The organism is Streptomyces sp. NPDC007875 (assembly GCF_042868035.1).
Classification (GTDB): domain Bacteria; phylum Actinomycetota; class Actinomycetes; order Streptomycetales; family Streptomycetaceae; genus Streptomyces; species Streptomyces antimycoticus.
Map to the genome: position 1 here is coordinate 386,074 of NZ_JBIADZ010000002.1, position 225,494 is coordinate 611,567.

203 protein-coding genes, 2 tRNA genes and 6 pseudogenes (2 of these 211 only partly in view) are annotated in these 225,494 nt (G+C 70.9%); 116 read left to right on the forward strand and 95 right to left on the reverse strand.

Translation table 11 applies throughout. The features are described 5' to 3' along the window. From ACFYOY_RS05480 to ACFYOY_RS05500, 5 genes are all read right to left on the reverse strand, one after another. A protein-coding gene (locus ACFYOY_RS05480; RefSeq protein ID WP_388584946.1) for a peptidoglycan D,D-transpeptidase FtsI family protein crosses the window boundary here: on the reverse strand, positions 1-228 show its 5' end (the start). Its footprint begins 1,245 nt before the window's first position; only the first 228 of its 1,473 coding nucleotides appear in the window; its start codon is at positions 226-228; its stop codon lies beyond the left edge, outside the window. Then, positions 225-1,637, reverse strand: a complete 1,413-nt coding sequence (locus ACFYOY_RS05485) for an FtsW/RodA/SpoVE family cell cycle protein (RefSeq protein WP_059143764.1) — start codon at positions 1,635-1,637, stop codon at positions 225-227. Before ACFYOY_RS05485 ends, ACFYOY_RS05480 begins: the two co-directional genes overlap by 4 nt. A gap of 22 nt (positions 1,638-1,659) precedes the next feature. After that, the gene (locus tag ACFYOY_RS05490; protein ID WP_351883596.1) at positions 1,660-3,246 is read right to left on the reverse strand and encodes a PP2C family serine/threonine-protein phosphatase; all 1,587 of its coding nucleotides are present in this window, start codon (positions 3,244-3,246) and stop codon (positions 1,660-1,662) included. A gap of 75 nt (positions 3,247-3,321) precedes the next feature. Then, positions 3,322-3,840, reverse strand: coding sequence for an FHA domain-containing protein (locus tag ACFYOY_RS05495; protein WP_014053590.1), 519 nt, complete (start codon positions 3,838-3,840; stop codon positions 3,322-3,324). 10 nt (positions 3,841-3,850) lie between these two features. After that, positions 3,851-4,693 carry a DUF3662 and FHA domain-containing protein gene (locus ACFYOY_RS05500; RefSeq protein WP_059143765.1) on the reverse strand — a complete coding sequence of 281 codons (843 nt, stop codon included), beginning with the start codon at positions 4,691-4,693 and terminating at the stop codon, positions 3,851-3,853. Positions 4,694-5,019: 326 nt separating this feature from the next. Between ACFYOY_RS05500 and ACFYOY_RS05505 the strand changes: the two genes are divergently transcribed. After that, positions 5,020-5,106, forward strand: a tRNA-Leu gene (locus ACFYOY_RS05505). Between the two features lie 285 nt (positions 5,107-5,391). On the opposite strand, the gene ACFYOY_RS05510 is transcribed toward ACFYOY_RS05505, so the two are convergent. After that, positions 5,392-6,045: an NAD(P)H-dependent oxidoreductase gene (locus ACFYOY_RS05510; protein ID WP_351883593.1), complete on the reverse strand. Its 654-nt coding sequence runs from the start codon at positions 6,043-6,045 to the stop codon at positions 5,392-5,394. A 115-nt stretch (positions 6,046-6,160) separates the two neighbouring features. Between ACFYOY_RS05510 and ACFYOY_RS05515 the strand changes: the two genes are divergently transcribed. The 4 genes from ACFYOY_RS05515 (at position 6,161) to ACFYOY_RS05530 (ending at position 9,803) form a co-directional block, all read left to right on the forward strand. After that, positions 6,161-6,538, forward strand: a complete 378-nt coding sequence (locus tag ACFYOY_RS05515) for a helix-turn-helix domain-containing protein (protein ID WP_351883591.1) — start codon at positions 6,161-6,163, stop codon at positions 6,536-6,538. Positions 6,539-6,795: 257 nt separating this feature from the next. Beyond that, positions 6,796-8,313 carry a DUF2252 domain-containing protein gene (locus ACFYOY_RS05520; RefSeq protein WP_351883589.1) on the forward strand — a complete coding sequence of 506 codons (1,518 nt, stop codon included), beginning with the start codon at positions 6,796-6,798 and terminating at the stop codon, positions 8,311-8,313. Positions 8,314-8,371: 58 nt separating this feature from the next. Next, a complete protein-coding gene (locus tag ACFYOY_RS05525) occupies positions 8,372-9,406 on the forward strand; it encodes a hypothetical protein (protein WP_351883587.1) in 1,035 nt (344 codons plus the stop codon). 43 nt (positions 9,407-9,449) lie between these two features. After that, positions 9,450-9,803, forward strand: coding sequence for a rhodanese-like domain-containing protein (locus tag ACFYOY_RS05530; RefSeq protein WP_351883585.1), 354 nt, complete (start codon positions 9,450-9,452; stop codon positions 9,801-9,803). 30 nt (positions 9,804-9,833) lie between these two features. Here the strand turns inward: ACFYOY_RS05530 and ACFYOY_RS05535 are convergent, their stop codons facing one another. The 6 genes from ACFYOY_RS05535 to paaA all read right to left on the reverse strand — a co-directional run bounded on the left by ACFYOY_RS05535 (position 9,834) and on the right by paaA (position 14,659). After that, complete coding sequence (locus ACFYOY_RS05535; RefSeq protein ID WP_388585289.1) at positions 9,834-10,982, reverse strand: acyl-CoA dehydrogenase family protein; 1,149 nt, start codon at positions 10,980-10,982, stop codon at positions 9,834-9,836. Positions 10,983-11,075: 93 nt separating this feature from the next. Beyond that, positions 11,076-12,185: a 2Fe-2S iron-sulfur cluster-binding protein gene (locus ACFYOY_RS05540; RefSeq protein ID WP_351883583.1), complete on the reverse strand. Its 1,110-nt coding sequence runs from the start codon at positions 12,183-12,185 to the stop codon at positions 11,076-11,078. Continuing rightward, positions 12,185-12,724 (reverse strand): 1,2-phenylacetyl-CoA epoxidase subunit PaaD, encoded by a 540-nt coding sequence (gene paaD / locus ACFYOY_RS05545; RefSeq protein WP_388584954.1) that lies wholly within the window; start codon positions 12,722-12,724, stop codon positions 12,185-12,187. Before paaD ends, ACFYOY_RS05540 begins: the two co-directional genes overlap by 1 nt. Further along, positions 12,718-13,419: a 1,2-phenylacetyl-CoA epoxidase subunit PaaC gene (gene paaC / locus ACFYOY_RS05550; RefSeq protein WP_351883579.1), complete on the reverse strand. Its 702-nt coding sequence runs from the start codon at positions 13,417-13,419 to the stop codon at positions 12,718-12,720. The genes paaD and paaC overlap by 7 nt, the downstream gene beginning before the upstream one ends. Further along, positions 13,416-13,712, reverse strand: a complete 297-nt coding sequence (paaB, locus tag ACFYOY_RS05555) for a 1,2-phenylacetyl-CoA epoxidase subunit PaaB (RefSeq protein WP_344316284.1) — start codon at positions 13,710-13,712, stop codon at positions 13,416-13,418. Before paaB ends, paaC begins: the two co-directional genes overlap by 4 nt. Beyond that, entirely contained in the window at positions 13,709-14,659 is a 951-nt protein-coding gene (gene paaA, locus ACFYOY_RS05560) for a 1,2-phenylacetyl-CoA epoxidase subunit PaaA (protein WP_351883577.1), read from the reverse strand. Before paaA ends, paaB begins: the two co-directional genes overlap by 4 nt. A gap of 307 nt (positions 14,660-14,966) precedes the next feature. On the opposite strand from paaA, the gene ACFYOY_RS05565 reads away from it, so the two are divergent. From ACFYOY_RS05565 to ACFYOY_RS05575, 3 genes are read left to right on the forward strand one after another with little or no spacing between them, the layout of a single operon-like run. Further along, the gene (locus ACFYOY_RS05565; protein ID WP_388584958.1) at positions 14,967-15,611 is read left to right on the forward strand and encodes a DUF5819 family protein; all 645 of its coding nucleotides are present in this window, start codon (positions 14,967-14,969) and stop codon (positions 15,609-15,611) included. Further along, the gene (locus ACFYOY_RS05570) at positions 15,608-16,855 is read left to right on the forward strand and encodes an HTTM domain-containing protein (protein WP_351883573.1); all 1,248 of its coding nucleotides are present in this window, start codon (positions 15,608-15,610) and stop codon (positions 16,853-16,855) included. Before ACFYOY_RS05565 ends, ACFYOY_RS05570 begins: the two co-directional genes overlap by 4 nt. After that, on the forward strand, positions 16,845-17,606 hold the full coding sequence (locus ACFYOY_RS05575) for a TrmH family RNA methyltransferase (RefSeq protein ID WP_388584962.1): 762 nt from the start codon (positions 16,845-16,847) through the stop codon (positions 17,604-17,606). Before ACFYOY_RS05570 ends, ACFYOY_RS05575 begins: the two co-directional genes overlap by 11 nt. A gap of 373 nt (positions 17,607-17,979) precedes the next feature. On the opposite strand, the gene paaN is transcribed toward ACFYOY_RS05575, so the two are convergent. Next, positions 17,980-19,704: a phenylacetic acid degradation protein PaaN gene (gene paaN / locus ACFYOY_RS05580; protein ID WP_388584966.1), complete on the reverse strand. Its 1,725-nt coding sequence runs from the start codon at positions 19,702-19,704 to the stop codon at positions 17,980-17,982. A gap of 129 nt (positions 19,705-19,833) precedes the next feature. Here paaN and ACFYOY_RS05585 point away from each other — a divergent pair, with 129 nt between their 5' ends. Both ACFYOY_RS05585 and ACFYOY_RS05590 read left to right on the forward strand, forming a co-directional pair. After that, positions 19,834-21,351, forward strand: coding sequence for a 3-hydroxyacyl-CoA dehydrogenase (locus tag ACFYOY_RS05585; protein ID WP_388584969.1), 1,518 nt, complete (start codon positions 19,834-19,836; stop codon positions 21,349-21,351). Between the two features lie 2 nt (positions 21,352-21,353). Beyond that, the gene (locus ACFYOY_RS05590; protein ID WP_351883565.1) at positions 21,354-21,947 is read left to right on the forward strand and encodes a TetR/AcrR family transcriptional regulator; all 594 of its coding nucleotides are present in this window, start codon (positions 21,354-21,356) and stop codon (positions 21,945-21,947) included. Positions 21,948-22,042: 95 nt separating this feature from the next. On the opposite strand, the gene ACFYOY_RS05595 is transcribed toward ACFYOY_RS05590, so the two are convergent. Beyond that, positions 22,043-22,531 (reverse strand): Lrp/AsnC family transcriptional regulator, encoded by a 489-nt coding sequence (locus ACFYOY_RS05595; protein ID WP_351883563.1) that lies wholly within the window; start codon positions 22,529-22,531, stop codon positions 22,043-22,045. A 183-nt stretch (positions 22,532-22,714) separates the two neighbouring features. On the opposite strand from ACFYOY_RS05595, the gene pdhA (ACFYOY_RS05600) reads away from it, so the two are divergent. The 9 genes from pdhA (ACFYOY_RS05600) (at position 22,715) to ACFYOY_RS05640 (ending at position 32,515) form a co-directional block, all read left to right on the forward strand. Next, positions 22,715-23,857 carry a pyruvate dehydrogenase (acetyl-transferring) E1 component subunit alpha gene (pdhA, locus tag ACFYOY_RS05600; protein WP_351883561.1) on the forward strand — a complete coding sequence of 381 codons (1,143 nt, stop codon included), beginning with the start codon at positions 22,715-22,717 and terminating at the stop codon, positions 23,855-23,857. After that, complete coding sequence (locus tag ACFYOY_RS05605; protein WP_388584974.1) at positions 23,857-24,906, forward strand: alpha-ketoacid dehydrogenase subunit beta; 1,050 nt, start codon at positions 23,857-23,859, stop codon at positions 24,904-24,906. Before pdhA (ACFYOY_RS05600) ends, ACFYOY_RS05605 begins: the two co-directional genes overlap by 1 nt. Then, positions 24,906-26,192: a dihydrolipoamide acetyltransferase family protein gene (locus ACFYOY_RS05610; protein ID WP_351883557.1), complete on the forward strand. Its 1,287-nt coding sequence runs from the start codon at positions 24,906-24,908 to the stop codon at positions 26,190-26,192. Before ACFYOY_RS05605 ends, ACFYOY_RS05610 begins: the two co-directional genes overlap by 1 nt. Before the next feature lie 29 nt (positions 26,193-26,221). Further along, positions 26,222-27,049 (forward strand): NTP transferase domain-containing protein, encoded by an 828-nt coding sequence (locus ACFYOY_RS05615; RefSeq protein ID WP_351883555.1) that lies wholly within the window; start codon positions 26,222-26,224, stop codon positions 27,047-27,049. Positions 27,050-27,432: 383 nt separating this feature from the next. After that, positions 27,433-29,016: a molybdopterin molybdotransferase MoeA gene (locus ACFYOY_RS05620; protein ID WP_388585291.1), complete on the forward strand. Its 1,584-nt coding sequence runs from the start codon at positions 27,433-27,435 to the stop codon at positions 29,014-29,016. Then, complete coding sequence (locus ACFYOY_RS05625) at positions 29,013-30,068, forward strand: potassium channel family protein (protein WP_388584977.1); 1,056 nt, start codon at positions 29,013-29,015, stop codon at positions 30,066-30,068. The genes ACFYOY_RS05620 and ACFYOY_RS05625 overlap by 4 nt, the downstream gene beginning before the upstream one ends. A 10-nt stretch (positions 30,069-30,078) precedes the next feature. Then, positions 30,079-31,056: an NAD(P)H-quinone oxidoreductase gene (locus ACFYOY_RS05630; protein WP_351883551.1), complete on the forward strand. Its 978-nt coding sequence runs from the start codon at positions 30,079-30,081 to the stop codon at positions 31,054-31,056. 295 nt (positions 31,057-31,351) lie between these two features. After that, positions 31,352-31,882 (forward strand): hypothetical protein, encoded by a 531-nt coding sequence (locus ACFYOY_RS05635; protein WP_388584980.1) that lies wholly within the window; start codon positions 31,352-31,354, stop codon positions 31,880-31,882. 63 nt (positions 31,883-31,945) lie between these two features. Next, positions 31,946-32,515 carry a bacterial proteasome activator family protein gene (locus tag ACFYOY_RS05640; RefSeq protein ID WP_351883547.1) on the forward strand — a complete coding sequence of 190 codons (570 nt, stop codon included), beginning with the start codon at positions 31,946-31,948 and terminating at the stop codon, positions 32,513-32,515. 115 nt (positions 32,516-32,630) lie between these two features. Here the strand turns inward: ACFYOY_RS05640 and ACFYOY_RS05645 are convergent, their stop codons facing one another. Then, positions 32,631-34,274: a protein kinase gene (locus tag ACFYOY_RS05645; protein ID WP_351883545.1), complete on the reverse strand. Its 1,644-nt coding sequence runs from the start codon at positions 34,272-34,274 to the stop codon at positions 32,631-32,633. Positions 34,275-34,586: 312 nt separating this feature from the next. On the opposite strand from ACFYOY_RS05645, the gene ACFYOY_RS05650 reads away from it, so the two are divergent. After that, a complete protein-coding gene (locus ACFYOY_RS05650) occupies positions 34,587-36,161 on the forward strand; it encodes a protein kinase (protein WP_351883543.1) in 1,575 nt (524 codons plus the stop codon). A 67-nt stretch (positions 36,162-36,228) separates the two neighbouring features. Here the strand turns inward: ACFYOY_RS05650 and ACFYOY_RS05655 are convergent, their stop codons facing one another. Continuing rightward, positions 36,229-37,266 (reverse strand): phosphotransferase, encoded by a 1,038-nt coding sequence (locus tag ACFYOY_RS05655; protein WP_351883541.1) that lies wholly within the window; start codon positions 37,264-37,266, stop codon positions 36,229-36,231. A 197-nt stretch (positions 37,267-37,463) separates the two neighbouring features. After that, entirely contained in the window at positions 37,464-38,132 is a 669-nt protein-coding gene (locus ACFYOY_RS05660; RefSeq protein WP_059143791.1) for a response regulator transcription factor, read from the reverse strand. 322 nt (positions 38,133-38,454) lie between these two features. Between ACFYOY_RS05660 and pdhA (ACFYOY_RS05665) the strand changes: the two genes are divergently transcribed. The 5 genes from pdhA (ACFYOY_RS05665) (at position 38,455) to ACFYOY_RS05685 (ending at position 44,084) form a co-directional block, all read left to right on the forward strand. Further along, positions 38,455-39,621, forward strand: a complete 1,167-nt coding sequence (gene pdhA, locus ACFYOY_RS05665; RefSeq protein ID WP_351883539.1) for a pyruvate dehydrogenase (acetyl-transferring) E1 component subunit alpha — start codon at positions 38,455-38,457, stop codon at positions 39,619-39,621. A 1-nt stretch (position 39,622) separates the two neighbouring features. Beyond that, positions 39,623-40,603, forward strand: a complete 981-nt coding sequence (locus tag ACFYOY_RS05670; protein WP_351883537.1) for an alpha-ketoacid dehydrogenase subunit beta — start codon at positions 39,623-39,625, stop codon at positions 40,601-40,603. A gap of 22 nt (positions 40,604-40,625) precedes the next feature. Beyond that, positions 40,626-42,050, forward strand: a complete 1,425-nt coding sequence (locus ACFYOY_RS05675) for a dihydrolipoamide acetyltransferase family protein (protein WP_388584986.1) — start codon at positions 40,626-40,628, stop codon at positions 42,048-42,050. 82 nt (positions 42,051-42,132) lie between these two features. Next, a complete protein-coding gene (locus ACFYOY_RS05680; RefSeq protein WP_388584989.1) occupies positions 42,133-42,792 on the forward strand; it encodes a GntR family transcriptional regulator in 660 nt (219 codons plus the stop codon). Continuing rightward, complete coding sequence (locus ACFYOY_RS05685; RefSeq protein ID WP_351883532.1) at positions 42,789-44,084, forward strand: MFS transporter; 1,296 nt, start codon at positions 42,789-42,791, stop codon at positions 44,082-44,084. Before ACFYOY_RS05680 ends, ACFYOY_RS05685 begins: the two co-directional genes overlap by 4 nt. Positions 44,085-44,143: 59 nt before the next feature. Here the strand turns inward: ACFYOY_RS05685 and ACFYOY_RS05690 are convergent, their stop codons facing one another. Continuing rightward, positions 44,144-44,968, reverse strand: coding sequence for a maleylpyruvate isomerase family mycothiol-dependent enzyme (locus tag ACFYOY_RS05690; RefSeq protein ID WP_351883530.1), 825 nt, complete (start codon positions 44,966-44,968; stop codon positions 44,144-44,146). A gap of 244 nt (positions 44,969-45,212) precedes the next feature. On the opposite strand from ACFYOY_RS05690, the gene ACFYOY_RS05695 reads away from it, so the two are divergent. Beyond that, on the forward strand, positions 45,213-47,027 hold the full coding sequence (locus ACFYOY_RS05695; RefSeq protein WP_388584993.1) for an NHL domain-containing thioredoxin family protein: 1,815 nt from the start codon (positions 45,213-45,215) through the stop codon (positions 47,025-47,027). A gap of 14 nt (positions 47,028-47,041) precedes the next feature. On the opposite strand, the gene ACFYOY_RS05700 is transcribed toward ACFYOY_RS05695, so the two are convergent. From ACFYOY_RS05700 to ACFYOY_RS05720, 5 genes are all read right to left on the reverse strand, one after another. Then, entirely contained in the window at positions 47,042-47,797 is a 756-nt protein-coding gene (locus ACFYOY_RS05700; protein WP_388584996.1) for an XRE family transcriptional regulator, read from the reverse strand. Between the two features lie 190 nt (positions 47,798-47,987). Continuing rightward, positions 47,988-48,977 carry a hypothetical protein gene (locus tag ACFYOY_RS05705; protein WP_351883524.1) on the reverse strand — a complete coding sequence of 330 codons (990 nt, stop codon included), beginning with the start codon at positions 48,975-48,977 and terminating at the stop codon, positions 47,988-47,990. A 394-nt stretch (positions 48,978-49,371) separates the two neighbouring features. Beyond that, positions 49,372-50,067, reverse strand: a complete 696-nt coding sequence (locus ACFYOY_RS05710) for a DUF4232 domain-containing protein (RefSeq protein ID WP_351883522.1) — start codon at positions 50,065-50,067, stop codon at positions 49,372-49,374. 132 nt (positions 50,068-50,199) lie between these two features. Continuing rightward, the gene (locus tag ACFYOY_RS05715) at positions 50,200-52,164 is read right to left on the reverse strand and encodes a BTAD domain-containing putative transcriptional regulator (RefSeq protein ID WP_351883520.1); all 1,965 of its coding nucleotides are present in this window, start codon (positions 52,162-52,164) and stop codon (positions 50,200-50,202) included. Between the two features lies 1 nt (position 52,165). After that, a complete protein-coding gene (locus ACFYOY_RS05720; protein WP_059143800.1) occupies positions 52,166-53,458 on the reverse strand; it encodes a M18 family aminopeptidase in 1,293 nt (430 codons plus the stop codon). 183 nt (positions 53,459-53,641) lie between these two features. Here ACFYOY_RS05720 and ACFYOY_RS05725 point away from each other — a divergent pair, with 183 nt between their 5' ends. After that, positions 53,642-54,397, forward strand: a complete 756-nt coding sequence (locus tag ACFYOY_RS05725; RefSeq protein WP_351883518.1) for a TNT domain-containing protein — start codon at positions 53,642-53,644, stop codon at positions 54,395-54,397. 17 nt (positions 54,398-54,414) lie between these two features. Next, positions 54,415-54,783, forward strand: a complete 369-nt coding sequence (locus tag ACFYOY_RS05730) for a hypothetical protein (protein WP_351883516.1) — start codon at positions 54,415-54,417, stop codon at positions 54,781-54,783. 123 nt (positions 54,784-54,906) lie between these two features. Here ACFYOY_RS05730 and ACFYOY_RS05735 read toward each other — a convergent pair whose 3' ends face one another. Then, on the reverse strand, positions 54,907-56,733 hold the full coding sequence (locus ACFYOY_RS05735) for an acyl-CoA dehydrogenase (protein ID WP_351883514.1): 1,827 nt from the start codon (positions 56,731-56,733) through the stop codon (positions 54,907-54,909). A 138-nt stretch (positions 56,734-56,871) separates the two neighbouring features. Here ACFYOY_RS05735 and ACFYOY_RS05740 point away from each other — a divergent pair, with 138 nt between their 5' ends. Both ACFYOY_RS05740 and ACFYOY_RS05745 read left to right on the forward strand, forming a co-directional pair. Next, positions 56,872-57,369: an SseB family protein gene (locus tag ACFYOY_RS05740; protein ID WP_014053638.1), complete on the forward strand. Its 498-nt coding sequence runs from the start codon at positions 56,872-56,874 to the stop codon at positions 57,367-57,369. A 110-nt stretch (positions 57,370-57,479) separates the two neighbouring features. Then, positions 57,480-58,451, forward strand: a complete 972-nt coding sequence (locus tag ACFYOY_RS05745) for a pirin family protein (protein WP_351883512.1) — start codon at positions 57,480-57,482, stop codon at positions 58,449-58,451. 92 nt (positions 58,452-58,543) lie between these two features. On the opposite strand, the gene ACFYOY_RS05750 is transcribed toward ACFYOY_RS05745, so the two are convergent. Beyond that, positions 58,544-60,979 (reverse strand): SdrD B-like domain-containing protein, encoded by a 2,436-nt coding sequence (locus ACFYOY_RS05750; RefSeq protein ID WP_388585294.1) that lies wholly within the window; start codon positions 60,977-60,979, stop codon positions 58,544-58,546. A gap of 533 nt (positions 60,980-61,512) precedes the next feature. Here ACFYOY_RS05750 and ACFYOY_RS05755 point away from each other — a divergent pair. Further along, complete coding sequence (locus tag ACFYOY_RS05755) at positions 61,513-62,205, forward strand: hypothetical protein (protein WP_388585004.1); 693 nt, start codon at positions 61,513-61,515, stop codon at positions 62,203-62,205. Between the two features lie 7 nt (positions 62,206-62,212). Here the strand turns inward: ACFYOY_RS05755 and ACFYOY_RS05760 are convergent, their stop codons facing one another. Then, positions 62,213-63,556: a nitrous oxide reductase family maturation protein NosD gene (locus ACFYOY_RS05760; protein ID WP_388585007.1), complete on the reverse strand. Its 1,344-nt coding sequence runs from the start codon at positions 63,554-63,556 to the stop codon at positions 62,213-62,215. 67 nt (positions 63,557-63,623) lie between these two features. On the opposite strand from ACFYOY_RS05760, the gene ACFYOY_RS05765 reads away from it, so the two are divergent. Next, a complete protein-coding gene (locus ACFYOY_RS05765; RefSeq protein ID WP_388585010.1) occupies positions 63,624-64,775 on the forward strand; it encodes a Dyp-type peroxidase in 1,152 nt (383 codons plus the stop codon). Between the two features lie 46 nt (positions 64,776-64,821). Here the strand turns inward: ACFYOY_RS05765 and ACFYOY_RS05770 are convergent, their stop codons facing one another. Further along, the gene (locus tag ACFYOY_RS05770) at positions 64,822-67,017 is read right to left on the reverse strand and encodes a SpoIIE family protein phosphatase (protein ID WP_351883504.1); all 2,196 of its coding nucleotides are present in this window, start codon (positions 67,015-67,017) and stop codon (positions 64,822-64,824) included. A gap of 117 nt (positions 67,018-67,134) precedes the next feature. Here ACFYOY_RS05770 and aspS point away from each other — a divergent pair, with 117 nt between their 5' ends. After that, positions 67,135-68,970, forward strand: a complete 1,836-nt coding sequence (gene aspS / locus ACFYOY_RS05775) for an aspartate--tRNA ligase (RefSeq protein ID WP_351883890.1) — start codon at positions 67,135-67,137, stop codon at positions 68,968-68,970. 148 nt (positions 68,971-69,118) lie between these two features. Next, positions 69,119-70,060, forward strand: coding sequence for an intradiol ring-cleavage dioxygenase (locus ACFYOY_RS05780; RefSeq protein ID WP_351883502.1), 942 nt, complete (start codon positions 69,119-69,121; stop codon positions 70,058-70,060). Positions 70,061-70,171: 111 nt separating this feature from the next. Here ACFYOY_RS05780 and ACFYOY_RS05785 read toward each other — a convergent pair whose 3' ends face one another. The 3 genes from ACFYOY_RS05785 to ACFYOY_RS05795 form a co-directional block, all read right to left on the reverse strand. Continuing rightward, positions 70,172-70,567 (reverse strand): hypothetical protein, encoded by a 396-nt coding sequence (locus ACFYOY_RS05785; protein WP_014053647.1) that lies wholly within the window; start codon positions 70,565-70,567, stop codon positions 70,172-70,174. Between the two features lie 116 nt (positions 70,568-70,683). After that, on the reverse strand, positions 70,684-72,429 hold the full coding sequence (metG, locus tag ACFYOY_RS05790; RefSeq protein WP_351883500.1) for a methionine--tRNA ligase: 1,746 nt from the start codon (positions 72,427-72,429) through the stop codon (positions 70,684-70,686). Positions 72,430-72,589: 160 nt separating this feature from the next. After that, entirely contained in the window at positions 72,590-74,704 is a 2,115-nt protein-coding gene (locus ACFYOY_RS05795; protein ID WP_388585015.1) for a VWA domain-containing protein, read from the reverse strand. A gap of 270 nt (positions 74,705-74,974) precedes the next feature. On the opposite strand from ACFYOY_RS05795, the gene ACFYOY_RS05800 reads away from it, so the two are divergent. Next, complete coding sequence (locus ACFYOY_RS05800; RefSeq protein WP_351883496.1) at positions 74,975-77,053, forward strand: PhoX family phosphatase; 2,079 nt, start codon at positions 74,975-74,977, stop codon at positions 77,051-77,053. 28 nt (positions 77,054-77,081) lie between these two features. On the opposite strand, the gene ligD is transcribed toward ACFYOY_RS05800, so the two are convergent. Next, positions 77,082-78,020 (reverse strand): non-homologous end-joining DNA ligase, encoded by a 939-nt coding sequence (gene ligD, locus ACFYOY_RS05805; protein ID WP_351883495.1) that lies wholly within the window; start codon positions 78,018-78,020, stop codon positions 77,082-77,084. Between the two features lie 156 nt (positions 78,021-78,176). Between ligD and ACFYOY_RS05810 the strand changes: the two genes are divergently transcribed. Continuing rightward, complete coding sequence (locus ACFYOY_RS05810) at positions 78,177-79,226, forward strand: LysR family transcriptional regulator (RefSeq protein WP_351883493.1); 1,050 nt, start codon at positions 78,177-78,179, stop codon at positions 79,224-79,226. Between the two features lie 31 nt (positions 79,227-79,257). Here ACFYOY_RS05810 and ACFYOY_RS05815 read toward each other — a convergent pair whose 3' ends face one another. After that, positions 79,258-80,325: an endonuclease/exonuclease/phosphatase family protein gene (locus tag ACFYOY_RS05815; protein WP_388585019.1), complete on the reverse strand. Its 1,068-nt coding sequence runs from the start codon at positions 80,323-80,325 to the stop codon at positions 79,258-79,260. A 157-nt stretch (positions 80,326-80,482) separates the two neighbouring features. On the opposite strand from ACFYOY_RS05815, the gene ACFYOY_RS05820 reads away from it, so the two are divergent. Then, the gene (locus tag ACFYOY_RS05820; RefSeq protein ID WP_388585021.1) at positions 80,483-81,688 is read left to right on the forward strand and encodes an alginate lyase family protein; all 1,206 of its coding nucleotides are present in this window, start codon (positions 80,483-80,485) and stop codon (positions 81,686-81,688) included. A gap of 85 nt (positions 81,689-81,773) precedes the next feature. Here the strand turns inward: ACFYOY_RS05820 and ACFYOY_RS05825 are convergent, their stop codons facing one another. After that, on the reverse strand, positions 81,774-83,312 hold the full coding sequence (locus tag ACFYOY_RS05825) for an ATP-dependent DNA ligase (protein WP_351883487.1): 1,539 nt from the start codon (positions 83,310-83,312) through the stop codon (positions 81,774-81,776). A gap of 48 nt (positions 83,313-83,360) precedes the next feature. Continuing rightward, positions 83,361-83,816: a hypothetical protein gene (locus ACFYOY_RS05830; RefSeq protein WP_351883485.1), complete on the reverse strand. Its 456-nt coding sequence runs from the start codon at positions 83,814-83,816 to the stop codon at positions 83,361-83,363. A 254-nt stretch (positions 83,817-84,070) separates the two neighbouring features. On the opposite strand from ACFYOY_RS05830, the gene ACFYOY_RS05835 reads away from it, so the two are divergent. The 6 genes from ACFYOY_RS05835 to ACFYOY_RS05860 all read left to right on the forward strand — a co-directional run bounded on the left by ACFYOY_RS05835 (position 84,071) and on the right by ACFYOY_RS05860 (position 91,364). Next, a complete protein-coding gene (locus tag ACFYOY_RS05835) occupies positions 84,071-86,821 on the forward strand; it encodes a SpoIIE family protein phosphatase (protein ID WP_388585025.1) in 2,751 nt (916 codons plus the stop codon). 246 nt (positions 86,822-87,067) lie between these two features. Continuing rightward, entirely contained in the window at positions 87,068-88,618 is a 1,551-nt protein-coding gene (locus tag ACFYOY_RS05840) for a sensor histidine kinase (protein WP_388585028.1), read from the forward strand. Positions 88,619-88,632: 14 nt separating this feature from the next. Next, a complete protein-coding gene (locus tag ACFYOY_RS05845; protein WP_351883479.1) occupies positions 88,633-89,061 on the forward strand; it encodes a roadblock/LC7 domain-containing protein in 429 nt (142 codons plus the stop codon). Next, positions 89,058-89,417: a DUF742 domain-containing protein gene (locus ACFYOY_RS05850; protein ID WP_351883477.1), complete on the forward strand. Its 360-nt coding sequence runs from the start codon at positions 89,058-89,060 to the stop codon at positions 89,415-89,417. The genes ACFYOY_RS05845 and ACFYOY_RS05850 overlap by 4 nt, the downstream gene beginning before the upstream one ends. Beyond that, positions 89,398-90,042, forward strand: a complete 645-nt coding sequence (locus ACFYOY_RS05855; RefSeq protein WP_388585032.1) for an ATP/GTP-binding protein — start codon at positions 89,398-89,400, stop codon at positions 90,040-90,042. Before ACFYOY_RS05850 ends, ACFYOY_RS05855 begins: the two co-directional genes overlap by 20 nt. After that, on the forward strand, positions 90,039-91,364 hold the full coding sequence (locus tag ACFYOY_RS05860; RefSeq protein WP_388585035.1) for a cytochrome P450: 1,326 nt from the start codon (positions 90,039-90,041) through the stop codon (positions 91,362-91,364). The genes ACFYOY_RS05855 and ACFYOY_RS05860 overlap by 4 nt, the downstream gene beginning before the upstream one ends. Before the next feature lie 69 nt (positions 91,365-91,433). Here ACFYOY_RS05860 and ACFYOY_RS05865 read toward each other — a convergent pair whose 3' ends face one another. Further along, positions 91,434-91,964: a MarR family winged helix-turn-helix transcriptional regulator gene (locus ACFYOY_RS05865; protein WP_351883471.1), complete on the reverse strand. Its 531-nt coding sequence runs from the start codon at positions 91,962-91,964 to the stop codon at positions 91,434-91,436. 219 nt (positions 91,965-92,183) lie between these two features. Between ACFYOY_RS05865 and ACFYOY_RS05870 the strand changes: the two genes are divergently transcribed. Beyond that, positions 92,184-93,032, forward strand: coding sequence for an alpha/beta fold hydrolase (locus ACFYOY_RS05870; RefSeq protein ID WP_388585038.1), 849 nt, complete (start codon positions 92,184-92,186; stop codon positions 93,030-93,032). 340 nt (positions 93,033-93,372) lie between these two features. After that, positions 93,373-93,996, forward strand: coding sequence for a TetR-like C-terminal domain-containing protein (locus tag ACFYOY_RS05875; protein WP_351883467.1), 624 nt, complete (start codon positions 93,373-93,375; stop codon positions 93,994-93,996). A 38-nt stretch (positions 93,997-94,034) separates the two neighbouring features. On the opposite strand, the gene ACFYOY_RS05880 is transcribed toward ACFYOY_RS05875, so the two are convergent. From ACFYOY_RS05880 to ACFYOY_RS05900, 5 genes are all read right to left on the reverse strand, one after another. Next, positions 94,035-94,739 (reverse strand): DUF305 domain-containing protein, encoded by a 705-nt coding sequence (locus ACFYOY_RS05880; protein WP_351883465.1) that lies wholly within the window; start codon positions 94,737-94,739, stop codon positions 94,035-94,037. After that, on the reverse strand, positions 94,736-95,404 hold the full coding sequence (locus ACFYOY_RS05885) for a DUF3105 domain-containing protein (protein ID WP_351883463.1): 669 nt from the start codon (positions 95,402-95,404) through the stop codon (positions 94,736-94,738). Before ACFYOY_RS05885 ends, ACFYOY_RS05880 begins: the two co-directional genes overlap by 4 nt. 96 nt (positions 95,405-95,500) lie before the next feature. Further along, positions 95,501-95,965: a hypothetical protein gene (locus ACFYOY_RS05890; protein ID WP_351883461.1), complete on the reverse strand. Its 465-nt coding sequence runs from the start codon at positions 95,963-95,965 to the stop codon at positions 95,501-95,503. Positions 95,966-96,151: 186 nt separating this feature from the next. Then, positions 96,152-97,252 (reverse strand): AMP-binding protein, encoded by a 1,101-nt coding sequence (locus ACFYOY_RS05895; RefSeq protein WP_388585043.1) that lies wholly within the window; start codon positions 97,250-97,252, stop codon positions 96,152-96,154. Positions 97,253-97,363: 111 nt separating this feature from the next. Then, the gene (locus ACFYOY_RS05900; RefSeq protein ID WP_388585296.1) at positions 97,364-98,728 is read right to left on the reverse strand and encodes an aldehyde dehydrogenase family protein; all 1,365 of its coding nucleotides are present in this window, start codon (positions 98,726-98,728) and stop codon (positions 97,364-97,366) included. Between the two features lie 278 nt (positions 98,729-99,006). On the opposite strand from ACFYOY_RS05900, the gene ACFYOY_RS05905 reads away from it, so the two are divergent. The 3 genes from ACFYOY_RS05905 to ACFYOY_RS05915 all read left to right on the forward strand — a co-directional run bounded on the left by ACFYOY_RS05905 (position 99,007) and on the right by ACFYOY_RS05915 (position 100,614). Beyond that, complete coding sequence (locus tag ACFYOY_RS05905; RefSeq protein ID WP_137966655.1) at positions 99,007-99,726, forward strand: response regulator transcription factor; 720 nt, start codon at positions 99,007-99,009, stop codon at positions 99,724-99,726. 190 nt (positions 99,727-99,916) lie between these two features. Next, entirely contained in the window at positions 99,917-100,342 is a 426-nt protein-coding gene (locus ACFYOY_RS05910; RefSeq protein ID WP_351883455.1) for a hypothetical protein, read from the forward strand. A 14-nt stretch (positions 100,343-100,356) separates the two neighbouring features. Next, a complete protein-coding gene (locus ACFYOY_RS05915) occupies positions 100,357-100,614 on the forward strand; it encodes a hypothetical protein (protein WP_388585047.1) in 258 nt (85 codons plus the stop codon). An 82-nt stretch (positions 100,615-100,696) separates the two neighbouring features. Here the strand turns inward: ACFYOY_RS05915 and ACFYOY_RS05920 are convergent, their stop codons facing one another. Both ACFYOY_RS05920 and ACFYOY_RS05925 read right to left on the reverse strand, forming a co-directional pair. After that, positions 100,697-101,041, reverse strand: a complete 345-nt coding sequence (locus ACFYOY_RS05920) for a hypothetical protein (protein ID WP_388585050.1) — start codon at positions 101,039-101,041, stop codon at positions 100,697-100,699. Between the two features lie 82 nt (positions 101,042-101,123). After that, entirely contained in the window at positions 101,124-102,917 is a 1,794-nt protein-coding gene (locus ACFYOY_RS05925; protein ID WP_388585053.1) for a cellulose binding domain-containing protein, read from the reverse strand. Between the two features lie 475 nt (positions 102,918-103,392). Here ACFYOY_RS05925 and ACFYOY_RS05930 point away from each other — a divergent pair, with 475 nt between their 5' ends. From ACFYOY_RS05930 to ACFYOY_RS05995, 14 genes are all read left to right on the forward strand, one after another. Continuing rightward, positions 103,393-104,313: a dihydrodipicolinate synthase family protein gene (locus tag ACFYOY_RS05930; protein ID WP_351883447.1), complete on the forward strand. Its 921-nt coding sequence runs from the start codon at positions 103,393-103,395 to the stop codon at positions 104,311-104,313. 25 nt (positions 104,314-104,338) lie between these two features. Next, positions 104,339-105,340, forward strand: a complete 1,002-nt coding sequence (locus tag ACFYOY_RS05935; protein ID WP_351883445.1) for a proline racemase family protein — start codon at positions 104,339-104,341, stop codon at positions 105,338-105,340. A 100-nt stretch (positions 105,341-105,440) separates the two neighbouring features. After that, positions 105,441-106,661, forward strand: a complete 1,221-nt coding sequence (locus ACFYOY_RS05940; RefSeq protein ID WP_388585057.1) for an NAD(P)/FAD-dependent oxidoreductase — start codon at positions 105,441-105,443, stop codon at positions 106,659-106,661. After that, a complete protein-coding gene (locus ACFYOY_RS05945; protein ID WP_388585060.1) occupies positions 106,658-107,053 on the forward strand; it encodes a (2Fe-2S)-binding protein in 396 nt (131 codons plus the stop codon). Before ACFYOY_RS05940 ends, ACFYOY_RS05945 begins: the two co-directional genes overlap by 4 nt. Beyond that, entirely contained in the window at positions 107,043-108,512 is a 1,470-nt protein-coding gene (locus tag ACFYOY_RS05950) for an FAD-dependent oxidoreductase (protein ID WP_388585063.1), read from the forward strand. Before ACFYOY_RS05945 ends, ACFYOY_RS05950 begins: the two co-directional genes overlap by 11 nt. Before the next feature lie 119 nt (positions 108,513-108,631). Beyond that, positions 108,632-109,021, forward strand: coding sequence for a molybdopterin-binding protein (locus tag ACFYOY_RS05955; protein WP_208905651.1), 390 nt, complete (start codon positions 108,632-108,634; stop codon positions 109,019-109,021). 62 nt (positions 109,022-109,083) lie between these two features. Further along, the gene (gene modA, locus ACFYOY_RS05960) at positions 109,084-109,923 is read left to right on the forward strand and encodes a molybdate ABC transporter substrate-binding protein (RefSeq protein WP_351883437.1); all 840 of its coding nucleotides are present in this window, start codon (positions 109,084-109,086) and stop codon (positions 109,921-109,923) included. Positions 109,924-109,976: 53 nt separating this feature from the next. Next, positions 109,977-110,795, forward strand: a complete 819-nt coding sequence (locus tag ACFYOY_RS05965; RefSeq protein WP_351883886.1) for an ABC transporter permease — start codon at positions 109,977-109,979, stop codon at positions 110,793-110,795. Next, positions 110,792-111,889 carry an ABC transporter ATP-binding protein gene (locus tag ACFYOY_RS05970; protein WP_388585067.1) on the forward strand — a complete coding sequence of 366 codons (1,098 nt, stop codon included), beginning with the start codon at positions 110,792-110,794 and terminating at the stop codon, positions 111,887-111,889. Before ACFYOY_RS05965 ends, ACFYOY_RS05970 begins: the two co-directional genes overlap by 4 nt. Before the next feature lie 160 nt (positions 111,890-112,049). Then, positions 112,050-112,763, forward strand: a complete 714-nt coding sequence (locus ACFYOY_RS05975; protein ID WP_351883433.1) for a DUF4232 domain-containing protein — start codon at positions 112,050-112,052, stop codon at positions 112,761-112,763. A 454-nt stretch (positions 112,764-113,217) separates the two neighbouring features. After that, positions 113,218-113,901, forward strand: coding sequence for a hypothetical protein (locus tag ACFYOY_RS05980; RefSeq protein ID WP_351883431.1), 684 nt, complete (start codon positions 113,218-113,220; stop codon positions 113,899-113,901). Positions 113,902-114,360: 459 nt separating this feature from the next. Next, positions 114,361-116,676, forward strand: coding sequence for an MMPL family transporter (locus ACFYOY_RS05985; protein WP_388585071.1), 2,316 nt, complete (start codon positions 114,361-114,363; stop codon positions 116,674-116,676). A gap of 124 nt (positions 116,677-116,800) precedes the next feature. Continuing rightward, complete coding sequence (locus ACFYOY_RS05990) at positions 116,801-118,117, forward strand: sensor histidine kinase (RefSeq protein WP_351883427.1); 1,317 nt, start codon at positions 116,801-116,803, stop codon at positions 118,115-118,117. After that, on the forward strand, positions 118,114-118,794 hold the full coding sequence (locus ACFYOY_RS05995; RefSeq protein ID WP_351883425.1) for a response regulator transcription factor: 681 nt from the start codon (positions 118,114-118,116) through the stop codon (positions 118,792-118,794). Before ACFYOY_RS05990 ends, ACFYOY_RS05995 begins: the two co-directional genes overlap by 4 nt. A 42-nt stretch (positions 118,795-118,836) precedes the next feature. Here the strand turns inward: ACFYOY_RS05995 and ACFYOY_RS06000 are convergent, their stop codons facing one another. Next, entirely contained in the window at positions 118,837-119,796 is a 960-nt protein-coding gene (locus tag ACFYOY_RS06000; RefSeq protein WP_351883423.1) for a PhzF family phenazine biosynthesis isomerase, read from the reverse strand. A 108-nt stretch (positions 119,797-119,904) separates the two neighbouring features. Between ACFYOY_RS06000 and ACFYOY_RS06005 the strand changes: the two genes are divergently transcribed. Further along, positions 119,905-120,804 carry a LysR family transcriptional regulator gene (locus tag ACFYOY_RS06005; RefSeq protein ID WP_351883421.1) on the forward strand — a complete coding sequence of 300 codons (900 nt, stop codon included), beginning with the start codon at positions 119,905-119,907 and terminating at the stop codon, positions 120,802-120,804. Between the two features lie 16 nt (positions 120,805-120,820). Here the strand turns inward: ACFYOY_RS06005 and ACFYOY_RS06010 are convergent, their stop codons facing one another. From ACFYOY_RS06010 to ACFYOY_RS06025, 4 genes are all read right to left on the reverse strand, one after another. Next, positions 120,821-121,252: an NUDIX hydrolase gene (locus tag ACFYOY_RS06010; protein WP_351883419.1), complete on the reverse strand. Its 432-nt coding sequence runs from the start codon at positions 121,250-121,252 to the stop codon at positions 120,821-120,823. A gap of 151 nt (positions 121,253-121,403) precedes the next feature. Continuing rightward, a complete protein-coding gene (locus tag ACFYOY_RS06015; protein WP_388585075.1) occupies positions 121,404-122,546 on the reverse strand; it encodes an SPFH domain-containing protein in 1,143 nt (380 codons plus the stop codon). Positions 122,547-122,557: 11 nt separating this feature from the next. Next, positions 122,558-122,809, reverse strand: coding sequence for a hypothetical protein (locus tag ACFYOY_RS06020; RefSeq protein ID WP_351883415.1), 252 nt, complete (start codon positions 122,807-122,809; stop codon positions 122,558-122,560). A 118-nt stretch (positions 122,810-122,927) separates the two neighbouring features. Then, a complete protein-coding gene (locus ACFYOY_RS06025; protein ID WP_388585078.1) occupies positions 122,928-123,557 on the reverse strand; it encodes a hypothetical protein in 630 nt (209 codons plus the stop codon). A gap of 399 nt (positions 123,558-123,956) precedes the next feature. Between ACFYOY_RS06025 and ACFYOY_RS06030 the strand changes: the two genes are divergently transcribed. Both ACFYOY_RS06030 and ACFYOY_RS06035 read left to right on the forward strand, forming a co-directional pair. Continuing rightward, a complete protein-coding gene (locus ACFYOY_RS06030) occupies positions 123,957-125,339 on the forward strand; it encodes a hemolysin family protein (protein WP_351883411.1) in 1,383 nt (460 codons plus the stop codon). Continuing rightward, positions 125,336-126,355: a hemolysin family protein gene (locus ACFYOY_RS06035; protein ID WP_388585081.1), complete on the forward strand. Its 1,020-nt coding sequence runs from the start codon at positions 125,336-125,338 to the stop codon at positions 126,353-126,355. Before ACFYOY_RS06030 ends, ACFYOY_RS06035 begins: the two co-directional genes overlap by 4 nt. A 9-nt stretch (positions 126,356-126,364) precedes the next feature. Here the strand turns inward: ACFYOY_RS06035 and ACFYOY_RS06040 are convergent, their stop codons facing one another. Next, positions 126,365-128,662 (reverse strand): protein kinase, encoded by a 2,298-nt coding sequence (locus ACFYOY_RS06040; protein ID WP_388585084.1) that lies wholly within the window; start codon positions 128,660-128,662, stop codon positions 126,365-126,367. 336 nt (positions 128,663-128,998) lie between these two features. On the opposite strand from ACFYOY_RS06040, the gene ACFYOY_RS06045 reads away from it, so the two are divergent. Next, complete coding sequence (locus tag ACFYOY_RS06045) at positions 128,999-129,676, forward strand: DUF4232 domain-containing protein (protein ID WP_388585086.1); 678 nt, start codon at positions 128,999-129,001, stop codon at positions 129,674-129,676. Positions 129,677-129,878: 202 nt separating this feature from the next. Continuing rightward, entirely contained in the window at positions 129,879-130,637 is a 759-nt protein-coding gene (locus ACFYOY_RS06050; RefSeq protein ID WP_351883403.1) for a sulfite exporter TauE/SafE family protein, read from the forward strand. A gap of 52 nt (positions 130,638-130,689) precedes the next feature. Here the strand turns inward: ACFYOY_RS06050 and ACFYOY_RS06055 are convergent, their stop codons facing one another. After that, positions 130,690-131,046, reverse strand: a complete 357-nt coding sequence (locus ACFYOY_RS06055; RefSeq protein WP_211124537.1) for a DUF5335 family protein — start codon at positions 131,044-131,046, stop codon at positions 130,690-130,692. Between the two features lie 243 nt (positions 131,047-131,289). Here ACFYOY_RS06055 and ACFYOY_RS06060 point away from each other — a divergent pair, with 243 nt between their 5' ends. Beyond that, positions 131,290-131,748 carry a nuclear transport factor 2 family protein gene (locus ACFYOY_RS06060; RefSeq protein WP_351883401.1) on the forward strand — a complete coding sequence of 153 codons (459 nt, stop codon included), beginning with the start codon at positions 131,290-131,292 and terminating at the stop codon, positions 131,746-131,748. Between the two features lie 49 nt (positions 131,749-131,797). On the opposite strand, the gene ACFYOY_RS06065 is transcribed toward ACFYOY_RS06060, so the two are convergent. Beyond that, positions 131,798-132,352, reverse strand: coding sequence for an NUDIX domain-containing protein (locus tag ACFYOY_RS06065; protein WP_351883399.1), 555 nt, complete (start codon positions 132,350-132,352; stop codon positions 131,798-131,800). A gap of 27 nt (positions 132,353-132,379) precedes the next feature. Continuing rightward, positions 132,380-133,324, reverse strand: a complete 945-nt coding sequence (locus tag ACFYOY_RS06070) for a serine hydrolase (protein WP_388585090.1) — start codon at positions 133,322-133,324, stop codon at positions 132,380-132,382. A 362-nt stretch (positions 133,325-133,686) separates the two neighbouring features. On the opposite strand from ACFYOY_RS06070, the gene ACFYOY_RS06075 reads away from it, so the two are divergent. From ACFYOY_RS06075 to ACFYOY_RS06085, 3 genes are all read left to right on the forward strand, one after another. Continuing rightward, positions 133,687-134,319 (forward strand): DUF4232 domain-containing protein, encoded by a 633-nt coding sequence (locus ACFYOY_RS06075; protein ID WP_351883396.1) that lies wholly within the window; start codon positions 133,687-133,689, stop codon positions 134,317-134,319. 296 nt (positions 134,320-134,615) lie between these two features. Continuing rightward, complete coding sequence (locus ACFYOY_RS06080; protein ID WP_351883394.1) at positions 134,616-135,341, forward strand: DUF899 domain-containing protein; 726 nt, start codon at positions 134,616-134,618, stop codon at positions 135,339-135,341. Positions 135,342-135,363: 22 nt separating this feature from the next. Then, positions 135,364-135,831 carry a GNAT family N-acetyltransferase gene (locus ACFYOY_RS06085; protein ID WP_388585094.1) on the forward strand — a complete coding sequence of 156 codons (468 nt, stop codon included), beginning with the start codon at positions 135,364-135,366 and terminating at the stop codon, positions 135,829-135,831. A 64-nt stretch (positions 135,832-135,895) separates the two neighbouring features. On the opposite strand, the gene ACFYOY_RS06090 is transcribed toward ACFYOY_RS06085, so the two are convergent. From ACFYOY_RS06090 to ACFYOY_RS06105, 4 genes are all read right to left on the reverse strand, one after another. Continuing rightward, on the reverse strand, positions 135,896-137,149 hold the full coding sequence (locus ACFYOY_RS06090) for a response regulator (protein ID WP_388585097.1): 1,254 nt from the start codon (positions 137,147-137,149) through the stop codon (positions 135,896-135,898). A 5-nt stretch (positions 137,150-137,154) separates the two neighbouring features. Then, a complete protein-coding gene (locus tag ACFYOY_RS06095) occupies positions 137,155-139,353 on the reverse strand; it encodes an MMPL family transporter (protein WP_388585100.1) in 2,199 nt (732 codons plus the stop codon). Positions 139,354-139,542: 189 nt separating this feature from the next. Next, entirely contained in the window at positions 139,543-140,289 is a 747-nt protein-coding gene (locus ACFYOY_RS06100; RefSeq protein ID WP_351883388.1) for a VCBS repeat-containing protein, read from the reverse strand. Between the two features lie 162 nt (positions 140,290-140,451). Beyond that, on the reverse strand, positions 140,452-141,135 hold the full coding sequence (locus tag ACFYOY_RS06105) for a DUF4232 domain-containing protein (protein ID WP_351883386.1): 684 nt from the start codon (positions 141,133-141,135) through the stop codon (positions 140,452-140,454). A gap of 177 nt (positions 141,136-141,312) precedes the next feature. Between ACFYOY_RS06105 and ACFYOY_RS06110 the strand changes: the two genes are divergently transcribed. Further along, entirely contained in the window at positions 141,313-141,855 is a 543-nt protein-coding gene (locus tag ACFYOY_RS06110; protein ID WP_388585104.1) for a DUF1707 domain-containing protein, read from the forward strand. A 101-nt stretch (positions 141,856-141,956) separates the two neighbouring features. On the opposite strand, the pseudogene ACFYOY_RS06115 reads toward ACFYOY_RS06110, so the two are convergent. The 4 genes and pseudogenes from ACFYOY_RS06115 to ACFYOY_RS06130 all read right to left on the reverse strand — a co-directional run. Then, positions 141,957-142,139: pseudogene (locus ACFYOY_RS06115) on the reverse strand (amino acid transporter); the annotation flags it as partial. 149 nt (positions 142,140-142,288) lie between these two features. Next, on the reverse strand, positions 142,289-143,080 hold the full coding sequence (locus tag ACFYOY_RS06120; RefSeq protein ID WP_119990243.1) for an ABC transporter permease: 792 nt from the start codon (positions 143,078-143,080) through the stop codon (positions 142,289-142,291). Beyond that, positions 143,077-144,039: an ATP-binding cassette domain-containing protein gene (locus tag ACFYOY_RS06125; protein ID WP_388585107.1), complete on the reverse strand. Its 963-nt coding sequence runs from the start codon at positions 144,037-144,039 to the stop codon at positions 143,077-143,079. Before ACFYOY_RS06125 ends, ACFYOY_RS06120 begins: the two co-directional genes overlap by 4 nt. A gap of 43 nt (positions 144,040-144,082) precedes the next feature. Beyond that, a complete protein-coding gene (locus ACFYOY_RS06130; RefSeq protein ID WP_351883379.1) occupies positions 144,083-144,745 on the reverse strand; it encodes a DUF4097 family beta strand repeat-containing protein in 663 nt (220 codons plus the stop codon). Positions 144,746-144,967: 222 nt separating this feature from the next. Between ACFYOY_RS06130 and ACFYOY_RS06135 the strand changes: the two genes are divergently transcribed. Next, entirely contained in the window at positions 144,968-145,753 is a 786-nt protein-coding gene (locus ACFYOY_RS06135; protein ID WP_351883377.1) for a helix-turn-helix domain-containing protein, read from the forward strand. Between the two features lie 340 nt (positions 145,754-146,093). Here ACFYOY_RS06135 and ACFYOY_RS06140 read toward each other — a convergent pair whose 3' ends face one another. Continuing rightward, complete coding sequence (locus tag ACFYOY_RS06140; protein WP_351883375.1) at positions 146,094-147,332, reverse strand: PP2C family protein-serine/threonine phosphatase; 1,239 nt, start codon at positions 147,330-147,332, stop codon at positions 146,094-146,096. A gap of 321 nt (positions 147,333-147,653) precedes the next feature. Next, complete coding sequence (locus ACFYOY_RS06145; protein ID WP_388585112.1) at positions 147,654-147,863, reverse strand: hypothetical protein; 210 nt, start codon at positions 147,861-147,863, stop codon at positions 147,654-147,656. Positions 147,864-148,684: 821 nt separating this feature from the next. Here ACFYOY_RS06145 and ACFYOY_RS06150 point away from each other — a divergent pair. Continuing rightward, positions 148,685-149,800 carry an acyl-CoA desaturase gene (locus ACFYOY_RS06150; RefSeq protein WP_351883371.1) on the forward strand — a complete coding sequence of 372 codons (1,116 nt, stop codon included), beginning with the start codon at positions 148,685-148,687 and terminating at the stop codon, positions 149,798-149,800. A 227-nt stretch (positions 149,801-150,027) separates the two neighbouring features. Here the strand turns inward: ACFYOY_RS06150 and ACFYOY_RS06155 are convergent, their stop codons facing one another. The 8 genes from ACFYOY_RS06155 to ACFYOY_RS06190 form a co-directional block, all read right to left on the reverse strand. Continuing rightward, the gene (locus ACFYOY_RS06155) at positions 150,028-150,288 is read right to left on the reverse strand and encodes a hypothetical protein (protein WP_351883882.1); all 261 of its coding nucleotides are present in this window, start codon (positions 150,286-150,288) and stop codon (positions 150,028-150,030) included. Positions 150,289-150,374: 86 nt separating this feature from the next. Continuing rightward, positions 150,375-150,875: a DUF5994 family protein gene (locus ACFYOY_RS06160; protein WP_388585114.1), complete on the reverse strand. Its 501-nt coding sequence runs from the start codon at positions 150,873-150,875 to the stop codon at positions 150,375-150,377. A gap of 255 nt (positions 150,876-151,130) precedes the next feature. After that, the gene (locus ACFYOY_RS06165) at positions 151,131-151,286 is read right to left on the reverse strand and encodes a DUF6131 family protein (protein WP_351883367.1); all 156 of its coding nucleotides are present in this window, start codon (positions 151,284-151,286) and stop codon (positions 151,131-151,133) included. Positions 151,287-151,393: 107 nt separating this feature from the next. Beyond that, on the reverse strand, positions 151,394-151,993 hold the full coding sequence (locus tag ACFYOY_RS06170) for an alkaline shock response membrane anchor protein AmaP (protein ID WP_351883365.1): 600 nt from the start codon (positions 151,991-151,993) through the stop codon (positions 151,394-151,396). 40 nt (positions 151,994-152,033) lie between these two features. Beyond that, the gene (locus ACFYOY_RS06175; RefSeq protein ID WP_351883363.1) at positions 152,034-152,540 is read right to left on the reverse strand and encodes a DUF6286 domain-containing protein; all 507 of its coding nucleotides are present in this window, start codon (positions 152,538-152,540) and stop codon (positions 152,034-152,036) included. 223 nt (positions 152,541-152,763) lie between these two features. Then, complete coding sequence (locus ACFYOY_RS06180) at positions 152,764-153,066, reverse strand: Asp23/Gls24 family envelope stress response protein (RefSeq protein WP_351883361.1); 303 nt, start codon at positions 153,064-153,066, stop codon at positions 152,764-152,766. A gap of 194 nt (positions 153,067-153,260) precedes the next feature. Then, positions 153,261-153,521, reverse strand: a complete 261-nt coding sequence (locus tag ACFYOY_RS06185) for a hypothetical protein (RefSeq protein WP_351883359.1) — start codon at positions 153,519-153,521, stop codon at positions 153,261-153,263. Positions 153,522-153,602: 81 nt separating this feature from the next. Then, a complete protein-coding gene (locus ACFYOY_RS06190) occupies positions 153,603-154,088 on the reverse strand; it encodes an Asp23/Gls24 family envelope stress response protein (RefSeq protein ID WP_351883358.1) in 486 nt (161 codons plus the stop codon). 290 nt (positions 154,089-154,378) lie between these two features. On the opposite strand from ACFYOY_RS06190, the gene ACFYOY_RS06195 reads away from it, so the two are divergent. From ACFYOY_RS06195 to ACFYOY_RS06205, 3 genes are read left to right on the forward strand one after another with little or no spacing between them, the layout of a single operon-like run. Further along, complete coding sequence (locus tag ACFYOY_RS06195; protein ID WP_351883356.1) at positions 154,379-154,945, forward strand: sigma-70 family RNA polymerase sigma factor; 567 nt, start codon at positions 154,379-154,381, stop codon at positions 154,943-154,945. Further along, positions 154,936-155,631, forward strand: a complete 696-nt coding sequence (locus ACFYOY_RS06200) for a hypothetical protein (protein WP_388585122.1) — start codon at positions 154,936-154,938, stop codon at positions 155,629-155,631. The genes ACFYOY_RS06195 and ACFYOY_RS06200 overlap by 10 nt, the downstream gene beginning before the upstream one ends. Then, entirely contained in the window at positions 155,628-156,053 is a 426-nt protein-coding gene (locus ACFYOY_RS06205; RefSeq protein ID WP_388585125.1) for a hypothetical protein, read from the forward strand. The genes ACFYOY_RS06200 and ACFYOY_RS06205 overlap by 4 nt, the downstream gene beginning before the upstream one ends. Positions 156,054-156,171: 118 nt before the next feature. On the opposite strand, the pseudogene ACFYOY_RS06210 reads toward ACFYOY_RS06205, so the two are convergent. Next, a pseudogene (locus ACFYOY_RS06210) lies at positions 156,172-156,729 on the reverse strand (SDR family NAD(P)-dependent oxidoreductase); the annotation flags it as partial. 660 nt (positions 156,730-157,389) lie between these two features. On the opposite strand from ACFYOY_RS06210, the gene ACFYOY_RS06215 reads away from it, so the two are divergent. Continuing rightward, on the forward strand, positions 157,390-158,427 hold the full coding sequence (locus ACFYOY_RS06215; protein WP_351883350.1) for a S53 family peptidase: 1,038 nt from the start codon (positions 157,390-157,392) through the stop codon (positions 158,425-158,427). Between the two features lie 424 nt (positions 158,428-158,851). Here the strand turns inward: ACFYOY_RS06215 and ACFYOY_RS06220 are convergent, their stop codons facing one another. After that, complete coding sequence (locus ACFYOY_RS06220) at positions 158,852-159,277, reverse strand: hypothetical protein (RefSeq protein ID WP_351883348.1); 426 nt, start codon at positions 159,275-159,277, stop codon at positions 158,852-158,854. A gap of 382 nt (positions 159,278-159,659) precedes the next feature. Here ACFYOY_RS06220 and ACFYOY_RS06225 point away from each other — a divergent pair, with 382 nt between their 5' ends. Next, positions 159,660-160,469: a hypothetical protein gene (locus tag ACFYOY_RS06225; protein WP_351883346.1), complete on the forward strand. Its 810-nt coding sequence runs from the start codon at positions 159,660-159,662 to the stop codon at positions 160,467-160,469. A 607-nt stretch (positions 160,470-161,076) separates the two neighbouring features. On the opposite strand, the gene ACFYOY_RS06230 is transcribed toward ACFYOY_RS06225, so the two are convergent. Together ACFYOY_RS06230 and ACFYOY_RS06235 are read right to left on the reverse strand one after the other, a co-directional pair. Further along, positions 161,077-162,051: a CU044_5270 family protein gene (locus ACFYOY_RS06230; protein WP_351883344.1), complete on the reverse strand. Its 975-nt coding sequence runs from the start codon at positions 162,049-162,051 to the stop codon at positions 161,077-161,079. Continuing rightward, complete coding sequence (locus tag ACFYOY_RS06235) at positions 162,044-162,661, reverse strand: RNA polymerase sigma factor (protein ID WP_078642582.1); 618 nt, start codon at positions 162,659-162,661, stop codon at positions 162,044-162,046. Before ACFYOY_RS06235 ends, ACFYOY_RS06230 begins: the two co-directional genes overlap by 8 nt. A gap of 806 nt (positions 162,662-163,467) precedes the next feature. Between ACFYOY_RS06235 and ACFYOY_RS06240 the strand changes: the two are divergent. Continuing rightward, positions 163,468-163,707 (forward strand): annotated as a pseudogene (locus ACFYOY_RS06240) (hypothetical protein); the annotation flags it as partial. Here ACFYOY_RS06240 and ACFYOY_RS06245 read toward each other — a convergent pair. The 4 genes from ACFYOY_RS06245 to ACFYOY_RS06260 all read right to left on the reverse strand — a co-directional run bounded on the left by ACFYOY_RS06245 (position 163,640) and on the right by ACFYOY_RS06260 (position 165,213). Further along, positions 163,640-163,969, reverse strand: a complete 330-nt coding sequence (locus ACFYOY_RS06245) for a hypothetical protein (protein ID WP_388585131.1) — start codon at positions 163,967-163,969, stop codon at positions 163,640-163,642. The pseudogene ACFYOY_RS06240 and the gene ACFYOY_RS06245 overlap by 68 nt on opposite strands. 105 nt (positions 163,970-164,074) lie before the next feature. After that, the gene (locus tag ACFYOY_RS06250) at positions 164,075-164,476 is read right to left on the reverse strand and encodes a DNA-binding protein (protein WP_388585134.1); all 402 of its coding nucleotides are present in this window, start codon (positions 164,474-164,476) and stop codon (positions 164,075-164,077) included. Beyond that, the gene (locus ACFYOY_RS06255; protein WP_351883337.1) at positions 164,473-164,721 is read right to left on the reverse strand and encodes a type II toxin-antitoxin system CcdA family antitoxin; all 249 of its coding nucleotides are present in this window, start codon (positions 164,719-164,721) and stop codon (positions 164,473-164,475) included. The genes ACFYOY_RS06250 and ACFYOY_RS06255 overlap by 4 nt, the downstream gene beginning before the upstream one ends. Before the next feature lie 207 nt (positions 164,722-164,928). Beyond that, positions 164,929-165,213 carry a DUF1540 domain-containing protein gene (locus ACFYOY_RS06260; RefSeq protein WP_351883335.1) on the reverse strand — a complete coding sequence of 95 codons (285 nt, stop codon included), beginning with the start codon at positions 165,211-165,213 and terminating at the stop codon, positions 164,929-164,931. A gap of 384 nt (positions 165,214-165,597) precedes the next feature. Between ACFYOY_RS06260 and ACFYOY_RS06265 the strand changes: the two genes are divergently transcribed. Genes ACFYOY_RS06265 through ACFYOY_RS06275 form a run of 3 tightly spaced genes read left to right on the forward strand, consistent with a single transcriptional unit; the run spans position 165,598 to position 168,107 of the window. Beyond that, entirely contained in the window at positions 165,598-166,962 is a 1,365-nt protein-coding gene (locus ACFYOY_RS06265; RefSeq protein WP_351883333.1) for an MBL fold metallo-hydrolase, read from the forward strand. Positions 166,963-166,998: 36 nt separating this feature from the next. Then, positions 166,999-167,358 (forward strand): rhodanese-like domain-containing protein, encoded by a 360-nt coding sequence (locus ACFYOY_RS06270; RefSeq protein WP_388585138.1) that lies wholly within the window; start codon positions 166,999-167,001, stop codon positions 167,356-167,358. Further along, complete coding sequence (locus ACFYOY_RS06275; protein WP_351883329.1) at positions 167,355-168,107, forward strand: sulfite exporter TauE/SafE family protein; 753 nt, start codon at positions 167,355-167,357, stop codon at positions 168,105-168,107. The genes ACFYOY_RS06270 and ACFYOY_RS06275 overlap by 4 nt, the downstream gene beginning before the upstream one ends. A gap of 8 nt (positions 168,108-168,115) precedes the next feature. Here the strand turns inward: ACFYOY_RS06275 and ACFYOY_RS06280 are convergent, their stop codons facing one another. Beyond that, on the reverse strand, positions 168,116-168,394 hold the full coding sequence (locus tag ACFYOY_RS06280; RefSeq protein WP_351883327.1) for a metal-sensitive transcriptional regulator: 279 nt from the start codon (positions 168,392-168,394) through the stop codon (positions 168,116-168,118). A 77-nt stretch (positions 168,395-168,471) separates the two neighbouring features. On the opposite strand from ACFYOY_RS06280, the gene ACFYOY_RS06285 reads away from it, so the two are divergent. From ACFYOY_RS06285 to ACFYOY_RS06295, 3 genes and pseudogenes are all read left to right on the forward strand, one after another. After that, entirely contained in the window at positions 168,472-169,038 is a 567-nt protein-coding gene (locus ACFYOY_RS06285; RefSeq protein ID WP_351883325.1) for a rhodanese-like domain-containing protein, read from the forward strand. Positions 169,039-169,280: 242 nt separating this feature from the next. Next, positions 169,281-169,582, forward strand: a pseudogene (locus ACFYOY_RS06290) (hypothetical protein); the annotation flags it as partial. Between the two features lie 600 nt (positions 169,583-170,182). Continuing rightward, a complete protein-coding gene (locus ACFYOY_RS06295; protein WP_351883323.1) occupies positions 170,183-170,320 on the forward strand; it encodes a hypothetical protein in 138 nt (45 codons plus the stop codon). A gap of 28 nt (positions 170,321-170,348) precedes the next feature. On the opposite strand, the gene ACFYOY_RS06300 is transcribed toward ACFYOY_RS06295, so the two are convergent. The 5 genes from ACFYOY_RS06300 to ACFYOY_RS06320 all read right to left on the reverse strand — a co-directional run bounded on the left by ACFYOY_RS06300 (position 170,349) and on the right by ACFYOY_RS06320 (position 174,010). Continuing rightward, positions 170,349-171,152: a hypothetical protein gene (locus tag ACFYOY_RS06300; RefSeq protein ID WP_388585141.1), complete on the reverse strand. Its 804-nt coding sequence runs from the start codon at positions 171,150-171,152 to the stop codon at positions 170,349-170,351. Positions 171,153-171,659: 507 nt separating this feature from the next. Then, entirely contained in the window at positions 171,660-172,301 is a 642-nt protein-coding gene (locus tag ACFYOY_RS06305) for a nucleotidyl transferase AbiEii/AbiGii toxin family protein (RefSeq protein WP_388585144.1), read from the reverse strand. Beyond that, complete coding sequence (locus ACFYOY_RS06310) at positions 172,301-172,630, reverse strand: hypothetical protein (RefSeq protein ID WP_388585146.1); 330 nt, start codon at positions 172,628-172,630, stop codon at positions 172,301-172,303. Before ACFYOY_RS06310 ends, ACFYOY_RS06305 begins: the two co-directional genes overlap by 1 nt. Positions 172,631-173,343: 713 nt before the next feature. Then, positions 173,344-173,697, reverse strand: coding sequence for a DUF6247 family protein (locus ACFYOY_RS06315; RefSeq protein WP_351883309.1), 354 nt, complete (start codon positions 173,695-173,697; stop codon positions 173,344-173,346). Positions 173,698-173,936: 239 nt separating this feature from the next. Next, positions 173,937-174,010, reverse strand: a tRNA-Gly gene (locus ACFYOY_RS06320). Positions 174,011-174,629: 619 nt separating this feature from the next. On the opposite strand from ACFYOY_RS06320, the gene dcd reads away from it, so the two are divergent. The 4 genes and pseudogenes from dcd (at position 174,630) to ACFYOY_RS06340 (ending at position 177,825) form a co-directional block, all read left to right on the forward strand. After that, positions 174,630-175,205 (forward strand): dCTP deaminase, encoded by a 576-nt coding sequence (gene dcd / locus ACFYOY_RS06325; RefSeq protein ID WP_078642588.1) that lies wholly within the window; start codon positions 174,630-174,632, stop codon positions 175,203-175,205. 5 nt (positions 175,206-175,210) lie between these two features. Further along, complete coding sequence (locus tag ACFYOY_RS06330; RefSeq protein ID WP_351883284.1) at positions 175,211-175,720, forward strand: phosphoribosyltransferase; 510 nt, start codon at positions 175,211-175,213, stop codon at positions 175,718-175,720. A 376-nt stretch (positions 175,721-176,096) separates the two neighbouring features. Continuing rightward, the gene (locus ACFYOY_RS06335; RefSeq protein WP_351883282.1) at positions 176,097-176,669 is read left to right on the forward strand and encodes a hypothetical protein; all 573 of its coding nucleotides are present in this window, start codon (positions 176,097-176,099) and stop codon (positions 176,667-176,669) included. 606 nt (positions 176,670-177,275) lie between these two features. Further along, positions 177,276-177,825, forward strand: a pseudogene (locus tag ACFYOY_RS06340) (NUDIX hydrolase). Here ACFYOY_RS06340 and ACFYOY_RS06345 read toward each other — a convergent pair. The 4 genes and pseudogenes from ACFYOY_RS06345 to ACFYOY_RS06360 form a co-directional block, all read right to left on the reverse strand. After that, a pseudogene (locus ACFYOY_RS06345) lies at positions 177,806-178,154 on the reverse strand (hypothetical protein); the annotation flags it as partial. The pseudogenes ACFYOY_RS06340 and ACFYOY_RS06345 overlap by 20 nt on opposite strands. A gap of 90 nt (positions 178,155-178,244) precedes the next feature. Then, the gene (locus ACFYOY_RS06350; protein WP_388585150.1) at positions 178,245-178,865 is read right to left on the reverse strand and encodes a recombinase family protein; all 621 of its coding nucleotides are present in this window, start codon (positions 178,863-178,865) and stop codon (positions 178,245-178,247) included. Between the two features lie 254 nt (positions 178,866-179,119). Then, positions 179,120-180,073 carry a Yip1 family protein gene (locus ACFYOY_RS06355; protein ID WP_388585152.1) on the reverse strand — a complete coding sequence of 318 codons (954 nt, stop codon included), beginning with the start codon at positions 180,071-180,073 and terminating at the stop codon, positions 179,120-179,122. 186 nt (positions 180,074-180,259) lie between these two features. Continuing rightward, complete coding sequence (locus ACFYOY_RS06360) at positions 180,260-181,843, reverse strand: VCBS repeat-containing protein (protein ID WP_351883276.1); 1,584 nt, start codon at positions 181,841-181,843, stop codon at positions 180,260-180,262. Between the two features lie 459 nt (positions 181,844-182,302). Between ACFYOY_RS06360 and ACFYOY_RS06365 the strand changes: the two genes are divergently transcribed. Next, positions 182,303-185,350 (forward strand): SpoIIE family protein phosphatase, encoded by a 3,048-nt coding sequence (locus ACFYOY_RS06365; protein WP_351883274.1) that lies wholly within the window; start codon positions 182,303-182,305, stop codon positions 185,348-185,350. A gap of 232 nt (positions 185,351-185,582) precedes the next feature. Here the strand turns inward: ACFYOY_RS06365 and ACFYOY_RS06370 are convergent, their stop codons facing one another. Continuing rightward, entirely contained in the window at positions 185,583-187,871 is a 2,289-nt protein-coding gene (locus ACFYOY_RS06370) for a (Fe-S)-binding protein (protein ID WP_388585156.1), read from the reverse strand. A 270-nt stretch (positions 187,872-188,141) separates the two neighbouring features. Between ACFYOY_RS06370 and dnaK the strand changes: the two genes are divergently transcribed. The 6 genes from dnaK (at position 188,142) to proP (ending at position 194,616) form a co-directional block, all read left to right on the forward strand. After that, positions 188,142-190,013, forward strand: coding sequence for a molecular chaperone DnaK (gene dnaK / locus ACFYOY_RS06375; RefSeq protein WP_137966706.1), 1,872 nt, complete (start codon positions 188,142-188,144; stop codon positions 190,011-190,013). Next, positions 190,010-190,669: a nucleotide exchange factor GrpE gene (gene grpE, locus ACFYOY_RS06380; protein ID WP_388585159.1), complete on the forward strand. Its 660-nt coding sequence runs from the start codon at positions 190,010-190,012 to the stop codon at positions 190,667-190,669. The genes dnaK and grpE overlap by 4 nt, the downstream gene beginning before the upstream one ends. Positions 190,670-190,714: 45 nt before the next feature. Next, entirely contained in the window at positions 190,715-191,905 is a 1,191-nt protein-coding gene (gene dnaJ / locus ACFYOY_RS06385; protein WP_161560571.1) for a molecular chaperone DnaJ, read from the forward strand. Positions 191,906-191,910: 5 nt separating this feature from the next. Further along, complete coding sequence (locus ACFYOY_RS06390) at positions 191,911-192,390, forward strand: heat shock protein transcriptional repressor HspR (protein ID WP_093463424.1); 480 nt, start codon at positions 191,911-191,913, stop codon at positions 192,388-192,390. 189 nt (positions 192,391-192,579) lie between these two features. Then, positions 192,580-192,951, forward strand: a complete 372-nt coding sequence (locus tag ACFYOY_RS06395) for a cupin domain-containing protein (protein WP_351883268.1) — start codon at positions 192,580-192,582, stop codon at positions 192,949-192,951. Positions 192,952-193,005: 54 nt separating this feature from the next. Continuing rightward, positions 193,006-194,616 (forward strand): glycine betaine/L-proline transporter ProP, encoded by a 1,611-nt coding sequence (gene proP, locus ACFYOY_RS06400; RefSeq protein WP_388585164.1) that lies wholly within the window; start codon positions 193,006-193,008, stop codon positions 194,614-194,616. 13 nt (positions 194,617-194,629) lie between these two features. Here the strand turns inward: proP and ACFYOY_RS06405 are convergent, their stop codons facing one another. After that, positions 194,630-195,034 (reverse strand): pyridoxamine 5'-phosphate oxidase family protein, encoded by a 405-nt coding sequence (locus ACFYOY_RS06405; RefSeq protein ID WP_388585166.1) that lies wholly within the window; start codon positions 195,032-195,034, stop codon positions 194,630-194,632. A gap of 137 nt (positions 195,035-195,171) precedes the next feature. Here ACFYOY_RS06405 and clpB point away from each other — a divergent pair, with 137 nt between their 5' ends. Beyond that, positions 195,172-197,763, forward strand: coding sequence for an ATP-dependent chaperone ClpB (gene clpB / locus ACFYOY_RS06410; RefSeq protein ID WP_388585169.1), 2,592 nt, complete (start codon positions 195,172-195,174; stop codon positions 197,761-197,763). Between the two features lie 131 nt (positions 197,764-197,894). Beyond that, a complete protein-coding gene (locus ACFYOY_RS06415; protein ID WP_351883262.1) occupies positions 197,895-198,431 on the forward strand; it encodes a YbjN domain-containing protein in 537 nt (178 codons plus the stop codon). 498 nt (positions 198,432-198,929) lie between these two features. Here ACFYOY_RS06415 and ACFYOY_RS06420 read toward each other — a convergent pair whose 3' ends face one another. Next, on the reverse strand, positions 198,930-200,111 hold the full coding sequence (locus ACFYOY_RS06420) for a pyridoxal phosphate-dependent aminotransferase (protein WP_351883260.1): 1,182 nt from the start codon (positions 200,109-200,111) through the stop codon (positions 198,930-198,932). A 193-nt stretch (positions 200,112-200,304) separates the two neighbouring features. On the opposite strand from ACFYOY_RS06420, the gene ACFYOY_RS06425 reads away from it, so the two are divergent. Beyond that, entirely contained in the window at positions 200,305-201,249 is a 945-nt protein-coding gene (locus ACFYOY_RS06425; RefSeq protein ID WP_351883258.1) for a DUF5996 family protein, read from the forward strand. 21 nt (positions 201,250-201,270) lie between these two features. Here the strand turns inward: ACFYOY_RS06425 and ACFYOY_RS06430 are convergent, their stop codons facing one another. Further along, positions 201,271-201,651, reverse strand: a complete 381-nt coding sequence (locus ACFYOY_RS06430; protein ID WP_388585173.1) for a VOC family protein — start codon at positions 201,649-201,651, stop codon at positions 201,271-201,273. Positions 201,652-202,452: 801 nt separating this feature from the next. On the opposite strand from ACFYOY_RS06430, the gene ACFYOY_RS06435 reads away from it, so the two are divergent. From ACFYOY_RS06435 to ACFYOY_RS06500, 14 genes are all read left to right on the forward strand, one after another. Continuing rightward, positions 202,453-203,043: a DUF2617 family protein gene (locus tag ACFYOY_RS06435; RefSeq protein WP_388585176.1), complete on the forward strand. Its 591-nt coding sequence runs from the start codon at positions 202,453-202,455 to the stop codon at positions 203,041-203,043. A gap of 120 nt (positions 203,044-203,163) precedes the next feature. After that, entirely contained in the window at positions 203,164-204,759 is a 1,596-nt protein-coding gene (locus tag ACFYOY_RS06440) for a polyamine aminopropyltransferase (RefSeq protein ID WP_351883876.1), read from the forward strand. Positions 204,760-205,045: 286 nt separating this feature from the next. Continuing rightward, a complete protein-coding gene (locus ACFYOY_RS06445) occupies positions 205,046-205,969 on the forward strand; it encodes an SRPBCC family protein (RefSeq protein ID WP_388585178.1) in 924 nt (307 codons plus the stop codon). Between the two features lie 25 nt (positions 205,970-205,994). Beyond that, a complete protein-coding gene (locus ACFYOY_RS06450; RefSeq protein ID WP_388585180.1) occupies positions 205,995-206,810 on the forward strand; it encodes an aldose 1-epimerase in 816 nt (271 codons plus the stop codon). A 114-nt stretch (positions 206,811-206,924) separates the two neighbouring features. Beyond that, complete coding sequence (gene pyrE / locus ACFYOY_RS06455; protein WP_388585183.1) at positions 206,925-207,470, forward strand: orotate phosphoribosyltransferase; 546 nt, start codon at positions 206,925-206,927, stop codon at positions 207,468-207,470. Positions 207,471-207,646: 176 nt separating this feature from the next. Then, positions 207,647-208,669 carry a class II fructose-bisphosphate aldolase gene (fbaA, locus tag ACFYOY_RS06460; RefSeq protein WP_351883247.1) on the forward strand — a complete coding sequence of 341 codons (1,023 nt, stop codon included), beginning with the start codon at positions 207,647-207,649 and terminating at the stop codon, positions 208,667-208,669. 249 nt (positions 208,670-208,918) lie between these two features. Further along, positions 208,919-210,556 (forward strand): MFS transporter, encoded by a 1,638-nt coding sequence (locus tag ACFYOY_RS06465; protein WP_351883245.1) that lies wholly within the window; start codon positions 208,919-208,921, stop codon positions 210,554-210,556. Between the two features lie 117 nt (positions 210,557-210,673). Continuing rightward, positions 210,674-211,087 (forward strand): DUF3151 domain-containing protein, encoded by a 414-nt coding sequence (locus ACFYOY_RS06470; RefSeq protein WP_078642619.1) that lies wholly within the window; start codon positions 210,674-210,676, stop codon positions 211,085-211,087. Between the two features lie 195 nt (positions 211,088-211,282). Then, entirely contained in the window at positions 211,283-212,245 is a 963-nt protein-coding gene (locus ACFYOY_RS06475) for a tryptophan 2,3-dioxygenase family protein (RefSeq protein ID WP_351883243.1), read from the forward strand. A gap of 370 nt (positions 212,246-212,615) precedes the next feature. Beyond that, positions 212,616-213,809 (forward strand): kynureninase, encoded by a 1,194-nt coding sequence (kynU, locus tag ACFYOY_RS06480; protein WP_388585300.1) that lies wholly within the window; start codon positions 212,616-212,618, stop codon positions 213,807-213,809. Between the two features lie 3 nt (positions 213,810-213,812). Beyond that, entirely contained in the window at positions 213,813-214,688 is an 876-nt protein-coding gene (locus ACFYOY_RS06485; RefSeq protein ID WP_351883239.1) for an alpha/beta hydrolase, read from the forward strand. 389 nt (positions 214,689-215,077) lie between these two features. After that, positions 215,078-216,487, forward strand: a complete 1,410-nt coding sequence (locus ACFYOY_RS06490; protein ID WP_388585189.1) for a sensor histidine kinase — start codon at positions 215,078-215,080, stop codon at positions 216,485-216,487. Beyond that, positions 216,484-217,176 (forward strand): response regulator transcription factor, encoded by a 693-nt coding sequence (locus ACFYOY_RS06495; RefSeq protein ID WP_351883235.1) that lies wholly within the window; start codon positions 216,484-216,486, stop codon positions 217,174-217,176. The genes ACFYOY_RS06490 and ACFYOY_RS06495 overlap by 4 nt, the downstream gene beginning before the upstream one ends. 152 nt (positions 217,177-217,328) lie before the next feature. Continuing rightward, a complete protein-coding gene (locus ACFYOY_RS06500) occupies positions 217,329-218,555 on the forward strand; it encodes a cytochrome P450 (protein WP_388585192.1) in 1,227 nt (408 codons plus the stop codon). A 131-nt stretch (positions 218,556-218,686) separates the two neighbouring features. On the opposite strand, the gene ACFYOY_RS06505 is transcribed toward ACFYOY_RS06500, so the two are convergent. Continuing rightward, positions 218,687-220,339, reverse strand: a complete 1,653-nt coding sequence (locus ACFYOY_RS06505; RefSeq protein ID WP_388585194.1) for an ABC transporter permease — start codon at positions 220,337-220,339, stop codon at positions 218,687-218,689. Further along, positions 220,336-221,253: an ABC transporter ATP-binding protein gene (locus ACFYOY_RS06510; protein ID WP_351883229.1), complete on the reverse strand. Its 918-nt coding sequence runs from the start codon at positions 221,251-221,253 to the stop codon at positions 220,336-220,338. The genes ACFYOY_RS06505 and ACFYOY_RS06510 overlap by 4 nt, the downstream gene beginning before the upstream one ends. A gap of 101 nt (positions 221,254-221,354) precedes the next feature. On the opposite strand from ACFYOY_RS06510, the gene ACFYOY_RS06515 reads away from it, so the two are divergent. Next, positions 221,355-221,882 carry a MarR family transcriptional regulator gene (locus ACFYOY_RS06515; protein WP_351883874.1) on the forward strand — a complete coding sequence of 176 codons (528 nt, stop codon included), beginning with the start codon at positions 221,355-221,357 and terminating at the stop codon, positions 221,880-221,882. A 215-nt stretch (positions 221,883-222,097) separates the two neighbouring features. On the opposite strand, the gene ACFYOY_RS06520 is transcribed toward ACFYOY_RS06515, so the two are convergent. Next, positions 222,098-223,123, reverse strand: a complete 1,026-nt coding sequence (locus tag ACFYOY_RS06520; protein WP_351883872.1) for a hypothetical protein — start codon at positions 223,121-223,123, stop codon at positions 222,098-222,100. 214 nt (positions 223,124-223,337) lie between these two features. Here ACFYOY_RS06520 and ACFYOY_RS06525 point away from each other — a divergent pair, with 214 nt between their 5' ends. Further along, positions 223,338-224,621 carry an adenylosuccinate synthase gene (locus ACFYOY_RS06525; protein ID WP_351883227.1) on the forward strand — a complete coding sequence of 428 codons (1,284 nt, stop codon included), beginning with the start codon at positions 223,338-223,340 and terminating at the stop codon, positions 224,619-224,621. A gap of 63 nt (positions 224,622-224,684) precedes the next feature. Here the strand turns inward: ACFYOY_RS06525 and ACFYOY_RS06530 are convergent, their stop codons facing one another. Further along, positions 224,685-225,494 carry the 3' end of a DUF4328 domain-containing protein gene (locus ACFYOY_RS06530; protein ID WP_351883225.1) on the reverse strand. It continues 999 nt past the right edge of the window, so the window shows 810 of its 1,809 coding nt (coding positions 1,000-1,809); its start codon lies off the right edge, out of view; its stop codon occupies positions 224,685-224,687.

Below are 225,494 nucleotides of genomic sequence, written 5' to 3' on the forward strand. Positions count from 1 at the left end.
CTTGAACTTGAAGTCGGTGCCGTTGGTCTCGACGGATCCGGTGATCGGCTGGCCATCGACGATGATGTTGCCGCGCGGCTGGCCGTAACGGGCGATGTCGACCCTGCGGTTCTTCTCGTGGTTCTTGAGCTCGTCGGCCTGGACGTACTGGATCCAGTTGTCCCGCAGCAGCAGGGCGAAGACGAGGAGTCCGCAGAAGATCGCGATTCGGCGCAGCGGCTTGTTCACGGTCGGACCACCTGGGTCATCTCGGCGTCTGTGGTGGGAGCGGGCGTCGGCGCCGGACGGCGCGCGGTGTCGCTGACCTTGATCAGAATGGCGACGAGTGCCCAGTTGGCGATGACGGACGAGCCGCCCTGCGCGATGAACGGCATGGTCATACCGGTCAGCGGGATGAGGCCCATCACACCGCCCGCGACGACGAAGACCTGGATGGCGAAGGCCGCGGAGAGGCCGATGGCCAGCAGCTTGCCGAACGGGTCGCGGGCGGCCAGCGCGGTGCGCACACCGCGCTCCACGATCAGGCCGTAGAGCAGCAGGATCGCCATGGTGCCCGCGAGCCCGAGCTCCTCGCCGACCGTGGCCAGGATGAAGTCGGAGTTGGCGGCGAAGCCGATGAGGTCGGAGTTGCCCTGGCCGAGGCCGGTGCCGAAGACGCCACCGGAGCCGAAGGCCATCATCGCCTGGGCGATCTGGTCGCTGCCCCCGGTCTTGAACGCGGCGAAGGGGTCGAGCCAGGCGTCCACCCGCTGCTGGACGTGCGGTTCGAAGGTGGCGACGCCGACCGCGCCGACCGCGGACATCAGCAGACCGAAGACGATCCAGCTGGTGCGCTCGGTGGCGACGTACAGCATCACCACGAAGAGGCCGAAGAACAGCAGCGAGGTGCCCAGGTCGGTCTCGAAGACGAGGATGAGGATGCTCATCCCCCAGACCACCAGGATCGGGCCGAGGTCGCGGCCGCGCGGCAGGTACAGCCCCATGAAGCGGCGGCTGGCCAGCGCGAGCGCGTCCCGCTTGACCATCAGATAGCCGGAGAAGAACACGGCGATGATGATCTTGGCGAACTCACCGGGCTGGATGGAGAAGCTGCCGAGGGTGATCCAGATACGCGCGCCGAATCGGGGCGGGAAGAACACCGGCAGGATCAGCAGGATCAGCGCCACCACCATGGAGATGTAGGTGTAGCGCTGGAGGAGGCGGTGATCCTTGAGCAGGATCAGGACGCCGACGAAGAGGGCGACGCCCAGTGCCGAGTAGATCAGCTGGTTGGGGGCCGAGGCAGCGAAGACCTGACCGGCGTTCTCCGCCTTCTGGGCCAGCCGCTTCGACTGGTCCAGACGCCAGATGAGCACCAGGCCCAGCCCGTTGAGGAGCGTGGCGATCGGCAGCATCAGCGGATCCGCGTAGGGCGCGAACTTCCGGACCACCAGATGGCCGACGCCGGCCAGCAGACCGAGCCCGATGCCGTAGCTGAGCATGCCGGAGGGCATCTCGTCGCTGAGCGCCAGACCCGCGTTGGCGTACGCGAAGACCGGAATGATCACCGCGAAGACGAGCATGGCCAGCTCGGTGTTCCGCCTGCTCGGCGGTCCGGCCGTACTGATCGTCGTCGTGTTGGTCGTACTACTGCTCATGGGTGGACGGCCCCTTACGGCTTCACTGCTGGGTGCTGCTGCACTGCGGGACCAACTTCTTCTCCTCCTCCGAGAGGGTGGGGCCGGGCTTCGGAGTGGGAGACGTCGTCGGCGTGGGCTTGGTCGTGGCCTTCGCGGCGCGCGCCCCGAGCTGGTTCTCGGTCTTGTCGTCCCCGGACTGGGCGCCGCTCTGGGACGGGCTGGCGCTGTTGGAGGGGCTGCCCCCGGAGCCGCCGTTCTTGTCCTTGTCGCCGCCGGTGAGGTCCTTCTGGCTGTCCTCGGCCTTCTCCTGGGCCTCGGCCTTCTTACAGGCGCCGGCGAGGGTGGCGAGGTCCTTGGTCTTGTCCTGGGCCTGGCCGAGCCCGCTGACCGTGATGGTGTCCTCCACACGGCCGCGCTGGTCGGCCGGGAGGTATTTGAGTTCGATCTCGCGGTGGTCCTCATGGACCTTGTTGAGCTTGATCCAGGCGAGGTCCTGGCTGATGCCCTGGTAGATCGCGACATGGTCGCCGTTGGAGCCCACGTAGTACTGCGTCTGGGTCCAGCGATAGCCGCCGTAGAGGCCGCCGCCGATCACGGCCAGGCCCAGCACGATGAAGAGCGACCGCTTGGCCCAGGCCTTGGCGCCGCTCTTCTTGGTGAAGTCGCCGTCGGCGTAGTCGCCGTAACTGCCCTGCGGCAGACCGCCCATGGCCGGGTCGCCGCTGCCGGGTGGGCCGAAGCCGCCGTGCGGGTCGCCCTGCTGCGGTACGGACCGGCCGAGTTCGGCCGCGCGGCCCGCGGGGGTGTGCGCGGCGCCGCCGTCCCCGAGGGGGACCTGGTTCTCGGCGACCGCGCCCACGATCACGGGAGTGTCGTTGAGCTGGGCCGCCAGGGTGTCGCCGCCGTCGACGTCGAGGACGTCGGCGACGATGCAGGTGATGTTGTCGGGGCCGCCGCCGCGCAGGGCGAGCTGGATCAGCTCCTGCACGGTCTCATGGGGGCCCTGGTAGCTGCCGAGGGTGTCCTCGAGGGTCTGGTGGCTCACGACGCCGGACAGGCCGTCGGAGCAGATCAGATAGCGGTCCCCGGCCCGGACCTCGCGGATGGACAGATCGGGCTCGACATGGTCGCCGCTGCCCAGCGCGCGCATCAGCAGGGAGCGTTGCGGGTGGGTGCCCGCCTCCTCCTCGGTGATCCGGCCCTCGTCGACCAGGCGCTGCACCCAGGTGTGGTCCTGGGTGATCTGCGTGAGCACACCGTCGCGCAGCAGATACGCGCGCGAGTCGCCGACGTGCACCAGGCCGAGCCGCTGGCCGGTCCACAGCAGGGCGGTGAGCGTGGTGCCCATGCCCTCCAGCTGGGGGTCCTCCTCGACCATGACGCGCAGCTGGTCATTGGCCCGCTGCACGGCGCTGCCGAGGGACGTCAGGATGTCCGAGCCCGGGACGTCGTCGTCGAGCTGGACGAGGGTGGAGATCACCTCGGAGCTGGCGACCTCGCCGGCGGCCTGGCCACCCATACCGTCGGCGATGGCGAGCAGTCGGGGACCGGCGTAGCCGGAGTCCTCGTTGCCCTCGCGGATCATGCCTTTGTGTGATCCGGCCGCGAAACGCAGTGACAGACTCATGCGCACCTCGCCTGTCGGCTCCGGGTACAGCCCCTTGCCAACCACGCTGCCCACCCTCCGGTCGTCATGGTCCTACTACTTCCGCAGCTCGATGACGGTCTTGCCGATGCGAATCGGTGCACCCAGCGCGATCGGTGTCGGTGTGGTGAGTCGGGTCCGGTCGAGATACGTGCCGTTGGTGGACCCGAGATCCTCGACGATCCACTGGCCGTCACGGTCCGGGTAGATCCTGGCATGCCGGCTGGAGGCGTAGTCGTCGTCCAGCACGATTGTTGAATCGTGCGCACGGCCGAGGGTGATGGTCTGCCCCTGGAGGGCGACCGTGGTGCCGGTGAGCGTGCCCTCGGAGACCACCAGCTTGGTGGGGGCACCACGGCGGCCGCGGCCACCGGACTGCTGGCGCTGCGGCGGCGGCGCGCTCTGCCGCTGTTGCTGCTGCTGCGGCCGGTCGGGGGCGCCGCGCCGCGCCGAACCGCGCTGGGTCACGCGGGTCCCGAACAGGTCGCTGCGGATGACCTGGACGGCCACGATGACGAACAGCCACAGTACGGCGAGGAAACCCAACCGCATGACCGTGAGGGTCAGCTCTGACATTGCCCCCGCTTCACCCTTCGGCTTGCCGGTAAACGATGGTGGTGCTGCCCACGACGATCCGCGAGCCGTCGCGGAGCGTAGCGCGCGTGGTGTGCTGTCCGTCCACCACGATGCCGTTGGTCGACCCGAGATCCTGGACGGTCGGTGGGGTTCCGACCCGGATCTCGCAGTGTCTGCGGGAGACACCGGGATCGTCGATCCGCACGTCAGCATCGGTGGAGCGGCCCAGCACGAGCGTGGGCCGGGAGATCTGGTGGCGGCTGCCATTGATCTCGATCCAGCGGCGGGTCTGGCCCTGCTGCTGGGCTCCGGCGCCGGCCCCGGCTCCGCTGGTGCGGGGCACCGGACGGGCGCCGGGGGGCGTGGACGGCATCGGCGGGGCACCGGCGGGCTGGGCGGGGTAGCCGTAACCGCCGGGGCGCTGCTGCGGGGCTCCGGCGCCGGGGCGGCCCGGCGCCTGCTGCGAGTCCTGGGACTCGCTGGACGCCAGCGTCCGGCTGCGCACCCGGTAGAGGCCGGTGTCGAGATCGTCGGCCTTCTGCAGATGCACCTTGATGGCGCCCATGAAGGTGTAACGCTGCTGCTTGGCGTAGTCGCGGACCATGCCGGCCAGCTCGTCGCCGAGCTGTCCGGAATACGGGCTGAGCCGCTCGTAGTCGGGCGTGCTCAGCTCGACGATGAAGTCATTGGGGACGACCGTCCGGTCGCGGTTCCAGATCGTGGCGTTGTTGTCGCACTCCCGCTGGAGGGCGCCGGCGATCTCGACAGGCTGGACCTCGGACTTGAACACCTTGGCGAAGGTGCCGTTCACGAGGCCCTCGAGACGCTGCTCGAAGCGTTTCAGTACTCCCACGGGGCACCTCCTTCCGTCACTCGTGCTCTATGCCGTCCTGGTACTGCTTACTGATCGTATCCACGCGTCGGGAAATCGGGTGGTTCCCCTTCCTGGCCCTGTGGAGCAGTGTCACCTCTCACAGGGATCGTAGAGGTGCCCTGACGACAGTGTCCCGCAACCGTGACGCTCCACGGACGGGTGGGGGCGGGGGCGCCGGTAACGGGTGTGATTGCACCCCGGAGGGCGTGCTAATGTTCTGGATGTCGAAAGGCGCTCCACACGAACCGGACGGATCGAGACGATCAACCGGGGAGCGGAAGGAGTGACCGGACGGCAGCACCCATGCGCGGGTGGCGGAATAGGCAGACGCGCTGGATTCAGGTTCCAGTGCCCGAAAGGGCGTGGGGGTTCAACTCCCCCCTCGCGCACCAGTCGGAGCGGGCCTCCCAGAAGTGACGAAAGTCGCTTCTGGGAGGCCCGCTTCGCGTTGTGTTCGCGTTGTGGCAGTGGCCTTGCCGGAGCTTTGCCGGGGCCTTGCCTTCCCAGGGAAATGGCTAGGGGCCTCCCCGAGGAGGGGAGGCCCCTGTGGCCTGATGCCCGGGTGGGACGGGATCGGGCGGGTCGGGCTGAGTTGGTCGGTCAGGCTGATCGGTCGGTCAGCCTGACCAGATGGTCGTATTGATCAGGCGGTCGGACTGATCAGATGGTCGGACTGATCAGGCGGCGAAGCGGGCGGCGAGCTCCTTGGCCTTGGCCGCGGCCTCCTCGTGGGCCTTCGCCTTGGAGGCGTCCGAGGCCTCGACCAGCTCGGCCATTGCCGGATTGCTGCGGGCCAGCGTGAGTTCCGGCACAACGAAGGTGACATCGAGGCCGAGCCCGTCGCCCAGCGCCTTCCCCAGGTAGTTCGTGACGAACTCGAAGCTCTCCCGGGGAGTGCCGGGGCCGTAGCCGCCGCCACGGCTGGCGACGACGACGGTCGGGGTGCCCGAGGTGGTGGTCTGCTCGGCGCCCGCGGTGCGGCCCATGATGATCACGTGATCCAGCCACGCCTTGAGGGTGGAGGGGATCGTGAAGTTGTACATCGGGGCGGCGATCAGGACCGTGTCCGCCTGCTCGAGCTCACTGGCAAGGGTCTCCCGCAGGGCGAAGGCGGCGTGCTGCTCGGGCGAGCGCTGATCGGGAGCGGCGAAACCGGCTGCGGCGGCGAGGCCGTCCAGGTGCGGCAGCGGCTCGGCGGCCAGGTCGCGGTAGATCACCGTGCCGTTCGGGTGCTGGGCTTCCCATTCCTTGCGGAAGGTGGCCGTGACCGAGCGGGAAGCGGAGGCTTCACCGGGGAAGACGGACGTGTCGATGTGCAGAAGAGTCGGCATGGATGCCTCCAGTGAAGAGGGCTCGGTAAGGAGCCCGTAATACCTACGTACTTACAGATGGCACAGTAGCTTACTTTTCTGCAGTCCCGAACCGGAACGCAGTAGTCTGTATTCCATGGCGAAGGATCGTGGGGAGCACAACGAGCAGGCCTGCAAGCAGGTCGACGGCGAGATGACGCGGTTCTTCGAGCTGTTCGGCAAGCGCTGGACGGGGCTCATCGTGGCCGTGCTGACGGAGCAGGCGGCGTACTTCGCCGATCTGCGGCGGGCCATCCCGGGGATCAGTGAGCGGATGTTGTCGGACCGGCTCACCGAGCTCTCCGCGGCGGGTCTGGTGGTGCGGGAGGTCGACGCCGGGCCGCCGCTGCGGGTGGCCTATCGGCTGACCGACGCGGGGAAGGCGCTGGAGCCCGCGCTGAAGGAGCTGTCGCGGTGGGCGGAGAGCCATCTGCCCTCGGGTGGCGAGGACTGCCCGGAGCAGTTCCGGGGCTGAGGCTGGGGCCGGGGCTGGTTCCGTGGCTGGGCCTGGGCCTGGGCCTGGGGCTCGGGCCGGGGCTGGTTCCGTGGCTGGGCCTGGGCCGGGGGCTCGGGCTGAGTTTTGCGGCTGGGGCTGGGCCGGGCCGGGATGAGTCGCGTCTGATCAGGGGTTTCACCATGATCGCCGAGGTTTTCCACAGGCTCTGACGGGGTGGGGTGGCAGGGGGTACGGTCTGCTCAGTCGATGTCGTGTGCGAGGAAAGCGGGGGCGCGATGACGGACGTCCGGAGCGGTCTGGGCGCCGGAAGCGGCGAGGGCGGCCGGAGCGCGGAGAGCGGCGGGCGGGGGCCGGGCGGCGAGGGCACCGCGGGCGGGGCGGCCCGGCGGCTGCCGCCGGTTCCGGGCTTCGCCGTCTGGCGCGGTGACGGGCCGTCTCCCCGGCGGATGGGCAAGGCGCTGCGCAAGCGAGTGCCGCGCTCGGCGCATGCCGAGCCGCCGAGGGCCGACGGGCGGCCGGATCCGGTGGCGGCGGTCGAGCGGTCGAATGCCGGGCGGCTTCCGGAGCTCACCCCGATCCGGGTGGGGCGGATGGCCGCGGGCCCCTTCTCCTTTCTGCGCGGGGCCGCCGGGCTGATGGGACATGACCTCACGGCCACGCCGGTGACCGGTATCGGGGTACAGCTCTGTGGCGATGCCCACGCCGCAAACTTCGGGATCTACGGAGATGCGCGCGGTGGCCTGATCATCGATCTGAACGACTTCGACGAGACCGTCCACGGCCCGTGGGAGTGGGATGTGAAGCGGCTCGCGGTCTCGCTGGTGCTGGCCGGCCGGGAGGCGGGAGCCGACGAGGACATCTGCCGGGCGGCGGCCCAGGACGCCGTGGGCGCCTATCGGCGCACGGTGCGGCTGCTGGCCAAGTTGCCGGCGGCGGACGCGTGGAACGCGATCGCGGACGAGGAGCTGGTCTCCCACACGGACGCCAAGGACCTGGTCGGGACGCTGGAGCGGATCTCCGAGAAGGCCCGGCGGAACACCAGCGCGCGGTACGCGGCCCGGTCCACCGAGCCCGTGCCGGGCGAGGAGGGCTCCTCCGGCCGGCCGGAGGCCCGGCGCTTCGTGGACGCGCCGCCGGTGCTGCGGAGGGTGCCGGACGAGGAGGCGGCGGCGGTGGCCTCCTCGCTCGCCGAGTATCTGGGCACGCTGCCGGAGGACCGGCTGCCGCTGCTCTCGCGGTACGAGGTGCACGATGTGGCGTTCCGGGTGGTCGGCACGGGCAGCGTGGGCACCCGCTCCTATGTGGTGCTCCTGCTCGACCACCGCGGCGAGCCGATGGTGCTCCAGGTGAAGGAGGCTCGCCCCTCCGCGCTGCTGCCGCATGTGGCCAAGGCCGGTTTCGAGGTGCCGGACGTCACACATGAGGGGCGGCGGGTGGTGCTCGGCCAGAAGCGGATGCAGGTGGTCAGCGACATCCTGCTGGGGTGGACGACGGTGCGGGGCCGGCATTACCAGGTGCGGCAGTTCCGCAACCGCAAGGGAAGCGTGGACCCGGCGGCGCTTGCGGCGGATCAGATGGACGACTACGGGCGGATGACCGGGGCGCTGCTGGCGCGGGCGCATGCCCACAGCGCGGACCCTCGGCTGCTGGCCGGTTACTGCGGCAAGGGGGAGGAGCTGGACGAGGCGGTGGCCACCTTCGCGGTGGCGTACGCGGATCGCACGGAAGCGGATCACTCCGCGCTGGTCGTGGCGGTGCGCAACGGTCGGATAGCGGCCGAGATGGGGGTGTGAGGCGCGGGGCGGGGGTGCGAGCTCGGTCGCCGATCACCGCCGGACGTAGTCTGAGCGGGTGACGAATCCGGAAGCGCAGCAGCAGGCACGGCAGTCGGTGTCGGACGCGGAGCCCCAGGCGGAGTCGCACGACCGGTCCGGGGAGACGCGATCCGGGGAGACAAGGTCCGGGGAGGCGTGGTCTGGGGAGACGCGGTCCCAGGGGCCCTGGTCCGAGGACTCCCGGTCCGGAGATGCCGGACCGGGGGACGCGGGGTCGTCCGGGGACGCCGGTTCCGGGGACGCCGCGGACGCCGGGGATGCCCGTGCCCAGGAGGAGGCTCAGGCCGCCGAGCGTCTGGAGCGGGCGGTGCGCGCGGCCGAGCAGGCGCTGATCGAGTTCGAGATTGCGGTGGAGACCTTCCGGGTGGAGGTGGAGAACTTCTCCCGGCTGCACCACCAGCGGCTCGGGCCGATGTACTCGCGCCTCGACGAGTTGGACGCGCTGATCGCCGAGGCGGTCGCGGCGCGGACCGGTGATCCGGAGGACATCCGCAAGGCCCATGAGGCGCGGGGGCTGGTGCAGCCGATGCCGGGCGTGGAGGAGCTGTTCCACGGCTGGATCGACTCGGAGGGGCTCTCGCCGGAGGCGGCCGCGATGCTCACCGAGCGGCCCGTGCAGCCGCCGCCGCGGGTGCGGCCGAGTGAGGAGGCCCGCCGGATCTACCGGGAGCTGGCCCGTAAGGCCCATCCGGATCTGGCTGAGGAGGAGGCCGAGCGGGAGCGGCGCGGTGCCTTCATCGTGCGGGTCAACGCGGCGTACGCGGCCGGGGACGAGGAGGCGCTGCGGGCGCTGGCCGAGGAGTGGGAGGCCGGTCCGCCGCCGCCGGAGCGGCGGGCGAGCCGCAGCGAGGAGCTGTACGCCCGGCTGGAGTGGCTGGCCGAGCGCAAGGAGATGCTGGCCGCGGTCGCCGCGGAGCTGGAGTCGAGCGCGATCGGCGCGATGATCAAGATGGCGCCGGAGGACCCCGACCGGCTGCTGGACGAGATCGCCGAGCAGCTGCTGGCCCAGGCCGCGGAGAAGGAGACCCGGCTCGCGGAGCTGATGCGGTAGTAGGTTTGCCGCAGCTGCCGATGTCATGTGAGAGGTGTGTCTGATGCATTTTGCCCAGCTTCCCCAGATGGAGGCGGCGGCGGTACCGGCCGATGGCCTTCTGCTGGATGTCCGGGAGGACGACGAGTGGGCGGCCGGGCATGTCGAGGGCGCGCTGCACATCCCGATGGGCCAGGTCGTGGCGCGGTTCGACGAGCTGACCGCGAAGGTCGGCGAGGGACAGCGGGTGCATGTGATGTGCCGGGTCGGCGGCCGCTCCGCGCAGGTGACCCAGTACCTGGTCGCGCAGGGCCTGGACGCGGTGAACGTGGACGGCGGGATGCTCGCCTGGGACGCGGCGGGCCGGCCGATGGTGAGCGGCCCCGACGACTCCGCCGAAGGAGCCTTTGTGCTCTAGGAGTTTCCCTACGATCGGCGGGGCCCCCGATCAGCCGAGGGGGTGGGCGGCGAGGAGTTCGCCCAGCGCCTCCTCATGGGCGGCGGCGGACCCCAGCGAGAGCTCCAGCTGCTTGCCCCAGGCGTGGTAGCGGTGCAGGGGGTAGTCGGTGACCGCGCCGAAGCCGCCGTGCAGATGCTGTGCGGTCTGCACGACGCGGCGCACGCCCTCGGCGGCCCAGATCTTGGCGACGGCGACATCCCCCGCGATGGGGAGCGCCCCGCTCGCCGTCGGCCGCTCCTCGGCCAGGGACAGCCGCCAGGCCGCCTGCCACAGCGTGGCCTCCATGGCCCGCAGATCGATATAGCGGTCGGCGGTCTGCACGGCGACCGCCTGGAAGCTGGCGAGCGGGAAGCCGAACTGCTCGCGCTCGCTCACATAGGAGCTGGTGAGGTCCAGCACCGCCGAGCCGAGGCCCAGCGCGAGCGCACAGGTGCCGGTGGTGAGGAGATCGCGCAGCCATTCCCAGACGCCGTCCGCGGCCAGCACCTCGCGGTCGGCGAGCCGCACTCCGTCCAGCCGGATCTCGGCCTGGCGCTCACCGCTGGTGGAGATCTGCTCATCGAGGGCGACGCCCTCATGGTCGCGGGGGACCAGGGCGAGGATCGTCCGGCCCTCCCCGGTGTGGGCCGGGAGCAGCACATGATCGGCGCCATGGGCCCAAGGGACCGCGGTCTGGACGCCGTCCAGCACCCAGCCGTCCCCGTTACGCCGCGCCTGGACGGCGAGTTCGGCCGGGCCATGGCCGGTGCGGCCGCTGGAGGCCACGGTGAGGACCAGCTCACCGCTCGCGGCCCGGGGCAGCACGGCGGTGCGCAACTCGACCCCGCCGTAGCGCTGCACGGCCAGCGCCGCGGCGCTGGACTCCAGCACTGGCACCCGGGCCAGCACTCGGCCGCATTCCCGCAGCACCAGGCACAGGGCGAGCGGGTCGAGGCCCGAGCCCCCGTACTGGGGGTCGAGGCTCAGGCCGAGCAGATCGCTCTCGGCGAGCTTCCGCCACAGCGCGCGGTCGAAGTCCTCGGCGACGGCGCCGGCGGTCAGCGCGGGACTGGGCACGCTGTCCGGTGTGACGGAGGAGAAGACGGCCTTCGCCGCTTCGACGGCCGCCTGCTGCTCCTCGGTGAAGGTGAAGTCCACTGTCCGTACCTCCCGCGCCGCGGCTTTACCTGACGGCACGTCAAGATAGAACAGGTTCTACAAGAAGGGAACGCCGGTGCCGCGCCCGGAGCGTCAGCGATCGAAGTCCAGCTCCACCCGCTCGCCCACCGGATGGGACTGACAGGCCAGCACATAGCCCGCCTCCACCTCGTCCGGCTCCAGCGCGAAGTTACGGTCCATCCGCACTTCGCCGGAGACCAGGAAGGCCCGGCAGGTCCCGCAGACCCCGCCCTTGCACGCATACGGCGCGTCGGCCCGGTTGCGCAGCACGGTCTCCAGCAGCGGTTCCCCGGCCTGGACCGGCCAGGTGCCCGACCGGCCGTCCAGGGTCGCCGTGACCGAGCTCTGCGACGCGGTCCGCGCCGGATCCGGCACGGGGGAGACGTCCTCGGCGGGCGCCGCCTCCACATGGAAGATCTCCTGATGGACCCGGCCGCGGGAGACCCCGAGGCCGCGCAGCGCCCGCTCGGCGGCGCGCACCAGGCCGTAGGGCCCGCACAGGAACCAGCCGTCCACCGAGGCGACCGGCAGCAGCGCCGGCAGCAGCGCGGCCAGCCGCTCCTCGTCGAGCCGCCCGGACACCAGCCCGGCCTGCTGCTCCTCCCGGGAGAGCGCGCACACCAGCTGGAACCGGTCGGGCCAGCGGTCCTTGAGGTCGGCGACCTCCTCCAGGAACATCGTCGAGGCCGCGGTGCGGTCGCTGCGGATCAGGCAGAACCGCGCCTCGGGCTGCCGACTGAGCAGGGTGGCCGCGATGGACAGCACGGGGGTGATGCCGCTGCCGCCGACGACCGCCGCGAAATGGCCGGGCCGGGGCTCCAGGACGAAACGGCCGGCCGGGGCCATCACCTCCATGACCTCGCCGACCGCCAGCTCCTTGAGGGCATAGGCCGAGAACTCACCGCCCTCGACCAGCCGCACCCCGATCCGCAGGAACTCCGGGCCCTCCGCGCCCGGGGCCGGGGTGCACAGCGAGTACGTCCGACGGATCTCCGCGCCGTCCGCGAACCGGCGCACCGCGATGTGCTGCCCCGCGGTGAAGCGGAACGTCTCTCGCAGTGCGGGCGGCACCAGGAGGGTGACCATCACCGCGTCATCGGTGAGCCGGTCGACCGCCGCCACCCGCAGCGGGTGGAACGCGCCGTGGCGGGGCGTGGCCCGCTGCACCGCCTCCGCGGCCATCACAACTCCTTGAAGTGGTCGAACGGTTCACCGCAGGCCGTGCAGCGGCGCAGCGCCTTGCAGGCGGTGGAGGAGAAGCGGCTCAGCAGCTCGGTCTCGGTCGAGCCGCACTGCGGGCAGCGCACCGCCAGGGCCACCGGGACCGGGCCGTCCGCCGCCGCACGGCTCGGCACGGGTGGCGCTATGCCGGACTCCGCCAGCTTGCGGCGGCCCTCGGCGCTGATCGCGTCCGTCGTCCAGGGCGGGGAGAGGACCGTGTGCACGGCGACCTCGGGGACGCCGTGGTCATGGAGCACCCGCTCGATATCGGTGGCCATCGACTCCAGCGCCGGGCAGCCGGTGTAGGTGGGCGTCAGGTCCACCTCCACCCGGCCCGGCCCCAGCAGCCGCAGCCCGCGCATCACGCCCAGCTCTGCCAGGGACACCATCGGCAGCTCGGGGTCCGGCACGGAGCCGGCCAGCCGCAGCAGCTCTTCCTCGAGCGGGGTGGTGCCGGACGCGGGAGGCGTGGGTGCCGGGGAGGGCGTGGGCGTCACCATGTCGCCCCCGGGTGGCTGCGGTGCAGATGCTGCATCTCGGCGAGCATCCGGCCGAACGGCTCGGTGTGCAGGCCCTGGCGCCCCGCCCCGGCCGCCCAGCCGCCGCGCCGCGGCCCCTCGGGCACCGCCAGGGTGGCGCGCTCCAGGACCGAGGTGATCCGGGTCAGCCAGGCGTCGTGCAGCGTGTGCCACTCCACCTCGCACCCCTCGATCGGCTCGAAGAGCTCACCGGTGAACCGCCAGAGCGCGTCCAGCCCCCGCCGCATCCGCTCATGGCTCTCCTCCGTGCCGTCGCCGAGCCGCAGGGTCCACTGCTCGGCGTGGTCGCGGTGGTAGGCCACCTCCTTGACCGCCTTGGCGGCGAGCGGGGCGAAAGGGCCGGTGCCGCGCGCCAGCCGCTCGTACAACAGCTCCTGGTAGGTGGAGAAGTAGAGCTGGCGGGCGATGGTCTGGGCGAAGTCACCGCCTGGCTGCTCGACCAGCTGGACGTTCCGGAACGCCCGCTCCTCGCGCAGATACGCCAGCTCGTCCTCGTCGCCGACGAGCGAGAGCAGCACCCGGGCCTGGCCGAGCAGGTCGAGGGCGATATTGGCGAGCGCGACCTCCTCTTCCAGCACGGGGGCGCGCCCGGCCCACTCCCCCAGCCGGTGGGAGAGCACCAGCGCGTCGTCGCCCAGGGCGAGGGCCGCGGTCATAGATGCCGCACCCCCTCCGGGATCGCGTAAAAGGTGGGGTGGCGGTAGGGCTTGTCGGCGGACGGCTCGAAGAACGGATCCCGCTCGTCCGGGGAGGAGGCGGTGATCTCGGCGGACGGCACCACCCATATCGAGACGCCTTCCGAGCGCCGGGTGTACAGATCCCGTGCGTTCCGCAAAGCCATCTCCGCGTCCGGGGCGTGGAGGGAGCCGGCGTGGGTGTGCGACAGTCCGCGCCTGCTGCGGACGAACACCTCCCACAGCGGCCACTCGGTGCTCGGGCTGCCGCTCATGCCTGTGCCTTCCCGTGCTTGGCCGCGTGTGCCGCGGCCGCCTCGCGCACCCAGGCGCCTTCCTCATGGGCCCGGCGCCGCTGGGTGATGCGCTGGGTGTTGCACGGGCCGTTTCCCCGCAGGACCTCGCGGAACTCGTCCCAGTCGATCGGCCCGAAGTCGTAATGCCCCCGCTCCTCGCTCCACCGCAGCTCGGGGTCGGGGAGGGTGAGGCCGAGGGATTCGGCCTGGGGGACGCAGATGTCGACGAAGCGCTGGCGCAGCTCGTCATTGGAGTGGCGCTTGATCTTCCAGGCCATCGACTGGGCGGAGTGGGCCGAGGCGTCGTCCGGCGGGCCGAACATCATCAGCGACGGCCACCACCAGCGGTCCACCGCGTCCTGCGCCATGGCGTGTTGGGCCTCGGTGCCTTGGCTCAGGGCCAGCAGCAGCTCATACCCCTGGCGCTGGTGGAAGGACTCCTCCTTGCAGATGCGGACCATCGCCCGTGCGTAGGGCCCGTAGGAGCAGCGGCACAGCGGTACCTGGTTGGTGATCGCGGCGCCGTCCACCAGCCAGCCGATGGCTCCGACATCGGCCCAGGTCAGCGTGGGGTAGTTGAAAATCGAGGAGTACTTCTGGCGGCCGCTGTGGAGCTTGTCGAGCAGCTCCTCCCGGCTGGTGCCCAGGGTTTCGGCCGCGCTGTAGAGATACAGGCCGTGGCCCGCCTCGTCCTGGACCTTGGCCATCAGGATCGCCTTGCGCCGCAGCGAGGGGGCGCGGGTGATCCAGTTGGCCTCCGGCTGCATGCCGATGATCTCCGAGTGGGCGTGCTGCGCCATCTGCCGCACCAGCGTGGCCCGGTAGTCATCGGGCATCCAGTCGCGCGGCTCGATGCGCTCGTCCGCGGCCAGGGCGGCGTCGAACACCGCCTCGTACGCCCCCGCGTCCGCCGCCATCGTCGTCATGCGAAGCCCCTCCGCCCATCCGTCTCCGCCGACCGGCCAGCCGACCGACCGATCGTTCGGTTCAATGGTGTGCTGAGGAACGTAGGGTGTCAACCCTGTGGATAACGCTGAGGACGCTGTGCCGAGTGGTTCCGCATGGGTACGGTGCCGGGGGCGTGGGGGCCACGGGGCGCGCGGCCGACCGGCGTGCGCGAAGACCTGGACCATCGGGAGCGGGGCGGGTATGGCGGGGCGGGGTATGGCCGGGACGGAGCCGGAGCCGGGACCGACGGACCCGGAATCGACGGACCCGAGGCCGGACGACGACGTGGCGGAACCGCTCACCGCGCTCTCCCTGCCCGCCCAGCTGATCATCGCGGTGGGCATCGCGGTCGCCGCCGTCGCCGCCGCGATCCATCTCTCGGCGGCCTTTCTGGCCGTCTCACCGCCCAACACCCTCACCAAGCGGCACGGCGCGGCGATCGACGACTACATCTATCCGGAGTTCGAACGGGTCTGGAAGCTCTTCGCCCCCAACCCGCTCCAGCAGAACATCGCCGTCCAGGCCCGCGCCGAGATCCGCACCCGCGAGGGCGGCACCGCGACCACCGGCTGGCGCGACCTCTCGGCCCAGGACGGGGCGGCCATCCGCCACAATCCGCTGCCCAGTCACACCCAGCAGAACGAGCTGCGCCGCGCCTGGGAGTTCTACGTCGGCTCGCATGACGCGCAGGAGCGGCCGCAGGGCATGCGCGGCAGCCTCTCCGAGCAGTACATCCGCCGGATCGTGATGCTCCGCTTCGGTCGCGAGGAGGACGGCGGCGCCGTGGAGCGAATACAGGTGCGCTCCGCGACCACTCCGGTGGCCCCGCCGTCCTGGAGCGACGAGAAGATCGACACCAAGACGATCTACCGGACGCTGCCATGGTGGACGGTGACCACCGATGACATCCCGGAGGCGAAGAGCCGGTGACCCCCTCCGCCCGCCTCCAGACCGCCGTGGCGCATGGCTACACCCGCGTCACCGGATCCGCGCTCGGCCCCCGGCAGAGCGCCGTCGTGCGCATCGGCTTCTCCTTCACCTGGCTGCTCTTCCTGGTGCGCGAATGGCCGCACCGCCGGGAGCTGTACGGGCCGGACGGTCCGTGGAACTGGGACATGGCCGCGCGGCTGATCGATGGCAACCGCGCCTTCAGCGCGCTCATGTGGTCCGACGGCGGGGTGTGGTTCGAGGTCGTCTACGCCCTCGCCCTCGTCTCCAGCGCGCTGCTGCTGGTGGGCTGGCGTACCCGCACCATGTCCGTGCTGTTCATGATCGGGGTGCTGTCGCTGCAGAACCGCTCCATCTTCGTGGGGGACGGCGGCGACAATCTCATCCATCTGATGTCGATGTACCTGGTGCTGACCCGGTGCGGTCAGGTGTGGTCGCTGGACGCGCGCCGGGCGGCCCGGCAGGCGGACCGCGAGGGATCGCCGCGCGACACCACCGGAATCGTGCTGTGGGCCATCACCGGGACCGCCCTGTTCTGGGTGCAGCTGTTCACCGACGCCCGGCTCTTCCTGACCTCCGACGGCCCGCTGCCCGGGCTGGGCTGGGCCACCGTGCTCTGGGGGCTGTGGATCGTCCAGGCCGGCTGGTGGCTCGTCCAGCGTTACGCACCGGGGGAGCCGCGCACCGTTCTGGACGCGCTCGCCAATGTGGCGCACAACGGTGCCCTGCTGGTGATCATGGCCGAGGTGTGTCTGCTGTACGCCACGGCCGGCTGGTACAAGATCCAGGGCTCGCGCTGGCAGGACGGCACCGCCCTCTACTACCCGCTGCATCTGGACTACTTCTCGCCCTGGCCGGGGCTGACCGACCTCATGGCGTCCAGCGGCACCCTGGTGATGGTGCTGACCTACGGCACGGTCATCGTCCAGGTGGCCTTCCCGTTCACCCTGCTCAACCGGCGGGCCAAGAACGTGATGCTGGTCCTGCTGATGCTGGAGCACCTTGGTATCGCCGTGATGCTGGGGCTGCCCTTCTTCTCGCTCGCCGTGATCGCGGCGGACTCGGTCTTCCTGCCGACGAACTTCCTGCGCTGGGCCGAGGCGCGGCTGGGCCGGGCCCGGGACCGGCTGACGGCGCGCGCGGTGTGGCTGCCGGGGCAGCGGGTGCGGGAGAGCGACCGGGAACCCGCGGCTGACACCCTCGTACGCTGGGGGAATGATCGATGACGAGGCTGCGCAGGCCGTACGGCACTGGCGCGCGACGGCCCCCGAGACCGTGCTGCTCGACGGCTTCCACGCGCTGAAGCACGCGCTGCGGTTCGGCGCGGACGTGCGTGCCGCGGCCACCAGCGACAAGGCGGCCGCCGTGGAACTCGCCGAGGGACTGGCCGACGATCTCACCGAGACGATCGCGGATCTCCTGGTGGAGGTGGAGGCCGGGACCCTGCGCGATCTGGTGCCCCGGGTGCACCCCACACGGGTCGCCGCGCTGGCGGTACGGCGCGGCAGGCAGGGGAATCTGGACGAGCTGTCCAAGCAGCCCCGGACTGCCCCGGTGGTCGTCCTGGACAACCCCCGCAACCTGGGGAACGTCGGGGCCGTGGTCCGGCTCGCCGCAGGCTTCGGGGCCACCGGCGTGGTCACCACCGGCGATATCGATCCCTGGCATCCGAACGCCGTGCGGTCCGGCGCCGGGCTTCACTTCGCCACCGCGGTCGAGCGGCTGCCGGGCGACGCCCTCCCGGAGGGGCCGCTGTATGTGCTGGACGCGGAGGGGGAGGACATCCGGTCCGTGACCATCCCCGATGACGCGCTGCTCGCCTTCGGCTCCGAGCGGCACGGGATCTCGCCGGAGCTGCGGAAGCGGGCCACCGCGCTGGTGGCCCTCCCCATGCGGCCGCAGGTGTCCAGCTACAACCTGGCCACCAGCGTGGCCATGGCCCTCTTCCACTGGGGCGGCCCCGCCCACCCCGCCTGAGCGCTCCGCTGGATGTGCCGCGCCGTGCCGTCGGTCGTCTGTGGTGCCATCGTGGCTGGTCGCCCACGCGGCGGAGCCGCACATCGACACAGCCGCGGCGGAGCCGCACATCGACACAGCCCCGCGCCCCTTCAGGGCACCTGCTGAACCGCGGTGGACTTCGTCCGACCTGCTCAGTCCCCGACGCCGCGGCCCCGCCCGCGCCACCTGGGCCCCGACGCCACGGCTCGGCTGGGCCCGCTCCGCCTTGTCCGGGCCCCGTCCGCCCCCGCCCGAGGCCGTGTCCGGGCGGGGGCGGACGGGCTCCAGGCGGGGCGGGCGGGGCATGTGCGGTGACACGCCCCGCGTACCGCGCGCCGCACACCGGGTCTTGTTACTCCGCCGGGCGGCGGACCTCGATCATCCGGAAGCGGCCGGCCACGAACGCCCCGTCGCACAGCGTGGCGTTGGCCGACGGGTTGCCGCCCGAGCCGTGGAAGTCCGAGAACGCCGCGGTCTGGTTCACATACACCCCGCCGGTCAGATTGAGCGACAGCTGGGCACACTCCTCCAGGCACGCCTCCTCGATCAGCCGCTCCGCCTCCGGTGAGGAGGTGTACGCGCCGACCGTCATCGCACCCTTGTCCCGGGTGGTCCGGCGCAGCAGCGCGACCGCGTCCTGTGTGGAGTCGACGGCGACGGCGAAGGAGACCGGGCCGAAGCACTCGGACAGATAGGGCGCGTCCGCATCGGCCCCCTCCCAGAACTTCCGGGCGCCGTCCGCCTTGACCATCAGCGGCGTACGGACCGTGGCGCCCGGGAAGTCGGGGTGGGTCACCGTGCGCGAGGCCAGGGCGACCGCGCCCAGGCCGGGCGCGGCCTCCAGCCGCTCCTGGACCCGCGGGCCCACGATCGCGCCCAGCAGCGCGCTCGCCCGGGCATCGTCGCCCAGCAGCCCGTCCACCGCCGCCGCCAGGTCGGCCACCACCTCGTCGTAGGTCTTGGGGCCGGCGTCGGTGGTGATGCCGTCGCGGGGAATCAGCAGATTCTGCGGGGTGGTGCACATCTGGCCGCTGTAGAGGGACAGGGAGAACGCCAGGTTGGCCAGCATGCCCTGGTAGTCGTCGGTGGAGTCGATCACCACCGTGTTGACCCCCGCCTTCTCGGTGAAGACCTGGGCCTGGCGGGCATGGGTCTCCAGCCAGTCGCCGAAGGCGGTCGAGCCCGTGTAGTCGATGATGCGGATTTCGGGGCGGACGGCGAGGACCTTGGCGATCCCCTCGTCCGGCCGCTCGGCGGCAAGCGTCACCAGATCGGGGCTGAACCCCGCCTCCTTCAGCACCTCCCGCGCCACCTGGACGGTCAGCGCCAGCGGCAGCACGGCCTGGGGGTGGGGCTTGACCAGCACCGGATTGCCGGTGGCGAGCGAGGCGAAGAGCCCCGGATAGCCATTCCACGTCGGGAAGGTGTTGCAGCCGATCAGCAGCGCGATACCGCGCGGGACGGCCGTGAACGTCTTGCGCAGGCGCAGCGGGTCGCGCTTGCCCTGCGGCTTGGACCAGTCCGCGGCGCCGGGGGTGCGGGTCTGCTCGGCGAACGCGTAAGCCACCGCCTCCAGGCCGCGGTCCTGGGCGTGGGGGCCGCCGGCCTGGAAGGCCATCATGTATGCCTGACCGCTGGTGTGCATGACGGCCTGGGCGAACTCATGCGACCGGGCGCCGATCCGGGCCAGGATCTCCAGACACACCATGGCCCGCGTCTCCGGGCCGGCCTCCCGCCAGGCGGACATCCCCGCCTGCATCGCCGGGAGCAGCGCGTCGAGGTCCGGATGCGGATACTCCATGCCCATCTCGACACCGAACGGCGAGACTTCGGAGCCCGTCCAGATGTCGGTGCCCGGCTGGTCCAGCTCGATGCGCCGGCCGCGCAGCGCCTCGAACGCGGCCTGGCCCTCGGCGACGCTCAGGCTCGGGCGCCCGCTCTGGCCCTCGCCGCCGTAAGCCTTCGGGTGCTCGGGGTGCGGGGACCAATAGGCGCGGGTACGAATCGCCTCCAGGGCCTGGTCGAGGGTGGGGCGGTGCTCTTGCGTCAACTGCGCGGTGGTGAGTGCGGCGGTCACGACTGACCAACTCCTCGTCGAGCTGGGGCTGGGCTGGAATGGGCGACAGAGTTAGAGTAACCGAACGATCGGTCGGGACAAGAGGGCCTGACGAACCTGTGGATAACTTCGTCGAAAAGGATCTGCGGCATGACTGCGATCGACCGTGGGATCGACCGCGCCGGCGTCGTCGCCGTCATCGGCACCGGCACGATGGGCCAGGGGATCGCCCAGGTGGCGCTGGCCGCGGGCCATCCCGTGCGGCTCTACGACGCGGCGCCCGGCCGCGCCTCCCAGGCCGCCGACGCCATCGCGGCCCGGCTCGGCCGGCTGGTCGCCAAGGAGCGCCTCACGGCCGCCGACCATGACGCGGCCCTCGGCCGTCTCGCCCCCGTCGCCGACCTCGCGGACCTGGTCGAGGCGGAGCTGGTGGTCGAGGCGATCCTCGAGGAACTCGGCGCCAAGCAGCAGCTGTTCACCGCGCTGGAGTCGGTGGTCTCCGACGGCTGTCTGCTCGCCACCAACACCTCCTCCCTCTCCGTCACGGCCGTCGCGGGCGTCCTGCGCCGCCCCGGCCGCCTCGTCGGCCTGCACTTCTTCAATCCGGCCCCGCTGATGCCGCTGGTGGAGGTGGTGCGCGGCGCGGCCACGGACGAGGCCGCCGCCGACCGTGCCCACGCCACCGTCGCGGCCTGGGGAAAGACCCCGGTGCGCTGCGCCGACACCCCCGGATTCATCGTCAACCGGATCGCCCGCCCCTTCTACGCCGAGGCGTTCCGGGCGTACGAGGAACGCGCCGCCGACCCCGCCACCCTGGACGCCGTGCTGCGGGAGTCCGGCGGCTTCCGGATGGGCCCCTTCGAGCTCACCGACCTGATCGGCCAGGACGTGAACGAGGCCGTCACCCGATCCGTGTGGGAAGCGCTGTTCCACGATCCGAAATTCACGCCGTCGCTCGCCCAGCGGCAGCTCGTGGCCGCCGGACGGCTCGGGCGCAAGACGGGCCACGGCTGGTTCGACCACTCCGAGGGTGCCGGGCGGCCCGCCCCGCACACCGCCGAGCCGTGTGAGCCGCCCGCGAAGGTCGCCCTCCACGGCGACCTGGGGCCGGCGCAAGGGCTGGTGGGCCTCATCGAGGAGGCGGGCATTCCGGTGACCCGCGAGCCCGTCGGGGGACATCTCGCCCTGCCCGACGGCACCCGCCTGTCCCTGACCGACGGCACGACCGCCACCGATGACCCCGTCGCCGCGTCGGTCCGCTTCGACCTGGCGCTGGACTACCGCACCGCCACCCGCATCGCCCTCGCGCCGTCCCCGGCCGCCACCGAGGAGTCCCTGCGGTCCGCGATCGGCCTGTTCCAGGCGCTCGGTAAGGCCGTCAGCGTGGTCCAGGACGTCCCCGGCATGGTCGTGGCCCGCACGGTCGCGATGCTCGTGGACTTCGCCGAGGACGCCGTCGCACGCGGGGTGGCGAGCCCCGAGGACGTAGACACCGCCATGCTGACAGGGGTCAACTACCCGCGCGGACCGCTGGCCTGGGGGCGCGCGCTCGGCGCCCGCTGGGTCCGCGACACCCTGCGCAACCTCCACCAAGCCTGTCCGACCGGCCGCTACGCCCCCTCCCAGGCGCTGATCCGGCGTGCCGCCGCCGATGAGAGGCTGCTCTAATCATGACCATGGCCAAGCGCGACACCTATACGCCCGAATCGCTGCTCGCGGTCGCCGTGGAGGTGTTCAACGAGCGTGGCTACGACGGCACGTCCATGGAGCACCTCTCCCGAGCCGCCGGGATCTCCAAGTCCTCCATCTACCACCATGTGAAGGGCAAGGAGGAGCTGCTCCGGCTCGCCATAAGCCGTGCGCTGGACGGGCTGTTCGGCATCCTCCAGGAGCCCGCCGCGCGCGACGGGCGGGCGATCGAACGGCTGGAGCATGTGACCCGGCGCACCAGCGAGGTGCTGATGGAGGAGCTGCCCTACGTCACCCTGCTGCTGCGCGTCCGGGGCAACACGGACACCGAGCGGTGGGCCATGGAGCGGCGCCGGGAGTTCGACCACCAGGTCGCCGAGCTGCTCAAGCAGGCGGCGGCCGACGGCGACCTTCGGTCCGACGTGGACGCCCGGCTGGCGACCCGGCTGCTCTTCGGCATGATCAACTCCATTGTGGAGTGGTACCGGCCGGGCCGCGGCGGGGCCGCGACCTCCCAGGAAGTGGCCGAGGCCGTGGTCCGTACGGCCTTCGCGGGCTTGCGCACCCAGCACTAGTCGCCGGGATCCCAGCACTAGTCCCCAGGCTCCCAGCGCCGGCCCCCGCTACGGCTCCCAGCGCTGGTCCTACGGCTCTGAGCACTGGCCCCCCGCTACGGCTCCGAGTCCAGATCCGTCTCCTCGAAGACCAGCAGCGTCCGGGTGCTCAGCACCTCCGGCATGGCCTGGATCCGGGTGAGGACCAGCTCGCGCAGCGAGCGGTTGTCCTCGGTGTGCACCAGCAGCAGCACATCGAAGTCCCCGCTGACCAGGGCGATGTGGGCGGCCCCGGGGAGCTGGCGGAGCTGCTCGCGCACGGTGCGCCAGGAGTTCTGGACGATCTTCAGCGTGATGTACGCGGACGCGCCCTGCCCGGCCCGTTCCTGGTCCACCCGGGCGCTGAAGCCGCGGATCACCCCGTCGTCGATCAGGCGGTTGATCCGGGCGTAGGCGTTGGCGCGCGAGACGTGCACCTGCTCGGCCACGGAGCGTATGGAGGCACGGCCATCCGTTCGGAGCAGACGCAGGATGTCGTGGTCGATGGCGTCCAGGGGGCGTGCCGGGGGTTTACCGTCCGGATTGGCCATCTGTTCGCCCCGCATATCGTCCCGCCTCCCCTTCATGGACGTCCTGTCTTCATCACAGGCGCTGCAGAACCGTTTGTCCACAGGCTTGGGTCGCCTGTAGCCAAAATGCGTCAACGACCGAACAATCGGTAGGGAGAGGGCGATGCCGCACGGCACGTCCCGCCCTCCCGCCGTACGCCACGCCCAGGAGGTCGCGACATGACGGTCCTTGAGCAGCCCGGTGCCTACCGGCCCACTCCCCCGCCCGGCTGGCAGCCCCGCGTCGAGGCCGCGCCGCTGCTGCCCGACGCGGAGCCGTACCGCCTGCTGGGCACCGCCGCTGCCGCCGACATCTCCCCCGATCTGCTGACCCGGCTCCACCGCGAGCTGGTGCGCGGCCGCCGCTACAACGCCCAGGCCACCGCCCTCACCCGGCAGGGCCGGCTGGCCGTCTATCCCTCCTCCACCGGGCAGGAGGCCTGCCAGGTCGCGGCCGGGATGGTGCTGGAGGACCGCGACTGGCTCTTTCCCAGCTACCGCGACACCCTGGCCGCCGTGGTCCGCGGGCTCGACCCCGTCGACGCGCTGACCCTGCTGCGCGGCGACTGGCACTCCGGCTACGACCCCCACGCCCACCGCGTCGCCCCGCTGTGCACCCCACTGGCCACCCAGCTGCCGCACGCCGTCGGCCTCGCCCACGCCGCCCGCCTCAAGGGCGACGATGTCGTGGCCCTCGCCCTGGTCGGCGACGGCGGCACCAGCGAGGGCGACTTCCATGAGGCCCTCAACTTCGCGGCCGTCTGGCACGCCCCGGTGGTCTTCCTCGTCCAGAACAACGGATTCGCCATCTCCGTCCCGCTCGCCAAGCAGACCGCCGCGCCCTCCCTCGCCCACAAGGCGGTCGGGTACGGGATGCCCGGCCGCCTCGTCGACGGCAATGACGTGGCCGCCGTCCACCAGGTCCTGGCGGAAGCGGTGCGCCGGGCCCGCGGCGGAGGCGGCCCCACCCTGGTCGAGGCGGTCACGTACCGCATCGACGCCCACACCAACGCCGACGACGCCACCCGCTACCGCCCCGACTCCGAGGTCGAGGCATGGCGGGCACACGACCCGATAGCGCTCCTGGAGGACGCCATGCGGGACCGCCGTCTGCTGGACGACGAGGGAGTCCGGGCCGCGCGGGAGTCCGCGGAGCGGCTCGCCGCCGATCTGCGGACGCGCATGCACCAGGACGCGGTCCTTGACCCCATGGAGCTCTTCGAGCACGTCTACGCCGACCGGACCAGCCAGCTGCGCGAGCAGGCGGCCCAGCTGCGCGCGGAGCTCGACGCCGAGGCCGGCGACCTTGGGAAGGGGGAGTGATGACCACCGCCATCGGGACCGACACCGCCCGTAAGCCCGCCACCATGGCTCAGGCCCTCGGCCGCGCGCTGCGCGACGCCATGGCCGCCGACCCGTCCGTCCATGTCCTCGGCGAGGATGTGGGCACCCTGGGCGGCGTCTTCCGGATCACCGATGGGCTCGCCAAGGAGTTCGGCGAGGACCGCTGCACGGATACGCCGCTCGCCGAGGCGGGCATCCTCGGCACCGCTGTGGGCATGGCCATGTACGGGCTGCGGCCGGTGGTCGAGATGCAGTTCGACGCCTTCGCCTACCCGTCCTTCGAGCAGCTCATCAGCCATGTCTCGCGGATGCGCAACCGCACCCGGGGCGCGATGCCGATGCCGATCACCGTGCGGGTGCCCTACGGGGGTGGCATCGGCGGGGTCGAGCACCACAGCGACTCCTCCGAGATCTACTACATGGCCACCCCCGGGCTCCATGTCGTCGCCCCCGCGACCGTCGCCGACGCCTACGGGCTGCTGCGCGCCGCCATCGCCTCCGACGACCCCGTGATCTTCCTCGAGCCCAAGCGGCTGTACTGGTCCAAGGCCGATTGGTCGGCCGACGCCCCCGAGCAGGTGCCGCCGATCGGGCGCGCGGTGGTGCGCAGGCCCGCCACCGGCGGCCGGCGCAGCGCCACCTTGATCTCCTACGGCCCCTCCGTGCCGGTGTGCCTCGAAGCCGCCGAGGCGGCCCGGGCCGAGGGCTGGGATCTGGAAGTCGTCGATCTGCGCTCGCTCGTCCCCTTCGACGACGACACGGTGTGCGCCTCCGTGCGCCGCACCGGCCGCGCGGTCGTCGTCCACGAGGCCACAGGCTTCGGCGGGCCCGGCGGGGAGATCGCCGCCCGGGTCACCGAGCGCTGCTTCCACCATCTGGAGGCGCCCGTGCTGCGGGTCGCCGGATTCGACATCCCCTATCCGCCGCCCATGCTGGAGCGGCACCATCTGCCCGGTGTGGACCGGGTGCTGGACGCCGTCGCCCGGCTGCAGTGGGAGTCGGAGTGGACCGAGGGGAGCGCCGTCTGATGGCTGTCGTACGGGAGTTCACCCTGCCCGATCTGGGTGAGGGGCTGACCGGAGCCGAGATCGTGCGCTGGCTGGTCCAGGTCGGCGATGTGGTCGCGGTCGACCAGCCGGTGGTCGAGGTCGAGACGGCCAAGGCGATGGTGGACGTGCCGTGCCCCTATGGCGGCGTGGTGACGGCCCGTTACGGCGAGGAGGGCGCGGAGGTGCCGGTCGGGGCACCGCTGATCACGGTCGCCGTGCCGGAGGGCTCGGACGACGGCTCCGCTCCGCCGGTCACCGAGAGCGCGGCCGACGGCGGATCGGGCAATGTGCTGGTCGGCTATGGCACGGCCGGTCCCGCCGCGCGGCGCCGTCGCGTCCAGCTCTCCCCAGGGCCGCTGCGCGAGACGGTGGCGGTGGCCCCCGCCGGGCCCCTGCCGGTGATCTCGCCCCTGGTGCGGCGGCTGGCCCGGGAGCACGACGTCGATCTGCGCCAGCTCAAGGGCTCAGGCCCCCAGGGGCTGATTCTGCGGGTGGACGTGGAGCGAGCGGTGGCGGCTCCCGCACCCACGGGCGCGCCCGCCCCAGCAGCCGCCCCCGCCCCCGCGGTCGCCCCGCAGGGGGAGCGGGTTCCGCTGCGCGGAGTGCGGGGCGCCGTGGCCGACAAACTCGCCCGCAGCCGACGCGAGATCCCCGACGCGACCTGCTGGGTGGACGCCGACGCGACCGAACTGCTCGCCGCCCGCGCGGCGATGAACGCCGCGGGCGGGCCCAAGGTCTCCGTGCTCGCCCTCCTGGCCCGTATCTGCACGGCGGCCCTGGCGCGCTTCCCCGAGCTCAACGCCACGGTGGACATGGCGGGCCGGGAGATCATCCGGCTCCCCGAGGTCCACCTCGGTTTCGCCGCGCAGACCGACCGGGGCCTGGTGGTCCCCGTGGTGCGCGACGCACAGAAGCGGACCATAGAGGGGCTGTCCGAGGAGATCGCCCGGCTGACCGAGGCCGCGCGGACCGGGGCACTCGCCCCCGCGCAGCTCACCGGCGGCACCTTCACCCTGAACAACTACGGAGTCTTCGGGGTCGACGGCTCGACGCCGATCATCAACCACCCCGAGGCGGCGATGCTCGGGGTCGGGCGGATCGCCCCGAAGCCCTGGGTGCACCAGGGCGAGCTGGCGGTGCGCCAGGTGGTGCAGCTCTCGTTCACCTTCGACCACCGGGTGTGCGACGGGGGCACCGCCGGCGGATTCCTGCGCTACGTGGCCGACTGCGTGGAGCAGCCCCTGGTGTTGTTGCGACGGCTGTAGCGGATGCCCGGCGGCGCCATACTCATGGGGTGACTCCAGGTGCGTATGACGCGGTGATCCTGGCCGGGGGCGCCGCTCGGCGGCTCGGTGGGGTGGACAAGCCCGCACTGCGGGTGGGCGGGCGAGCCCTGCTCGACCGGGTGCTGGACGCCTGCCGCGGCGCCGGGCGGACCGTCGTCGTCGGCCCGCGCAGGCCCACGGTGCGGCCCGTGCGGTGGGCCCGGGAGGAGCCCCCCGGCGGCGGCCCGGTCGCGGCCGTCGACGCGGGCGTCCGGCAGACCACCGCTCCGGTCGTCCTCGTCCTCTCCGCCGATCTGCCCTTCCTCACCCCCGAGACCGTGGAGACCCTCCTCAACGGGGTCGAGGGCACCGAAGGCGCCGTGCTCATCGACTCCGACGGCCGCCAGCAGCCCCTTGTCGCCGCCTACCGTGCCGAGCCGCTGCGCCGCGAGATCGCCCTCCTCGCCACCGAACACGGCGGTCTCGGCGGGCTGCCCCTGCGCCTGCTCGTCTCCGAGCTGGTCCTGGCCCGCCTCCAGCACCCCACGGCGTCGTTCGACTGCGACACCTGGGAGGACATCACCACGGCTCGAGCGCGTATCAGGGAGCATGGACGCGTGTTGGACGAATGGATTACCGCAGTCAAGGCCGAGCTCGGCATCGACCTGGATGTCGACACCGCGGCGCTACTCGATCTGGCCCGTGACGCCGCACATGGCGTCGCCCGGCCTGCCGCCCCGCTGACCACTTTCCTCGTCGGCTACGCCGCGGCCCAGAAGGGCGGCGGCCCGGAGGCACTGGCCGCCGCGACCGAGAAGGCCGCGGCGCTGGCCGCGCGTTGGGCCGAGGAGCAGTGACACCACGCAACCCCCGGGACGGGGACCCGCTCGATCGAGAGGTCGAGGAGGCGCTGGCGCTGGCCAACGAGGCGGAGCCCGCACCGGAGGGCCCCGGGCGCTCCGATGAGGAGGACTGGGCGGACGCGGCCCTCAACTTGGCCAATGGCCGCTCGGACCGGCCCGCCCCGGGACGAGGCCGCGACGACAGCGCCGACTCGACCGGGACGGACTGGGCCGAGACCGCGCTCGACCTGGCCCATGAGCGGCCGGGGAAACGGCGGGAGCGCCGCGAAGAGACGGGAGGGGAGGGGGCGGGAGGGGCTGGGGTTCTGGACGCTGACGTTTACGTATGGCGCCAATTTCTGGGTAACCCGACGTCAGAGGGCACTGGCACCAAAAATATGCGGTCCAGGGCCCCCGCCCCGCAGACCCCGGCCCCGCACCCGAAACGCACCCCAGCCGCACCTACCTCCCACCCGCACCCCCTTATGGACGAACCGCACCGCAGCCCCACCTCCTGGCCCGACGCCCGCGCCATCGCCGCCCGCGCCGCCGTCAAGGAGGCCGCCCACGCCGCCCCGGTGATGCGGCCGCTGTCCGAGGCGCTCGGGCAGGTCCTGGCCGCGCCGCTCGCCGCGCTCACCGACCTGCCGCCCTTCGACACCTCCGCCATGGACGGCTGGGCGCTCGCGGGCCCCGGCCCCTGGCGGCTGCCCACTGACGAAAAGGACCAGGACCACGGCATCCTCGCCGGACACGGTGAGGCGGCCGCCCTGCCCGACGGGCACGCCGTCCGCATCGCCACCGGTGCCCGCGTCCCGCCCGGCGCCACCGCCGTGCTGCGCAGCGAGTACGGCACCGACGCGGGCGACGGCTGGCTCCACGCGTCCGCCGCCCATCCCGTCGTCCTCGGCCAGGACATCCGCACCCGCGGCCAGGAGTGCCGCAGCGGCGATCAGCTGCTCCCCGCCGGGACCCTGGTCACCCCGGCCGTACTGGGCCTGGCCGCCGCAGCCGGGTACGACGAGCTGCCGACGGTGCGCAGGCCGCGCGTCGAGGTGCTGGTCCTCGGCGATGAGCTGCTCACCGAGGGGCTGCCGCACGACGGCCGGATCCGGGACGCGCTGGGGCCGATGGTCGGGCCGTGGCTGCGGGCGCTCGGTGCCGAGGTCACGGGCACCCGGCGGCTGGCCGACGAGGCGGACGCGGTGTGTGCGGCGGTGGCCGAGTCGTCCGCCGATGTCGTCGTGACGACCGGGGGCACGGCCGCGGGGCCCGTGGACCATGTCCACCCCACCCTGCGCCGCCTGGGCGCCGAACTGCTGGTGGACGGGGTGGCGGTGCGCCCCGGCCACCCCATGCTGCTCGCCCGCCTCGCACCCGAGAACCGCGAGAACCGCGAGAACCGCGAGAACCGCGAGAACCGCGAGAACCGCGAGAACCGCGAGAACCGCGAGAACCGCGAGAACCGCGAGAACCCTGAGAACCCTGAGAACCCCGAAAAGTCCGAAACTCCCGGACCCCAATCCCGCCCCGCCCGCCATCTGGTGGGGCTCCCGGGCAATCCGCTCGCGGCGGTGTCCGGTCTGCTGACTCTCGCGGAGCCGCTGCTGCGGACGCTGACGGGCCGCCCGGCCCCCGCCCCCGGCCCGGCCCCACTGGCCGAGGCCGTACAGGGGCATCCGCGGGACACCCGGCTGGTCCCCGTGACCTTCCGGCAGGACGCGGCGGTGCCGCTGCGCTTCAACGGCCCGGCGATGCTGCGCGGAATCGCGGTGGCCGACGGCCTCGCCGTGATCCCGCCGGGTGGGGCGAAGCGGGGCACCGAGGTCGAGGTGCTCGATCTCCCGTGGTCGGCGATCGCGACAGAGCAACTGAGCTACGCGGACCAATCGCGCCACACGGGCCGAGCCGGCTACCGCACGGACAAAGCAGCGGGCCACGGAGACGGTGAGGACATATCCCCCCAGGAGGGCCCGGCGTGAAGCTGCCCAGCCATGACGCGGCCGCCCGCACCCCCGGGGACGGCGGCCACCGCGTCCATCTGCCCCGCTTCCCCGCGGGCCCGCTGCGCCAGGTCGCCAGCCGACTGCTGCTGGCGCTGCTGGTGCTGGTGCTGACAGTGGTCATCGTGTACGTCGACCGCGCCGGCTACCACGACAACTCCGACGAAAACGTCGACTTCCTCGACGCCGTCTACTACTCGACCGTCACGCTGTCGACGACCGGATACGGCGACATCGTGCCGTACAGCGACAGCGCGCGGCTCAGTAACATCCTGCTGGTCACGCCGTTGCGCGTGCTCTTTCTGATCATCCTGGTCGGCACCACCCTGGAAGTCCTGGCCGAACGAACCCGCGAGCAGTACCGCCTGAACCGCTGGAGGTCAGCGTTGCGTGATCACACCGTCGTCGTCGGCTTCGGCACGAAGGGGCGGTCCGCGGTGCAGACGCTCTGCGTGACGGGACTCTCCAAGAACCAGGTGGTCGTGGTCGACCCCAACCACAAGGTGATCGAGGCGGCGAACGCGGACGGGTTCGCGGGGGTGGTGGGCGACGCGACCCGTAGCGATGTGCTGTTGCGCGCGGAGGCGCAGCGCGCCCGTCAGTTCGTGATCGCCACCCAGCGCGATGACACCGCCGTCCTGGTCACGCTGACGGCCCGGCAGCTCAACCGGGGCGCCAACATCGTGGCGGCGGTGCGCGAGGAGGAGAACGCGCCGCTGCTGCGCCAGTCCGGAGCCGACGCGGTGATCACCAGCGCCAGCGCGGCCGGCCGGCTGCTGGGCATGAGCGTGCAGAGCCCGACAGCCGGGGCGGTGATCGAGGATCTGATCCAGCAGGGATCGGGTCTGGACCTGGTGGAGCGCACGGTGGTGAAGGCGGAGGTGGGCAAGTCGGTGCGGGACACGGACGACCTCGTGGTGTCGGTGCTGCGCGGCCATCGTCTGCTTGCGTACGACGACCCTGACGCCAGCCCGCTGCAGGCGGCCGACCGGCTGATCACGATCGTTCGCGCGCCGATGGTCCAGGAGTAGCCTCGCGGCCATGCATGCGATCACGATTCCCGAACCCGGTGGCCCCGAAGCCCTGGTATGGGCCGAGGTCCCCGATCCCGTACCCGGTGAGGGCGAGGTCCTGGTCGACGTGGCCGCCGCCGGCGTCAACCGCGCGGATGTGCTGCAGCGCCAGGGCGTCTATCCGCCACCCCCCGGAGCCCCGCCCTACCCCGGACTGGAGTGCTCGGGCCGGATCTCGGCGCTGGGCCCCGGCGTCACCGGCTGGGCAGTGGGCGACGAGGTGTGCGCCCTGCTCGCGGGCGGTGGATATGCCGAGAAGGTGGTGGTCCCTTCAGGGCAGCTGCTGCCCCTCCCCGAGGGCGTGGACCTGGTCACGGCCGCCGCGCTGCCCGAAGTGACCGCGACCGTATGGTCCAACGTCTTCATGATCTCCCATCTCCGGCCGGGCGAGACGCTGTTGGCGCACGGCGGATCGAGCGGTATCGGCACCATGGCGATCCAGCTAGCCAAGGCCGTCGGGGCGCGGGTCGCGGTGACCGCGGGCGGCCCGGAGAAGCTGGCGGCCTGCCGGGAAATGGGCGCCGACGTCCTGATCGACTACCGCGAGCAGGACTTCGTCGAGGAGGTCCGCCGGGCCACCGACGGTGCCGGAGCGGACGTCATCCTGGACATCATCGGCGCGAAGTACCTCGCCCGGAATGTGGAGACGCTCGCCACCAACGGCCGACTGGCGATCATCGGGCTGCAGGGCGGGGCGAAGGCCGAGCTGAACCTGGCCACCCTCCTCTCCAAGAGCGCCGCCGTGACGGCTACCGGACTGCGGGGCCGCTCGCTGGCGCAGAAGGCGGCGATCACCGCGGCGGTGCAGGAGCACGTCTGGCCGCTGATCGCGGGCGGCCGGGTCCGCCCGATCGTCTACCGCACCATCCCGATGCGGGATGCCCCGGAGGCCCACCGGCTGCTGGAGTCCAGCGAGCACGTGGGGAAGATCCTGCTGACGACCTGAGCGGCGCGGGCAGGCCCGGGGCTCTGACGGAAGCCGTGAGGACCGGTCGTACGGGGCGGTCCGGCGGGTACGCACGCCGGTCCGCCGGGTCGCCCCGGAACCGCCCGGCCCCGGCCTGGAGCGACCCGTACGGACGGCAGCGTCGCAGCCACGGCGGCGTCGCGGTCCGTACGGCAGTGTCGCCGTCCGTACGGCGGCCTCGCGGTCCGTACGGTGGCGCCCAGGGTGCCTGGTGTATACCCTCATGTGACGCTGATCCCGTTATGCAACGGTTTGGCACGGGAGGGTGACCACCGTGAACCCTGCGACACTCCGCACACTCCCCGCGGCGGCCCTGCTGGCGGGCACCGCCCTGACCGCCACCCAGGCGGCCCAGGCGGCCCACGCCGCATCCGCCGCCTCCACCACCCCCGCCGCTCGCGCCGACGACGACGGCGGTGGGCTGGCGGGCACCCGGGCGGGCGAGGGCCGTACGCACCCCGGCCGCACCCGGCCCCCCGCCCCCTCACCGTCGGACGAGGACCCCTCGGCCGGGCCACGGGACGGGGACAGGGACGGAGACGGGAACGAGAGCGAGAGCGACGAGGGGACCGGGCGGTTCTCGCTGGTGCCCGAGTGGACGCCGTCCTCCCTCCCCATGCCGCAGCGCCCGGATCGCCACCAGGCGCGCGAGCCGCTCCCCTCCGGGCAGCCTTACGGCGCTCAGCGGACCGCCGCCGAGCCCAGCGAGCGGGCGATGCGGGTGCTGCCGCTGGGCACCGGTCTGGCGCTCACCGGTCTCGGCCTCGGCCTGGCGTTCTTCGGTCTGCGGCTGCGCCGCCGCTGACATCGGCGCCGAATCCTCGACCCTCGCCCGCCGGACCGGATGCCGGTGCGGAACAATGGGGGTATGAACCAGCCGATGAACGAACGAGCGCAGGAGAGCCCGCACGTCCTGGTCGTCGGTCCGGACGGCATGGCACTCGGCGGCGTCGCTCCTGCTTCTGGCGAGGGCAGTGGTGGCGACGAGTCGCGCGAGATTCCCGTGACAGACATGGTCGAGCAGCCGGCGAAGGTCATGCGGATCGGCAGCATGATCAAGCAGCTCCTGGAGGAGGTGCGCGCCGCACCCCTCGACGAGGCCAGCCGGGTCCGGCTCAAGGAGATTCACTCCAGCTCGGTGAAGGAGCTGGAGGACGGGCTCGCACCCGAGCTGATCGGGGAGCTGGAGCGGCTGTCGCTGCCCTTCACGGACGAGGCGGTGCCGACCGAGGCGGAACTGCGCATTGCCCAGGCCCAGTTGGTCGGCTGGCTGGAGGGGCTGTTCCACGGCATCCAGACCACCCTGTTCGCGCAGCAGATGGCGGCGCGTGCCCAGCTGGAGCAGATGCGCCGGGCGCTGCCGCCCGGGCTCGGCGGGGGCGAGGAGGACGAGGACGTGCCCAAGCCGGGCGGCGCCCGCTCGGGCCCGTATCTCTGAGCCACGCACCGTACGCCGAAACGACGCCGCGGGCCGCACCGGAAGGTGCGGCCCGCGGCGTCGTGTGCGGAGTCGGGCGGGGTGCGCCGGGCACGTGGTCGGCGCAGAGCCGTGGCTACCCCGGGTTACCCGTGGAGACGGTCAGCTCGATGGTGTCCGTCTTGGGGTTGTACGGCTCGTAGTTCCGGTACGTGTAATTGAGGACGGTGCCCTTGCCCCACAGATTCTCGTCCTGCGTCACCACGCGGTACTTCCAGCCCGCGGCCCGGATGCACTTCTTCACCGAGTCGATGTAGAGGTTCTGGAAGTCGGGCACCGAGTACGTGCCCTTCTCGTCGGAGTCCTCGTAGGCGTCGGTGCACTTCGATGTTTCGATCGTCTTGGTCTTGTCGCCCATGCGGAAGCCCGCGGCGGTGTCGGAGGCCGACGGCTTCGACGGCTTGCCGCCACCCCCGCCCCCCTTGCTCTCGTCCTTGGAGCCGCCATCACCGCTGAACGCGATGGCCAGGACCACGGCGATGACCGCGACCGCCGCGACGACGGCCGAGCCTATGATCACGCGCTTGTTGCTGTTGCCGCCGCCTCCGGACGGCGCCGAGGGCGAGATGCTGTACGGCGGCGGGGTGCTGGGGCCCTGATACGACGGCGCCGGGGTCTGGTAGCCGTGCTGCCCCATCGGCGGGGTGGCCGGGGCCGGGGTGGACGGGCCGAAGGCGCCGTACTGCCCGGCGGAGGGCTGCGGCTGATACGGCGTCTGGACGCTGCCGGGGCCGGGGGCGGGCGTCTGCTGGTCGATCGGCGGAAAGACCGCCGAACCGACACCGACGCCGCTGCGGGCCGGCGGACCGCCGCTGATGATGATCGGGGAGGCGCCGGTCTGCCCGGTACGGGTGACCCGGGCGCATTCGTCGCGCATGGCCTCGGCGGTCGGGAAGCGCTCGTTCGGGTTCTTCTTCAGGGCACGGGCGACCAGCGCGTCCACCGCCGGGGGAATGGACTGGTTGATCGTGGAGGGCGCGACCGGCTCCTCCTGGACGTGCGCGTACGCGATGGCCAGCGGCGAGTCCGCGTCGAAGGGCAGCCGGCCGGTCAGCAGCTCGAAGAGCATGATGCCGACCGAGTACAGGTCGCTGCGGGCGTCGACGCCGCGGCCCAGCGCCTGCTCGGGGGAGAGGTACTGCGGGGTGCCGACGACCATGCCGGTCTGGGTCATGGAGGTGACCCCGGACTGCATGGCGCGGGCGATGCCGAAGTCCATGACTTTGACCACATTACGTTTGGTCATCATCACGTTACCGGGCTTGATGTCGCGGTGAACCAGCCCCATCTCATGGCTGATTTCCAGCGCCGCCAGCACATCGCCGGTGATCTTCAGCGCCTTTTCGGTCGGCATCGCACCGTATTGCCGGACATCGCCGTCCAGAACCGCGCGCAGCGGCTGGCCCTCGACGTACTCCATGACGATGTACGGCATCAAGGAGCCGTCGACGGAGTCCTCGCCGGTGTCGAAGACCGAGACGATATTGGTGTGCGTGAGTTTCGCTACAGCCTGGGCCTCGCGGCGGAACCGCTCGCGGAAGGACTGCTCGCGCCCCAGCTCGGTGTGCAGCGTCTTGATCGCGACCTGGCGGTCCAGTACGGAGTCATAGGCCAGGTGAACGGAAGCCATTCCGCCCTCGCCCAGCAGGTCACGCAGTTGATAGCGGCCGTTCGCCAGGGAGTGGCCGTGATACCTGCCCGATGCGCCGTACTGGCTCATTTCGTACTTCCCCCTCGGCGCACTCACTACTCTGACGCGCACGTTTCGACGCATTGATCTTGATGTTCTGGATATCGTGGCCAAGTCTGCCCCAGGCCACGGACACGTCAAGCCGCGTGCCCGTTCCGTGACCGGATGAGCAAGAACCCGTCACGCGATTTGCATCGCTTTGGCGTCAACAGGTTTGATGGCCGGTCCATCACCAACCGATGTGCGGCGCGAAGGCTGTAGCGTGCCTAGGCAGGAACCGTACCGCCCGCGGGCGGGGCGATCTCGACCAGACCCCCACCGAGAACGAGACGGCGAGGACCGATGGCACAGACCCAGAGCGCCCAGGGGCCCTCCGAACCTGACGCCAGCGGGTCCGGCATGCCGGATATGCCCGAAGCGTGGGGTAACGGAGGACTTGTTGGCGATGGTCGATATCGGCTTACCGGTCGTCTCGGCCGCGGCGGTATGGCGGAAGTCTTCGCCGCCGAGGACCTCCGGCTCGGCCGGACGGTCGCGGTCAAGCTGCTCCGCGCCGATCTGGCCGAGGACCCGGTGTCCAAGGCCCGCTTCACCCGCGAGGCGCAGTCCGTCGCGGGGCTGAACCACCACGCCGTGGTGGCGGTCTACGACTCCGGCGAGGACACCGTCGGCCAGAACACCGTGCCGTACATCGTCATGGAGCTGGTCGAGGGCCGGACCATCCGCGATCTGCTGCTCAACGCCGAGGCCCCGCCGCCGGATCAGGCGCTGATCATCGTCTCCGGGGTGCTGGAGGCGCTCGCCTACAGCCATCAGCACGGCATCGTGCACCGTGACATCAAGCCCGCCAACGTGATCATCACCCACAGCGGCGCGGTCAAGGTGATGGACTTCGGCATCGCCCGCGCCCTGCACGGCGCGCAGTCCACGATGACCCAGACCGGCATGGTCATGGGCACACCCCAGTACCTCTCGCCGGAGCAGGCCCTCGGCAAGGCCGTGGACCACCGCTCCGACCTGTACGCCACCGGATGTCTGCTCTACGAACTGCTGGCGCTTCGCCCGCCGTTCACTGGGGAGACCCCGCTGTCGGTGGTCTACCAGCACGTCCAGGACACCCCGGTGCCGCCCTCGGAGACCTCCGGCACCGTGCCGCCGGAGCTGGACGGCCTGGTCATGCGCTCCCTCGCCAAGGACCCGGACGACCGGTTCCAGAGCGCCGAGGAAATGCGCGGAATGGTCCAGTACGCGCTGCAGATGCTTCATGAGGCGGGCGGCCACACCGGCGTCTGGAACACCGGCCCGGTCACCCAGCACCTGGGCGCCGCCACCCCCGCCATGGGCATGCCGGGCGTGCCCGGGGCCACCACCGCGCTGCCGCACCCCGGCCACGGCGAGACCTCCCAGCAGCCGATCGTCACCGGCCCCGGGGGCGGTGACGGCGGCTACCACGGCGGTTCCGGCGGCCGTAAGGGCCGCGGCAAGGTGTGGCTGATCGCGGTGCTCGCGGTGCTCGCGGTCGCGGCGGGGGTCGCCTTCGCCCTGCAGTACGGCAAGAAGGACGGCGGGGGTGAGCCGAGCAAGCCCAAGACGTCGGTCACCCAGGACAAGACCACCAAGCCGAGCGACAAGCCGACCGACGACACGGGCGACGACTCGGTCCCGACCGACGACTCCACCGCCGGGAACACGGACGACGACTACACCCCGTCCGAGGACCCGACGCCGACGTACTCCGATGACCCCACGGACGAGCCGACGGACTCGGAGACGGACCCGGGCACCAACGTGCCCACCGAGGAGCCGACCACCCCGGGCGGCAATGAGCCGACCACCGAGCCCACCGACGACGGGCCGACCGAGCCCACCGCCGATCCCACCGGTACGACGGGCGCCACGGACGGCGGCATCCCGTAACGGCCAGGGGGCGCCCCCCGGCGCCCCCTGCAGCCCCAGAGGTCACCCGCAGAGGTCGCCCCAGAGGTCACCCGCAGAAGGCGTCCCGGACCGCGTCGTACTCCCGGGTCCACCACACCACCAGCGCGGCGGCCGCCGGGAACTGCGGATCGGCGCGCCGGTCCCCGCGCTGGTAGCGCCAGCGCAGCATCCAGAAGTCGTTGAGCCGCTCCCACCACACCCGGTGCACCGCCGCGGCCATCTCGGAGGACCCGGCCCCCGCCGTGCAGCGGTACGCCCGTGCGTAGGAGCGCACCTTCGTGAGCTCCAGGGTGCCGTCGGGCCGTACGAAGAAGATCGCGGCGGCCCGGACCGCCTCCTCGGCGCGCGGCTGTACCCCGAGCCGGTCCCAGTCGACGATGGCGGCCGGTTCCGTGTCGCGGTAGAGCAGATTCAGCGGGTGGAAGTCGCCGTGCACCCAGCCGGCGACCGGGACGGCGTGGGCCTCCGGGCGGCGGTGGGCGTGCCGTTCCAGCAGCGCCCGCCGTTCGACCAGGCGGTGCTCGGCGAGCTCGTCGAAGCTGTCGCGGTCCCGGCGGCCCCGGATCAGCGTGAGCAGCTCGTCGATGACGGCGAAGGTGTCCTCGGGGTCGGCCGCCTCCTCGGGCGGCCGGCGGTCGCCCGTACGGGCCCGCATGACGCGCTCCAGACAGGTGTGGACAAGCCCGAGCAGGCCGCCCAGCCGCCAGCACTGGGGGGTGGTCAGCTCACCTCCGGCGCGGTGCTGTCCGTCGATCCAGGGGTGTAACGCGTAGCAGCGGCCGCCGATGACGGCGACCGTACGGCCGTCGGCGTCGGGGACCGGCGGGGCGACGGGCACCCCGAGCGCGTCCAGCCGCTGGGTGACCCGGTGCTGGCGGGCGATGGCGGTGCGGTCGCCGTCGAGGTGGTGTTTGAGGAAGAACCGGCCGCGGGTGGTGGCGAGGCGGTAGCCCCGGTTGAGCAGCCCCTGGGTGAGTGGTTCGCAGGAGACGGCCTCACCGGCGCTGTCGTAGCGGCGGAGCAGGGCGCCCAGGGTTTCCCCGTCGGGAGCGGCCTCGGCGGAGTGTACATGTGAGCGCGGCACCTGCCAGATGTTAGATCACCGGGGATCACCGCCACGGCGCGCGGAGACGGGGCACGGCGCCGGTGCGCGGAGACGGGGCACGGCGCTGGTGGGTGCGGCTGGTCGGCCGGGGTGGCCCTTTGAGCGGTGCGGCCGGTCGACCGGAGTGTCCCTTCGCCCGGTGCGGGCGGTTGACCGAGGCGGGGCCAGGGCCCGGGTCAGTGCTTCTGGGGCTGCGTCGCCTGCATCCGGGCGACATAGGCCGCCGCCTGCGACCGGCGCTCCATGCCCAGCTTGGCGAGCAGGCTGGAGACATAGTTCTTGATCGTCTTCTCGGCGAGATGGAGCCGCTCGCCGATCGCCCGATTGGTGAGCCCCTCCCCGATCAGCAGCAGGATCCGGCGCTCCTGCTCGGTGAGGGCGGCCAGCCGGTCGTCCGGTTTGGCGGCCGTCTGGCCGCGCAGCCGCTCCAGCACCCGGGCGGTGGCCACCGGGTCGAGCAGCGACCGCCCCGCGGCCACGTCCCGGACGGCGGAGAGCAGTTCCTCGCCGCGGATGTCTTTCAGGACATAGCCGGAGGCGCCCGCGATGATGGCGTCGAAGAGTGCCTCGTCGTCGGCGAAGGAGGTGAGCATCATGCAGCGGATGCTCTCGTCGCGGGCGCGGATCTCCCGGCAGACCTCGACCCCGCTGCGGTCGGGCAGCCGGATGTCAAGGACGGCGACATCCGGACGGGCGGCCGGGATCCGCGCCAGGGCGTCGGCCGCGGTGCCCGCCTCGCCGACCACCTCCATGTCCGGCTCGCTCGCGAGCAGATCCCGTACGCCGCGTCGGACGACTTCATGGTCGTCAACCAGGAAAATCCCTATTTTTCCTTCTTCGCGCACGGATCCAGTCTCACACACGATGTCTTCCCGTGCCCTTGTCCAGCGGGATAACGTGCGCTTGTCCGGCGGCCTGCGGGGCTGTGACCAGTGGATGTTTCCCCTCTCGCGCGATTTACTTGGAAATCCAAGCAAAATTGCAGGTCAGGTGGGGTTTCGCAGACATGCGACGCACTGGGTAACGTGCCTTGTGCAGGGCCAGCCGCCGGGAACCTGTCACGCCCGGCCATGCCTCGGCGCACCCACCCCGTGTGCCGAGACGGAACGGGCGAGCCGCAACTGGCCGCCGGCGGATCCCGGGGGCCGGACAGACGGAGGAGCACACGTGACCGTGGAGAGCACTGCCGCGCGCAAGCCGCGCCGCAGCGGAGCCAAGCGCAGCACCACCGCGCGGGACGCCAAGAAGCAGCCTGAGGGCCAGACCGAACTCGTACAGCTGCTGACCCCCGAGGGCGAGCGTGTCGAGCACCCCGAATACGCCATCGACCCGACCCCGGAGGAGCTGCGCGGTCTGTACCGGGACATGGTGCTGACACGGCGGTTCGACGCCGAGGCGACCACCCTGCAGCGCCAGGGCGAACTGGGCCTGTGGGCGTCGCTGCTCGGCCAGGAGGCGGCGCAGATCGGCTCCGGCCGGGCGCTGCACGACGACGACTACGTCTTCCCCACCTACCGCGAGCACGGTGTGGCCTGGTGCCGGGGCGTGGACCCGACCAATCTGCTGGGGATGTTCCGCGGGGTGAACCACGGCGGCTGGGACCCGAACAGCAACAACTTCCACCTGTACACCATCGTGATCGGCTCGCAGACGCTGCACGCGACCGGCTACGCGATGGGCATCGCCAAGGACGGCGCCGACGCCGCGGTCCTGGCCTACTTCGGCGACGGCGCCTCCAGCCAGGGCGATGTCGCCGAATCGTTCACCTTCTCCGCGGTGTACAACGCCCCGGTGGTCTTCTTCTGCCAGAACAACCAGTGGGCCATCTCCGAGCCCACGGAGAAGCAGACCCGGGTCCCGCTCTACCAGCGCGCCCAGGGCTACGGCTTCCCCGGGGTGCGGGTGGACGGCAATGACGTGCTCGCCTGCCTGGCCGTCACCAAGGCCGCGCTGGAGCGGGCGCGCACCGGGCAGGGCCCGATGCTCATCGAGGCGTTCACCTACCGCATGGGCGCCCACACCACCTCCGACGACCCGACGCGCTACCGCTCCCCCGAGGAGCGGGAGCTGTGGGAGACCAAGGACCCGATCCTGCGGCTGCGCACCCTGCTGACCCGCGAGGGCCTGGCCGACGACGCGTACTTCGCCGAGCTGGAGCGGGAGAGCGACGCGCTGGCCAAGCGGGTACGGGACGCGGTGCGGGCCATGCCCGACCCCGATGACATGGCGCTGTTCGAGCACACCTACGCCGACGGGCACGCGCTCGTGGACGAGGAGCGGGCGCAGTTCGCCGAGTACCAGGCTTCGTTCGTCACCGCTGAGGAGGGCATCTGACATGGCCGCCGAGAAGATGTCGCTCTCCAAGGCGATCAACGCGTCACTGCGCACGGCCCTCGAGTCCGACCCCAAGGTCCTGATCATGGGCGAGGACGTCGGCAAGCTGGGAGGCGTCTTCCGCGTCACCGACGGGCTGCAGAAGGACTTCGGCGAGGACCGGGTCATCGACACCCCGCTCGCCGAATCCGGCATCGTGGGCACCGCGATCGGGCTCGCGCTGCGCGGCTACCGCCCGGTGGTGGAGATCCAGTTCGACGGTTTCGTCTTCCCCGCCTACGACCAGATCGTCACCCAGCTCGCCAAGATGCACGCACGCTCGCTCGGCAAGGTCAAGCTGCCGGTCGTCGTCCGCATTCCGTACGGCGGCGGCATCGGCGCGGTGGAGCACCACAGCGAGTCGCCGGAGGCGCTGTTCGCGCATGTGGCCGGGCTGAAGGTGATCTCGCCCGCCAACGCCTCCGACGCCTATTGGATGCTGCAGCAGGCCATCGGCAGCGACGATCCGGTGATCTACTTCGAGCCCAAGCGCCGCTACCACGACAAGTCCGAGGTCGACACCGCCGCGATCCCCGGTCCGCTGCACGCCGCCCGGGTGGTGCGGCCGGGGGCGGACCTGACCCTCGCGGCGTACGGCCCGATGGTGAAGGTCGCCCTGGACGCCGCCGCGGCCGCCGCCGAGGAGGGCAAGTCGATCGAGGTCGTGGACCTGCGGTCGATGTCGCCGATCGACTTCGACACCATCCAGCGTTCCGTGGAGCGGACGGGGCGGCTGGTCGTCGTCCACGAGGCTCCGGTATTCCTGGGCACCGGGGCGGAGATCGCCGCACGCATCACCGAGAGGTGCTTCTATCACCTCCAGGCTCCGGTGCTGCGGGTCGGCGGCTTCCACTCGCCGTACCCGCCGTCACGGCTCGAGGACGAGTACCTTCCGGGGCTGGACCGGGTGCTCGACGCCGTAGACCGCGCGTTGGCGTACTGAAGGGCTTGAGGAGATCGTGACGATGACCGCAGTCGAACAGCGCTTCCGTGAGTTCAAGATGCCCGATGTGGGCGAGGGGCTGACCGAGGCCGAGATCCTCAAGTGGTTCGTGGCGCCGGGCGACACCGTGACCGACGGTCAGGTGGTGTGCGAGGTCGAGACCGCCAAGGCCGCCGTCGAGCTGCCCATCCCCTTCGACGGCGTGGTGCACGAGGTGCGCTTCGACGAGGGCACCACCGTGGACGTGGGCACGCCGATCATCTCGGTGGACACCGACCCGGGTGCGGGGGAGGCGGCGCCCCAGGCCGCTCCCGCCGCCGGGAAGCCCGCCGGGAAGCCCGCCGCCGAGGCCGAGCCCGCCGAGAAGGAGGGCCGCCAGGCCAATCTGGTCGGCTACGGGGCGGCGCCCGCCTCCACCAAGCGCCGTCCGCGCAAGCCGCTGCCGGGCTCACAGCGCTCCGCGCCCGCCCCCTCCGCCGGGGCGCCCGCGCCCCAGGAGCCCGCCCCCGCGCCCGCGCGCCCCGAGGCCGCCCCCGCGCCCGAGCTGAACGGCAGCGGCCGGCCGGCCCGGCCGCTGGCCAAGCCGCCGGTCCGCAAGCTGGCCAAGGACCTGGGCATCGACCTGGAGGCGGTCACCCCGAGTGGCCCGGACGGGATCATCACCCGCGAGGATGTCCACGCGGCCGCCGAGGCCGTCCAGACGGCCCGGGAGACGCCCGTGGCGGCCCCTTCCAGGGCCGTGGAGGGCCGGGAGCGGCGGGTGCCCGTGAAGGGCGTACGGAAGGCCACCGCGCAGGCGATGGTCAACAGCGCCTTCACCGCCCCGCATGTGACCGAGTTCGTGACGGTCGACGTGACCCGCACGATGAAGCTCGTCGCCGACCTCAAGCAGGACCCGGCGATGGCCGGGCTGCGGGTCAACCCGCTGCTGCTGGTCGCCAAGGCCCTGCTGGTGGCCATCCGGCGCAACCCGGACGTCAACGCCACCTGGGACGAGGACAACCAGGAGATCGTCTACAAGGACTACGTCAATCTGGGCATCGCGGCGGCCACGCCGCGCGGGCTGATCGTCCCCAACATCAAGGACGCCCACGCCAAGACCCTGCCCGAACTGGCGTCCGCCCTGGGTGAGCTGGTCACCACCGCCCGTGAGGGCAAGACCACCCCTGCCGCGATGTCCGGCGGCACGGTCACCATCACCAACGTCGGCGTCTTCGGCATCGACGCGGGCACGCCGATCCTCAACCGCGGTGAGTCCGCGATCCTCGCCTTCGGCGCCGTCAAGCTCCAGCCGTGGGTCCACAAGGGCGAGGTCAAGCCGCGCCAGGTGACCACACTCGCGCTCTCCTTCGACCACCGGCTGGTCGACGGCGAGCTGGGCTCCAAGGTGCTCGCGGACGTCGCGGCCGTCCTGGAGCGGCCGAAGCGCCTGATCACCTGGGCGTGATGTAGCGGCAGAACTCATCCCCCGTCCGCATCGCGGACGGGGGGTGAGTGTGCATGCATCTTGTATCTATGATGTGCGCATCATGAGTCCCGCCGATACGGCCACCAAGCCGCCCCCTGCCGCCGAACGCGTCTACCACCACGTCAAACAAGCCGTCCTCGACCGCCGCTACGAGGGCGGCACACTGCTGAGCGAGGGCGAACTCGCGGACGCCGTCGGGGTCTCCCGCACGCCCGTCCGGGAGGCCCTGCTGCGGCTGGAGGCCGAGGGGTTGCTCAAGCTCTATCCGAAGAAGGGCGCCCTGGTGCTGCCCGTCTCCTCGCAGGAGATCGCGGACGTGGTCGAGACCCGGCTGCTGGTGGAGCAGTACGCGGTCGCCAAGGTCGTCCCGGCCGGGGAGCAGCTGCTGGGGCGGCTCGAGGAGCTGCTGGAGGAGCAGAAGGTGCACGCCGCGGCCGGGGATCTGGCCGCCTTCGCGGCCGCCGACCGCTGCTTCCACGCGGCGATCGTCAGGGCGGCGGGAAACGCCATCCTGGCGCAGCTGTACGACCAGTTGAGGGACCGCCAGCTGCGGATGGGCGTGGCCACCATGCACGCCGAGCCCGGCCGCATCGCCAAGAACATCACCGAGCACACGGAGATCCTCCGGGCCCTGCGCGCCGGGGACGCCGGGTTCGCGTCCGGGATGGTGCAGCGCCACATCAGCTGGGTGAACAACCTCGCCCGGGGTGAGGAGCGATGACCTCGGCCCAGTTGCCCGGGGATCCGCCCGGCGGCCGTCGTGCCGTCGCCGTGTGGGGTCTGGGCGTCGCCGTCTATTTCGTCGCCATCACCTATCGCACCAGCCTCGGCGTCGCCGGTATCGACGCCGCCGAGCGCTTCCACATCAACGCCTCGGCGCTGTCGACCTTCTCCATCCTGCAGGTCCTGGTCTACGCCGGGATGCAGATACCGGTCGGGCTCATGGTCGACCGTCTCGGCACCCGTAAGGTGCTCATGCTCGGGGTGGTGCTCTTCACTCTGGGGCAGTTCGGCTTCGCGTTCTCCCACTCCTACGCGATGGCGCTGGGCTCCCGGGCGCTGCTCGGCTGCGGTGACGCGATGACCTTCATCAGCGTGCTGCGGCTCGGCTCGCGCTGGTTCCCGGCCCGCCGCGGGCCGCTCATCGCCCAGATCTCCGGGCTCTTCGGCATGGCGGGCAACCTGGTCTCCACGCTGGTGATCGCCCGGGCCCTGCACGGCGTCGGCTGGACCACGACCTTCGCGGGCAGCGCGCTCGGCGGCCTGGCCGTCTTCGTCCTGGTGCTGTTCTTCCTCAAGGACCACCCGAAGGGCTTCGAGCCCGCGCCCGCCACGCACCTGGGCGCCGACTACGTCCGCCGGCAGATCGCGGACGCCTGGCGCGAGCCCGGCACCCGGCTCGGCATGTGGGTTCACTTCACCACCCAGTTCCCGGCGATGGTCTTCCTGCTGCTGTGGGGGATGCCGTTCCTGGTCGAGGCGGAGGGGCTGTCCCAGGCGACCGCGGGTCAGCTGCTGACCCTCGTGGTGCTCTCCAACATGGCGGTCGGCCTGGTCTACGGGCAGGTCATCGCCCGCCACCACGCCGCCCGCGCCCCGCTGGCCCTCGGCACGGTGGCCGCCACCGCGCTGCTGTGGGGGGCTGTGCTGGTCTGGCCGTCCGCCCACGCGCCCATGTGGCTGCTGGTGGTCCTGTGCGTCGTGCTCGGCGCCTGCGGGCCCGCGTCGATGATCGGCTTCGACTTCGCCCGGCCCGCCAATCCGCCCGAGCGGATCGGCACCGCGTCGGGAATCGTCAACATGGGCGGCTTCACGGCCTCGATGACCACACTGCTGGCCGTCGGCGTGCTGCTGGACCTGACCGGCCAGAACTACCGGATCGCGTTCGCCTCGGTGTTCGTGCTGCAGGCGCTCGGCATCAGCCAGATCCTGCGGCTGCGCGGACGGGTGCACCGCCGGGAGCGCGAGCGTGTGGTCGCGAGCCGTGTCGAGGCCGTGCACGTACCGGCGTGACCCCCAGGGGCGTCACGGCGTGCTCCCCGAGGCGGCTCACGGCGTGACCCCCAAGGGGCTTACGGCGTGATCGCGAAGTTGCCGAGGATCGCCTCGGCCAGCTGCTGGTCGCCCTCGATCTTCAGTCGCTCCGAGACCGCCTCGGGCCGCACCCGCCCACATGCCAGCCGCAGGTAGGTCTCCCAGTCCAGGGAGAGCGTGGCCGTCGGCCCGAGCGAGACGCTGCCGTCGATGCTGCCCCGGCCGTCCGCGTCGACCCGGACCGTCCGCATGAACTCCAGCGGGCCGTTCACATCGAAGACGACGGCCGACTGGGGCGCCGCGCCCGCGTCCTTGGCGACCACCTTCGGCAGCGCCGACAGCAGCAGGTCACGGGTGATCGTGGCGCCCGGCGAGTCCAGATTGCCGGGCTTGTTCAGCGCCCGGCGCAGATCCTGCTCATGCACCCAGACGTCGAAGACCCGCTTCATCAGGGCCTCCCCCAGCGTCACCTCGGAGCCGCCGGGCCAGCGCACCATGGCGTCCGGGGCGCGCTTCTCGTTTCGCAGCTGGCGGCCCCGCCGGATGACGGTGTACTCCAGCTCGGAGGTCATCTCGGGCGCGGTGTGACAGCGCCGGACGTCGACCTGGACCTCCATGTACCGCGACAGCTCGTTGGTGACGTGGAAAAGGTCGCGCGGCAGCGTGTGGATGGGGCGGGGATCGCCGAGCATCTCGCATTCGAGTCCGATCACATGCGAGACGACGTCCCGCACCGACCATCCCGGGCACTCGGTGGCGAGGTTCCACTCGCGCTCCGCGAGCGGATTCACCAACTCCGATATCGCGTCGATGGAGTGCGTCCAGGCATCGATGGAGGTCTGAAGGCTGGGATGGACGGTCACGGGACCCCTCGGGCGGTTGGTGCGCGGGCTGGGTGCTGGTGTGTGCGTTCAAGTTACGCTGCCCACGAGCGCGCGGGCAGTGCTTTCGGCTCTGATCGTAGGCCCGGATCGGCGGCTGGCGGCCTGCTCGCGATGGTAGTGTGCGCCCGCCCCCGCCTTATCTCCGGACAGACCCCCGCACATCGGTCGAAAGCCATCGGGGGGCGGGGGAATGACACGGGTGGGGCTGCTGTTTCATGGGGATATGGCTCCACGTGCACGCGTCCGCGCCCCCGAGCTGATCGGCCGGGGCGGCTGGCTCAATACCGGCGACAACGACCTCACCCTCACCGACCTGCGAGGGCGCATCGTCATTCTCGACTTCTGGACCTTCTGCTGTGTGAACTGTCTGCATGTCCTGGACGAGCTGCGCGAGCTGGAGGAGAAGCACCGCGACACCGTGGTGATCGTCGGGGTGCACTCGCCGAAGTTCGTCCACGAGGCGGAGCACCAGGCGGTCGTGGACGCGGTCGAGCGCTACGAGGTGCACCACCCGGTTCTCGACGACCCCGAGCTGGCCACCTGGAAGCAGTACGCGGTACGGGCCTGGCCCACCCTCGTCGTCGTCGACCCCGAGGGCTATGTGGTCGCCCAGCACGCGGGCGAGGGCCATGCGCACGCCCTGGAGACCCTCGTGGGGCAGCTCGAGGCCGAGCACGCCGGCAAGGGCACCCTGCGGCGCGGCGACGGCCCGTACGTGCCTCCGGAGCCGGTCCCCACCGAACTGCGCTTCCCCGGTAAGGCGCTGCTGCTGCCCGGCGGCACCTTCCTCGTCTCGGACACCACCCGCCATCAGCTGGTGGAGCTCGCGGCGGACGGCGAGAGCGTGGTGCGGCGGATCGGCGCGGGCGAGCGCGGCCTTGCCGACGGCACGAGCGAGCGGGCCCGCTTCAGCGAGCCCCAGGGGCTCGCCCTGCTCCCCGACGGCGCCGTGGCCGTGGCCGACACGGTGAACCACGCGCTGCGCCGCTTCGACCCGGCCACCGGCGAGGTCACCACGCTCGCCGGGACCGGCCGCCAGTGGTGGCAGGGGTCGCCCACCGAAGGGCCCGCCCGGGAGGTCGACCTGTCCTCCCCCTGGGACGTCGCCTGGTTCGCCGGCCGGCTGTGGATCGCCATGGCGGGCGTCCACCAGCTGTGGACCTACGACCCGGAGGCCCAGGCCGTACGGTCCGCCGCCGGGACCACCAACGAGGGTCTGGTCGACGGCCCCGCCGAGGAGGCGTGGTTCGCCCAGCCCTCCGGGCTCGCCGCGACCGAGGACCGGCTGTGGATCGCGGACTCCGAGACGTCCGCGGTGCGGTACGTCGAGCGCGACGGTGACGGCTTCGCCGTCCGTACGGCCGTCGGCACCGGGCTCTTCGACTTCGGCCACCGGGACGGCGCCGCCGAACAGGCGCTGCTCCAGCATCCGCTGGGCGTCACCGCGCTGCCCGACGGCTCGGTGGCGATCTCGGACACCTACAACCACGCGCTGCGCCGCTACGACCCGGCCACTGGCGAGGTCTCCACGCTCGCGACGGATCTGCGCGAGCCCTCCGGCGCGGTCCTGGCCGACGGGGACATCGTCGTGGTGGAGTCCGCCCGGCACCGGCTGACCCGGCTGCGGCTGCCGGAGGAGGCCGTAAGGGTGGACGCGGTGGCCCACCGCACCCAGCGTGCCGCGACCGACATCGCCCCGGGGACGTTCCGGCTGGACGTGGTCTTCCAGGCGCCCGAGGGGCAGAAACTGGACACCCGCTACGGCCCCTCCACCCGGTTGCTGGTCAGCTCCACCCCGCCCGAGCTGCTGGCGGGCGGCGAGGGCGCGGGCACGGATCTGAACCGTGAGCTCGTCCTTACGGAGGGCGTGACGGAGGGCGTGCTGCATGTCTCGGCGATGGCCGCCTCCTGTGATGACGACCCGAGCAACGAGTACCCGGCCTGCCATGTGCACCAGCAGGACTGGGGCGTCCCGGTGCGGATCACCGAGGGCGGCGCGACCCGGCTGCCGCTGGTGCTCGCCGGGATGGACGGCTGAGCCCCGACCGGCGGTCAGTCGGGGCAGTTGGGCAGCGTGGAGTACTGCACCTGGTCCTGGCGGATCCGGATGCCCGGCACCCACATCCGCTTGCCGTCCTGTAAGACGCGGAACCACATGCTGCTGTGCCCGCCCGCCTCGTCGGTCACCGTGACGCCGTTGGCGATGCGGCAGTCGGCGCGCAGCACATCGCCGTGCCAGGCCCGGCCCACGATGTTCGACGGGCGGTAGGCCACGTACGGATCCTCGGCCAGGCCCAGGGAGCAGGCGCGGACGCGCTTGTTCTGGCAGTCCTTCTCGGCGTTGTAGACGGTGATCCGGGCGTCGCCCAGGGGTGAGGAACCCGCCGCGCCGCCTGGGGACCCGCCGTCGTCGGACGACCGGAGGGCGATGATCCCGGCCGTGCCCCCGGCGATGACGACGACGGCGCCCACCGCCGCGAGCGTGAGCCGCAGCCGGCGCCGGGACGGCCGGCCCTCCGGAGGCTGTCCCGGGAGTGGCGACACGGACGCGCCGGGCTCCGGCCCGGTCCCCTCGGCGGCCTGCACGGCGGCCTCGGCTTCGGTGGCCCGGTGCAGCAGGGTCACCAGTTCGGGCAGCCGGTCCTCGGCGGTGAAGGAGAGCTTGCCCCACTGGGCCAGGAGCCGCTCGTCGGGGAGGCTCTGGCCGCGCAGATAACGGGAGAGGGAGGACCGGCTGGCGGGCAGCCGCCCCTCCAGTTCCTTCAGGCTGAGTCCCAGTTCGCCGTGCATCCGGCGCAGTGCGGTCACGAACTCCCTTACCGGGCCTGAGAGTTCCTCGGGAAGCGGGGCAAGCGGCTTGCGTCGCGGGTTCTCTGGGCGATTCGGATGCGCTGGCACGTACACCATTGCAGCACGGGATCATGAACATGCCGAGCGACACGTCCACACCCCCGAGGTGGACGTGCCGCTCGTTGCAGGAACCGGGGTCAGGAACGCATCAGTCCGTGAACTTCAGCGGCCGGTAGGGCTTGTACTCGCTGCCCGGCTCCAGTCCGTAGCGACGGGTCGTGTGATCCGTCCCGAAGTCGCCGCGCTGCTCGTAGGAGGTGTACGAGGTGCGGGCGGCGTCGTTCCACTTCTCGAACATCACGACATGGCGGGTGTTGTTGTTCCCGGAGGCGTCGATCAGCAGATCCCCGGGCCGGAGGTCGTTGAGGGCGATCGGCTTGGTGAGGCTGGAACCGGTGAGGCCCACGGTGTTGGTGCCGGGCGCCTGCAGGCCCAGCGCCATGGAGACATAGCCCGAGCAGTCCTGGCGGTAGCCGTCCTTCCAGACCTGGGCCTGGCTGTAGGGCACCCGGCCGCCGTTGTTGGCGGTCAGCCAGGTGGCGGCCCGCTGCAGCGCCTCCGCGCGGGTGCCGCCGGTCTGCGGCGGCTTCGGCGGCTCACCACCGCCGTTCTGCACCGGGACGCCGGGCAGCGAGTCCTGCGGGATGTCCACCGCGACGACGGTCACAAAGCCGTTGACCGGCCCGGTGATATGGGCCATGTAGGTGGAGCAGGCCCCGTCCTCGCAGACCTTCTTGCCGGTGTTGACCTGGTAGTCGGCGGTGATGCGGTCCTGGCCCGGGGCGTCCTTGTTGAGCATGCCGACGGACGGGGAGCCGGTGTCGGCGCTCTGGTGGACCACCCAGCGGGTGCCCCAGGTGGGGAAGGCGGCGGTGGCCGCGGCCTTGGTGCCGAACTCCCCCGTGGTCGTCTTCAGTTTGAGGGCGGCGGCCCCGCCCTGGGCCGATGTGGTGTCGCGGGTCGTCACGCCCTTCTCGGCGACTTTCCCGGCCCTCGCCGCCTTGGCGTCATGGCCCGCGGTGTCGTCCGAGCCCGAGCAGCCCACGAGTCCGGTGGCGCCGATGCCCGCCGCGGCGATCGCGGGGACCACCCTGCGCAGGAAGATCCGGCGTCGGCCGCCGCTGGTGGAGTGCGTCATGTCTGGATTCCCCCTTGATGAGAGCGCCGACGGCGGACGTCGGCACGGCTCGGTCGAGGCCGCCGGGCCGTTCGCCGCGGCGACGGGAACCACTGTGGGCCGCGGGACGGGGCCTTTCCGGGGCCGAGCCGTCCTTTGGGACGTCCCATCCGGGCGCGCCCCTGATGACCTGCCAAGACGCCCACGGGAAGGGCCAGGAGCGGGACAGGGAGGACGGTGCCCTGGGACATGACGAGACGGCCCCCGCCGAGGCGGGGGCCGTCCGGGGCAGGTAGCCGGGGGGAGGCGGCTACCTGCCCGGCTGAGTGGCTCGGAATCGAGCGGTCACCGGAGTGGAAGGTCGAGCGGTCACCGGAGAGAGGGCCGAGCGGTCACCGGAGAGAGGGCCGAGCGGTCACCAGAGCAGGGCGTCGGACGCGTCGCTCTGCCAGTAGCCGACCTCCGTCCCCTCCCCGACCTCCACCGAGTCGCCGGGGAGGTCGACGGCGCGGCGGCTGTCCTCGCCCGGGAGGGAGACGGTCAACCCGGTGGCCTTACGGCCGTCGGCGGCCGGGGCGCCCGTCGCGGAGGTGGTCAGGCCCGCGTAACCGCTCTCGCCGGGCGGCAGCGTGACGACCGTCTGGGGCCGGGACTCCTCGTCCTGCGGCACGACCGCCCGCCCGTCGTCGAACCGCACCACAGGGGAGCCGACGAGACGGCAGGTCACCCCGGACTGGTTGGTGATCTCCAGCAGCAGATGGTTGGCCGGCCGGGGCACGGAGGTGACGCTCACCGACATCGTGTCGAGACGGCAGACGCCGGTCTCGCCCTCGACGCCGCTGCCGGCCCCCAGACCGCCCTGGGCCCCGGCGTCGGCACCGCCCGCCACCGTGTCCCGCGCGGCCTGCTGGGCGCCGCCCTGGAGGCCTTCCTCGTTGGCGGTGGGGACGGCCGAGGCCATGCTCTCGGCCTTGCCGGCCGTCTTCACGCCCGACGCGTCGGCGGTGCCGCACGCCGCGAGGGTGATGCCCGCGGCGACGACCGTAAGGCCGGCCGCGACCGAGCGCAGGGTGCCGGCGCGGTGGGCGAGGCGAGCGGTGGTGAGCGGCATGGCGGGTCTCCCCTCAGCGGGCGTTCGGGCGTTTTCCGGTACGGCTCAAGCCTGTCCGGACCCGCTGCCGTTCGGCTGGTGAACGGCTGCCGCCCGCTAACGTCCCGCTAACGCCCCGCTGTTCACCGCTGCTCAGGCCCCCTGTGACGGTTCGCCGGAGGCCCCGCCGGACGCCTCGCCGGGGGTCTCGCCGCGCCCGCTCCCGTCGCCCTGGGCGAAGAGCTTCACCAGGTCGCTCATGACGTAGCGGTTGGTGGCCTCCTCGTCCAGCAGGTGCATCTCCGCCAGCCGCTCCAGGGAGTCCTGGATCAGCTCGGGGTCCGCGCCCGACAGCGCGGCCGCCTCGGCGGTGTTGACCTCCCGCGCGAAACCGGTGCCCAGGGCCCGCAGCAATTGCGCGTCGTCCGCCGAGAGCCGGGCCACGGAGTTGCGCAGCGCGGCGGCCACTCCGGTGTCCTCCGCCGACAGCAGCGCGAGCCGGCGGCGCTCGTCGCGCAGCGCGGTGGCCAGCCGGGCCAGCCGCCAGCGGGGCCGGGCCATCAGCTGGGCGGAGGCGGCGCGCAGCGCCAGCGGCAGCCCGTCGCACAGGGCCACCAGCTCCCGTGCGGCCTCCGGGTCCTCGGCGACCCGGGCGGGGCCCAGCAGCGCGCCCAGCAGGGCCACCCCGTCCTCGGTGCCGAGGGCGTGCAGCCGTACGGGGCGGGCGGCGTCGGTGGCGATCAGCCCGTCCAGCCTGCTGCGGCTGGTGACCAGAGTGGCGCAGTGGGGTCCGCCGGGCAGCAGCGGGCGCACCTGGGCGGAGCTGCCCGCGTTGTCCAGCACCACCAGCAGCCGGCGGCGGGCGGCCAGCGAGCGGTACAGCGCGGACGCGGCCTCGGTCGAGGTGGGGATCTGCTCGGCCGGGGTGCCCAGGGCGAGCAGGAACTCGCGCAGCACCTCGGCGGGCACCGTCGCCTCGCCGCCGCTGAAGCCGCGCAGATCCGCGAAGAGCCGTCCGTCGGGGAAGGCGGCGGCCTGGGCATGGCCCCAGTGGACCGCCAAACCGGTCTTGCCGACCCCGGCGGGCCCGGTGAGCAGCGCGATGCCGCCCTCCTGGGGATAGCCACCGGAGCCGCCCGCCGCGCCGCCCTGGGCCGGTTCGGCGCTGCCCCGGGTCAGCCGGGTCAGCTCGGCCAGCTCCGCGCCCCGGCCGTGGAAGCCCGCCGGGGGCCGGGGGAGCAGCTCGGGTACGGGCGCGGCGGCCGACGCGGCGGCGGCCACGGACTGCGGATGCGACGGGGCCGACGGCACCGAGGGGCCCGGCGTTCCGGCGCTCTCGGCGGCGCCCTGCGGCCCGTCCGCCTCGGGCGCCGCCCGCAGGATCTCCTGGTACGCGGCGCTCAGCCGCTGGCCCGGGTCGACCCCCAGATCGTCGTCGAGCAGCTGCCGGGTGCGGTGGAACCAGGCGATGGCGTCGGACTGCCGTCCGGAGCGGTACAGCGCCAGCATCAGGGCGGCGATCAGCCCCTCGCGCAGCGGGTTGGCGACGGCGGCGGGATGCAGGGCGCGCACCGCCTCCTCATGCTCGCCCAGCGCCTTGTGCGCCCGTGCCAGGGCCTCCACGGCGCTCAGCCGACGCTCCTCCAGGGCGTGCGCGGCGGCCGCGAACGGCGGGCTGGCCACGGTCCCGGTGAGCGCCGGGCCGCGCCACAGGCCGAGCGCCTGGCGGAGCAGCCGGACGGCCTCGCCGGGGGCGGACTCCGGGCTGGCCTGGGCGGTCAGCTGGTCGAAGCGCTGGGTGTCGATCAGCGCCTCGGGGATGCGCAGCAGATAGGCGGAGCTGTGGGTGGCCAGCTCGACACCGTGGTCCTCGGCGCCGCCCTCGGCCAGGGCGGCGCGGAGCCGGGAGACATGGCCCTGGATGACGGTGCGGGCGTGGGCGGGCGGCTCGTCCTCCCACAGGCTGGTTATCAACTGCTCCACGGACACCGTCGCGTTGGGCCGCAGCAGCAGCATCGCCAGCACGCTGCGCCGTTTGGCGGGCCCCAGCGGAAGCTCGATGGGCGCTGTCGGCGGTCCCGCGATGACGGTCACCGGTCCGAGCACGGAGAAGTCCAACTCAGCCCTCCAGAAAGGCGTGCAGTGCCTTGGCCAGCAGCCGCGGGTCCTGCACTCCGCACAGTTCCCGTGCCGAGTGCATGGACAGGATCGCGATGCCGATGTCGACGGTGGCGATGCCGTGCCGGGCGGCGGTGATCGGACCGATCGTGGTGCCGCACGGCATCGAGTTATGGGAGACGAAGCTCTGCCAGGGCACCCCGGCGCGCTCGCAGGCGGCGGCGAAGACGGCCCGCCCGGCGCCGTCGGTGGCGTATCTCTGGTTGACGTTCACCTTCAGGATCGGGCCGCCGTTGGGCCGTGGGTGGTGGCCCGGCTCATGGCGCTCGGCGTAGTTGGGGTGGACGGCGTGGCCGGTGTCGGAGGACAGGCAGACGGTGCCCGCGAAGGCGCGGGCCCGGTCCTCGTACGCACCGCCACGGGCGAAGACCGAGCGCTCCAGCACCGTGCCGAGCAGCGGGCCGTCGGCGCCGGTGTCGGACTGGCTGCCGTTCTCCTCATGGTCGAAGGCGGCCAGTACGGGGATGTACGGCAGCTCCTGACGGGAGGCGGCGGCGATGAGCGCGGCCGTACCGGCGTGCACGGAGACAAGGTTGTCCATCCGCGGACCGGCGAGCAGTTCGCGGTCCCGGCCGAGGTAGGCGGGTGGCTCGACGCTGTGCGTCATCAGGTCCCAGCCGGCGATCTCCTCGGCCGCGACACCGGTCTCCTCGGCGACGAAGCGGATCAGGTCGCCCTCCTCGACGCCGCCGAGCCCCCAGATGGGCGTCATATGGCGCTGCTTGTCCAGCTTGAGGCCCTCGGTGTTGACGGATCGGTCGAGGTGCACGGCGAGCTGCGGCACTCTCAGCAGCGGCCGGTCGATGGTGACGAGATGGTGTGAGCCGTCTCGTAGGGAGATCCGGCCGGAGAGCCCGAGGTCGCGGTCGAGCCAGGTGTTGAGCAGCACCCCGCCGTAGACCTCGACGGCGATCTGTCTCCAGCCGTGCGCACCGGTGTCGGGAATCGGCTTGACTCGCAAATTGGGAGAGTCGGTATGAGCACCGACAATTCGATACGGAGTGGCGGGGTCCGCCCCCTCCGGTACGTACCACGCGATGATCGCACCGCCCCGCAGCACGAACCGACCACCGGCCGCGCCGTCCCAGGACGCCGTCTCCTCGATCCGCTGGAACCCGGCCTTCTCCAGCCGCTCCGCGGCGCTCGCCACAGCGTGGTACGGCGATGGGCTGGCGCGGAGGAAGGACATCAGGTCATCGGTGTGGCCGCGGTCGATGCCGGGTTGTGCGCTCATGTGCTCAGCATAGATTCGCCGGGGGTGGCTCGCCCTGGTGCGGGTCGTGGCATCCATCTGTGGGGCCACGTTGATCCAATCTGATGAAAGCACGTCAGGTAAGGCGAGAATTCGGGAGAATCGGTCGATATTCCCCGTGTACCGAGCAACGCCGCACTGAGTCGTAACTCAAGGGGATACCGGATGCGCGTTCTTCGCCACCTGCTTGTCGTTCTGGGGTCGCTGCTGCTGCTGTGCGCAGGCGGACCTGCCATGGCCAAGCCCGTCACGGATTTCGCCGCGGGGCTGTCGCCCGTGGCCGCCCCGGAGCCGGCAGCCGCGCCCTCGCCCGGCCCGCGTCCGGGGAACGGCGGGGACGGTGAGGGCAAGGGCCACCCTCCCTGTCCGACCATGGACCGCATCGGGGGGACCAGCATTGCACCCAACCCGCCGCGTGAGCGCTACTACCAGGGCGACTGGCGGCTCGGCCCCGCGGAGCTCCCCCGGTACGGAGCGATCGGGCGGATGCTCGAAGGCTATGAACGGCTCGACCACTTCCCCACCTCCTCCGCGTTCCTGGACTGCTACTGGAACGAGCAGACCAGCGGCTGGTGGTTCCCGTACCCCGACGGCTGGGTGCTGCTCAACGGAACGCCGCTGCACACCACGATCAGGCTGAAGGTCGGTCAGAAGGTCGATCTCTTCGGGAGCGGTTTCGGCCACTTCCTCGCCCCGGCGGGCACGCCCTACGAGGAGCGCGCGCTGCCGCCCAGCAACCTCAACACGATCGACCCGGCTTATCCACACGGCTATCACCTCTATGAGGTCACCGAGCCCTTCCTGGTCGAGGCCGGTCCCATCCGGCCCTGGTTCGGACAACCCGGCTTCGGGCTCCAGTATCTGACCGGTCCTTCGATCCCCCAGTTGGTCGCGGCGGGTAATCTGCGCGCACTCAACTGAGGGCGGATCCTGAACCGGTGGACAGAACGGAACTCGTCACAACCCTGCGCGACGAGCAGGTGCCGGACGCGCTGTACGACATCCCGGGAGTGCAGGACATTCCGGTCCAGCCGGACGCCTACTACTACCTGCGCCCCGCTCCGGACGGCGGCTGGGAGACCGGGCTGAGGGAGCGCTCCCTGGACCGGGACACCAGCCGGTTCGCCACGGAGGACGAGGCGTGCCGGGATCTGCTGGAGAAGCTGAGGGCCCGCCCGCGCCCGCCGGAGGGCGGGGGCGAGTCGGTCGATGAGCTCCTCGCCCAGGGCGAGGAGCTCCGGCGGTGGGCCCGGGAGGAGGTCGAACGGGCCCTGCGGGAGCGGCCGCCCGACGACGAGGAGCGGTGACGAGGAGCGGTGACGAGGAGCGGTGACGAGGGGTGGTGACGACGTCCGCGGGCACAGGCCAGGGGGCCGGCCGCCCCGCTGGAGGAGGGGACGGCCGGCCCCCTGGAGGAGGGAAGAGGGCCCTCAGAACGCGGACTCGTCCAGGTCCATGAGCCCCTTGTCGACCGACTCGGCCAGCGAGCGCTGCACCGAGACGCCCGGCAGCACCTCGTGGGCGAAGAACTTCGCGGCGGCGATCTTGCCCGCGTAGAAGGACCGGTCCTTCGTGGAGGCGGTGCCCACCTTCTCGGCGGCGACGGCCGCGCCCTTGAGGAGCAGGTAGCCGATGATCACGTCGCCGGAGGCCAGCAGCAGCCGGGTGGAGTTGAGACCGACCTTGTAGATCGAGCTGATGTCCTGCTCGGTGGCGGCCAGGTCGGTGAGCATCGCGCCGACGATCGCCTCCAGGTCCACCGCGGCCTGGGCCAGCTGGTCCCGGGCGGCCTCCAGCTCCTCGCCCCCGGCGGCCTCGGCCAGGAACTTCTTGATCTCCTCCGAGACGACGGTCAGGGCCTGGCCCTGGTCCCGGACGATCTTGCGGAAGAAGTAGTCCTGGCCCTGGATGGCGGTGGTGCCCTCGTAGAGCGTGTCGATCTTGGCGTCCCGGATGTACTGCTCCAGCGGGTACTCCTGGAGGTAGCCGGAGCCGCCGATGGTCTGCAGGGACTGCGCCAGCTGCTCGTACGCCTTCTCCGAGCCGTAGCCCTTGACGATGGGCAGCAGCAGGTCGTTGAGGCGGCTCAGGGCGGAGGCGTCTTCGCCCGCGGCCTCCTTGACCAGGATCTCGTCCTGGACGGATGCGGTGTAGAGGACCAGGGCGCGCAGGCCCTCCGCGTACGCCTTCTGCGTCATCAGCGAGCGACGCACATCCGGGTGGTGGGTGATGGTGACGCGCGGGGCGGTCTTGTCGGTGAAGGCCGCCAGGTCCGGGCCCTGCACCCGCTCCTTGGCGTACTCCAGGGCGTTGAGGTAGCCCGTGGAGAGGGTGGCCATGGCCTTCGTGCCGACCATCATCCGGGCGAACTCGATGATCTTGAACATCTGGCGGATGCCGTCGTGCTTGTCGCCCAGCAGCCAGCCCTTGGCCGGGTGGTCGGCGCCGAAGGTCAGCTCACAGGTGTTGGAGACCCGCAGACCCATCTTGTGCTCGACGTTGGTGGCGTAGACGCCATTGCGCTCGCCCAGCTCACCGGTCTCCCAGTCGAAGTCGTACTTGGGGACGATGAACAGCGACAGCCCCTTGGTGCCGGGCCCCGCGCCCTCGGGCCGGGCCAGCACGAAGTGGATGATGTTGTCGGAGAGGTCGTGCTCACCGGAGGTGATGAACCGCTTCACACCCTCGATGTGCCAGCTGCCGTCCTCCTGCTGGGCGGCCTTGGTGCGGCCCGCGCCGACGTCGGAGCCGGCGTCCGGCTCGGTCAGCACCATGGTGGAGCCCCACTGCCTGTCCACCATCAGCTGGGCGATCTTGAGCTGCTCCTCGGTGCCCTCGTCGTGCAGCACACCCGCGAAGGCCGGGCCCGAGGCGTACATCCAGATCGGGGTGTTGGAGCCGAGGATGGTCTCGGCCGAGCCCCACAGCAGCGAGCGGGGGCAGACCGTGCCGCCGAGCTCCTCCGGGACGCCCAGCCGCCACCACTCGGCCTCCATATAGGCCCGGTAGCTCTTCTTGAACGACTCGGGAAGCGGCGCCGTGTGGGTCTTGGGGTCGAAGACGGGCGGGTTCCGGTCGGAGTCGGTGTAGCTTTCGGCCAGCTCATGCTCGGAGAGCCGGGATATCTCCGCGAGCACGCTCTTGGCGGTCTCGACGTCCATCTCCGCGAACGGGCCGGTGCCGTACACCGTGTCGCGCCCGAGCACCTCGAAGAGGTTGAACTCGATGTCGCGGAGATTCGACTTGTAGTGCCCCATGGCGACGGCTCCGTAAGGGATCGGGAGGCCAGGACCTCTGCGTTGACGCGTATCAGATCAGCTGTCGCCATAATGCTACCCGTGGGTAATAAAGGGCAACCCTCAACCGGGTAACTGTGACTCAGTACGCTTCTTCGCATGTACGGCTACGACCAGAACGCGAGCGCAGGGCAGGGTTATGCCGCTCCGCCACCTCCGCCGCAACAGCAGCCGCATGCGTCACATCACGCGCAGGCGGGTGCGGGCTACGGCCAGCAGCCGCTCTACCCGGAGCCCTCGCCGCCGTCGCTCGCCGACGCGGTGCGCGCCTTCACCACCGGTTCGATGCCGGCCGAGGACTTCCAGCAGATCTTCGCGGGCTCGAAGGTCTACTGCCCGCGCGGTGACAACCCCGGCTTCCTGGCGCTGCACAACACCCAGCAGCCGGTGATCCCCATGTTCACCTCGCTCAAGGAGCTGCGGCGGTATGCGGGCAAGGAGTCCAAGTACTTCGTGATCACCGGCGCCGAGGTGATCGACCTGCTGCCCACCGGCTACGGCTTCGTCCTCGACATGGAGGGTGAGCACCGGATCGTCTTCGACGCGAAGGCGGTGGAGCAGATGGTGGACTTCGCGATGAGGCGTATGTACGGATAGGTCCGGATATCGCCGTTCGTCTCGCGGGGCGCTCGGGTGGAAATAAAGGCCCTCTTGCGAGTCGTTCACCATTCAATTAAGTTGAATGGTGAACGACCGAGGAGGCCGTCATGCCCGCAGTGACCGTAGAGAACCCGCTGACCCTGCCGCGCGTCGCGGCACCCGCCGAGGCACGACAGCGCCCCGTGCTCGCCGTCACCACCGCCCCCAGCGGTTTCGAGGGGGAGGGCTTCCCGGTGCGCCGGGCCTTCGCGGGGATCGACTACCAGCACCTCGACCCGTTCATCATGATGGACCAGATGGGCGAGGTGGATTACGCGCCGGGCGAGCCCAAGGGCACCCCCTGGCACCCCCACCGCGGCTTCGAGACCGTCACGTACATCATCGACGGGATCTTCGACCACCAGGACTCCAATGGTGGGGGCGGCACCATCACCAACGGCGACACCCAGTGGATGACGGCCGGCTCGGGTCTGCTCCACATAGAGGCGCCGCCGGAGTCGCTGGTCATGTCGGGCGGCCTCTTCCACGGTCTGCAGCTGTGGGTGAACCTCCCGGCCAAGGACAAGATGATGGCGCCCCGCTACCAGGACATCCGTGGTGGCAACGTGCAGCTGCTGACGACCCCGGACGGCGGCGCCCTGCTGCGGGTCATCGCCGGTGAGCTGGACGGCCACCACGGTCCCGGTATCACCCACACGCCGATCACGATGATCCACGCCACGCTGGCGCCGGGTGCGGAGATCGTCCTGCCGTGGCGCGAGGACTTCAACGGCCTCGCGTACGTCCTCGCGGGCCGCGGCACCGTCGGCACCGAGCGCCGCCCCGTTCAGGTGGGTCAGACGGCGGTCTTCGGCGACGGCGGCTCGCTGACCGTCCGCGCGGACGAGAAGCAGGACTCCCACACTCCGGAGCTCGAAGTCGTCCTCCTGGGCGGACAGCCCATCCGCGAGCCGATGGCCCACTACGGCCCGTTCGTCATGAACACCCGCAAGGAGCTCCAGCAGGCGTTCGAGGACTTCCAGAAGGGGCGTCTCGGTACGGTCCCGGCCGTGCACGGGATGTCCGAGGGCGGGATGTAAGGCTCGCCGGTACCACACGCGAACGAGCCCCGTCCGGATACGGACGGGGCTCGTCAGCGCTCATGGGCGGATCACCCACCGTTCAGCGTTGTTCAGTGTTGTCCGGCGCGACGCTTCCGGGTCATGAATGCGAATGCCGCGCCCGCACCGGCCAGCAGGGCACTGAGGGAGATGATCTTCAGCAGGCCGGACGTACCTGTGTTGGCCAGCGAACCACCGCCTCCGCCTCCGCCACCCTGGGGACCCGGGTTGTTGGGCGGCTCGGAAGCGGGCGGCTCATGAGTCGGCGGCTCGGAGGTCGGCGGCTCTGACGACGGCGGAGTGGGCGTCGGCGTCGGGGTCGGCGATTCCTCGGGGATGTGCACGCCGGCGTCGATCGTGTGATCGACCTCTCCCGGCTTGCCCGGCGCCGTGACAGGTGCGCGTCCATCGCACAGCCGTCCGGTCTTCGGCGGGGTCACATTCGAGTCATGTGCCCGGTTGCCACCGGCCCGCGGGAGCGTGAACCGCAGCTCGCTGGTCGGCGGCTGAGTCGGTACCTTGCTGGTGTCCGCGGTACACACATCGAACTCCACCGTGTACTTCGCACCCGGCTTGAGCTCGTAGGCGGCGCCGACTCCACCGAAGTAGTACTCGCCGGCGGCATCGGTCTTGGTTGTGGCGACCTGCTTGCCGTCGGCGTCCAGCAGGTTGATCGTCGCGTCCGGCAGCGGCACTTCGTCGGCACCCTCGGGATCCTGGATCCCATTGTGGTCGCCGTCGAACCACACCCGGTTGCCGATCTGGATCGGCGCGTTCGCCGCCTCATACGCGATATCGCCGAGCCCACCGGCCTTACCGAACCCGCTCTGTTCCTGACTGACGAACTGGTACGCGTTGGTGGCCGGAGCGTTGCCCGGGCCCTGACCGGTCGTGACGTCGTAGTAACCGGTCCCGGAGGTTGCGACGTTGACGGTCGGGTCGAATTCCGTGCTGACGACCCACTGCTGCTGCGGAATGTAGGCCACCGACCCCAGCGCGGTCTCCAGGTGCGCGCCGCGGAAGAAGTCGCCCGGGAAGTACTCGACGACACCGTTGCCCTGGCCGCCATCGGTGGCGGGGCCGGCGTGGTTGGGGCAGCTTCCGGTGCCTTCCCATGCGTATCCACCGGTGGGAGTGGCACAGGCCATGGTGATGTCGCCGCCGGCCATGCCGTTTTCCGGGGTGTTGTTGTTCGGCCTCGGGTCCAGTCCACCCCAGCTCACGACGTCCATGAACCTGTCGCGGAAACCGAGGATCATCGAACCGTCGCGGGTGAAGGCGAGAGAGGCGAGCTCCGGCTGCGGATCGATGAAGACGCTGCCCACCTTCCGTTCGTCCCATGTGGCCAGGGAGGTGTTCCACGGGTTCCAGTGGGTGGCCTGGACGACGTCGTCGGAACCGAAGACGGAGCCGCGCTTGGCGGTGAGCGGCTGGGTCAGCACGGTGTCGAACTGTTCGCCGTCGTAGGTGTAGACGACGGCTTTCAGGTCTTCGCGCTTCTGTGTGCTCTCCGCACTGCACACGCCACCGACATAGAGCTTGTTGTCGTGGGTGGACAGTGCGAACGGCCGCCAGTCGGTGGACCCCGCGCAGCCCGGGTCCGGAATACTCACCGTCGCCTTTGGCGCGGACGCGGTGGCCCCGGTCGCGTCGAAGCTGACCAGGCGCCGGGTCAGCAGGTTCACCGCGTACAGCGTCGAGCCGTCCTCCGACAGGGCCAGGCCGCCGATGCTCTCCTTGCCCGGCGCATTGGTGAACCCGGCGTCTTTGATCATGTTGCCGGCGTCGTGCGGCGTCACCGCGGCGCCCGGCACCTTCGCGAACAGGGTCGGCGCGCTCCCGCCGTCGGTCGGCGTGGTGTAGATCGCGTCACCTCCGTCCGGCCCGTACGGGGTGTACCGCCGGGCGAACGCGCCCTGGAACAGCCGCTTCCGGTGCTTGTCGTAGGCGAGCGCGAATGTCGTGCCCACCTGGTCCTGCGTGTTGAGCGTGGTCGGGCACGCCGTCTCGCCAGGACATGTACCTCGTTTGTCCGTCCCGAACGCCACCAGTGCCCGAGTGTCCTGCCCGTCGGCAGTGTTCTGGATCGGCACGAAATACCGGGTGTCCGGCAGCGCGTAGTCAGCCGGATTCCAGACCCCGGTGATGACCGAGTCGTCCTTGCCGCCCGACACATCCACGAACGTCGTGAAGCTGTCGAAGTGGTTTTCAGCCGTCGAGGCGGGTGCCGCCTGCAGATACTTGTCGTACGGCGCCGGGATGGCGACATCGACGCGGTACTGGCCGCCGGTCAGTTCGGTCGACTTCGATACCACCACCTTTCCGGTGGCATCCGTGGTGCCGGTGACCCGATGGCCGGCAGAGTCCGACACCTCGACCTTCATGCCCCGCTGCGGCACATCCATGGTCGCGTTGATCACGCCGGTGCCGAAGAAATCCCGAAGCACCTGAACTGTCAGGGTTCCGTCGCCAGTCGAAGCGGTGGCGGTCCCGGCTGTCGCGCCCATGGCGCTGCCCAACAGCAAGACAGCGCACAGGCCCGCTCGTGCCAGCGGACCCGCATGCTTTCCGGCTGTCCGGCGTAAATCTCTACACACTTTTCGCACAGCCATCACACTCCCCTCGTGATGTGAACCGACCCACCCGTATTCAGCCGTGCATCCGCTTCCCGGCCCGGGTGTCACGTCGGCCATGAAAAGGGCCCACCGCTGTTCGGTGGGCCCGGTCGTTCTTGGTCGTCTTGGCGGATGGAGCAAATTCAGGGACTCGGGAATGCCTTCCCCAGGCCAGTCGCACTTGTCCTCGCTTCCTCACACGGAAACAGCACAAAAGTCTGAATAGTCATCCTGAACCGCCCTACCAGGGACGATACTGTACCGGTTGGTCGCCAAGATCGGGGGGAGAGCAGAGGATGAATGAGCGGAAGAAATTAGCAATGCGCCGCGCGCGGAGTATGCCAATCAAGAAAGGTCTCTCGCGGCCCGCGGCCGGTCGGCGCCGATGGCTGCGGCCACGCTGGGTAGCAGTCGTCATCGGCGGTGTGGCCGTCGCGGTGACCACGTTCCTGGTCGCGAGCCGCGGCTCCGCTCCCACCGGCCCAAGGGAATTGACCTCGGACCAGGCGAGCCGTCTGGCGGTCACGCGGTTCCACAACTACCAGGCGGGCGGGCGCGCCGTGACGATCAACGTGCCGAACACCGCTGGCGGGCTGACCATCACCGGATCCGTCGACTACCGCCGCAAGATCGGTTACGGCACGGTGCACGGCACCGGGCGCGATACGTCCGGCGACGGGCTGATCCAGTGGACGGCCACCACCGTGTTCGTCCACCCGATGGCGAACACCCCGGCGAAGGCACCGGCACGGCCGCCGGCGTCGGGTTGGTACAGCCGTCCGCTCCAGAACTACGGCAGTTCGCTGGACAGTTCGCTGGCCATCGTGCTGAAGCTCGGCAGCGACCGGCCGGACAACGCCGAACTCCTGCCACAGAACGGTGCCGCCTGGGTGGGGCAGGACCGGTTGGACGGCCATGAGGTGGACATCATGACCGGGCCGAGCGCCCGTGCCACGTCCGGTACGCAGGGTGCCGTGCGCTACTGGATCGGCTCGGACGGCACCATGTACCGGGTTCGCGTCGGCGTGGCTTCCGCACCTCAGCCGGTGGTGATCGATTTCGACACCCAGAAGTACGTTCCGGTCCGGCCGGTGCCCGGAGCCACCCCGAAGCGGTAGCCGCCGCTCAAGGGGTCCGCACCCGCGCGTCCGCGGCGAGCAGTGACGTCGGCGGCAGCCGGATGCCCGCCGTTTCCGGCAGCGCCGGAACGGCCGGAACAGCGGTGGCGCCCGCGGTCGTGGCGTTCGGGAACTGCGGCTGTCGCTTGGGCGCCGCCACATCGGTGAACGGGATTCCGCCAGGTGCCGTCGGCTTCGCCCACGTGCCGGACGGCGAGGGCGACCGGGCGGGACGCGGGCAGGACGCCGTTGTCGCGAGCCGGGCGGGCACGGTCGTTCGGAGATCGTTGCCGCGCAGGCAGTTGCCCCGTCCCTTCGTGGCGGTGGGGAACGTCCAGCCGACGTCAACGCTGTTGGCGGCGAAAATGTTGTCCAGGATCCGGTTGCCGTCCGGCGATATGTCAGCGGTTGCGGTGATCACCAGCCCGGCGTTGCTGTTGCCGACGATTCGGTTGCGGATGAACTCGTTGTCGGTGCCGCCGTCGACGCCGATGCCGATGCCCCATCCACCGTCGGCCTGTTCGGGGGTGGCCGCCTGCTGGTTGGCCGCGATCAGGTTGCCCGCGATGACGGCATCCTGCTGCGGGAGCAGCTTCTCCTGGTGATCGGAGTTGGTGGTGAGTCCGACCCGGTTACCGACAAGGCGGTTACCGACCACGTACATGTCGCCACTGGCATTGGTGCCTTCGTAACCGACCGCGTTGAGTTCGGCGATGTTGTCCTGCACCACAATGCGACAGGGCTTGCACTGTCCGACATAGATCCCCGAGTCGGCCGAGCCTGACGTGTACGAGTGCTCGATGACACCGTTTTGCGCGGAGAACGCGTAGATGCCGTACAGCCCGTTGCGGGTCGCGGTCACGTGGGAGACCAGGAATGACTTCAGGAAGGTGACGGGTTCGTCGCCGGTGTCGTAGCCGCCGGACTGCCCCGGCATTCCGGCGGCCGCCTTCGCCGAACCGGTGACCAGGACCCCGTTCTGGGTGTTGTTCTCCACGGTCAGGTTCTCCACGGCCACCCCGGGGGCGGTGACGACGACGCCGTTCGGCTGCCGTAACCGCCCGTCGATGACGACCTTGTCCCGAGACTCGCCGCGAAGAGTGACGCGGGCCGTGGATATCTTCACCGACTCGTGGTACGTGCCCGGCGCGACCAGCACGAGATCGCCGGGCCGAGCCAGGGACACCGCGGCCGAGATCGTCGGGGCGTCGGCCGGCACCTTGATCGTGACGTGCGCACCGGACGGTCGCCGGCCGTGGTCCGATCCGTCATCGTCCGCGCCGCAGCCGACCAGTACGGGGGCCAGTGTTCCGAGCACCGCGGCCATCAGCCGAAGACGGAGACGAGGCATGGCCTCATCCTGGCACGGACACCGATGAAGTCGCAGGCGCCGGTACGGATATGGCACAGTTCACACTGTGTGCCAAGCCGACTCCCGCCCGTCACGCCGCGCGTTTCTCGGTGCCACCGGCACGGTGACCGCCGTCAGCCTCTCCGCCGGGTGCCAATCGCGTTCCGCCCCGCCGGACCGGTCCGATGCCCCTGCGCCGACCCCGTCGGTGTCACCAACGGGCCGGTACCAGGCTGGCATCACGCTTCCACAACCAGCCCAGCGGAACCTGCTGGCCGTGGTGGCCGACCTGGTTGGCGGCGTGCCTGTCCGTCCATTGCTGGCCGAACTCGGCGAGGCCATCCGCACCCTCACCGCGGGGACCGACGCACGGCTGATGGGCCTGGAGCCGGGAGATCTGACCGTGACGATCGGGGTGGGCCCCCGACTGGTGCGCAAGGTCGATCCCGCCCTGCCCGGCGCGAAGGACCTCCCACGGTTCTCCCGCGAACAGATCGCCTCACCGGCACGCGGCGGCGACCTGCTGATACAGATCTGCGCCGGCGACGCCTTGCTGATACCGGTCGTGGCTGCCGCGCTGCTGGACCAGGCCGGTGACCGGATACGGGAACGCTGGCGGCAGTCCGGAGGCCGCGGTTCGAACGTGCGGGTGGATCAGGGCCTTGCCGCGTCACGCAACCCGTTCGGTTTCGTCGACGGCATCGTGGGCCCCCATACGAGGGCCGAACAACAACGCGACCTGTGGCTGGCCGGGCCTGCTCCGGTCGCCTACGGCACCCTCGCCGTACTACGACGCATGGAACTCGACCTGCCACGGTTCGCCAAGCTGTCCGTCGCCGAACAGGAAGCGGTCTTCGGCCGACGGCGAGCCACGGGCGTACCCCTCTCCGGTGGCACGATCGCCTCGGGTCCGGACCTCGGCGCCAAAACGCCGGACGGACGCTACCTCGTCCCGGCAGACGCCCATGCTCGCAGAGCGCATGCCACCGCGGTCGGCGTCGGCCTCATGCTCCGTCGTTCCTACAGCATCGACGGACCCGCCCCCGGGCTGCTCTTCATGAGCTTCCAGAACGACATACGGACATTCACCAGCACCCTCACCCGTATGGACAATTCCGACGCCCTGCTGGAATACACGACCACGACCGCCAGTGCGACCTTCCTGATACTTCCCGGTTTCGACGAACAACACCCGCTTGGTTCCCGGCTCTTCCGCTGAACGGCCCGGCCGCCTCGGCAGCACCATCCCGGCCGGGGCGAGCTGATCACACGCGGGGAGCCGACCCGTCCGCCGCGGCCGGGCCCGACCCGTCCGGCCTCGCCTCGTGCAGCTCGTACCAGATGCATTTGCCGTCGCCGCGCGGATCCACCCCCCAGTTGTCGGCGAGCATCTCCAGCAGCAGCAGCCCGCGCCCCGACGAGGCCAGCTCGCCCGGCCGGCGGCGGTGCGGCAGCTCATCGCTGCTGTCGGCGACGTCCAGCCGCAGCCGCCGGGTCCCGTGCCGCCCGCTGACCTCGGCCACCAGCAGGGCGTCCCCGTCGGTGTGCACCAGGACGTTGGTGACCATCTCGGAGAGCATCAGCACCGCCGACTCCACCTGGTCCGGGTCCGCCCAGTCGTGCAGCATGTCGCGCAGCTGCTGACGGGTGCCCGCTATGCGCTCCGGCTCGGCCTGCGCGACCGTGACCGCGGTCCGCCGCACCGGCGCCGAACCGGGCCCGACCAGGCACACCTCCGCCTCCCGGCGGATCAGCAGCAGCGCTATGTCGTCCTCGCGCCGGTCCGCGAGCGGGCCGGTGGTGTGGTGGGAGGGCGGCCCGTGCACGGCCTGCACCAGGGAGTCGGCGAGGGCTTCGAGGTCGCCGGAGTCGAGGCCGTTGGAGGAGAGAGCGGCGGAGTCGTCCGTGAGGGTGGCGGGCCGCTCGAAGACCTTGCGGATCCGGTCCCAGCCGGTCTCCAGATCGTGCCCGCCGGTCTCGATCAGCCCGTCGGTGCACATCAGCAGCGTCTCGCCGGGCTCCAGCACCACCCGGGTGGTCGGATAGTCGGTGTCCGGGTCGATGCCCAGCGGCAGCCCGCCCGCCGTGGGCCTGACCATCATCGTGCCGTCGGCGAGCCGGACCGCCGGGTCGGGGTGGCCCGCGCGGGCGATGTCCAGGGTGCCGGCGACCGGGTCCACCTCCATATAGAGGCAGGTCGCGAACCTCGGGTCGTACCGGCCGCCAGGGCCGTCAGAGCCGTCCGGCGCCGACAGCCCGGCGAGGAAGCGGGAGGCGCGGGAGAGCACCGCGTCGGGGTGGTGCCCCTCCGAGGCGTACGCCCGGACCGCGATCCTCAGCTGGCCCATGATCCCCGCGGCGTGCACATCGTGGCCCTGCACATCGCCGATCACCAGCGCGGTACGGCCCGAGGGCAGCCCGATCACGTCGTACCAGTCGCCGCCGACCTGCAGTCCGCCGCCGGTCGGCACATAGCGCGCGGCCACCGTCAGCCCCGGGATATCGGGCTTGCTGGCGGGCAGCATCGAGCGCTGCAGCCCGTCCGCCAGCTCTCGCTCGGTCTCCTGGAGCGCGGTGCGGGACAGCGCCTGGGCCAGCATCCGCGCGATCGTGGTCAGCACCGAGCGCTCATCGGGCGAGAACGACACCGGATGGGCGAATCCGGCCATCCACGCGCCGATGGTGCGGCCCGCGACGATCAGCGGCAGAAACGCCCAGGACCGGCGCTTACGGGGCCGGCCGAGCGACCAGGCGGCCGGAAACCGGCCGCTGTACTCCTCCGGCGTGGGCAGATAGACCGCCCGGCCGGTGCGGACCACCTCGGCCGCCGGATAGTCCGTGCCCAGCGCGATGTCGTGAAAAGGGTGATCGGCCCCCGCCCGCGGCCCGTGGTGGCCGATCACCGAGATCCGCTCGCCCTGGACGCCGAAGACCGCGAGCCCCTCAGGGGAGAAGCCCGGCATGGACAGCCCCGCCGCGACCCGCAGCACCTCGGCGGTGGACATCGCCTCCGCCAGCGCCCGCCCCGCGTCCAGCAGGAACGCCTCGCGGTTGCGGCGCCAGTCGCCGGTGACCGGCGGGCCCGCGGCCGAGGTGCCGGGCAGCGGGTCGGGGACCTCCTGGAGGGTGCCGAGCAGGTAGTAGCCGTCCTCGCTGCCGCCCCGCGCTATCGGCCGGGACCGGGTGCGCACGGTCCGCAGCACGGTGCCCTTCTCGTCCACGACGCGCAGCCGGGCCTCGGCCAGGGTGCCCTCGGCCACCGCGAGGTCGACGATCGCCTTGACCTCCAGCCAGTCCGCGGGGTGGAAACACGCGCGGGCGGCGGCCTCGGGAAGGGTGATGGCCTCGGCGGGCAGGCCCACCAGCCGGGCGGCTTCCGCGTCATAGCTGACGGCGCCCGAGACGCTGTCCCAACGCCATAGGCCGGTCGCTATGGCGGCCAGCAGGTCCTCGGTGCGCATTGCGCTACCTTATGGGGATTTGCCAACCGCTTACCAGTGAGGGTCGCGGCGCCGGTAGGCTTGGCCGGAAGTTCACGAGGGTACGCACGCCTCCCGATCAGACGACTTGGATGAATGATGCATCGGTACCGGTCGCACACCTGTGGTCAGCTCCGCGCCGCTGACGTCGACACCGACGTCCGGCTCTCCGGCTGGCTCCACAATCGACGGAACCTGGGCGGCATCCTCTTCATCGATCTCCGCGACCACTACGGCCTGGTCCAGCTGGTGGTGCGTCCCGACACCCCCGCCAACGAGGCGCTGAGCTCGATCAGCAAGGAGACCGTCGTCCGCGTCGACGGCCGGGTCATCGCGCGCGGCGCGGACAACGTCAACCCCGAACTGCCCACCGGCGAGATCGAGGTCGAGGTCGCCGACGTCGAGGTGCTCGGCGCCGCCGACCCGCTGCCCTTCACGGTCTTCCCCGAGGACGGGGTCGGCGAGGAACGGCGCCTGGAGTACCGCTTCCTGGACCTGCGCCGCGAGCGTATGCACCGCAACATCATGCTGCGCTCCGCCGTCATCTCCGCCATCCGGCAGAAGATGACCGCGCAGGGGTTCAACGAGCTGGCGACCCCGATCCTGTCCGCCACCTCGCCGGAGGGCGCCCGGGACTTCCTGGTCCCCTCCCGGCTGCACGCGGGCAAGTTCTACGCGCTGCCGCAGGCTCCGCAGCAGTTCAAGCAGCTGTTGATGATCGCGGGCTTCGACCGCTACTTCCAGATCGCGCCCTGCTTCCGCGACGAGGACGCCCGCGCCGACCGTTCGCCGGGCGAGTTCTACCAGCTCGACGTCGAGATGAGCTTCGTCGAGCAGGAGGACGTCTTCGGCGTCATCGAGAAGGTCATGACCGAGCTCTTCGAGGAGTTCGGCGGCGGCCGCCATGTGACCTCGCCCTTCCCGCGGATCCCGTTCCGCGAGGCCATGCTGAAGTACGGCTCGGACAAGCCGGACCTGCGGGCCCAGCTCGAGCTGCGGGACGTCAGCCACATCTTCGAGGGCTCCGGCTTCAAGGCGTTCGCGGACAAGCATGTGCGCGCGCTGGCCGTGCCGGACACCGCCGACCAGCCGCGGAAGTTCTTCGACCAGCTCGGTGAGTTCGCCTCTCTGCAGGGCGCCAAGGGGCTGGCCTGGGTCCGGATCGGTGAGGACTCCAAGCTGACCGGGCCGATCGCGAAGTTCCTCACCGAAGAGGACGTCGAGAAGCTGATCACCGAGGTCCAGGGCAAGCCCGGCACGTCGATCTTCTTCGGTGCGGGTGAGTTCGACGAGGTCTCCAAGATCATGGGCGCGGTGCGGGTCGAGGCCGCCAAGCGGACCGGCCACTTCGAGGACGGCGTCTTCCGCTTCTGCTGGATCGTGGACTTCCCCATGTTCGAGCGGAACGAGGACACCGGGCAGATCGAGTTCTCCCACAACCCCTTCTCCATGCCGCAGGGCGGCCTGGAGGCCCTGGAGACCAAGGACCCGCTGTCCATCCTGGCGTGGCAGTACGACATCGTCTGCAACGGCGTGGAGCTGTCCTCCGGCGCCATCCGGAACCACGAGCCGGACGTCATGTACAAGGCGTTCGCGATCGCGGGCTACGACCGGGAAGAGGTCGAGCGCGAGTTCGGCGGCATGCTGCGCGCGTTCCACTTCGGCGCCCCGCCGCACGGCGGTATCGCCCCCGGTGTCGACCGCATCGTGATGCTGCTGGCCGATGAGCCCAACATCCGCGAGACCATCGCCTTCCCGCTCAACGGCAACGCGCAGGACCTGCTGATGGGCGCGCCCAGCGAGGTGGACGAGGCCCGGCTGCGGGAGCTGCACCTGTCGGTGCGCAAGCCGCCGCAGGTGAAGAAGGCCGAGACCCCCGAGAAGGCAGAGAACGCAGCGAAGACGGCCGCCGAGGCCGAGAAGCCCGCCGAGTAGACGGGCCGGACGAGACCCACAGGGCGGGGGCGTGCCGAACGGCGCGCCCCCGCCGTGCGTCTGCGGGTGGCCGAATGACGTGCTTGGCACAGCCATTCACAGCCCGCACCCATGGGGCTGCCGGGTTGCCTCCCTACCGTCCCGGGCCATGACCGAACAGCAGAGCAACGACCTCGATCCCCAGCGGGATCTGACCAGGCGGCGGGTCGTGGTGGCGGGCGGCGCGGCGGTCGCGGCGGCGGGCCTGGCAACGGCCATCGCCACCACCGCCTCGGCGGGCGAGACGTCCGCGGCCTCCGCCACTCCCTCGGCCTCCGCCTCCTCGCCGTCCGGGGAGGTCTGTTACCGGCTCACCTCGGAGACGACCGAGGGGCCGTACTACATCGACGCGGACAAGATCAGAAAGGACATCACCGAGAACAAGGAGGGCATTCCGATGACCCTCCGCCTCAAAGTGATCGACTCCGACAGCTGCAAACCCGTGGCGAAGGCGGCCGTCGACATCTGGCACTGCGACGCGCTGGGGCTCTACTCGGGCTATGAGAGCTCGAGCGGCGGCGGGGGCGGCACTCCGCCCACCGGCACCCCGCCGACCGGGACGCCGCCCACCGACGCCCCGACGGGTGCTCCGACGGGTGCTCCGACCGGTGGCCCGCCCGGCGGCGGCCACCAGGAGCCGACCGACGACAAGCGGTATCTGCGCGGCACCCAGCTCACCGACCGGCACGGCTTCGTCGAGTTCACCACGGTCTTCCCCGGCTGGTACCGGGGCCGCTGTGTGCACATCCACACCAAGGTGCACGTCGGCGGCAAGCTCACGGACGCCGGTTACGAGGGCGGTCACACCTGCCACACCGGTCAGCTCTTCTTCGCCGAGGAGGCGGTGCTCGCCTCGGCCGAGGTGGCCCCGTACAACACCAGCACCACCGAGCGCACCACCCTCGACGAGGACGGGATCTACCCCGGCAACGGCGCGCAGGGCGGTCTGCTGGACCTGAAGTACCGCAAGGGAAAGATCGAGAAGGGCGTCACCGGAAGCCTCACCCTGGGGGTCGACCCCGACGCGACCCACGAGGGCACGGACCTCTGAAGCCCCTGGGGCGAGGTGAAGGCCTGGGGCGAGGTGAAGCCCTGGGGCGAGGTGAAGCCCTGAGGTGAGGTGAAGGCCTGAGGTGAGGTGAAGCCCTGAGGCGTCCTCGGGTCACAGCCTCCGGTCCACGCCGCACGGTGTGCCACGGTCCGCGCGGGCGGCCCGGTGCACGGCGCGCAACAGCCGCTTCGGCGTGGTCCGGTGCTGCCATAAGACGGCTTGTACGCCGTACTCCATCACCGCCATCAGCTCCGTCTCACGGAGCTCGCCCGCGATCAGCACCACCCGCTGCCGGCCGCCCCGCACCAGGCGGCGCAGCTCCGCCCCGGCGCGGTCGTCGAGGCGCTCGGCGAGCATGACGGCGACGGCGCCGCGGGGTTCGTCGCCGGGCGGGCATGGCCGGTCGACCAGCTCGACGCTGGGCTGATGCTGCAGATGACGCACGACCCCGGCCCGGCTGAGCGGGTCGGGGCCGTGGACCGTCACCGTGACACGTGCGTCCGGCACTGCTTCCTCGACTCCCCGGTGGTTATGGACTCCACAGGGTCACCGAGGGGGCTAAACGAACGGTTGTCGCGCGATCAACACGCGCATGAGCGGCTATCCGGGCCGCTCGCCGACCGCTACGCGGCGCCGTTCCCGTTCTGCTCCGCGCCGCCGAAGCGCTCCCGGAAGGACTCCAGGTCCTCCTCGGTGATTTTCGCGAAGAGCACCGGAGGAACGGTGAAGGCCGTGCCCGCCGGGACCGATGCCAGCGCCTTCGCCTCCTCCTGGCCGACCCAGGCCGCGGTGTCCTCGCTCAGCGCGAACGCCGACCGCATGGCCCGCGCCGAGGCCGGGATGAACGGCTCGGAGACGATCGCGTAGAGGTGGATGAGGTTCATCGCCGTACGGAGGGTGAGGGCCGCGGCCTCCTGGTCGGTCTTGATCTCCAGCCAGGGGGCCTTCTCCTCCAGGTAGGAGTTGCCCGCGCTCCACAGGGCGCGCAGCGCCGCCGCGGCCTTGCGGAACTGGAGCGCGTCCATGTGCTCCTCGTACTCCGCCAGCAGCCGCGCGATCTCCTCGCCCAGGCGCTCCTCCGCCTCGCCAGCGGCCTTCCCGGCCGGGACCTCGTCGCCGAACCGCTTACGGGAGAAGGACAGCACGCGGTTGACGAAGTTGCCGAGGGTGTCGGCCAGGTCCTTGTTGACGGTGGCGGTGAAGTGCTCCCAGGTGAAGGAGGTGTCGTCGGACTCCGGGGCGTTCGCCATCAGGAAGTAGCGCCAGTAGTCGGCGGGCAGCACCTCGAGCGCGGCGTCGGTGAACACCCCGCGCTTCTGGGAAGTGGAGAACTTCCCGCCGTAGTACGTCAGCCAGTTGAACGCCTTGACGTAGTCGACCTTCTTCCAGGCGTCCCGGGTGCCGAGGAGGGTGGCCGGGAACATCACGGTGTGGAACGGGACGTTGTCCTTGGCCATGAACTCGGTGTAGCGGACGGTCTCGTCCACGTCGTACCACCACGACTTCCAGTCGCGGTGCTCCGGCTCTGTGTCTTGCGCGGCGTCCGCCCACTCCTTCGTCGCCCCGATGTACTCGATCGGCGCGTCGAACCAGACGTAGAAGACCTTGCCCTCGGCCGCCAGATCCGGCCAGGTGTCGGCCGGCACCGGCACGCCCCAGTCCAGGTCGCGGGTGATCGCCCGATCCTGCAGGCCCTCGTTCAGCCACTTGCGGGCGATCGAGGAGGCCAGCGTCGGCCAGGCCTTGCCGCGCTCGTCGACCCAGGCGGCGACCTCCTCCGCCAGCTTGGACTGGAGGAGGAAGAGGTGCTTGGTCTCCCGGACCTCCAGATCGCTGCTGCCGCTGATCGCGGAGCGGGCGTCGATCAGGTCGGTCGGGTCGAGCACGCGGGTGCAGTTCTCGCACTGGTCGCCGCGGGCCTTGTCGTAGCCGCAGTGCGGGCAGGTGCCCTCGATATAGCGGTCGGGGAGGAAGCGGTCGTCCGCGTTGGAGTACACCTGGCGGATCGAGCGCTCCTCGATGAAGCCGTTCGCCTTGAGCTCACGCGCGATCGTCTGGGTGATCTGCACGTTCTGCGCGGAGGAGCTGCGTCCGAAGTAGTCGAAGGCGAGCCCGAAGCCGTCGTAGATCGCCTTCTGCGCCTCGTGCTGCTGGGCGCAGAACGCGTCGACCGGCAGTCCGGCCTCCTTGGCGGCCAGCTCGGCCGGGGTGCCGTGCTCATCGGTGGCGCAGATGTAGAGGACGTCATGGCCGCGCTGGCGCATATAGCGGGAGTAGACGTCGGCCGGGAGCATGGACCCCACCATGTTGCCCAGGTGCTTGATCCCGTTGATGTAGGGAAGGGCGCTGGTGATGAGGTGTCGAGCCATTGCAGGCTGCTCCCGAGTCGATACGGTAAGTGGCTTTCGGCCCTGCTGAGCCGCCCATATCGTATCCGAGTGACGGGGGCCACCCGCGCGGCGTTTTTTCCGCGGCGGATGGCCCCCGATGTGGTGCCTGGTGGGTTGCTGGGTGTGGTGCGGCCCCTGGTCAGCCCTGCGTACGGGCCGCCAGCCAGCTCGGGAACTTCTTCAGGATCTCCCCGTACAGCTCGGCGTCGGCGACCGTTCGCGGGTCGAGCCCGGCGTGGAAGAAGCCGGTGTTGTCGACCGCCCGCTTCTCCGGGACGGCGAGCGCGGGCGCGGTGTCCAGCTTCCGGAGGAAGTCGAACCCCTTCGCCTCCGGGTCCCCGAACGCCAGGAACTGCCAGAACAGCGGCAGCCCCGCCGCCTCGCACAGCGCCTTCTCGGCGGCGGTCTTGGCGGTGGGCGCGCCGTCCGTCTGGAAGATCACGAACGCGGGGTCGGTGGTGCCGGACGCCTTGTAGTGCTCGATGACGGCGTTGACGGCGGTGTGGTAGTTCGTCCGCCCCATGTGGCCGAGCGAGCCGTGCAGCTCCTCGATGCGGCCGGTGTGCTGGTCCAGCTCGAGGTCGGCGGTGCCGTCGATGTCGGTGGAGAAGAACACGACGGGCACGGTGCCGGTGGCGTCGAGCTGCGCCGAGAGGGCGAGCGCCTGCTCGGCGAGGTGCGACACGGTCCCGTCCTTGAAGTACCCGCGCATCGACCCGGACCGGTCCAGCACGAGGTAGACGACCGCGCGCTGTCCGGCCAGCCCATGCGCCTGGATGGCCTCCCCCGCGGCGGCGAAGGCCCCGACCAGCCCGGGCGCCCGCGATGCGAGATCGGCGGGCGTGATGGCGGATGCGGTCGCGGTGGCGGGTGCCGTGGCGGGTGCGTCGGCCTTGGTGGCGGTAGGGGTGGCGGCCGCGACCGCCACCGGCTCGGGGTCGGCCGCGGCCTCGGGCTCGGGGTCGGCCGCGGCCTCGGGCTCGGGGTCGGTCTCCGCGGGGGCGGGCTCGTCATCGGTCGTGGCCGCGGGGGCGGCCTCGCCGTCAGCCTCTGCTGCCGCCTCGGCTTCGGCCTTGGGCTCGGCATCGGCACTCGCCGCCGCCGGAGCCGCCGTGGCATCGCCGTCGGCCGCGGGCTCGGCCTCCGCCGTGGCCTCCGGTTCGGCTTCCGGCTTGGCCTCTGCCGTGGCGAGCATGGCCTCGTCGGTCGTGGCCGCGGGCGCGGCCTCGTCGTCAGCCTCTGCCGCTGCCTCACCCTCGGGCGCGGCGGCAGTTGCCGTGTCTGCCGTGGCGGGCTCCGGCGCGGGGTCCTCCGCAACCTCGGCCTGGGACGTGGTGTCGGCCTCCGCCGAGGATGCTTCGGCGGTCTCCGCCACCGGCTCGGCGGCCTCGGGCGCGGGGTCGGTCGCGGGCTCAGGTTCGGCCTCGGCCACGGCCTCGGCCACGGCCTCGGCAGGGTCGTCGTCGGTCTTGGCCTCGGCAGCGGCCTCGTCGCCTGCCTTCGCCTCGGCTCCGGCGTCGGCACTCGCCTCCGCCGGCGGGGCGACCGGGGCTGCGGCAGCCTCAGGCGCGGTGGCGGGCTCCGCCTCGGCCTCGGCGTCGGCTGCCGGTTCGGGCGTCGGCTCGGAGTCGATGTCGGCTGCGGGGGTGGTGGGGGACGCGGTGTCGTCACCCGCCGCAGGAGTGGGCTCGGCGTCAACGTCCGGCTCGGACGTGGACTTTGCCTCGTCCTCGGCGGCGGGCTTGGGCTCGTCCGCCTCCGTCTTCGCCTCAGTGGCGGTCGTTTCCTTTTCGTCGGCCGCTGCCGCGATCGGTGCGTCGTCCCCGGAGGTTGTCGTGTCCTCGGGCGCGGGGGACTTCAGGATCTCGTCGAGGGACTTCAGCGGAGCCGACAGGGCCGGGTCGTGCGCGGATTCGTCGTCGGGGGAGTCCGGGGCCGGTGCCATGTCCGCGGTCGGCTCAGGCTTCGCCTCGGGCTCGGGCTCGGGCTCGGCCTCCACCTCGGCCTTCGGCTCGACGCCGGACTCGGCCTTCGGCTCGGCGTCCGGCTCAGCCTTGGACTCGGCCTTCTCGTCTGCCTTCTCGTCTGCCGTCTGCTCTGCCGTCTGCTCTGCCGTCGGCTTCGCCGACTTCGGCTCCGGCTCGGCCGACTGGGGGTCCGGGACAACCTCCGCCTCCGGCGCGGCAGAAGCTTCGTCCACCCCCGTGGTTCGGGAGCGGCCGAAAACTTTGCGCAGTAGGTCCCGTATGCCCATGGGAGATACCTCTCACGTGTCGAGTGCGGTGCATGGCGGTGCATGACCGTGGTGCCGAAAGGCTAGCGGGCCATTGGGCGGCCCTCTTCCGCCGATTCCGCTCGCGCTTCGTTCACCTCCGGTTCAGGCGTTCGTCGCCGCCGTGCGGTTCTACGCCCATAGCTTCGCCGCCAAAGGATCCCGACGTCATGTCGGCCCGGACCGCGTCGGCGTACTGCCCATGCGGGGCCCTGCGAAGCCCATACGTGACACCCTTACGGAGGGGAAGACGTGCGCAACCTCCTGCCGCTCATCAGCTCACACCCGGGCGGTCGTTCCGCGCTGACGTGCCGGTACCGCTGTGGCGACGCCTGCTTTCACGAGACGCCGAACACCAGTGACAACGCCTACGTGGGCGACGTCGTCGCCGGTGCCGCCTCGCGCCGTTCCCTTCTGCGGGCCGGTGCGGTGATGACCGTGGCGGCCGCGACCGGAGCCGTGGCGATCGAGCGGGCGCCGCAGGCGTCCGCCGCGTCGGCCGACGCGGCCGCCGCCGGTTCCGCCGCCGAGGCGAAGCACAAGGCCGCCCGCGGCCTCCGCTTCTCGCCGGTGGCCCCCAACACCGAGGACACCGTGGTCGTCGCCGAGGGCCACGACCAGAACGTGGTGCTCCGCTGGGGCGACCCGATCCTGCGCGGTGCGCCCGCGTTCGACCCGGCCAAGCAGAGCGCCAAGGCCCAGGCGGGCCAGTTCGGTTACAACAACGACTACATGGCGGTGCTGGACGTCCCCGGCGAGCGTGACCATCAGCTGCTCGTGGTCAACCATGAGTACACCGACGAGGTGCTGATGTTCGCCGGGTACGACCCGGAGAACCCCACCCGCGAGCAGGCCGAGATCGGCTGGGCCGCGCACGGGCTGTCCGTGGTGGTGACGGCCGAGGAGCGCCGGCTGGGCCGGCTCACCGCCGTACCCCGCCACCACCTCAACCGCCGTATCACCGCGACCACTCCGTTCGAGGTCACCGGCCCGGCCGCGGGCAGCAAGCTGCTGCGCACTTCCGCCGACCGGTCCGGTAAGCGCGTCCTCGGCACGCTGAACAACTGCGGTGGCGGCATCACGCCGTGGGGCACGGTGCTCTCCGGCGAGGAGAACTTCAACCAGTACTTCGCCAACCCCGACAAGGTCACCGACCCGACCGTCAAGGCGGGCCTGAAGCGCTACGGCTTCGAGGACGGCGCCTCCGAGCGCAAGTGGGAGCGTTTCGACGACCGCTTCGACCTCGCCAAGGAGCCCAACGAGGCGCACCGCTTCGGCTGGGTGATCGAGGTCGACCCGTTCGACCCCGACTCCACCCCGCGCAAGCTGACCGCACTGGGCCGCTTCAAGCACGAGGCCGCCGAGCCCCGGCTGACCACCGACGGCCGTCCGGTCCTCTACATGGGCGACGACGAGAAGTTCGACTACTTCTACAAGTTCGTCTCCTCCAAGCGGATGATGAAGGGCAACAGCCGCGTCGCCCGCGAGCACAACCGCACGCTGCTGGACGAGGGCACGCTGTACGTCGCCAAGTTCACCGGTGACAGCCCGTCCGCCGAGATCGACGGCACCGGAAAGCTGCCCAAGGACGGCGAGTTCGACGGCGCGGGTGAGTGGATCCCGCTGGCCTGCGGCGACCGCTCCTTCGTGGACGGGATGACCGCCGAGGAGGTGTACGTCTTCACGCGTCTGGCCGCCGACAAGGCCGGTGCGACGAAGATGGACCGCCCCGAGGACGTCGAGCCGAGCCCGCGCACCGGTCGCGTGTACATCGCGCTGACCAACAACACGGACCGCGGCAAGGCGGGCAAGGCCGCCGTCGACGAGGCCAACCCGCGCAACGGCAACAAGCACGGCCAGATCCTGGAGCTGACCGAGCGCTGGAACAACCCGGGCTCCACCCGCTTCAGCTGGCGGCTGTTCCTGGTCTGCGGCGACCCCGAGGACCCGAGCACCTACTTCGGCGGCTTCCCCAAGGACCAGGTCAGCCCGATCTCCTGCCCGGACAACATCACCTTCGACGCGCACGGCAATCTGTGGATCTCCACGGACGGCAACGCGCTCGGCAACCACGACGGGCTGTTCGGCGTGGCGACGGCGGGCAGCCGCCGCGGCCAGGTCAAGCAGTTCCTGACGGTGCCGAACGGCGCCGAGACCTGCGGCCCGATCGTGCAGGAGCGGCGGGTGCTGGTGGCGGTGCAGCACCCGGGCGAGCTCGACGGTGCGAGCGTGGAGAAGCCCGCGTCCACCTGGCCCGACGGCCCGGGCAAGCTGACCCGGCCGTCCGTGGTCAGCGTCTGGCGGCGCGACGGCGGCGACATCGGCGCCTGAGGCCCCTGAGGCCCCTGAGGCTCAAGCGCTAGCCTTCGCCCTCCGCGAGCCGCCGCAGCCGCTCGCGGGGGGCGCGCAGGGAACGGCCCCTGGTGTCCGTACGGGCCCAGGGGTCGTCCGCGAGCCGTTCGCCGACGGTCCGCAGCGTCCAGCGGTCGGCCCTCAGTTCCGGGTCGTCCAGCTCCGCCACGTCGATGGGCGTGGCGACGGGGGCTCCGGGGCGGGCGCGCACCGCGTACGGGGCGACGGCGGTCTGGGCGTAGGCGTTGCGCTGGACGTCCAGGTAGAGCCGGCCGCGCCGCTTCGCCTTGCGTGGCTCGGTGGTGAGCCGGTCGGGGTGGCGGGCGGCCAGCAGATCGGCGGCGTCGCGCGCGAAGGACCGCACGGTGTCGAAGTCGGCGCGGCGGTCCAGCGGGACGATGACATGCAGTCCGCGGGAGCCGGTGGTCATCAGCAGCCCCGGTAGCCCGAGCTCGCCGAGCAGCCCGCAGCAGCGCCGGGCCGTCCAGCGCACCTCCTCGAACGCGGACTCCTCCGCCGAGGGCGGATCGAGGTCGAAGACCAGCCGGTCGGGGTGGTCGGGCCGGTCGGCGCGGGAGAGCCAGCGGTGCGGGGTGACGCACGCCTGGTCGGCGAGGTAGAGGAGGGTCGCGGTGTCGTCGCAGACCACATGGGCGACCTCGCCGCCCTCTTTGGGGAGCACGGCGCGGCGCACCCAGTCCGGAAAGTGGTCGGGTGCGTTCTTCTGCATCAGTGGCTTGCCGCCGATTCCGTCCGGATGGCGTTCCATCATCAAAGGGCGGCCGCGCAACTGCGGAATGATGCGGCGGGAGACCGAGCGGTAGTACGCGACGAGATCCCACTTCGTGATCCCGTCGTCGGGGAAGAGCACCTTTTCCGGGCGGCTGATCCGTACGGTGTGGCTCCCGGCCCTGACGTTTCGCGCATCGGTCCGCTTCTCGCTCATATCGGACCCGGGTAACCGTGTGGATAGCTGACTAAACTCTGGAGTCAGGAAAACGGGAGAAGTTGAAAAGCGGGGGAAATCATGGTGAGACCAGGGTCGCTCGGACCACCGACGACGGATCGGCGCGGCCGTTGGGCGCAGAGCCCACTGGCGCTCATGGACACCACGATGGACCAGTTGCGCACCCTGATCATGGTCCATGAGGCCGGTACCGCGCTGGGCGCCGCGCGGATTCTGGGCCGTGAACAGTCCAGCGTGCAAAAGCAGATCGACACCATGAACCGGAACTTTCGCGAGCTTTGCGGCGAACCCCTCATACTCAAGCAGGGGCGTGGCAAGGACGTGCTGTTCACCGGTACCGGAGAAGCCCTGGTCGAATTGGCGCGCGGAACTCTCGGCGAGTGGCTGGACGGCATCCATGAGTCGCGGCGCCGCCTGGGAAAAACCCTGGTGGTGGGCACGACCCGATTTACCCTCAGCTATCTGGCGGGCGCCGGGGAGCGGGTGGCCGAGGAGTTCCGGCAGTGCGCCATCGAGCTCAAGGTCGGCCATGTGCGCACCCGGGACGTGCTGGCCAAGCTGCGGGCCAAGGATGTCGACCTGGTGTGCGGCTCCGTGGTGACCCGGCCCGAGGGCGACGATGAACTCGCCGCCTTCGATGTGATGGAGTGGCGCCGCAGCGGGGTCTCGCTGCTGACCAATCTGTCCGAGGCCGAGCTGCCCGGCCCCACCGCCCCGAGCAGCGCGCTGCGCTCCCTGCCGCTGGTGGTCTCGGCCAGCGGGCTGATGGCCGGGGTGCTGCACACCTGGTTCGGCGGCGACTACCGCAACAAGCTGCGCATCGCCGCCGAGATCGACACCGTCAACTACGGTTTCGAGCTGCTGCGCTCCGGTCTGCTGCGCGGCTGCATGCTGGTCACCAAGGGGGTCGCGGACGCGGCGGGCGATCCGCGGGTGGCGTACGGACGCGGGCTGCGCGCGGTCGAGCTGGTCAATGACACCGGGCCCCGGCTGGAGGTGCTGCTGGGCGCCTTCACCCGGCGCGGTGAGCGGGCGTCCTACGACGCGGCCCATCCGCTCAATCTGCTCTGGGACGCGCTCGCGCAGGAGAACGCGCGCTGGCAGCGGGAGCAGCGCTGGCCCACGGCGGGTCTGGAGCCCGATCCGTTCGAGCTGGCCAACTCCTACAACCCGAGCGAGAGCTGAGCCGCGACCCGAGCGAGAGCTGAGCCGCAGGTCAGCCCTGCGGCCCGTACAGGTCCAGCTCCACCAGCAGCGCGCGGTGGTCGGTGTGCGGCAGATCCAGGAAGCGGGCCGTGCGCGGCCGCAGCGCCCGGCTGGCCAGCACATGGTCGATCTGCGCCCCCAGCACCGGGGCCGTGGCGCTCGGCCAGCTCGGCGTGCGGGAGATCCCGGTGGCCCGCGCGCTGTCCCGCAGCCCGGTGTCCAGAACGGCCCGGAAGGCGGCGTGGTCCTGGGTGGCGTTGAAGTCGCCCGCGATCAGGGTGGGTTCCTCGCCCCGCCCGGCGGCGTAGGCCCGCAGCCGCCCCAGCTCGGTGCGCCAGACGCCCAACTGGCCCGGCATCGGCGGCATGGGATGCGCGACCTGCAGCCGCAGCCGCTGCCCCGCGACCCGGACGACCGCCCCCGGCATCCGCAGCGTCCCGCGCACCCCCTCCGCACGGGTCAGCGGGTGGCGGCTCAGGATCGCCGAGCCCGCGGCGGCGCTGTCGCCGAGGACGATGCTCCGGTACGGGTAGGCCGCGCGGACGGCGGCCGAGTCCAGCGCCTCGGCGCACCCCGTGTCGCACTCCTGCACCGCGACCAGGTCCGGCCGCTCCCGGCGCAGCGCGGTCAGCAGTCCGTCCCTGGCCTGGCCGAACTCGAGGTTCGCGGTCATCACCCGCAGCCGGGCGAGGACCGGTCCGCGCGGCTCGGGCGGGGTGCCGCCGTCGTACGGCTGGATGAACCACCCGGTGGCCGCGGTTGCCGCCAGCGCCCAGCCGCACCCCAGCGGCCAGCGCGCGGCCGTGCCGAGCAGCAGCCCGAGCGCCGCCGGGACCAGCAGCCAGGGCAGAAAGGCCAGCAGCTGCGGTATGGGGGTGATGCCGTCGATGTCCGCGGCGCGGCACAGCACCACCACGCTGACCAGGGCCAGCGGCACCACCGCGGACCAGGCCGCCGTCCGCCGGGCCCGTCCGCCGGGGAGCCGGAGCAGCCGGCCGACGGCGCCCCGGGCGCCGCGTGGGGCGCCGGGCGGGCGGCCGGGGCCTGTGCCTTGGTCCTCCGCGACTGTCGTCTCCACGCTGGGCCTCTCGATCGGGGCGGGGCGCACATTCTCTCCTACGCCCCGCAGGTCTAGACCTTGACGTGTTCATGAGCTAACTTCCCGGAACATCGCAGGAGTTCATGTCGGCATCCGTCGTTCACATACACGAACCCCACCGTCAGGAGCCGCCCCCATGCGCACCAGAGCCCTGTATCTCGCCCTCGCCGCAGCGCTGGCCGCGCTGTTCGCGGGCATCCTCAGTGGTCCGGCCACGGCCGGGCAGACCCATCGGTCCGCCGAGCCCAAGGCCGCCGCCTTCACCCATCCCGGCGTCCTGGTCAGCCAGGCCCAGCTCGACTTCGTCCGCTCCAAGGTGAACGCCGGCGCCCAGCCCTGGAAGGGCGCGTACGACGCGATGCTGTCGAGCCCGTACGCCTCGCTGTCGCGCACCCCCAAGCCCCGGGCGGTCGTCGAATGCGGCCCGTACTCCGACCCCAACCTCGGCTGCACCGATGAGCGCCAGGACGCGCTCGCCGCCTACTCGCTCTCGCTGGCCTGGTACATCACCCGCGACAGCCGCTACGCCGAGAAGGCGATCCAGATCATGGATGCCTGGTCCGCCACCATCAAGGACCACACCAACAGCAATGCCCCGCTGCAGACCGGCTGGGCCGGATCCTCCTGGCCCCGGGCGGCCGAGATCATCCGCTACACCTACGACGGCTGGTCCGACGCCTCCATCAGCCGCTTCTCCACCATGCTGCGGAACGTCTACCTCCCGAAGGTCATCGGCGGCTCGAACTCCAACGGCAACTGGGAGCTGGTGATGATGGAGGCCGCCACCGGCATCTCCGTCTTCCTCGACGACCGGGCCAGCTACGACAAGGCCGTCGCGAAGTTCCGCGGCCGCGTCCCCGCCTACATCTACCTGCAGTCCGACGGCTCCCTGCCCAAGACCGCGCCCGGCAGCGGCCTGGACACCCGCGACAAGATCGTCAAGTACTGGCAGGGCCAGACGACCTTCGTCACCGGCCTCACCCAGGAGACCTGCCGCGACTTCACCCACACCGGATACGGCATCGCCTCCATCGCGCATGTCGCCGAGACCAGCCGCATCCAGGGCCAGGACCTCTACCCCGAGGTGGGCGAGCGGCTGCGGCAGGCGCTGGGCTTCCAGTCCAAGTACGAACTGGGCGAGAGCGTGCCGTCCTGGCTGTGCGGCGGCAGCGTCAAGCGGGGTCTCGGCCCGATCACCGAGGTCGGCTACAACGCCCTGCACACCCGCCTCGGCATTGCCATGGCCAACACCCAGAAGCTCACCGAGCAGCAGCGCCCGGCGGGCACCAACAGCCTCTTCCTGGGCTGGGAGACCCTGACCCACGCGGAGAACCCCTCCTGATCGCTCCCGATCCCGCCCGACCCCGGACCGCCTGGCGGCCCGGGGTCTCGTGGTCCTGGGCCCCGGACCGCCCGGCCCCGGCCGGTCACTCGCCGCGCAGCGCCAGCACCGCCTCGACCGTGTCCGCCTGATCCGCCGGCTTGTCCTCCCGGTAGCGCAGCACCCGCGCGAACCGCAGCGTGACGCCCGCCGGATAGCGGGACGAGCGCTGCAGCCCGTCGAAGGCCACCTCCACCACCAGCTCCGGCCGCACCCGCACCACCCATCCGTCGTCGCTGACCGCGATCCCCAGCAGCGCCTGCGTCTGCCACTCCAGCAGCGCGTCGGTGAGCCCCTTGAAGGTCTTGCCCAGCATCAGGTACGTGCCGTCCGCCGCTCGCGCGCCAAGGTGGAGGTTGGACAGCTTCCCGGTGCGGCGGCCGTGTCCCCACTCCGCCGCCAGCACCACCAGATCCAGCGTGTGCACCGGTTTGACCTTCAGCCAGGACGCCCCGCGCCGGCCCGCGCCGTACGGCGCCTCCAGCGCCTTGACCAGCACCCCCTCATGCCCCCGGGCCAGCACGTCCGCGGCGAACTCCCGTGCCGCCCGCCGGGTTTCCGGGTCCGCCGGGTCGTCGGCCACCAGCCGCCGCACCCGCCGGGGCCCGGGGGCGATCCGGGTCAGTTCGGCGTGGCGCTCGCGGGCCGGCAGATCGAGGAGATCGCGGTCGTCCACGAGGAGCAGATCGAAGAAGACGGGGGACAGCGGCAGCGCGGCCGACGCCCCGGCCACATCGAGCCGGGAGCCGACCCGGGCGGAGGTCTCCTGGAACGGCCGTGGCCGCCCGTCGGCGTCCAGCAGGATCACCTCACCGTCGAGGATCGCCCGGTCCACCGCCAGTTCCCGTGCCGCCGTGACGACCTCCGGCAGCCGGTCGGTGATCTCGTCGAGGGTGCGGGTGTAGATCCGTACATCCTCGCCGTCGCGGTGCGCCTGCACCCGGATCCCGTCCAGCTTCTCCTCGACCGCGCACGGCCCCAGTCGGTCCATGGCCTCGTCGAGGTCCTTGGCGCTCTGCGCGAGCATCGGCAGCACCGGCCGCCCTACCTCGAGCCGGAAGTCGGCCAGCGCCTCCGGGCCGCGCGCCAGCAGCGCCTCGGCGACGGTGCCCAGCGAACCGCCGACCATCACCGCCCGCCGCACCTCGGCGGCCGGTGCGCCCACGGCCTGGGCGAGCCCCTCCAGGGCCAGCCCTTCCAGCGCCCCCTGCCGCAGCTCCCCGCCGATCAGCCCGAGCAGAAAGCCCTGCTCCTCCTTGGTCGCGGCGGCCAGCAGCTCGCCCACCAGCCGCTTGCGGGCCGCCGTCGCGCCGGTGCCGGAGACCGCCGCGACCCGGGTCAGGGCCTCGTCCACATCGAGCACCGCGAGCGTCGGCTCGGCGGCGGGTTCCCGCCGGTGGCGCAGGGTGGACCAGCCCACTCCGGTCCGGCGCTGGGGCAGTTTGCCCGCGAGGTAGGTGATCACCACGGCCGCTTCGGCCGGTTCCGTACGCCGGAACAGCCGGGCCAGCGCGGCGGTCTTCTCCGAGCGGGCGGAGGTGGCCGCGACCTGGCGGGACGTCAGCGCGACATCAGCCAGCAGCATGGCTCCAGCCTGCCCCGCACCCCGCCGGGAAGCCAGGCACCGCGGCTCTCAGGCCGTACGTCCCGCTTCGCCGCGTCCCACGCCGCTGCGGCTCGGCCCGGCGCACAGCGACCAGATGACGAGGGCGTCGACGATGAGCAGCACGGTGGCCCAGAGCGGGTAGTACGGCAGCCACAGGAAGTTGGCGATCAGCGCGAGCCCGGCCAGCACCACGCCCGCGATACGGGCCCACATCGCTCCGGTGAACACCGCGACCCCGGACAGCAGGAGGGCGATGCCGACGCCGAAGTGGACCCATCCCCAGCCAGCGAGGTCGAACTGGAAGATATAGCTCTGCGTGACCAGGAACACCTGGTCGGTCCGGATGGCCGAGATGCCCTGGAGCAGGTTCATCAGCCCACTGAAGATCATCATGACCGCCGCGAAGACGAACCATCCGCTCACCGCCCGGTGCGCGTGGCCCGGGGCGACCCCTGTCTGAACTCCACCGGCGTGACTGGCCATGTCGGGCTCCTTCGTCAGGTGCAATCGATGCCGCAGTGACACCGATTGACGGCAATAAGGGTGAATTGCCCTTTTTCTCAGATTTGCATAGACCCCCGCCTTCGGCACCTCGCCCCTCGTGAATGCGGCCCATGGAAGCGCTCCGCAATCGGACCGGTACGGAAAGTCGCGCACCGGGCGCGCGTTATCGTGGCCGCCTGGCCGATGGAAGCGGAGATTCGCCTTCCAGGATCTCCCGGTGTAGATGTATGTGTATGGCCCGGTTTATGGGTCGATCGTGGGCTGCCCGCATGATCCCCGGTCGGCGCCCACGGAGTCGGCGCCGGGAGCGCCCGGAGGTGGCGGGCCGGCGCTTTCGATCGTGGCTGAGCGTCCGCAGCGTCGCCGGCCAGGTCTTCGTCCTCCAACTCGTGATCGTGCTGCTGCTCGGCGCGGCGGCGACCATCGCCCTGGTGCTCCAGGTGCGGCACGACGCCACCGACGAGGCCCGCGGCCGGTCCGTCGCGGTCGCCGAGGCCTTCGCCAACTCCCCCGGCATCGTCCAGGCCCTGCACAGCCGCAACCCGACCAAGGCGCTCCAGCCGAGGGCCGAGGCCGCCCGGAAGAAATCCGGGCTCGACTTCGTCGTGGTGGTGACCCCGCAGGGCATCCGGCTCACCCACCCCAAGCCCGACCGCATCGGCAAGCACTTCATCGGCACCATCGGCCCCCCGCTGCGGGGGCACACCATCACCGAGAGCCGCCCCGGGACCCTCGGCCCGGCGATGCAGGCGGTCGCCCCGATCTTCAATGGCCATCACAAGGTCGTCGGCCTGGTGGGCGCGGGGATCACGATCCAGAAGGTGAGCGGGCTCGCCAACCGCCAGCTCCCGCTGCTCGTCGGCGCCGTCTCCGCCTCCCTCGTCCTCGCCACCGGCGGCACCGCCCTGGTGAGCAGGCGGCTGCGGCGGCAGACCCGCGGCCTGGACCCGATCGAGATGACGCGGATGTACGAGCACCATGACGCGGTGCTGCACTCGGTGCGCGAGGGCGTGCTGATCGTCGACGGCGACGGGCGGCTGGTGCTGGCCAACGACGAGGCGTCCCGGCTGCTCGATCTGCCGCCGCGCCCGGAGGGGCGGCTGGTCGACGATCTGGGCCTGGATCCCCATGTCGCCGACGTCCTGGCCTCCGGGCGCGATGTCACCGACGAGGTGCTGGTGGCCGGCGACCGGCTGCTGGCCATCAACAACCGGCTGACCGACCGCGACGGCGGCCCGCCCGGCAGCGTCGCCACCCTGCGCGACTCCACCGAACTGCGCGCCCTCTCCGGCCGTGCCGACGTGGCGCAGAAGCGGCTCAAGCTGCTGTACGACGCGAGCGTGGAGATCGGCACCACGCTCGATGTGGCCCGGACCGCCCAGGAGCTGGCCCAGGTGGCGGTGGACCGCTTCGCCGACTTCGTCACGGTCGACCTGGCGGAGCCCGTGGCACGCGGCGATGAGCCGCTGGCGGTCGGCGGTGTCGAGATGCGCCGGGAGGCGGTCCACGGGATCCGGCCCGGCCAGGGCCACCCCTTCTATCCGGTCGGCCGGGTGTTCTCGTTCGTCCCGACCTCGCCCCAGGCGTTCGGGCTGAGCGGCGGTGAGCCGGTCGTCGAGGACGATCTCACCGAGGCCACCGGCTGGCAGGCGCAGGACCCCGAGCAGACCGCCAAGGTCATCGAATACGGCGTCCGGTCCCTGGTCACCGTGCCGCTACGGGCCCGGGGCGTGCTGCTGGGCGTGGTCAACTTCTGGCGGATGAAGCAGCGCGAGCCCTTCGAAGAGGAAGAGGTGTCCCTCGCCGAGGAGCTCGCCGCGCACGCCGCGGTCTGTATCGACAACGCCCGCCGCTACACCCGCGAGCACACCATGGCGGTCACCCTGCAGCACAGTCTGCTGCCCCGCGCCCTGCCGGAGCAGAACGCGCTGGATGTGGCCTTCCGCTATCTGCCGGCCGAGTCGGGGGTCGGGGGCGACTGGTTCGACGTCATTCCGTTGCCCGGAGCGCGGGTGGCGTTGGTGGTGGGCGATGTGGTGGGGCACGGTCTGCATGCGGCGGCGACGATGGGTCGGCTGCGGACGGCGGTGCACAACTTCTCCACGCTGGATCTCCCGCCCGATGAGATCCTGTCCCACCTCGACGATCTGATCGCCCGGATCGACCAGGACGAGGGTCCCGGTGGGCCGGATGGCGAGGGCGTCGGCAATGAGGGGATCACCGGGGCGACGTGCCTGTACGCGATCTACGACCCGGTGACGCGGCGGTGCACGATGGCGCGGGCCGGTCATCCGCCGCCCGCGCTGGTGCGTCCGGACGGCTCCGTGGAGTTCCTCGACCTGCCCGCCGGGCCGCCGCTGGGCCTGGGCGGGCTGCCGTTCGAGACCGCCGAGGTGGAACTGGCCGAGGGCAGCCATCTCGTCCTCTATACCGACGGGCTCATCGAGGACCGCCGCCGGGAGATCGACACCGGCCTGGAGATGCTGCGCGATGCCCTGTCCCACCCCGGCCGCACGCCCGACGAGATCTGCACCGAGGTGCTGGACGCGCTGCTGCCCAGCAACCCGAGCGATGACATCGCCCTGATCGCCGCCCGTACCCAGGTCGTGGGCGACGACCGGGTGGCCTCCTGGGACGTGCCGTCCGACCCCGCCGCCGTGGCCGGAGTGCGCGCCGAGGTGATGCGGAAGCTGACGGAGTGGGGGCTGGACGAGGCGGCGTTCACCGCCGAGCTGGTGCTCAGCGAACTGATCACCAACGCCATCCGCCACGCCACCGGCCCGATCCGGGTGCAGTTGCTCCGCGACAAGGCCCTGATCTGCGAGGTCTCCGACACCAGCAGCACCTCCCCGCATCTGCGGTACGCGGCGACGACGGACGAGGGCGGCCGGGGGCTCTTCCTGGTCGCCCAGTTCGCCGAGCGCTGGGGCACCCGCTACACCTCGGACGGCAAGGTCATCTGGGCCGAGCTGGCGATTCCGTGAAACTTCGGGGACGGGACGCTTCCGGATCCGTGACGTTTCCGGGTCCGTAACGCGTGCGAGCGATGGCAGCGGCATATGCGTCCGGAAGGTGACGCTTCTCGACGCTCCGACTTGACGGACCGTCATGCTTCATGTGATGAGCGGGACCGGTCAAAGTGACGTGACTCTACTAACATGTGGCGCCCACGGCTTGATGTCCGCGTGGTCCAGCCAAAAACCCTCAACGCGCCCATGAGGACCTGATAGATGTCAGCACACATATCCAGCCATCCGTACAAAGGGCCCTCGGTGACACGGGGGGCCCTGACCGTCCCCCTGCTGGCCGCCGTCGTCGCCGGTGGAGCGGGACTGTGGGTGACCACCGCCGTGCCGTCCGCCCAGCGCGCCGCCGTCGCCGTCTTCTGCGGAGTGGCCGCCGTGCTGCTGGGGGTGGCGCTCGCGGTCGCCACCAACCGCTCGCGGACCATCGGCCGTCTCCAGGAGCGGGTCACGGAGCTGGAGACCACGGCTGCCGCCAAGGAGATCGAGGCCACCCGGCTCGCCGAGGAAACGATTCCGTCCGCGGTCCGGAGACTGCGCGAGGGCGGCTCCGTGGATACCGTGATCACCCGCATGGAGCGCCCCACCAGCAGGGCCCATCAGCTGCTGCTGCGGGCGTTGCTCCGCGAGATCGGCGACGGTGAGCGGATGCGCGCCTCCGCGATGGCCGCGTGCGCCAACGCCGCGGGCCGGGTCCAGGCGCTGGCCACCAGCATGCTGGCCGATCTGCGGGAGATGGAGAACCGCCACGACGAGACCGTCCTCGGCGATCTGCTGAAGCTGGACCACACCACCGCCCAGGCGGGCCGGATCGCGGACAGCATCGCGGTGCTGACCGGTGCCCGCTCCGGGCGCCGCTGGACCAAGCCGATCGTCATGGAGTCCGTGCTGCGCGGCGCGATCGGCCGGATCAGCGCCTTCCAGCGGGTACGGGTCCACTCGGCCAGCAACGCCGCGGTGGCCGGTTACGCGGCCGAGGGCGTCATGCACGCCCTCGCCGAACTGATGGACAACGCCGCCAGCTTCTCGCCTCCCACCGAGGAGGTGCATGTGTACGTCGAGGAGACGCACGCGGGCGTCGTGGTGACCATCGAGGACGGCGGACTCGTGATGGGCCCGGCCGCCCTGGATCGCGCCCAGAAGTCCGTCTCCTCCGAGAGCCTGGACCTGATGAGCCTGTCCGGCACCCGGCTGGGTCTGGCGGTCGTCGGCTGTCTGGCCCGTAAGCACGGGCTGACCGTCTCCTTCCGGCCGTCCGCGCGGGGCGGCACCGGTGTGGTCGTCCTGATCCCGCAGCAGCTGATCACGCACGTCAACCAGGACGCGATCGTCGTCGACGCACCGGGCTCCGTGCGCTCCGGGGTCCCCCGGCAGGCGTCCGCCCAGGCTGTCGCGTCCACGGCCACCACCACCGCGGCCCCCGCCTCCGCACCCGGCACCTCGCCGTCCCCTTCGCCGTCGTCCGCGCCGGATCCCGCCGCGCAGCCCTCACGGCCCGTCAACGGACTGCCCAAGCGGCGCCGTGGCGAGACGCTGGCCGCCGCCACCCGGGCGGCCGCCCAGGCGGCCGAGGCGGAACCCAAGGCCAAGAACAGCCGTCCACGACCCGAGGAAGCCGGAGCCCGCTTCGGCGCCTTCCGCCAGGCGGCCCGCGGTGGTTCCACCACCGGTGCCCCGTGTGACACCGAGCCTTCGGTATCCGCAGAGCACATCGAGTCCGCCGAGTCCGCCGAGCCTGCCGAGAACGACAAGCCGTGACAGAAGGAACGCCGATGAACACCACTGACCGCAGCTTGGACTGGCTGTTGGAGAACCTGCTGGAGAAGACCCCGGGGTCACGCCACGCGCTGGTGCTGTCGCGGGACGGGCTCAAACTGTGCCTCTCCTCCGGGTTGTCCGTGGACCAGGCCGATCAGCTGGCGGCCATCGCGTCGGGCATCCAGAGCCTCGCCCATGGCGCGTCCATCGAGTTCGGCGACGGCAGCGGCGGCGTACGGCAGTCGATGACGGAGTTCCACGGGGGAATTCTGTTCATCGTCGAGGCCGGCGAAGGCGCCCATCTCGCCGTGGTGGCCCATGACGACGCCGATGTCGGCGTCATCGGCCACAACATGAACGAGCTGGTCGAGCAGATCGGCGACCATCTGCGAGCCGCCCCGAGGGTGGTCGCGGGCGACAGCGGCGGCGGGGCGACGACATGATCCGAGGGCCGCTGGACAAGGAGGGGCCGGACCGGCTGTACACCGTCACCGGCGGCCGCAGCCGGGCCGACGAGAGCCGGTTCGACATGGTCACGCTGATCGTCAGCGAAAGCGACCCCACCCCCGGGATGCAGTCCGAGCACGTCCGGATCCTGCGGATGTGCCGCCGCCCCCTGTCGGTCGTGGAGATCTCCTCGTATCTGGAACTGCCCGTCAGCGTGGTCAAGATCCTGCTGTGCGATCTGCTGGACACCGGCCGGATCACCGCGCGCCATCCGCATGCGGCCCGCCCCGGCGGCCGGCTGCCCGAGCCCGAAACCCTGAAGAAGGTGCTCGTTGCACTCCAGAATCTCTGACGACACCGTCAGCATGGCACTCCCCGGCAGCACCGGACACGCTCCGCTGCCGGAGAGCGCGAGCAACGGTCTCAAGATCGTGATCGTGGGCGGGTTCGGCGTCGGCAAGACGACGATGGTGCGGTCGGTCAGCGAGATCCGCCCGCTGAGCACCGAGGAGACGATGACGCAGGCGGGCGTCGGCATCGACGACGCCTCGTTCGTGCGGAACAAGACCACCACCACGGTGGCCTTCGACTTCGGCCGGATCAGCCTGGACGAGCAGATGGTGCTCTATCTGTTCGGCGCCCCGGGCCAGGAGCGGTTCTGGTTCCTGTGGGACCGGCTCTTCTCCGGGACCCTGGGCGCGGTCGTCCTGGTGGACACCAATCGGCTGTCCGACTCCTGGTACGCGCTGGACCGGCTGGAACACCACGGCACGCCGTTCATCGTGGCCCGCAACAACTTCACCGAGCCGCGGCACTCGCTGGAGGAGGTGCGGGAGGCCCTCGACCTCCCGCCCGAGGTGCCGATGATCGACTGTGACGCCCGCAAGCGCGACTCCAGCAAGGCCGTACTGGTCGCGCTCGCCCGCTACCTCTACTCCCTTTCCACCAACGGCGCCGCCGGGGAGAGCACCGCGTGACCACCCCTGACCCGACGCCCTCGTTCGAGGACCTGCCGGAGGACCTGCCGGAGGACTCGCCCGAGGACCCGCCGCCCGAGCCCGTCTTCCGGTCCGCCCCCGCGCCGTCCGACGGGGTGGTGCCCACCGGGTCGGTGCCGCTGGACTACCAGCGCTTCCGGGACGAACCGCTCGAGCTCTACCGGGAGTTGCGCCGGGACCACGGCCCGGTCGTGCCCGTCCTGCTGAACGGCACGGTCCCCGTCTGGGCGGTGCTCGGCTACCGCGAGGTGGTCCGGGTCACCACCGATCCCCATCTGTTCGCCCGCGACTCCCGCCGCTGGCACTCCTGGCATCTGGTGCCGCCCGACTGGGAGTTGATGAGCTTCGTCGGCTACCGCCCGACCATGCTGTTCAGCGAGGGCGCCGAGCACCAGCGGCGGGCCGAGGCGATCTGGGACGGTCTGGCGGCGGTGGACCAGTTCGAACTGCGCGCGCAGTGCGAGCGCGTCGCCGACCGGCTGATCGACACCTTCGCGGGCAGCGGCCGGGCCGATCTGGTGGCGGAGTACGCCAGTCAGATCCCGCTGCGGGTGGTGACCCGGCTGTACGGTCTGGACGACACCGAATCGGCCGCCATCCAGGACGATGCGCTCCACCTCACCGGGAACGACGCCCCCCTCGCGCTGCGGAATATGCAGACCCGGACGGAGGCGCTGATCAAGCGCGTCCGGGAGGACCCCGACCAGGTCAACATCGCCGCCCATCTGGTGGCCCACCCGGCCGGGCTCACCGACGACGAGATCGTCAACGACCTGCTCGGCAGCGTCTACGCCGTCCAGCAGCCCACCAGCGACCTGATCGCCAACGCCCTCCGGCTGATGCTGACGGACGAACGGTTCGCCATCACCCTCTCCGGCGGCCGGCGCAGCGTCGGTCAGGCGCTCAACGAGGTGCTGTGGGAGGACACCCCGGTCCCGTTCTGGATCGGCCGCTGGGCCGCCGAGGACACCATGCTCGGCGGAGCCCGCATCAGGAAGGGCGACTGCCTGATGCTGGGCCTCGCCGCGGCCAACGCCGACCCCGACGTACGCCCGGACTTCCACTCCGGCGCGGGTGGCAACCAGGCCCATATGGCCTTCAGCCACGGCAAGCACGGCTGCCCCCCGGCCGCCCGTGAGATCGCCCAGGTCATCGCCGGCGCCGCCGTCGAGGTCCTGCTCGACCGCCTCCCGGACGTCACCCTGTCCGTCGCCCCGGACGACCTCGAATGGCGGGTCACGCTGATGATGCGCGGCGTGGCCGCCCTCCCCGTCCGGTTCACCCCGGCCCACCTGCACTGACCGTCAGTCCTCCGGCCCTGTCCGCCGGTGGTGCGTCGCCACCGCCGGGGGACAGGGCCTTTCCGCGACTCAGGGTGTGGATTCGGCTGGCCCGTTTCCGGCCGGCCGGTTGCCGTTGCCGGAAGCGTGCCGCTCGACGTTGGTGGTCAGCCGGCGCAGCAGCTCCTGCGCGGTCTTGATCTCGTCCTCGCTGAGCCCGATGGCCTCGCCGATCGCCAGCGGGACGGTGCGGATGCGTTCGCGGAGTGCGGCGCCCTGGGGGGTGAGCGCCACTTCGACCACGCGTTCGTCGTCGGGGCGGCGCTGCCGCTTGAGCAGACCGTGCGTCTCCAGTCGCTTGATCAGCGGCGTGAGCGTTCCGTAGTCCAGGTGCAGGGTGGTGACCAGGTCCTTGACGGGGGCGGTGCGGTGCTGCCAGAGCACGAGCATGACCAGGTACTGGGGGTAGGTCAGCCCGACCTCGTCGAGGAGCGGGCGGTAGACGCTGGTCACCGCGCGTGAGGCGGCGTACAGCGTGAAGCAGAACTGGTCGTCCAGCAGCAGCGAGGGCTCGCCGGGGCGGCCGGGTTCGCCGGATGTCGGGGTGTGGGTGTCGCTCACCGGTCCCCTCCTCTTCTTTGGCCGTCGGTCGGTGGCGTGGTGAGCCATTGTCGCACTTCTCTCGCCCTCTAGAAGCTCGCCCTCTAGAAACTTGCGCACAACTTACTTGTGCACGAGGTAATTGTTCGCTAGGTTTCTCGGTGTCGCCCCGGACAACAAGCCAGGGGCCGCAGACGAAGGCGCTGTCGTCGCGCCCCTGAGGAGAAGGAGAGTTCCGCTATGAACCTCAAGTCCCTGCTTCGCCCGATCCGCACCCAGGCCGTCCTCGCCGACTCGCTCGCCGCGCTGGCCGCCCTGTCACTGGCGGCCACGACCCCGGCCACCGCCGCCAAGGCCGCACACCGCCCGTCGGAGAAGAAGCCCACGGTGGTGCTGGTGCACGGCGCGTTCGCGGACTCCTCCAGCTGGAACGGCGTCATCAAGCGCCTGCGGCACGCGGGTTATCCGGTCGTCGCCCCCGCCAACCCGCTGCGCGGACTGGCCGGTGACGCCGCCTACCTCCACAGCGTCCTCAAGAGCGTCCAGGGCCCGATTGTGCTCGTCGGCCACTCCTACGGCGGCGCCGTGATCAGCGAGGCCGCCGTCGGCGACCCGGACGTCAAGGCGCTCGTCTACATAGCCGCCTTCGCCCCGGACAAGGGCGAGAGCGCGCTGGAACTGTCCAACAAGTACCCGGGCAGCACCCTCGGTGAGACCCTCAACTCCGTCCCCTTCCCCCTGCCCGACGGCGGCACCGGAACCGACCTGTACATCAAGCCGGAGAAGTTCCATGACCAGTTCGCGGCCGACGTCCCCACCGCGCAGACCGACCTGATGGCCGCCACCCAGCGCCCGGTCGCCGCCTCGGCCCTGGAGGAGAAGGCGGCCACGGCCGCCTGGCAGACCGTCCCGTCCTGGTACCTGCTCGCCACCCAGGACAAGAACATCCCGCCGGCCGCCCAGCGCTTCATGGCCGACCGCGCGCACTCCCGCACCCTGGAGATCAACGCCTCCCACGCCGTCTCCGTCTCCCACCCCCAGGCCGTCACCAACCTGATCGACCAGGCCGCCACCGCCACCGCACACTGACCCGCCCTCTGAGCACGGGTAGGCCCCGGACCCCGTACGGTCCGGGGCCTTCGCCGTCAACGCGTCGTCGTCCACCTGCGCGCGGGCCCTGCTGGTATCGAGCCGGGAGCGTCGCGCGGCGGGAAGAGATGGGGGCGTGCTGGACCTTCCTTCCCCTCGTGAGGAAGGTCCGGCAACTCTGCGCCCCGTTGGCCTAATGCGCTGTCGCGAGCATTAGATAACGGGTGTCACAATAGCGAGGGGCGTGTACGCCGTGCAATGGGTTACCGGGCGTAGGGCGCCCGGATGTCGTGAAGATCTGGTGCTCACGAGGGTGGAGGGGCCGTACAGTCGGCGCGTCATGACAGAGCGACCACCGCATGGGTCGGCTCGCCCCGGGGGGCGTACGGCCCGTACTCGTGCCGCCGTGTTGGCGGCCGCCTACGAGGAGCTCGACCGCGATTCGTTCGCCGCGCTCACCCTTGACCGGCTAGCCCAGCGGTCGGGGGTGCATGTGTCGACCATCCGGCGGCGCTGGCGCACGGTGGAGGGCGTCGTCGTCGAGCTGCTGGCCGAGCGCGGTTCGGCGCTGCCGACCCCGGACACCGGTGACTTCCGGCGGGACCTGACGCAACTCACGCAGGCCATCGCGGACTTCAACAACGCGCTGCGCAACCGCAACGTTCTCCAGGGGCTGCTCGCGGCCGCCGCGCACGATCCCCGGGTCGAGGAGATCGTCCGCGCCGCGTTCGTGCGGCGGATCGAGGAGGTGACCCTGATCGCGCGGCAGGCGGTCGAGAGGGGGGAGATCCCCGAGGACACCGATCCGCAGGAGGTCATCGCCGCACTGGCGGCGCCGCTCTACTACCGGGTGCTCATTCTGCGCGGGTTCATCGACGAGCGGCTGGTGCACACCACCGTCGAGACGACGTATCAGGCCACCCGCTCCGGGGTGTTCGTACGCAAGGGTGATGGCGAGGGATGATGGCGCCCCCGGGGGGCGGGGGCGCCATCGGCGGGGCGTCAGGAGGACGCGCCGCGTGCCTTGAGCATGTCGGCCATCAGCTGGATCTCCGACTGCTGGCCCTGGACCATGGTCGTGGCCAGATGCTTCTCGGTCGGGTCCTTGACCAGTTCGACCGCGCCCTTCGCCATCTCGACGCCGCCCTTGTGATGGGCGGTCATCAGCTTCAGGTAGAGCACCTCGGCCGCCTTGCCCTTGGCCTTGCGCAACTCGTCGAGCTGCGTGTTGGTGGCCATGCCCGGCATGAGCGAGCCGTCGTGCGGCTTGTACGTGCCGCCGCCGTCCATGCCCTTCATCGAGCCGTGGTCCATGCCGTCCATGCCGTTCTTCATCCACGTCATGGGCGGGTCCTCGGACGTCTTGTCCAGCCCCCACATGTCCAGCCAGCCCTGCAGCATTCCGCTCTGGGTGGCCTGCGTGCTGGCGATGTCGAACGCCAGCCGCCGCACCTCGTCGTCGCCGGTGCGGTCGCGCACGATGAACGACATCTCCACCGCCTGCTGGTGGTGGACGGACATGTCGCGGGCGAAACCGGCCTCGGCGGAGGTGTCCTTCGGCGTACCCGTGTCGGTCGTGCCCTCCGAGCGGTCGCTCGTCAGCCACAGCACGGCCACCGCCACCAGCGTCAGCAGCGCGAGGGCGGCGGCGATTCCCGCTACCAGCGGCTGGCGTGCGGCGCGGCCGACGGCGGTCCCGTCGCTCACGATGTCTTTCCGTTGGTGCAGTAGGCGCCGGGCTCGGGCGTCTGCTTGCCCTGGACGAACTTCTTGAAGAAGGCGGCCACCCGCGGGTCCGACGCCTTCTGGATGTCCAGCTGGTTGCCCCAGGCGTTGAGGACGATCGGGGCGTCCTGCTCCTGGTAGGGGCTGATCATCGAGTACGGGGTCTTCTTCACCCGCTCCGAGAGGGCGGCGATGTCCTCCTTCGACGCCTTGTCGGTGTACGTCACCCACACCGCGCCGTGCTCGAGCGCGTGCACCGCGTTCTCCTTCGCCAGCGGCTTGGTGTAGACGTCGCCGTTGCAGTTCTGCCAGACCTGGTTGTGGTTTCCGCCGACCGGCGGCGACATCGCGTACTTCACCGTGCCCTGGACATGCGTCCGGCCCAGGTTCTTCCAGGTCTTCATGCCCTTGAACTCGCCGGTCTTCACGACCGCGGAGGTGACCTTGGCCTCCTTCTCGTCCTTCTTGTTGCTCGCGTCGACGAGGAAGTAGCCCCCGACGGCGAGTCCGGCGACGATCACCGTGACGGAGGTGATGGTGATGGCCCGGAACCTGCGCTCGCGCGCCTTCTCCGCGCGGCGCAGTTCCTCTATCTTCGCGCGGCGGTCGGCCGCGGTGCCCTTCGTCTTCGATCCCTTGGAGCCCATGGCTGTCCTTGTCCTCGGAGTACTCAAAGTTCGCGCAGTTCGCGCAGTTCGCACGCTGGATGGGTGGAGCGGTGCATCGCGGTTACCGGCGCCGGCCTAGGTCCGAAGCACTTGGAGCTGATGGAGGCCGAGGGCGCGGACGGGGCGGTCGGGCGGCGCCCGGACGGAGTCCGGATTCCGGTGGCCGCCGGGCGGCGGAACCTCGGCGAGGAAGAGCGGGGGTACGGGCGTGGGCACCAGGGCCTGGACCACGCCCCGGGGGCCCGTGACACAGTCGTCGCTTCCGGTGCCGGTGCCGGAGCCGGAGACGTCGGACGGGCCGTGCCCGGGAGACGGATAGGTGACCGGCTCCTCGTGCGGCTCGGCCCACGCGGCGGTGTCCGTCGGGCGGCGCGGGCACCCCGTCGACAGGCCGTTGTGATCGGCGGCGGGATGGACGCACGAGGGCGCCACCCATATCGCCGCGGCGAGCAGCAGCACGGCACGGCAGAGGACGGACGGCACGGTGCCGCGCACCGCGTCCCTCCGTATGTGGCCCTCTCCGCCCTGCCCTCTGCCCATCGCGCCAGATCGTAACCACTGCGACTGTCGCGACTGAATGGGTCCATGGCGGAACGTGGGCAAACGCCTGGTGGGGGCCTGGCGTCAGCCGCGCCGTCCGGCTGCCTGAGGTGGCCCGGCGTCAGCGGCGCCGCCCCGCCGCCCGCCGTATGCCCCCCGCCGTATGCCCCCGCCGTATGCCGCCCGTCAGTAGACGCCCTCGATCACGACCTCGTCGTCGAACATCGCGACCGGCCCCACATCCGCCACCGAGTCCCCCACCGCCCCCTCGGGCGGCGGGACGCGGATCGCCAGATCGCGCTCGAGGTTGTTCGGCAGCAGAGCGGACTTGCTGACGTGGTTCATCACCACCTGGCCGCGCTCGCCGTACGGCACCGGCTCCCCGCTCGCCGGGTCCACCACAGAGAAGGTGACGAAGGGCGTGCGCGGATCGAAGACACACGGCTCGTCCGGGCCGAGCCCCAGCCGCTCGGTGGCGCCGCCGAGGATCATGGTGTTGCCGTAGGTGCCGTAGAGCGCACAGCCGGGGAAGACCTCGGTGCGCAGCAGATCGCGGGTGTCGGCGTCCATATGGGCGCCGCCCCACATGATGCCCTTGACCTTCTCCCCGATCAGCTCGATCAGGTCGTCATGCCGGGCCAGCCGCTCCAGCAGCGGCGGGGTGGTCATCAGCACCCCGATGTCCTGGGTGCGCAGCACGTACGCCGCCTGCTCCACCAGGTGGCTCACATAGGCGTCGGTCTCCTCGGCCTTCCCGGCGGAGATCAGCTTCTTCACCCACCGCGGATCCATGTCGACGCGGAACATCAGCCCACCGTGCCGGGCGGCCGTGCCCGCGACCATCTCGCCGACCATATGGGGGCCGCTGGGCGCGATGGCGAGCCAGTCCACCCCGCGCGGGATGCCCAGCCCGTCGAGGTCGGCGCTCAGCCCGTGGGTGAGACGGTCCAGCCAGTCGCGCAGACACACGATCCGCTTGGGCGCGCCGGTGGTGCCGCCGCTTTCGAAGACACCGACGATCCGGGTGTCGGCGCCGTAGCCCTGGGGGATCAGATCGCGCACCGGCACCTCGCGCAACTCCCCGGTGACATTGGGGAAGAGGGCGAGATCGGCGACGCCCTTGACGTCCCGGCGCGGGTCGAAGTCCAGCGTGCGCGCCTTCCGCAGCCAGAACGGGGAGCCGGTGTCCGGGCCGAAGTGCCACTCCATGGCGGCGCGGATGTACTCGTCGGGGTCGGGGCGCTCGTCGAAGGGGATGTCGAGCACGGAAAGGGAAGCTGTCGGCACGGGTTGCTCCTCATGCTCCTCGTGGGGGACAGACGACGCCGGATCGGCGCCATCGGGGACAGGCGGCGCGGGATCGGCGCCGTCAGGACGGGCGACGCCGCGTCGGCGCCGTCAGCCGCGGATGACGGCCTTCGTACGCATCAGGAACTCGCCGAGATACGCGTCGTGCGGGATGCCCGGGGCGATCCAGTGCGTGGGGTGGTCCCCGATGTAGAGGTTCTTGACGGACGGCTCGGCGAGCAGCGCGTCCAGCAGCGCCTCGTCCCCGGTGATCGCCGTGACGACCAGGCTGTCCCGGAGCGCGGCGACCCCCGCCGCACGCGTCCAGGGGGCCACCCAGACGCAGGGGAACGACAGCTCCATGCCCAGCCGCGGGTCCCGCGGATCGTCGAGCTGGAAGACGGCGGGGCGCAACACCGCGCTGCCGTCGCCGAGGTCGTCCACCACTCCGTCGCCGCCCAGCCACGCCCGGGCGCCCGCGGCCTTGCCGAGCAGCAGGCGCTCGAAGCCGCGCGCGGTCTCGAGCGGATGGACCGGCGGCACCGCCTTCTCGTCCTGTGGCGGCAGGCTGGGGAGCGCGGCGAGCCGTTCCGCCAGCGCCTCGGCGACCGGCGCCGGATCGCCCTCCACGAGCACGGCGGTGGCGTTGACGCACGCGGTGCCGCCATGGCGGGCGATCGAGTCGACGACGACCTCGAGGTGGTCGCGCCACTCCCGGTCGGCGGTGAGCAGGACTTTGGAGCGGCCGGGACCGTTGGGCAGCACGGCCGGATCGGTGGCGTAGCGGTCGATGACCTCCTGCCCGCCGTAGACCATGGACAGATCCGCACCGTGCAGGATCTCCCCGGCCGCGTCGTGGTCGGTGGGCAGCAGCACCACCTGATCCGTCCCGAAACCCGCCTCGCGCAGTGCGCTGACCAGCCGGTACGGGGTGAGCGGCTCACGGCGGGAGGGGCGTACGGCCACCCGGTAGCCCAGCGCCAGCGCCTCCAGCCACAGGGCGTGCACGGCGGGGTGGTTTCCGGCGGCGTGCACGGCGAAGACATCGCCGCGCCGGATCCACACCGCGGTGCCGCTGCGGGCGTACGGATCGCGCCAGTCGCCCACCGCCCCCACCGGGCGGGCCGCCTGGACGCTGCGGTACGCCTCGGTGGCGCTGAGCCGTATCGCCTCCACGGCGATCCGCACATTGGCGAGCGGTGTGCCCGACATCCGGCACACCGCGCTCTCGTACGCCGCCGCCGTCATCCCGGCGACGGTGCCGGTGGCGAACAGCTCCCCCGCCCGCTTCAGCGCGGCCAGCCGCTCCTCCAGCGGCGGGGTGGCGGCGGCGTGCAGCGCGGCCAGGGCCCGGGTGACGAACAGCCGGGGCACGAGGGAGAGTTCGGCCATGGGGGTGCCGGTGACCTCGCTGATGGTGAGGCGGTGACGGGAGCGGTAGGGCCCTTTGGGGCCGAGGGCGTCCAGGGCCTGCAGGGTGTCCGGGGTGCGGGGGACGTGCGGCGCCTCCAAGGCGTCCGGGGCGTCCGGCGCGTCCAGGGCGTCCGGGGTGGTGGCGGGCTGGGACACGCTGGCTCCTTCGCGGGCGGAGGACACACCGGCTCCTGGGCGGGCGCGGCGGGAAAGGGGTGAACCACGCTTATCCCACGGCGCGGACGGGACAGAGTCAATTGGCCCAAAGGCCATACGGGCCCCTGGGCCGGGCCGGGCGCACCGCGGGCCACGTACCATGCCCGGCCGGAGGTGGTAGGGACATGGGAGAGACAGGTGGCGGTCGCGTCCTGGTGACCGACGACGACGCGGCCATACGGCGGTCCCTGGAGCGCGGGCTGCGGCTCAACGGGTTCTCCGTGACCCTCGCGGACGGCGGCCACGCCGCGCTCGCCGCGGTGCGCGACGGCGCGCCCGATGTGGTGGTCCTGGACATCTCCATGCCCGACCTCAGCGGTATCGAGGTGTGCCGCGCCCTGCGCGGGGACGGCAATGACGTCCCCGTCCTGATGCTCTCGGCGCTGGACGAGGTGGCCGACCGGGTGGCTGGGTTGCAGGCCGGGGGCGACGACTACCTCGTCAAGCCGTTCGCGCTCCAGGAGTTGGTGCTGCGGCTGCACGCCCTGCTGCGCCGCCGTCCGCCCGCTGCCACCGACCGGGTGCGGGCCGGTGCGCTGGAGATGGCGCCGGAGGCCCGGGAGGCGTGGCTGGACGGGACGCCGCTGCGGCTCACCCGGCGCGAGTTCGAGCTGCTGGACATGTTCGCCCGCAACGCCGGGATCGTGCTCACCCGCGATCAGCTGCTGGACCGCGTCTGGGGCTATGACTTCGAGGTGCGGACGGACGCCGTGGACACCTTCGTCAGCTATCTGCGCCGCAAGCTGGAGGCGGGCGGCCGGCCCCGGATGCTGCACACGGTGCGCGGCGTGGGCTTCGTCCTGCGACCGTCAGGAACACCGGAGGGCCGTCCAACAGGCCCGTGAACGGGGGCTGTTCAGTGCCGCCAGGGGATTCCGCGGGGCGGTCAGGGCGTTCTGCCTGTTCGGGGCGATGCGGATGTTCCGGACGTTCCGGCCCACAGAATTTCCACAAAGAAGGCTCCTAGGTTTTTCCCTGGTCCGGGACGGCCCGACCCCTCCCGGGCCGTCCGGCCCCGAGGGAAGGAACAGCACCATGCACCGTGGAAAGAGCGTCATCGTGGCGTGTGCGGCCACCGCTGCCCTGCTCGGTCCGGTGGGAGTCGCGGCGGCGGACGGCAGCGCCCCGGCCTCGACACCGGCCGCCGCCCCGAGTGCGAAGCCGAACAAGGGGGCGGGGGACGGCTCCCAGGGGCTGTGCAAGCGTGCCAAGAAGATCGACAAGCGGCTGGACCGGGCGCTGAAGCGGCTGAAGGGCCAGGCGTCCGTCAAGGGGTCCGTGGCCCGGCTGGCGAAGCGGGTCGAGCGGGCGAAGAAGGCGGACCACACCGAGGTGGAGACCTTCCTCAACCACAAGCTCACCTTCCGCAGGTCCCTCGTGACCACGCTCGAGCAGCGGCAGAAGGACCTGTCGAAGGTCCAGACGTGGTGCGCCTCGCGTGGTGAGGGTTCCGGCACATGAGGCGCGGCCGGCCCGTGCGACGCGGCCCCTGGGCCGTGGCGGCCACGGCGGTGCTCTGCGCCGCCGTGGCCGCCGGCTGCGGCGGTGGCAAGGGCGATTCGGACGACGCGGGCGGCTCGGCCGGCCCGGCCGGCTCTTCGGGGTCGTCGTCCGCCCCGTCGGCCACCGCACCGGTTCCCTCCACCTCCGAACTCGACGAGCTGAACAAGCTGGTGGACGACGCCGAGTCGGCTGCCGACAAGGCGGACTCCGACGCGGCGAGCGACAACTGACGGCCGGCGTCGACTGAACCGGACGAGACCTGACCACAAGATGCCCGGAGGTCCCCGGCGCGGCATCGCGCCGGGGCGTCCCTCAGACGAGGGTGACCGAGGCGATCAGACCGGCGGTGGATCCGGCCGGTACGGGGTTGGCCTCGGTGCTGACCAGGTCGCCGCTCTCCATGACACCGGAGCCGCTGACGTCCACATGGACCCGTAGCCCGTAGTTGTCGCCCGGGGCCAGCTCACCCGGGACGGTGACACTGAACGGGACGTGGCCCCCCGGGCTCAGCGGCACATCGGTGAGGACCTGCGCCGCCACGATCGACTCGGGGGTATCGGAGCGGGACATGTTGCGCACCTCCACCACCACCCGCGCCGCCCGCCCGGCGGGGGCGTCGGGGGGCAGGGTCACGATGCCGCTCAGGACATTGCTCACTCCGAGATGTTTTCCCCCTGGACGGAGGACTTGTTCCGCCATCCGGGTGGGAACGCCGTTCGGGCCGGGTGGAGCGGTGTCGTCAGCCCGCGCAGGGGCGGCCGTTCAGGGTGAAGGACCCGGGCGGCCGGTTGCCGTCGTTCCAGGTGCCGAGGAAGCCCACGGAGAGGGAGCCGCCCGCCTTGACCCGCTTGTTGTAGTCGGCGGCAGTGGCGGTCACCTTCGCGCCGGCTTGCGTGAACTCCCCGTCCCACATTTGGGTCACCCGCTGGGAGTCGCGGAAGGTCCAGGTGACCCGCCAGTCGTCGAGGGGCTTGCGGGAGGTGAGGGTGACGGCGGCCTTGAAGCCGTCGGGCCATTCGGTGACCAGCTGGAAGCGGGCCGTGCAGTCGGCGTATGCGCGGGGCGTCCGGCCGGAGGGCGGCTTACCGCCGTGGCCGGAGGCGGAGCCGGAGCCGGAGTCGCCCTTGGAGGACGAGGGGGATGCGGAGGGGGAGTGACCGGGCTTCCTCGTCGAGCCCTTGCCGGGGTCGTGGCCCGAGCCTTCGCCCGGGTCCTTGCCGTCGCTCCCGCCCTTCGAGGGGCTCGGGGAGGCGGGCCCGCCCGGGTTGTGCGGTGAGGAGGTGGCGGGGGCCAGGCTGCCGTACGTCTCCTCCGGGCCCATGGACCCGCCGCTGCGGTCGTCGGAGTCCGTGGCGGTTCTGGTCAGCGCGACCAGTGCGGCGAGGGCGACGACGGCTATCACCGCCAGGATGACCGTCGTACGGGCTCTGCGTAACCGGCGGCGGGAGGCGCGGCTCCGGCCGACCCGATGCCCGCCGGCGCGGGCACCGCCCGCACCATCGGCCCCGCCCGCTCCGGCTCTGCCGTCCGCTCCGGCTCTGCCGTCCGCTCCGGCTCTGCCGCCCGTGTCACCGGCCCGTCTGCTCCGTCGCCCCCCGACCGCGTCCAGGACCCGGTCGCGCAGCCGCTCCCACAGCGGTGCGCGGACCGCGTGCGCGGTGGGCGCGGCGGCGCGGGCGCTCGGTGCGGTGCCCGGGGCCCGCCCGGCGAGCGCGCGGCGCCGCGCGAGATAGGGGTGCGCGCCCCAGCCGATGACCCCGCTCGTCAGCGCGCCGGGCAGCCCCTCGCCGTCCACATACATGCAGGTGGCGGCGTCACGGCAGGACCGGCAACGGGCGAGGTGCTGCCACAGGTCGGCGGGTGAGGGGGAGTCGGGTGCCCGGGTGGCGGCGTCCAGCAGCTTGGCGTAGCTGCGGCACTCCTCGTCGGTGAGGGTCTCCACATGGGCGCGCTGACACCGTTCACGGAAGGCCGCGCGGACCCGGGCGATCTCCTCGGTGGCGTACTCCGGGTCGTAGCCCAGCTGCCGGGCCACCGCCTCCGTGGACCGCGCCTCCACCTCGACCAGCCACAGCAGCTCCCCGTCCGCTTCCGGCAGATCCCGCAGAGCGCGCAGGGCGAGCGGCTGGTCGCGGGGCGGTGCGGCGAAGCGGGCGGCGAGGTCGGAGGTCAGCCACGTCCGCAGCTCCGGGTTGAGCCGGTCGCCGTGGCGGTGGGCGTGCCAGTCGGCGGCGGTCTTGCGTACCGAGGTCAGGAAGAGCGGAAGCCACGGGAGACGCTTGCCGAAGCCCCGGGTGCGGCGGTGGCGGGTCTCCCGAATACCCCGCCGGAATGCCTCGGTGGCGAGCCGCATCCCGTCTTCGGGAGTGGTCGTGCACAGTTCCGCGTAATCGGCGACCGCCTCCCAATAGGCGCCCAGCAGCGCCGTCGCGGAGGCCGCGCCATCGACTTCCTCGGCGGGCGCTTCGGCGAGACCGTGGCGCGCCGGGGAGCCGTCCCCGGGAGATTCCCAGGGCGATGAGTGGTCGGGCATGGAGGCAATTCCTCACTCAGGAACAGCGGCGCCCCCGCCGGGGGCAACCCTCTCATAAACGGGCCGCGGGGTGGTCAGCCAACAGCACAGCTCTGCCTCGGAGTTGGGGATTCCCCTTACGGGGCGGGCCGAGCCTTTCACGCCGGTGACCTGGCTGACAAGAGACGTAGAGCAGTCCCCGCTTTGGAGGATGAGCCGCCTGACAAGCCGTGAGGTCGAACCGAATTCAGGTGAATAGTAGTCACGTTCACTGCCCGATGCGACACAAAGTTCCATGCCGCAAAAGGTCCAGACCGCACCGTTCGCCGCGTGAACTCCTGTGCGTTTCCGGTGACCTCCGGCGCGGCGCGCCTATGTCTCCGGCTCGTCGTCCTCTCGCCGTGACCAGTCGCGTGCCGAGGTCTGTGCGGTGTGACATTGCACTGTTACCGTTGAACGGACAAGTGGCCTGGTCCCCTCCCCGAGAAGGTTCCGCATGCCCGAGATTCCCGGTGTTTCCGCGCCCTGGCGTGGCGTTCATGTCGCCACGGCGCTTCCATTTCATGACGATGACGAGCTGTCGGTCGACTACGAGGGGTACGCCGCCCATGTGCGGTTTCTCGCCGAGCACGGATGTGACGGGGTCTGCCCCAACGGGTCGTTGGGCGAGTACCAGACGCTGACGGACGAGGAGCGGGCGCGGGTGGTGCGGGTGGCTGTGGAGGCGGCGCCCGAGGGGTTCGGGGTGATGCCGGGGGTGGCGGCGTACGGGGCGCTGGAGAGCCGGCGGTGGGCGGAGCAGGCGCGGGAGGCGGGAGCGCGGGCGGTGCTGGCGCTGCCGCCGAACAGCTACCGCGCCGACCGGGAGGCCGTGGTCGGCCACTACCGCGAGGTGGCGCGGGCCGGGCTGCCGGTGGTGGCGTACAACAACCCCCATGACACCAAGGTCGACCTCACCCCGGAGCTCCTGGCCGAGCTGCACGGGGAGGGGCTGATCGTCGCGGTCAAGGAGTTCAGCGGGGATGTGCGGCGGGCGTACGAGATCGCCGAGCGCTCCCCCGGGCTGGATCTGCTGATCGGCGCCGACGACGTCCTGCTGGAGCTGGGACTCGCCGGGGCCGTGGGGTGGATCGCCGGGTATCCGAACGCGATTCCCGAGACCACCGTGGAGCTGTACCGGCTCGCCACCTCGGGCGTCGGCGCGGACCTGGAGAAGGCGCTGCCGCTGTACCGCGCGCTGCATCCGCTGCTGCGCTGGGACTCCAGGACCGAGTTCGTCCAGGCCATCAAGGCGTCCATGGACCTCGCCGGGCTGCGCGGCGGATCCTGCCGGCCGCCGCGCTCGCGGCTGACCGGCGAGGTGGCGGCGCGCGTCGTCCGGGAGACCGAGACCGTGCTCGGGTTGGGGTACCGGTGAAGCGCCCCTCGCGGAAGGGGCGCCGGTGAGGTCGCGGCGGGTCCTGCACACCGTGGAGTCGCACACCGAGGGCATGCCCACCCGGGTGGTCACCGGCGGGGTGGGGACGCTCCCGGGCGCGACCATGGCCGAGCGCCGCCGGTGGTTCATCGAGCACCAGGACGATCTGCGCACCCTGCTGATGTACGAACCGCGAGGCCACTCCGCGATGAGCGGGGCCATCCTGCAGCCGCCGACCCGGCCGGACGCGGACCACGGAGTGCTCTTCATCGAGGTGTCCGGGGTGCTGCCGATGTGCGGGCACGGCACCATCGGGGTGGCCACGGTGCTGGTCGAGACCGGGATGGTCGAGGTGCGCGAGCCGGTCACCACCATCCGTCTGGACACCCCGGCGGGCCTGGTGGTCGCGGACGTCGCCGTGCGCGACGGGGCCGCGACCTCGGTGACGATCCGGAACGTGGCCTCGTTCTGCCTGGCCACGGATCGTACGGTGCGGGTGCCCGGCTTCGGCGAGGTGCGCTACGACATCGCGTTCGGCGGCAACTTCTACGCCATCGTGGATCTAGACGCCCTCGGGCTGCCGTTTGACCGGGCGGCGGGGCAGGAGCTGCTGACCGCCGGGTTGAAGATCATGGAGGCGGTGAACGCGCAGGAGCCGCCGCACCATCCCGAGCGGCCGGACATCACCGGCTGCCACCATGTCTATCTGAAGGCCCCGGGGTCGACAGCGCGCCACTCCCGCCACGCCATGGCCATCCACCCGGGCTGGTTCGACCGCTCCCCCTGCGGGACCGGCACCTCCGCGCGGATGGCGCAGCTGTACGCACGCGGTGAGCTGGGCCTCGGCGAGGAGTTCGTGAACGAGTCGTTCATCGGGACGCGGTTCATCGGGCGGCTGCTGGAGGAGACCACGGTGGCGGGGCTGCCCGCCGTCGTGCCCGCGATCACCGGGCGGGCGTGGGTCACCGGCACCGCGCAGTTCCATCTCGATCCCGACGATCCGTTTCCGGCCGGGTTTTTGATGTAGGGGGAGCGAGCGTGGCGATGGTGGGAGAGACATCCGATTCCCGTGGGCGCCCCTCCGGCCCGGGGCCGCTCGGCAAGCGCGAAAGCCCGGGTGACCGGTCGTGACCCCGGACCGGCGCATCACGACTCCGGGGATCACCGAGGAGCTGCCGAGGACCGCCGACCTGGTCGTCATCGGCGCCGGAGTGGTCGGCGCGGCCGCGGCCTGGTTCGCCGCCCTGGCCGGGCTGCGGGTCGTGGTGGTCGACCGGGGCGCCGTCGCGGGCGGCACCTCGGGCGCGGGCGAGGGAAACGTCCTGGTCTCGGACAAGGAGCCGGGCCCGGAGCTGGAACTCGCCCGGTACTCGCGGCAGGTGTGGGGCGAGGACCTGGGCGCGTACGGCGGGCTGTGGGAGTTCGAGTCCAAGGGCGGGCTGGTGGTCGCCTCCACACCCACCGCCCTGGGCGCGCTGCGGACGCTGGCCGAGCGGCAGCGGACCGCGGGTGTCGACGTACAGGAGGCGTCCGGGGCGGAGCTCCACGCCCTCGAACCGCGGCTGACCCGCGAGGCCGCCGGGGGCGCGCTGTATCCGCAGGACGCCCAGGTGCAGCCCATGCTGGCGGCGGCGCATCTGCTGCGACTCGCGCGGCGGCGCGGAGCGGTGGTGCGGACGCGGACGGAGGTGGTGGGGTTCCTGCGGCCGGGCGACGGGCCCGCGGGCTCCCCGGTCACCGGCGTACGGACCCCTCACGGCACCGTCAGCGCCCCCGCCGTCCTCAACGCGGCGGGCACCTGGGCCGGTGCGGTGGCGGGGCTCGCGGGCGTCGGGCTGCCGGTGCTGCCGCGCCGCGGCTTCGTCCTCGTCACCGAACCCCTGCCGCCCGCGACCGTACGGCACAAGGTCTACGCGGCCGACTACGTGGACGCCGTGGCCAGTTCGGACGCGGAGCTGCAGGCGTCGCCGGTCGTGGAGGGCACGGGCGGCGGCACGGTGCTGATCGGCTCGACCCGGGAGCGGGTCGGTTTCGACCGGCGGCCGTCCCCCGCCGCCCTGCGGGCGCTGGCCCGCGGCGCCATCGGGCTGTTCCCGGTGCTGGCGTCGGTGCGGGCGATGCGCGTGTACGCGGGCTTCCGGCCGTACTGCCCCGACCATCTGCCGGTCATCGGGGCCGACCCGCGCGCCCCCGGGCTGTGGCACGCCTGCGGCCACGAGGGCGCGGGCATCGGTCTCGCGGCGGGGACGGGGAAGTTGATCGCGCAGGCCCTGACGGGGGAGGCGACGGATCTGGACCTGACGCCGTTCGCCCCCGAACGCTTCGCATCGGAAGGAGGGCGCGGATGAGCCACGCGGGAAGTGAGCGCAGCTCACGCACGGAATCCCCGCCGTACCGGCTGAGCTTCGACGGCGCGACGGTCATGGCGCTGCCCGGGCAGAGCGTGGGCGCGGCGCTGGTGGCGGCCGGGATCGTGGCCTGGCGGACGACGAGGCGGGAGGGCAGACCGCGCGGGCTGTTCTGCGGGATCGGGGTGTGCTTCGACTGCCTGATCACCGTGGACGGGCGGCCCGGCCAGCGGGCCTGTCTGGTCCCGGCACGGAACGGGATGCGGCTGTCGGCGGAGGACGGTGGCGTGGATGGCGGTGACGGTGGCCGTGGCGGTGACGGTAGCCGTGGCGGTGTCGATCGCGGTGTAGACGGCGAGGGCGAGGGCGGTGGTGATGGCGATGCCGATTGATCCGCCGACGTATGACGTGGCCGTCGTGGGCGCGGGACCCGCCGGGCTCTCCGCCGCCGTCGGCGCCGCCGAGGCGGGCCTGGATGTGGCCCTCATCGACGCGGGGCGGCTGCCCGGCGGCCAGTACTGGCGCCACGACGAGGAACACTCCCCGCACCCCGGTCACCGCGACGGGCGGCTCTTCGCCCGCCTCCGCGCCCGGCTGCACTACCAGCGGCGCCTCGGCCGCCTCCACTACCTCCCCGGTCATCAGGTCTGGCTGATCGACCGCCCCCGCCCGGACACCGGGCCGTTCGCCCTGCACCTGAACGGTCCCTACGACACCGCCCCCGTCGAGCGGGACCGGGTGCGGGCCCGCGCCCTGGTGCTCTGCTGCGGCGCCCACGACCGCCAACTGCCGCTCCCCGGCTGGGAGCTGCCCGGGGTGATGGCGGCCGGAGGCGTCCAGGCGCTGCTGAAGGGACATCGGACGGCGGCGGGCCGCCGGGCGGTGGTCGCGGGCACGGGCCCGTTCCTGCTGCCGGTGGCGACGGGCCTGGCTCAGGCGGGTGTGCGCGTCCTCGCCGTATGCGAGGCCAACCCGGCGCACGGCTGGCTGCGCCACCTGGGCGGGGCGGCGCGGGCGCCCGCCAAGTCCGCCGAGGCGCTGCGGTACGCGGCGCTGATGGCCCGCCACCGCATCCCGTACCGGACACGGGCCGCGGTGACCGAGATCCTGGGCGAGGACCGGGTGCGCGGGGTGCGGCTCGACGGCGGCGAGGTGCTCGAGGCCGATCTGGTGGCGCTGGGCTGGGGGTTCACCCCCGCCCTCGAACTGCCCCTGATGGTCGGCGCCGACACCCGGCGCGACCTCGACGGCTCCCTCGTCGCCGTGGTCGACGCCCATCAGCGCACCACCGTCCCGGACGTCCTGGCCGCGGGGGAGACCACGGGCGTGGGCGGCGCGGCGCCGGCCGTCGCGGAGGGACGGCTGGCCGCCCTGACCCTGGCGGCGGCCCACGGGCTGCCGGTCGATCCGCGCGCCGTACGGCGGCTGCGTACCACGATCCGCCACGGCCGGGCCTTCGCCGCCGCCCTGCACCGCACCTACCCCGTGCCCGCCGGGTGGACGGAGCAGTTGACGGAACGCACGGTGGTCTGCCGCTGCGAGGAGGTCACCTACGGGGAGCTGTGCCGTGCCCGCGGCGAACTCGGCGCCGAGGACCCCCGCACCATGAAGCTCCTGGCCCGCCCGGGGATGGGCTGGTGCCAGGGCCGGATCTGCGGGTTCGCCGTCGCCGCCGTCACCGCGTCGCTGACCGGCCGCCCGGCCACGGCGGAGGATCTGCGGCCGCTCTCGGCACGGCCGTTCTCGGCCCCGGTGACGCTGGGGGAGCTGGCGGGGATGGCGGACGGGGAGCCGACCGGGATGGCGGACGGGGACGAGGAGTCCGGAGCCGACGCGGACGACGAGCCCTGAGCTTGCGCCCCTGACGTCCCCGGCCCTCGCGCAGATGCCAGCCTTCGTACCCGAATCGTTGGACGGATACCACCTGACCGCCATGTACCAGCTCGCAGATGCGGCGCTACCATCGGCGGATGCATACGTACCGGATCGGTGAGGCCGCGGCCCTGATGGGGGTCAGTGCCGACACGCTGCGGCGCTGGGTCGACAGCGGACGGCTGACCGCCGAACGGGACGAGCAGGGGCGCCGGATCATCCCGGGCCCGGCGCTCGCCGCGTTCGCCCGCGAGGTCGCCAGGAGCGCGGAGCGCGACAACCCCGGCTCCTCGGCCCGTAATCGCTTCTCGGGCATCGTCACCGAGGTGATCCTGGGCGATGTGTCCGCGCAGGTGGAGATCCAGGCCGGGCCGTTCCGCGTGGTGTCCATGATCAGCCGGGAGTCGGCGGAGGAGCTGAAGCTGGAGCCCGGCGTCCCGGCCGTCGCCGTGATCAAGTCGACCAACGTGGTCGTGGAAACCCCGTGAGCACGCGCGCCGAGGGCGGCAGTGGCAGAGGCGGCAGAGGCAGAGAGGGAGAGACAGACTCCATGACGACCCGTTCCGTATCCGGATCCCGCCCCCGAGTCCGTTGGAGCTACCGTGCGGTGGGCGGTTTCGCGCTCGCCGCCATGGCACTCACCGCCTGCTCCTCCGGCGGCGACTCCGACGACTCCGCCAAGAAGTCCGACGCCGGCTCCTCCTCGAAGAAGCCGTCCGGCACGGTGACCGTGTTCGCGGCGGCCTCGCTGAAGGAGAGCTTCACCGCGCTGGGCAAGACCTTCGAGAAGGAACACCCCGGCACCAAGGTCTCCTTCAACTTCGGCGGCAGCGACGCCCTCGCGGCCAGCATCACCTCCGGCGCGCCCGCCGATGTCTTCGCCGCCGCGAGCCCGAAGACCATGAAGACCGTCACCGACGCCAAGGACGCCAAGGGCACCCCGGCCACCTTCGTCCGCAACCAGCTCGAGATCGCGACCCTGCCGGGCAACCCGAAGAAGATCGCGACGCTGAAGGACCTCACCCGCTCCGGGCTGAAGGTCGCGCTGTGCGCCAAGGAGGTGCCCTGCGGCTCGGCGGCCCAGAAGGCGCTGGACGCGTCCCAGCTCAAGCTCACCCCGGTCTCGTACGAGCAGGACGTCAAGGGCGCCCTGACCAAGGTGCAGCTGAAGGAGGTGGACGCCTCCGTCGTCTACAAGACCGATGTGAAGGCGGCGGGCGGCAAGGTCGCGGGTGTGGAGTTCCCCGAGTCCGAGCAGGCCATCAACGACTATCCGATCGCCCTGCTGAAGAACGCCCCCAACGCCGAGGCGGCCACCGCCTTCATCGACCTGGTGAAGTCCGCGCAGGGCCAGAAGGTGCTCGGCGAGGCCGGTTTCCTCAAGCCGTGACGGAGCAGAAGTCCAGGCCGGTGCCGGACGCCGCGACGGGCCCGACGGAGGTTGTGGAAGGTACCCGGAGACGGTCCGGCACCCCCCGCTTCCGGTCGGGGGTCCCGCTGCCGCTGCTGCTGCCCGCCCTCGGCGGCCTGGTCTTCCTGGTGCTTCCGCTGGTGGCACTGCTGGTCCGCGCGCCGTGGCGGAGCCTGCCCGACCAGCTGACCAGCGTCGCGGTGTGGCAGGCGCTGCGGCTTTCGCTGATCACCGCGACCGCCGCCACCGCCGTGGCGCTGGTGCTGGGCGTCCCACTGGCCTGGCTGCTGGCCCGCGCCCGCTTCCCCGGCCGCCGGCTGGTGCGCGCCCTGGTGACCCTGCCGCTGGTGCTGCCGCCGGTGGTGGGCGGTGTGGCGCTGCTGCTGGCGCTGGGCCGCAACGGGATCGTCGGCCGCTGGCTGGACTCCGCGTTCGGCATCACGCTGCCGTTCACCACGGCGGGGGTGGTGATCGCGGAGGCGTTCGTGGCGATGCCGTTCCTCGTGATCAGCGTCGAGGGCACGCTGCGGGCCGCCGATCCGCGCTACGAGGAGGCTGCCACCACCCTCGGTGCCTCCCGCTTCACCGCCTTCCGGCGCGTCACCCTGCCGATGGTCGCGCCCGGCGTGGCCGCGGGCGCGGTGCTGGCGTGGGCGCGGGCGCTCGGCGAGTTCGGCGCCACCATCACCTTCGCGGGCAACTTCCCCGGCCGTACGCAGACGATGCCGCTGTCGGTCTATCTCGCGCTGCAGAGCGACCCGGCGGCCGCCATCGCGCTCAGCCTCGTCCTGCTCGCCGTCTCCATCGCGGTCCTGGCCGGGCTGCGCGACCGTTGGATGGCCGCCTCATGACCACGGACACGTCCCTCACCGAGAACGCCGGGCCGCGCACCGACGGCCTCGACGCCCGCCTCGTCGTGGACCGCGGCACCTTCCGCCTCGACCTGCAGCTGTCCGCCGCGCCCGGCGAAGTGGTCGCCCTGCTCGGGCCCAACGGCGCGGGCAAGACCACCGCCCTGCGCGCCCTGGCCGGACTCACCCCGCTCACCACGGGGGCGCTGCGACTGGACGGCCGGACCCTGGAGGAGCCGGAGCGCCGGCTGAGGACCCCGCCCGAACACCGCCCGGTCGGCGTCGTCTTCCAGGACTATCTGCTCTTCCCCCATCTCACCGCGCTCGACAACGTGGCCTTCGGCCCGCGCTGCCACGGGGTGCCGAAGGCGGAGGCCCGCGCCCAGGCGGCCGACTGGCTGGAGCGGATGGGCCTGACCGACCGCGCGGGCGCCAAACCCCGCGCCCTGTCCGGCGGTCAGGCCCAGCGGGTCGCCCTCGCCCGCGCCCTCGCCACCCGCCCCCGGCTGCTCCTGCTGGACGAGCCGCTGGCCGCGCTGGACGCCCGCACCCGCCTCGACGTGCGCGCCGGGCTCCGCCGCCACCTGGCCGAGTTCGAGGCGGTGGCCGTCCTGGTCACCCATGACCCGCTGGACGCGATGGTCCTCGCCGACCGGCTCGTGGTCGTGGAGGAGGGCCGTATCGTCCAGGAGGGCGCCCCGTCGGACATCTCCCGCCGCCCCCGTACCGACTACATCGCCAGCCTCGTCGGCCTCAACCTCTACCAGGGCCGCGCCGACGGCCACACCGTACGGCTCGACGGCGGCGCCACCATCACCACCACCGAGGACCTCACCGGCCCGGTCTTCGTCGCCTTCCCACCCGCCGCCGTCACCCTCCACCGCGACCGTCCCGACTCCAGCGCACGCAACCTGTGGCGGCTGGAGGTCGCCGGTATGGAGTCGCACGGCGACCAGATCCGCGTCGACCTCACCGGCGAACTCCCCCTGCTGGCCGACCTCACCACACCCGCCGTGGCCGAACTCGCCCTCCACCCGGGCCGCACCGTCTGGGCCACCCTCAAGGCGGCCCAGACCCACGCGTATCCGGCCTGAGCCGGGCCCCGGCCGGACGGGCCGTCGGTCCCTGCGCCACCTGAAGCGCGACGGTTAGCCGGGTGTTAGCGGGGCGGCAGCCTTGCGATAGCGGCCCCGAGCAGAGTGGATGTCGTACCGAGGAGACAACGACACCGACTGCCCCCGGGGGGGACCCGAAATGAGCTCCAACACCACTGTCCGCACCGCTCGTCGCCGCACCCTGCGCATCGCCGCCGCGGCCCTGACCGCGGCCGCCGCCCTTACCCTGACCGCCTGCAATGGCTCGGACGCCAACGCCTCGAAGCCCGCGGCCGGCGCCGAGTCCAACGGCGGGGGCTCCTCCGCCGGAGCGCAGGGCTCCGGTGCCAAGGCGGAACCCGCGGCCAAGGTCGACACCGATGCGGGCGCCGCGGACAAGCAGTCGAGTGGGGCGCACGCCGCCGACGGTGACCGGGCGGGCTCGGGCGTCCAGCGCTGCCACACCTCCGGCCTGGAGGCGTCGTTCGCCACGGGTGAGGACGCGACCCCGGACCCGAACGCGGGCGGCTCGACGACCACCAGCATCGTGCTGACCAACGCCGGCGACCGCACCTGCAAGATCGGCGGCTTCGCGGGCGTGGACCTCACGTCCGAGAACGGCGGTCAGGTCTGGTCGTTGGCCCGCTCGTCGGCCAAGTACGGCTCGATCACCCTGGGTCCCGGGGACAGCACCGACTTCACGATCAACCTCGCCATGGCCGACGAGAGCGAGGAGGGTTCCTACATGCCCGCTTTCGCCGTCGTCACTCCGCCGAACGAGACCTCCTCGCTGAAGGTGGAGTGGCCGTGGGGCGCGCTCGTCGACCAGCGAGCCGCCACCCACCCGGCCACCTTCGTCAACCCCATCGGCTGATCACCTCGGCGCTGCCCCGGACATGAGCCAAGAACATCTCCGAGCGGGACCAGTCCCGCCGACGCTGCGCACAAGAAAGTCCGCTGCCCCGGTGCGACACACCACGGCAGCGGACTTTCCGCTTCACGGACCTGACCGCCCAGCAGATCCCGAGTCGCCGAAAGACCGTCAACGTGTCTTGCGGACGGCTTCAGTGGGTTGCGACCATCCCTGCATGGGCTCGCGGTGACGTTCGTGGCCACCGGCGAGGGCGGCCGTGCCGCCGAGGACCAGGCCTGCGCCGAGTACCTGGACCGGCTCCTGTCTAGCGGCCGCTGCGAGGGTGAGGACGGCCTGAAGTGGCCCCGGCTGGGGAAGGGTGGGGGACATGAGGCGGGGGGAACACGGGGAGAGTAGGCGGTTTGCGCGGCGGGCCGCGTGGCGTCGGTACGTCGTCGCGTCCGTGGTGAGCGGTGTGGCTGTCGCGGTGGCGGTCACGCATGTGCTGGCGCCGGACCTGAAGATAGACAACGTCACCGTCGCGCTCCTGGTGGTAGCGGTCGTGCCCTGGCTGCGGGATCTGCTCAACAGCATCGAACTGCCGGGCGGGGTCCGCCTGGAGTTCAAGGAGGCGGTCGAGCAGCGCATCGAGGCCGCCGAGCGCATCGCCGACGCCGCCCTCGTCGGAAGTGGCAACGACGGACCGGAGACCGACGACGCCACCGCGCTGGCGGACGTGCGCCGACTGGCCGCCGAATACCTCGAGGTCCGTAGGTCGATGGCCAGTGGCTCCGCCCGTACGCAGCGCATGAGCGGCATCTTCGCCCGGCTGGTGCGCACCACCCAGCGGCTCGCGGACCCCGACCTCGACGGCTGGCTCACCTCCCCGGACGGCGGTCTGCGGCTGGCGGCGTACGCGCGGCTGTACGCGGTGCCGGTACCGGACGCGCTGACCCTCCTCGCCGACGCCGTCGTCAAGGAGCCGCTCGCCTTCAACCAGTACTGGGGCATTCACGCGCTCGACAAGGTCGTTGACGCCGTCGGGGTCGAGGATGTGCCGCCGGGCGTCGTCCGCCGTCTGGAGGACTGCCGACCGCGTGGCAGCGACCGGGTGGCCCTCCTGCGACGTCTGATCACCAAGCTCCACGGCCTGCATTAGTGGTCTGGCGCCGCCGGTAGGACCCATCCGGATCGACGGTCCCTCGGGGTACCCCCGAAAAAACGCTTGATATGAAGCAACTAATTTGTCAAACGTTTTCAAGAGGGGTACCCCACCCCCTCCCGGGCCGCCCGGCACCAACCCCGGCCCCCGACCGGCGCAGCCGCCACCGGCGCCCACCCCCACCGACCCGGCGCCCGGCGGCGGTGCCGCGCCCCCCCACCCCGCCGCCGTTGCTCAATTGCGCCGAAGGCGCGAAACGGCGCCGCACCCAACCACCTCGATCAGCCCGGACCCCCAGTCACCCCACCGGGTCCGTCGTACCAGCGGCGGACCCTCTCGGCCGGTCCGTACTGCGTTTTCAGTAGCGCGAACCGTCGGCAGGCGCACGACGACAGGACGGCCCGCTTCCGGAGAGCCTGGGCGGACAGTCGGCACCAGATGTGGAGACCTCCTGCCGTGGCTACTTTCCTTTACCGAGTGGGCCGTCTGGCCTTCCGGCGACGCTGGTACGTCGCCCTGGTCTGGGCGGCCGTCCTGGCCGCTGTCGGACTGGGTGCGCTCAAGGCTCCGGGAGCCTCCGACGAGGAGTTCTCCATGCCGGGCATCGAGTCGCAGAAGGCGTTCGACCTGATGGAACAGCGCTTCCCCGGAGCCACCGCCGACGGCGCGACCGTCCGGGTCGTCTTCGTCGCGCCGAGCGGTGAGAAGGTCATCGCCACCGAGAACAAGCGGGCCGTCGAGAAGGCCGTGGCCGACCTTGCCGACGGCACGCAGGTGGCGAGCGCTGCCGACCCGTTCCAGGCGAAGGCCGTCAGCGAGGACGGCACGACGGCGTACACGACCGTCACCTACAAGGTCGCCGCCGACGACCTCACCGCCGCCGACAGGACGCGGCTGGAGCGGGCCATCCACACGGCCCAGGACTCCGGGCTCACCGTCGAGGCCGGCGGAAGCGCGATGGACGACGGCGGCGGGGCCGGTGGTGCGGCCGAGGTGATCGGTGTCGTGATAGCCGCCGTCGTGCTCCTGGCCACCTTCGGTTCGCTGGTCGCCGCCGGACTGCCGCTGCTGACCGCCCTCATCGGCGTGGGCGTGAGCACGGCCACCATCCTGACCCTGTCCCAGGCGCTGGGCCTGTCCACGACGACCGGCACCCTGGCGATGATGCTGGGCCTCGCGGTCGGCATCGACTACGCCCTGTTCGTCGTCTCCCGCTACCGCGAGGAGCGCGCCAAGGGCCGCGCGCCACAGGAGGCGGTCGGTCTGGCGGTCGGCACGGCCGGTTCCGCGGTCGTGTTCGCCGGGCTCACCGTGGTCATCGCGCTGGCCGGACTCGCGGTGGTCGGCATCCCGATGCTCACCCAGATGGGCCTGGCCGCGGCGGGCGCGGTCGTCGTCGCCGTACTGATCGCGCTGACACTGGTCCCGGCGCTCCTGGGCTTCTGGCCGAACGCCGTGCTCCGGCGGCAGGCCCGCAAGAGCGGGCGGATCGAGGAAGAGGGCACCCGGAACAACGGGGGCAGCCGCTGGGCGCGGTTCGTGCTGCGGCGCCCGCTGCCCGTGCTGCTGCTCGGCGTGGTGGGCCTCGGAGCCCTCGCGGTGCCGATGACGGACCTGCAGCTCGGCATGCCCGGGGACGAGGCCAAGTCGGCCTCCACCACCGAGCGGCGGGCCTACGACGCGCTCGCCGAGGCTTTCGGGCCGGGCTTCAACGGGCCGCTGACCGTCGTCGTGGACGCGAAGGGGGACGACGACGCGAAGGGGGGCGCCGACGCGAAGGACGCCGCCGAGACGATCGCGAGGGAACTCCGCGGCACCAAGGGCGTCGTCTCCGTTTCCCCGGCCCGCTTCAACGAGGCTCGTGACACGGCTGTCTTCCAGGTCGTGCCGTCCACGGCGCCGACCGATGAGAAGACGAAGGACCTGGTCACGACCATTCGGGGCGAGCGGCCCGAAGTCGAGTCCGAGACCGGGGCGACCTTCGAGGTCACGGGCACCACCGCGCTGAACATCGACATCTCCGACAAGGTGCAGGCCGCGCTGATCCCCTATCTGGTCGTCGTCGGGGGCCTCGCGATCGTGCTCCTGCTGGTGGTCTTCCGGTCCCTGCTCGTCCCGCTGAAGGCGGCCCTCGGCTTCCTGCTGTCGGTGCTGGCCTCCCTCGGCGTGGTCGTTCTCGTCTTCCAGCAGGGCCACGGCGCCGGAGTCCTGGGCGTGGAACAGACCGGCCCGATCATGAGCCTGATGCCGATCTTCCTGGTGGGCATCGTGTTCGGTCTGGCCATGGACTACGAGGTGTTCCTCGTCTCGCGGATGCGGGAGGCGTACGTCCACGGCGAGGGACCCGGCCAGGCGATCACATCCGGCTTCCGGCACAGCGCCCGTGTGGTGGTGGCCGCCGCGCTGATCATGATCGCGGTGTTCGCCGGGTTCGTCGGCGAGGGCGACTCCATGATCAAGATGATCGGGTTCGGACTCGCCTCCGCCGTTCTGTTCGACGCCTTCGTCGTACGGATGGCGATCGTGCCCGCCGTGCTCGCCCTGCTCGGCGACAGGGCCTGGTGGCTGCCGAAGTGGCTGGACCGGCTGCTGCCCAACGTCGACGTGGAGGGCGAGGCACTGAGCCGCCGACGGGAGGCGGACCTGGAAGCGGCCCGGGAGGCGGATCCGGAAGCGGATCCGGAAGCGGATCCGGAAGCGGACCCGGAAGCGGACCCGGAAGCGGACCCGGAACGGGCCGGGACGCCCGGCCAGGAAGTGGCCCGCACCTGATACGACCACCCTGCCCACCCCACCGGGACCACCCGTGGCGAACGCCATGGGCGGTCCCGGCAGCCGTTCGCACGGGGAGCGGGGAACGGTCACGATGGCCCCAGAGCGACGACCGGAGAGCCCGATGAGCACCAGCCTTGAGCGTTACACGGACCGTTTCGAGCAGTACGCCGACCGCTACCCCCGCGTCGTCGACGTGGTGCTCGTCCTGGCACTGATGGGCTGTGCGACCCTCGGCAGCAATCTCACCCTGCCCGGTGCCGACCCACCCGACCAGGACAGGACCGCCATCGTCCTCATGGGCGTGTCCTGCCTCGCCCTGCTGAAGTACCGCACCCACCCGCGCACCGCCGTCGTCGTGACCGCGGTCTGCACCGTGATCGCGATCTCGCTGGGGTATCTGCTCACCCCCCTGCTGCTGGGCCCCGTCATGGCGGCGCTCTACTGGCTGGCCACGCTCACCGACCGCAAGACCACACGCGTCTTCGGCGTCACCACCATGGCGGCGCTGATGGCCGCGGCGGTGTTCGCCGACTCCATGGACAGCCTCTCCCTGCTGCTCAGGACGATCGGCCCCTTCTTCTGGCTGCTGCTGCCGCTCGCCGCCGGCAACATGACCCGGCTGCGGCACGCCTACCTGGCATCGGTGCAGGCCCGCGCCGAACACGCCGAGCGCACCAGGGAGGAGGAGGCACGGCTGCGCGTCACCGAAGAGCGCATGCGCATCGCCCGCGAGCTGCACGACGTCGTGGCCCACCACCTGGCCCTGGCCAACGCGCAGGCCGGTACGGCCGCCCACCTCGCGCTCACCAGCCCGCAGCAGACGAAGAAGATCCTCACCGACCTGACCGGCACCACCTCCTCCGCACTGCGCGAGCTGAAGGCCACGCTGGGACTGCTGCGCCAGAACGACGACCCGGCCTCCGCATCGCTGGAGCCGTCCCCCGGCCTCGCCCGCCTGCCCGAACTGGTCTCGGCGTGTGCGTCCGCGGGGCTCACCGTCACGGTCACCACGACAGGGGAGCCCCGCCCGCTCTCCCCCGGGGTGGACCTGACCGCGTTCCGGATCGTGCAGGAGGCGCTCACCAACGTCACCAAGCACGCCGCCGCGGACGCCGCGCACGTACGCATCGCCTACGCCGGATCACGTCTGCTGATCACCGTCAGCAACGACGGTCCGGACACCACCGGCACCACCAGCCGCACCAGCACCACCGATGTCGAAGAGGCCGCGCCGAGCCGGGGCTTCGGCGTCTTGGGCATGCGTGAACGCGCCCACACCATCGGCGGCGAACTCCGTGCGGGCCCCCGCCCGGAAGGCGGCTTCGAGGTCACCACCGCGCTGCCGCTCCAGCCCTCGGCACCCGAGACGGCCCCTCAAGCGGCCCCCCAGGCGGCCGTAGCCGCCACCGATGTTCCAGCAGGAGGAGAAGAGTCATGACCATCAGGGTGCTGCTCGCCGACGACCAGGCCCTGCTGCGGGCCACCTTCCGGATCCTGATCGACTCCTGCGAGGACATGACGGTGGTCGGCGAGGCATCGGACGGCGCGGAGGCGCTGGAACTGACCCGCGCCCACCGCCCCGACATCGTCCTCATGGACATCCGGATGCCGGGCACGGACGGTCTCGCCGCAACCTCCGCGATCTGCGCCGACCCGGAGCTGGCCGCCACCCGCGTCCTCATCCTGACGACGTTCGAGACCGAGGACTACGTCGCCCAGGCGCTGCGCGCCGGTGCCAGCGGCTTCCTCGGCAAGGACGTCACCGCCGACACCCTGCTGGCCGGCCTGCGCACGGTGGCCTCCGGCGAGGCGCTGCTGTCACCCGCCGCGACCCGCACCCTCATCACGAACTTCCTCATGTTCCCCGCCCCCGACGCCCACCTCGCGCCCCCGGAGCGCCTGTCGGAGCTCACCGGCCGTGAGCGCGAGGTGATGGGACTGGCCGCCGAGGGCAGGTCCAACGCCGAGATCGCCGAGATCCTCACGCTCAGCCCGCTGACCGTGCGCACCCATGTTCACCGCGCGATGATGAAGCTGGGCGCCCGCGACCGCGCCCAACTGGTCGTCATCGCCTATCAGACGGGCCTGGTACAGGCGGCTCCGCCCGTACCGTGACCGCCGAGGCCGGTGTCACGCGTCGATGATTCGCACCGTTCCTCACCCGCTCTGCGGGATCCGGACGGCCTGCCCGCTGACGCGCACCCGGGGCTTCTCGGGCGTGACGTCGAGCAGGAGATCGCTGGGCCGACCCATGTCCTCGCCCTGACGGATACGGACCCGGGTCGGGCCGTCGACCAGGCCGAGTGCCCGCAGATAGCCGCCGAAGGCGGCGGCCGCGGCGCCGGTGGCCGGGTCCTCGACCACCCCGCCGACCGGGAACGGATCGCGGGCGTGGAAGACCAAGCCATGCGTAAGGCCGTCCGCGGAGCTGACCGCCGAGCCGTCCGCGGAACCGTCCGCGGAGCCATTCGCGGCGCCATCCGCTGCCTCGCGCCACACCAGATGGACGGTCGTCCAGCCGCGCCGCCGCATCACCGCATCGAGCGCGTCGTAGTCGTAGTCGAGGTCCGCCAGCCGCTCGCGGGTGGCGGCGGCCAGGACGAGGTGGTCGTTGCCCGCGAAGGCGACATGCGGGGGCAGGGCCGGGTCCAGGTCGTCCGCGGACCAGCGCAGCGCCGCCAGCGTCGGTTCGACCTCCGCGCCCGGGTCGGCCGGGCGCGACCGCGTGGGAACGCTGGTGAGCGTGGCGCGGGACGGGCCGTCGCCGTCGGCCGTGGTCTCGACGCGGATCTCGCCCGAGGCGGTGTCGAAGACCAGCTCGCCGGGGCCGTCGCGGTCGGCGAGGGCGACGGCCGTGGCGATGGTGGCGTGTCCGCAGAAGGCGACCTCGGCGAGCGGGCTGAAGTACCGCAGCCGGTAGCGGCGCGCGGCCTCGTCCCGCTCGGTGATGAACGCGGTCTCCGAGTAGCCGACCCGCGCGGCGACGGCGGTCATCGCCGCGTCGTCGTCGGCGAGGGCCGCGGCGTCGAGGACCACACCGGCGGGATTGCCGCCGTGGGGGCGGGTGGTGAACGCGGAGTAGTGCAGAACGTCGATGTCCGTCGTGGGTGCCGTCATGCCGTCCACGGTTCCACCGCGGCCGGTATCGCGTCCAACGATTCCTTTCGCTGGAAGAGATCGAGAAACCCGATGGGGCCAGGTGGAGGGCTGCCTATCCTGACCGTCGTGGACACACGACTCCTGAGGACCTTCGCGGCGCTGGCGAGAACCGGCAGCTTCACCGCGACCGCCGCGGATCTCCATCTCGCCCAGTCCACCGTCACCGTCCAGATACGCACCCTGGAACGGGAGCTGGGCACCCGCCTCTTCGACCGGCTGCCCTCAGGTGCCCTGCCGACCAGCGCCGGCCGCCGGTTGCTGAAGGAGGCCGAGGAGGTCCTGGACGCCGAGGCGCGGCTGCGCGCGGTGGCGGCGGCCGGAAACGGCGACGGCGCGGACGGCACGGTGGAGGGCCCTGTCGCCCTCGGCGCGGGCGAGTCCCTGTGCGCATCGCACCTCCCCCGCGTGATCGCCTCCCTGCGCCGCACCCACCCCGGTATCGACCTTCACCTCCACCCCGCGGGCACCGCGGCGGCCGTCGAGGGACTGCGTACGGGCCGGCTCGACCTCGTTCTCCTCCTCGAACAGGACGTGACCGAGGCCGACTTGGTGGCCCGCCCCATCGCCCGCGAACCCCTCGTCTACCTGGCCGCCCCCGGCCACCCGCTGGCCGGACGCGAGGCGGACTGGGACGAACTGGCCGCGCAGAGCTTCTTCGTCCACGAACAGGGCTGCTCCTACAGCGACCACCTCGTCCGCACCCTGCTCACCCTCCCGGGCCCGCCACCCCGCCTCACCCGCTTCGGCAGCATCGAGGCCGCCCGCTCCTGCGTCGCCGCCGGGCTCGGCCTGACGCTGCTGCCCCGCGCCACGGTGGAACGCCAGCTCGCCGACGGCCACCTCGCCGAAGTCCACGGCCCACCCATCCCCCCGGTCCCGGTCCACCTCACCCGCCACCGCCGCCGCTGGACCAGCCCGGCGGCGCGGGCGGTGGCGGACGAGCTGACGCGGCTGCTTCCGGCGTGACCCGTGGCTGCGGGGGTCAGACCAGCGTGACGCCGTCGTGGGCGCGGACCGCCGGTGGGCTGGTGGCGTCGAGGGCGTCCAGGATGCGCACGGCGTACGCCTCGTCGGCGAGGTCGGGGACCTCGGCGCGGGCGGCCCAGCGCCAGGCGCGGGTGCGGGGGCCCGTGGCGGGGGTGCCGTCGAGGGCCTCGCAGCGGAAGACGAGGGAGACAGTGAGGCCGTTCATGTCCTTGTAGACCCCGGTGAGCGCGGCCGGGAGCGCGATCTTGACGCCCGTCTCCTCGAGGATTTCGCGCTGGAGGGCGTCGGGGATGGTGGCGTCGGGGTCGAGCGCACCGCCCGGCGGTTCCCAGGTGCTGCCGTCACGCCGTTTGATCAGCAGCGCTCGGCCGCGCTCGTCCACGATGACTCCGGCGACGCTGACGCGGTGCGGGCGGTCAGGGGTCACGTTCCTCGGCCCTCTCGGCTGGCTGGGTTTCTCACGGTAGCAACGGCCGGACGGGGCCGGGGCCATGACCGGAGAGCCAGACCCCGCCGCCCATCCACCGACCCGGCCGTACGAGCCGACGAGCCGTACGGGCTTCATCGGCTCTGCGGGCCTAGCGAACCTCGACCGCGCCGCCGTCCGTCCCGCTCGGGTGCTTCGGCTCGTCCTTCGGGCTCGGCGTGCCCATGTTGCGCCGCACCGCGTCCAGGATGGTCAGCCCCTGGCCGACCAGGCCCGCCGCGATCTCGCCCAGCCCGTCGGCCCCGTTGAGGACGTTGACGTTCGCCCCGGACAGCCCGGAGGCGGCCTCCTTGACGATCTGCGGGAGTTGGTCGATCAGCATGCGGTCCAGCGCCACCCGGCCGTGTGAGGCCGCCGCCTCGGCCTGGATCTTCATCCGCTCCGCCTCGGCCAGCGCCACCACCCGGATCCGCTCGGCCTCCGCCTCCGCCGGCTTCACGATCTCGGCCACCAGCTGCTGCTGTCGCAGATCCGCCGCCCGCTGGGCCAACTCGGTCCGCGCGGCGAGCACTTCCCGCTGGGCGTGCGCCTCCGCCAGCGGTCCCGCCTGGGCGGCCTCGGCCTGGGCGCGGTCCACCTCGGCGCTGTACCGGGCCTGGACCACCGCCGTCTGCCGCGCGTACTCGGCCTGGTTGCGCGCCGCCTCCTGCTCCGCCTCGGCCGACGCCTGGCTGGCCTGCGCCTGGGCGATCTGGGCCTGCCGCTGGATGGCGGCCTTGTGCGGGGCGGACATCGCGTCGATATAGCCGGTGTCGCCGTCGTCGATCGACTGGATCTGCAACGAGTCCACGATCAGACCGATCTTCGCCATCTCCGCCTTGGAGGTGTCCAGCACCTCGGTGGCCAGCTTCTGCCGCTCGGTGATGATCTCCTCGACCGTCATCGAGCCGATGATGGACCGCAGATGGCCCGCGAAGATCCGCCCCGTCAGCACCGCCATCTGCTCCTGGTCGGAGAGGAAGCGCTGCCCCGCGTTGACGATGGACTCGGTGTCATTGCCCACCTTGAACGCGATCACCGAGCGCACCGTCAGCGTGATGCCCTGTCGGCTGACGCACTTCTCCTCGACCTCCGCCTCACACATCGCCAGCGTCAGGAAACGGACCTTGCGGAAGACCGGAAGCACGAACTTGCCGTGCCCGGTCACCACGCGAAACGGCGCACCCCCCTGTCCGCGCCTGCCCCCCGAGATCAGCATCGCCTGGTCGGGTGCGGGCACGCGGTAACCGAACATCCTTCGTCTCCTCAGCCGGCGCCGCCGGGCATGCCGGACGACGCGTTCAATGGATCGGTCCACTCGATGACGTCGACCTGGCGGGAGCCACGGAAGTCGATCACGAGGACGGACGCGCCTCGGGGCAGCGGGTCGGCAGACCAGGCGAGGAACGTCTCCGAACCGCCTCTGACCCGCACCAGGACCTCACCGGGACCACCGGCGCCCCGGGTGCCGAGTACCAGCACCCCGGTGCAACCGATCACAGGATCATCCGGTGTCATACGGCGGCCGCCCCCCAGTCGTTCCGCTGCTAAAACCCGACGTTAGACCGTTTTCCCGGCGCCGGATACGGTTGTGCGCAGCGAGGACCGGATGAACCGCCACCCGCGCGGATGGCCGCTACGAGGTGGCGTCCTTGGCTTCGGTGTCCTTGGCGTCGGCCTTGGAGTCGGTGTCGGTGTCCGCGTCGTCCTCGGCCGAGTCCTCGAAATACGCGTCGAGCACCGCGTCGAGCTCCGCCGTCCATTCCTTGAGGAGCTTGCGGGCGGGTGCCTCGACATCGGCCGTGTACCAACGCCGGTTGGTCATATAGACCGTGATCCCGAAACGCTTCCCGAACCGCGGGGTGTCGACTTCCACCGCGCCGATCTCGTCCCATCCGAACTCGGCCTTCTCGCCGTCGAGTTCGAACGCGACACCATGGCGCCCGGCCCGGATCGCACCGCGCCGGTCGGACACGTCGAAGACGACGCCGCCGTCCTCCCCGCCGTCCTCTTCCGCTTCCGCGCCGTCGCCGTCCGCTTCCCCGTCGGACGCGACGTCGCCCTTCGCGTCGGCTTCGTCGTCGGACTCCGCCTCGGCGTCGGCGCCTTCTCCCTCGGCGCCTTCCGCCTCGTCGACGTCGTCCTCGGCGGTGACTTCCTCCGGCGGCCGCTCTGCTGCGTTGTCCGGTGCGTCCTCCTCCACATCGGCAGGGCGCGGGGACGTCAGGCCGGGGACATACCCCGGATCCGTCCCGGCTGTGTGCATGGGCGGGATGATCGGTCCAGTGCTCTGCTCCACGGCGGGAAGTATTGCCGATAAACCTGTGCCGACGACAGGCAACCCCGTCCCCAATCGAGCCGACCCGGAAAAGCCGCAGGTTATGCGGAGCGAATCTCGACGCGGGCCGGGGCGCGGACCGTGGCCCGCACCTTTACCGGCCCTTTACTATGGGTGTGGGGACACTGCCTTCCCCGGACATGTGCGGATCCACCGGACGTCCCGGCGAGCCACCTACCAGCGATGAAGGAGCACCAGACCCGCGATGGGCGACCCTGACCCTCCCAGTACCACCCGTGCCACCCCCCGCCCGCTCCTCACGAGGATGCTCCTCACCACGGCGTCCCTCACCAGGGCCCCCCTGAGCGGGCAGACGGCGGTGGCACGGTGACCGAGATCCTGTTGCTTCTCCTCGCGCTGGCGCTCACGCTCGCCTGTGCGCTCTTCGTGGCCGCCGAGTTCTCCCTCACCACCGTTGAACGCGGTGACCTGGAGCGCGCCGTCGAAGCCGGTGAGCGCGGGGCCGACAGCGCGCTGATGGCGGTGCGCCGACTGACGTTCCAGCTCTCCGGGGCCCAACTGGGCATCACCGTCACCTCCTTGGTGATCGGCATGCTCGCCGAACCCTCGCTGGCCGCCCTGCTCCAGAGCCCGCTCACCGCGCTCGGCCTACCCGAGGGCGCGGCATCGACGACCGCGCTGGTGCTGGGCGTGGCCCTCTCCACGGTGGTGCTGATGGTCGCCGGGGAGCTGGTGCCCAAGAACTGGGCGATCTCCCGCCCCCTGCACGTGGCCAAGGCGGTCGCCGCCCCGCAGCGTGCCTTCACCGCCGCCTTCGCCCCGCTGATCCACCACCTCAACAACACGGCCAACCGCCTGGTGCGCCGTCTGGGCCTGGAGCCCGCCGAGGAGCTGGCCTCCGCCCGTACCCCGGACGAACTGGTCGCGCTGGCCCGCCACTCGGCCGCCGCGGGCGCGCTGGAACAGGACGCGGCGGAGCTGTTCGTCCGTACGCTCCATCTGAGCGAGCTGACCGCCGAGAACGTGATGACCCCGCGCGTGGACGTCCAGGCGCTGGAGGCCCACGCCACCGCCGCCGACGCCGCCAACCTCACCCTGGCCACGGGGCGTTCCCGCTTCCCCGTCTACCGCGACACCCTGGACGAGGTGGTCGGCACCGTCCACATCCGCGACGTCCTCGCCCTGGACGCCGCGAACCGCGCCACCACCCCCGTTACCGACCTGGCCACGCCCCCGCTCCTGGTCCCCGACAGCCTCCCGGTGGACCGGCTGCTGGACCGGCTGCGCAGGGCGCACACCATGGCCGTGGTCATCGACGAGTACGGAGGCACGGCGGGGGTCGCCACCCTGGAGGACATCGTCGAGGAGATCGTCGGGGACGTACGCGACGAACACGACACCGACGAGACCCCCGGCCTGGTGCCCCTCGGCCCCGGCGCCTGGGAAGCGGACGGCGGCGTACGGCTGGACGAGCTCACCGGCATCGGCCTGACCGCCCCCGAGGGCCCGTACGAAACGGTGGCGGGCCTCCTGGCGACGGCCCTCGAGCGCATCCCGGCGGCCGGGGACACCATCGAGACCGGGGGCTGGCAGCTCACGGTCCTGAAGATGGAACACCACCGCGCCGACCGCGTACGGATCACCGAGACGGCCGAGACGGCCGAGACGGCCGAGACGGCCGAGACGGCCGAGACGGCCGAGACGGCCGATGCGGCCGAGACCGCCGAGATCACCGAGGCCACCCGATGACCGTCCTCCAACTCGCCATCGGCGCCCTCACCCTCCTGACCAACGCCTTCTTCGTCGGCGCCGAATTCGCCCTGATCACCGTACGCCGCAGCCAGATCGAACCGCGCGCGCAGGCGGGGGAGAAGCGGGCGCGCGGTGTGCTGTGGGCGCTGGAGCACCTGTCCGCGCTGATGGCCACGGCTCAGCTCGGCATCACCATCTCCTCCCTCGCCCTGGGCGCGGTCGCCGAACCGGCCATCGCCCATCTGCTGGAGCCCGTCTTCGACGCCGTCCATGTGCCGCACGCCCTGGTGCATCCGATCGCGTTCGTCGTCGCGCTCACGGTGGCCACGTATCTCCACATGCTCATCGGCGAGATGGTCCCCAAGAACATCGCCCTCGCCGCCCCCGAGCGCACCGCACTCCTCCTCGGCCCGCCCCTGGTGGCCCTCACCCGCCTCCTGCGCCCCGTCGTCTTCGGCGTCAACGCCTTCGCCAACGCCGTACTGCGGCTGCTGAAGGTCGAGCCCAAGAACGAGGTCGAGGCGGTCTTCACCGACGACGAACTCATCCGGCTGGTGCGGGACTCCAGCGACGCCGGGCTGCTCGACCAGTCCGGCGGCGACCGGCTGCGCGACGCCCTGGAACTGGGCACCCGGCGGGTCGGCGGCATCCTCGTCCCCCTCGACGCGATGGTCACCGTCGACCATCGCGTCACCCCCGCCCAACTGGAACGCACGGCGGCCGCCTCCGGCTACTCCCGCCTGCCCGTCACCGGCCCCGGCGGCGCCATCCTGGGCTACCTCCACATCAAGGACACCCTCGGGGCCGTCGACCGGGACCTCCCCTTCCCCCGTACCGCCGTCCACACCATCCCCCATGTGCGGGCCGACACCCCGCTGGACGACACCCTCAGCACCATGCGCGCCACCGGCGCCCACCTGGCCGTCGTGACGGCCGACACCGGTACGACGGTCCTCGGCTTTGTCACGATGACGGACGTCCTGGACGAACTCGTGGGACCGGCCCCGGCGTAACGGCGCCGATCAGGACGGGGGCCGCGCCGAGGGACGGTCCGGGCGCACGGAGAATGCCGTGTCCCCGGCCGTCCCCACGATCGCGTCCTGGACGAGCACCACCCTCGGCTCCGTGTCCTGAGCCGCCGTCCCGGGGTTGTCCAGCGCGGCCGTGCGCCACGCCTCCGTGCCGTCGTCCACGTTCAGCGCCAGCAGCCGGCCGAAGCGGTTGGAGAAGTACAGCTGCCCGTACCGCCTCGACAGCACGGGTGCGGACAGGCTCTCCGTCTCCGTCGACCGCTGCCACAGCTCCCGGCCGCTGTCCGCCGACACCGCGGTGACCGTGCCGTTGGCACGGACGAAGTAGACGACACCGCGCAGCAGGGTCGGCTCACCCAGCACGGGGCGGCGCAGCGGGATCCGCTTCGTCTCGCCGGTGCTCGGATCCACCCGGAGCATGAACGTGTACGGGCGCTCGTACCCCGAGTCGTACACCTCCTTCGCGGTCTGCGGTATCAGGAACAGCGGCTTGCCCGCGGCCGCGCCGATGGTCAGCGTCTTCTTCGGAAGGGCGGTGAGTTCGTGCTGCTTGCCGTCGGAGGCGTCGAACCGCAGCAGGTCGTACGGGCCCTCGGCGGCCAGGCCGTTGGAGGCCACGGGTGAGCACAGGCCATATGGTTCGCCGCCCAGCACCGTCGGCTCGCAGTACTTCCCCTGGGGTGCCGGTGACTGCCACAGCCGCTCACCCGACGTCCCGTAGGCGACGAGCTGACTGCCGTCCGGCGACAGCGTCAGCACCCCGCCGCGGAACAGCCGCGCCGGCGCGGAGCCGTTGATCCGTTGCTGCCACCGCTGTCGCTTGGGGGCGGCGTCCAGGGCCACCACCCACCGGTGGCCATCCTCCGACGCCCGGTAGGCGTAGGCGATTCCGTCCCGCACCCCGATCGGGCGCGCCGCCTGGGGGCGGGTGCCCCAGCGCCACAGGACGCGCCCGGTGGCGGCGTCGACCTTGGCGATCGTGAACCCGTTTCCGCCGCAGTACAGGGTCCGGCCGTTATCCGGGACACATCCGGATTGCTGGTAGACGAGGGGCGGCCCCTCGGTCTCGACCCGCAGATCCGTCCGCCACGGCTTCCAGCCCTCGGGGAGTGACGCGGGCTTTTGGGACGGCGCGGTGGCGGAGGCGGCGGACGCATCGCCCGACGACTCCGTCATGTCCGGGGCGAAGACCGCCGCCGCGACGGTCAGGCCGGTGACGGCCAGGGCCACCCCGGCGGAGGTGACGACGAGCCGCCGCCGGGCTCCGCGCCTCGGTCCGGTCCCGCCCGGTCCGGGGGGCTGCGAGCCGGGGGGCTGGGTATCGGGCTGCGGATGGGGCCCGGGAGCGTGGGCCGAGGGGGCGGGAGGATGCCCAGCGGCGGCCGCTCCGGGACCACCATCCGCCCTGGGACCACCGGCCGCTCCGGGACCACCGGCCACCCCGGGACCACCGGCCGTTTCGAAGCGCTCCGCCGCGGGGAAGTCCGGCAGCGCACGCAGCATATGGTGCAGTTCGTCCAGCTTCGGCCGGGCCTCCGGCTCCTTGGCCAGACAGCGTTCGGCGATGCCCCGCAGCGGTGCCGGGACCTCGTCCAGCGTCGGATGCTCGTACATCACCTGGTAGCCCGACAGATAGGGGCTGTCGGACTCGAAGGGACTGCTGCCCCGCGCCGCGAACACCAGCAGCGACCCCAGCGAGAACACATCCGACGCCGCTGTGACGTCCCGCGGACTGCGCAGCTGCTCCGGCGACATGAACGGCGGGGTGCCGAGCACCCGCCCGATGGTGACGGTGAGCGTCTGGCTGTCGACGGCGCGGGAGATGCCGAAGTCGATGACGCGCGGCCCGTCCTCGGCCATCAGGATGTTGGCCGGCTTCAGGTCCCGGTGCACCACCCCGGCCCGGTGGATCTCGCGCAGCGCCTCGACCAGCCCGAGGCCGAGCGTCCGCAAGGTGTGCCCGTCCAAGGGGCCGTTCTTCCGTACGACCTCGGAGAGGGTGCGCCCCGGCACGTACAGCGTGGCCATCCACGGCCGGTCGGCCTCCGGATCGGCGTCCACGACGGGGGCGGTGAACGCCCCGCTCACCCGGCGCGCCGCCGCGACCTCCTGCCGGAAACGGGTCCGGAACTCCTCGTCCTGCGCGTACTGCTCGTGGACCAGCTTGAGCGCGACCTGCCGCCCCGAGGCCGAACGCCCGAGATAGACGACGCCCATGCCGCCCGACCCCAGCCGGTCGACCAGGGCATAGCCGCCTATGGATTCCGGATCCCCGGTGGCCAGCGGCATCGCCGATCCCCTTTCCCGCGCTGTCTCCGCGTCTTGAACGGCCGTACCGGACTCCTAGATTAGGTCGGCGGGAGCACCGGCGGACCAGGTGGCCCAGGGCGTGGCGGAACGGTTACCAGCGGAGCGCCGGCCGACGGAGGGACAGATGGACGGCCCGGCGAACGGGCGGTTCGGCCAACTGGAGTTGCGGACCGCGCCGTTGCGTTAGTACGGCGTTAGCGGAACGGCGTTGCGGCAGCAGCTTTACGCCAGCGGACCACGGCAGGCTCATAGCCATACCGAGGGCCGGTGGGGAACACCGCCGGACCACCGACCCGCCCCAGAGGGAGAACCACCATGAACGTCACCGCTTACCGCCGCGGACGCACCGTCCGTACCCTCGCCGCCTCCATGCTGGCCGTCGCCGCGCTCGGCCTGACCGCGGCGTGCGGCGGTAGCGGAGACGGAGGTTCGGACAACGCGGGCAAGGCGAACCCGTCGGCCTCGGCGGACAAGGCGGCCAAGGGGGGCAACGCGGGCGCCAAGGACGCCAAGGACGCCAAGGACGCGAAGGACGCGAAGACGCAGGCCCAGAAGGCCGGGGCGGGGTCCGAGGAGGAGCCGATCGGCGACTGCGACGTCAACAAGACGGCCTTCTCCCTCCAGAAGGTCAAGAACCCGATCAACCACCTGCTGCTCAAGACGACCAATGGGGCCGGCGTGGACTGCAAGCTGGTCGGTTACCCCGGCCTGAAGTTCGGCGAGGACGCACAGTCCGCCACCCCGGTGAACGAGGACAGTCAGCCGCAGTCCGTCGTCGTGCTCGCCCCGGGCGAGAGCGCCTATGCGGGCATCACCACCTCCGCGGGGGACGGCTCGGGTTCGGAGGGCAGCGAGGTCAACTCGCTCGAGGTGTTCGTCGACGGCAGCGAGGACCCCGCGAGCGTCGAACTGCCCGGCGGCTCGGTTTACATCGACAGCTCCGCCCAGGTCACGTACTGGCAGACGACTGCGCAGGACGCCCTGACCTGGTAGGACCACGCGACCCTCGGTCCATGTACATGAACGCTGTCTTGCATAGGAGACAGCACCCCTGGAGTATGAAGCGACGTTGCCGGTGTGGAGAAGGAACAGCGGCGTCGCAGAGGTGGCGAACAGCGCCGTTCACCAGCGCGTACGCGCATACGCAAACGCACACGCACAACGCGCAGGACACAGCCACAGGGGTGGGGAACGGATGGGCATCGACTCGGCGGCGCTGCTGGTGTCGGCCGGGGTGGCCTCCGGGCTCGCCGGTTCGATCGCGGGGCTGGCCTCGCTGTTCAGCTATCCGGCGCTGCTCGCGGTGGGCCTGCCGCCGGTGGCCGCCAATGTGACCAACACGGTGGCCCTGTTCTCCAACACCGTCGGCACCGCGGCGGGATCCCGCGCCGAACTCCGCGGCCAGCGCGACCGCCTCCTCCGGCTCGGTGTCATCGCGGCGCTGGGCGGCGCGGTCGGGGCCGCCCTGCTGCTGGGAACCCCGTCCTCCGCCTTCGAGGCCGTCGTACCGTGGCTGATCGCCCTCGGCTCGGTGCTGATCCTGGTCCGCGATCCGCTCCGCCGACTCGTGGCCTCCCGCTCACGCTCCCTCGCCCACACCGCCCGGCCCACCCTCCCGCTCGCCTGCGCGGTCCTGCTGGTCGGTCTGTACGGCGGCTACTTCGGCGCGGCCTCGGGCGTCCTGATGCTGGCGGTGCTCTCGCTCTCCGCCACGGAGCCCCTCCCGGTCACCAACGCCGTCAAGAACATCGCGACCGGCGCGGCCAATGTGACGGCGGCCGTCGCCTACGTCGCCGTCGCCCCCGTGAACTGGGCCGCCGCCGTATCCCTCGGCCTCGGCGCACTCCTCGGCAGCTGGCTCGGCCCCCTGGTCGTCCGCCGCCTGCCCGAAACCCCGCTCCGGATTGCCATAGCCCTCGGCGGCCTGGGCCTGGCCATCTCCCTGTGGCACTAGGCGGCGCCCTCTTGACGTACGCCAGACGAGACGGCGGAGCGCCCCTCACCGCTTACGTCCCGGACTCCTCCGGGTAGAAGGTGATCAAGGTGGTGCTGCCGTCCGGCGCGACGACGCGGACAGCCGCCTCCGGGATGTCCTCCGTAGCCACATCGACCTCGGTGGGGTGCCACACCATGTGCCGCAGCACCACCGGATACCGCGGCGACTTCCCGCCGACGGCACCGATCACCGTGTCGTCCTTCGGGTCGTAGCTGAGGGAGGAGAAGGGCAGCCGCTCGGCCTCGTACTGATGCCCGACCGACGGGTCCAGCACCTCGATGGTGGCGAGTTCCCCCTCGTGCTCGGCCGTGACCTGATCGAGCGTGGTCCGCCACTCCCCGCGATCGAACGTTGTGGAACCGGCCATCGTCGATCCTCCCTCCGCTACTCCAGCCTGCTGTGCCGACCCGTCCCACGGTGGCCGCCACCGCCCCGGGCCGCCACGTCCACCCGGGTCGAATCGATCCAGCCGGGCTTGACCTCCCTGGACACATCAGTCGGCCGCACCCCGTTCCACGGCGGGCATTACCTGGGACGTAATCGCACCGCGCCGCGGCCCCCGGCAGCATGGTGATCGCTTCCCGCAAGGTTTCCGATCGGAGGGATCACCATGTCCTTGGCCGCACCCACGACCACCCGCGCCCTGGTGGCGGAACTGCTGCGCCGCATCGGTGAGGGTGACCCCGAGCGCATTGCCGAGCTGTATGCCGAGCGCAGCGACTGGAAGCTGGACTGGCCGGAGGCCGAGCACGGCCGCGCCGCCACCCCGTGGATTCGCCACCGCTCCACCCGCGCGGACGTGGTCGCCCACTTCCGGGAGCTGGCCCACCACCATGTGCCCGAGCAGGCGGCCACCGAGGTCGAGCGCATCCTCGTCGACGGTGACGACGCGGTCGTGCTGGGCGAGATCCGCCAGACCGCCCGGGCCACCGGACGCGCCTACCGTGCGCGGTTCGCCCTGCATCTCACCCTCGAAGGCGGCCTCGTCACCCGGCACCACGTCTACGAGGACAGCCTCGGCGTAGCCCAGGCGTTCAGCACCCCGCCGGGCACGACACAGGGCGCTTGACCGATGTGCCGTGCCCCTGTCGTCCTCTTTGGGATCAGCGCCTTTGAGGTCAGCGCGCGAGCAGGGGCTCCACCCGGGACAGCGTGTCCAGGACATTGGCCTCGGTGATCGCCATCCGCGCCTCGTCCGGCGTCAGCCAGCGCAGCGGCGCGTCCGGGTTCTCCGGCCGTACCGCCTCGGGAACGCTGGTGGCCAGCACATAGCGCACATCGGCGTGTTCATGCGCCGGCTCCCGGCTGTTCGCGGGGACCGGGACGATCACCAGATGCCGTACGTCCGCGTCCGGCCACGGGGCCAGGTCGAGCAGCCCCGTCTCCTCCTGCCCCTCCCGCAGGGCGATGTCGAGCGGGTCGTACTCGCCCGGGTCGCCATGCCCGCCGACCAGCAGCCACGACTGGTGGCGCTGGTGCCAGCGCAGCAGCACACGGCCGCTGTCGGGGTGCACGATCAGGGCGGATGCGGTGATGTGGAGGGGGTTGGACCGGTCCCAGGGGGCGCCCGCCTCGACAACGCCGAGCACCCGCTCGAGGTCGACGCATTCCGCGGTGGTCTTCGGCCGGTAGCCCGTAAGGACATGGGTAACTGCGTGGTCGGCTGTGGCCATGCGCCGGATCCTAACGACGCGGGGCGCCTACGGCGCGGGGTTTTTGTCACACCGGGCGCGGTCCCGCCGTGGCGAGCCCGCCATGCGGGAGCCCCAGGCCGTCGGCCCGGGGCTCTGTGGGGTGACACGGGACGGACGCGACGGACCGGCGCGTGGCCGTGGCGCTACTTGCAGGCCGCCGTGTCCACCAGGCCCATGACGTGCTGCATGACCTTCGGGAGTTCGGACTGGAGCTGTCCGGCGGCCCGGGCCTTGGAGGGGTCCAGCTTGGTGATGCCGGCGAGCTCGGCTCCGGCCTGGGCGGTGTCGTAGCCCTTGGGGTGGGGCCCGCGCGGTGTCCAGGAGTTCGCGGGCTTCGGTGTAGGTGTTGCGGGCGGTGAAGGCGTTGGGCTCCATGAAGCGGACGAAGTCGGGGAGGCCGGAGGTGTGCTGGAGGAGCTGCCGGACGGTGATCTTGTTGCCGTCGATGCCCTCGCCGCGGACCAGGCCGGGCAGATAGGTCTCGATGGGGGCGTCCAGCTTGACCTTGCCCTCGCCGACCAGTTGGAGCACGACCGCCGAGACGAACGCCTTGGTGTTGCTGCCCGCGCGTACTCGCCCGTTGACCGGCACGTCCTCGCCCGTCGTGAGGTCGCCGACCCTGGCGGTGTAGTCGCGGACCTGCCCGTCACCGTTGTCGACGGCGGCCAGCGCGGCGGTGAAGCCGTCCTCGCGCACCAGGCTGTCGGCGGCCTTCTGCACGGGCTGCAGTCCGGCCGCATAGGTTTCGTAGTTGTCGCCGTACGCGGCCGTTGCGTCGTTGTGCACGGCGGCCTTGCGTGTCGCGTCCTGCGTCCCGGCGTACGCGAGCGGGCCCCCCACGGCGAGGCTGCCGAGGACCGCCATGGCGGCGACCATGGACCGTGCCGACCGCCGCTTCGACGGGGTGGAGGTGCTGGTGCGGGCGGTGGAGTTGCTGCGGCGAGTGAACACGGGGGCTCCTTGAGGCCATCGGGCCTGTGCGGTGTGTGGCGTGTGCCGGTCCGGGTGAGTGCGGTGAGTGCTCCCTGAGCCTCTCGCGCCACGATCTTCGGATCGATGAGGTCAGGCGGCGGATGCATGGTGGTGCCGGCGACACCCTCCCGATCAAGAAACCGTCACCCGGGCCCGTCGGCAACGTGCCCGGGACCGCACACGGAGGGCACAACGCCCCATAGGGGTCAGGACGACAAAGCGCGAGGTCACAGCGTTTTCAGCCCGTTAACAGGACGTTAGTTGATCGTCAGCGGAGCCGGACAGACTTGTTGTCATGGCCCCGAGGGACGGGGACAACGCTCACGACAACTGAGGGACTCATGCCGCACCGCATCACTCTTCGTCACGCTCGCAAGGTCGCCGCCGCCGCGGTCGTCGCTGTCGCCGCGTTCGGTCTGACCGCGTGCCAGGACAATGCGGACGCCAGCGGCGACTCGTCCTCCGCGGCCTCGTCCAGCTCCGGCGGTTCGGACTCCTCCGCCTCGGGTTCCTCCGACTCGGGTTCGTCGGGTTCCTCCGGTTCGGGCTCTTCGGGCTCCGGTGGGGGCGGCAACGCCGGTTCCGATGCCTGCGCGACCTCGCAGCTCGCGTTCCGCAGCACCCACGGCATGGGTGAGGGCACCCTGATCGTCGACCTCAAGAACACCGGCTCGGCGACCTGCACGCTCCAGGGCTTCCCCGGCGTCGACCTGAAGAGCAAGAACGGCACCCTGAGCGCCAAGCGCAGCGACCTCGCGGCGCCGAAGACGAGCGTCAAGCCGGGCGAGGAGACCCGCTTCACGCTCCACTACCCGCCGAACACCTCCGGTGGCTCCGGCGAGACCTTCACCACGCTCGTCGTCACCCCGCCCAACGAGACCCACTCGCACTCCCTGCCCGTCAGCATCAACGTCCCCGTCTCCGACGGCTCCGACTCCGCCATCAAGGTGGACCCCGTCGGCACCGGCAAGTAGGCAGGCCCACCGCCGTAGGGTTCGACAACAGCGACAACAACGGACAGCAAAGCAACCCCGGGCCGCTGGCCTGGGGCTTTGCTATGAGCGCCGAGGCTGTCCGTCGGAAGACGCGGCGGAGCCATGCACCCGACCGATATCGATCGTACGTTTGATTTCCAGCGCACCGGCGTGCGCCCCCGCCGGTGACGGCTGACCCTGGAGGGTGGACGCGGGGAGCCTGCTGAGCAGCGCCCGGCTCACGTTCCCCTGGCCCAGCGCAGGAGCTCGGACGGAACTGGAAGGTGAACGTCACGATGAAGACACCTCCGATCGTCTCGTCGCAGGAGTGGGAGGCCGCGCGCCGGCAGCTGCTCGGGGAGGAGAAGCAGCTGACCCGCGCCCGTGACGCACTGGCCGCCAAGCGTCGGCGGATGCCGTGGCTGGCGGTGGAGAAGGAGTACGCGTTCGAGGGTCCCGAGGGCCGGGTGAGTCTGCTCGACCTGTTCCGGGGGCGTCGTCAGCTGATCGTCTACCGCGCCTTCTTCGAGCCCGTCGTCTACGGCTGGCCCGACCACGCCTGCCGCGGCTGCTCCATGGTCGCCGACCACGTGGGCAACCTCGCTCATCTCAACGCCCGCGATACCACCCTCGTCTTCGCCTCGCGCGCGCCGCAGCCGGAGATCGAGCAGGTGAAGGCGCGGATGGGCTGGACGATGCCCTGGTACACGATCACCGACGACTTCGACGCCGACTTCGGTGTGGACGAGTGGCACGGCACGAACGCGTTCATCCGCGATGGCGACCGCGTATTTCGCACCTACTTCATCAACGCCCGCGGTGACGAGGCGCTGGGGAGCACCTGGAGCTACCTCGACATGACGGCGCTCGGGCGGCAGGAGGAGTGGGAGGACTCGCCGAAGGACTACCCCCAAACCCCGCCGTACGAATGGTGGAACTGGCACGACGCGTACGACGACGCTGCGCCGGCGCCGGAGTGGGTGGCCCAGACCCGACGAGGCACCCAGGCCCAGCCGGGCTGAGCCGTGCGCCAAACTGTGGGGCATGGACGACCGCATTCGCCCCGCGACCGCAGCCGACGTTGACGCGGTAAGGGCCGTCACCGACGCGGCATACCGCCCCTACGTCGCCCGGATCGGCCTCCGCCCCGCGCCCATGGACGCGGACCACGCGGCCGGCATCGCGGCGGGGCGCGTCTTTGTCACCGGCGACCCGGTCGTGGGGGTACTGGTCTTGGTGGCCGAGCCCGACCATCTCGTCCTGGAGAGCATCGCCGTACATCCGGACGCGCACCGACAGGGCTTGGGCAGGCGCCTGCTCGCCTTCGCCGACCTGCACGCCCGCGCTCTCGGCCTCCCGGAGATCCGGCTCTACACCAACGCCGACATGTGGGAGAACCAGGAGATCTACCCGAGGTACGGGTACGAGGTGACCGAGCGCCGCCAGGACGGCGCGTACGACCGGATCCACTACCGGAAGCGCATTTCCGAGGCAACGCCCGACGAGCGGTGAGGGGCCCACTGCCGCTGGGGCCGCGAGGGAACAAGGCCGGCGACCACGAGTGGCCCGTACGCCGCTAAGGCCGTTGCAGAAGCCCCCGCTCCATGGCCACCACCACCGCCCTCGTCCGGTCGTTCACATCGAGCTTGGCGAACAGGCGCAGCAGATGCGTCTTCACCGTGGCTTCGGCGATCACGAGGCGCCGTCCGATCTCGGCGTTGGTGAGACCGTCCGCCACGGCGCCCAGGACCTCGGTCTCGCGGTCGGTCAGCGGCTCCTGAACGGGCCGCCGCATCCGCGCGACCAGCTTCTCGGCGACCCGGGGAGCGAGCACCGTCTCGCCCCGCGCCGCCGCGTGGATGGCGTCGACGAGTTGCTCACGGGTGGTGTCCTTGAGCAGATAGCCGATGGCACCGGCCTCCACTCCGCGCTCGATCTCCGCGTCGGTGTCGTACGTCGTCAGGATCAGCACCCGCGTACGCGGATACCGGGCGACGATCTCGGCCGTCGTCGCCACCCCGTCGAGCACGGGCATCCGCAAATCGACCAGCGCCACGTCGGGGTCGTACCGCTCGACCAGATCGAGCGCCGCGCGTCCGTCGCCCGCCGACCGCAGTTGCTGGGCGCTGGTCGCCGGATCGTGGTGAATGCCGGCCTGGGCCGCCTCCGCGAGCACGATGATCGACGCGAAGCCCTGCGCGAGCGTGTCGTGGATGTCGCGTGCCATGCGTTCCCGTTCGTCCGCCGCGCCCTGTCGCTGGTGAGCCTCGGACAGCTGCGCCTGCGTCCGCTCCAACTCCTCGATCAGCCGCGCCCGTTCACTGCTCTGCGCGACGACCGAGTGCGCCCACAGGCCGATCAGTACGCCCACCGCGACCACGATGAGGGTGGACATCAGCGTCTCGCCGAAGAACTCCGCCGACCAGCCCTGCCGGACCAGACTCCCGGCCAGCGTGGCACCGGTGGCCAGCCCGAGGAACCCCATCGAGGCCCGCGGAGTGCGCCCGAACATCCAGTAGTGCGGCAGCGTCACCATGAACAGCGCCGCATAGCTGCTGCCCAGGTAGGCCAGTCCGCCGAGCGCGAGCACGAGCACCGAGAGGTAGCCCCGAGGACGTACGACAGGATTCCCCGGGAAGCGGTCGAGCACCGCGTAGCACAGCACCACGCAGCCCAGAAGCGCGATCGCCTGGTACTTGCTCCCCCCGGCCGGAGCCGTCGTCACCAGCCCGACGGCCATCGCGGCGAACAGGACCCAGCACACGGCGTTCCACCGGCGCAGCGAAGTGGCCCAGAAGGCGTCGGCCAAGGGGCTGGCGAGAGCGGTCATACCGATCAACGTACGTCGACCACCGGTCGCCCGTCGGCCGGGTGAGCCGACGCCGCCGCCGTTCGCCCCGCCGTCCGCGAGGGCCACCAGCTCGCCTCACCGAGCAGCAGCATCGCCGCCGGCAGGACCATGATCCGGACGATGAAGGCATCGAGCAGCACGGCCGCCGCGAGGACGAAGCCGATCTGCTTCATCTCGATGATGTGCAGGAAGACGAAACTCACGAAGACGGTCGTCATCACCACAGCCGCACTCGTCACCACACTCGCCGACCTGCGGATTCCCTCGAGCACGGCCTGCCGCGTGGACACGCCGGCGAGGACGGCCTCCCTGATCCGGCTCACCACGAACACCTGGTAGTCCATCGAGAGGCCGAAGAGGATCACGAAGAGGAACAGCGGTACACGCGATCCGATCGAACCCGTGGAGTGGAAGTCCAACAGCCCCTCGGCCCAGGTCCCCTGGAAGACCAGGACGAGCAGTCCGAGCGCCGCCGCCGCGGACAGCAGATTCAGTACGACACCGATCAGGCCCAGCACCACCGAGCGGAACGCGTACGTCGTCATCGCGAAGGTCACCAGCAACAACGCGCCGAGGACCAGCGGGAGTTTGCCGTTCTGGTGAGCGGGATAGTCGGCGTACCGGGCGACGTCCCCGCTCACTCCGAACTCCGCCCCCTCGACCCGGCCGACGGTGGCGGGCAGGGAGTCCTCACGCAGGTGGTCGAGGGAGTCGTACGCCTGGTCGGAGTTGCCCAGGTACGGCACCTTCAGCTCGAGCACACTGATCCGGTGGTCGGCGGAGGTCCGGATGCGTGAGGCGCCGGCGAACAGCGGGTCGGCGTCGGCGCGCCGGGCCAGCTCGCGCAGCGCCCCGCCGACCTCGCCGGAGCGCTCGGCGTCGGCCCGTACGACGACCTGGTGGGTGACCCGTTGCTCCGGGAACGCCGCGTTGAGCCGGTCGTACACCCGCATGGCGGCGATGTCGCGGGAGTGGGTGTCCCGGCTCATCTCCGTGATCTTCAACCCGGCCAACGGGGTGACGAGCGCGAGCAGGGCAAGAACCGAGACGCACAGGGTGGCCAGCGGATGCCGGCTCGCGGGTCGCAGCAGAGCGGCCCATACGCGGCCACCGCTGTCGCCCCGGGTCCGGCGCACGGGCTTCCCCCGCTCAGCACGGCGCCGCGCCCTGCGCTCCTCCCGCTGTCCGAGCTTGACGAGCATCGCGGGCAGCACCGTCAGCGAACTGGCCACCGCGACCAGGACGACCACGATCGTGCCGGTGGCGAGTGAGGAGAAGATGACGTCGGAGGCGAGATACAGCGTCGCGGTGGAGGCCACGACCGCGAGTCCGGAGATCACGACAGCCCGGCCGGAGGTTGCCGCGGCCATTTCCACCAGCGCTTCGGAGCTCAGCCGGCCGCCCGAGCGGGCGCGCTCCTCGCGCTCCCGCTTGAGGTAGAAGAGCGTGTAGTCGACGCCGACCGCGAGGCCGATCATCAGGATGACGTTCGTGCCGACCCCGGCGTCGGGGGAAACGTGTGAGGCCACCATCGAAAGCCCGACGGCCGCCGCGATGGACGACAGCGCGAGCAGCAGCGGCACCCCCGCCATGGTCACGGATCCGAAGACGACCAACAGGGTGAGCAGAGTGATGGGAAGCGTGATCTTCTCGGAGAGCGCCAGGTCGTCACCGCGCTGCTGGTCGACCCCCTTGCTGATGGAGGGGCTCCCGGTCTCCTCCAGCCGCAGCCCCGGATACGCCTGCCCCACGGCGTCGGTCTGTCCGACCAGCGCCTCGACCTTGTCCTTGGCGTCCCGCTCCTCGCCCTTCAGAGCCACCTCGACCATGAGGATCCGGCGATCCTCGGACAGCAGCGGGTCGGCGACGCCCGCGACCTCGGGCAGCCGCTTCATCCGGGTGGTCAGGTCCCCGGCCGCGGCCTCGGCCGCGTCCCGGTCGAAGGGTCCCGACCGGGAAGAGATCAGCACCTGTTCGGCGGCCCTGCGCTCCAAGCCCCCCTCGACGGCCATCGCCTCCGCCCGCCCGGCCTCGCCGACCCGGTAGTCGGCCGTGGTCGCGCTGTGTGTGCCGACGGCACTGCCGACCCCCAGGCACAGCACCACGAACACCAGCCAGCCGACGATGGCCCGCCAGGGGTGCCGAGCGCTCCAACGCGCCATGCGCACAGTGAATGAGTTCATGGCCAAAAGCGTTGCTGGCCAGCGCAGTTGGCCGACAGAGGTGCCCGGTTGAACTTCCCGTCCACCGATCGGTGGACGAGACAGGGCCAGGTCCCGGGATCGGGACCTGGCCCCGTCGCCGGCCCTGGAGAGTGCGCCGGGCCGCCCGGCGCCGCCGATGCCCGGAGGATCGGCGGCGCCGGGGTGGGGTCAGGAGCAGGGCTTGTAGAAGTGCTTCCAGCCGTCGCCGGGCATCGCCGGCGGCTCGGCCGTGCTGCCGAACTCCCCGTACTTCTCCTGCATCGCGTAGTCGTAGTCCCCCGGGCCGCTGCCCGCGGTCGACAGACGCACGTCCCGATCCAGCTGCCCGTCACCGGCGTTGTTGAGGATCGCGAGGTCCGGGTACGGGTCGTCGCCGTAGTTGGCGATCCGAAGCTGCTGGGCCTCGCCCTGGTCGCCGATGTCGGAGTGCCGGGCGTCGGCGGAGCTCAGGTCCGTCCGTGCGAGCGGGCCGGGGCGGTATTCCGCGACGCGCGCGGTCGAGGGGTCGTCCCCGTCGGCCGGCTCGACGATGTTGACGACCATGCCCAGGGTGCCGTCGTTGCGGAAGTCGGCGACCGCGGCGGTCGCGACCTCCCCCTTCTTCGCGCCGAGAAGTTCGCTGACGGCGTGCTTCTCGCCGAACGAGCCGTCCGCGGCCCCCCACTGGATCGTCATCTTGGTGCCGGTGTGCCCGGGGTTCGAGATCTTGTCCGGGTGGCCGTCGCCGTCGAGATCGCCGACCAGCGTCGTGGCGTCGGCCAGACAAGCGCCCGTCGCCTCGCCGACCTTGCCGGACCGTTCCGCGCCGCCGGAGGGCGACGACCCGGCCGCACTGGCCTGGTAACCGGCGATGGTCAGGGTCAGAGCGACAGCCGCGATCGGGGCGGCGATCAGACGTGACCGTTTGCGAAGCATCTACGAACTCCTAACGTCGTTTCTGCGAAGTGAGAGGGTGGCGACGCCTCGCGTGTGGCGTACCGAAGTTGCCGTGCTACATCGCCGCGATGTCCGAACGGGGAGAGCGGGCGTGCGCCCTCCCCGTCAACCACCTTCACCGGGATGGGGTGGCCCGGCCGATTACTGGTCCGTTCCGCCGAAGGGGACAGCGTCCGCCGGGGAGGTGTGCCAGTTGGTGACGATGGGCTCGTCGACGGTGATGGTGCCGACCGGCAGGGAGACCGGGTTGGCGTCCTCATCACCGACGGCGACGATGATGCTGTCCAGTTCCTTGCCGTTGTTGTCGTTGGTGGTCTTCGGGTTCACCCCGGCATAGGCGGTAGTTCCCCCGCTCAGCGTGACCGCCTCTCCCACGGACTGCTCCGCGGGACCCGCCTCTGTGCCGTCCGACCCGAAGGCCACCGTGGGAAGCGCGGCGGGCAGAACACAGGTGATCCCCGCCTTGGCCTTCGCCATGACCAGGATGTATCCGCCGGCCTGCGACTCGTCCCTGGTGCTCCAGGAAATGTCGTTGGCCCCGCACACCTGCCCGACCTTGCCGCGCTCGCCGTTGCCGGTGTCGGCACCGGAGCCATCCTGAGCGCCCTTGTCCTTCGCGCCGGGGGACTTGGCCGACGAGTCAGCGGCGGTGTCCTTGTCGCCCGCGGCATCGGCCGTGGCCCCGGTCGTGGCCTTGGCGGAGGCAGACGAGTCACTGGACCCACTGCTCGTCTCGTCCGACTGGCAAGCGGTGGCGAACATCGCGGCAGTCACCAGCAGACTGGCACCGGCGAACATACGGACCCGGGGGCGGCTGATAAGCATGGGAAGACCTTCTTCGTCATCAGTGGTGTAGTGCTCCCGGCGACGTTTCGCTCGGTGTGCTACTCACCTTGCCGGTGGCCGCTACCGTTCCATTAGCGCCCCACTAACGAAGCGCTGACGCGATCACAAACCGGCTGACTCACCTGCGTATCGACGGCGCGGCAGTACAGTGCAACGGTGACTTCTCTGCCGGAAGACCCGCCGCTACTGGTCAGCGAAGACGACCGCGACGCGGCCGTGCAGCGCGTGCAGGAGGCGTACGCCGAAGGGCACATCTCGCACGAGGACATGGAGGAACGCCTCCAGCAGGTGCTCACCGCCAAGACACGCAGCGAACTTGTGTCGGCTCTGACGTCGCTCCCGGAGGAGAACGCGGGCACGACGTCCACGATTGCCGCCGCGGGCGGACGGATCAAGCGGCGCGGCGCATGGCAGGTGCCTCGGGTCCTCAAGGTCGCGTCCGCATTCGGCAGGGTGCACCTGGACCTGTCCCGGGCGGTCATCGACCATCCGGTCGTGGACATCGAGCTGCAACTCGGCACCGGCAGGGCCAAGATCACGGTGCCTCGGGAGGCGGTCGTCGACCTCGAGGAGCTGCACACCGGGTGGAAGGACACGCGCTACAAGCCCCGGCAGAGCTCCGGCCGCGGCGGGCCGAGGATCCGGATCTCCGGGACCATGGGATTCGGACGGCTGAAGATCCGCCACGCGCGGCGTTGAGACTCATCCGGCATCAGCCAAGGTGGGTTGGGGAGGTGGCCCTCAGCCGACGTGGGCATGGGGCCGCCGGGCCCGGTCGGGCTCGGCCTCCCGCAGCACTGCAGCACCTCGCCGTGCACGCGCAGCGCCGATTCGACGTCGGACGGGTCGCGGACGGTGACCTCGACGAAGATCAGGTCCTCGTCGTCCGGGATGTCGTTGTCGGCTCGGATCTGCTGGATCTTGTCGCGGTACTCGGCCGCGTCCCGGTGGTCCGGCTCGTTGGCGATGAACCGTATGCGGCGGATCCCACGGCGGCATGCCCCTCACGGCCCTTCCGAGGGCACCCGGCCGACGGCGGGGACGCCGAAGGGGCGGCGTCCGCGACATGGTGTCGGTGGACGCCGCCCCGGGTGGGACGAGGTGCGGGAGATGGCCCGCGGGCTCATGCCGGTTACTTCGGGTCGCGCTTGAACGACGCCGTCGACCAGCGGTAGCCGAGCGCGGTCAGGCCGATGGACCAGGCGAGGGCGAGCCACCCGTTGTGGCCGATCTCGGTGCCGAGCAGCAGACCGCGCAGGGTCTCGATGGCCGGGGTGAACGGCTGGTACTCGGCGATGGGCTGGAACCAGCCCGGGATCGAGTCGATCGGGATGAAGGCGCTGGAGATGAGGGGCAGGAGGATCAGCGGCATCGCGCTGTTGCTGGCGGCTTCGGCGTTCGGGCTGGCCATGCCCATCCCGACCGCGATCCAGGTGAGGGCCAGGGCGAAGAGCACCAGCAGTCCGAACGCCGCGAGCCACTCCAAGGCGGTGGCGTCCGTCGAGCGGAAGCCGATGGCCACGGCGATGGCGCCGACGAGGACCACACTGGCGATGGACTGCATCACGCTGCCGATGACGTGCCCGATGAGCACGGATCCGCGGTGGATGGCCATGGTGCGGAAGCGGGCGACGATCCCCTCGGACATGTCGGTGGCGACGGACACCGCGGCCCCGATGACAGTGGAACCGATGGTCATCAGCAGGATGCCGGGGACGACGTAGGCGATGTAGTCGGAGCGGTCGGCGCCGCTTCCGGCGATGCCCGCGCTCATCGTGTCGCCGAAGAGGTAGACGAAGAGCAGGAGCAGCATGACCGGTGTGAGCAGCAGGTTCAGGGTCAGCGACGGGTAGCGGCGGGCGTGCAGGAGGTTGCGGCGCAGCATCGTGGCCGAGTCGCGGACGGCGAGTGAGAGGGCGCTCATCGGACGGTCTCCTTGGGCTGGTTGTTCTGGGCGGGCACGGTGGAGCCGGTCAGGGCGAAGAACACGTCGTCGAGGTCGGGAGTGTGCACGGTCAGCTCGTCGGCCTCGACGCCGACGGAGTCCAGCCAGTCGAGAAGGGAGCGCAGTTCGCGCTGGCTGCCGTCGCTGGGGATCTGCAGCGACAGCGCCTCGTCGTCCCGTGTCACCTCGCGCAGGGCGACGGAGGCGGACTGGTAGGCGGCCGGGTCGGTGAAGCGCAGCCGCACATGCCCGCCGGGGATGAGCCGCTTCAGCTCGTCGGCGCTTCCCTCGGCGGCGATCTCGCCGTCGCTCAGCACCGCGATGCGGTCGGCGAGTTCATCGGCCTCGTCCAGGTACTGGGTGGTGAGGAAGACGGTGACGCCGTCGGAGACCAACGCGCGGATGATGCCCCACATGTTGTGGCGGCTGCGCGGGTCCAGACCGGTGGTCGGCTCGTCGAGGAAGATGATCCGCGGGCTGCCGACCAGCGTCATGGCGATGTCCAGGCGGCGCTTCATGCCGCCGGAGTAGCTGGCGGCGGGCTTTTTCGCGGCCTCGACCAGGTCGAACCGCTCCAGCAGCTCGGTGGCGACCCGCCGCCCCTCGCGCTTGGGGAGATGCTGCAGGTCCGCCATGAGGAGCATGTTCTCCTCACCGGTGATCAGCCCGTCGACGGCGGAGAACTGCCCGGTGACACCGATCGCGGCCCGCACCGCCTGCGGGTCGGCGGCGAGGTCGTGGCCGGCGACGTGCAGATCGCCGCCGTCGGCGCTGATGAGGGTGGAGAGGATCTTGACGGCGGTGGTCTTGCCGGCGCCGTTCGGGCCGAGCAGGGAGAAGACCGTGCCGGCCGGTACCGCCAGGTCGATGCCGTCGAGGACGACCTTGTCGCCGTAGGACTTGCGCAGCCCGTTCGCCGCGATGGCCAAGCTGGTCATGAGGGGTGCTCCTTCTGGAAGCCGCGGATCGGAGGCTGCGGGGTCAGTGGCTGTGGGCGGCGATGTCGCCCTGGGAGGTGGTCGCGTGGATGTCGAGCTCGGCGGTGCCCGCGTTCTTGAGGCCGTTGCTGATGCGGCCGTAGGAGGTACCGGCGTCCAGGGAGGCCGAGACGCCGGCGGCGGCGGTGACCGAGATGTCGCCCTGCTGGGTGCTCAGCACGACCTTGCCGCGCACGGCCTCGGCGATCCGGATGTCACCCCTTGCGGTGCTGATCTCCGCGGGTCCGTTGAGCCGGCCGACCTCGACGTCGCCGTCGACCGCGGTGAGGCGGACACTCGCGGCCTCATCGATCTTGATCTGGCGGTACGCGCCGTCGAAGGCGATGTCGCCGAGGCGGCCGACGGCCCGGAATTCGGTGCTCGCCGCCTTCGCCTCGACGCGGGAACCGGCGGGCAGTTGGACGGTCACCTCGATGGATCCGGAGGGGCCGAGGTACTGGTTCTTCACCGGGACCTCGATCCGCAGCGCTCCGTCGGCGTATCCGACGGTGGTCTGCTCCGCCGCCTTCACATCGCGGCTCTTCGAGGCGTTGGTGGGCCGGACCTCGACCGCGGTGTCGGCGCGATCGGCGGCGATGATCTGGACGCGCCCCGCGGGGATGTCCAGGACGGCGGCGATCGGGGCGGGGGTCTCGAACTTCGGCATCGTGCTCTCCTTGCGACTCGTTGTTTCTGACATTGGAAAAGCTACGTTGCGTTCATGACATTGGCAACGAGGTTGTTGCATAAAAACTGCGTAGTAGCAGGTGAGACACTAATAATCGTTGCGATGGTCCTGAATCTAATGCAACTTGAGTCCGCCCGAACGTTGCAATGGATTGCGCGTGAACGCTATGCTGGGGCATCGGACAACACGAAGGAGGGCGCGATGCCGGGCGGCAGGCTCACCCAGAAGGACCGTCAGCAGATCGCGCTGGGGCTGGCCGACAACCTCCCCTACGCCGAGATCGCCCGCCGCCTGGAGCGTCCGACCTCGACGATCACGCGTGAGGTGATGCGCAACGGCGGCCCCACCGGCTACCGCGCCGACCTGGCCCACCGCGCCACCGAACGCCGCGCCCACCGGCGCAAGCCCGCCTCGTCCCGGGGGGCGGAGCCGGCCACCCTGCCGCATGGCCGCGACCCCGAGGCCGTGGCCGAGTACGAAGAGCGGTTCACCACCGTCATGATGCAATCGGGCCTGTCCAACAAGATGATGGCGCGGGTGATGGTCTGCCTCCTCACCACCGACTCCGGCAGCATGACCGCCGCCGAACTGGTCCAGCGCCTTCAGGTCAGCCCGGCGTCCATCTCCAAATCGATCACCTTCCTGGAGAGCCAGTCCCTCGTCCGCCGGGAGCGCGACGAACGCCGCCGGGAGCGCTACGTCATCGACGACAACCTCTGGTACCAGTCGATGGCCGCCAGCGTCCGCGCCCTCACCCAGCAGGTCGAGATCTCACGCCAGGGCGTCGGCATCCTCGGCCCCGGCACCCCGGCCGCCATCCGCCTGGAGAACGTCGCCCGCTTCCTCGACTTCGTCGCCGAAAGCCTCGCCCGCGCCACGGAACAGGCCCGCGACATCCTCTACACGAACGCCGAAGCGAACGCCGAGCCGAACGCCGAGCCGACGACCCCGGACAGCCCTGCCGCGCCAAGCCCGGACCGCGCATAGGAGCCGCGGCGAACTGGCGTCTCATTGCGATTGTTGCCGCGACCGGGCCTCGGCATGATGGATGCCGCATGGGATCGGACGGGACGACGTACGCGCTCAGCGGCGGGCTGCCCGACCTCCTTGCGGGCAAGCCCAACGACGGGTTCAGCCTGACCCCCGTCAAGACCGATTGAGCCGACAGCCGTTCCGGTGAGAAGAGCGACGATCGAGCATCTGGCACGGATCTGACACGAGACGCGTAGAGAGATCTGGACAGCAAAGCAGCCCCGGACCGCTGGCCTGGGGCTTTGCGCTGGAGCGGGTGACGGGAATCGAACCCGCGCTCTGAGCTTGGTGCTGCTCATATCGTGACGAGGCGGTTGGTGGTGCCGCCAGACCACTCGACCATGAAGAGCGTCGCGTCGTCGGTGGTGACCCCGCCGCGTTCTCGCATCAGAGTGTGGGACAGGCCGCGCACCATTTCCTGTACGCCTTCTCCCACGCATCCCGCTCGGTCCACGAATTCGAGCATCCGTTCCTCGCCGAACTGCTCTTCGCCGGCACGGTGCTCCTCGATGAGGCCGTCGGTGAAGAAGAGGATCCGGTCGCCGCGGGACAGCAGCTGGTCGTTGATCTGTGGGATGGCGCCGCCGAAGCCGACGGGCAGGGTGCCTGGGCTCTCCAGTGCTTGGACGACGCGGTGGTCGCGGATCAGCAGGGGCGCCGGGTGCCCGGCGTTGACCCATTGCAGATGGCCGGTTCCGATGTCGAGGCGCATCATCTGCGCGGTGACGAAGTGGTCGGGCCCGAACTGCGCGTCGATGGCCGTGTCCATGAACATGTACAGGTCGGCCAGGTCGACGTCGGCGCGTCTGGCGTGCCGGTAGGCGCCGATGGCGACGGTGGCCAGTACGGCGGCGTCCAGCCCGTGGCCCATGGCGTCGATGATCGCTACGTGCAGGATGTCGTCGTTCAGGGCGTAGTCGAAGCTGTCACCCGCGACGTCGTAGGCGGGTTCGAGGATTCCGGCCACTGCCACCTGCGGTGTGACCATGGTCAGCGGGGGCAGCAGCGACCATTGGATCTCCGCCGCCAGCGTCATCGGCTCACGCCGCCGGGCCCGGAAGAATTGGTCGGTGTAGCTGTTCTTGGTGACGAGCATGTCGGCGATCAGGCCGGCGAGGCGCCGCAGCAAGCGCCGGTCGTCGTCGTCGACAGTGCTCAGGGTGACGGCCAGTACCCCTACCACGTCGCTGCCGTCCAGCAGCGGCAGGAACATCCGTACGCCGTCGGCCTGCGGTTGTTCTACTGTCATGCCGCTCAGAAAAGCCCTGCCGGCCTGAGTGTCGTCGATCCGTTCGGGTTCCCCGACCATGAGTCTCAAGCCTGGCAGGGGAGCCAGCAACAGCTGGTCGTAGTCCTGGAGGAGGATGGAGACGTTCCGCCCGCCGATCCTGCTCACTTCCTCGGCGACGAGTGGGGCGATCAGCTGGGGTGGCATCTCGTGCGCCCGGTCCAGCAGCATACCCAGCAGCCGCTCACCGAATCCCTCCGACCGGTCCACTGTGACTTTACGGAAGTCCTGTTCACCGTCTGCCATGGCGACCTCGTCTCGCCGTACCGCCCTCGCGCGGAGGCGGTCCTTGGTGCTGTTCGCCGCACTGTGGCCCTGCTGCCACCGCTCCGCCACTCCAGCATCGCGCACAGGGAAGCCCGCGACACCTGGTGCCAGGCCGCCGGAGCGCGCGACTGGTGCCTGAGGCGGGCGAAGAGCGACGTGCCCACCCCCGCCGGAGGCATCTGCGTACGGCGATCTTCGTCAGAGATCTTCGTCAGAGATCTTCGTCAGAGATCAGTCTGGCCCAGGCGCCGTGGCGTGTCGTACCGGATCGTGCGCCCCGGCGAAGCGCCGGGTACGGCATCAGTGCTCAGCCTCATACCTGTGCATGCGCTCGACCAGTGGAAGAGGCGTCTCGTCGGAACCGTTGACGGACCCGCCGGCCATACGCGCGCAGACACCCTCGCAAGCGAGCAGTTGTTTGCCGCTGTGGTGCGCGACCACCATCGCGTCCGTGTCCGGTGCACGCCGGTAGTCGGTGCGGCAGACGACGCAGGCCAGTCCGGCCACCATCTCCTCGGTTGGTTCGGAGTGACTGCGACGGCGGCTTGAGATGGCGTCAGATGAATACATGTGAACCATTTCCTCTTGCTCATGGCGCGACAGTGGGCCCAAGGGACCCGTGGCAAGGGCCGGGTGTGTTGCGGTTGGTTCCGTAGTGCTCAGGGAGCGTTACTGATCTGGTCTGGCCGTTGCGGGCCCGGCGGTCGGTCGGCGCTCGGGCCCGACGATTCGCCGCACGCGATGTGGCGACCGGTGGTCGGGGCTCTCATCCCGGCGGGGGCTGCCCGGCCGACCGTTCCCGAGGCCGACGCCGCGGCGATGACGCCACCCGAGATGCGCGTGGGTAGCGCCACCCTACTCTCGTCCGGACGCTGGAGCGCGTCTGCGGCCGCCGGGCCGCACGGGAGCATGCCTCCTCGGCGCGCGGGGAGTACGGTGAAGAGGAAGAAGGGCGATCCGAAATGGGTTGCCCTGCCACAGCCAGCCGTTCTTTGCGATTCACGATCCTTCGCGATTCACGACACGGTCCGGACCCACGGGCTCGGAGAGGGCGTATACACAGCTCACATCGTCCGCGTCAGGGTTACGGACGACGTGGTCCGAGCACCGGCCGAGCGAACCGGTCGATCCGCACGATGGTTGTCCCTCCGTGGTGACCTGCGAGGGCTGCCGCTCCGATGGCACCGCACCGCACGAAGAGCCCGCATCCGCGTGCCGCTGACAGCTGAGTGCTGACAGCTGAGTGCTGATGGCTGAGGGCTGACGGCTGACACCGATCAGGATCGAGATCCATGGCCTCCTCAGACTTCATTCAACCCCCCGTTGTCGGCGTGGGGTCGGCTGAAACCTCCTCGACTTCCTCAAGCCCTGCGGCTCCGCGGGGCGACCCGTCCGGAAACATCCCGGACGGGTCTACGACGATCCGTGATCGATCCCCGGGCAGTGACTACGCGCTGCTCTCCCGCCAGGTCAGAAGCGCGGGACTGCTGCGTCACCGGCCACTGCGTTCCGTCTCGGCGCTGGCTGTCACGCTGCTCCTGCTGACCGGTGGCTGGGCGGCCTTCCTCCTGATCGGCGACTCCTGGTGGCAGTTGACCGTCGCCGCGGTGCTGGCCTTCGCCTTCACCCAGTGCGGGTTCCGCGGCCATGAAGCGGGCCACCGCCAGCTGTTCCACGGCAAGCGGGCAAACGACGCGACAGGGCTGGTGTTCGGCAATCTCTTCATCGGCCTCGGATTCGGATGGTGGGTGGCCAAGCACAACCGTCACCACGCCCATCCCAACCAGGTCGGCCGCGACCCCGACATCGAGACCGGCGCCGTGGTCTTCATCGATCACGAGGCTCGGGGGCGTACGGGTGTGGCCGGTTTCGTCACCCGCCACCAGGCCCCCCTTTTCTTCCCCATGCTGCTGCTGGAGGGCTGGGCACTGCATGTGGCCACATTCCGGGCGCTGCGCAGGGGCCGGACGAGTGCTCCCGCTCCTCTCTCGGTCGAGGCACTGGCTCTGCTCGTGCATGTGGCGGCGTATCTCACCGTTGTGCTCATGGTCCTTTCGCCGCTGAAGGCGCTGGCGTTCGTTGTGGTCCAGCAGGCCCTTTTCGGCCTGTACATGGGAGTTTCCTTCGCCCCCAACCACAAGGGGATGGCGATGCCGGGGGAGCGTGACCGGCCGGACTTCCTGCGCGGCCAAGTCCTCACCTCGCGCAACGTACGCGGCGGGCGGATCATCGACTTCGTGCTCGGCGGCCTGAACTACCAGATCGAACACCACCTGTTCCCCAGCATGCCCCGAACCGCTCTGCCGGCGGCCCAGCCCCTGATCCGCGCCTACTGTGCCGAGCTCGCCCTGCCCTACGCGCAGACGGGCTTGGTGGACTCGTACCGGCAGGTGCTGCGTCATCTCCACGCGGTGGGGGCCCCACTGCGGGCCGAACGTCGGGCATGACCCCGGCATGGCCTTGATCCACAGGAGACAACGGCCCCGGCGCAGAAACACCGGGGCCGCCCTTTCGGGTCGGTTGCACGTGAGAGTGCACCGGCCCACTTCCATGCTATGTCTGGTGCGCTTTTCCGGCATCAGAGACTTTTCGTTCTTCCGCCGGGTGCCGGGTGCCGGGTGCCGGGTGCCGGGTGCCGGGTGCCGGGCGCAGGCCGACGGTGCCCTGAACCCCTTCAGACGTGGTCCGTCTGCCTGGGGTCTTGCCCGGAGGACCGACTTGCCACCAGCCAGGACCGTGCCGGCTCTGCCGTGTGCGTGGTGTCCACGGTGAGATGGAGGAGGGTTCCGCCGTCCGCGCCGGACGGGTAGCTCCGCTGTTCGGTGCCGGCGAAGCAACGACGGAGCACCTCCGCGACCTGACGGGCGACCTCGGGGGACGCGGCGACAATACGCACCTCGGCGCGCCCTGCCGAGGGTGATTCCGGTGGCTGCATGGCGACCTCGTTCATCAGGAAGACGTGGTGGTGGGCGCGGGCCCTCGCTTCGTGCCCACCAGCCCAGGTCGGGGGCAGGTCATGGGTCATTCGCGGCCCCGTCGCGGTGTTCGGGGCGAGGAGGGGGCGAGGGTGTGGGTGACGGTCTCGCTCGCCATCAGACTGCTCGCGGTGAGGAGGCTGCCGACGGTGGCTGCGGCGGACATCAGTCGGGTAGCGGCTGCCGCACTCGTCTCCGGCGGGATCACCAGAAGGTCCCAGCGGCCCGTCGTGTAGGAGAGCAGAATCATTTTGGGCGGGTCCTGCTCATCGGTGAACCAGCCCACGTTCACTGTGTGCCCGGTCGCAGGCACCTTGCGCGGGATCACGGGCCAGTGGGCCGGGTTCACGGAGATGCGCGTGATCCGGCCCCAGCGTGCGTCCAGCACGTCCGTCAGGGTGGGCAGCTCGCGGAGGAGATCGCGGGAGCGAGGCCACCACGCACCGTCCAGGGCGCCTGGCACAGGGCTGGTCGGCGTCAGTGACAGGCGGGCCGGTGGGGAGGGCACGCGCTCATCAGGGGTCGTACGGTCGATGGCCACGGTCATGGCGCGGACCTGTCTCCGGGCGCGTCTTGCGACGTCCCGGCGTTGTTGCTCGCCGGGAACGACACCCGCGTGGAAGCCGGTGTGCGAAGTACTCCCGGTGTTTTCACTGTACTGCCCGTCGTGCGCGTCGGCCCGGACTCCGACGCCTGGGAAGAACTGCCCGACACGACTGATCATCGACGACCGGATCGTGCGTCTTGATGCCTCATCCGCCTGCGCCTGTCTCAGGTGGGGTCGAACAGCGTTGCCACCCTGCTACCAGTAGTGCCGACGCCCACCGACTGCGTGCCCGACGGCGCCAAGGACCCAGAGGATCGCTCCGATGACAAGGACGATGATTCCAATGGTCCACAGGATGGAAATGCCGGTCAGAAAGCCGACGACGAGGAGAATGATCCCGAGGACGATCATGGGGGCCCTCCGATCTTTCGAGAATGCCCTATTGCCACTATCGTCCCGAATCAGGCACTACGCCAACTCGTCCCTCACTGCTGCGAGGGGCGGAGCCGGATCTGACGTCATTCGGCGCGGTGCGGGGCGTGGCGGGCGACGCCCAGGCGGACATCCGTGGGGAGGCGGTCCCAACCAGCTGATTGGCGGGCTCGATCGGCGGCGTCGCTCAGGTCCTCGAGTACGTGCTCCGGAGTGCTGCCGGGGCTGAGGGTGAGGCCGATACTGGCCCGCGGGCGAGTGGGAGGCCCGAGGAAGCGTGCCCGGGCCCGCCGGACGCCGGGCAGCATGTCGAGGTCGGTGGTGAGGGCGTCGCGCAGCGCGTGGTCGTTGACCGTCACGGTGTCCCGGGGGGTGTGTCCGACGGACAGCCGGCGGGAGTGCCGTCGCCGGGGCTGGGACAGCAGCCACCACAGGGCGAGCAGCATGAGCAGGGTCAGTGCTGCGATGGCGGCCGGCCACCACCAGCCCCGGTCAGTCCACTGGATCTGGTCGGCGCGGGGGATCAGGACGTTGTGCGGAGCGGTGAGCGGCCAGTCGGCGGGCGGTGTGAGGTGCAGGCGACGGTAGCTGTCGGCGCCGCCGGCGAGCACCAGGAGGCCGCCGCCCAGCAGGACGAGTCCGAGCAGGGCCAGAAGCACGCGGTTGGTCGTGGTGTGTTCCCTCATCGTCTCCTCCGGTGCGTATCGGGGCCCGGCGCTACGACCGTCAGGTCGGGCTCCGGTGTACGCGGACCGCCAGGCGCGGGGTCCGGGCCAGGGCGAGGTGCTCGCGTTCCTCGCGCCGGACGGCGTCGGCGAGTTCGTCCTTGACGTCGGCTGTGTCGCGGAAGCGCACGTCGGCACGGACTGTGACCCGGCGGCGGCGCACCCGGACTCGCGCCGCGCTGACCCCGGGGACACGCAGGGCGGCGTCGCGCAGGATCAGCGCCGCGCCTTTGCGGTCGAGCACGGCACGCATCCGCCCGTGGCCGTCGGCGGGAACCCGCAACGGCAATCGGGGACGCAGGCCGGGGGTGAGGGCCAGGACGATCAGCCACAGGCCGAGGGCGGCCGCGATCGCGGCGCCGGTGAGGATCCAGGCGTCGTCCACCGGGCGGGTGGCGAGTTCCTCGGTCAACCGTGTCCACCAGGCAGTGGCCTGGTGTCCGGTGCGTATCCAGACCGCTTCGAAGAGCAGCGCGCCCGCTCCGAGCAGGATCAGTGCGGAGGCCATGCCGGCGGCGGCCCGACGCGCTCCCCATGGACGGCGGGAGCGTTCTTCCAACGCCGTTTGCTGCCGCGGCGGTTCAACGGGCGGCGCATCGTGGTGCGGCGTATTCCCGGCCGGAGCCGCCGTGGTGTCCGGCCGCGGTCGAGGGGGATCGCCGGCGGGGTCCGGCGGGGTGTTCGGGGTGCGGGAAGTCATGATCCTCCTGTCGCGGGCGCGTGCCGCCGGGTCATTCGACTCGTCCTCGTCGCAGGCTTCGACCGGTGACGAGTCGCTGGACGGACACGGTGATGCCGTCGATACGCAGGCCGGTCAGATGGGACACCCGTTCCGCGATGTAGTGCCGAATCTCGCCGCCGGCGCGGGCGATGTCGACGGGATAGGGCAGCTCCAAGGAGACACCGAGGCGGGCCGAGCCGTCGTGCACGGTGGCCTTGGTGCGGGGTGTCCCCAGTCCGAGCCGTGCGGGGGGCTTGCCTCCTTGCCGGGTAAGGGCTTCGTGTGCCGCCCGGACCGCGATGCGGGCCACCACGGTGTCGGGGATCAGTGTCGCGCCGCGCAGGGCGGGCGACGGGAGTGGGGATGTGCCCGTGTCTTCGCGGGTTGTGTCCGTGTCTTCGCGGGTTGTGTCCGTGCCTTCGCGGGTTGTGCCCGTGCCTTCGCGGGTTGTGTCCGTGCCCTCGCTTCCCGGACCGCCTCGGAGGGGACGCGACGGGGGCTGGGCGCTCACCGCACACGCCCCCTGTGCTCGGTGCCGGGGGTGGGTCCGTGGTCGCTCCGACGACGCTGGAAGGTCTCCGCCCGGTGTCCATCGCCTTCGCGGGTGCGTACGTAGTCGGTGACATGCACATCGCCGCGTGCCAGGTGGCCGACGATCAGGCCCACCAAGCCCAGGGCCGCGACCACGATGAAAGCCCCGAAGCCGCCGAAGTAACCGGCGAAACCCAGTGTCAGGCCGGTCAGGAGTCCCACCACAGTTGTGTTCATCGTTCATTCACCAGTCTCACGTGGTCGCCTCCTTCCCGTGCGCGATGTAGCCGCACGACAGGGGCGGAGGCCGGGGGGAGATCACTCCACCCGGTGTTCGTCGCCTTCGCCTTCCTCCTCGTCCTCTGGCAGGTTGATGTCGTCGACGGCCACGTTCACCTCGACGACCTCCAGACCGGTCATGCGTTCCACGGCCGCGATGACATTGGTGCGGACATCCGCGGCGACGTCGACGATGGGGAATCCGTAGTCCACGACCACGTCCAGGTCCACAGCCGTCTGGCGCTCGCCCACCTCGACGTGTACACCGCGGGTGATGCTGGGCTGTCCGCCGGGCATCCGCTCACGGACGCCCCCGATGGTCCGCGCCATGCCGGAGCCGAGGTTGTGGATGCCCGGAACCTCGCGGGTCGCCATTCCGGCGATCTTCTCCGCGACGGTGTCCGCGATCGTGGTCCGCCCGCGGCTGTCCGGTGCGTCGATGCTGTGCTTCGCACTGTGCTGTGCCGTTGTCTCATCGGCAGACCAGTGCCTTTCAGTGCCCGGGCGGGGCGTCGTGTCCGTCATGACGTTCTCCTTGCGGGGGAGACGGACACCGGGGCAGCGCCCGTCATAAGAATGGACACAAAAAGTCAGAAATCATCACACTTTTTTGTGGTGTGCGTCACGTAGGCTGGTCAAGGGGCCTGGTTGGACTGCCGTCATCAGACGGACAGGGGTGGGAGCCGCCATGACGCAGTCCAGGACGCGAATCGTGTGGGAAGCGAACAGTGGATGCGAAGCAGGGAGGACTCTCACCACTCCGGTGCGAGGCTCTGTATCAGCCCACCGGGTCGGATCTGCCCCCGGCCGAGCGGATGGGCGAGACCGGAGACGACCTCCGTGATCTGGACAACGGACTGCTGGTGGCCCGGGCCGCCGAAGGTGACGACGACGCGTTCGCCGTACTGGTCCAGCGTCACAGCGGGCCGCTGCTGGCGTTGGCGTACCACATGCTGGGCAATCTCTCGGATGCCGAGGAGGCGGTGCAGGATGCCCTCATCAGCGCATGGCGGCGGCTTCCGGAGTTCCGCGGGGACGCCTCGTTCCGCACCTGGATGTACCGCATCGTGACCAACCGATGCCTCAATGTCCGGCGCGGGCAGGCCCGTTCCGTTTCCTTGGACGCCGTTTCCGAGCCGGCGGCCCACGATGCCGGTGGCGAACCCGCCCGGGCGGCCGAAAGCGCGGCCGCCGCGGCGGCGTTGGCTCAAGCGCTCCGGGACCTGCGGCCCGCCCAGCGTGCCTGCTGGATCCTGAGGGAGCTGCACGGGCTGTCGTACGAGGAGATCGCGCAGGTGGTGGGCGAGAGCGAGCAGACCGTACGCGGCAGGCTGTTCCGGGCCCGGCGCACCCTGATGAAGGAGATGGCCTCATGGCGCTAGACGACCCGCGTGCCACGCCCCTGTGCGACGCTCCGACCGCCCAGGACGCCGACGCGGCACGGCTCGTCGGGGACGAACGGCTGCCCTGCGGACGCCTGGTGAGCCACGCCTGGGAGCAGGCCCGCGCCGTCGGCGATCAGCCCGACCCTCACACGGAGGGCTGCGCGTTCTGTCGGCAGGCGGTCGAGGGGCTGACGGCCCTGGACAGCACCACCCGCACCCTGCGTGCGGAACGCCCCAGCGCCCACACTGTCGCGGACCGGGTTATGCACGCGGTGCGCGCCGAGGTATGGCTCGGTCGCATACTGCCCCTGGACGATCCCGCACGAGAACTGCGGATCGCGGAGGCGGCGGCGGCGAAGGTCCTGCGCCGGGCCGCCGACCGGGTCCCCGGAGTGCGCGCCGCGAGCTGCCGCCTGACCCCTGACGAGGGGAGCACCAGGGTGACCATCGCCATGACCCTCGCCGTCACGCTCGACCAACCCCTGCCCGGCAGGGCCACCGAGGTGCGCCGGGCCGTCGCCCATGCCGCTGGGCACGAGCTCGGCCTCGCCGTCAGCACCATCGACCTGAGAATCGTGTCCGTACTGGAACCCCTCGAACCCCTCGAACCCCTGGAGCCCTTGAAGTCCTTGAAGCTCACAGCCTCCGAGGAACCCACGCTACGAGACGGGAGCGGACGGTGACCGTCGTCCCTACGGCCGGTGTCGAGCGGACTGCCGCCCGAGCGGCGCTGGCCGTCCCGGGGGTGGCCGAACTGCAGCCCAGCCTCCGCCAGTCTCTGGCCGAAGCCGCTACCCGGGTCCGTCGAACTCTCGGCTCCGCCGCGCCGCTCCCCGAGACCGGCATCCACGCCGAACGCGCTCCCCGAACGGGCGCCTGGCACGTCGAAGTCCGCTGTGTGCTCAACGAAGACCGCCGCGCCCTGGACACCGCACGCGACGTCCACGAAAGCGTCCGATCGGCGGTCGATGCACGTGTGACCCGCCACGGGACACCCGGACCCGTCACCGTCGTCGTTACCGTCACCGGCACCACCGGCACCACCGGCACCACCGGCACCACCGGACACCGCCCGTCACACCATCCCGGGACCACCGCCCCGTGATGCCGACAACCCGCCCACAGCCCGAAACAGGCCCGCCCCTTCCTCAGCGGTAGCCAATCGCGTGCGGCTGACCGACCCCGGGCGGCGGTGGTGCGGCGGTAGTAGGGACGCGGTGCGCTCACGCTCCGATGGCCGCGGTCGGCTGCGGGAACGTGACGCCGGTCAGTTCCTCGGAGACCGTCCACAGGTGCTGGGCCGTCGCCGGGTCGCAGGCCGCCGGGGAGCGGCCGACCAGGGTCGGGGTGCCGCGCACCTCGCCGAAGCCGTCCGGGCCGACGTAGCTCGCGCCGGGGAGGTCCTGGACGGCGGCGTACAGGGTCGGCAGTGCGCCGGCCTTGTTGTCCCTGGGCCACGACCCCGATGCGGCGAGGGGGCGCTGGAGTTCCTGTGTGAACAGCAGGTTGGCCAGCTTGGACTGGCTGTATGCCTTCCTCGGTTTGTACTCGCCGGTGAGGTCGAGGCTGTCGAAGTGGATGTGCGGGGTGCCCGGCTTCTTGTGTGCCTCGGACGACAGGGTCACCACACGGTCGGTGATGTGCGGCAGCAGCAGGTTGGTCAGGGCGAAGTGGCCCAGGTGATTGGTCCCGAACTGCGTCTCGAAGCCGTCCTCGGTGCTGGACTTTGGGGTGTTCATGACGCCGGCGTTGTTGACGAGCAGGTCCAGATCGCCCCGCCAGCGGCGGTCGGAGTCTTCTGACTCGGCTCGGATGGACGGGCGGCACGCCCGGCGAGAAGCGTCTTCGGAGGTGCGGTGGCCCGTCGCCCCGGTTTCGGGGGGGCGGGCCATTCGTCTCCTGGCCAGGCCGCTTCGGCGTCGCCTCCCAGGGCACGTGCTTCTCGGGGAGGTGCCGTGCAGTCGGTTCTTCGAAGTCGCGGACGACTTCGGGGGAGTCGGCGATCCGGCGACGGCCGGAGCTCAAGGAGGGGGCGGGCGGGTTGCCGAAGCGGCTTGGCCGGCAGAGGCTTCAGCGGCCTTGAGGATGGCACTTGTGGAGGGCCAAAACGGTGAGATCGCTGCTCCATTCGAAGGATTCCTGATGCCTGGTCGGATGTTGAGATTAATTCTGAGGCATCAAGAAAAGCCATGAGGCATCTACACATACTGCGATTCCTGCTGGGGACAGTGCCCCTGGTGGCGAGCATGGCGTTCGTCCCTACCGGTGCGAACGCGCAGGCAGTAGACCCCGGAGTCCAGCGTTCAGCGGCAACGGCCACGGCCACGGCCACGGCCACGGCGGCGGGTCGGGCGGGGAAAGCGGTGGCCTCCGAGCCCGTCTGCAGTCCCTCGCCGGGTACGGTCACGTGTCTGGCCGAGTTGCGAACGGACATTCCGGCGATGGCGAACTCGTCGTCGGACAGCGTCAACCCGCCCGGTTACCATCCCCGCGATATCCAAAGCGCTTACCGACTACCCGTTCACGCCGGCTCCGGGCGGACCGTCGCGATTGTCAGCGCGTTCGACAATCCCAACGCCGAAAGCGACTTGGCGGTCTATCGCCGCACGTTCCATCTGCCGTCGTGCACCACGGCCAATGGCTGCTTCCGGAAGATCAACCAGAACGGCGGCAGCACACCGCCACCGCTCACCAACCCTGCTTGGGCGACTGAGACCGCCCTCGACATCGAGGCTGTCAGCGCCTCCTGCCCCTCCTGCAAGATCCTGCTCGTCGAGGCGGACACCAATTCCCTCAGCAACATGCTCACGGCGGTGGCTCAAGCCCGCACCCAGGGCGCGAAGTTCATCTCCATGAGTTGGGGCCTGCCGGAGAGCGCTTCCCAGCCGGCCCTCGACCAGACCTACTTCAACTTCCCCGGCATCGCCTTCGTCGGTGCCTCTGGCAACGGCGGCTACTCCGGCTTCATCTATCCCGCCGCTTCCCCGTACGTCACCGCTGCGGGGGGCACCCGCCTGGACCGCTCGCTCCAGCCGGTGCCGGGCCCGCAGGAGAAGCGTTCCGGCTGGTACGAGACCGCATGGAGCCGCTCCGGCTCCGGCTGCTCCCAGTTCCAGCCCAAGCCGCCATTCCAGACCGACCTCGACTGCCCGATGCGTACCGTCGCCGACGTCTCCGCGCTCGCCGACCCGGCCACCGGGTTCGCCTTCTACTCCACGTTCAATGCCCCGGGCTGGAGGGTGATCGGCGGCACCAGCGTGTCCAGCGCGCTGATCGCCGGCATGTACGCACTGGCGGGGAAGCCGGGCCCGGCGGACCGCCCGAACTCCTACCCGTATGCCCACCGCTCGGCGTTCTGGGACATCGACCAGGGATCCACGGGCTCGTGCGGCGGCTCCTACCTCTGCACCGCCCAGATCGGCTACGACGGCCCGACCGGCGTCGGCACCCCCCGAGGAGTCCGCGGCCTGCGCCGCTGACCCAAGACTCCGGGCGGTCACGACGACTGCGCCGGCCGATGCCTCGTCGGCGCAGGTCCGGACAACACACCAGGCCCAGGTCGTGACCTGGGCCTTAAGCGTGGAGCGGGTGACGGGAATCGAACCCGCGCTCCGAGCGTGGGAATCACCGGGCCCAGTGGGCGCGAAATGTGCTCTGACCTGCTGGAATGGGTGACCTGCCGTGGCACGCCAGGGTTCCTTGGGGACCCTGGTTGGCCGTGATTCACCGCCTGATCGGGCACCCATCGGGCACGACTGCGTCTCGTCCCGAAGTAACTTGGGCAGGGCGCTCGACCAGGGGCCGGTGCGTCTCCTACCTGCTGCGATGGCCCGCGGATGTGTGCAGGTCTCCGCCGCTGTCCGTCGGCGTTGTCACGCAGTTGGACACTCGGGGTGCTCGAGCTCAGGTCAGCGCTGGACCAGCTCCATGGCGCTCGTAGAGCTGCTTCACTTGCTTGGCCCAGAAGCCGAACTTCTCATCTGCCGACGCGCTCATGGGCAGAAGCTGGAGCTCCTTGGCCAACTGATAGAAGCCAGAGCCAGCGTCGTTGGCGTCCAGGTAGTTCACCAGGGCCGAGAGCATGACAGGCGGGTCTGAGGGGGCGATCTCCCGGTCTCGTTCCACGATCAGTCCGAGCAGATGCCCCATCGCGGCCCGCTCGTCAGCACGCTCGAAGTCGAAGGGACGGCAGCCCGTTCGTCTGGCCAGGGTCACGTTGAGCTCGGTGTACGAGGTGAGCTTGCTCAGCTTCGCTCGCTCCACGAGGAAGCCACGACCGGCATGTACCAGCTCTTCCCATTCACTGTCCGCGCGGCCGTATCCAGACATCCCCGCCCCTGAGCTACATCGATCCGTGAGCGGGAAAGTACAGTGCCGGCGCAGCGCCCACAATCGCTCGATGGGCTAATCACTGCTGCTCCGGCGCACAGCGAGGAACGCCGCATGTGGCCCGACCGTCCCCGCTGGGGAGAGACCAGTATGGCCCGGGGGCTCTGACCTGGTATTTCGCTGCTGGCGGCATTGACGCGACATTCGCTGTCGGTCGTCGCCGAGTGGCCTCGGGGGTCTCGGACGGCCAGGAACGATTCCTGGCGGAACGTGCAGTCACGACGACGGTAGGACGCTGTGCTACCTGCCTCCCTCTACCAGACGCGACGCTTTCCATGAAAACTTGATGTACGGCAGACAAGGCATGCGCATACTGGCGACCATGGAAATCGCGACTGAGAGTGGACATCGACTCCTCGCCTACATCAGTGCCGCAACTCGACGCGGAGCAATCCTCAGCCCGGATAACCTGGAGGCCTACGCCAGGTCTCCTTTCCGGCGCATGCAGAGTACGTCCCCGTTCCAAAATTTCTTGGGAAACTTGACCGGTAAAAGCGAACCACTTGAGACGTGGACGCAGTATCTGGAGCGCGTGGGATGGATCAAAGTCGCTAGCGACTCGGTGAAACTCTCACCGCTGGGCCACGCCATTCTTTCCGATCTTTCTGCACCTAAGCTGGACGTGACGAATGAGGACACTTCTGAGGTCATCCTGGACCCGTCTGATCCATTCGCATACGTGCGGGTGATCGGAGCCCTTTCGGACGTCGGAGAGGGTCTTTTGGTCGACCCGTACTTCCGCTTTGATCAGCTTGAGACAGTGGTCGAGCACACCCAGATCAGGCGGATCCTGACGAGTAAGAAGATCGGCGCTCCTGCGATTTCCCAGCTAGCGCTGGCATTGGCGGTGTACGACGAGCCTCAACGCCCTGAGGTGCGTGTCGCGAATGAGCTTCACGACAGGTTCGCCATTTCAGAGGGCGACAAGGTCATCGCCATCGGAACTTCCCTGAACTCTGTCGGGAGGAACCTAAGCATCGTTGTTCCGCTTGCAAGCATTGCCGGCAACGCGATTAGGCGGAGCCATGAAGACCTGTGGTCCAGCGCATCGGCCTTGGAGCCAAAGAAACCCACACCGCAAGTAACGGAGGCTTCTGGGCAGCCAAGCGCGACGCAGTCGGAACAAAACTGAGGTCGGTGGAGCGGCTTTCGAATGGGGTTGCTTTGGGGCGAGAGACCATAGCTCCGTAAGCGTGTGGCGCGTCGGGCAGTCTGTGGACCTGCCCGGTAAAGCACCGGATTCGCGGGGCGGGGAAGGAGTCAGCAGGCGAGCATCCGATTGCCACCGTGACACGATGGTGCGCGCCGGGCAGTCGTCCACGCGGGCCGCGCTCATCTACCAGCACCCGACCCTGGAGCGGCAGAAAGAGGTTGCCGCTGGGGTCGATGCTCGCGTCGCCGCCGACCGCCAAGCGGCCAAGGCCACGGCAGGCCGGGATAGGTGGCGGGGCGAGCAGACCGCGCTCGTGGTCGCGCATGCGGGGCGGAGCTCGACGCGACGGAAACGGTAGCCGATGGTCAGGAAGAAGCCTCCAGTCCGCGGTCCCAGTGTTCGGCAGCGTGCTCGATGATCACATCGGGTGGTTTCGTCGGCCGCTGCCGCCACCAGCGGCGTCGTCCCACGTTCGAGGGGCGGTCTCCACGAGACCGCCCCTGACCAGCCATCAGCCCGATACACCCCAGCCACCCGACCTCATCCCAGGTCGGACAGCGAAACCCTGCTGGAGTACTAAGGGGGCCTAGGGGCGCTGCTTCAAGCGGTCGACGATCGCCCAGTCCGCCACGTGCGACAGCTGGATGTACGTCTTCTTCCCGGAACGCGAGGTCCGCTCGTCGCGGAAGCCCAGGAATTCATAGGACTCCGGGTCGAAGATGAGGTACTTGCCCTTCTCGGACGCGCGCTTGGGGTAGGAGATCCCCACCCCGGTGCGCCCGGCGGAGTCCTTCATCCCCGGGGTTGCCTTGACCCCGGGCACCAGGGCCAGCGCCTCGTACGCGGCGGGACGCAGTCCCTCGGGCAGCACCGGCCACTTGAGGAGCTCGCCGAGCATGAAGTAGGCGTCGTACCAGTCCCACGCGGTGAAGTCGTCGATCGACTTGTCGGATGTGCCGACGCCGATGATGCCCGGGATGAGCTTCTCCGGGTCGGTGGGCAGCTTCTTCAGCTGGCTCCACTCCCGAGGCGGCCACACGCCCTCGTCCTTCCCCATGGGCTTTTCCCAGATCACCCGGCCGAGCTCCATGGTCAAAGATCGCTTGGAGCCGTCCACCGAGTCCCAGTTCACGTCCACGTAGGTCTTGACCGCGCCGGTCTTCCGCTCCGTCTCCTTGATGATCCGCTTCCAGTAGATGAACTGGTCGTCGCGCGGCACCACGGGCTTCTCGTGCTTACTCGCCCGCGCTGCCGCCCCGTTCAGCACCGTCACGGCGCCGACGTTGCGCATCTGCGGGGCGTTCGTGCCCGCGCGGTCGGTGCGGTCGCCCTCGTCGGCGCCTTCCGCGGCGATCAGTACCGCCGTGCCCGTAACCGCCATGGTGACCACCGCGGCTGTCGCGAGGCGCAGTGTGTGGCGGCGGCTGGGTGCGGCGTCGGGGTGCCGCTCCGTGCGCGTAATCGTGTTGAGCAGTCGGTGGCGGGCCTGCGCTCGGGCCGGTTCGGTGAGCGGGGCCGCGTCCGCGTTCCAGTCCCGCAGGAGTTCGAGTTCGTCAGTCATGGCCGGATGCCTCTCGCAGTGTCGTCGGATCGGATCCGCCCAACGCTTCGCGTAGCTTGCTGCGAGCCCGGTGCAGCCGTGATCTGACCGTGCCGATGGGGACACCGAGGGCCTGGGCCACCTCCTCGTAGCCGAGACCGCCCCACGCCACCAGCAGCAGCACGTCCCGGTGGCGCGCGGGCAGTGCGGCCAGTGCCGCCGCCAGCTCGCGGCGTATGGCCTGTGCCCCTGCCCGGGCCGCAGCCCGGTCGGCCAGCGGCTCCTCGTGGTCGGCGGGGGCCGGGATGCGGGCCAGGGCCTTGAACCGGCGGGCCTCGGCCCGCCGGTGCCGGCCGACCAGGTTGGTCGCTATGCCGAACAGCCAGGGCTGGGCGTCGTTGCCCATGGCCCGCGCGGGGTCGTACCGGTGCCGCTGCTGGAAAGCAGTGGTGAAGGTCTCCGCCATGAGGTCGTCGGCCGGCTCGCCGCCGAGCCTACGGGCCAGATAACGGTGTACCGCATCCGCGTGCCGGTCGAAGAGCACGGCGAATGCCTCGGGCTCATCCCGGGACCGCGCAATCACCGAGGCATCGCTCTCCGCCCCCGTGCGGACGCCTGGCTCGACGGTCATCGGGGCTCCTCTCGTCCTGAAGAACGCTTCGAAGGCTTGGGCTTTCCTCTCTCCTTCGCCTGTCGCCCCCGGCGAGTTCCCTTGGAGCCCTGGCCGCTGGTCCCTGGTAGTGCTTGGTCGGGTTGGTGCCGGTTCTGGCATGTCGCGGTGACAGGTGGGGCAGGCGCCGGTCCAGAGCGCGAGGAGTAACTGCAGTTCGCGGGTGACCCGATACAGGCTCCGGTCGACGCCGTCTCTTTTGGGGGCCGGGTGATGCGCTGGAGGGGTGCAGAAGGCGTGCGCGACGGAGACGAGGGTGACGTGGTGGTGCCAGTCGCTCCAGGTGCGGCTTTCGAAGCGGGCCAGGCCCAGGGCCTGCGAACTCATCGTCGACCTCGACGACGAAGCCCGACGCATCGCCTACGCGGTGGTCGGCGGCTCTCTGGAGCCCACGCACCACCACGCGTCCATGCAGGTTCTCGGCGATACCGAGAGCCGCAGCCGATTCGTCTGGATCACCGACGTGACGCCGAGCAGTCTCGGAGAACCCATCGCCGAGAGCCGTTGCCGACCCGCCGGAACAGATGCCGACCTCCGCCTCCATCCACTCCCCGGAGCGGTATCCCGCCCCCGCGTTGATGCGGTCCCCAGCATGTCCCGGAGCGCAGACCCGCCGCCCGCCGCCGGTGAACCTCCAGAACCTACCTGCGGGTAACTTGCCCCGGGCGTCCGAGCTAGGAGTGCCGGGCCGTTGCCGGGAATGGGGGCGTTACCTTCTACAGCTCCACGTCGCCGATGGCGACACGGAGTTCGTGCATGCCCTCCAGGTCTACGATCTTCGTCACACCGGACACACCCTCTCTACCCAATCCGGCGCGACGTTCAAGGACACCAAGCTGCGCGCCGGGCAGTCGTCCACGCGGGCCGCGCTGATCTACCAGCATTCGCCCCTGGAGCGGCAGCGCAAGTCGCGTGACGAGGTCGGGCGCAGTTCGTCCACTAGGCCGCGGTTGCCGTCGTGCCGGGTGTGCGGAGTTCAGGGAAGCGGGCTTCCCAAGCAGCCCTGATCGGTAAGGGGAGAGACAGCTCCCGCCATGCATGCCGCAGAGACATCGCGCGCAGGTTCGTGTTGAGGTCGTCATCAGTCTGGGCCTCGCGGATGACGCGCTCGTACATCAGCCGGAAGTCCGCCTCGTCGGCCAGGTCGTAGACGTAGTGCGGTCCCCAGTCGATGTGACGAGGCAGCGTGACGGTGCCGGTCGTCGGCCCATCCAGCTCGGCGAGCGATGCCGGCAGTACGTACGGCTTCGCCGCTGCGTACCTGCTCATGGCTCCGGCATGCCTGATGGGGCCTGCCGATGGCGCTGATATCGCAGGGAGTGCACTACGGTGCGTCGTCCTCCACGCATCTGTCTGTCCTAGGGGGCCCGTGCCTCATAGGGCGATCAGTCGCACGCGGTCATTGCAGAGCTTGGCCATGTCGTCGGTGTCGGAGGTGAGTACGGCGACTGGGGGCGGCTGGCGTAGTGCTGCCTCAGCGACGGTGGCGTCGAGCGCGTATTCGTGCCCGTGCAGTCCTGCTGACTTGAGTAGTTCGGCGGCGGCCTTGGCCGCCTGTTCGGTGACGGGTTCGACCTTGACGCGTGAGAGAGCCCAGTTCAGGCGTGGGAGGTTCACTCGCGAGTGGCTGACTTCGACGATGGTGTTGGCGCTGACGACGAGATCGGCTCCCATCCCGTGGAACACCTGAAACATCGCGAGAACTTTGCGGTCCTGGGCAACCCAGGCGGACAGTCCCTGGGAGTCCAGGACGACGGTCTCAAGGTGTGTGCTCACGCGGCGTCCGTATGGCCGGCACGGTCGGTGGTGCCGAAGATCTTTGCGCGGGCTTCGGCCAGCTCTTCGTCTGTGAAGGCGCCTTGTTCCTCCTGATGGCGCCGCAGATCGTCGCCGAGGAGTTGGTGGCGGATCTGGCGGGCGACCGCTTCAGCCACGTAGCCGGACACGTTGTCCGTGAGCTTCCTCAGCTCGGCGACCTGCTCGGTGGGCAGGGTGACCGTGATGCGTGTTGTGGCGGACATGAGTCGAGCATACTCCAGTATGCGTTTGGTCGAGGTCCGGCTGCGAACGGCTGTCCCTGTGAAAACCAAAGGGGGAGTGAAGTGTCAGGCGACGTGTCGTGACCCCGATCAGCGCATTGCAGCCGTGACCGTCCATGCCCCGGCCCATCGCGTTCTCCGGTCGGGAGGCTCACCAGCGGTCCTGCTCGATGGTGGCGCCCGTGGGGCTCAGGCGGGCGCGTAGGTCAGGCAGTCGGCCTCGGTCTGCTGGTGGCCCACGGTGATGCCGGGGGCGCGGCATTCGAAGTCGACGTTGTGCCGGCAGTCGGACATCTTGCACGCGCCGACCCGCCCGGTGGCGGACGGGGCGCCGCCCTTGGCCGGGGCGTGGAAGAAGGTGTCGCAGTGTGCGTGCTGAACATCGCCCACGGTGATGGCCAGGGCGTGGCAGGCGCGGTCCCGGTTGTAGGCGCAGTCCTCGACCGCGCACTCGGTCACGACGGGCATTTCCATGACGACGGTCTCCTCGTGTCGGTATGTCCCTCCGGTTCGCCGACGGCGAGCGGCAGGCGGCTGACGTGAGCATGGGCCCACCAAGCCGAGCGTGAGCGTCGACACCGCCGACGGCCAGCGGACTCCCGCCGAACGGGGCAACGCCCGTGGGGCGTCCTGCGGACCAAGCGGCACACCTCCCTCACGGCGGTCGCACGGCACGGAGCGCTGCTCCTTCGGCGAGGTAGCAGGACCCCGGTTTCTCGGTACCCCGGCGGGTACCCGGGTCTTGGGCCATGCCGGATGCGGGCAGTTGCACCTCAAAAAATACCCCCCCAGGTATTGCTGTTAGGGTGAGAGAGGAATACCCCCGGGGGTACACCGTTCCGGGAAGGAGTCATACCCGTGTTCTTCATCGACACCCTGGAGATCGAGGGCCTGGGCAACCGCAGTTACCTGGCCGGTGGTCCGCGGGCCGCGGTGGTGGTCGATCCGCCGCGCGACATCGATCAGGTGATCGCCGTCGCTGCCCGGCGCGGGGTGCGGATCGCGTACGTGGTGGAGACGCACGTGCACAACGACTACGTGAGCGGTGGCCTGGAGATGGCCCGGCTCACCGGCGCCCGCTACCTGATCCCGGCTGCCGCGGAGGTCTCCTGCGCCCGTGCTCCCGTCGCGGACGGCGACACGGTCGAGGTGGATGAGCACCTGGTGCTGCGTGCGATCGCCACCCCGGGCCACACCCCGCACCACACCTCCTACGCGCTTGAGGAGGGCGGGCGTGCGGTGGCGGTCTTCACCGGCGGCTCGCTGCTGATCGGCTCGGTGGGCCGTCCCGACCTGGTGGAGCCGCGGCTGACCGAGCAGCTGGCCCGCGCCCAGCACGCCTCCGCCCATCGGCTCGCCGACGAGCTGGACGATGGGGTACCGGTGCTGCCCACGCATGGTTTCGGCAGCTTCTGCTCCTCTTCCCAGGCCGAGGGGGACACGACCACGATCGGCAAGGAACGCGCGAGCAATGACGCGTTCAGCCTGGATGTGGACACCTTTGTCGAGCGGACGCTGGCCGGTCTGGAGGACGTGCCCGCCTACTACGCGCACATGGGCCCGGCCAACGCCGTCGGTCCCGCGCCCGTCGACCTGACCCCGCCCGAGCCCGCCGACGCCGCGCAGATCGCGAAGCGGCTGGCGGCGGGTGAGTGGGTGGTGGACCTGCGCAGCCGGGTCGCCTTCGCCGACGGCCATGTGGCCGGCTCCTTCAACTTCGAGGGCACCGGCAAGCTGGCCACGTATCTGGCCTGGCTGATCCCGTGGGGCAAGCCCGTCACCCTGCTCGCCGAGACCCCCGCACAGATTGCCGCCGCCCAGCGGGAGCTGGTCAGGGTCGGCATCGACCGCCCGGCCGCAGCCGCCACCGGCGACCCGGTCGGCTGGGTGCCTGTCGGCGAGGCCCTCGCCTCGTTCCCCCGTGCCGCCTTCGCCGACCTGGCCACCGCCTGCGAGCGGGAGGAGCAGGTGGTCGTGCTCGACGTGCGACGCGATTCCGAGCGCGCCAAGGGGCACGTCGAGGGCTCGGTGCACATCCCGATCCACGAGCTGCACGATCGCCTCGCCGAGGTGCCGACAGGGACGGTGTGGGTGCACTGCGCCGGCGGGATGCGCGCGGCGATCGCCGCCTCTCTCCTGGACGCGATCGGACGCCAGGTCGTTGCCATCGACGACGGCTTCGAGGCCGCCCATGACGCGGGCCTGACCATCGCCCGCCCCTGACTCCGCTCTTTCCCACTCGCTCAGCGAAGGCACGTCATGTTCCTCTTCCGTCGCGGCTTTGGCCGCCTTGCCCCCGAACAGGCCAACGCCCGCGTCAATGACGGCGATGCCGTGCTGCTGGACGTGCGCGAAGCTGCCGAGTGGCGGGCCGGGCACGCGCCCGGCCCCATCCACCTGCCGCTGACCCGCCTGCTGACGGGAGCTGCCCTGCCGGATACCGTGCGGGGTCGGCCCGTGGCGGCGATCTGCCGCTCCGGACACCGCTCGCAGCAGGCCGCCAAGCTGCCGGCCTCCCGCGGTGTCGACGCCGTTGACGTCACCGGCGGCATGACCGCCCGGGCCAGGGCCGGACTGCCGGTGGTCGACGAGGGTGAACAGGACGGCCGGATAGCGTGAGCGCCCTGATCCTGGCCCTGAGTGCGGGGGCCGTCGTCGGCCTGGCCCTCGGCGCCCTCGGCGGGGGCGGCAGTGTCCTGGCCGTCCCGGCCCTGATCTACCTGCTCGGCTTCACCCCCGCGGCGGCCACCACCGCAAGCCTGCTCATCGTCACCGCCACCTCGCTGACGGCCTTGTACGCCCACGCCCGCGCCGGCCACGTGCGCTGGTGGGCCGGAGCGGCGTTCGCCGCTGCCGGAATCCTGCCCGCCGCGCTGGCCGGAGCCGCCGCCGCCCGGCTGCCCCAAGCGGCCCTCACCACCGCCTTCGCCGTCGTCGCCGCTCTGACAGCGGCCCGCATGCTCCGGCCCGCCGCCCCCGGGACTGGAACCGGCGACCGGCAGGTGTATCCAGGCAGGGCGGCGGGAACCGGTGCCGGGCTGGGCGTCCTGACCGGTTTGCTGGGAGTGGGCGGAGGCTTCCTCGCGGTTCCCGCCCTGGTCACCGTGCTGGCCTTCGAGATGCGTTCCGCCGTCGGCACCAGCCTGCTGGTCATCACGGTGAACTCCCTGGCATCCCTGGTCACCCGCTCCGATGCCGCCGCCTCACTCGACTGGGCGGTCGTCGGCCCGTTCACCGGGGCCGCGATCCTGGGCGCCTGGGACGGCAAGCGCCTCGCCGGCAAAGTCTCCGGACCCCGACTTCAGCAGACGTTCGCGATCGCGCTGCTGGCCGTGGCCGCCTTCATGCTCGTCGACGTGCTGACATGACCCGCACCTCAGGCAAGGGAGAGGAACAGCTTCTCCAGCCTCGCCCGCATCTGCTTCCGGTCCCCGGCCGCCTGCCCGCCCTCGGCCACGCAGTGCTGCAGACCGGTGGCGATGATCGCGAACCCGGCCCGGTCCAGCGCCCTGGAGACCGCTGCGAGCTGCGTGATCACATCCTCGCAGTCCCGGCCGTCCTCGATCATCTTGATGATCCCCGCGATCTGCCCCTGCGCCCGCCGCAGCCGGTTGAGTACGCTCTTCAGCTCATCGGCCGCCATCTCCAGCTCCACACTTCCTCCTCCATGGATACCCCCTAGGGTATATCCTAGACCGTTTGGCACCCCTCCGAGAAAAGGAATCCCGGCACGTGAACACCCCCACCGTCCTCCACCCCGCACAGGCCGCCGACGAGCTGCACCACTACACCGTCATCGACGTACGCACCCCCGGCGAATACGCCTCCGGCCACCTCCCCGGCGCCCACAACATCCCCCTCGACCACCTGCCCGTCGCGCTCCCCACCCTCAAGTCGGCAGCCGCCCGAGGCCCGCTGCTGATGGTCTGCGCCTCCGGCAACCGCTCCGCCGCCGCCTGCGAACAGCTCACCGCCGCCGACATCCCTGCCACCACCCTCACCGGCGGCACCACCGCCTGGATGCAGCACGGCCACCCCGTGCACCGCGACGACGCGGCCAAGACCACCTGGCCCATGGAACGCCAGGTCCGCCTCGCTGCCGGATCCCTCGTCATCGCCGGCCTCGCCCTGGGCACCCGCCACCGCTCCGCCCGCTGGCTGGCCGCCGCCGTGGGCAGCGGCCTTGTCTTCTCCGCCGTCACCGACACCTGCGGCATGGCTGCCCTGCTCGCCAAACTCCCCCACAACCAGCCCCGCACCACCGACCTCGACGCCACCCTCGACGCCCTCAGCCGGTAACGCTCACCGGCGGCCGTCGCCCCCGGTGCGAGCGGCTCGGCAGCTCGGCGATCGCTTCCCGGGGCGGCTTGAAGGAGCGGCGGACGTTCTCCGGTTTCTTGGACGAAGACCGGGCCGCGCCGCCCGGCGAAGTGCAGCGCCTCGATGTTCACGCTCTCCTCCGCGCGCCCGAAGGTCTTGCAGGGCATCCCCCAGCGTCTTCTCCCGCAGATGGATCTCGCGCCGCGTGATCAACCGATCGATTGCCACCTTCGAGCGGGCCGAGGTCCGGTAAGCCGGCACCGTCAGCCGCTTCGCCTTCGGGGCTGGCGGCTCGCTCGGTTCTCTCCACCTCGCTGCTCCTCCTCGTCGCGGGCGCTCTCGTCGGTGACGGGGCGTTCGGGCTGACCCACGTAAGCCCGAGCAGCCCGCTTGTCTCGGTCACGGCGGATCTGGCGCTGTTCGCGGTGCTGTTCACCGACGGGTATGCACGACATCGTTCGTGGTCGATGCGGTGCTGGCACCGGCCGACCCGGTGTTCGCGTCGGCGGTCGTGGGCCGCAAACCCGGCGCGGCTGCGGCGGCTAGCCGGGCCTTCGTCGTCGACTACGGCACCGAGGGCGCCTTGGGGCGTCGCCTCCGGGCCGTCTCCCCGGGGCATCGGTTCCCTCTCGATCACCCTCGGACCGGCGCCGATCACGTCGTGTCCGTGACGTGACCCCGCACATCCACCCGCAGACACCGCACCGGTCCATCGGGTCGTGCGGCGCAAGGCACATCGCCATCTCCGTACGGGGCCCACGCCGGGCGAACACAGCTTGGACATCGAGACCTTCGCATCCAGGCGGCTCCGGCCCACCGATCATGCCGGAACCCCTGAGCCATACGGGTGATTTTTCCTTCTTTCCTTGTCACCGATCTACCACTTTGCGTTACTGGGTTTGATGAACCCGGATCGGCAGCCCATCCCTTTCGGGAGAGTTCGCCGCCGACCGCGACGGTCGGCAGTGCTCTCGGATGGGTGCTCCGTGCCGCGTCGTGTGCCGCCCCACCGAGAGCCGCGCTTCTCGGTAAAGGGGTATGACGTGACCATCCAATCTCTTTCCTCCGGCGAGTCGGCGATACTCGCGGACCCGACCCTGCCCGCCGGCATCCAGCCGACGGTGTGGCCATCAACCCGGCCGGCACCAAGGCGTACGTCACCAACGCGGGGAACAACGACCCCGCCACCAGCAGCGTGTTCGTCTACAACACGACCAGCGCCGGGCGATTTCGGCTGATGGACCCACCTGGAGGACGGTGACCGGCACTGAACGAGACGGAAAAGAATCTCAGAGTACGTAAATGACGAGAGGGTAAGCGAGGATGTCGTTCACCCTCACCTCTTGCCCTTTCAGGGTTGCTGCCTGTTCGTCCGTCATATAGGCAATTTTGTAAATGACATCTACCATTCTTGGTGTCCCTGGGATCCCGCCAGCTCGTTTTAGCTTCTCAATTGGATGGTCAGGGCTATCTCTGCCGAGATCTTCAGTTTCCCTGGATGTGAGGTCAACCAGCCTGCCTCCGGCGCGTGGATCGTGGCCTGCCACGACATCCACTAGTGCCCGTAGTGCAGAGACGCCAGAAACGACAGAAGTGGGAAAGTCTGCGTCTTCGAGTTCTTCGACCAGGAACACAAAAGAGCCAATGAAGTCCCATTCGTGTTCTGGCTGGGTGTTCGTCTCTATAGGGTCGACCACCCATACGCGAAGTGTCTTCGGTCCGCCCACTTCTTCGAATTTTCCACGGGTGGGGAGGGTGACTGGTGTGGCATCCATCCAGAATTCGTGAATTAGGGCGCCGCCGACGTTGCGGTCCCGTGACATCCACTGATCCCACTCGCTATTCCGTTCAGGGCGGTGGGTAACCAGATTCCCGCTATCACGCAAGGCTTCGATGAGCATATCGATCAATCGAGGATCATTCGGCTCTAAGCCTTTTACTGTGCGCTGCCTTTTTCGGCGTGCTCCTAGAAACTTCAGTGTTCCGGTAGCCTCGGTCTCTACCACCTCTTCAATTCCGACAGGAAGATCCAGTTGTAGCGCCAGCGATTCCACCATTCTGCGGTTTACGACTTTATACATTTTGATCGTCATGATTCCCCCCTGCGCCGCAGGTGCCAGACTGTCAATGAAGGAAGGATGCCAGAGGCCTTTGGATTACAGCGATGATTCTCGGACGATGAGGCCGGTGGAGCGGGTTTTGGGCGGTGGCCTGCCCCGTCTGGGTTCGGGCATGGTTAGGGGGCCGTACGCTGGTTGGCAACTCGGGCAGGCTTTGGACCTGCCCGTAATGTGCATGAGTGGCCACCTGGTCTTGCTCGACGTGGGACTCGGACCGGGGAAGTGCGTAAAGTCGTGGAGCCGACTCTCACCGGCGAAGGCGCCCGTTCCCCCAGCCAAGGGGCCCGCTGCTGGCGCGCGGCCAGGCGGTCAGGCTGGAGCGGGGGCGGAGACAGGAGCAGCGGTCCGAGCCGACGGGCCGCGCTTGCTCGGCGGCTTGACCTGTAGATCTCTTTGGGCGTGTCTGACTCGATGCTGCTGATGACGGCCCGTACCAATGTGACGTGTGGCCGGTCGGCCATTGTGGTAGGGAAGCGTCGATCAGAGCAGTTGCTGCTGCCAGTCGGCGAAGGTGTCGCGAATTGCCGTGGCCTCCTCAGGGGTAAGGTCGTAAGCGGCGAACTGCTTGTCGGTGTACCGCTGGACGCGGCCGAGTGAGTCGGCGAACATGCGGCGGTCGAAGCCCGCGTCGTTCTGGGCGGCGAGTTCCATGAGCTGTTCGCGGGTGTAGCCGGCTTTCAACAGCCCTGAGGCGTCGATGGCGTCGCGGACCTCGGCTCGGGTGAACAGTGCGCTGGTCTTGCCTGCAGCGACGTCATCGCGGTGCAGTACCGGGCCGAGGTCGGATTCAACTGGTGTGTGGTGCAGGAATTCGGCGACGAGCTCCACCTTGCTCTGCGCGCCCGAGGCTGGGTCGGTGACGTTCAACCTGGTGTAGATGGGAGTCACATGGGCCTGCTCGACGCTGTATCCGGCAGCTTCGTAGGCGGTGGTGATCCGCTCCGCGGCCTGGCTCATCTCACGACTCGCCCTTTCGAAGGGCGCGAAGAGATCCACATCGTCACTGACTCGGTTGACGATGTGGTGAGCCTGGACGGCGTAGCCGTCGGCGAGTGCGTATCCGTAGTCCTTGGCGAGCGCGTCCAGGCCGATGCGGATGAGCTGGCGGTGCAGTTCGTCCACTAGGCAGCGGCTGCCGTCGTGCTGGACTCGCGGAGTTCGGGGAAGCGGGCTTCCCATTCGGCCCTGACCGGGAGGGGCAGGAACAGGTCCTGCCATACCCGTCGCAGAGATACCGCGTGCAGGTACGCGTTGAGGTCGTCGCGTGTCTGGGCCTCGCGGATGACGCGCTCGTACATCAGCCGGAAGTCTGCCTCGTCGGCCAGGTCGTAGACGTAGTGCGGTCCCCAGTCGATGTGGCGCGGCAGCGTGATGCCGCCGGTCGTGGGCCCGTCCAGCTCGGCGAGTGACTCCGGCAGTACGTACGGCTTCGCCGCTGCATACCTGCTCATGGCTCCAGCATGCCTGATCGGGCCTGCCGACGGCTCTGATATCGCAGCCGAGTGCCCTACGGAGTGAACGCCAGCCGTGAGGCGACTGGTCGGCACGTGCGGCGCCTCGTCTGGCACACAACGGGCACAAGACGCTTAGCGCGGTCTGGACAACAAACAAGGCCCGGGTCGCTGACCTGGGCCTTCGCTATGGAGCGGGTGACGGGAATCGAACCCGCGCTCTGAGCTTGGGAGTCACGTGGTGATCAGGCTCAAACGCCTCGTTGACCTGCGCAATCGGGTGCTGTCGACTGCTCGGGAGGCTCTTCCAGTCACCCGTCATTGACCGCTGTTGACCGCCGTTTCTGGTGCGCGTCTGGTGCGGCGGACGCGGCTGCGCCCAGTTGCACCTGTCCCGGCCGCCTCGCGGTAGCCGAGGTCCGACCGCATGCGAGCTTGCGCCGTAGCAACTGATCAGCCGAGCCATGTGACGCGGGTGATCACAACCAACTCGAGGCGTTCCAGCGCCATGAACATGAAGAAGCCCCGTCCCCCGAAGATTCCTGGGTGCGCAGACCTCCGCCGTGCGGATGTCCGCGGCCGACGTCGACCGCGTCGCGGCCCAGTACCGTCAGCTGCTCAGCCAAGCGCTCTACCTCGGCCACGACTTCGTGAGGCAGGCCGCCTACGACGTGCTCGGCGTCGGGGTCGTAATCCCAGGTCCACTTATTCGCTCACGCGGAGATCTCATGGTGTGCCAGGGCCGTGATCTGTCGGATCTCGGCGAGTGCGGAGCGCACGGCTTCGCGGTCGGTGGCCTGCTCCGCTTTGGCTTCCAGTTCGCGCAGGCGTGTGGCGCGGGCCGGGTAGCGCTGGATGGCGACGAACTCGCCCCACCACTGCAAGAAGGTACGCAGTGGAGCGATGGTGCTCTGGGCAGCGGCTTGTTCGACCGCGCGGTCGAGGTGCTCGACGAAAGACGGCAGCTGGGCGGGGGCGATCTGGGCGACCGCAGCGCGGAGCGCTGCCGGAGTGAGCGCCGGCATGGGGATCAGGGGCCCGTCGGGGGCAGAAGGCTGTTCGGCCATCGAAACGTCTCCTGGGCGGCGGTCTACGCGATCATGATGAGCCTGACCGTTGTTGCGGTCGCTGGCTTGAGCTTACGCCCGCGCCTCGCTGGCCACCTGGCACCTGACGCGTCTCGATCGCTCCCGTCCAAGTGCGATCGTCTTTCGCCGGATCTTGGTGCGGCGTCGTGGGGTGACGGAGAGGCCCGGCGGCCCAGGACAACGAAGAAGCCCCGGGTCGCTGACCTGGGGCTTTGCGCTGGAGCGGGTGACGGGAATCGAACCCGCGCTCTGAGCTTGGGAAGCTCATGTTCTACCATTAAACTACACCCGCGAGAGGCGCCCGATTTCTGGCGCCGCATCGTCGGATACTTTACCCCATGGCTGACCCCCGGCGCATTCGTCGTGGGGTCTTCGTGCTGTTCGGGGCGGGAGCGAGGTCAAGGCGGGGCCAAGATGGGGTCGGAGCGAGGGTGAGCCCAGGGCGGGTCCAGGGCGAGTTGGTGGGGATTCGCGGGGGTTTCGGGGTGGTATTGGAGTGGATGTCCGGCGTGCGGGCGGGGTGGAAGCGGCTGTTGGGGTGCGGGAGTTGGGCGTACGGTGGGGGTGCGGAGAGGCGCGTGGAGCGGTGCCGGGTTGATCCCCTAATGTGGCTTTTGTCGTCCACGCCGTCCACGTTCTTGGGGAAGGGACTCAATGGAGCGCACCGTCGTCCGTTGTGCTGAAGGGCACGTATTCAGCACCGCCTCGTTCCCGATGCAGCACCTCACCGTCGACCGCATTGGTCCCGGCCGGTTGCTGCGGTGTCCGCGTTGCGCCCGGCTCCGGCACGCCGTGCCGGTGGGTGCCGAGAAGCGGTAAGCGGTAGCCGATGAAGCCGCGGGGTGCGGGCCCGGTCCGGTGGGACCGGGCCTGTGCCGTGGGGGTGGGTCCGATGTGCGTATCCTCTTCGGGTGCTTCTCTCAGACAAGGACATCCGGGCCGAGATCGACGCCGGACGGGTGCGGATTGATCCGTACGACCCGGCGATGGTGCAGCCGTCGAGTATCGATGTACGGCTGGACCGGTTCTTCCGGGTGTTCGAGAACCACCGCTATCCCCATATCGACCCTGCGGTGGAGCAGCCCGATCTGACGCGGCTCGTGGAGCCCGAGGGCGAGGACGCGTTCATCCTGCATCCCGGGGAGTTCGTGCTCGCCTCGACGTACGAGGTCGTATCGCTGCCCGATGACATCGCCTCGCGGCTCGAGGGGAAGTCGAGTCTGGGACGGCTGGGGCTGCTGACGCACTCCACGGCGGGGTTCATCGACCCGGGGTTCTCCGGGCATGTCACGCTCGAGTTGTCGAATGTCGCGACGCTGCCGATCAAGCTGTGGCCGGGGATGAAGATCGGGCAGCTGTGCATGTTCCGGCTGACCTCACCCGCCGAGCATCCTTACGGTTCGGCCCATTACGGCTCCCGCTATCAGGGGCAGCGTGGGCCGACGCCTTCGCGGTCGTTCCAGCGGTTCCATCGGACGAAGGTGTGAGTGGCATGGGTGAGCAGCGGGAGAACCTTACGTACGAGCGGTTCGGGGTCGCGGTCCGCGAGCTGGCGGAGAAGATCGCCGAGGATGGGTACGAGCCCGACATCGTGCTCTCCATAGCCCGTGGCGGGGTCTTCGTGGCCGGCGGGCTGGCGTACGCGCTCGACTGCAAGAACATCCACCTGGTGAACGTGGAGTTCTACACGGGAGTGGGGACCACCCTCGACATGCCCGTGATGCTCGCGCCCGTGCCCAACGCGATCGACTTCTCCGACAAGAAGGTGCTGATCGCCGATGACGTGGCGGACACCGGCAAGACGCTGAAGCTGGTCCGTGACTTCTGCCTCGGCTCGGTCGCCGAGGTGCGCAGCGCGGTGATCTACGAGAAGCCGCAGTCGCTGGTGAAGTGCGAGTACATCTGGAAGCGCACCGACCAGTGGATCAACTTCCCGTGGTCTGTCTTGCCTCCATGTCGTAAGTCTGGCACACCGATCACTCCGTCGCGCGAAGCTCTGTAAAACGCTTCTGGCCTGCCGGTTCCCCCTGCTCGGAGCGCAGGGGGAACCGGTCTTGCCGTCTGTTTGAGTGATCTTCGAGCGGCTGGGCGACGCCTGGCACACGCCCGGGGACGCTCCTGCCATCTGCTCGTCAGAGGCTGCCTGCAACCTTCTGATCCGTAGGTTCGGGCGGGCCTTTGATAGCGAACCCAGACTGAAGCGCTGCCGAAAGGCCATGCCCAACCGTAGGCGGCTGGCGACCGATGGAGCAGTTGTCCGGTCCGACCGGGTGACGCCGCGCGCGAACGGGTGATTCAGGTGGTTTTCCTACTGCGAGGTGGAAGGGAAAAGGTGGCATTCATGCGCGAACGGTACGCATGAGCACCAGGGAGGAAACATGCCGATACAAGCGAGCGCGCTCGTGCGCGGCAGCTCGGTGCTGGTCACCGCCGCGGCGACCGTCGCCATGCTGGCCACCCCTGCCGAAACCACCGAAGCCGAGGCCCACGACGGGCGGCCAAGCGACGGGCGGGGGGCCGAGACCAGGCAGATCGCGTCCTCGGTCCTGGACGCGGATGGGAACGTCAAGTTCACCCTGACCGCGATCCGGTCCACCGTCGACCCACTGAGGGCCTCCGTCCGCCTGAAGGCCTTCGCCCGGCAGCACGGCCGGTTCGTGCCGTCGGACGAGATACGGGTCGGTGCGGTGGACAGCTGGTTCTGGTTCCCCGTCACCGGGCGGGGCGCGATCTGCGAGTTCTCGACGGCGAGCACCAACCCCGCACCCGTCACCGCGAGCCTGCTGATCACCCCGGCGATCGGCTGTTCCCCGCCTGAGCGCTTCGAGCTGCGGGACGGGAAGTTCAAGGCCGACGGCCACAGCGCGCGGGCCCCGCACGGCGGAGTGAGCACCGGCGGTGGCGGCATGGCCGGACGGACCGCCACCCAGGGAGCGCCAGCCGGCGCGTAGGGCGTTGCACCCCGCACGGCCTGCCGGTCGCCTTCGCCCAGCGGAGGCACGACCCGTTGAACCGAGCTCCCGTTCGGTAGCTTCGCCACCGAGCCGCGGACGACGGCAGTGATCTTGTCTTCATCACGAAGAACGGAACGCCGAACGAGGTGGATGTCGTCGCATACGCCAGAGGCCCCTTCCGATTGGAAGGGGCCTCTGTACTGGTGCGCGCTCACAGGATTCGAACCTGCAACCTCTTGATCCGTAGGTTCGGGCAGGGGCCTGTCGCAGGTCTCGACGGCCGTCTCACGTGGCGTTCGTCGCGAGCTGTCGGCCGGGGGCGTGCGCCGTCGTTGCTGTCACGGTTGCTGTCACAGCGCCCAAGGTGGTGCGTTGCCATAACGGCTTTCGAGAGGACTGTAGCCAGGACGGCGCTGACAGCACTGACCTGTGTGTACGACCCATCCCGATGCCCGCTGCGACCTTTGTGGTCCACCAGGGGTCCACAGCGTCGCTCCACAACGTCTTTAACTGCGCACACGGAGAGGGGCCCCGGCCACCATCTCGTCAGTCTGACGTGAAACCGGCCTCCACCTCTGAGTCCGTCTGAGAACCTGGAGACCGATCGAGAGGGGCCGCAGGCAGTGGAAGACCCACGGTGAGCGACAGATCTACACGAACAAGTGGGTGAATCTGTGTCTGGTCGACGTCCAGCAGCCTGACGGGCGCAGGTGGGAGTACCACGTCGTCCGCCTCCGGCACCTGGCCGTGGCCGCCGTGGTCAATGAGCGCCAAGAGGTCCTGATGATGTGGCGGCACCGCCTTATCACGGATTCATGGGCATGGGAACCGCCCATGGGCCTGGTCGAGGAGGGCGAGTCCCCCAGAGGAGGCGGCGGCCCGCGAAGTGCTGGAGGAGACGGGCTGGCGCCCTGGCCCCGTCAAGCCCCTGATCTACGCCGAGCCAGCCAACGGAATCACCGACTCGCAACACCACGTCTTTCGCATGGATGACGCGACTTACGCCGGGCCGCCCACGGAGAAGAACGAGTCCGACCGCATGGAGTGGATCCCTCTCTCGGAGGTGCGGGGCATGATCGACCGCCGCGAGATCGTGAGCAGTGGATCACTCGTTGGCCTGCTCTACCTGCTCGTGGACGAAGCGATCCGCTGACCGATGGGAGGAGCTCCCGTAGCCGCGCCTCGAAGGCCAGGGCTGCGGGCTCCTGCCTGTGCGGAGCCCAACTGTTCGTAGAACTCCCTCGGATGGCCCGAAACGCGCCCGGAGGCCACCGCCGAAGCGGGCTCCAGAGCTTGCGTGGCGGTGTGGCATGCCTGATCAAGTTTGCCCTGGTCCAGCTGCGTACGAGCCAGCCAGAACGCGTGAAACGCACGGCCGCGTTGGTTGGTGCGGTCCTCCCGCCGCAAGGCATCCGCGATCAATGGTTCAGCAGTCACTGCTTCGCCCAGTCGGCCATGGGCAATCCCTGTGTCCACAATGAGCGAGGTGCCTCAAGACTCGGAGGCCGGCCGCCACCAGCGGCCGAGCCTCGGCCCTCCCTGCGGGGTCACCGCGGATTCCAGCTATGCCGGTCAGTTGGGCGCGTAGCCATGGCCGTGCTGTCGCGTTGGCGTGTGCGCTCGTCTGGTGGGAAGTGGCTCGGGGCGGCGGCTGAGGTTCCTGGCTGTATCTGGCGGTGTGCTGGTCGGGAGTGCGCGCTGAGTGGCACGGGGGCGCCGCTGAGCGGGGCGGTAGACAGGAGCGGGCGGTGGCCACGGGCCGCCTTGATCCGCCGCGATGTGTCGTGTGACGACTTGTTGGCGAATGCCACCATGACGCGCGCCATGGTCCGGGCCGTCCGCCGTGCCGAGGTTCACGTCATTGGTGACGGTCGCGAACTCCAGTCGCGGGCGCTCGTCGAAGATCTCGATCAGTCGTTCAAGGTCTCGGGGCTGGCGCGCTAGCCGGTCGAGGTCATACGCCACGACGCCATCGATCAGTCCGGCGCGGAGATCCTTGAGCATGAGCTCGAACTCGTCGCGCACGACGTTGCGTTTGAACGCGGATACGTCGTTGTCCTCGTAGATCTTCACAGGCTGCCATGTGCGGAGATCCGCCAGCCGCTCGCAGTCGGTACGCTGGCGAGCCACGCCGGGCGCATCGCCCTCGTCGTCTCGTGAGATGCGGGTGTGGATCCCCACCTTCCGCGCCACGAATGCACGCTCCCCCTGCTCTGACCTGCTTCGATGGTGCAAGAAGAGATTACTGCCATTATTCAGTTCACTTGCCCTGGAGCGTCGAACCGCCCGTCGTGCGGCGGGAGGGGCAAGTACGGGACGCCTGACGGGGGCGGGGAGTCTTAGCAGGGTGCGACGCCTTACGGGTGCCAAGCCCGTGAGGTGACCGGTGAGATGAGGAAGGGGCCCGCGGTGCGGGCCCCTTGGTCGTGCGGAATGCGGTGGCTGCCTTACAGCGTGCCCAGCTTCAGCAGGCTCAGCAGGGCGATCAGCTGGAGTGCCGACGCGCCCAGCGCCTTCTGCCACGGCAGGTCGTGCGACTTGCTCACCATCGTGGTGAAGAGCGCGCCCGCCGCCAGCCAGGTCAGCCAGCCCACCACCTTCACCAGCGAGCTGTCACCGCCCAGGAAGAGCGCGAACACCAGCCGCGGCGCGTCCGTGATCGACATGATCAGCATCGACAGGCCGATGGTCGGTGCCCAGGTGCCGTCGCCGCCCAACTGGCGGGCGAGGGTGTGGGTGACGGCGCCCAGGATCAGTGCGCTGATCACCATGGCGACGCCCGCGGTGAGCACCCACGGGATGCTGTTGGCCATAGGGGCGTTGAGGACGTCCTCACGGGCGTCGTCGAAGCCGAAGACCGCCAGCAGACCGTAGATGAAGGTCACGATCAGCGCCGGGCCCCACACCGCGTAGTCCCGCATCTGCCAGAAGGTGGCCGACGGGCGCAGCACGATGCCGCTCAGCAGCTGCTGCCAGTGCAGCCGGGGGCCGGCGGGCGGGGCGGTGGAGGAGCCGGCGCGGTACGTCTGCCCGCCGTAGCCGTCGTCGTACGAACCGGGGGCCTGGCCGTACGGGTCGTACGCGTCGGGCGCCTCGCCGATGCTGAACTGCTGTGTATGGCCCGCGTTGTTGTCGGCGTAGCCGCCGCCCTGTCCGTACGGTCTCTGCCCCTGGCCATGGCCTCCGGGGCCAGGGCCAGGGCCGTGCCCGGGGCCGTAGTGCGGGTCCTGGCCGCCGAAGTACTCCGGCTCTCCCTGTGAGGAGGGCTGCTGCCACTGCGGCGGCTGCTGACCGCCGTACGGCTCCTGCTGTCCGTACGGCGACTGCGGCGGCCGCTGCTGCTGCCCTTGTTGCGCGGAGTGGGAGTCCCGTCCGCGTCCGATCCTGAATCCAGCCACCATTCGAACGTACCCGGTCGTAGCGGGCCGGGTGCGGGAGCTGTGTGGCGGACCAGGCTTTGCGGCCGAGCTGTGACATCCCTTAGGGGGTCCCTTATGGGTTTTCCCCCGGTGGTTCCTGAGGGTATCTGGTGCACCCGCCCGGCGTTCCGCAGGCGTTCGCCCGCCCTCGCTCCCCGGCCCCCCGCCCTAGTCCGCGTCCGCCGCGAACGGCTTGCTGCTGAAGGCCGTCTTGTCCGCCGTGCCGTCCGTGATCCACCACCACTCGGGACGTTCGCCGTATCGCGAGAAAGCCAGACCGGGGCCCCATGCCAGGACGACCTCGTCCTTACCGTCGTGATCGAAGTCCGCGACGTCGTAGAGCCGGGCCGCGCGCTCGCCCTTACGGATCGTCTTGCCGTCCACGACGGAAGGCGCCGCGCGGGTCAGGAGGTCGCGCCCGGCGACGCGGGTCGTGGCGGAGTGGGAGGCCCGGCGCAGGGCGAGCAGCTCGACGCCACCCCGGCCGAGGGAAACGGCCAGCTCATCGGTGTCGTCACCGTCGGTGTCGGCGGCGGCCAGCTTGCCCGACATCCCGGGCACCTTGAGAGGGCGTGGTTCAAGGGGGCGCGGATCGGCACGCCCCGGCCGCGCCGCCCGCTTGTAGTAGACGCTCACCGTCTTGCCGATGTCCGGCCGCTCCGTCTCGCCGCCCGGCTCGTCATTACGGGTGCCGCTGTCGCCGACCGCGACATCGCGGCGGCCGTCGCCGTCGAAGTCGCCGAACGTGATCGCGTTGCCCTCGCGCAGCCTGCGGCCCTCGGTGCCCAGGCCGTGGGAGCCGGCGGCGAGGAGGGTGGAACCGGACTGGTCGTTGCCGTTGACCGCGTGCACCACCAGATCGGTGGCGCGGTGGCCCTCGGCGGCGTGGGTGTCGGTGCCGTCCGCGGCGTCGGTGTCGGCGATGGTGTCGGCGATGAGATCGCCGATCTCGCCGTGGCCGTCCAGCGGGCTCGCGTACGGAACCGTCCGGGCGGCCTTGCCCGCCCGGTTGAACGGCCCGTACAGCACCAGCAGCGAGTGGCGGTCCTCGCGGATCAGGGCCAGGTCGTGGTGGCCGTCGCCGTTGAAGTCGCCGACGGTCGGCCGCTGGGCGTCCACGCCGTCGTCCGGGCCGGTCAGCTGGACGCGGGCGGCGGAGCGGGTCTTCTGGGGGCCGCCGGGGCCGCCCCAGGAGATGTAGGGGACGGTCCGGACGGTGGCCTGGGTGCGCTCGGTCTCGCGTTCGCCGAGGGCCTCGCCCGCCGTGGTGGTGACGTCGGCGTAGCCGTCGCCGTCGAGGTCGGCCGTGGCCACCTCGGTCGCGCCCGCGACGGTGACGTCCTGGGACGGCAGGCCGAGGTCGCGGTGGCGGAGCACGGTGCGGGTGGCGGGATTCAGGCCGTGGGACGAGCCGTGGACGAAGGCGATCCGGCTGGGCAGCCCCCCTTTGCCGGACGGTACGGGGAGCCGCAGATCGGGATAGCCGTCGCCGTTGACGTCATCCGGCAGCCGGCTGCCCTTGCCGCGGGGGACGGGCGCGGTGGCGGTGGGGGTGATGACGGACCCGCCGGCGGAGGAGGAGCTGTCGCGCCCGCCCTGTGCGCCGCCGTCCTCGGGGCCGCAGGCGGCGAGCAGCAGTGCCAGGCAGGCCGTACCTGCGGCGATGGAGGCGGTGGGGACGCGGAGGAGGGAGCGGCGTCGGGGGCCCGGGACGCGGCCGGGTGGTGCGGTGGGGGGAGGTGCGGGCGTCATCGGGCCACCTCAACCCATCAGGGCGGCTGAGGCCATGGGGCGCGGCACTTCGTTACGAGGGTGATGCCTGGCGTTTCGTCCATGTCCGCTCGATGGTTGTGCGGAAGGACGCGGGACCGATCAGTCCGCTTTGCTGTAAAGATGACCTTTGGGGCACAAGGTCTGTCCAGGACATTTACCTATGCGCCGTCGGGCATGATCCTGTAGGGAATTCGTAACGTCGTTGTGAGAAGGGATACTTCACGGCCAGTATCGGTAGTCGGTCGACGCGGAACTTCAACGCGGAAAAGCGGGGGCAGTCATGTGCTTAACGCACGGTGTGCGGGTGACGGGTGAAGCGGCGAGACCGGCGAAAGCGGGCTCGGGCGGGGTGTAGTCGCGATGTCGGACGGGAGCGCTCGGCGCCCAGCGGCGGATGCCGCTCGCCCGCCGCTGAGCGAGGGTGCTAGAAATAACGACATGGCCGGACTTTTCGGTCGACCACGGGTTCCGCTGGCCCGCACGATGAACGACTGGCGCCCACGCGGTCGGCGTGAGGGGCCCCGCTCGGCGTGGGAACGACGTGGGCGGCGCGTTCAGCAGGACCAGCAGGATCAGCGCGGTCAATCCGATCCGCAGGGCTCGCCGGATCCCCATGACCACTGGGATCCGCAGGGCCGGCAGGACGTGTACGCCCAGCGGGGCCCGCAGGAGCGGCCGCCGGTGCGCACCGGCCGGACCGGCCACGGATCCGGTCCCGGCTCCGGCCACGGCCGCGGCTATGGGCGGCCCCGCCGGAACCCGGTGCGCGGCGTGCGCACCGTGGCCGGCCAGGTCTTCGTCCTGCAGGTGGGGGTCGTGCTGCTGCTGGTCGTCGCGGCCGTGGTGGCGCTCGTCCTGCAGTCCCGCTACGACAGCGAGCGGGAGGCCCGTAACCGCTCCATGGCCGTCGCCGAGAGCTTCGCGAGCGCGCCCGGGATGGTGAGCGCGATCCGCGGCCCCGATCCGAGCGCCGCGCTGCAGCCGCTCGCCGAGCGGGCCCGTAAGGGCTCCCGGGTCGACTTCGTCGTCGTCATGACGCCCCAGGGGATCCGCTACACCCACCCCAACCCCGCCCGGATCGGCAAGCACTTCATGGGCAGCATCCGCCCGGCGGCGGAGGGCCGGACGGTCCAGGAGACCTTCACCGGCACGCTCGGCCTGTCCGTGCGGTCCGTGGTGCCCGTCAAGGACAGCCACGGGAAGGTCGTCGGCCTGGTCGCGGCCGGTATCACGATCAAGAAGGTGAGCGGTGCGGCCGACCATCAGCTGCCGCTGCTGTTCGGCGCGGCCGCGGCCGCGATGGCGCTCGCCACGGCGGGCACGGCCCTGGTCAGCAGGCGGCTGCGGCGCCAGACCCACGGGCTGGACCCGGCCGAGATGACGCGGATGTACGAGCACCATGACGCGGTGCTGCACTCGGTGCGCGAGGGCGTGCTGATCGTCGGCGGCGACCGGCGGCTGGTGCTCGCCAACGACGAGGCGCGGCGGCTCTTCGATCTCCCGCCGGACGCCGAGGGCCGGCTGGTGTCCGAGCTCGGCTTCGATCCGCACACCGCCGCGCTGCTGGTGTCCGGGCGCCCCGCCACCGACGAGGTCCATACGGCCGGTGAGCGGCTGCTGTCCGTCAGCCACCGCCCCACCGACCGCGACGGCGGCCCGCCCGGCAGCGTCGCCACCCTGCGTGACACCACGGAGCTGCGCGCGCTGTCCGGCAAGGTCGACCTCGCGCGCAACCGGCTCAAGCTGCTGTACGACGCGGGCGTCTCCATCGGCACCACGCTGGACGTGGTGCGCACCGCCCAGGAGTTGGCGGAGTACGCGGTGGCCCGGTTCGCCGACTACGTCTCGGTGGACCTCGCGGACTCGGTGCTGCGCGGCGAGGAGCCCCCGGACGGAGCGGCGGGCACCGGCGCCCCGGACGCGGGCCCGTGGGGGGCCGTGGCGGTCGCCGACGGCGGCCGTACGGTCCTGCGCCGTACGGCCCTCAGCGGCATCCGCGACGACGGCCCGCTCTACCCCCTCGGCATGCTGATCGATTTCGGCCCGAGCGCGCCCCAGGCCCGCGGTTTCCGCAGCGGAACGGTGACGGTCGAGCCGGTCCTGAGCGACTTCGCCGGCTGGCAGGACCAGGACCCCGAGCACGCCCGGCGGATCGTCGACTACGGCATCCACTCGATGATCACGGTCCCGCTGCGGGCCCGGGGCGTCGTCCTGGGCGTGGCCAGTTTCATGCGCGCGGAGAAGCCGGAGCCGTTCGAGGAGGACGACATCTCTCTCGCCGAGGAGCTGGTCACCCGGGCCGCCGTCAGCATCGACAACGCCCGCCGCTACACCCGCGAGCACACCATGGCGGTGACCCTCCAGCGCAGCCTGCTGCCCCGGATGCTGCCGGAGCAGAACGCGCTGGATGTGGCATACCGCTATCTGCCGGCCGAGTCGGGGGTCGGGGGCGACTGGTTCGACGTCATTCCGTTGCCCGGAGCGCGGGTGGCGTTGGTGGTGGGCGATGTCGTCGGGCATGGCCTGCATGCGGCGGCGACGATGGGTCGGCTGCGGACGGCGGTGCACAACTTCTCCACGCTGGATCTCCCGCCCGATGAGATCCTGTCCCACCTCGACGATCTGATCGCCCGGATCGACCAGGACGAGGGCCCTGGTGGGCTGGACGGTGACGGTGGTGGGAGCGAGGGGATCACCGGGGCGACGTGCCTGTACGCGATCTACGATCCGGTGACGCGGCGGTGCACGATGGCGCGGGCCGGTCATCCGCCGCCCGCGCTGGTGCGTCCGGACGGCTCGGTGGAGTTCCTCGACCTGCCGGCCGGGCCGCCGCTGGGCCTGGGCGGGCTGCCGTTCGAGACGTCGGAGCTGGACCTGCCCGAGGGCAGCCATCTGGTGCTCTACACGGACGGGCTGATCGAGAAGCGCGACCGGGACATTGACACCGGCCTGGAGATGCTGCGCGATGCCCTGTCCCACCCCGGCCGGACGCCCGAGGACGCCTGTACGGTCGTGCTGGACGCGCTGCTGCCCGACCGCCCGAGCGATGACATCGCGCTGATCGTGGCCCGTACGAGGGTGCTGGAGCCCGGTCTGACCGCTGACTGGGAGGTGGCCTCCGACCCGTCGCAGGTGGCCGCGGTGCGGGCCGCGGTGGCCCGGAAGCTGGCGGAGTGGGATCTGGGCGATGTCGCGTTCACGACCGAGCTCATCCTCAGCGAGCTGATCACCAACGCGATCCGCTATGCGACCGGCCCGATCCGGGTGCGGCTGCTCTGCGACCGCAGCCTGATCTGCGAGGTCTTCGACACCAGCAGCACCTCCCCGCATCTGCGGTACGCGGGGACGACGGACGAGGGCGGCCGGGGGCTCTTCCTGGTCTCGCAGTTCGCCGACCGCTGGGGCACCCGCTACACCTCGGACGGCAAGGTCATCTGGACCGAGCAGGCGCTGCCACTGTCGAAGAGCGGCAAGCCGCGGTCGTAAGGGCTCTGGGGCTCTAGGGCTCCAGAGCTCGCATGAAAGCCGTAAGGCGCTCACGACGTTCACGAGAAAGCCCGCAAGGCGCTCACGGCGCTCACGAAAGCCCGTAAGGCGCGCACGAGAGCCGTAGGCGCTCGCGAAGGCCGTGAGCGACGCGGCCGCCTTACGGCTCCCAGCACGGCGAGAAGCCCGCCCACGGACCCCGTGGGCGGGCTTCAGCGCATCCGTTGCGGCGTTACTTGGCCGGGGCCGGCTCCGGCTCCTCGGCGTTCTTGCCGCCGTCCTCCGGCGCGGCCGGGGTCCTCACCGAGTCGAGGAGCAGCTGCGCCACGTCCACGACCTGCAGCTCTTCCTTGGCCTTCCCGTCGTTCTTCTTGCCGTTGACGGAGTCGGTCAGCATCACCAGGCAGAACGGGCAGGCGGTGGAGACGATGTCCGGGTTGAGGGACAGCGCCTCGTCCACGCGCTCGTTGTTGATGCGCTTGCCGATCCGCTCCTCCATCCACATCCGGGCGCCGCCCGCGCCACAGCAGAAGCCGCGCTCCTTGTGGCGGTGCATCTCCTCGTTCCGCAGCCCCGGCACCTTGGCGATGATCTCGCGCGGCGGGGTGTAGACCTTGTTGTGGCGGCCCAGGTAGCAGGGGTCGTGGTAGGTGATCAGACCCTCGACAGGGGTGACCGGGATCAGCTTGCCCTCGTCGATGAGGTGCTGCAGCAGCTGGGTGTGGTGGATGACCTCGAACTCGCCGCCCAGCTGCGGGTACTCGTTCGCGATGGTGTTGAAGCAGTGCGGGCAGGTCGCGACGATCTTCTTCTTGGCCTTCTCGACGGTGACGCCTTCCTCGGCGTCCTCCCCGAAGGCCATGTTCAGCATCTCGACGTTCTGCTGGCCGAGCTGCTGGAAGAGGAACTCGTTGCCCAGGCGGCGGGCGGAGTCACCGGTGCACGCCTCGTCGCCGCCCATGATCGCGAACTTGACGCCCGCGATGTGCAGCAGCTCCGCGAAGGCCTTGGTGGTCTTCTTCGCCCGGTCCTCCAGGGCGCCCGCGCAGCCGACCCAGTACAGGTAGTCGACCTCGGTGAGGTCCTCGATGTCCTTGCCGACGACCGGCACCTCGAAGTCGACTTCCTTGGTCCACGCGAGGCGCTGCTTCTTGGCCAGCCCCCAGGGGTTGCCCTTCTTCTCCAGGTTCTTGAGCATCGTGCCCGCCTCCGACGGGAACGAGGACTCGATCATCACCTGGTAGCGGCGCATGTCCACGATGTGGTCGACGTGCTCGATGTCCACCGGGCACTGCTCGACGCACGCACCGCAGGTGGTGCAGGACCACAGCACGTCCGGGTCGATGACGCCGCCCGCGGCGAAGCCGCTGTCAGACGCTGCTTCCAGCGTGCCGATCAGGGGGCGCTCGGCCTCCGCCAGCGCGGACGCGGGCACGTCGGCAAGCTGCGCCTCGCTCGCCTTCTCCTCGCCCTCCATCGTTTTGCCGCCACCGGCGAGCAGATACGGCGCCTTGGCGTGCGAATGGTCGCGCAGCGCCATGATCAGCAGCTTGGGCGACAGCGGCTTGCCGGTGTTCCAGGCGGGGCACTGCGACTGGCAGCGGCCGCATTCGGTGCAGGTGGAGAAGTCGAGGATGCCCTTCCAGGAGAAGTGCTCGATCTGCGAGACGCCGAACTGGGCGTCCTCGTCCGGGTCCTCGAAGTCGATCGGCTTGCCGTCGCTCACCATCGGCTGCAGCGCGCCGAGGGCCACGTCGCCGTCCGCGTTGCGCTTGAACCAGATGTTGGGGAAGGCGAGGAAGCGGTGCCAGGCGATGCTCATGTCGAGGTTGGTGCTGACCGTGATCATCCAGATCATGGTCGTACCGAGCTTGATCATCGCGAACAGGTAGGTCAGGTTCTGCACCGTGTCCACGCTGAGCCCGTCGAAGAGCTGGACCAGCGGATACGAGGCGAAGTACGCGGGCTCGTACGTGTCGACGTGGTGCAGTGCGCCCTCGGTGCCGCGCAGCGCCATGATCGCGACGCCGATGATGAGGATGACGTACTCGACGAAGTACGCCTGCCAGGCGGTGGAGCCCGCGAACCGCGACTTGCGGCCGGCCCGGCTGGGCAGGTTGAGCAGCCGGATCGCCATCAGCGTCAGGATGCCCAGGGTGGTCATCGTGCCGATGAACTCGATGTACAGCTCGTAGGGGAGGAAGCCGCCGAGGATCGGCAGGGTCCAGTCCGCCTGGAAGAGCTGGCCGTAGGCGTTGATGATGGTCGGCGGCAGGGTCAGGAAGCCGATCGCCACGAACCAGTGGGCGACGCCGATCACGCCCCACTTGTTCATGCGGGTGTGCGCGAGGAACTCCCGGGCCAGGGTGACGCTGCGCTGGTAGGGGTTGTCGGTCCTGGCCCCCGCTGGGACCGGCGCGCCGAGCTTGAAGAAGCGCACGAACTGCGCGACGGCCCGGCCGAGCAGGGCAACGCCGACCGCGGTGAGGACCAGCGACACGATGATCGCGGCGAGTTGCATATGGGGCTCCTCGAACCTGCGAGCTGAATTACTAAGCAGTAACTTAATGTGGCTTGACCGAGATTACCCGCCCGGGCGGGGGCGCATGTAGTCGACGAGCCGGTGATCTGTGTCGCTCACTTGGCCCCTCCTCCACCTCTTCCACGCTTGGTTGGGCATAAGCCTCATATAAAACTTGAGCCCTGGCGACTCAGGTCTGTTGACAGCGGCGATCGGGCTGATGCACGCTTGAGCCTGTTCCACTCAATGCTGTAGCTGGAGGATCCCGAAATGGCACGTGCGGTCGGCATCGACCTGGGTACGACGAACTCCGTCGTCAGTGTTCTCGAGGGCGGTGAGCCCACCGTCATCACCAACGCCGAGGGCGCCAGGACCACGCCGTCCGTTGTGGCGTTCGCGAAGAACGGCGAGGTCCTGGTCGGCGAGGTGGCCAAGCGCCAGGCGGTGACCAACGTGGACCGCACCGTCCGCTCGGTCAAGCGCCACATGGGCACCGACTGGAAGATCAACCTCGACGGCAAGGACTTCAACCCGCAGCAGATGAGCGCCTTCATCCTGCAGAAGCTGAAGCGGGATGCGGAGTCGTACCTCGGCGAGAAGGTCACGGACGCGGTCATCACCGTCCCGGCGTACTTCAACGACGCCGAGCGCCAGGCGACCAAGGAAGCCGGTGAGATCGCGGGCCTCAACGTCCTGCGTATCGTCAACGAGCCTACCGCCGCCGCGCTCGCCTACGGGCTGGAGAAGGACGACCAGACCATCCTGGTCTTCGACCTCGGTGGCGGCACCTTCGACGTCTCGCTGCTGGAGATCGGCGACGGCGTGGTGGAGGTCAAGGCCACCAACGGTGACAACCACCTCGGTGGTGACGACTGGGACCAGCGCGTCGTCGACTACCTGGTCAAGCAGTTCAACAATGGCCACGGCGTCGACCTGTCCAAGGACAAGATGGCCTTGCAGCGCCTCCGCGAGGCCGCTGAGAAGGCGAAGATCGAGCTCTCCAGCTCGTCCGAGACCACCATCAACCTGCCCTACATCACGGCGTCCGCCGAGGGCCCGCTGCACCTGGACGAGAAGCTCACCCGTGCCCAGTTCCAGCAGCTCACCTCCGACCTGCTGGAGCGCTGCAAGACCCCGTTCCACAACGTCATCAAGGACGCGGGCATCTCGCTGTCCGAGATCGACCACGTGGTCCTGGTCGGTGGCTCGACCCGCATGCCCGCCGTCGCCGAGCTCGTCAAGGAGCTGACCGGCGGCAAGGAGGCCAACAAGGGCGTCAACCCGGACGAGGTCGTCGCCATCGGCGCCTCGCTCCAGGCCGGTGTCCTCAAGGGCGAGGTCAAGGACGTCCTGCTGCTCGACGTCACCCCGCTGTCCCTCGGTATCGAGACCAAGGGCGGCATCATGACCAAGCTGATCGAGCGCAACACGACCATTCCGACGAAGCGCTCGGAGATCTTCACCACGGCCGAGGACAACCAGCCGTCCGTGCAGATCCAGGTCTACCAGGGCGAGCGCGAGATCGCGGCGTACAACAAGAAGCTCGGGATGTTCGAGCTGACCGGCCTTCCGCCGGCCCCGCGCGGCGTGCCGCAGATCGAGGTCACCTTCGACATCGACGCCAACGGCATCATGCACGTCGGCGCGAAGGACCTCGGCACCGGCAAGGAGCAGAAGATGACCGTCACCGGTGGCTCCGCGCTGCCGAAGGACGACATCGACCGCATGATGCGCGAGGCCGAGCAGTACGCGGAGGAGGACCACAAGCGCCGCGAGGCCGCCGAGACCCGCAACCAGGCCGAGCAGCTGGTCTACCAGACGGACAAGTTCCTCAAGGACAACGAGGACAAGGTCCCGGGCGAGGTCAAGACCGAGGTCGAGGAGGCCCTCACCGAGCTGAAGGAGAAGCTCAAGGGCGAGGACACCGCCGAGATCCGCACCGCGACCGAGAAGGTCGCCGCGGTCAGCCAGAAGCTGGGCCAGGCCATGTACGCCAACACCCAGGCGGACGGCGCGGACGCGGCCGGTGCCGCCGCCGGTGACGCCGGCGCCGCGGGCCAGGCCAAGGCCGATGACGATGTGGTGGACGCCGAGATCGTCGACGACGACAAGGCCGACAAGGGCCAGGGTGGTGCCGCGTGACGGAGGAGACCCCGGGCTTCGAGGAGCAGCCCGACGTCCCCTCCGAGGCCGCGCAGACCCCCGACGACGCGGCGAAGGGCGCCGGGTCCGCCGACAAGGCGGGCTCGGCAGCCCCGGCCGGGGACCTCGAGCAGGTAGCCCTTCAGGCACAGCTGGACCAGGTGCGTACCGCCCTCAGCGAGCGGACGGCCGACCTCCAGCGGCTCCAGGCGGAGTACCAGAACTATCGGCGCAGGGTCGAGCGGGACCGGGTGACGGTCAAGGAGATCGCCGTGGCGAGCCTCCTGTCCGAGCTGCTGCCCGTGCTCGACGACATCGGCCGCGCCCGGGAGCACGGCGAGCTCGTCGGCGGCTTCAAGTCGGTCGGCGAATCGGTGGAGACGGTGTCGGCGAAGCTGGGTCTGCAGCAGTTCGGCAAGGAGGGCGAGCCCTTCGACCCGCTGGTGCACGAGGCCCTGATGCATTCGTACGCGCCGGATGTCACCGAGACCACGTGCGTGCAGATTCTGCAGCCGGGGTATCGAATCGGCGAGCGCACGATCCGCCCGGCGCGGGTCGCGGTCGCCGAGCCCCAGCCGGGAGCCACCCCCGCCAAGGGCGGCGAAGGCGAGGCCGCGGCGCCGGACGAGGAGAGCGGTGGCCCGGAAGAGGGCTGACGTGACGGTGATCGCGGTAGCGGCAGGAGAGGAGGGACGTCGAGGATGAGCACCAAGGACTTCGTGGAGAAGGACTACTACAAAGTCCTCGGCGTCCCCAAGGACGCGACCGAGGCGGAGATCAAGAAGGCGTACCGGAAGCTCGCCCGCGAGTACCACCCGGACGCCAACAAGGGCGATGCCAAGGCGGAGGACCGCTTCAAGGAGATCTCCGAGGCCAATGACATCCTCGGCGACCCCAAGCGGCGCAAGGAGTACGACGAGGCCCGCTCGCTCTTCGGGAACGGCGGATTCCGCCCCGGTCCTGGCGGTCCGGGCGGCACCGGAAGCTTCAACTTCGACCTGGGCGACCTCTTCGGCGGCGCCCAGGGCGGCGGCGGTGCCGGCGGCGGTGGCGCCGGCGGCTTCGGCGGCGGGCTCGGGGATGTCTTCGGCGGGCTGTTCGGCCGCGGCGGCGCCACCCGCGCCCAGCCGCGCCGGGGCCAGGACATCGAGTCCGAGGTGACGCTCAGCTTCACCGAGGCCGTCGAGGGGGCCACGGTCCCGCTGCGGATGTCCAGCCAGGCCCCGTGCAAGGCGTGCTCGGGCACCGGCGACCGGGACGGCACCCCGCGGGTCTGCCCGACCTGTGTCGGCACCGGCCAGGTCAGCCGGGGCGGCGGGGGCGGCTTCTCGCTCACCGACCCGTGCGTGGAGTGCCGCGGCCGTGGCCTGATCGCTCAGAACCCGTGCGAGACCTGCAAGGGCAGCGGACGGGCCCGTTCCGCCCGCACCATGCAGGTCCGGATCCCGGCCGGCGTCAGCGACAGCCAGCGGATCCGGCTGCGCGGCAAGGGCGCCCCGGGCGAGACCGGCGGCCCGGCCGGCGATCTGTATGTGGTCGTGCACGTGGACGCGCATCCCGTCTTCGGCCGTAAGGGCGACAACCTGACCGTCACCGTGCCCGTCACCCTGCCGGAGGCGGCGCTCGGCGGCGAGATCAAGGTCCCGACCCTGGGCGGCCCGCCGGTCACCCTGAAGCTGCCGCCCGGCACGCCCAACGGACGGACGATGCGCGCCCGTGGCAAGGGTGCGGTCCGTAAGGACGGCACGCGCGGAGATTTGCTGGTCACCGTCGAGGTCACGGTGCCGCAGGAGCTGAGCGACACGGCGCGCGACGCGCTGGAGTCGTATCGCGAGGCGACCGTGGGAGAGGACCCACGGGCGGAGCTGTTCAAGGCCGCGAAGGGAGCGTGACCCCAATGGAGTCGCACGGCCGAGGAGGCATCGGAGGCAGGGGCGCCGGCCGGCCCCGTAACCCTTATGAACTGACCGAGGATTCGCCGGTGTACGTCATCTCGGTGGCGGCTCAGCTCTCCGGACTGCACCCGCAGACCCTGCGTCAGTACGACCGCCTCGGCCTGGTTTCCCCCGACCGCACCGCCGGCCGTGGTCGGCGGTACTCAGCGCGCGACATCCAGCTGCTCCGCCAGGTCCAGCAGCTGTCCCAGGACGAGGGCATCAACCTCGCCGGGATCAAGCGCATCATCGAACTGGAGAACCAGGTCGCGGCTCTCCAGTCCCGTGTCGCCGAGCTCCAGGCCGCGGTCGAGGGCGCCGCGACCGCCATGCAGCAGCGCGAGGCCCAGGTCCACGCTTCCTACCGCCGTGACCTGGTCCGCTACCAGGACGTCCAGCAGAGCAGCGCTCTGGTGGTCTGGCGTCCCAAGCGCCCGGAGTAGCGACCCGGCGCGCCGCAGATCGTCGCAGGCCCGGTGACCGTCCTTACGGCCACCGGGCCTTTCGCGCGCCCGGAGCGTGCGTGAGGTACCTGCCCTGCGCGGGACCGGCGCCTGCCCGGTGGGTTCCCGGCCGGGCGCGCCGATGGGGCGTCCCGGGCGCACCATGGAGAGATGGGAGGAGGTATCGCCATGGTGGAAGTCAAGACGATCGAGAAGCCGGATGAACGGCGTGACTTTCCCGGAGGCCATATCGAAGCCCTGCATCTGACCGGGCTGGATTTCGCCGTGGGCACCTTCGAGCCCGGATGGCGCTGGCGGGAGTCGGTGCGGCCGATCGTGGGGACCGATCTGTGCGAGGTCCACCACAGCGGGATCGTGGTCCAGGGCCGGATGCGGCTGCGCACGGCCGATGGCGCGGAGGCCGAGGTGGGGCCCGGGGATGTGTATGTGGTGGCGCCCGGCCATGACGCGTGGGTCGTGGGCGATGAGCAGGTCGTGGTGTACGACGTCGCCGGGCAGATGGCGTTGACGTATGCCAAGTCGAGTGAGGCCGGGGCCTGACGCGGGGGGCGGCAGCGGCGTCCTGTAGCGGTTCAGCCGTCGGCAGGGGACGAGATGAGTACCGGTCGGATACCACCGAGTGGACCCCGCCGCGGGGGGTGGCCGCGCGGGAGTGCCCGTACCGACCAGCTGATCCGGACGCTGCTGCGGCGCCGTAAGGAGTCGCTGGACATCGAGGACGTCACCGTCGTCGACAAGCCGGGGATGCGCCGCGCGGTCGCGGCGACCGCGATCGGCAACACCATGGAGTGGTTCGACTTCGGTGTCTACGCCTATGTCGCGGTCACCCTCGGCAGGGTCTTCTTCCCCGCCGAGGACCCTGCCGCCCAGGTGGTCTCCACGTTCGCCACCTTCGCCGTGGCGTTCCTGGTGCGGCCGCTGGGCGGGCTGGTGTTCGGGCCGCTGGGCGACCGGATCGGGCGGCGGCGGGTGCTGTCCACCACCATGATCATGATGGCGGCCGGCACCTTCGCGGTGGGTGTGCTGCCCGGCTACTCCGCGATCGGCTTCGCCGCCCCGCTGCTGCTCCTGGCCTGCCGGGTGGTGCAGGGCTTCTCGACCGGCGGGGAGTACGCGGGGGCGACCACCTACATCGCCGAGTTCGCGCCCGATCAGCGCCGTGGCTTCCTCGGCAGCTGGCTCGACTTCGGGACCTTCATCGGCTATTCGCTGGGCTCCGGTCTGGTCACCGTGCTCACCGCCGCCATCGGTGAGACCGGGATGGTGGAGTGGGGCTGGCGGGTGCCGTTCCTGGTGGCGGGGCCGCTGGGGCTGATCGGTCTGTATATGCGGCTGCGGCTGGAGGAGACCCCGGCGTTCCAGCAGGAGGCCGAGCGGGCGGCCGAGGCGGCACAGGCGGCGGAGGCGCACGGCGACACCGTGCCGATCGAGGAGGCCCGCCAGTCCGGAAAGGGGCGGCTGAAGGAGATCTTCACGCGGCACTGGGAGGCGATGCTGATCTGCATGGGCCTGGTGCTGCTGTACAACGTCACCAACTACATGGTGACGTCGTATCTGCCCACGTACATGGCCTCCACGCTCGGCCAGGACGCCATCACGGCCCAGTTGCTGGTGCTGGGCACCATGCTGTTCGTGGTGCTGGCGATCACGGTGGTCGGGCGCGGTTCCGACCGCTGGGGGCGGCGGCCGCTGTTCATCTTCGGCAGCCTGGGCCTGGTGGCGCTGGCCATTCCGGCGGTGCTGCTGATCCGGGCGGGCGGCGTGCTGATGCCCGCGATCGGCTGTCTGCTCCTGGGCGCGATGCTGGTCACCTTCGCGGGGACGAGTGCCGCCACGCTTCCGGCGCTGTTCCCGACCCGGCTGCGCTACGGCGCGCTGTCGATCTCGTACAACCTCTCCGTGTCGCTGTTCGGCGGGACGACGCCGCTGCTGGCCTCGTGGCTGGTGGCCACCACGCACAACACGCTGGTGCCCGCCTTCTATCTGATGGCGGCGGGTGTGATCGGGCTGATCGCCACGCTGTTCCTGCATGAGACGGCGGGGAAGCCGCTGCGCGGTTCGGGGCCCATGGTGGAGACCGAGGAGGAGGCGCGTACGGCGGTGGCCGAGAGCCGTACGGAGGCCGGGCGGCACGCCCGCGACGTCTGGATCCGGCTGCGTCACCCCTGGGCGGGGGCGGGCCACCGGGAGGAGGACGAGGAGTGACGCGGCCCGGGTCTCAGCCCTTGCCCATGGCGCGGGTGAGGGCGATTTCGATGAGGACGCGGTCGGGGTTGGGTCGCGGGGTGCGCTCGTAGCGCTCGGCGTAGCGGCGCACCGCCTCCGCGATCAGCTCGGGGTCCTCGCGTACGACCGCGAGCCCCTCCAGCGTGGCCCACCGCTTGCCCGCCAGCTGGCAGACCGCGACCCGCGCACCGCCCTCGCCCGCCGCGCGGACATGGGCGACCTTACGGCTGTGGCGGTTCGCGATGACGCGGGCGAGCCCGGCTTCGGGGTCGTAGGTGACGCCGACCGGGACGACATGCGGGGTGCCGTCCGGGCGGGGGGTGGTCAGGGTGCACAGATGGCGTTCGCGCCAGAAATCGAGGTACTCGGGATCGGGGTTGCGGGGATCGACAGCCATGGCCCAGAACCTACAGACAGGGCCCAACACATCAGGCCAGGGGAGTGGCGTGAGCGAGGTTGAGTGGAATAGACTCAACTTTGCGGAGGTTGGGTAGGGCAGGATGGGAAGATCGCAGCGAGGAGGAGCACAGGGACGTGGATGCCGAGCTGACCAACAAGAGCCGGGCGGCGCTGAGCGCCGCCAATGACCGGGCGGTGTCCTCCGGGCACGCGGATATGACGCCCGCGCATCTCCTGCTCGCCCTGCTGGAGGGCCAGGACAACGAGAACGTCATGGATCTGCTGGCAGCCGTCGAGACCGACGCGGCCCTCGTGCGCAGCGGCGCCGAGCGGCTGCTCGCCGCCCTGCCCAGCGTCCAGGGCTCCACCGTGGCCCCGCCGCAGGCCAGCCGCGAGCTGCTCGCCGTCATCGCGGACGCCACCCAGCGGGCCAGGGAACTGGGGGACGACTATGTCTCCACCGAGCATGTGCTCATCGGCATCGCCGCCAAGGGCGGTCAGGCCGGGGAGCTGCTCGACCAGCAGCGGGCGAGCGCCAAGAAGCTGCTCGCCGCGTTCGAGAAGGTCAGGGGTGGACAGCGGGTGACGACGCCCGATCCGGAGGGCACGTACAAGGCCCTGGAGAAGTTCGGCACCGACTTCACCGCCGCCGCGCGCGAGGGCAAGCTGGACCCGGTCATCGGCCGGGACCAGGAGATCCGCCGGGTGGTGCAGGTGCTCTCCCGGCGCACCAAGAACAACCCGGTGCTGATCGGCGATCCGGGCGTCGGTAAGACGGCCGTCGTCGAAGGGCTCGCCCAGCGGATCGTCAAGGGCGACGTCCCCGAGAGCCTGCGCGACAAGCGCCTGGTCGCCCTCGACCTCGGCGCGATGGTCGCGGGCGCGAAGTACCGCGGTGAGTTCGAGGAGCGGCTGAAGACCGTCCTGGCCGAGATCAAGTCGAGCGACGGCCAGATCATCACCTTCATCGACGAGCTGCACACCGTGGTCGGCGCGGGCGCCGGCGGCGACTCCGCGATGGACGCGGGCAATATGCTCAAGCCGATGCTGGCCCGCGGTGAGCTGCGCATGGTCGGCGCCACCACCCTCGACGAATACCGCGAGCGGATCGAGAAGGACGCCGCGCTCGAGCGCCGCTTCCAGCAGGTGCTGGTCGCCGAGCCGACCGTCGAGGACACCGTCGCCATCCTGCGCGGGCTCAAGGGCCGCTACGAGGCCCATCACAAGGTGCAGATCGCCGACGGCGCGCTGGTGGCCGCCGCCGCCCTCTCCGACCGGTACATCACCTCCCGCTTCCTGCCCGACAAGGCCATCGACCTGGTCGACGAGGCGGCCTCCCGGCTCCGCATGGAGATCGACTCCTCCCCGGTGGAGATCGACGAACTCCAGCGGTCGGTGGACCGGATGCGGATGGAGGAGATGGCGCTGGCCCGGGAGACCGACGAGGCCAGCAAGCTGCGGCTGGACAAGCTGCGCCGCGACCTCGCCGACAAGGAGGAGGAGCTGCGCGGGCTCACCGCCCGCTGGGAGAAGGAGAAGCAGGGCCTCAACCGCGTCGGTGAGCTCAAGGAGCGGCTGGACGAGCTGCGCGGCCAGGCCGAGCGTGCCCAGCGCGACGGCGACTTCGACACCGCCTCCAAGCTGCTGTACGGGGAGATCCCGGCCGTCGAGCGGGAGCTGGCCGAGGCGTCGGAGGCCGAGGCCGAGGTGCAGCAGGACCGCCCCACCATGGTCAAGGAGGAGGTGGGCCCGGACGACGTGGCCGATGTGGTCGCCTCCTGGACCGGCATCCCCGCCGGCCGGCTGCTGGAGGGCGAGACCAAGAAGCTGCTGCGCATGGAGGAGGAGCTGGGCAAGCGGCTGATCGGCCAGATGGAAGCCGTAAGGGCGGTATCGGACGCCGTGCGCAGGACCCGCGCGGGCATCGCCGACCCGGACCGGCCCACCGGTTCGTTCCTCTTCCTCGGCCCCACCGGCGTCGGCAAGACCGAGCTGGCCAAGGCGCTCGCCGACTTCCTCTTCGACGACGAGCGGGCCATGGTCCGCATCGACATGAGCGAGTACGGCGAGAAGCACAGTGTGGCCCGGCTGGTCGGCGCCCCGCCCGGCTACGTCGGCTACGAGGAGGGCGGCCAGCTGACCGAGGCGGTGCGCCGCCGCCCATACAGCGTGGTGCTGCTGGACGAGGTGGAGAAGGCCCACCCCGAGGTCTTCGACATCCTGTTGCAGGTCCTCGACGACGGGCGGCTCACCGACGGCCAGGGCCGGACGGTGGACTTCCGCAACACCATCCTGGTGCTCACCTCCAACCTGGGCAGCCAGTACCTGATGGATCCGCTGCTCGGCGAGGAGGAGAAGAAGCAGAGCGTCCTGGAGACCGTGCGGGCCTCCTTCAAGCCGGAATTCCTCAACCGCCTGGATGACCTCGTGGTCTTCTCCGCGCTCAGCGGGCCGGAGCTGGCCCGGATCGCCGAGCTCCAGATCGCCCGGCTGGCCCGCCGCCTCGCCGACCGCAGGCTGACCCTCGACGTCACCCCGGCCGCGCTGGAATGGCTGGCCGAGGAGGGCAACGACCCGGCTTACGGGGCGCGCCCGCTGCGCCGGCTGATCCAGACCGCGATCGGCGACCAGCTGGCCAAGGAGATCCTCGCCGGGGAGATCCGCGACGGCGACAAGGTCCGGGTGGACCGAGTCGGCGACGAGCTTCTGGTGGGCCCCGCGCAATAGGTCCCGGCACGTCCCGGCAATAGGTCCGGCCGGTCCTTGTTCGGCCGGATCGGGCAATGTACGGCCGGGGTTGCACGGCGGGGGCGGGTGTGAGGGAGGATGGCGGTATTCCATACGAAGGGAAATCCACGGTGAGCATCGACCCGTCCTCGATTCCGAATTTCGGGGGTCAGCCCGAGCCCGAACCGACGGGTCCGAGCGGCCCCGTGCTGCCCGACCAGGATCTGGTCAAGCAGCTGCTGGAGCAGATGGAGCTGAAGTACGTCGTCGACGAGGAGGGGGACCTCGCCGCGCCGTGGGAGCAGTTCCGCACCTATTTCATGTTCCGCGGGGAGGAGGAGCAGCAGGTCTTCTCCGTCCGTACGTTCTACGACCGGCCGCATGGCATCGATGAGAAGCCGCGGCTGCTCGAGGCGATCGACGACTGGAACCGCCGCACGTTGTGGCCGAAGGTCTACACCCACACCAATGACGACGGCACGGTCCGGTTGATCGGCGAGGCGCAGATGCTGATCGGCACCGGCGTCAGCCTTGAGCACTTCGTATCCAGCACGGTCAGCTGGGTGCGGGCTTCGATCGAGTTCGACCGCTGGCTGGTCGAACAGCTCGGTCTGGAGGCCGACATCGAGTCCGACGGCGACGACAAGCCGGGCGACGGCGAGTCCTGAGCCGCGGGGCCCGTGTCGCGGTCGGGCCGGGGGCTGGATCGCGGCCGGACTGGTGGCCCGGGGTCCGGGGCCATATCGGCCCGTATCGCGGTGAGGCCGGGCTGTCGGCCATGGTCAGCAGATACGTCCCGTAGAGACAGGAGAGCCCGGCCAGCGCGCCGCCCATCAGGACGGCGGCGCGTGGCCGGGCTCTTGCCATCGCCGGCGCCGCCGGGAGCGCCGCTCGCGGCGAGATCGAGAGCGGTGACCCAGCGGTCCTGGACGCCCAGATAGCCGCGCGAGGTGCCGCGCCGCACCCCCACCCAGCCGGTGTAGCCGAGCCGGCCGAGCGGTGACAGCGCGCGGGCACTCGACGGACATGCGCCGAGCCCCCGGGAGGGGACGGACCAGGGGGCTCGGCGGACACACCGACCATCCGCCAGACCGCGGACGCCCGCGACCTGGAAGGCCCATCCGGGGGAGGCTTACCGGCTTACCGGGGTGACCGGAGGCGCAGCGTCAGCCGGCGCCGAGCGTCTTCAGGCGGGCGACCGCGTCCGTAAGGACCTCATCGCGCTTGCAGAAGGCGAAGCGGACGAACGGGGAGCCCTGGTCCTGGTGGTCGTAGAAGACCGCGTTCGGGACGGCGACCACGCCGCAGCGCTCGGGGAGGGAGCGGCAGAAGGCGAAGCCGTCGGTCTCGCCGAGGGGCCGGATGTCGGTGGTGATGAAGTACGTGCCCGAGGGGCGGAAGACCTGGAAGCCCGCGTCGGTCAGGCCGTCGGCCAGCAGATCGCGCTTGGCGCGCAGATCCTCGCGGATGCCGTGGAAATAGGCGTCGGGCAGGCGCAGCGCCTCGCCGACCGCGTACTGGAAGGGACCCGCCGAGACATAGGTGAGGTACTGCTTGGCCGAGCGCACCGCTGTGACCAGCTCGGGAGCGCCGGTCACCCAGCCGACCTTCCAGCCCGTGAACGAAAACGTCTTGCCGCTGCTGCTGATGGTGACGGTCCGCTCGCGCATCCCGGGGAAGGAGACGAGCGGGGTGTGCGCGGTGCCGAAGACGAGATGCTCGTAGACCTCGTCGGTGACCACCAGCAGATCGCGCTCGACGGCGAGCTCGGCGACCGCGGCCAGCTCATCGTGGGTGAGCACGGTGCCGGTGGGGTTGTGCGGGGTGTTGAGCAGGATGAGCCGGGTGCGATCGGTGACGGCGGCGCGCAGCTCGTCCAGGTCCAGCCGGAAGGTGTCCCCGTCGGGGCGGAGGGTGACCGGGACGCGGACCCCGCCCGCCATGGCGATGCAGGCGGCGTACGAGTCGTAGTACGGCTCCAGCGCGACCACCTCGTCCCCCGGCTCCACCAGCGCCAGCAGCGACGCCGCGATGGCCTCGGTGGCGCCCGCGGTGATCAGCACCTCGGTGTCGGGGTCGAAGCCCAGCCCGTACCAGCGCCGCTGGTGCTCGGCGACGGCGGTGCGCAACTCGGGCACGCCGGGGCCGGGCGGATACTGATTGCCCCGCCCGTCCCGCAGCGCGCGTACGGCGGCCTCGCGCACCTCCTCGGGGCCGTCGGTGTCCGGGAAGCCCTGGCCCAGATTGATCGCGCCGGTGCGCACGGCGAGGGCGGACATCTCGGCGAAGATCGTGGTCCCGAAGGCGGCCAGTCGGCGATTGAGCGGCGGTCGTCCCATGGCGCCCATACTCCGCCGAAGCGTCGGCCTTCATCAACCTCGCTCTTGCCCGGGTCGCGGCAGCTCACCGGCGGACTCGGGCACCTGGCGTCGACCCGGGGTTTTCATCGGCGTGATGGACGGGTACTCGGCCGGGTCGGAATATATTTAATGTGATCGATTGCGCGTTTTGCCGGAGTCGTGAGGCCCCGCGGGAGGCGAGATGGCCATGCACGAGACACAGCAGGCGGGCGCCTGGCCGCGGCTTCGGCTGGAGGACTGGGGTGAGGCGCGGGACACGCTGCATATGTGGACGCAGATCGTCGGCAAGATCCGGCTGGATCATGCGCCACCGGCCAACCAGTGGTGGCAGGTGACCTTGTATGTCACCCCGCGCGGGCTGAGCACGTCCACGATTCCGTATCGGAGCGGGGCGTTCGATATCGAGTTCGACTTTGTCGATCAGCGGCTGGGGATTCGGGTCAGTGACGGGAGCCGGCGAGAGCTGGCGCTGGAGTCCAAACCGGTGTCCCAGTTCTACTCCGAGATCATGGGTGTGCTGGGAGATCTGGGCATCCAGACCCGGATGTACCCCCGCCCGAACGAGGTGCCCGTGTCGATCCCATTCCCGGAGGATCACCGGCACGCGGTGTACGACCCACACGCCACCCGGCTCTTCTGGGGTCAATTGCTGAGCGCACACCGGGTGTTCGGGGAATTCCGGTCCCATTTCGTCGGCAAGGCCAGCCCCGTGCACTTCTTCTGGGGAGCGATGGACCTGGCCGTCACCCGCTTCTCCGGCCGCACCGCGCCGCCGCATCCCCCCGGAGGGGTGCCGAATCTGCCGGACCGGGTGACACAGGAGGCGTACTCCGTCGAGCTCTCCAGCTGCGGCTTCTGGCCCGGCGGCGGCGAGGAGGGCGGCTTCTACTCCTACGCCTACCCCGAGCCCGCCGGTTTCGCCGACCAGCCGGTCCAGCCCGCGACGGCCTCGTACCGGCGGGACGTCGGTGAGTTCGTGCTGCCCTACGAGACGGTCGCCACCGCGGCCGATCCGGACCGGATGCTGACCGAATTCCTGCACAGCACCTACGAGGCGGCCGCCGAACTGGCCGACTGGGATCGCGCGGTCCTGGAAGCCGACCCGCATCATTGGGAGCACCGCTAGCGGCGCGCCCTCGCAGCGGCGTCAGGGCCAGACGTTGGCCTGCGCCCGGAAGGTCTCGGGGTCGGTCTCCAGGGGCAGTACGCACATCAAGTGGCCGCCGGGGACGCGGAGCACCCGGCACTCCTGCCACTGCGCAATCTGCTCAGCGCCCAGGGCGAGCAGGCGCGCGGTTTCCGCCTCGACGTCGTCGGTCTCGAAGTCCAAGTGGATGCGGGGTGCGTCGTCGACCGCCTGGACGGCGGTGACCAGCCCTGGCAGGGCCTCGTGGAGTGTGGTGAATTGCGGCTGCGGCGGATACGGCTCCGCGGTGACGCCGAGGGCCGCGGACCAGAAGGCGGTCGCCCGGGCGGCCTCGGCTTCGGGCGCGTCGATCAGAACGGCGTACACACGGCTCCTGTGCATGCATGGCAAATTACCCCCCTGAGCCCACGGCCAGTCGCGCCTCGCCGAACCTCTGGACTTCCTCAACTTCGCTTTCGACCCGCATGAGGTCGGGCAGGGGACCCGATAGGTACGAAGCGGTACCTCGCTACGGGGGATGGAAGGAGAGTGAGGACCATGGGTCCTGTCGTCATCTTGGTCGTGGTGGCGTTCACGTTCGCGGCGGTCGCCGCGCTGAGCGCCGGTCGGTCGAAGGGGTACAGCGGACGACGCAAGCGGTCCTGGGGGGCGGGTTCCAGTGGGGCGGCCGGTGGTAGCTGGTGGGCCGGTGGCGACGGCGGTGGTGGCCATCACGGGGGTGGGCACCACGGCGGCGGTGGCTGTGGTGGCGGAAGTGGCTGCGGTGGCGGTGGTGGAGGTGGCTGCGGTGGCGGCGGCGGTGGTGGTGGCGGTGGCTGCGGAGGGGGCGCCTGATCCCCTAGCCACCACGCGTCCTTACGGTCGCCATGCCGTCCTTACGGTCAGGCCGTCCTTATGGTCGCCATGCCGTCTTACGGCCGTGAAGCAATGAGCCCGCGCCCGGCGCGCCAACGTGCGCCGGGCGCGGGCTTGTTGAACACTTGACCTAGAAGGCGCCCTAGGGGGTGGAAACCCGGCGAAGATGGGTAAAAACGATGTGGCGCCCAGCATTTCATGATTCCGTATACCACCATCGACCTTACGGCCCCACGTGGGTACGAGCCGGCGTATGCGCATGCCCCTGGTTCACCGCGGGGCGAGTCGGCCCATCTTTTTTCCATTGCGTGTTTGCGGAGCCGATCCATGCTCACGACCCTCAAGACTGCCTACACCGATACCCGCGCCGCTGACCTCGCCTGGGGCCTGGGACGGGAACCGCTTCCCGCCCTCGCCGTGCTTGATCTTCAACTCCATGGTTTCGACGTCCAGTTGAGGCTCCTGGGAGCCTCGCATCAGGTTCTCCTCGAAGGGGAGGGCAGCCGTTGCTCGGAGACCGTGGCCTGTATGTCCGGCAACAGCACCGCGCTTCCGCTGGGGGTTTCCACGCTCGTCGACGGCCGCGAATACGAATTCGCGGCGCGCGTCGAGGAGTTGTCGCAAGGGGCCTTCGCCGGGCGTGCGCAGGAGCTGCTCGCGCTGGTGGCCGACCATCCGCACGGGCTGGCCGGCACCTTTCCCGGCAGTCCGAACGCGTTCACGGCGCTGCTCGCGCAGTGGCACGAGGGCACGGTGGGCTGGCGGACCTGGCATGCCTACCCCCAGGAGGGGCGGCTGGTCACCACCCGCACCTGCGTGGGGGCCCGGGTGCCGGCCGCGCTCCGGCCGCCGGGCGCGGGCGGGCTCGAGATAGGTAGCCCGCCCGGTGGGCGGTCGCCCCAAGTGCCGTGTGCCTAAAGGGGGTCCAGGGTGTTCGCGAGGCCATCGATGCCCGATGCGTGAACGGCAATGCACTCGTGTGGGGGACGAGGCGTAAGCGATATGTAACGTAACGTTCCCTTTGTGATCGATTCGCCGATGTCCGCCGTCTCGGATGCGCCGTCGTCGCCGGAGTCCGGCCCTCCGGCGCGGCTGCCCGTGAGGGCGACGCTCGGCCGCTTCCTCGTCCTCGGTACCGTCTTCGTCTGCGCCGCCTGCGGCCTCGTCTACGAGCTCGAACTCGTCGCGCTCGCCTCGTACTTGGCGGGTGACTCGGTCACCCAGGCATCCGTGGTGCTGTCCGTGATGGTCTTCGCCATGGGCGTCGGCTCGCTGCTGGCCAAGCGGCTGCGCTGCCGGGCCGCCGTCGGCTTCGGCGCGGTCGAGGCGGTGCTCGCGCTCGTCGGCGGCTGCTCGGCGATGGCGCTGTACGCGTGCTTCGCGTGGGGAGGCCACTCGCGCTTCGCGCTCGTCGGCTTCTCGTTCGCGATCGGGGTGCTCATCGGGGCCGAGGTGCCGCTGCTGATGACCCTCATCCAGCGGGTGCGCCGGCAGGACGCGGGCGGCGCGGTGGCCGATCTGTTCGCGGCGGACTATGTGGGAGCGCTGGTCGGCGGGCTCGCCTTTCCCTTTCTGCTGCTGCCCGCGTTCGGGCAGCTCACCGGCGCACTGGTCACCGGCGCGGTCAACACGGTCGCGGGCGGGGCACTGGTGCTCTGGCTGTTCCGCCGCGATCTGAGCGTACGGGCGCGGTGGACGCTGATCGTCGTCAATGGGCTGGTGCTCGCCGCGCTGACCGCCGGTGCCGTGCTGACCCCCTCCTTCGAGCGGGCCGCCCGGCAGGCCGTCTACGGACCGGGGGTGCGGGTCGCGCTGCGCACCGGCGAGCAGGAGATCGTGCTCGTGGGCGGCGGAGCGGGCGGGCGGTCGCTGGCCCTCTTCGTCAACGGGCGGCTGCGGGTCAGCGGGCGCGACGAGGTCCGCTACCACGAGGCGCTGATCCACCCGGCGATGGCCGCCGGACCGCACGGCCGGGTCCTGGTGCTGGGCGGGGGCGACGGGCTCGCGGCGCGCGAGGTGCTGCGGTACCCGGGGGTCCGTTCGGTGACCGTCGTGGAGCGCGACGCGGAGGTGGTGCGGCTGGCCCGGCGCGATCCGGGCCTGTCCGCGCTCAACGGCGGCGCCTACCGCGACCCGCGGGTGCGGGCGGTGACGGCGGACGCCTTCGACTGGCTGCGCCGGTCCATGGCGTACGACGTGGTGGTCTGCGATCTGCCCGCCCCCGAACTCACCCCGAGCACCAAGTATTACTCGCAGGAGTTCTACGGCCTGGCCGAGCGGGTGCTGGCGCCCGGCGGCCGGCTGGTGGTCCACGCCGGGCCGCTGCGGCCCGAGCCACGGGCGTTCTGGACGGTGGACGCGACGATGCGCTCGGTCGGACTGCGGACCGCGCCCTACGTGATCGACACTCCGCGCCCGGGCCGTGGCTCCCCGCGTCCCGGCCGTGGTTCCCCGCACGACTGGGGCTTTGTGCTGGCGGCGCGCTCCCCGGTGGGGGTGCGGCTGGCCCCGCACGATCCGCGGCCGCGCTCGCTGACGGAGGAGGGGCTACAGGCGGCCCGCCGCACGGCCGAGCGGCATCGCGAGACGGGGCTGCCTCCCTCCACGTTGATGCGTCCGCGGTATGGGGAGTGAGGCGCCTTGGCGGGGCACACCTTGAGTTTGTGGTGCGCGCCCCGTGCACCCCTCGCCGGGGCGGGGCGCTGAGCCTCCGGCGCCGGGCGCGAGTGCCCGCCCGCACGCCGGGGGCGTGCGTCGGCGGCGCGTGCCTGGTGGGTGCGCCATCAGTCGCGGCAGGCCCCCTAGGAGGCCAGGCCGCAGGGCCAGGACCGCCGTAGCCAGGCCGTGGGCGGCGCGCCCGGTGCGGAAAGTTGTCCGGGAACGGGTCTCAGGTAACGAGCGATGGGTAGTGTTTTGAGCTATGGAGCATGAGGTGTTCGTTCCGTTTCCCGTCGACACCGTCCGGCTGGCGCTCGCGGAGCCCGACCGCGTCGCACGTTGCGTTCCCGGGCTCCAGCGGGACGCCGATGAGGCCGCCGGGCCGCTTTCCGGCCGGCTGCGGCTGCGCATCGGCGGGTCCACCATCACCTACCGCGGCGTGCTGCGCGTCGGTCGGCGCGCCGATGCCTTCGAGATCGAGGGCGAGGGCACCGAGGCGCGCGGCAGCGGCTCGGTGAAGCTGGCGCTGACCGTGACGCCGAAGCCCGTCGAGGGCGGTACGGCGCTGGTCTGCGCCGGGACGGTCCACAGCGAGGGGCGGCTGGCCGAGTTCGACGACGAGGCGTCCACGACCGTGGCCCGCCGCATGCTGGACCGGTTCGCCTCGGCGCTCACCGCCGGGCTGCAGACGTCCCCGATCATGGCGGCCACCGAGGACGAGGCCCCTGGCGGGCCCGCCGACGGGCCCGCTGACGAGGCCACTGACGACGAGGCCGGCGACAAGGCCACTGACGCCGGTACGGCCGCCGCCGCGGAGGAGTCCGGGCTGCCGACCGAGGCCGAGTTTCCGCTCTCGGCCGACGACATGGACATCGACGACGTCGGCGACCTCGAGGACGTCGACGACGCGGACGCCGTCGAGGAGCCCGTCGGCTTCGGCGACCTCGCCGATCTCGACGACCTGGACGACGAGCCCCCGGCCGAGGCCGCCCACGCCCGCCGCACGATGATCGGCCGCTCCACGGAGGAGGTCGACCACGCCCCGCCGCGCGGCCGCTACGCCCCCGTCCCCGCGCCCGAGACCGTCTCCACCAGCGCCACCCTGCGCTGGGCCGCGCCCGCCGCGGCGGTGGTGCTCGCCTCCGTCGTCGTCGTGGGCCGTCGCGTACTTCGCCGCCGCCGATGAGCGTGTGCGCATAGGGTCGGTAGCCGTGACCACCGAAGAGACACCGGAGACCAAGGGCGTACGGCTGACCGCCGGGGACGCCGAGCTGACCGTCTCACCCGAGAACGGCTGCCGTATCGGTTCACTGCGCATCGGCGGTACGGAGCTGCTGCGACAGGGCCCGCGGTTCGGGGCGTTCCCGATGGTGCCGTGGTGCGGCCGGACCGGGCTGGGCCGGTTCCGCAACGGCGGGCAGATCCACCAACTGCCCATCAACTCCCCGCCGCACGCGATCCACGGGACCGGCCGGAACGTCGCATGGAGCCCGGTCAGCACCGGTCAGTCCAGCGCGGCCTTCACCTACGACCTCGCCGACCCCTGGCCGTACGAGGGCCGGGTCACCCAGACCTTCGAGCTCTCCCCGGACAGCGCGACCGTGACCATGAGCGTGGAGACCGAGGGCGATTCCTTCCCGGCGCAGGCGGGCTGGCATCCGTGGTTCCTGCGGAACCTGGGCGATGGCGGCGCCGATGCCGAGATCGCCTTCGACGCCGCATGGCAGGAGGAGCGCGGGGAGGACCACCTCCCCACCGGCCGCCGGATCGCGCCGAAGCCCGGCCCCTGGGACGACTGCTTCGGCATGCCGCAGGGGGTGGACGTCACGCTCACCTGGCCCGGGCGGCTCGAGCTGAAGGTCACCAGCCGCACGGAGTGGGTGGTCGTCTACGACGAGCAGGCGGAGGCGGTGTGCGTCGAACCGCAGTCCGGCCCGCCCAACGGCCTCAACCTCCTGCCGCGCCTGGTCACCCCCATCGATCCGCTGGAGCTCTCCATGACCTGGAGCTGGCGCACACTGGCCTGAGAGAGCGGAGCGCTCGGCCTGACGGAGCGGGGCGGCTCGGCCTGACGGAGCGGGGCGGCTCGGCCCGAGGGAACGGAGTGCCTTGAGGGGTTCCGAGGGGCACCGCCTAAGCTCATGCGCATGAGCGATGCGCGTGACGCCCTGCTGCAGCAGATCAAGGACAAGGCCGTGGTCCACGGCAAGGTGACCCTCTCCTCCGGGCGTGAGGCCGACTACTACATCGACCTGCGCCGGATCACCCTGGACGCCGAGGCCGCGCCGCTGGTCGGGCAGGTCATGCTCGATGCCACGGCCGATCTGGAGTACGACGCGGTCGGCGGTCTGACGCTGGGCGCCGACCCGGTGGCCACGTCCATGCTGCACGCGGCGGCCGCGCGCGGCCGCCGGCTCGACGCCTTCGTGGTCCGCAAGGCCCAGAAGACGCACGGGATGCAGCGGCGGATCGAGGGCCCGGACATCGCGGGCCGCCGGGTGCTGGTGGTCGAGGACACCTCCACCACCGGTGGTTCGCCGCTGACCGCGGTGGAGGCGGCACGGGAGGCGGGCGCGGAGGTCGTCGCGGTCGCGACGATCGTCGAGCGCGGCGCCGCGCCCGCGATCGCGGATGCCGGGCTGCCGTACCTCCCGGCGTACTCGCTTACCGACCTCGAGCTGAGCTGAATCGTGGCGGGTGGGGCGGTCGGACGTTTCACGTGAAACCACCCACCCCCGTCCGTGTGGTCTCCGCGTGCGCCGTGTGGAGCAATCGACGGAGTCTGGGATTATGGCCCCGACGATGACGTCGCCCCTAGGTCAGGGCCAAGTACGACTAACCCGCACATACAAGGAGCGGTCAGATGCCCATCGCATCCCCTGAGATCTACAACGAGATGCTCGACCGGGCGAAGGCAGGCAAGTTCGCCTACCCCGCGATCAACGTGACCTCGACGCAGACTCTGCACGCCGCCCTCCGCGGCTTCGCCGAGGCGGAGAGCGACGGCATCGTCCAGATCTCCACCGGTGGTGCCGAGTTCCTGGGTGGCCAGTACAGCAAGGACATGGTGACCGGTGCGGTCGGCCTTGCGGAGTTCGCGCATGTCGTCGCCGAGAAGTACCCGGTGAACATCGCCCTCCACACCGACCACTGCCCGAAGGACAAGCTGGACGGCTATGTCCGTCCGCTGCTCAAGATCTCCCAGGAGCGCGTCGCCAACGGTCAGAACCCGCTGTTCCAGTCCCACATGTGGGACGGCTCCGCCGAGACGCTCGACGACAACCTCCGCATCGCGCGGGAGCTGCTCGCCGAGGCGGTCAAGGCCAAGATCATCCTCGAGGTCGAGATCACCCCGACCGGTGGCGAGGAGGACGGCGTCACCCACGAGATCAACGACAAGCTGTACACGACGGTCGACGACGCCCTGCGCACCGCCGAGGCCATCGGCCTGGGCGACAAGGGCCGCTACCTGCTGGCCGCCTCGTTCGGCAACGTCCACGGCGTCTACAAGCCGGGCAATGTCGTCCTCCGCCCGGAGCTGCTGCGTGAGCTCCAGGACGGCGTCGCCGCCAAGTACGGCAAGCAGGACCCGTTCTTCTTCGTCTTCCACGGCGGCTCCGGCTCCACGGAGGAGGAGATCCGCACCGCGCTGGAGAACGGTGTGGTGAAGATGAACCTCGACACGGACACCCAGTACGCCTTCACCCGCCCGATCGCGGACCACATGTTCCGCAACTACGACGGGGTGCTGAAGGTCGACGGCGAGGTCGGCAACAAGAAGCAGTACGACCCGCGGAGCTGGGGCAAGCTGGCCGAGAAGGGGATGTCGGAGCGGGTCACCCAGGCTTGCGCGAACCTTCGGTCCACGGGGACGAAGCTGAAGTAGTTCGTTCTCCGGCTCGCTCGTACGGGCCCGGGGGCTCGCCTTCGCGGCGAGCCGCCGGGCCCGTTCGCGTCGCGGATGCCGGTGGTGGGCAATCGTTCCCCGGAGGGGGCACCTCCCAGCGGTAGCTGGGGGAGGAACGGGTGGGCACAACCGGCCACCGGGCTGCACCCGGCTTCGAGCCTCAAGGGGAACGGCAGGCGCCGCACCCGCGGGCTGGCCTCGTACGGGCAATACGAGGATGATCCAGGTATGGGTGGCGCCACGCCCGGAGCGGGTCGCGCTCCGGGTAAGGGTCAGCCGGTCAGGCTTTCCGTGCCGGCCGGGCGGTGGCTGGTGTTCACCACCGTGCTGGGCTCCGCCATGGCCCTGCTCGACAGCACCGTCGTCAATGTCGCCCTGCCGCGCATCGGGCTCGACCTGGGTGCCGACCTCCCCGTACTGCAGTGGACCGTCAACGCCTACATGCTCACCCTCGCCGGGCTGATCCTGCTCGGCGGGGCGCTCGGGGACCGGTTCGGGCGGCGGCGGGTGTTCGTCACCGGGGTGGTGTGGTTCTCGCTGGCCTCGCTGGCGTGCGGACTGGCGCCGAACGCCGGGGTACTCATCGCCGCGCGTGCGCTGCAGGGCATCGGCGGGGCGCTGCTCACCCCCGGGTCGCTCGCGCTGATCCAGTCGGTGATCCACCGCGACGACCGGGCACGGGCGATCGGGCTGTGGTCCGGCTTCGGCGGCGTCGGGGCGGCGATCGGGCCGTTCCTCGGCGGCTGGCTGGTGGACGGGCCCGGCTGGCGCTGGGTCTTCTTCATCAATGTGCCGCTGGCGGCGGTGTGCGTGCCGGTCGCTTTGCGCCATGTACCGGAGACCAGCAATCCGCGGGCGCACGGCCGGTTCGACGTCCTCGGCGCCCTGTTGGGGGCGGCGACCCTCGGCCTGATCACCTATGCGCTGATCGCCGCGCCGCAGAAGGGCGCCTCGCCCGCCGTGGTGGTTCCGGCCGTCGCCGGGCTGGCGCTGGGGGTGGTCTTCGTCGCCGTGGAGCGCAGGCGGCGCGAGCCGATGCTGCCGCTCTCCATCTTCTCCTCCCACCAGTTCAGCGCCGTCAACGCGGTGACCCTGTGCGTCTACGCGGCCTTCGGCGGCTTCTTCTTCCTCTCGGTGCTCGACCTTCAGGTGGTCGTGGGCTACTCCGCGCTCGCCGCCGGTACCGCGCTGCTGCCCACGACCACGCTGATGCTGCTGCTGTCGGCCCGTTCGGGAGAGCTGGGCAAGCGCATCGGCCCGCGGATCCCGCTGACCGTGGGCCCGCTGCTGTGCGCGGCGGGGATGCTGCTGATGACCCGGGCCGGGGTGGGGGCGGTCTACTGGCAGGACATCCTGCCCGCGCTGCTGGTGCTGGGCATGGGCATGGTGGTGGTGGTCGCCCCGCTCACCGCGACCGTCCTGGCCTCGGTGGACGTCGCCCGCGCGGGTCTGGCCAGCGGCGTCAACAACGCGGCGGCCCGCGCGGCGGGGCTGATCGCGGTGGCGGCGCTGCCGCTGCTCGCGGGGATGGGCCCGGAGGCGTACCGGTCGGCGGACGCGTTCGGGGACACCTTCCGGCGGGCGATGCCGATCTGTGCCGGGGTGCTGGTGCTGGGGGCGATCCTCGCCTGGCGCACGGTGCGCTCGGATGCCCTGGAGCAGGCGGGCGAGGAGGCGGGTGCGGAGCCGGAGGGGGCCGAGGCCGCGGCGCGCAGGGAGCGAGCCGAGGGTGCCGTGCCGGCGTCGGCGGGGCGTGCCGAGGGCGCCGCGCGGCCGACGAGGCCGCCGTGTCGCCCCGAGTGCGCCTACCACTGCAGTGTGTCCGCGCCGCCCCTGGATCCGGGTGAGACAAGCTCCGACACCTGACCCGTGCCCTCTTCACCCCTCTTCGCGCCGGACGCGCCCCTGGACGTGCCCCTCGATCCGCGGACCACGTGGCTTGAGCGTGTCGGGTGGGGCCCCGGACCAGGCAGACTGGAACCCATGGCCATTCACGAGAACCTGCTCGGGGGACCGCCCCCGACCCATCTGCCCGACGACCCGGAGCCACGGGAGCTGCTCGCCTCCGGCGCGGCCCCGTCCGAGGTCGCCGCGAAGTACCCGGCCTCCTCGCTCGCCTGGGCCCAGCTCGCCGACGAGGCGTTCGAGGCCGGCCGGGTGGTCGAGTCCTACGCGTACGCCCGGACCGGCTACCACCGTGGACTCGATGCCCTGCGCCGCAGCGGCTGGAAGGGCCACGGTCCCGTGCCCTTCGAGCACGAGCCCAACCGTGGCTTCCTGCGCGCTCTGCACGCGCTCGCGCGCGCCGCGCAGTCCATCGGCGAGCAGGAGGAGTACGAGCGCTGCTCGACCTTCCTGCGCGAGAGCTCCCCGACCGCGGCGGACACGCTCTCCTGAGACGTAACGAGGCGTACCGGGCCCGTGGGGTGTCGTACGCCCCACGGGCCCCTTCCGTACTTGCCGATCGTCCGTGCGGCGCGGATGATGCGGTGCGGGGCCCCTTCGGCTGTGGGCCCCGAGGGGACCGGGGCTCCGAGACCGAAAGGATGGGGCGGACCGCTACCCGGTAGCGAGCAGTACTCAGGAGATGCGATGTCGCAGCAGCCTGTCCCTGACCACGCCGCCCCGGCCCAGGCCGCCCCAGGCGGGACCCCTCAAGGCCGGACCGCCCCAGGCGGGACCACACCGAGTAGCGCCGCCCCGGGCCGGACCGCTCCGAGCGGGACCGCACCGGGCGGGGTCGAGCTCGAGGCCCCCCATCTGGACTTCGACGGCACCACCCCGTACGAGGACTACGTCCAGGCGTCCGTGCTCACCCACCTCCAGCGTCCCCTCTCCGACGACCCCGGCGAGATGGTGTTCCTGGTGACCACCCAGGTCATGGAGCTGTGGTTCACCGTGATCGTCCATGAGTGGCACACCGCCGCGCAGGCGCTGCGCGAGGACGATCTGCCCACGGCGATGGCCGCGCTCCAGCGCTCGGCCTACGAGCTGGAGTCGCTCAACGCCTCCTGGACGCCGCTGGCCCATCTCACCCCCGGCCAGTTCAACGCGTACCGCTCCGCGCTCGGCGAGGGCTCCGGCTTCCAGTCGGCGATGTACCGGCGGCTGGAGTTCCTGCTCGGCGAGAAGTCCGCGTCCATGCTCGTCCCGCACCGGGGCGCGCCGCGGGTCCACGCCGAGCTGGAGAAGGCGCTGACCGAGCCCAGCCTCTACGACGAGGTGCTGCGCCATCTCGCCCGCCGCGGCCTCGCCGTCCCGGCGGCCGTGCTGGACCGCGATCCCGCCCTGCGCTATGAACCCGATCCGGGAGTGGAGCGGGTCTGGGAGGAGATCTACTCCGGCCCGCGCGAGGATGAGCTGGTCCGGCTCGGCGAGGCGCTCACCGAAGTCGCCGAGCTGGTGTGGCGCTGGCGCAACGACCACCTGGTGGCGACCCGGCGGGCGATGGGTGCCAAGACGGGGACCGGCGGCTCGGCCGGGGTCGCCTGGCTGGAGAAGCGCGCGGGCAAGACGGTCTTCCCCGAGCTGTGGACGGCGCGCAGCCATGTCTGACGCGACGATCCGCACGGAGTCGGCGGGCGCCGCGCCGAGGAGTGCCGAGTCCGGGGCGACAAGGGCTGAACCGACCGGCACCGGGTCGACTGCGGCCGGGTCGACTGCGGCCGAGCCGACTGCGGCCGAGTCGTCCGGTACGGAGTCGACCGGCACCGAGATCGGGGCGGCCGGCACCGAGATCGGGGCGGCCGGTACCGAGGCCGGGGCGGCCGGTACCGAGGCCGGGGCGGCCGGTACCGCGTCGACTGGGCCCGAGCCGACTGGGCCCGAGCCGACCGGCGTCCAGCCCGGCGCAGCCGAGGCTGGCGCAGCCGCGCCTGGCGCGGCCGAGCGCCCTCCCGCCGAGCCCCGTCAGCCCCGGACCGCGCTGAGCGACGAGGCCGCCACGCTCGACGCGGCCGACCAACTGCGCGCCAAGCGCGACGCGTTCACCCTCGACGAGGTGATCTACCTCGACGGCAACTCGCTGGGCGCGCTGCCGCGTGCCGTCCCGCCCCGCCTGGCCGATGTGGTCGCCCGCGAATGGGGCGAGCTGCGCATCCGCTCCTGGGAGGAGAGCGGCTGGTGGACCGCGCCGGAGCGGATCGGTGACCGCGTCGGCCGGCTCGTCGGCGCCGCCCCCGGCCAGGTCGTGGTGGGCGACTCGACGAGCGTGAACGTCTTCAAGGCGGTCGTCGCGGCCGTACGGATCGCCCAGGAGCGCGGCGCCCACCGCGATCAGATCCTGGTCGACGAGACCACCTTCCCCACCGACGGCTATATCGCCGAGTCCGCCGCCCGGATGACCGGCTGCACCCTGCGGCCGGTGGCCGCGGGCGACATGCCCACGGCCGTGGGCGCGCGCACCGCCGTCGCGCTCGTCAACCACGTGGACTACCGCACCGGCCGCCTCCACGACCTGCCCGGGACCACGGCCGCCGTGCACGCGGCGGGCGGGCTCGTCGTGTGGGACCTGTGCCACAGCGCGGGCGCCCTGCCGGTCGGGCTGGACGCCCACGGGGTCGACCTCGCGGTCGGCTGCACGTACAAATACCTCAACGGCGGGCCCGGCGCGCCCGCGTATCTGTACGTCGCCCGTGCGCATCAGCCCCGCTTCGACTCGCCGCTGCCCGGCTGGAACTCGCATGCCGACCCCTTCGGCATGGCCGCCGCCTACACGCCGGCCGATGGCTCGGCCCGCGGCCGCGTCGGCACCCCGGACATCCTCTCGATGCTGGCGCTGGAGGCCGCCCTCGAGGTGTGGGACGACGTGACGATCGAGGACGTCAGGGCCAAGAGCCTGGCCCTGACGGACTTCTTCCTCCGCTGCGTCGAGGACTATGTCCCGGCCGGTCGCGTCCAGTCCGTCACTCCCGCCGCACACGCCGAGCGCGGCAGCCAGGTGGCGCTGCGGTGTGCGGACGCGGGGGAGGTGATGGCGGAGCTGACGCGGCGCGGTGTCGTGGGCGACTTCCGCCGCCCCGATGTGCTGCGCTTCGGCTTCACCCCGCTGTACACGGGCTTCGCCGAGGTGGAGCGGGCGGCGCGGGTGCTGGCCGACGTGCTGCCGAAGGAGGGCTGACCGATGGGCGGGGCAGCGGCCGAGGAGACGTCGGTCCTGGGGCTCACACCCGTGGCTCCGGACCGGACCGCCGCGTACGGCGAACACCCGGACCAGGTGGCGGACTTCTACCTTCCGTCCAGACCGCGCGGGGCCGTCCGCCCCGCCCCGCTGGTCCTCCTCTTCCACGGCGGCGCCTGGCGCGCCCCCTACGACCGCCGCCATGTGTCGCCTTTCGCCGCCTTCCTGGCGGGGCGGGGGCTCGCGGTGGCGTCGGTCGAATACCGCCGGGGCGGGACGGACCCCGCGCGGGCGGGGCGGTGGCCGGAGACGTTCGACGACATCGCGGCCGCCGTGGACACCCTGCCGAGCCTCACCCGGGAGCTCGGGCTCCCCGGGGTCGACCCGGACCGCGTGGTGCTCACCGGGCACTCCGCGGGCGGGCACGCCGTGCTGTGGGCGGCGGCCCGGCATCGGCTGCCGTCCGGCACTCCCTGGCATCTGTCCTCCCCCTCCCCGCTCCGCGGTGTCGTCGCCCTCGCCCCCATCGCGGACCTCGCCACGGCCCGTGCGCTGGACGTCTGCTCCGGCGCCGTCGGCGAACTCCTCGGTGAAGTTCGCGGCGACGGCGATGAACTGACGGCCCGGCTCGCCCTCGTCGACCCCGCCGCGCTGCTGCCCACCGCGATCCCCACCACCATCGTGCAGGGCGGCACCGACATCGACGTGCCACCGGCGGTCGCGGACGCCTTCGCGACGGCCGCGACCCGCGCCGGGCAGGACGTCCGGCTGGTCAGAACGGAGGGCGGCCACTTCCCACCCATTGACCCCACCAGGCCCGTCGCCCACACCGTCGCCGAGGAGATCGCCCACGTGGCCGGGACAGGCCCGGCAAGGTAGCCACCGGAGGCACCTCAACCACGCCCGACCGCAGCGCGCCCGGCCGGGCCCGACCGCAGCGCGCCCGGCCGGGCCCGACCGCAGCGCGCCCGGCCGCGCAGCACCACAGCGCACCTGGCGCCTGCCACCGGCCCGCGCCCGGCCGCGTAGTGCCGAGCGGCAATTGGGCGTGTTGTTCCGGGGGCGCATCTGGCCGCGTGGTGTCGGGGGCGTACACGGCCGCGTGGTGTCGGGGCGCACCTGGCCGGGTAAGGGGTGCACCCGGCCACGCCCCCACCGCAGCGCACCCGGCCGCCTGACACCGTCGCACGCCCCGCCGCGTAGTCCTTGCGACGGATGCCGCACAATCCACATTCTCGGGGACGACGGCGCCGCAGGCGCTCTCTACCGTGGACGGCGTGACCCAGACGATTCCGCGGACCGAACTCCGCACCATCCGCAGGGCGTTCTCCGATCTGCGGAAGGACTTGATCACCGGCGCCTTCGCCCTCCGCCCGGTGCCGCCGCTGGCCGCCACGCATCCGCTGGTGCGGCACATGCCCCGGTCGGTGCGGCCGTACGCGCCGTGGTTGCCGCAGACCGCGATTGTGGCCTTCGTCTTCTATCTCATGACCGTGGCGGGCGAGACCGAGGGCGTAGGGCTGGCCCTGCTCAGCGGTGTGCCGCTGTTGCTGGCGCTTTACCGGCCGATCGGCGCCTGGTGGCTGTCGTTCGCGGCGAGCGTCGTCTGGGGCCTGGGCATCGCCGACACGTACGGGGGGAGCTTGTGGCCCTGGCCGACGACCCTCTTCGCGTCGCACATCGCGGTGATGGTGATCGTCGCGACCCAGAACCGCCCGCGTGTGGCCGGGCGGATGCTGCTGCTCACGGCCGGGTTCGGGTTCGCCTGTGAACTCGGTATCAACGCGCGGCCCACGAACGCCTTTCCCATGGTGGTCGCCTCCTGCGTCATCGTGGGCGCCGTCGTCGCCCGGCGCAGTCTGCGCGAGACCAAGGAGCAGGTCGCCGTGCAGCAGTCGGCCACCTACGAGGAGCGCTCCCGCCGCACTCTGCTGGAGGAGCGCGCCACCATCGCCCGCGAGTTGCACGATGTCGTCGCGCACCACATGTCCGTGATCGCCATCCAGGCGGAGGCGGCGCCCTACCGGGTGGCGAACCCGCCCGAGGAGCTGGCCACCAGCTTCGCGACCATCCGCGAGAACGCGGTCGCCGCGCTCACCGAACTCCGCCGCGTCCTCGGTGTCGTTCGCGCCGACGACCCCGAGGCCTGCGCCGACGCCGACCCCGAGGCGCCCCAGCCCACCCTCGCCACGCTCGACACGCTCTTCGCGGGGGTCCGGGCGGCGGGGCTGACCGTCGAGCATGTCATCACCGGGGCCGTCCGCCCGCTGCCCTCCGGTGTGGAGCTGTCCGCCTACCGGATCGTCCAGGAGGCGCTGTCCAACGCGCTGCGCCACGCCCCCGGCTCCACCGCCCGCGTCGAGATCGCGTACGTCCTCGGCGGTCTGGGCCTGCGGATCGTCAACGGCCCGCCCACCCGGCCCGTACAGCCCTCGCCGGGCATGGGCCATGGGCTGCTCGGGATGCGGGAGCGCGTGGCGATGCTGAACGGGGAGATGACGGCGGGAACGGTGGAGGAGGACGGCGGCTACGAGGTCGCGGTCTTCATCCCGGCCGCGGCGCTTCCCGAAGCGGAGGTGTCCGGGTCGTCCGGGCCCTCCGGACCCGAGGCGTCCGGACCGGCGGCATCGGGGCTGACGAAGGGACCCGCCCCGGAGGGGGAGACGATGAAGCCATGACGACCGATGTCACCCCTCCCATCCGCGTGCTGATCGCCGACGACCAGGTGATGGTCCGCGAGGGCTTCTCCGTGCTGCTGAACGCCCAGCCCGATATCGAGGTCGTCGGCGAGGCGGTCGACGGGCGCCAGGCCATCGCGCAGGTCGCCGCTCTGCGCCCCGACGTCGTTCTGATGGACATCCGGATGCCGGAGCTCAACGGCCTCGAGGCCACCCGGGAGATCGTCGCGGCGGACGCGGACGCCAAGGTGCTCGTCCTGACCACCTTCGACCTGGACGAATACGTCTACCAGGCGTTGCGCTCCGGAGCGAGCGGCTTCCTGCTCAAGGATGCCTCCGCCCGTCAGCTCGGCGAGGCGGTACGCGTCGTCGCGGCGGGCGAGGCGCTGCTCGCCCCGACCGTCACCAAGCGTCTGATCACCACCTTCTCGCGGATCGGGGAGGCCGCCGGGCTCGGTGGTCCGCTTCCCTCCCCGCAGGGGCGGCTGGCCGCGCTGACCGAGCGGGAGAACGAGGTCCTGGTGCTGGTCGCCCAGGGCTGCTCCAACGCCGAGATCGCCGAGCGGCTGATCGTCGCCGAGTCGACGGTGAAGACGCATGTCAGCCGGATCCTGGTGAAGCTGGGGCTGCGCGACCGCACCCAGGCGGCGGTGTTCGCGTACGAGGCCCGCCTGGTGACCCCTGGCTGAGGAGGCCCCCGGAGGCTGCGCGGGCCCCGGAGGCTGAGCAGGCCCCGAGGGCGAGCAGGCCCCGGAGGTTGGGCATGCCGCCAGAGGGTGAGCAGGCACCCGAGGCTGACCATGCCCTGGAGGCCGCGGGGCCCCGGCGGTACCGTCCGGGCATGAGCAGCAGCAGTGCGGAAGCCCCCGCCTTCGACCCGTGGCGGCCGTCGTTCGTCGCGGACCCGTATCCGGCGTACGCCGCGCTGCGCGAGCGCGGCCGTGCGCACTGGTTCGAGCCTTCCCGCCAGTGGCTGATCCCGCGGCATGCGGATGTCAGCGCCCTGCTGCGGGACCGCCGGCTCGGCCGCACCTATCTGCACCGCTTCAGCCATGCGGAATTCGGCCGCACCGCGCCGCCGCCCGAGCACGAGCCGTTCCACACCCTCAACGACCACGGCATGCTCGATCTCGAACCGCCGGACCACACCCGGCTGCGGCGGCTCGTCTCCAAGGCGTTCACCCCGCGGACCGTCGAGGCGCTGGTGCCGACGATCCGCCGGTTCGCGGACGAACTCGTCGACTCCCTCGTCGCCTCGGGCGGCGGCGATCTCATCGCGGCGGTCGCCGAACCGCTGCCGGTCGCCGTCATCGCCGAGATGCTCGGCATTCCGCAGGCCGACCGCCCCGCGCTGCGGCCCTGGTCGGCGGAGATCTGCGGGATGTACGAGCTGGGCCCGAGCGAGGAGACGGCGCGCCGGGCGGTGCGCGCGTCCCTCGAATTCTCCGGCTATCTGCGCGAGTTGATCGACGCGCGCCGCAAGACCCCGGGGGACGATCTGATCAGTGGGCTCATCGCCGCGCATGACGAGGGCGACCGGCTCACCGAGCAGGAGATGATCTCCACCTGTGTGCTGTTGCTCAACGCGGGCCATGAGGCCACGGTCAACTCCACCGGCAACGGCTGGTGGGCGCTCTTCCGCCACCCCGAGCAGCTCGCCCGGCTCCGCGCCGACCCGGACGCGCTGCTGCCCACCGCCGTGGACGAACTCCTGCGCTTCGACACCCCGCTGCAGCTCTTCGAGCGCTGGGTGCTGGAGGACATCGAGGTCGACGGCACGGTCATCCCGCGCGGTAGCGAGGTCGCCCTGCTCTTCGGCTCGGCCAACCGCGACCCGGCCCGCTTCGACCGCCCCGACACCCTCGATCTCTCCCGTGCCGACAACCCCCATGTCGGCTTCGGCGCCGGGATCCACTACTGCCTCGGTGCCCCGCTGGCCCGTCTGGAGCTCGCGGCCTCCTTCGGCGCGCTGCTCCGGAAGGCGCCCGGCATGCGGCTGGTCAAGGAGCCGGAGCCGCAGGCGAACTTCGTGATCCGCGGGTTGCGGGAGCTGCTGGTCGAGCTCTGAGCGGACGCCGGCGGCCGGACGGCAGACACGCAGACAGCAGCCGGCAAACAGCGCAGACGAAAGGGCCCCCTGTTGTCCACAGGCTGTGGATAACAGGGGGCGGTTGCCGGGATGTGGTGGGCCGACGGGGGTCAGCCGCCGATATCACGGCGGCGCAGACCCACCAGTCCTCCGGCGGCGAGAACGACCGACAGGAGCAGCAGCCACAGGAAGGGTGCGGCCGTCACCTCGTCGCCCGGCAGCTTCGGCAGGTGACTGAAGGGTGAGGTGTTCATGACGGAATCGGACAGTTCCAGCGCCGGGCCCATCCAGCCCAGGGCGACCACCCAGCCGACGAAAGCCCAGGCCGCGGCCGAATACTTCGGCAACACGCCCACGAGGAAGACCGTCACGCTGGTGAGCACCCACAGCGCCGGGAGCTGGGCGAGGGCGGCGCCCATGCAGCGGCCGAGCTGGTCGGCCAGATCGCCCGCCGCGATGCCGTAGCCCATGCCGAGCGCCAGACCGCCGATGGCGAGGATGACGACCGGGCCGAGGTAGGCGATGACCAGATGGCTCCCGGCCCAGCGCAGCCGGCTCACGGCGTTGGACAGCAGGGGCTCGGCGCGCTGGTCGGTCTCCTCGCTGCGCAGCCGCAGCACGGAGCTGGCGGTGTAGACGGCGAGGATGGTGCCGAGGACGCCGACCATGGCGGCCAGGAACGCGTCGTTGAGCCCCTGGGCGCCGCCCATCCGCTGGATGATGTCGCGGGTCTGGTCGCTGTCGCCGAGGAAGTCGTCGGCACCGTCGGAGATGGATCCGAAGATGGCGCCCGCGAAGACGAAGCCCGCTGCCCAGCCGAGCAGGGCACCGCGCTGCAGCCGCCAGCCCAGGCCGTACACGCCGTTCAGCAGCGGGCCCGCGGCCGGCGGGCCGGGACGGCTGGCGTAGAAGCTGGCGCCCACGTCGCGACGGCCCGCGAGGGAATACGCGAGGCTGATCGAGGCCGCGGCGAGCACGGCGATCAGCAGCAGCGGCCACCACCGCTCGCCCCCGTACGGCCGGGCGTACTCGGCCCAGCCCAGCGGCGAGAGCCAGACCAGGACGTGGCCGGAGCCCTTGGTGCCGTCCTCGGCGGCGTCACCCGCCATGCGCAGCACGAAGGCGACGCCGACCGCGGCGGAGCTCAGGCCCCGGGCCAGCCGTGCGTTCTCCGTGAGCTGGGCGGCGACGGCGGCCAGACCGCCGAAGGCCATACCGGACAGGCCGACGGCGAGGCCGAGCGCGAGCGCGCCGGTGCCGCCCTGGCCCGCGAGGCCGCCCGCGATGAGCAGGGTCACCGCGCCGTTGGCGATGCCCACGGCGAGCAGGGCCGAGGTGAGACCGGCGCGGCGGCCGACCATGCCGGCGGAGAGCGCCTCCTGACGGCCGGTCTCCTCCTCCTCACGGGTGTGCCGGATCACGATGAGCAGGCTCATGATCGCGGCGAACACCGTAAGGAAGGCACCCACGCGCCAGACCGTGAGCGCGCCGAGCGAGTCGTCGAAGGCGGCGCCGAACAGGGCCCGTGTCGAGCCGTTCCCGTTCATGTCCTGGACGAGGTCGGCGCGCCGGGCGGGGGTGTCGTACGCGCTCTTCAAGCGGCCGACGGTGCTGCTGGCCGTGAGCCCCAGGCACAGCACCCACACCGGCATCATGATCCGGTCGCGGCGCAGGGCGAGCCGCAACAGCGTGCCCGTGCCGGCCAGATCACGGGCCGATCCGCGGGCGCGGGGGGAGACCCGGGCGTCGGCTACGGCGGTCATCGGACGATCGCCTCGGCTTCCGTGTGCGAGATGTCGTCCTGGTAGTGGCGGAGGAAGAGCTCTTCCAGGGTGGGCGGGGTGGAGATGAGGCTGCGCACCCCGGCCTGGGTGAGCTGTCGCAGCACGGCGTCCATCTTGTCGGTGTCGACCTGGAGCTTGACCTGGCGGCCCTGGATGTCCACGTTGTGCACGCCGGGGAGGCCGGACAGGCCGTTCGGCTCTCCGGCGAGCTCGGCGGTCACCGACGTACGGGTCAGATGGCGCAGCTCGGTGAGGGTGCCGGACTCCACCCGCCTGCCCTTGCGGATGATGCTCACTCTCCGGCAGAGCGCCTCGACCTCGCTGAGGATGTGGCTGGAGAGCAGCACCGTGCGACCGCGGTCGCGCTCCTCGGCGACGCACTCGCGGAAGACCTCCTCCATGAGGGGGTCGAGCCCGGACGTCGGCTCGTCGAGGATCAGCAGCTCCACTTCGGATGCGAACGCGGCGACCAGGGCGACCTTCTGCCGGTTGCCCTTGGAGTACGTACGGCCCTTCTTGGTGGGGTCGAGCTCGAACCGCTCCAGGAGCTCGGCGCGGCGCGCGGAGTCCAGCCCGCCGCGCAGCCGTCCGTACAGGTCGATGACCTCTCCGCCACTCAGGTTGCGCCACAGGGTGACGTCCCCGGGGACGTAGGCGATGTGGCGGTGGAGGTCGACCGCGTCGTGCCAGGGGTCCTTGCCGAGCATCTGCACCGCGCCGGAGTCGGCGCGGAGCAGACCGAGGAGGACCCGGATGGTGGTGGACTTCCCGGCGCCGTTGGGCCCGAGGAAGCCATGGACCTCACCTGCCTCGACTTCGAGGTCGAGGCCGTCCAACGCGTGGGTCCGGCCGAAGGATTTGTGGAGGCCGGACACGGAGATTGCCGTTTTCATGATTTCGAAGCTACGCTAATTTCACAAAATTGTGAAGTTAAGGAACAATATAAACTTATGATGATGTGACGAAGAGAGGAGATGATGAAGCGGTGAGGGAGATGATCGAACCGGAGGACGCGGCCGGTGACGCGCGCGACGAAGCGGCGGTGTCCAGGTTCGTCGAGCGGTTCGCGGCCGATCTGGCCGAGGCCGGTATGCAGCGCATGGCGGCGCGGGTCTTCGCGGCGCTTCTCGTCTCCGACGCCGGGGCTCTCACCTCCGCCGAGCTCGCCGAGCAGCTGCGGATCAGCCCGGCCGCGGTCTCGGGCGCGATCCGCTATCTGGCCCAGGTGGACATGGTGGTGCGCGAGCGCGAGCCGGGCTCCCGCCGCGATCGCTACCGGCTCTACAGCGAGGTCTGGTACGAGACCCTGACCCGCCGCGACCAGATGATGGCCCGCTGGGAGAGCACCATGCGGGACGGGGTGAAGGTGCTCGGCCCGGGCACTCCGGCAGGGCTGCGGATCACCGAGACCGCCGACTTCTTCGAGTTCGTCCAGCAGGAGCTGCCCAAGATGCTGGAGCGCTGGCGCGCCCACCAGGCCGCGGACCGCGCCGCCGAGGCGCGCGAGGCGGAAGCGGGTTAGCGGCCGGGGCGGCGGCGCGAGCGCTGCACCCGGGGGTGCCGGGCCGGGGGGCGCAGTGCCCGGGGACGGGTCGCCGGGCGGTCCCGCCCGGCGCCGGATGCGGTCGCCTGCGGCCGCGCGCCAATGGCGGTCGCGTGCGGCCCGGCGCCGGTGGCCGTCGTGTCCGGCCCGGCGCGGGTGTCGCGCCGGCCGTCCGGTGGCGGCGCGAGTGGGGCTCAAGGGCGGTGGGGCAGCATCAGAGACCACGCCTCCGCCAGGACCGTCCAGGTGCGGCTGCGCACCGGGCCCCGGATCAGCGCGTCCGCGTGGTAGCGGAAGTCCGGGCCGGAGACGGTGACGGCCCGCGCCCGGGTGCGCAGCGGACCGTCCGCCGCGTGCGGATGGACGACGACCTCGGCCAGCCCGCCGCCCGGTGTGGCCGTCGACACCGACACCCGCTCCACCGGCCGGTCCATATCGGTCAGCAGCACCCCGTCCGCCTCGATCCGCAGCCGCTGCGGCGGCGGATGCGCCGGTCGCCGGGGGCCGCCGGCCAGCCCGATCACGGGGAGCGAGAGCAGCGTCAGCGCGGTGCGGGCGGTGCGGGCCGCCGGGGTCCACCACGGCCGGTTGCCGTCGTCGTCCGGATCGTGGCCGGGCGGGCCCTCGCCGTGCCCGCCGTGCCCGCCGTCCTCCCCGTCTTCCTCGGCCCGGCGGCGGTCGCGGTCGCAGGGATCGCAGCGGCAGTCCCGGCCCCTCGCCCCGCCGTCGTACGGGCCCGGGTCGTGCCCATCCGGCCCGGCCGCCCCGCCGCAGCCACCGCCCGGCGTCCCGTGCGCACCGTAAGGAGCGCGTCCGGAGGGGATCCGCAGGCCACCGAGGACCACCCCGCCGCTCTCGTCCACCAGCAGATCACGCGGGTGCACCGTTCCGTCGAGGACCGTACGGGCCGCGGCGACCGCGTCCGTCGGCACGCCGAGCGAATGGGCCAGGGCGACCGTCGCGGAGCCGCCGACCGGGACCACCGACAGCGTCGCGTCCGCCAGCTCCCGCCGCCGGTGGAGCAGCTCCACCATCCGCAGCAGGGCGCGGTCGTCGCCCACCAGCACCGGTCGGCGGGCGCCCCGGCGGGCCAGTGCCCGCTCGACTTCCTCCGGGCCGTCCGGCAGGCAGATTTTCGTCTGCGCGCCCGCACAGAGCACATCTTTCGCGATCCGCACCGACTCCCCGTCCGTTCGCCGGGCGTTGGGGTCGATGACCATGAGCAGCGGGCGCCCCCGGACGGTGTCCGGCACAGGGGGCCGGGGATCTGGAGCCGACACCTCGGTCCTTCCTCAGGTAATCTCTCGGTGCAAGAGCCCCTGTCGCTGTTGCGCCAGGGGCTTCGTCTATCCGGGGCACCGGTTCGACGGCTCTTGTGGTGGCGCACGTCACCATGCACGTTGGACATGCCCCGCCCGGAAGGGGTGTACGCCTGTGCCCGCACTTGTGCTGCTCGGTGCTCAGTGGGGTGACGAGGGCAAGGGAAAGGCCACCGATCTGCTCGGCGGCTCCGTCGATTATGTAGTGCGCTACCAGGGCGGTAACAACGCCGGTCACACCGTGGTGGTGGGCGACCAGAAGTACGCGCTGCATCTCCTCCCGTCCGGAATCCTGTCGCCCGGGTGCACCCCGGTCATCGGCAACGGTGTCGTCGTGGACCCTTCGGTCCTGCTCTCCGAGCTGAGCGGACTGGATGAGCGCGGCGTCGACACATCCAAGCTGCTGATCAGCGGTAACGCCCATCTGATCACGCCGTATCACACGACCCTCGACAAGGTGTCGGAACGCTTCCTCGGCAAGCGGAAGATCGGCACCACCGGCCGCGGCATCGGCCCGGCCTACGCGGACAAGATCAACCGTGTGGGCATCCGGGTCCAGGACCTCTTCGACGAGTCGATCCTGCGCCAGAAGGTAGAGGCGGCCCTGGACTACAAGAACCAGGTACTGGCCAAGCTCTACAACCGCCGTGCCATCGCGGTCGACCAGGTCGTCGAGGAGCTGCTGGGCTACGCGGACCCGCTCAGCGGCTATGTCGCCGACACCACCCTGCTCCTCAACAACGCCATCGACCAGGGCCAGGTCGTCCTCTTCGAGGGCGGCCAGGGCACGCTGCTGGACGTCGACCACGGCACGTATCCCTTCGTCACCTCCTCCAACCCGACCGCGGGCGGCGCCTGCACCGGCACCGGAGTGGGCCCGACGAAGATCAACCGCGTGATCGGCATCCTGAAGGCGTACACCACCCGCGTCGGCGCGGGCCCGTTCCCCACCGAGCTCCTCGACGACGACGGCGAGAAGCTGCGCACCATCGGCGGCGAGCGTGGCGTGACCACCGGGCGCGACCGGCGCTGCGGCTGGTTCGACGCGGTCATCGCGCGCTATGCGACCCGGGTCAACGGCCTGACCGACTTCTTCCTCACCAAGCTGGACGTGCTCACCGGCTGGGAGCGGATCCCGGTGTGCGTCGCCTACGAGATCGACGGCAAGCGGGTCGAGGAGCTGCCCTACAGCCAGACCGACTTCCACCACGCCAAGCCGATCTACGAGACCCTGCCGGGCTGGTCGGAGGACATCACCCAGGCCAAGACCTTCGACGACCTGCCGAAGAACGCGCAGAAGTACGTCCAGGCGCTGGAGGAGATGTCGGGCGCCCCGATCTCGGCGATCGGCGTCGGACCCGGCCGCGACGAGACCATCCAGATCAACTCGTTCCTCTGACCCTCGACGGGAGAGCGGCCCGCGCGCCGGCGTCATCACGCCGCGGGCGGGCCGTCGGCGTCACTACGCCGCGGGCGGGCCGAACACCCCGGCGGGCTGCTGCGCCTGACCGACGGGGGCCGTGGCCCGCCGCTCCTGCATCTTGGTGATCCGCCGCACCACCGCGATGGCCAGCAGCGCCGTCAGGATGCCGATGACGTCGTCGGCGATGCTGACGGCGACCCTGGGCCGCTGTTCCCGGATGTTGTCGCCGACGACCTCGCTGATCCCGTTCACCGGGAACATCAGGAACATGATCACGAAGAACGTCCACCACCAGTGCAGCACCCCGCGTCCGCGACGCCCGGGCCCCGGAGGAGTGCTGGAGGTCCAGATGTCGTTGGCGATCTGCTTGGGGAGCCACAGCTGGGCGATCGGGATGAACCAGGCGCCCACGGCGTAGCCGCTGCCGAACCGCTGCCGGCCGGGGTTGAGCACCGTGGAGTTGATGTAGGCGGTCCGGAACCAGACCAGCCACAGCACGACGAGCACGAGCGCGGCGACACCGGTGCCGCTGTCCATCGCTTCGACGTCGCTCTTCTTGCTGTAGAGCATGTCGTCGGTGACCGTGCCGGAGTCGAGCGCGAAGTACGTGTCGAGCAGCGAGATGTTCAGCGCCATGTCGAGCAGCGTCAGCACCAGCCAGATGCCGAACATGCTCATCAAAGCGGTGGCCAGACCCCGTATCGGCTTCAGCCTGGTGCCCTGGGCGGGATAGCCCACTGGTGTCTGATAGCCGCCCTGCCAGGGCTGGGTGGGTGGAGGCACCTGGTACGCGGGCCCGGCCGCATGCGCGTGGGGTGTCGCGTACGCCGACGGCGAGCCGTACGCGGA

Excerpts from the sequence above, each read along its gene's own strand:
- ACFYOY_RS05485 (WP_059143764.1), bottom strand. The coding sequence starts at position 1,637 with ATGAGCAGTAGTACGACCAACACGACGACGATCAGTACGGCCGGACCG.
- ACFYOY_RS05490 (WP_351883596.1), bottom strand. The coding sequence starts at position 3,246 with ATGAGTCTGTCACTGCGTTTCGCGGCCGGATCACACAAAGGCATGATC.
- ACFYOY_RS05495 (WP_014053590.1), bottom strand. The coding sequence starts at position 3,840 with ATGTCAGAGCTGACCCTCACGGTCATGCGGTTGGGTTTCCTCGCCGTA.
- ACFYOY_RS05510 (WP_351883593.1), bottom strand. The coding sequence starts at position 6,045 with ATGCCGACTCTTCTGCACATCGACACGTCCGTCTTCCCCGGTGAAGCC.
- ACFYOY_RS05515 (WP_351883591.1), top strand. The coding sequence starts at position 6,161 with ATGGCGAAGGATCGTGGGGAGCACAACGAGCAGGCCTGCAAGCAGGTC.
- ACFYOY_RS05520 (WP_351883589.1), top strand. The coding sequence starts at position 6,796 with ATGACGGACGTCCGGAGCGGTCTGGGCGCCGGAAGCGGCGAGGGCGGC.
- ACFYOY_RS05530 (WP_351883585.1), top strand. The coding sequence starts at position 9,450 with ATGCATTTTGCCCAGCTTCCCCAGATGGAGGCGGCGGCGGTACCGGCC.
- ACFYOY_RS05540 (WP_351883583.1), bottom strand. The coding sequence starts at position 12,185 with ATGGCCGCGGAGGCGGTGCAGCGGGCCACGCCCCGCCACGGCGCGTTC.
- paaD (WP_388584954.1), bottom strand. The coding sequence starts at position 12,724 with ATGGTGACGCCCACGCCCTCCCCGGCACCCACGCCTCCCGCGTCCGGC.
- paaC (WP_351883579.1), bottom strand. The coding sequence starts at position 13,419 with ATGACCGCGGCCCTCGCCCTGGGCGACGACGCGCTGGTGCTCTCCCAC.
- paaB (WP_344316284.1), bottom strand. The coding sequence starts at position 13,712 with ATGAGCGGCAGCCCGAGCACCGAGTGGCCGCTGTGGGAGGTGTTCGTC.
- paaA (WP_351883577.1), bottom strand. The coding sequence starts at position 14,659 with ATGACGACGATGGCGGCGGACGCGGGGGCGTACGAGGCGGTGTTCGAC.
- ACFYOY_RS05575 (WP_388584962.1), top strand. The coding sequence starts at position 16,845 with ATGATCGATGACGAGGCTGCGCAGGCCGTACGGCACTGGCGCGCGACG.
- ACFYOY_RS05585 (WP_388584969.1), top strand. The coding sequence starts at position 19,834 with ATGACTGCGATCGACCGTGGGATCGACCGCGCCGGCGTCGTCGCCGTC.
- ACFYOY_RS05590 (WP_351883565.1), top strand. The coding sequence starts at position 21,354 with ATGACCATGGCCAAGCGCGACACCTATACGCCCGAATCGCTGCTCGCG.
- ACFYOY_RS05595 (WP_351883563.1), bottom strand. The coding sequence starts at position 22,531 with ATGCGGGGCGAACAGATGGCCAATCCGGACGGTAAACCCCCGGCACGC.
- pdhA (WP_351883561.1), top strand. The coding sequence starts at position 22,715 with ATGACGGTCCTTGAGCAGCCCGGTGCCTACCGGCCCACTCCCCCGCCC.
- ACFYOY_RS05605 (WP_388584974.1), top strand. The coding sequence starts at position 23,857 with ATGACCACCGCCATCGGGACCGACACCGCCCGTAAGCCCGCCACCATG.
- ACFYOY_RS05610 (WP_351883557.1), top strand. The coding sequence starts at position 24,906 with ATGGCTGTCGTACGGGAGTTCACCCTGCCCGATCTGGGTGAGGGGCTG.
- ACFYOY_RS05620 (WP_388585291.1), top strand. The coding sequence starts at position 27,433 with ATGCGGTCCAGGGCCCCCGCCCCGCAGACCCCGGCCCCGCACCCGAAA.
- ACFYOY_RS05630 (WP_351883551.1), top strand. The coding sequence starts at position 30,079 with ATGCATGCGATCACGATTCCCGAACCCGGTGGCCCCGAAGCCCTGGTA.
- ACFYOY_RS05640 (WP_351883547.1), top strand. The coding sequence starts at position 31,946 with ATGAACCAGCCGATGAACGAACGAGCGCAGGAGAGCCCGCACGTCCTG.
- ACFYOY_RS05645 (WP_351883545.1), bottom strand. The coding sequence starts at position 34,274 with ATGAGCCAGTACGGCGCATCGGGCAGGTATCACGGCCACTCCCTGGCG.
- ACFYOY_RS05650 (WP_351883543.1), top strand. The coding sequence starts at position 34,587 with ATGGCACAGACCCAGAGCGCCCAGGGGCCCTCCGAACCTGACGCCAGC.
- ACFYOY_RS05670 (WP_351883537.1), top strand. The coding sequence starts at position 39,623 with ATGGCCGCCGAGAAGATGTCGCTCTCCAAGGCGATCAACGCGTCACTG.
- ACFYOY_RS05675 (WP_388584986.1), top strand. The coding sequence starts at position 40,626 with ATGACCGCAGTCGAACAGCGCTTCCGTGAGTTCAAGATGCCCGATGTG.
- ACFYOY_RS05680 (WP_388584989.1), top strand. The coding sequence starts at position 42,133 with ATGAGTCCCGCCGATACGGCCACCAAGCCGCCCCCTGCCGCCGAACGC.
- ACFYOY_RS05685 (WP_351883532.1), top strand. The coding sequence starts at position 42,789 with ATGACCTCGGCCCAGTTGCCCGGGGATCCGCCCGGCGGCCGTCGTGCC.
- ACFYOY_RS05695 (WP_388584993.1), top strand. The coding sequence starts at position 45,213 with ATGGCTCCACGTGCACGCGTCCGCGCCCCCGAGCTGATCGGCCGGGGC.
- ACFYOY_RS05705 (WP_351883524.1), bottom strand. The coding sequence starts at position 48,977 with ATGACGCACTCCACCAGCGGCGGCCGACGCCGGATCTTCCTGCGCAGG.
- ACFYOY_RS05710 (WP_351883522.1), bottom strand. The coding sequence starts at position 50,067 with ATGCCGCTCACCACCGCTCGCCTCGCCCACCGCGCCGGCACCCTGCGC.
- ACFYOY_RS05720 (WP_059143800.1), bottom strand. The coding sequence starts at position 53,458 with ATGAGCGCACAACCCGGCATCGACCGCGGCCACACCGATGACCTGATG.
- ACFYOY_RS05725 (WP_351883518.1), top strand. The coding sequence starts at position 53,642 with ATGCGCGTTCTTCGCCACCTGCTTGTCGTTCTGGGGTCGCTGCTGCTG.
- ACFYOY_RS05735 (WP_351883514.1), bottom strand. The coding sequence starts at position 56,733 with ATGGGGCACTACAAGTCGAATCTCCGCGACATCGAGTTCAACCTCTTC.
- ACFYOY_RS05740 (WP_014053638.1), top strand. The coding sequence starts at position 56,872 with ATGTACGGCTACGACCAGAACGCGAGCGCAGGGCAGGGTTATGCCGCT.
- ACFYOY_RS05745 (WP_351883512.1), top strand. The coding sequence starts at position 57,480 with ATGCCCGCAGTGACCGTAGAGAACCCGCTGACCCTGCCGCGCGTCGCG.
- ACFYOY_RS05750 (WP_388585294.1), bottom strand. The coding sequence starts at position 60,979 with ATGGGCGCGACAGCCGGGACCGCCACCGCTTCGACTGGCGACGGAACC.
- ACFYOY_RS05760 (WP_388585007.1), bottom strand. The coding sequence starts at position 63,556 with ATGCCTCGTCTCCGTCTTCGGCTGATGGCCGCGGTGCTCGGAACACTG.
- ACFYOY_RS05770 (WP_351883504.1), bottom strand. The coding sequence starts at position 67,017 with ATGCGCACCGAGGACCTGCTGGCCGCCATAGCGACCGGCCTATGGCGT.
- aspS (WP_351883890.1), top strand. The coding sequence starts at position 67,135 with ATGCATCGGTACCGGTCGCACACCTGTGGTCAGCTCCGCGCCGCTGAC.
- ACFYOY_RS05780 (WP_351883502.1), top strand. The coding sequence starts at position 69,119 with ATGACCGAACAGCAGAGCAACGACCTCGATCCCCAGCGGGATCTGACC.
- metG (WP_351883500.1), bottom strand. The coding sequence starts at position 72,429 with ATGGCTCGACACCTCATCACCAGCGCCCTTCCCTACATCAACGGGATC.
- ACFYOY_RS05795 (WP_388585015.1), bottom strand. The coding sequence starts at position 74,704 with ATGGGCATACGGGACCTACTGCGCAAAGTTTTCGGCCGCTCCCGAACC.
- ligD (WP_351883495.1), bottom strand. The coding sequence starts at position 78,020 with ATGAGCGAGAAGCGGACCGATGCGCGAAACGTCAGGGCCGGGAGCCAC.
- ACFYOY_RS05810 (WP_351883493.1), top strand. The coding sequence starts at position 78,177 with ATGGACACCACGATGGACCAGTTGCGCACCCTGATCATGGTCCATGAG.
- ACFYOY_RS05820 (WP_388585021.1), top strand. The coding sequence starts at position 80,483 with ATGCGCACCAGAGCCCTGTATCTCGCCCTCGCCGCAGCGCTGGCCGCG.
- ACFYOY_RS05825 (WP_351883487.1), bottom strand. The coding sequence starts at position 83,312 with ATGCTGCTGGCTGATGTCGCGCTGACGTCCCGCCAGGTCGCGGCCACC.
- ACFYOY_RS05830 (WP_351883485.1), bottom strand. The coding sequence starts at position 83,816 with ATGGCCAGTCACGCCGGTGGAGTTCAGACAGGGGTCGCCCCGGGCCAC.
- ACFYOY_RS05835 (WP_388585025.1), top strand. The coding sequence starts at position 84,071 with ATGGCCCGGTTTATGGGTCGATCGTGGGCTGCCCGCATGATCCCCGGT.
- ACFYOY_RS05840 (WP_388585028.1), top strand. The coding sequence starts at position 87,068 with ATGTCAGCACACATATCCAGCCATCCGTACAAAGGGCCCTCGGTGACA.
- ACFYOY_RS05845 (WP_351883479.1), top strand. The coding sequence starts at position 88,633 with ATGAACACCACTGACCGCAGCTTGGACTGGCTGTTGGAGAACCTGCTG.
- ACFYOY_RS05850 (WP_351883477.1), top strand. The coding sequence starts at position 89,058 with ATGATCCGAGGGCCGCTGGACAAGGAGGGGCCGGACCGGCTGTACACC.
- ACFYOY_RS05870 (WP_388585038.1), top strand. The coding sequence starts at position 92,184 with ATGAACCTCAAGTCCCTGCTTCGCCCGATCCGCACCCAGGCCGTCCTC.
- ACFYOY_RS05875 (WP_351883467.1), top strand. The coding sequence starts at position 93,373 with ATGACAGAGCGACCACCGCATGGGTCGGCTCGCCCCGGGGGGCGTACG.
- ACFYOY_RS05885 (WP_351883463.1), bottom strand. The coding sequence starts at position 95,404 with ATGGGCTCCAAGGGATCGAAGACGAAGGGCACCGCGGCCGACCGCCGC.
- ACFYOY_RS05890 (WP_351883461.1), bottom strand. The coding sequence starts at position 95,965 with ATGGGCAGAGGGCAGGGCGGAGAGGGCCACATACGGAGGGACGCGGTG.
- ACFYOY_RS05905 (WP_137966655.1), top strand. The coding sequence starts at position 99,007 with ATGGGAGAGACAGGTGGCGGTCGCGTCCTGGTGACCGACGACGACGCG.
- ACFYOY_RS05910 (WP_351883455.1), top strand. The coding sequence starts at position 99,917 with ATGCACCGTGGAAAGAGCGTCATCGTGGCGTGTGCGGCCACCGCTGCC.
- ACFYOY_RS05925 (WP_388585053.1), bottom strand. The coding sequence starts at position 102,917 with ATGCCCGACCACTCATCGCCCTGGGAATCTCCCGGGGACGGCTCCCCG.
- ACFYOY_RS05930 (WP_351883447.1), top strand. The coding sequence starts at position 103,393 with ATGCCCGAGATTCCCGGTGTTTCCGCGCCCTGGCGTGGCGTTCATGTC.
- ACFYOY_RS05945 (WP_388585060.1), top strand. The coding sequence starts at position 106,658 with ATGAGCCACGCGGGAAGTGAGCGCAGCTCACGCACGGAATCCCCGCCG.
- ACFYOY_RS05950 (WP_388585063.1), top strand. The coding sequence starts at position 107,043 with ATGCCGATTGATCCGCCGACGTATGACGTGGCCGTCGTGGGCGCGGGA.
- ACFYOY_RS05955 (WP_208905651.1), top strand. The coding sequence starts at position 108,632 with ATGCATACGTACCGGATCGGTGAGGCCGCGGCCCTGATGGGGGTCAGT.
- modA (WP_351883437.1), top strand. The coding sequence starts at position 109,084 with ATGACGACCCGTTCCGTATCCGGATCCCGCCCCCGAGTCCGTTGGAGC.
- ACFYOY_RS05970 (WP_388585067.1), top strand. The coding sequence starts at position 110,792 with ATGACCACGGACACGTCCCTCACCGAGAACGCCGGGCCGCGCACCGAC.
- ACFYOY_RS05975 (WP_351883433.1), top strand. The coding sequence starts at position 112,050 with ATGAGCTCCAACACCACTGTCCGCACCGCTCGTCGCCGCACCCTGCGC.
- ACFYOY_RS05990 (WP_351883427.1), top strand. The coding sequence starts at position 116,801 with ATGAGCACCAGCCTTGAGCGTTACACGGACCGTTTCGAGCAGTACGCC.
- ACFYOY_RS05995 (WP_351883425.1), top strand. The coding sequence starts at position 118,114 with ATGACCATCAGGGTGCTGCTCGCCGACGACCAGGCCCTGCTGCGGGCC.
- ACFYOY_RS06000 (WP_351883423.1), bottom strand. The coding sequence starts at position 119,796 with ATGACGGCACCCACGACGGACATCGACGTTCTGCACTACTCCGCGTTC.
- ACFYOY_RS06015 (WP_388585075.1), bottom strand. The coding sequence starts at position 122,546 with ATGTTCGGTTACCGCGTGCCCGCACCCGACCAGGCGATGCTGATCTCG.
- ACFYOY_RS06020 (WP_351883415.1), bottom strand. The coding sequence starts at position 122,809 with ATGACACCGGATGATCCTGTGATCGGTTGCACCGGGGTGCTGGTACTC.
- ACFYOY_RS06025 (WP_388585078.1), bottom strand. The coding sequence starts at position 123,557 with ATGCACACAGCCGGGACGGATCCGGGGTATGTCCCCGGCCTGACGTCC.
- ACFYOY_RS06035 (WP_388585081.1), top strand. The coding sequence starts at position 125,336 with ATGACCGTCCTCCAACTCGCCATCGGCGCCCTCACCCTCCTGACCAAC.
- ACFYOY_RS06040 (WP_388585084.1), bottom strand. The coding sequence starts at position 128,662 with ATGCCGCTGGCCACCGGGGATCCGGAATCCATAGGCGGCTATGCCCTG.
- ACFYOY_RS06045 (WP_388585086.1), top strand. The coding sequence starts at position 128,999 with ATGAACGTCACCGCTTACCGCCGCGGACGCACCGTCCGTACCCTCGCC.
- ACFYOY_RS06050 (WP_351883403.1), top strand. The coding sequence starts at position 129,879 with ATGGGCATCGACTCGGCGGCGCTGCTGGTGTCGGCCGGGGTGGCCTCC.
- ACFYOY_RS06055 (WP_211124537.1), bottom strand. The coding sequence starts at position 131,046 with ATGGCCGGTTCCACAACGTTCGATCGCGGGGAGTGGCGGACCACGCTC.
- ACFYOY_RS06060 (WP_351883401.1), top strand. The coding sequence starts at position 131,290 with ATGTCCTTGGCCGCACCCACGACCACCCGCGCCCTGGTGGCGGAACTG.
- ACFYOY_RS06065 (WP_351883399.1), bottom strand. The coding sequence starts at position 132,352 with ATGGCCACAGCCGACCACGCAGTTACCCATGTCCTTACGGGCTACCGG.
- ACFYOY_RS06075 (WP_351883396.1), top strand. The coding sequence starts at position 133,687 with ATGCCGCACCGCATCACTCTTCGTCACGCTCGCAAGGTCGCCGCCGCC.
- ACFYOY_RS06080 (WP_351883394.1), top strand. The coding sequence starts at position 134,616 with ATGAAGACACCTCCGATCGTCTCGTCGCAGGAGTGGGAGGCCGCGCGC.
- ACFYOY_RS06085 (WP_388585094.1), top strand. The coding sequence starts at position 135,364 with ATGGACGACCGCATTCGCCCCGCGACCGCAGCCGACGTTGACGCGGTA.
- ACFYOY_RS06090 (WP_388585097.1), bottom strand. The coding sequence starts at position 137,149 with ATGACCGCTCTCGCCAGCCCCTTGGCCGACGCCTTCTGGGCCACTTCG.
- ACFYOY_RS06095 (WP_388585100.1), bottom strand. The coding sequence starts at position 139,353 with ATGAACTCATTCACTGTGCGCATGGCGCGTTGGAGCGCTCGGCACCCC.
- ACFYOY_RS06100 (WP_351883388.1), bottom strand. The coding sequence starts at position 140,289 with ATGCTTCGCAAACGGTCACGTCTGATCGCCGCCCCGATCGCGGCTGTC.
- ACFYOY_RS06105 (WP_351883386.1), bottom strand. The coding sequence starts at position 141,135 with ATGCTTATCAGCCGCCCCCGGGTCCGTATGTTCGCCGGTGCCAGTCTG.
- ACFYOY_RS06120 (WP_119990243.1), bottom strand. The coding sequence starts at position 143,080 with ATGAGCGCCCTCTCACTCGCCGTCCGCGACTCGGCCACGATGCTGCGC.
- ACFYOY_RS06125 (WP_388585107.1), bottom strand. The coding sequence starts at position 144,039 with ATGACCAGCTTGGCCATCGCGGCGAACGGGCTGCGCAAGTCCTACGGC.
- ACFYOY_RS06130 (WP_351883379.1), bottom strand. The coding sequence starts at position 144,745 with ATGCCGAAGTTCGAGACCCCCGCCCCGATCGCCGCCGTCCTGGACATC.
- ACFYOY_RS06135 (WP_351883377.1), top strand. The coding sequence starts at position 144,968 with ATGCCGGGCGGCAGGCTCACCCAGAAGGACCGTCAGCAGATCGCGCTG.
- ACFYOY_RS06140 (WP_351883375.1), bottom strand. The coding sequence starts at position 147,332 with ATGGCAGACGGTGAACAGGACTTCCGTAAAGTCACAGTGGACCGGTCG.
- ACFYOY_RS06145 (WP_388585112.1), bottom strand. The coding sequence starts at position 147,863 with ATGGTGGCCGGACTGGCCTGCGTCGTCTGCCGCACCGACTACCGGCGT.
- ACFYOY_RS06155 (WP_351883882.1), bottom strand. The coding sequence starts at position 150,288 with ATGCAGCCACCGGAATCACCCTCGGCAGGGCGCGCCGAGGTGCGTATT.
- ACFYOY_RS06160 (WP_388585114.1), bottom strand. The coding sequence starts at position 150,875 with ATGACCGTGGCCATCGACCGTACGACCCCTGATGAGCGCGTGCCCTCC.
- ACFYOY_RS06165 (WP_351883367.1), bottom strand. The coding sequence starts at position 151,286 with ATGATCGTCCTCGGGATCATTCTCCTCGTCGTCGGCTTTCTGACCGGC.
- ACFYOY_RS06170 (WP_351883365.1), bottom strand. The coding sequence starts at position 151,993 with ATGAGGGAACACACCACGACCAACCGCGTGCTTCTGGCCCTGCTCGGA.
- ACFYOY_RS06175 (WP_351883363.1), bottom strand. The coding sequence starts at position 152,540 with ATGGCCTCCGCACTGATCCTGCTCGGAGCGGGCGCGCTGCTCTTCGAA.
- ACFYOY_RS06185 (WP_351883359.1), bottom strand. The coding sequence starts at position 153,521 with ATGAACACAACTGTGGTGGGACTCCTGACCGGCCTGACACTGGGTTTC.
- ACFYOY_RS06190 (WP_351883358.1), bottom strand. The coding sequence starts at position 154,088 with ATGACGGACACGACGCCCCGCCCGGGCACTGAAAGGCACTGGTCTGCC.
- ACFYOY_RS06195 (WP_351883356.1), top strand. The coding sequence starts at position 154,379 with ATGGGCGAGACCGGAGACGACCTCCGTGATCTGGACAACGGACTGCTG.
- ACFYOY_RS06200 (WP_388585122.1), top strand. The coding sequence starts at position 154,936 with ATGGCGCTAGACGACCCGCGTGCCACGCCCCTGTGCGACGCTCCGACC.
- ACFYOY_RS06215 (WP_351883350.1), top strand. The coding sequence starts at position 157,390 with ATGGCGAACTCGTCGTCGGACAGCGTCAACCCGCCCGGTTACCATCCC.
- ACFYOY_RS06220 (WP_351883348.1), bottom strand. The coding sequence starts at position 159,277 with ATGTCTGGATACGGCCGCGCGGACAGTGAATGGGAAGAGCTGGTACAT.
- ACFYOY_RS06225 (WP_351883346.1), top strand. The coding sequence starts at position 159,660 with ATGGAAATCGCGACTGAGAGTGGACATCGACTCCTCGCCTACATCAGT.
- ACFYOY_RS06230 (WP_351883344.1), bottom strand. The coding sequence starts at position 162,051 with ATGACTGACGAACTCGAACTCCTGCGGGACTGGAACGCGGACGCGGCC.
- ACFYOY_RS06235 (WP_078642582.1), bottom strand. The coding sequence starts at position 162,661 with ATGACCGTCGAGCCAGGCGTCCGCACGGGGGCGGAGAGCGATGCCTCG.
- ACFYOY_RS06245 (WP_388585131.1), bottom strand. The coding sequence starts at position 163,969 with ATGAGCAGGTACGCAGCGGCGAAGCCGTACGTACTGCCGGCATCGCTC.
- ACFYOY_RS06255 (WP_351883337.1), bottom strand. The coding sequence starts at position 164,721 with ATGTCCGCCACAACACGCATCACGGTCACCCTGCCCACCGAGCAGGTC.
- ACFYOY_RS06260 (WP_351883335.1), bottom strand. The coding sequence starts at position 165,213 with ATGGAAATGCCCGTCGTGACCGAGTGCGCGGTCGAGGACTGCGCCTAC.
- ACFYOY_RS06270 (WP_388585138.1), top strand. The coding sequence starts at position 166,999 with ATGTTCCTCTTCCGTCGCGGCTTTGGCCGCCTTGCCCCCGAACAGGCC.
- ACFYOY_RS06300 (WP_388585141.1), bottom strand. The coding sequence starts at position 171,152 with ATGACGATCAAAATGTATAAAGTCGTAAACCGCAGAATGGTGGAATCG.
- ACFYOY_RS06310 (WP_388585146.1), bottom strand. The coding sequence starts at position 172,630 with ATGAGCAGGTATGCAGCGGCGAAGCCGTACGTACTGCCGGAGTCACTC.
- ACFYOY_RS06315 (WP_351883309.1), bottom strand. The coding sequence starts at position 173,697 with ATGGCCGAACAGCCTTCTGCCCCCGACGGGCCCCTGATCCCCATGCCG.
- ACFYOY_RS06330 (WP_351883284.1), top strand. The coding sequence starts at position 175,211 with ATGGGTGAGCAGCGGGAGAACCTTACGTACGAGCGGTTCGGGGTCGCG.
- ACFYOY_RS06335 (WP_351883282.1), top strand. The coding sequence starts at position 176,097 with ATGCCGATACAAGCGAGCGCGCTCGTGCGCGGCAGCTCGGTGCTGGTC.
- ACFYOY_RS06355 (WP_388585152.1), bottom strand. The coding sequence starts at position 180,073 with ATGGTGGCTGGATTCAGGATCGGACGCGGACGGGACTCCCACTCCGCG.
- ACFYOY_RS06360 (WP_351883276.1), bottom strand. The coding sequence starts at position 181,843 with ATGACGCCCGCACCTCCCCCCACCGCACCACCCGGCCGCGTCCCGGGC.
- ACFYOY_RS06365 (WP_351883274.1), top strand. The coding sequence starts at position 182,303 with ATGGCCGGACTTTTCGGTCGACCACGGGTTCCGCTGGCCCGCACGATG.
- ACFYOY_RS06370 (WP_388585156.1), bottom strand. The coding sequence starts at position 187,871 with ATGCAACTCGCCGCGATCATCGTGTCGCTGGTCCTCACCGCGGTCGGC.
- dnaK (WP_137966706.1), top strand. The coding sequence starts at position 188,142 with ATGGCACGTGCGGTCGGCATCGACCTGGGTACGACGAACTCCGTCGTC.
- dnaJ (WP_161560571.1), top strand. The coding sequence starts at position 190,715 with ATGAGCACCAAGGACTTCGTGGAGAAGGACTACTACAAAGTCCTCGGC.
- ACFYOY_RS06390 (WP_093463424.1), top strand. The coding sequence starts at position 191,911 with ATGGAGTCGCACGGCCGAGGAGGCATCGGAGGCAGGGGCGCCGGCCGG.
- ACFYOY_RS06395 (WP_351883268.1), top strand. The coding sequence starts at position 192,580 with ATGGTGGAAGTCAAGACGATCGAGAAGCCGGATGAACGGCGTGACTTT.
- proP (WP_388585164.1), top strand. The coding sequence starts at position 193,006 with ATGAGTACCGGTCGGATACCACCGAGTGGACCCCGCCGCGGGGGGTGG.
- ACFYOY_RS06405 (WP_388585166.1), bottom strand. The coding sequence starts at position 195,034 with ATGGCTGTCGATCCCCGCAACCCCGATCCCGAGTACCTCGATTTCTGG.
- ACFYOY_RS06420 (WP_351883260.1), bottom strand. The coding sequence starts at position 200,111 with ATGGGCGCCATGGGACGACCGCCGCTCAATCGCCGACTGGCCGCCTTC.
- ACFYOY_RS06425 (WP_351883258.1), top strand. The coding sequence starts at position 200,305 with ATGGCCATGCACGAGACACAGCAGGCGGGCGCCTGGCCGCGGCTTCGG.
- ACFYOY_RS06430 (WP_388585173.1), bottom strand. The coding sequence starts at position 201,651 with ATGCACAGGAGCCGTGTGTACGCCGTTCTGATCGACGCGCCCGAAGCC.
- ACFYOY_RS06435 (WP_388585176.1), top strand. The coding sequence starts at position 202,453 with ATGCTCACGACCCTCAAGACTGCCTACACCGATACCCGCGCCGCTGAC.
- ACFYOY_RS06440 (WP_351883876.1), top strand. The coding sequence starts at position 203,164 with ATGTCCGCCGTCTCGGATGCGCCGTCGTCGCCGGAGTCCGGCCCTCCG.
- ACFYOY_RS06445 (WP_388585178.1), top strand. The coding sequence starts at position 205,046 with ATGGAGCATGAGGTGTTCGTTCCGTTTCCCGTCGACACCGTCCGGCTG.
- pyrE (WP_388585183.1), top strand. The coding sequence starts at position 206,925 with ATGCGCATGAGCGATGCGCGTGACGCCCTGCTGCAGCAGATCAAGGAC.
- fbaA (WP_351883247.1), top strand. The coding sequence starts at position 207,647 with ATGCCCATCGCATCCCCTGAGATCTACAACGAGATGCTCGACCGGGCG.
- ACFYOY_RS06465 (WP_351883245.1), top strand. The coding sequence starts at position 208,919 with ATGGGTGGCGCCACGCCCGGAGCGGGTCGCGCTCCGGGTAAGGGTCAG.
- ACFYOY_RS06470 (WP_078642619.1), top strand. The coding sequence starts at position 210,674 with ATGGCCATTCACGAGAACCTGCTCGGGGGACCGCCCCCGACCCATCTG.
- ACFYOY_RS06475 (WP_351883243.1), top strand. The coding sequence starts at position 211,283 with ATGTCGCAGCAGCCTGTCCCTGACCACGCCGCCCCGGCCCAGGCCGCC.
- ACFYOY_RS06485 (WP_351883239.1), top strand. The coding sequence starts at position 213,813 with ATGGGCGGGGCAGCGGCCGAGGAGACGTCGGTCCTGGGGCTCACACCC.
- ACFYOY_RS06495 (WP_351883235.1), top strand. The coding sequence starts at position 216,484 with ATGACGACCGATGTCACCCCTCCCATCCGCGTGCTGATCGCCGACGAC.
- ACFYOY_RS06500 (WP_388585192.1), top strand. The coding sequence starts at position 217,329 with ATGAGCAGCAGCAGTGCGGAAGCCCCCGCCTTCGACCCGTGGCGGCCG.
- ACFYOY_RS06505 (WP_388585194.1), bottom strand. The coding sequence starts at position 220,339 with ATGACCGCCGTAGCCGACGCCCGGGTCTCCCCCCGCGCCCGCGGATCG.
- ACFYOY_RS06510 (WP_351883229.1), bottom strand. The coding sequence starts at position 221,253 with ATGAAAACGGCAATCTCCGTGTCCGGCCTCCACAAATCCTTCGGCCGG.
- ACFYOY_RS06515 (WP_351883874.1), top strand. The coding sequence starts at position 221,355 with ATGATCGAACCGGAGGACGCGGCCGGTGACGCGCGCGACGAAGCGGCG.
- ACFYOY_RS06520 (WP_351883872.1), bottom strand. The coding sequence starts at position 223,123 with ATGGTCATCGACCCCAACGCCCGGCGAACGGACGGGGAGTCGGTGCGG.